Source organism: Rubrivivax gelatinosus (genome assembly GCF_004340905.1).
Classification (GTDB): Bacteria; Pseudomonadota; Gammaproteobacteria; order Burkholderiales; family Burkholderiaceae_C; genus Rubrivivax; species Rubrivivax gelatinosus.
In genome coordinates this window covers 1-223,064 of the sequence record NZ_SLXD01000002.1, presented here as the reverse complement: position 1 = coordinate 223,064, position 223,064 = coordinate 1, and the positions used below count along the sequence as shown (strand labels likewise).

Sequence of the window (223,064 nt, the reverse complement as noted above, 5' to 3'; positions counted from 1 at the left end):
CTCAACGCTGCTGGCCGCAACGCGCGAACTGGAACGCTTCCGCATCCCGTTCGTGCTGATGAACACGCCGCTGTGCACGCTGCCCCAGCGTCTGTGGCCTTCGGCCAGCCGCAGCATTTCTGACTGGAAGCAGCAGTACGTCGCCGAATGCGAGCGCTGTACGGTCTCCGAACGCTGCTGCGGCCTGTTCGCCTGGCACTCAACAGGCTGGAGGCCGGGTGCCATCCGGCCGATCGAAGGAGGAGTGACATGAGCCGTTTCGTCAAGGACATCGCCTTGTTCCTCGCCGGCGTGCCGCTGCTGCTGGGCCGGACCGGGGACAGCTTGGCCGCGGCCGCGCCGGTGACGAGCGACGACGCTTCCGCGGTGCCGTTGCGACCGCTCAACCTGGAAGGCGCGAACCTGTTCGCGGGACATCGTTCGCACTCCAGCCACAGATCGCATTCCAGCCACGCCAGCCACTCGTCGCACTACTCCGGCAGCAGCGGCAGTTATCGCGAGCCGAGCACGCCGCCGTCGTCTTCGTCGTCGGGGGACAGCCTTACACCGACGACACCGTCTGACGGCGGCACCCGCTACGACAACTCGGTGCAGCCGACCCAGCCCCGCCAGCGCCAGAGCACCGGGGCGGGCTCGTCGCTGGCGCCGGCTACTTCGCTCCCGTCGGCGGCGGATGTCGCGCCGCTGTCGAATCCGGAGAAACGCCGGCTGCAGGTCATGCGCGTGCAGATCGCGCTTCGCCAGCTCGGGCTGTACGGTGGCGTGGTCGACGGCGAACTGAACGCCGAAACCAAGCTGGGACTGCAGTACTTCCAGAACCTGAAAGGCCTGCCGCGCAGCGGCCAGATGACGACGCCGACGCTCAATGCGCTGGGAGTTCCGGCGGTCGAATAACTCAGGATACCCTTGATCTCAATTTTGTGTGCGCTGCTAGTAGGTGATGCATGATCGAATCATTTCTTTCTGACTTTCGTGGGTCGCCTCTTTCGGAGCCTCATCGCTCGTTCCTGCGTAAGTCCGTTGATAGGGGTTTTGACGTCTTTGTCACCGGCGTGGCCCAAAAGACAATTCGCCTTAGTTGGAAAGCTAAGGACGTTGGATATATAAATGGTGACGTTGTGCGTCGCAAAGCCTTGCTTGGATTGCATTTCGCCAGCTTCGGTAGGGCGACTGATGCGTGTCCGCCTCAAGTTGCTTCTGACCCGAATTCCTGGGTGGTGAACACATTTGGAGCTGTGCCATCAGATTTTGTGATTCATCGTGGCACGGGATCCAATAAGAATAATATCTATATTTTGCTTCGATCCGAGGTTTTGGCTTGGCGGCTAATTTGCGATGCGGCCGGCATTGCGAGCTTTGATGATGCCGTAGTGACGCGATCAAGAGGCCTCTATTTAGAGGGGAGGATCGTCGAGGTCATCAGTTCTGGCCGAGAACGAGATCCTCATGCTCGGCAGGCGTGCCTGGATCACTACGGATTCGATTGCCGAGCTTGCGGTGTAAATATCAAGCGCCGCTATTTCGGTCTGCCGACGGAGCTGGTTCATGTGCATCATGAGACCCCTCTGTCGTTACTTCCTGGTGAAACGGCAATCAATCCGGTTGAGGACTTGAAACCGCTATGTCCAAACTGCCACTCCGTGGCGCACTCGAAGACGCCACCCTATTCTGTGGATCAGCTGATTGAAATGGTTCGGCGCGGCTCCTTGGTTTAAGGGGCAGCGGGTTCTGGTCTGTGACTTTGTCGATCCAGATTATGTAATCGACCCGCGCATACTCTGCGATATGGTCGACACGACGTGCATTCAGCGCGGCATCAAAAAGGTGCTCGCCTCTTCGACCCGTGGGCCGTCGCGGCCACCTGCCGGCTCGAAGACCAGCCGGATCGTGCGCACGCGTTCGCCGCCCGCCACCGCTGGCGCGCGCACGCTCAGCGGCAGCGTGTGTTCGCCGGCCGGCGCCAGCTCGATGGTGCCGGCGCCCAGCACCTCGGCGCCTTCCAGGCCCTGCACCCGCGCCTGCAGGCGCCAGGCGTGTTCGCTGGCGTTGGTCAGGCGCACGCGGTAGACGTTCTCGACCCAGCCCGGCTCGGCTTCGCGCGCGAGCACGCCGCGGTCGCGCATCAGGTCCACACGCACCGGCGAACGTGTCACCAGCCCGGCGGCCAGCGCGGTGCCCACGCCCAGCAGCAGCGCGCCGTAGACCGGCACGCGCCAGCGCCGCGCCGGCGCCGGCTGGCCGTCGAAGCGGCGCTGGCTGTCGAAACGGATCAGCCCGCGTGCGTCGCCCAGCTTGTCCATCACGGTGTCGCAGGCGTCGACGCAGACGCCGCAGCTGATGCACTCGCTCTGCAGCCCGGCGCGGATGTCGATGCCGGCCGGGCAGACCTGCACGCACAGCGTGCAGTCGACGCAGGCGCCCTGGCCACGCGCGGCGGCGTTCTCGCCGCGCGCGCGGTGGCCCCGCGGTTCGCCGCGCTGGCGGTCGTAGCCGACGACGTAGGTGTCCGGGTCGAGCATCGAACCCTGGAAACGCGCGTACGGGCAAATGTGGCGGCAGACCTGCTCGCGCAGCAGTCCGGCGTTCAGATAGGTAAAGCCGCCGTAGACCAGGGCCCAGAAGGCGTACCAGCCGGCAGTGCCGGCGGCCAGCGCCGGCAGCAGCTCGCGCATCGGCGTGAACCAGGCGGCGAAGCTGATGCCGGTCCACAACGACAGCGCGGTCCAGGCCAGGTGCTTGCCGCCGCGGCGCGCGAGCTTGGCCGCCCCCCAGGGCGCCGCGTCCAGGCGCTGGCGCGCCGCACGTTCGCCTTCGAAATGCGCCTCCAGCCAGATGAACATCTCGGTGTAGACCGTCTGCGGGCAGGCGAAGCCGCACCACAGCCGCCCGGCCAGCGCGGTGACGAAGAACAGCAGCAGCGCGCTGAACACCAGCAGCCCGCTGAGGAACACCAGGTCCTGCGGCACCAGCACCAGGTCGAAGAGGTAGAAGCGCTGCGTCTCCAGGCTGAACAGCAGCGCCGGCCGGCCGTTCCACGGCAGCCAGGGCAGGCCGTAGAACACCGCCTGCGTCAGCCAGACCAGCGCCCAGCGCCAGCGCGTGTAGCGGCCGCTGGTCGAACGCGGGTGGATCTTCAACCGCGGCGTCAGCAGCGGCGTGTGGCCGTCGGCGGCCACGGGCTTCAAGGGGATCACGCGGGCGGGTGGGCTCATGGCGTCTTGCGGGAAGTCAAGCGCACTGTGCCGCGTCGAAACTGATCCGATAAGACTCAGAAGATGGCCAAAAGACCGGATCAGATGGCGGAGCCGAGGGCATCGCATCCAGCCGGGTTCGAAGGCGCTACAGTGGCTCGCCAACCCGGACCGGATCAGTGAAGCGCTACGAACGTTATGCCGAGGAGATCGCCGAACTGATCCGCAGCGGCACGCTGCGGCCGGGCGAGCGCCTGCCCTCGGTGCGCCAGGCCAGCGCCAGCCGGCGCATCAGCCCGGCGACGGTTTTCGAGGCCTATTACCGGCTGGAAGCGCGCGGGCTGATCCAGGCCCGGCCGCGTTCGGGCTACTACGTCGCCGAGCCGGTGGCCGCGCGTGCCGCCGAGCCGGCGACGGCCTCGCCGAGCCCGCGCACGACCGAGGTCGAGATCAGCGAGCTGGTCTTCGACGTGCTCGGCTCGACGCGCCGGCCCGACGTCGTGCCGCTGGGCTCGGCCTTCCCGAGCCCGGCGGTGTTCCCGCTGGACGCGCTGGCGCGCACGCTGACGCCTGCGATGCGCCGCCTGGACGCCGGCCGCATCGTCGAGGAACTGACCACCGGCAGCGAGGCGCTGCGCCGGCAGATCGGCCTGCGCTACGTCGTCGCCGGCACTGCGGTCGACGCGCGCGAGCTGGTCGTCACCGACGGCGCGATGGAGGCGCTGAACCTGTGCCTGCAGGCCGTCACGCGGCCCGGCGACCTGGTCGCCGTCGAGTCGCCGAGCTTCTACGCCGCGCTGCAGGCGCTGGAACGGCTGCAGCTGCGCGCCGTCGAGGTCGCGACGCACCCGCGCCACGGCGTCGAGATCGATTCGCTGGCCGAGGTGCTGCAGCGCCATCCGGTCAAGGCCTGCTGGTTCATGCCCAGCTTCCAGAACCCGCTGGGCAGCCTGATGCCCGAGGCGAACAAACGTGCGCTGGTCGAGCTGCTGGCGCGCCACGGCGTGCCGCTGGTCGAGGACGACGTCTATGGCGAGCTGCACTTCGGCGCCCGCCGCCCGCCGCCGGCCAAGGCCTTCGACCGCGACGGGCTGGTGATGCACTGCAGCTCGTTCTCCAAGTGTCTGGCGCCCGGTTACCGCGTCGGCTGGACGGCGGCCGGGCGCTACGCCCAGGCGGTGCAGCGCCTGAAGCTGATGACGACGCTGACCACCGCGATGCCTTCGCAGGAGGCGCTGGCCGCCTACCTGCAGCACGGCGGCTACGACCGCCACCTGCGGCCGCTGCGCCAGGCCCTGGCCGACAGCCAGGCGCGCATGCTGGCCGCGCTGGCGCGCCACTTCCCGGCCGGCACGCGCGTCACGCGGCCCGAAGGCGGTTACTTCCTCTGGGTCGAGCTGCCCGAAGGTGTCGACACGCTGCTGCTGCAGCGCCAGGCGGCGGCGCACGACATCGGCCTGGCGCCGGGGCCGCTGTTCTCGGCCGACCGCCGTTTCGCGCACTGCCTGCGGCTGAACTACGGCCACCCGGCCGATGCGCGCATCGAGCCGGCGCTGCGCACCGTCGGGCGGCTGGCGGCCGAGCAGCGGCGCTGAACGCCTGCGGCCTTCAGTACGGGCCCGGGCCGGTGACGACCGGCGGCACCAACGCGAACTCCGCCGCCAGCCGCCGCGTCGCCTGCGCCAGCAGCGTCGTGTCGATGCCGACGGCGACGAAGCTCGCGCCCAGCTCCAGGTAACGCCGCGCCGCGGCGACGTCGCCGGTCAGCGTGCCGGCGGCCTTGCCGCAGGCGCGGATGCGGCGGATGGCGCCGTCGATGGCCGCCTGCACCTCGGGGTGGTCGGGGCGGCCGCGGTGGCCCATCGAGGCGGCCAGGTCGGCCGGGCCGATGAAGACGCCGTCGACGCCGTCGACGGCGCAGATCGCTTCCAGGTCGTCCAGCGCGCGCCGGCTCTCGGCCTGCACCAGCAGGCAGACCTCGTCGTTGGCGAAGTCGACGTAGCCGGCGCGGGCGCCCCAGCGCGAGGCGCGTGCCACCGCCGAGCCGACGCCGCGCACGCCTTCGGGCGGGTAGCGTGTCGCCGCCACCAGCGCCGCGGCCTGCTCGGCGCTGTCGACCATCGGCACCAGCAGCGTCGCCGCGCCGATGTCCAGCACCTGCTTGACGAGCGCCGTCTCGCCCTGCACCAGGCGCACCACCGGGTGGCCGGGGTAGGGCGCCACGGCCTGCAGCTGGGCCAGCGTGCTGCGCACATCGTTGGGCGCGTGTTCGCCGTCGATCAGCAGCCACTGGAAGCCGGCGCTGGCGCAGAGCTCGGCGGTGTAGGGCTGGGCCAGCGACAGCCACAGGCCGATCTGCGGCTCGCCGCGTGCGAGCGCGGCCTTGAACGGGTTGGTCGTGGTCATGGGGGTGAGGCCCGGCGTCAGGCCAGGCCGCCTTCGCAAAGGTATTTGATGTGCTGGTAGTCGTGCAGGCCGTGCACCGAGCCTTCGCGGCCGTAGCCCGAGTGCTTGACACCGCCGAAGGGCGCGGCCTCGGCGGCCAGCGCGCCTTCGTTGATGCCGACGATGCCGGCTTCCAGCGCCGCGGCGACGCGGTGGATGCGTCGCGTGTCGCGGCTGTAGAAGTAGGCCGCCAGGCCGTAGGGCGTGCCGTTGGCGCGAGCCAATGCCTCGTCCTCGGTGTCGAAACGCGCCACCGGCACCACCGGGCCGAAGGTCTCCTCGTTGAAGCAGGCCATGTCCTGCGTGGCGCCGACGAGCAGCGTCGGCGCGTAGTAGTTCGGCCCGTCGGCCAGCGCGTCGCGCAGGCGGTGGCCGCCGACGACGACACGCGCGCCGCGCGCCACCGCGTCCTCGACGTGGCGCTCGATCTTCTCGACCGCGCGGCTGTTGATCATCGGCCCGATCTGCACGCCTTCGGCCTCGGCCGGGCCGACCTTCAGCGCGCGCACGCGCGCTGCCAGCTTGTCGACGAAGCGGTCGTGCACCGCACGCTGCACGTAGACCCGGTTCGGGCAGACGCAGGTCTGGCCGCCGTTGCGGAACTTGGCCGCCATCAGGCCGTCGACGGCGGCGTCGAGCTCGGCGTCGTCGAAGACGATGAAGGGCGCGTTGCCGCCCAGTTCCAGCGACAGCTTCTTCAGCGTCGCCGCCGACTCGCGCGCCAGATGCATGCCGACCGGCGTGCTGCCGGTGAAGCTGATCTTGCGTACGCGGTCGTCGGCCAGCCAGTCGCCGACGACCGCCGGCGTGCGCTGGCGCGAGGCGGCGACGAGGTTCAGCACGCCGGCCGGCAGGCCCGCCTCCTCGGCCAGTGCGGCCAGCGCCAGCGCGGTCAGCGGCGTGTCCTCGGCGGGTTTGGCGACGACGGTGCAGCCGGCGGCCAGTGCCGGCGCGATCTTGCGCGCGATCATCGCCGCCGGGAAGTTCCACGGCGTGACGACGGCGACGACGCCCACCGGCTCGGGCACCGCCAGCATGCGCCGTCCGCCGACCGGGCTGGGAATGACGTCGCCGTTGGCGCGGGTCGCCTGCTCGGCGAACCACTGCACGTAGCTGGCGGCGTACTGCACCTCGCCCAGGCCTTCGGCCAGCGGCTTGCCCTGCTCCAGGCTGATCAGCCGGCCCAGGTCGTCGGCATGGCGCTGGATCAGGTCGTGCCAGCGGCGCAGCAGCGCGGCGCGGCTCCTGGCCGGCGTCGCGCGCCAGCCGGCGAACGCGGCCTGGGCGGCGTCGGTGGCGGCGCGGGCGTCGGCCGGGCCGCCGTCCTCGACCGCGGTGATCGTCGACAGGTCGGCCGGGTTGCACACCGGCAGCGCCGGCGCCGGTTCGGCCGAGCCGACCCAGCGGCCGGCGATGAAGTGGCGGGTGCGGACCAGGTCCGCCCGGGTCAGGGTCAGGCTCATCGTGCGGGAAGGTGAGGGGGTCAGGAGACGATGCCCAGGTGCCAGGGCACGAACTCGTGGTCGCCCAGGCCGAGCAGCTCGCTCTTGGTCAGGTCGCCCGAGGCGGTGCGCAGGATCTGCGCGAAGATCAGCTCGCCCATGCGCGCGACGTCGACCTCGCCGTCGATGACGAGGCCGCAGTTGAGGTCCATGTCTTCCTCGAGGCGGCGGAACATCGGCGTGTTGCTGGCGAGCTTGAGTGTCGGCGCCGGCTTGCTGCCGAACATCGAGCCGCGGCCGGTGGTGAAGCAGATCAGGTTGGCGCCGCTGGCGATCTGGCCGGTGGTGGCCACCGGGTCGTAGCCCGGCGAGTCCATGAAGACGAAACCCGCCTTGTCGATCGGCTCGGCGTAGCGGTAGACCTCGACCAGCGGCGTCGTGCCGCCCTTCATCGCCGAGCCCAGGCTCTTCTCGAAGATGTTGGCCAGGCCGCCGGCCTGGTTGCCGGCGCCGACGACGCCGTTGAACTGGGCGTTGTGGCCGCGCGTGTACTCGGCCCACCAGGCCAGGCGGTCGAGCAGCTTCTGGCCGACCTCGGGGCTGACGGCGCGGCGCGTCAGCATGAACTCGACGCCGTGGATCTCGGGCGTCTCCGACAGGATCGCGGTGCCGCCGTGGCGCACCAGGATGTCCATCGCCGCGCCCAGCGCCGGGTTGGCGCCGATGCCGGAGAAGCCGTCGGAGCCGCCGCACTCGAGCCCGACCTTGAGGTGCTCGGCGCTGACCGGCTGGCGCCGCGCGGCGTCGGCCGCCGGCAGCATGGCCTGCACCGCGGCGATGCCGGCCTCGATGCTCGCGCGCGTGCCGCCGCTGTCCTGCATCACCAGCGTGCGCAGCATCGGCCCGGGCTCCAGGCCTTGCGAGGCCAGCAGGTCCTGCATCTGGTTGCGCTCGCAGCCCAGGCCGACGATCAGCACGCCGGCCAGGTTGGGGTGGCGCGCGTAGCCGGCGATCGTGCGCCGGAGCAGCTCGAAGTGCTCGCTGGGGCTGGACATGCCGCAGCCGCTGCTGTGCGGGAAGGCGACGACGCCGTCGACCTGCGGCCAGGCCGCCAGCCGCGTCGGCGTGAAGTGCTCGGCGATGCGCCGGATCACCGTCGCCGAGCAGTTCACCGTGCTCAGGATGCCGATGAAGTTGCGTGTGCCGACGCGGCCGTCGGCGCGCACGAAGCCCTGGAAGCGCGCACGTTCGGCCGCCGGCAGGTAGTCGACCGGGCGCACGTCCAGGCCGAAGCCCGGGTCGCGGTACTCGTCGACGAGCGCCAGGTTGTGGCCGTGCACGTGCTCGCCGGCTTCGATGTCGCGGGTTGCCGCGCCGATCACGACGTCGTACTTGCGCACGCGTTCGCCGGCGGCGATGCGCCGCGCGGCGATCTTGTGCCCGGCCGGCAGCTGCGCCTTGGTGCGCAGGCCGAACTCGGGCAGCTCCTGGCCGAGCGCGAGTGCGTCGCGCACGACGAGCACGTTGTCGTTCGGGTGCAGGCGGATCAGCGGCGAGCTCGTCTTCACGTCAACCCTTGGCGATCAGCTCGCGCAGCTTCAGGCGTTCGATCAGCTGCGTCTCCTTGCGGTAGACCGCGGCGACGTACTTCTCGTAGTCGGGGCCGTCCAGGTACATCGGCGGCGCGTCGATCTTGTCGCAGGCGGCGATGAACTCGGGGCTGGCGGCGGCGGCCCGGAAGGCCGCGCGCAGCCGTGCCTCGACCGCGGGGGGCAGGCCCTTGGGCGCGCCGACGCCGTTGGGCGCGTCGACGACGACGTCCCAGCCCAGGTCGCGCAGCGTCGGTGCATCGGGGAAGTCGCGGGTGCGTGTTTCGCCCCAGGTCGCCAGCAGGCGCAGCTTGCCGGCCTTGACGTGCGGCGCCCAGGACGTCGAGTCGGCCAGCGCGTCGAGCTGGCCGCCGAGCAGGTCCTGCAGCGCCGGCGCGCCGCCCTTGTACGGGATGTGGTTGAGCTGGATGCCCGCGGCCAGCGCGAACTCCTCCATGCCGACGTGCGTCGCGCCGCCGATGCCGGCGCTGCCGTAGGCGATGCGGCCGGGTGCGGCCTTGGCGGCGGCGACGAATTCCTTCAGCGTCTTGTACGGCGAATCGCTGCGCACGACGATGCCGAAGGTCTGGCCCGAGGTGCGCGCCAGGTAGCTCAGGTCCTTCAGCGGGTCGAGCTGCACCGAGCCGAGCTGGGCGAAACGCGTCACCGAGATCGGGATCTGGCCGATCGTGTAGCCGTCGGGCTTGGCGCTGGCCATCGCTCTCAGTCCGAGCATGCCGGAGGCGCCGGCGCGGTTCTCCAGCACGATGGTCTGGCCGAGCTGCCGCGCCGCGGCGTTGCACAGCGCGCGCATCGTCATGTCGGCGCTGCCGCCGGCCGGCCAGGGGCAGATGAAGGTGATCGGCCGCTCTGGGAAGTCGGCGGCGCGAGCGAGGCCGCTGGCCCCGGCGACGGCGGCACCGAGCGTGCCGAGGACGAACTGGCGTCGTGGGATCCGCATGTCTTGTCTCCTGATCTCTTGGTTTGTCGGGCGGATGCTGGCCATTCTGGTGCTGCGCATCATCACGAACCAATGAGGAAGTGGACAGGCTTCATGTCGTATTCTTCATGTAACCCTGTCCCGGAGACCGAACTTGAGCGACATCGACCGTGTGCTGCGATCCAACCTCAAGCTCAAGCATCTGCAGCTCGTCGTCGCGCTCGACGAGTTCCGCCACCTGGGCCGCGCCGCCGAGTTCCTGTCGCTGACGCAGCCGGCGGTCAGCAAGTCGCTGGTCGAGATCGAGCGCCTGTTCGGGCTGGACCTGTTCGTGCGCTCCACACGCGGCACCGAGCCGACGGCCTACGGCGAGAAGGTGGCGCGTTTCGCCCGCGCGGTGCTGGCCGACTACGACCGCACGCGCGAGGACATCGCGATGGTCGCCAGCGGCGGGGCCGGGCGCATCCGCGTCGGCGCGATGGTCGTCGCCACGCCGACGCTGCTGGTGCCGGCGGTCGAGCAGCTCAAGCGCGAGTCGCCGCACACCGCGGTGTCGGTGGAGGAGGGCGACCTGTCGCGGCTGCTGCCGCGGCTGCGGGTCGGCGAACTCGACTTCATCGTCGGCCGGCTGGAGCCGGGTTATTCGGCGCCCGACCTCGAGACCGAGGCCTTGTACCCGGAGCCGATGGCGGTCGTCGTCGCGCCCGGCCATGCGCTGGCCGAGGCGGCGGCGCCGGGCTGGGCCGAGCTGGCCGCCGCGCCCTGGGTGGTGCCGCCGGCCTGGGCGTCCTCGCGCATCAAGCTCAACCAGATCTTCTATCGCCACGGGCTGCAGCCGCCGGCGGACATCGTCGAGAGCGCGTCCTTCCTCGTCACGCTGAACTTCGTGCGCCAGCGCGGTTGCGTCGGCTTCGTCGCACGCGGCGTGGCCGAGCATCTGCGCCACCAGGGGCTGGCCGTCGTGCTGCCACTGGCGGTGCCGATCGAGCTGCCGCCGGTGGGCATCATCCAGCTGCGCAACGGCCTGCGCACGCCGGCCGGCGAGCGGCTGCTGGCGGCGCTGCGCGGCCGCGCCGCCCTGTGCGCCGCGGCCTCGGCTCCCCCCTGAAGCGCTGTGCCGGCCGGCCTGCCTAGGGGGTGACGCACCCCGACCGCCTTCCTACAGTCCGTCCTCCTTCTGGAGGATGTCGCGATGGCGGGAACGGCGGACAAGGTCTTTCTGCGTGCCTTCAGGTGGTTTCAGGCCGCGGTGGCCGAGTTGCAGTCGCAAGTCCCGCTGCCGGCGCTGGCGACCCCGCTGGGCGACGCGCTGCGCACCCGGCTCGGCCTGCAGCTCGACAAGACCGAGGCCACGGTCGACCCGGCGGGCTTTGCCGCCACCCATGCGGCGGCCGAGTCGCTGGCGCTGGCCACGCTGGTCACCGGCGAGACGCTGGCCGCGCTGCGCACGCTGGGCGAGGTGCTGGCCGACCTGCAGGCCGGCGCCGCCGACCTCGGCGACCTGGTCAAGGTCGTGCGCCAGATCGACCGCCTGCTCGGCGCCAGCCCGGGCAAGCCGCCGTCGGCGTATTCGCTGGCCAAGCTGCTGCTGATCGTCTCCGGCGACGCCGACGAGCCCGACAACCGCCCGCCGGCGCGCCGCCTGGTCTACCTGCTCAAGGGCGAGAACCCCGACGGCAACGCGCTGTCCGACGCCGCCGTCGCCGAGCCGCAGGCCATCGTCGCGCTGGCGCTGATGGCCGTGGGCACCGTCATCGACCGCGGTTTCGGTGGCGACGACGCCGACGCCGGCATGCCCGCCGCAGCGCTGGCGGCGGCGATCCCGCTGCCGGCGGCGCAGCTGACCCGGGAGTTCGAACTCGCGAAGTCGGCCGACGCCGCGCGCAAGCTGGTGCTGCAGCTCGGCTGGGACGGCGCCGCGGCGCCGCCGAAGCTGCACGCGCGGCTGCGCAGCACGCTGGCCGCCGAGCAGGCCGCCGGCGACGGCTTCGTCGTCGGCCTGACGGCCAGCCACGAGGTCGCGCTGGCCTTCGCCTTGCCGCCGCTGGCGCCGCTGCCGGCCAGCCTGCCGCGGCCCGAGTTCAGCGGCGCGGTCGAGATCGGGCTGGTCTTCGGCCGCCGCAACGCCGCCCAGCCGCTGCGCCTGGGGCCGGCCGACGGCACGCATTTCTCGATCGGCGAGCTCTCCGGCGCCATCGTGCTGAAGAACCTGGAGCCGCGGCTGGAGTTCGACCTGAAGGACGCCCGCCTGGTGCTGAAGGTCGGCGACGACCCCTTCCTCGGCGCCATCCTCGGCGACCAGATCGAGGTCGCGCTGGCCTTCGGCCTGGTCGCCGACCGCGCCGGCGGCCTGCGGCTGAAGGACGGCACCGGGTTGCGCGCGACGATCCCGCTGGAGGCGATCCCGAACTCGCCGGTGCAGATCCCGTTCCTGACCTTCGAGCTGCGCAAGGCCGACGGGCTGAACCGCGTCGAGCTCGAGCTCTCGGGCTCGTTCCAGGTGCAGATCGGGCCGTTCCAGGGCTCGATCGACCGCCTGGGCACGACGCTGAACCTGCAGAACCTGCTGGCCGGCGTGGCCGCCGCCGACTGGGGGCTCAAGCCGCCGTCGGGCGCCGGGCTGGCGATCGACGCCGGCGTGTTGAAGGGCGGCGGCTTCCTGCTCTTCGACCCGCAGCGCGGCGAGTACGGCGGCATCCTCGACATCCGCCTGATGCAGATCGGCGTCAAGGCGATCGGCCTGCTGGGCACGAAGAACCCGCAGGGCTGGTCGCTGCTGCTGATCATCGCCGCCAACCTGCCGCCGATCCAGCTCGGCTTCGGCTTCACGCTGACCGGGCTGGGCGGGCTGATCGGCGTGCAGCACACGATCGACCGCGACGTGCTGTCCGGCGGCCTGGCCAGCGGCTCGCTCGACAGCTTCCTGTTCCCGCAGAACCCGGTGGCCAACGCGCCGCAGCTGTTCAACCAGCTGCGCGTGATCTTCCCGTTCAAGGCCGGCGGCTTCGTCATCGGGCCGATGCTGGAGCTGGGCTGGGGCACTCCCAGCCTGGTCACCGCGCGCCTCGGGCTGCTGATCGAACCCAGCCAGATCGTCTTCGTCGGCCAGGTCATCGTGCAGCTGCCGCCGCTGGTCGACAAGAGCCTGGCGATCCTGCGCCTGCAGGTCGACTTCGCCGGCGGCGTCGTCTTCGACCCGCTGCAGATCTGGTTCGACGGCGTGCTGCGCGACTCGCGCGTGCTGTTCATCTCGCTGCACGGGCAGTTCGCCTTCCGCGCCGTGTTCGGCGACCGGCCGAGCTTCCTGATCAGCGCCGGCGGCTTCCACCCGCGTTTCACCGACCTGCCGCCGGGCCTGCCCAGCCCGTTCCAGCGCGTCGGCTGCGAGTTCTCGATCGGCATCGTCGGGCTGAGCTTCGACGGCTACTTCGCCGTCACCTCGGCGACGGTGCAGGGCGGCGCCGCGCTGCGCGTCTGGGGCGACGTCGGCATCGCCAGCTTCGAGGGCGGCTTCGAGTTCAACGCCATCGTCTACCTGGTGCCGAAGTTCCGCTTCGAGACCGACATCCACGTCTACGCCGGCGTCGAGGTCTTCGGCATCGACTTCGCCAGCGTCGACATCTACGGCCTGCTGGCCGGCCCCGGGCGCTGGCACATCGTCGGCCGCGCCAAGGTGCACACGCCCTGGCCGCTGCCGGACTTCAGCTTCCACGTCGACGAGGAGTGGGGCGAGGAGCGCGAGACCGTCGTGCGCCGCGTGCGCCTGGTCGACGCGCTGCGGCCCGAGCTGGAGAACGCGGCCAACTGGTCGGCGCAGCTGGCCCAGGACGGCGACGCCTTCGCCAGCTTCGCCAAGCTGCCGCCGCCTCCGGCCGACCAGCCGGCGCCGCTGATCGCGCATCCGAACGCGGTGCTGCAGTTCGTGCAGAAGCGCCTGCCGCTGGCCAAGCGGCTGGACAAGCTGGGCTCGGACACGATCGAAGGCGAACGCGAGATCGCGATCGAGACGCTGCTCTTCGGCGACGTGGAGAAGGCGCCCGACCGCACGCTGGCCGACAACTTCCCGGCGGCGCAGTTCCTGGCCATGAACCAGGACGACCTGCTCGGCAAACCGTCGTTCGACCGCTTCACCTCGGGCCTGGAAGCCGGGCAGCGCGAGTACCGCTTCGGCGCCCCGGTCGCCGAGGTCTTCGACTACGAGGAGGTCAACCTGTCGATCGACAAGAGCGACGGCCGTCTGGCGCTGCCCGGGCTGGCGCTGGCCGCCCACCGCGAGTGGGCGCTGGAGCTGGGCGCGGCCGGGCGTTCGGCGCTGCGCCGCAAGCGTGCGCTGTCGCCGGCCGACGAGGTCAAGCTGGGCGTCAGGCCGCCGCCGCTGGCGACGCTGGACCCCGCCCTGGGCACGTTGGCGGCCCAGCCGCTGGGCGGCCTGGCGGCGAGCTCGTTCTTCCACGCCGAGGACGTGGCGGCCGGTGCGCTGGTCGTCGAGCAGTTCGAGACGGCGTTCTGACGGAGCCCGCACGATGGCCATCTCCTACCAGTTCCTGCCCTGGGTGCGGCGCGGGCTCGGCGTGGCGCTCGCCACCGCCGACACCCTGGGCGCGCTGCCCGCGCGCGCCACCGCCAGCATCGGCGTCAGGCTCGCCGGCGCGCACGCCGGCGAGGCGGTCGCGCCGCTGACGATGCAGCTCTACGGCCCGGGCGACGTCGTCGGCCTGGACACGCGGCTGGTCGTGCGCACCGACCCGCGGCCGGGCACGACGAACTTCGAGCCCAACTACCTGGCGATCGTCGAGTTCGACCCGCCCGACCTGCCGTGGATGCTGACCCCGGCGCTGGCCAACGCCGACGACCGGCTGCGGCCCTGGCTGGTGCTGGTCGTGCTGCGGCGCGACCGCTGCGGCCTGCCGCGCCTGCAGGGCCAGGCGCCGCTGCCGCAGGTGCGTGTGCCGGCCGCGCACGTCGCCGAGGAACTGCCGCCGCTGGCCGAGTCCTGGTCCTGGGCGCACGCCCAGGTGGTCAGCGCACGCGAAACCGGTGACCTCGACGGCATCCGCGCCGACCTGCAGGGCGACCCGCGTTCCAACGTCTCGCGCCTGGTCTGCCCGCGCCGGCTGGCGCCCGACACCGACTACGTCGCCTGCGTCGTGCCGGCGTTCGAGCCCGGCCGGCTGCGCGGGCTGGGGCTGGCCGGCGACGGCCGCGGCGCGGCGATGCAGACCCTGGCGCCGGCCTGGGACCCGCAGGCCGGCGCCGACGTCGTGCTGCCGGTCTATCACCACTGGGAGTTCTCGACCGGGGCCCAGGGCGACTTCGAGGCCCTGGCGCGGCGGCTGCGCAGCCCGAGGAAGTGGAAGAACGATCCGGCGATGAGCGCGCTGCTGGGCAGCGTCGGCACCTCGCCGATGAGCGTCGACGCGCTGCTCGACGGCGGCGCGCCGCCGCAGACGGCGACGATGGAAGGCGCGCTGGTGCCGCTGGGCTACACGCCCGGCCAGGCGCCGGCGGCGCAACATGCGGCCAGCCTGGCGGCGATCGTCGACACGCCGGCCGCCCAGGTGGACAACCCGGTCGAGGACGAGCCCGACGGCAGCGTGCGCCGGCAGGAGCTCAAGCCGCCGCTGTACGGCGCCTGGCACGCGCGGCGCCATTCGGTGACGCCGGCCGAGCGCAGCGGCTGGTGGCTGGCGGGGCTGAACCTGAACCCGCGCTACCGCGGCGCCGCGGGCTACGGCGCCGAGGTCGTGCGGCGAAACCAGGAAGACTACGTCGACGCCTGCTGGGACCAGGTCGGCACGATCCGCGAGGCCGCGCAGCTGCTGAACTTCACGCGCCTGGCGATCGAGGTCCAGCGGGCGCTGAAGGCGCGCCACTTCGACCCGCTGCCGCCCGAGCGGCTGCTGCAGGTGGCCGCGCCGGCGCTGGCGCGCATCGAGGCCGTGCTGCCCTCCGGCGCGGTGGCCTTCCGCGTCGACGGCAGGACGGGCTCGCTGGGCGGGCAGGTCGAACGCTCCAGCCTGCCGGCGGCGATGGTCGACGGCGCGCTGCGCCGCAGCGTCAGTCCGCAGCGGCGCACGCTGCGGCTGGCGGCGATGCGCGGCGCGGGCGTGCAGGCGCTGCCGGCGCTGGCCACGCGCTACCTCGGCGCAATGGCCGAGGCCACGCGCAAGCCGGCGGCTTTCGCGGTCAACGCCTTTCTCGCCGACGGCGTGGCCGGCACGCGGCTGTTCGACGGCGTCGAGCTGCCGGCCGCCGACGACGCGCGCCTGGACCTCTCCGCCCGCGGCCTGCAGCTCGCGCCGACCGCCGGCCAGGCGCGTGCGGCCATCGCCGCGGGCGAGGCCGCGCGCGCCGTCGTCGAGCGTGGCGGCGTGGCGCTGCCGCGCATCCGCGCCGGCCAGTCGCTGGGCGTGTTCACCGACGTCCACGTCGAGCGCTTCTCGGCGCTGGCCGGCGCGGTGCGCGGGCTGGGGCCTGCCGACCTGGGCCGGGTCGCCACGCAGGTCGAGGCGCTGGGGCGGCGCGGCGTCGAAGGCCTGCTCGTCGAAGCCCAGACCCAGGGCAGCGCGCTGCAGTTCAGCGCGCTGCGCATCGACGCGCGCAGCGGCAGCGTGCGTGTCGACCAGCCGCTGCTGCGTTTCGTCGGCCGCGGTGCACCGCAGCCCGCCAGCGCCGCGGCGCAGCGTGCGGTGGGCGGGCTGACGCTGGCCTCGTGGCCCGCGGCCGACGCCCGCGCCTACGGCAACCTGGGCCTGCTGGCCAGCCTGCCGCCCAACGCCTTCGACCTGCAGGGCGGCAACAGCGGCGTGCGCCTGGGCGTCAGCGAGACGCTGGAGATCACGCGGCTGGGCGACGCGCCGCCCGAGCGCGGCGTGGTCAGCGTCACGCTGCCGCCGGCGATCCGCCAGCGCGCGGTGCTGAAAGCCTTCGCCGAGGCCACGCGTGGCGTGCAGCGCGCCTGGCGCGAGCCTTTCGACACCATGCACCTGCGCGTCACGCCGGTGGACTTCCCGCTCGCGCAGGCGGCGCAGGTGCTGCGCGCGCGCACCCGGCCCGAGCTGACGCTGCGCGCCCGGCTGCAGTCGCAGCTCTCGCTGGCCGGCGCGCCGATCGGCGGCGCCAGCCCCTATGTCGCCGCCTTCCTGCCCGCCAGCGCCGCGGCGGCGAAGCTGCGCTACACGATCGCGCCGCTGCTGGACCGGGTGATGGCTTATCCGCATCTGCTCGAGCCGATGTACCGCGCGCTCGCCGAGCACGACAAGGAAGCCTTCATGCCCGGCATCGGCCAGCTGCCGCCCGACCTGATCATGCTGGTGCAGGTCAACCAGGTTTTCGTCGACGCCTTCATGGTCGGCGCCAACCACGAGATGAACCGCGAGCTGCTCTGGCGCGGCTTCCCGACCGACCTGCGCGGCACGCCGTTCCAGCGTTTCTGGGACCGCGTCGGCATCAGCGCCGACGGCCGCCTCGAGCGCCTGCCCGACATGCAGCCCATCCACCTCTGGGGCCACCAGCCGCTGGGCAAACGCTCCGACCCGAACATCGCCGACCCCGACCGTGTCGCGCTGCTGATCAAGGGCCGGCTGCTGCTGCGCTACCCCAATGCCGCGGTCTACGCCTGGCGCCGCGTGAAGAACGCCGCGCCCGAGGACAGCAAGCTGCTGAAGGACGCCGACGGCCGCCCGCCGACCGGCGCCGACGTGCAGACCCCGGTGTTCTCGGGTTTCATCGCCCCGGACATCACTTTTTTCGGCTTCGACATCGACAAGGGCGACATAGCCGACTGGTGCTTCGTCGTCGAGGAGCCGATGAGCGAGCCGCGCTTCGGCTTCGACGTCCCGGTGCCGCCGCCCGATGCCGGGGCGGCGAAGATCGGCGCGCGGCCGCGCGCCGCGCTGGCCTGGGCGCGCGAGCAGTTCGCGCTGGGCGCCGCCGCGGCGCCGGCCTTCCAGGCGCTGCGCACGGCGGGCTTGAGCCCGTGGAAGACGCTGTCGTGGTCGCAGCTGAAGGTCGACGCCGGCCAGCACCTGTCGATCGGCGCGCTGGCCGCTTTGTCCAACCCGGCCGACCGGCCGTTCGCGTCCTTCCCGGGCCTCAGCGCCACCCCGACCGCCGCCGAGATCGCCCAGGCCCTGCTGCAGGAGCCCTTCCGCGCCTACTGGGAAGGCCCGGACCTCGCGACCTGAACCTCGGCGCACGCCCCCCCAGGAGCCCCCATGCCCGTGCTCGACCTCAACCGTGAAGCGATCGCCGGCGCGCGCGCCGAGTACACGCGCTCGCGCGACGCCCAGCGCCGTGCGCGTGCCGAGCTCGACGCCGCGCAGCGTGAACTCGACCGGCTGCGCCGCGGCGGCGCCGACGAGCGCACGCTGGCGCAGGCCGCCGCGCGGCTCGACGATCTCGCCGCCACGGCGCGCGGCGGCGACGGCGAGCTGCGCGAGCGCCTGCAAGCGATCCGCGGCCTGTCCGACGAGCTGCTCGCGCAGCGCGACCCGGCGCTGATGGTGCAGGCGCTGGACAGCGCCCATCCGGTGCTGCTGATGCCGGTGTCGATCCAGACGCGCTACGACGACGCCACGACGCGGCTGATGATCCGCATCTATCCCGACGTCGTGCACGCCTTCCAGCACGACCCCGGGCTCACCCCGCAGGAGATCGCCGCCGCGCAGCGCTACTGGACGCAGCGTTTCGCCTCGCCGGCCGACAGCGCCTCGCCGTGGACCGAGCTGTCGCGGCCCTACGGCCCGATGCGCGCCGCCTACCTGGTGCGCGCCGTCGTGCCGACCAACCTGGCAGCGCTGGGCGCCGAGGCCGCGCCGCTGTTCGACGAGGCGGCGATCCCGCGTTCGGCCGGCGAGGCGCGCGAGCAGACCGCCGCCGCCTTGCCCGACCGCTTCGTCGCCGTCGGCTGGCGCGGCGGTGTCGAGGTGCTGCGCAAGTGGGGCCGCGTGGTGGCCGACGTGCTGCCGATGTCGCCGCTGTTCGACCCGCTGCTGGCGCCGCCCGAGCCCGAGGCCTGGGACCCGTTCGCCGGCGACCGCGCCTGGCTGGTCGACTACGACGCCGCCGAGCAGGCCGGGCTGGCGATCACCGTCAGCGCCGCCGACCTGAAGGCCGGCGCGACGCTGATGCAGGGGCTGGACCGGCTGGTCGTCATCGGCGTCGACTGGACGCAGACGCCCGAGACGGCCGCCGCGCTGGTGGCCGACCTGCTGCACAACCACCAGCACGGCCAGGGCCTGGCCTTCGTCGCCCAGGGCACGCCGACGAACAACACCGGCAGCGCCCGCGCCGGCTTCGCCGCCGACGGCGGCGACCTGGCCGCGGCGCTGGACCCGGTGGCCGCGCAGGCCCAGGCCGACGCCGCGGCCCAGGCGCTGCCGGCCGAGGCGGTGCCGGTGCCGCCGGACGAACTGGCCGGCGCCGGCGCCCGGCTGCAGCTGCTGCTGGGGCTGCCGCCGGTCGCCGAGGGCGCTATCGGCTTCGACGCCACGCGCGTGCCCGGCGGCGCGCTGCAGGAAGGCGCGAGCTCGGGCCACATGGTCAACGCGCTGTGGAGCGCGACGCTGGGCTACACGCTGCGCTACTTCTGGAACCCGGTGCAGGACGCCGAGAGCCTGATCGACGACGAGGCGATCGAGACGCTGCGCGCGCATGCCGTGCGTTTCCTGCGGCCGGGCGGGCCGCTGTCGGCGCTGCGCATCGGCAACCAGCCCTACGGCCTGCTGCCGCTGTGCGCGCGCGGCTACCGGCCGGCGCCGAACTCGGCGCTGGAGCGTGAACTCGACACCGTGCTGCGCTGGTTGCGCGGCTTCTGGGAGGCCGCCGTGCCGCGCGTGCCGACGATGCAGGCCGCCGACGCCGAGACGCTGCACCAGGTGCTGGCGATGCAGCCCTGGTCGGTCGCCAAACGTTTCCTGCAGGTCGCCGGGCCGGCCGCGGTGGAGAACTACGCCGACCTGAAGGAGGTCGCGGCGTCGCAGCGCCTGCTCAACGGCTTCATGATCGCCGACCTGCTGGACCGCTGGCCCAGCCGTTTGCCCTTCATCGCGCTGTGCGGCGTGCGGCCCAAGGCGCATTCGCTGGACGCCGTGGCCTGGGTGCAGCGCGACCCGGCCAACCCGAAGCAGGAACTGCCGCCCGCGGCGCGGCTGGCGCGCGACTACCTGGCCGCGCTGGTGCAGCTGCTGTCGAGCGCCGGCCAGGACCCGCGCGCCGCGCTGGTCGCGATGCAGGACGCCGACAGCCTGCTGGAGGCGCTGCTGGCCTTCGCCGCCGACGAGGAGGTGCTGGCCAGCGGCCGGCGCCTGTTCTACGGCCACCTGGACACCCAGACCCTGCTGTCGCCGGCGGCCAAGGCCGCCGCGCTGCGGCTGCGCCCGGCGGAGTACGTCGGCGTCGACCACGCGACGCTGGTCGGCGACCAGTTCCAGGTCGGCCACGCCGGTGCGCTGATGGGCCTCAGGCTGATCGGCACGACCGGCGAGCAGTCGGTCGGCCAGTACATCGGCTCGCGGCTCGGCAGCGTGCTCGCGAACTGGCCCGAGGCGCTGCGCAACATCGCCACCTTCCGCGAGAGCCTGGCCTTCCTGCAGCAGCGCAGCGTCGGCGAGCTCGACCACGCGCTGCGCACGACGCTGGACGCTGCCGCCTTCCGGCTCGACGCCTGGATCACCTCGCTGGCGACCAAGCGCCTGGACGGGCTGCGCGAACGCACGCCACGCGGGCTGCACCTCGGTGCCTTCGGCGTCGTCGAGGGGCTGAAACCCGACGCGCAGCTGCGCGACCAGCGCCTGGCCGACAGCATGGGCTACGTTCATGCGCCTTCGCTGCACCAGGCGACGACCGCCGCGGTGCTGCGCAGCGGCCACCTCGCCAACCGCCAGCACGCCGAGCACGCCTTCGACATCGACCTGCGCTCGCGGCGTGTCAAACGCGCCAAGCGTCTGCTCGAAGGCGTGGCCAACGGTCAGGCGTTGGCCGCCTTGCTGGGCTACCGCTTCGAGCGTGCGCTGCGCGACCACGATCTGTCGCAGCACATCCTGGAGTACCGGCGTCGTTTCCCGTACCGCCCGACCGGCAACGCGCCCGAGACCGGCGAGGACATCGGCGCCCGCGACGTCGTCGACGGCCTGCGCCTGGCGACCGAAGCGCGCGAGCAGGGCGTCGACGCGGTGCGACCGGCCGGCGTGCCCGCCGCCGAGCACCAGCAGGCGATGGCCTTCGTCGACGAACTCGCCGACCTGGTCGACGCGGTCTCCGACCTGCTGGTCAGCGAGAGCGTGCACCAGCTGGTCGGCGGCAACCTCGACGGCTCGGCGGCGGCGATGTCGGCGCTGGACAAACAGACGCGGCCGCCCGAGCCGCGCGTCACGCGCACGCCGCGGTCGACCCGCGGCTACACCCAGCGTGTGGCTGTCGTGCTGGCCGGCACCGACGCCGGCGACTGGGCGGCGCTGGACGACCTGCAGTCGCAGGTCGAACCGCGGCTCAACGCCTGGCTGGCGCGGCTGCTCGGCGCGCCGGCGCGCTGGCGTTTCGACGCCCGGCTGGTCGAACGTGTGCCCAGCGGCGAGCTCTATGACGGCCGCCCCGGCTGGCGCTGGGTGCCGCGCGCCGAGCGCCTGCAGGCCGGCGTCGACGAACTCGGGTTGTCTCCGTTGTCGCTGGTGCTCGGCGGCGAGCCGCAGCAGCACGGCGGCCAGAGCCGCGTGCAGGAGGCGCTGGCCGCGGTGCTGGCGGCCAAGGCGCGCGCCGCCTTTGGCGCCGACGCCGAGCGCCTGGCGATCGTGCTCGAGGCCGAAGCGCCGGCCGACGCCGCCGGCACCGCCGGGCTGGTCGAGTTCGAGTCGCTGTGCTGGCTGCTGCGCCAGCTGCTGGAAAAGGCAAGGGCGCTGCGCCGCATGGACATGGTGCTGGCGCGCGACGGCGTCGAGAGCGACGCGACGCTGCAGCACGGCGACCACGCCGGTGTCGACCTGGCCGAGCTGCAGGCGCGGCTGGCACCGGCCGAGACCCGCGCCGTGCAGGTGCTGGGCGCGCTGGGCGTGGCTGCCGCCGCGGTGCCGGAGGACGCCGAGGCGCTGGACCCGGCGGCCCCCGACACGCGGGCCTTGCTGGCCGCGCTGCACGAGGCGCTGGCCGACGCCGCGGCGCTGGGCTGGCGCAGCGCGACCGCCGCCGACCCGGCAGGCACGGCCGGCCCGGCGCCCGACAGCGTGGCCGCGGCGCGTGACCGCGCGCTCGCGCTGCACGCCGAGATGCAGGCGCGCCTGGACGCCGCGCCGGCCGCCGAGGCCGGCGACAGCTTCGGCGAGCAGGTGCGCAAGACGGTGGAGCGCATCCGCGCCATCCTCGGCGCCGAGTTCCCGGTGCTGCCGGTGTTCACGCTCGGCGGCTACGCCGGAGAGGTCGCGGCTTCTTTGGCGGCGCGTGCCACGCTGCTCGACGGCGACGAGCTGGCGATCGCCGGCTGGCTGCCCAAGCTGGGCTGCGTGCACGACGGTGCCGGCCGCCTGGCCGACGTGCTGAGCGCCGCCGAGGCGCGTGGCCTGGCGGTCGACGGTGCCGACTTCCGGCTCGTGCAGATGGGCGCGCCGGGCCTGGCGCCGGTGCGGCGCTGGGGCGCGCTGCCGCCGGCCGAAGGCGACGATCTGCGCGGCGTCGTCGCCGTCGCCGCCTACGCGCCTGGTGCCCTGCAGGCCGTGACGCCCGAGAGCGGCTTCGCCGGCCTCTTCGTCGACGAATGGAGTGAAACCATCCCGGCGACCGAGGAGACCACCGGGCTGTCCTTCCATTTCGACGCGCCCGGCGCGCGGGCGCCGCAGACGATGCTGCTCGCCGTGCCCTCGGACCCTGCGGCCGAGCACTGGACGCTGGACGAGCTGCTGGCCGTCGTCGACGAGGCGCTGGCACTGGCCCGGCTGCGCGCCGTGCGGCCGCAGGACCTGCAGGGCCTGGGCAACCTGCTGCCGGGGCTGATGCTGTCGAACAACTTCCGCCGCGACGTGCCCTCGGTGGACTTCGCCGCGATGCTGGAGAAGAACCTCGCCGCGCTGCGCGCCGCCTACGGCGAGCACTCGGCGCGCAGCGTGATGACGATGGCCGCCGGCAAGCTGGTGCCCAGCGAATGATGCGCCCGGCGCACGAAGGAGCCCGACGATGGTGCTGAAGGTCTCCGCGACGGCCGCCAAGGTGGTGGCCGTCGACCTGAGGGCGATCCGCCCGGATCCGTCGGCGACCACCTGGTCGCGGCTGGAACCGCTGCCCACCGCCGACGACGTCGGCCTGGGCCTGCAGGCCCCGGTGGCCGACCCGCTGTGGCTGCTGGCGCGCCAGTGGCAGTTCAACGAGCTGCAGGGCGAGGACGCCGGCAGCCCGATCGGCGCGCGGCTGCGTGTGCAGGGCGTGCCGATGCGCCGCCTGCTGCACCCGTCCGGCGCGGTGCCGGCGACGGCGCTGCCCGACGGCGCGCCGCCGCTGGAGGCGATGGTCGAGCAGGAGCGGGTGCTGGCCGCGCACCCCAAGCTCAACGCCCAGGCCGGTCAGCAGTTGTTGCGCCTGCTGCGCGCCGCCGGCCGCGCCGACGCGGTGGCGCCGCTGCTGGCCGCCTTCCCGGCGGCGATCGCCGCGCCCTCGGACCCCGCGGCCGACAACGCCGGCTTCGTCTGGCACCGGCTGCTGCACGGCCGTTCGGTCGACGCCCACGTGCTGGCCACCGCGCTCGGGGCGGCGGTGGCCGACGATGCCGAGGGCTTCGTCGCCGCGCTCGGCATCGCCGACCCCCCGGCGGTGGTCGAGGTGCTCAAACGCTGGCTGCGCTGGGTCGACGATCTGGCGCTGGACCCGCGCAGCGACAGCGGCGCCAGCCCGTACTGGAACCCGCAGCGCCTGGAGTACGGCTTCGCGCTCGCCAGCGAGGGCGTGCAGCCCGAGCTGCGCCTGGAGGCCGAGGAGTACGTCGACGGCCGCCTCGACTGGGACGACTTCGTCGTCGCCTCGGTGCCGCAGCCCGGCCAGGCCGTGGCCGGCGCGGCGGCGATCGACTGGCGCCCGGCGCGGCCGCCGATGCCGGCGATGGCGCGCTACCCCGGCATGCCGGCCGACCGCTACTGGGAGTTCGAGGACGGGCGGCTGAACTTCGGCGCGATGGGCGCGGCCAAGAGCGACCTCGCCCGGCTGGCGCTGCTGGAGTACGCGCTGGTCTTCGGCAACGACTGGTACGTGCTGCCGGTGACGCTGCCGGTCAACGCGCTGTACCGCGTCGCCGAGTTCTTCGTGCGCGACAACTTCGGCATCGAGCTGCCGATCCCGCCGGCGCGCAACCTCGACGGCTCGCAGTGGACGATGTTCGAGATGTCGGTGCGTGCCGCCGCCGCGCCGCGTGCGCGGCTGGACGACGGCCTGTTCCTGTGCCCGGCGCTGCACGCCCAGGAAGGCCCGGCGCTGGAGCACGTGGTGCTGATGCGCGACGAGATGGCCAACCTGGCCTGGGCGATCGAGAAACGCGTGCAGGGCACGTCCGGCGATCCGCTGGACCGGCGCTTCGAGAGCACCCGGCTGTCGACGACGCAGACCCTGCGCGTGCCGCTGGGCGCGGTACCGGCGCCGGGCGCGCCGCTGCAGCACACGCTGCAGACGCCGGTGGCGGCCCACTGGATCCCCTTCCTGCCGGTCAAACGCGCCGGCGCGACGCCGGCGAACTGGTCGATCCAGCTGCAGCGCGGCGTCGTCGTCCAGCATCTGCCGGTGGACCCCGCCCGGCTGGCCGAAGCTCGCAACGCCGAGATCGCGGCCGTCGTCCAGCGGCTGCGCACGGCGCCCTTCGTCGAGGCCAAGCCCGAGCAGGCCGGGCTGCAGGGCTTCATGTTCCATCCGCGCGGCGAGATCCTGCGCACGACACCGGCCGACGCGGCCTCGCTGTTCACGAGCGACTTCCTGCGCCTGGAAGACGAGGAGGTGCCGCGCGACGGCATCGAGGTCCGCCGGGCCTTCAACTACGCGCGCGACGCCTCGGGCAGGGCGCTGTTGTGGATCGGCCGCAGCAAGAACACCGGGCGAGGCGAGGGCGCCAGCGGGCTGCGCTTCGATCTCGTGCGGCGCACAGGGGGCGGCGGCTGAGTCCGGGACATCCCTAGGCTGTCCGCTGCCCGCGGGCGCCGCGCCGGCGTAGGCTGGTGGCGCCGGCTGCTGCTTGCCGGGCCAGAGGAGGCTGCATGTCCCGCGATCCGCTCCAGTACGTGCGCGAGCTCGCGCTTCCGCAGGCCCGGCGCCGCGTCACGCGCGGTGGCGAGACCGTGGCGGTGCCGGCTTTTGGCGCCGGCCAGCAGGTTGTCGCCGTCGGCGCCCAGCTCGCCGAGTTCCGCCCGCTCGTGCGGCCCGACCAGCGTGCCGCGGTGGCCGACTGCCTGCTGCTGGCGCAACTCGCGGCCAACAAGGCCAGCAGCGGCAACACCGACGTGATGGCCTGGTATGCCAAGTACGTGGAGGTGCTGCAGAACATCGGCTGGACGACGCGCTCGATGGAGTTCAAGGACACCGCCGTCGGCGACGACAACGCGGGCGTGCACCAGGCCGTGCTGCCGGTGCTGACGGCGGCGCTGGGTGGCGCCGCGCTGGCCGCCGGCTCGCTGGTGATCTCGGTTCTCAAGGGCCTGCAGGAGATGGACGCCGGCAGCCCCTGGATCACGATCTTCGACCGCAGCAGCACGCACGTCAGCGGGGCCAAGTTCCAGCTCGGATCGGTCGACGCCGACGAGACGGCCGGCGTCGTGACGGTCAGGCTGGCAGCGCTGGCGATCGAGGCGCGCAAGGAGATCACACAGGTGCTGTTCTTCAAACTGGCCTCCGAACACGCGCGGCTGCGCGCTGCCGAAGGCCATTTCGACGTCGGCTTCGAGCGCCTGCAGGCCATCCAGGGCGCCGTCGCGGCGCGCGTCCAGCCATTCCTGCTGGACAACATCGGCAAGATCGATCTCTGAGGCCCGCCGGCACGCCACCCGGAGGGCCCGCACGGTGGACAGCCAGAGCTTTGCCCGCCGCCTGGGCCTGCTCTACCGCGAGATGTCGCTGCGCGCGGCGCGGCGCGTGGAGCAGGGCCGCGACAGCCTGTCGCCCGATGCGGTCGAGCTGCTGCTGCACATGGCGCAGACTGGCCCGGCCACGCTGGCCGACCTCTCGCGGTATCTCGAGCGGGCGCAGTCCACGCTCAGCGCGCGTGTCGCCAGCCTGGAGGCCGGCGGCCTGCTGTCGCGCCAGCGTGATGGCCAGGATCCGCGCCGGCTGTTGGTCTGGCTGAGTCCGTCGGGCCGGCGCGCGCTGGCCGAGGCGATGGAGATGCTCGACACCGCCTGCCTGGCTGCTGCGGCCGCCTCGTGGGACGACGAGCGGCGCCGTCGCCTGGTCGACGAACTCGACGCCTTGCTCGACGCGATGCCGCCGCTGGACACCCGCGCGGCAGCGCGCCCGCGCGCGGCCAACGACGAAGCTTGATCCCGCTTGCATCGAATACTGTATGCGCATACAGTCTTCGAAACCCCGGAGCCGCCTCATGTCGACCGCCGCCAAGTACCGCCAGACCTATCGTCCCGAGCCGCTGCGTGTGCCCGGCTGGCTGCGCAAGTTCTGGCTGCTGTTCTGACCCGCCGCCCGCAGGCGGGCACCGGGCTTGCATGACGCCGCCACGGTCTGCCACGTTGCGCCCGCCGAAGGGCCCGCTGCCGTGGACGATCTGCACGGCCAGGGCCATCCGGCCCGGCGTGCCGCCGACACCACTGTCCCGGGCATGGAACACATTGTCTTTTTGACGGGCCGGCTGGCCCAGCCGCAACTCGAGCGTGTGCTCGACGGCATCGCCGACCCGCCGTTCACCTGGGAGGTCCGCGAGATCGGCCTGCAGGTGGCTGCGCTGATGACCGCCGACCTGATCCGCCGGCGCGTCGCCGTCCCGGTGGACGCGCAGCGCATCCTGGTGCCCGGCCGCTGCCGCGGCGAGCTGGAGCCGCTGGCCGAGCACTACGGCATCCCGGTGCAGCGCGGCCCCGAGGAACTGAAGGACCTGCCGCGTTTCTTCAACCGCAGCGCCAAGCCGGTGGACCTGAGCGCCACCGGCCCGCGCATCTTCGCCGAGATCATCGACGCACCGCGGCTGTCGCTGGAGGACATCGCCGAACGCGCCCTGGCCTTCGTGCGCCAGGGCGCCGACGTCATCGACATCGGCTGCCTGCCGGCGACGCCGTTCCCGCATCTCGAAGACGTGGTGCGCCTGCTCAAGGGCGAGGGCCTGGAGGTCAGCGTCGACTCCACCGACCCCGACGAACTGCTGCGCGCCGGCCGCGCCGGTGCCGACTACCTGCTGAGCCTGAACCTCGACACGCTGTGGATCGCCGACGAGGTGAAGTCGACGCCGGTGCTGATCCCGCGCACGCCGCAGGACGAGGCCTCGCTGTTCACCGCCGTCGAGACCTTGTCGGCACGCGGCCGCGCCTTCCTGGCCGACCCCATCCTCGACCCGATCCCCTTCGGCTTCACCGCGTCGATCGTGCGCTACCACGCGCTGCGCCAGCGTTTCCCGGCGGCGCCGATCCTGATGGGCGTCGGCAACCTGACCGAACTCACCGAAGCCGACACCAGCGGCATCAACGCGCTGCTGTTCGGCATTGCCGCCGAGCTGGACGTCGCCGCGGTGCTGACGACCCAGGTCAGCCGCCACGCCCGGCGCGCGATCAAGGAAGCCGACTGGGCGCGCCGCATCATGACCGCCGCGGCGCGCGAGAAGACGCCGCCGAAGAACCTGTCGTCGGCGCTGTGCACGGTGCATGCACGCGATCCCTTCCCGGACACGCCGCAGGAGATCGCCGCCACCGCCGCCCAGGTGCGCGACCCCAACTTCCGCGTCCAGGTCGCGCACGACGGCCTGCACGTCTACAACCGCGACGGCCTGCGCCGCGGCACCGGCGCCTTCGAGCTCTGGCCGCGGCTGGGTCTGGAGGGCGACGCCGCGCACGCCTTCTACATGGGTGTCGAGCTGGCCCATGCCGAGACCGCCTGGCGTCTGGGCAAGCGTTACGTGCAGGACCAGCCGCTGGACTGGGGCTGCGCCGTCGAACGCGGCGAGGACGACCTGGCCTCCTGGTGCGCGCCGGGCGCCACGCGGCCTTAGGCTGGCTCCAGCCCGGCGCCCAGACGGCGCGCCAGCAGCGCCTGTGCCCAGTCGATGAAGGCCTGGACGCGAGCCGGTCGCTGGCGTGCCGTCGGTGTCACCCAGTGGATCGGCAGGGAAGGGCAGTGCCAGGCCGGCAGCACGCGCACCAGCGCGCCGCTGGCGAGGTGGTGCACGGCCACGAACTCGGCCAGGTGCAGCAGCCCCAGGCCGTCGAGCGCGGCGCTGAGCGCGGCGCCGCTGTCGTTGGTGACGATGCGCGCCGGCACCTCGATCTCGACGCAGCGGCCCTCGCGTTGCAGGCGCAGCGGACGCAGCGCGCCGGTTGCGCCGCTGAGGTAGCCGACCTGCTGGTGGCCGCAGAGCGCATCGGGCGTCTGCGGCAGGCCATGTTCGTCGATGTAGCGCGGCGCGGCGCACAACACGAAGCGAAGCTGACCGATGCGCCGTGCCACCAGGCCGGAGTCCGGCAGCTCGCCGCCGCGCAGTGCGCAGTCGACGCCAGCACCGACCAGATCGACGACACGGTCGCTGCAGCCCAGTTCGACGCTGACGCCCGGGTGACGGTCCAGGAACTCCCGCATCGCCGGGGCCAGCACCAGGCGGCCGACGGCCACCGGCACGTCCACGCGCAGATGGCCCTGGATCGCCTGGCCACCCTGTCGCAGCTCGGTCTCGGCCTCGTCGATCTGCTGCAGGATCGTGCCCGCGCGCCGGTGGTAAGCCAGGCCTTCGGCGGTCGGCACGACCGATCGGGTGGTGCGTGTCAGCAGCCGCACGCCCAGCGTCGCCTCCAGCGCCATCACCTGCTGGCTGACGGTGGCCTTGTGCAGGCCGAGCTGGCGCGCGGCCTGGGTGAAGCTGCCGCTGTCGACCACGCGCACGAAGGCGCGCATCGCTTCGAATCGGTCCATGGTGCGGGGCGCGCCGGGGCGCCGGTGTCGGTTTTGAGCCGACTGTATGCCCGCGGCGCCAGCGTTCTCCGGCCGCCGCGCCGCTGGCCGTCCTAAAGTCGTGGCCGACACACGGGAGAGCCGGGTGAGGCCAGCGTACGAGATCCGGCGGGAGCTGCCCGCGGACCATGCCGCCGTCGAGGCACTGACGCGGCGCGCGTTCTGGGACGTTCACGTCCCCGGCTGCAGCGAACACTTTCTCGTGCACCGGATGCGCAGCCATGCCGACTTCGTCGCCGAGCTGGCGCTGGTGCTCGAAGTCGACGGCCGCCTCGTCGGCAGCATCCTGTACACGCGCGCCCGGCTGGTCGACGGCCAGGGCCGCGAGAAGCCGGTGTTGACCTTCGGACGAGCCCCGCTTGGGGTCTCGATGAAAGTTGACATAACATACATTGTCGCTGTTATTTGACCGCACCACAGATTCTCCAAAGGTGTCGAGAAGGTGTCGGATTCCGTTACAACTGGCCGCTGCGGTTCCGCACGATTGCGCCAAGTCCTGGCGCCCAATGACATTTTCTTTGGGGCTCGCCTCTTGCTTGTGCGCGCGCCGTCCCGTCTCGAGTGCCGCTTCAGTCGATGATCCGATTCACCAGGCCGCTGCAGGCGGCTCTTGTCGTGGGCGCCGTGTCCGGTGCAGCGCTGCCTTGCCTCGCTGCGCCTGCGGTCACGCCAAACCCGTCGGACACCCTGCGTGCGGCGGCTGCTTCATCGGCGCCCCTGCCGGGAGCTGACGTGGTGCCTGACGCTTCGTCGACGATCCGGCTGCTGCTGGACTTGCAGAACGGGCAACCCGCGGAGACCGGTGAAGGTTCAGCGCGGCCCCAACGTCCAGCACTGCCTGTTTCCGTGCGCGCCTCGGCGCCGGTGCCGGGCGACATCGTCAGGGGTTCGGTCGACGCGGTTGGCGAAACGCCGGTTTCCGAAGGTGGTGAAGCCGGCGGGGGCCCGACGGTGCGCTGGGCGACGACACCCGCCGGGGACGCCGGCTACCCCGATCCCGCGGCGGCGCCGCGGCCCGCCCGCGAGAGCAAACCGTCGATCCTGCGTTCGATGGTCACCTACCTGCGCGAGCACCGCCTGCAGGTGTTCGTCGGCGGCCTGCTCGTCCTGACGCTGGCCGCCGTGGGCACCATCGTCTCGACACGCCGGCAACGCGCGTCGCGCTCCGGCCGCAAGCTCACTGCAGATCGAGTTCGGGCGAGTCGTCCTCGTCCGCCGGACGCGGCTCGCAGCCGCTGACGGCGCCGAGCATCGGGCGGTCCAGCGGCCGGCAGATGCGGCGGTTGAGCTGGCCCAGGCGCTCCGAGCGTTCGATCGCGGCGAGCACGATCTCCGGGTTCATCATCAGCGTGAACGGATTGCTGCGCGACGTGATTCGTGCCATGGTGGGTCTCCCGAGGGCCTGACAAAGCGGCCGATTCCAATGTACGGGCCGCGCCCTCGGCCGCCGAGTCGGCCCGGCACCATGCACGTTGTCAGCGTCTTTCCGACAACCCTGCTGTCAGCGGCGCGCGCCCAGGCGTGCCGCTGCCGCCTCGAGCTGCTCGGCGAGCGGATCGTGCCCCGCCTGGCGCGCGAAGTCCGCCGCGCTCATTCCGCGGGCATTGCGCAGCGACGGGTCGGCGCCCAGGCCCAGAAGGACCAGGGCATTGCGCTGGTCGCCGTAGCCGGCGGCCAGCATCAGGGGAGTCGAGTCGTTCGGCGAGCGTGCGTCGATCGCGGCCCCGAGCTCCACCAGACGCGCGACGATGCGGGGATCGGGGCCGCTGGCGGCATAGTGCAACGGCGTCCAGCCCGGGCGGTTCACCGCGGCACCCCGCGCGACCAGACGTTCGACCCAGTCCAGCCGGCCGCTGATCGCGGCCATCATCAAGGCCGTCTCGCCGCGCGCACTGGCGCGGTCGATCTCGATCCCGGGCTGCACCAGCAGCCTCCGGGCCACCTTGTCGGCTCCCTCCTTGATCGCCAGCGCGAGCGCGATGTCGCCCGTCTGGCTGACCGAGTTCGGGTCGAAACCACGCTCCAGCAGCGACGAGACGCTGCTCTCGTTGTCGATCTGCAGTGCGCGGAAGAACTCGACGTAGGAGTCGGCTCGCGCCGGCAAAAATCCAATCAGGACAAAGAGATAGAGCGCTCTGATGAAAAGCTGCTTGAGCTTTTCGGCAGACTGCCAGGTCGGGCTCGAAAGTCTTTTTGCCACAGCAGCTTGTTTGCGCTATTGGATGTGAAATCTCAAGTCGGCAGCGTGCCCGAATCGACACCGAACAGCAGCTCGAAATTGCGCGTGCTTGTGTCGGCGATCGTCTCCAGCGGCAGGCCTTTCAGCGCGGCAATCTTCGCCGCGACATGGGGCACCCACGCCGGGCTGTTGGTCTTGCCGCGGTGCGGCACCGGTGCCAGATAGGGGCTGTCGGTCTCGATCAGGAAACGGTCCATGGGCACCTCACGCGCCACGTCACGCAGTTCCTCGGCGTTGCGGAAGGTCAGGATGCCCGAAAACGAGATCTGGAATCCCAGGTCCAGCGCCGCACGCGCGACCTCGCGCGTCTCGGTGAAGCAGTGGAAGACGCCGCGCACCGCGCCGGCGCCCTCCTCTTTCAGGATCGCCAGCGTGTCCTCGGCCGACGAGCGCGTGTGCACGACCAGCGGCAGGCCGGTTTCGCGTGCGGCGCGGATGTGCACGCGGAAACGCTCGCGCTGCCATTCCATCTCGGCCAGGCTGCGGCCGTTGAGGCGGTAGTAGTCCAGCCCGGTCTCACCGATCGCGATGACACGGTCGCGGCGGGCCAGCGCCACCAGCGTCTGCAGATCGGGCTCGGCCTGGCCTTCGGTGTCGGGATGCACGCCGACGCTGCACCACAGCTCGCGGTGCGCCAGCGCCAGCGCGTGCACGGCCTCGAACTCCTCGAGCGTGGTGCAGATCGTCAGCGCGGCGTGCACGCCGGCGGCGGTCATGTCGGCCAGCACGGCCTCGACGCGGCCGTGCAGTTCAGGAAACGTCAGGTGGCAGTGCGAGTCGACGAACATGGGCAAGGCAGGGCCGTGCTCGCGCCGGCCGGTTGAAACGACGGTGTCAGATCGTCTGCGTCGGCTTGGACGAGGAGATCGACGTGCCCAGCACTTCCTCGATCTTCAGCCGCAGCGCACGGGTCTTTTCGTCGGCCGGGAAACGCACGCCGACGCCCTGGGTGCGGCCCCCGGAGGCGTTGGCCGGGGTGATCCAGGCAATCTTGCCGGCCACCGGATAGCGCTGCGGGTCCTCGGGCAGCGACAGCAGAAGGTAGATGTCGTCGCCGAGGCGGTAGTCGCGCGTGGTCGGCACGAACAGCCCACCTTCGCTGAGGAAGGGGATGTACGCGGCGTACAGCGCACCCTTCTCCCGGAACACCAGCTGGATCACGCTGGGACGGCTCTGCAGCCCGGCCGGCGCGGTGGCCGGGGCGAGCCCACCGTGTCTGGACGGCACCCGATCTGTCATCCGCGCAGTGTAAGCGCGGCGCTCGCCTGCGCGACCAGCGCGTCGACCAGCAGCGGCTCGTGCCAGGGGTGTTCGTCGTGGCGGGCGACCCGCTGCAGGGCCTGATGCCAGTCGTGCAGCGCCTGGGGGCTGCGCGCGCGCGGCACGCTGCCTGCCGGGAAGTAGCGCGGCCCGGCGCCGGCGCCCACCGCCGCCGCGTCATGGCAGAGCTTCTGCAGCGCGTCGACGAGCCGCGGCACCGGCCAGCCGGAGACGGCCTGCGCCTGGCCGCGCGCCAGCGCCGTCGGCAGCGCACGCCAGGCGGCGGCGCTGACGCCGTCCTTGGCCAGCGCCTGGGCGTCCAGCGGCCGGCCGGCGGCCGCGGCCAGCAGCACCTCGGGTTCGGCCACGCCCTGCCCGGCCAGCCAGTCTCGGGCCTGTTCGGTCGGCGGCGCGGCCAGTGCCACGCGGTGGCAGCGGCTGCGCACCGTGGGCAGCATGTGCTGCGGGTCGCCGGCGCCCAGCAGCAGGCGGGTGCCGGCCGGCGGCTCTTCCAGCGTCTTCAGCAGCGCGTTGGCGGCCTGCAGGTTGATCGCCTCGGCCGGGTGCAGCACGACGACCTTGCCACGGCCGCGCGAGGTGGTGCGCGCGACCCAGTCGATCGCGTGGCGGATCTCGTCGATGCGGATCTGGCGACTGGGTTTCTTCTTGCCTTCGTCCTCGGGCTTGTCGCCCGGGAACGGCCAGGCGTGGGCCTGGCGCGCCGTCTCGGGCATCAGCACCAGCAGGTCCGGGTGCAGCTTGCTCTGCACGAGGTGGCAGCTCGGGCAGCGGCCGCAGGCCGGGCGCGGATGGCCGTCATGGCCTTCACACAGCCAGCTCTGCGCCAGCGCGACGGCGAAATGCAGCGTGCCGACACCGGCCGCCCCGTGCAGCAGCAGCGCGTGGCCGCGCTGGTGCGCCAGCGTGTCGGCCAGCGGTGCGGCCAGCCAGGGCAGCGGCGGCGCGCCCTGCTCGTCGACGACCAGGTTCACCACGGGCCGCGGGCCTCCAGCGCGGCTTCGAGCTGCGCCCGTACCGCCTCGGGCGAGGCCGCGGCGTCGAGGATCGCGAAGCGGCCGGGGTCGGCCTCGGCGCGGCGCGTGTAGCCGGCCCGCACGCGCTCGAAGAACGCCTCGTCCTGGCTCTCGAAGCGGTCGGGTGCGCGCACCGCGGCGCGGCGCGCGGCGGCGACCGCCGGCGGCAGGTCGAACCACACGGTCAGGTCGGGCTGTCGGCCTTGCTGGACCCAGGTTTCGAGCGTGGCGAGCACGCCGAGGTCGAAGCCTCGGCCGGCGCCCTGGTAGGCGAAGGTCGCGTCGGTGAAGCGGTCGCAGAGCACGACGGCGCCGGCGGCCAGCGCCGGCTCGATGCGTGTGACGAGGTGGTCGCGGCGCGCGGCGAAGACCAGCAGCGCCTCGGTCAGCGCGTCCATGGGCTGATGCAGCACCAGTTCGCGCAGGCGTTCGGCGAGTTCGGTGCCGCCGGGCTCGCGCGTCACCAGCACCTCGCGGCCGCGCTCGCGCAGCCAGCCGGCCAGCCACCCGATGTGCGAGCTCTTGCCGGCGCCGTCGATGCCTTCGAAGCTGAGGAAGCGGCCCGCCCTCACTTGCGGCCGCGCTGGAACTGGTTCACCGCGCGATTATGGGCGTCCAGCGATTCGCTGAACTGGCTGCTGCCGTCGCCGCGGGCGACGAAGTACAGCGCCTTGGTCGCCGCCGGCTGCACCGCCGCGCGCAGCGAGGCGCGCCCGGGCATCGCGATCGGCGTCGGCGGCAGGCCGGGGCGGGTGTAGGTGTTGTACGGCCCGTCGGTCTCGAGGTGCACGCGGCGCAGGTTGCCGTCGAAACGTTCGCCCAGGCCGTAGATCACCGTCGGGTCGGTCTGCAGCGGCATGCCCACCCGCAGCCGGTTCGTGAACACCCCGGCCACCAGCGCCCGGTCGGTTTCGCGGCCGGTTTCCTTTTCGACGATCGAGGCCAGCGTCAGCGCCTGCGCGGGCGTCTTCAGCGGCGTGTCGGCGGCACGTTCGGCCCACGCGGCATCCAGCTCCTGCTGCATCTTGGCGTACGCGCGCTTGAGCACCAGCAGGTCGCTGACGCCGACGCTGTAGGCATAGGTGTCGGGGAAGAAGCGGCCCTCTGGCGCGATGCCGGGCGCGCCGATCGCGGTCATCAGTTCGGCGTCGCTCATCTGCGCCGTCGTCGATTTCAGGCGCGGCGCCTTGGCGAGTTCAGCCCGGAACTGGCGCCAGGTCCAGCCTTCGATCAGGCGCACGGTGGCCAGCTGCTCGTCGCCTTCGACCATCTTGGCCAGCAGCGTGCGCGGCGTCGCGCCGGGTTCGACGGCGTAGCTGCCGGCGCGGATGCGGCGCGCTTCGCCCGACCAGCGGAACCACTCGTAGAGCAGCCGCGGCGAGGTGACGACGCCGGCGCGCACCCAGGCCTCGGCGATCTGCCGCGGCGGCGTGCCGGCCTCGACCGAGACCTCCACCGTCGGCGCGGCCAGCTCCAGCGGGCGGCCGAGCCACCACAGCGCGACGACCACGCCGACCAGCGGCAGCAGCAACAAGGACAGGATCGCAGCCTGCCACCGGCCCGAGCCGGACCCCCTTCTAGACATGGGCGGCGATGATAATGGGCCCCATGAAGTCAACCGTCGCTGCCATGTCAAAGCTCCAGGGTGCCGTGCGTCTGGCCGACTGGGGCGTGATCCGGGCCACCGGGAACGACGCCGCGGCCTTCCTGCAAGGCCAGCTGACGCAGGACGTCCTGCGCCTGGACGCCGGCAGCGTGCGCCTGGCCGGCTACTGCACGGCCAAGGGTCGGCTGCTGGCGACGTTCCTGATCTGGCGCCGCGGGCCGGCCGAGTTCCTGCTGGCCTGCAGCGCCGACCTGCTGCCGGCCGTGCTCAAGCGGCTGAAGATGTTCGTGCTGCGCGCCAAGTGCCAGCTCGAGGACGCCAGCGCCGAATGGCCGCTGTGGGGCCTGGCCGGCGACGCGGCGTTGGCCGCGCTCGGCAGTGCCGCGCCGGCCGCGGCCTGGCAACGGGTCGCGCCCGACGAGGGCCGCGAGCTGCTGCGCCTGGACGACGTGCAAGGCGTGCCGCGCTGGCTGTTCGCCGGGGGCGAGCCGCCGGCGCTGCCGGCGCTGGCGCCCGAGGCCTGGGCCTGGCTGGAAGTGCAGAGCGCGGTGCCGCGCATCGTCGCGGCCACCGTCGAGCAGTTCGTGCCGCAGATGGTGAACCTCGAACTCGTCGACGGCGTGAACTTCCAGAAGGGTTGTTATCCCGGGCAGGAGATCGTCGCGCGCAGCCAGTACCGCGGCACGCTCAAGCGCCGCGCCTATCTGTTCGACGCCGACGCGGCCGCCGCGGCGGGGCAGGACCTCTACGCCGCCGACGACCCGGCGCAGCCGGCCGGCATGGTGGTTGCCGCCGCGCCCTCGCCCGACGGCGCGGGCGCCTGGGCGGTGCTGGCCGAGACCAAGATCGCCGCGCTGGCCGACGGCGTGGCGCTGCACCTGGGTGCGGCCGACGGCCCGGCGCTGCGTCCGGCCGCCCTGCCCTACGCCATCCCGGCGGCCGAGGCCTGAATGGCCGCGCCCGTGCGGCGCTACGTCTACTACCGCGTCGCCGAGCGCGACGTCGGCGCCTGCGCCGAGGCGGCGCGTGCGGTCTTCGCGTCGCTGCGCTTCGCCATCGAGCTGCTGCGCCGGCCCGAGACACGCGACGGCCTGGCGACGCTGATGGAAGTGCACGGCGCTGCCGACGAACGGGCAGCCGACGACGCCGAAGCGCGCCTGGCCGCGGCGCTGGCGCCGTGGATCGTCGGCGAACGCCACGTCGAACGTTTCGTGCCGCTGGACTGAACCTGCCCCGCGCCCCGGCTCACAGCCGGCGGCGCATCTCCTGGTGCACGATGCCGGCCTCGACGAAGCTCGGGCCGACGGGCTCGAACCCGGCACGGCGGTAGAACTCGATCGCGCTCTCCTGGGCGTGCAGCATCACCGCGCCGTGGCCCGCGGCGCGTGCGGCGTCCATCAAGGCGTCGAGTACCTGGCGGCCGACACCCCCGCCTCGACGCGGCGCCAGCACCGCCATGCGGCCCACGCGCACCAGCCCGGCTTCGTCGCAAACGAGCCAGCGCCCGGTCGCCACCGGCACACCGTCGGCGCAGGCGACGACATGCAGGGCGCCGGCGTCGGCCGCGTCCCATTCCAGTTCGGCCGGGATGCCCTGCTCGACGACGAAGACGGCGCTGCGCACGGCCTGCGCATGCGCGCCGAGTTCGGCCCAGGTGCCCACGCGCAGCGTCGGCGAGGATCGGAGGGGGGCGTGGGTGTTCATGCGTTCCAGGCGTGTTTCAGCGCCGCGGCGGCCTGTTCGAGGGCCGTCGCGGCCTCGGGCAGCGCGCGGCCCATCTTGATGAAGTCGTGGGTCATGCCGCGCGCGATCTCCAGCGCCACCGGCACGCCGTGCAGGCGCAGCCGGTCGGCGTAGGCGATGCCTTCGTCGACCAGCGGGTCGCACTCGGCCAGCAGCAGGCAGGCCGGGGCGACGCCCTCCAGATCCTCGGCCTCCAGCGGCGCGAAGCGCCAGTCGCGGCGGTGGTGGTAGTCGATGTAGTGGTCGAAGAACCAGGCGATCGTCGCGGCGTCGATCAGGAAGCCGTTGGCGAACAGCTTGTGGCTGGCGGTGTCGGCGTGCGCCGTCGTGCCCGGCGTCACCAGCAGCTGCAGCGCCAACGGCAGGCCGGTGTCGCGGGCGTGGATCGCGCAGACCGCGGCCAGCGTGCCGCCGGCGCTGTCGCCGCCGACGGCCAGGCGCGAGCCGTCCAGGCCCAGCGTTTGGGCGTTCGCTGCCAGCCAGACCATCGCGGCCCAGGCGTCGTCGACCGCGGTCGGGAACCGATGCTCGGGCGCGAGGCGGTAGTCCAGCGCGACGACGGCACCGCCGCTGCGCCGCGCGAGCTGGCGGCACAGGCTGTCGTGTGTCTCCAGGCTGCCGACGACGAAGCCGCCGCCGTGCAGGTACAAGAGCAGCGGCAGACGTTCGTGCGACGGGGCGTAGAGCCGCGCGCGCAGCGCCGTGCCGTCGGCGGCGGGGATCGTGAAGTCCTCGACGCGGGCCAGCGGCGCACGCGGCAGGTCCAGCACCTCGGCGGCGGTTTCGTAGGCGGCGCGGGCGGCCGCGGGTTCCATCGCATGGAAGGGCGTGCGCTCGGCGCGGCGGATGCGTTCGAGCAGGCCCGCCATTGCGGGTTTCAGCAGATGCGTTCCCAAGGTGGCCGCGAGGATACTGGGCCGATGGCCCGAATGTTCTACGTCACCCAGATCGACCTCGATTTCGGCGCGGTGCGCCTGCTGCGCGCCGAGTGCGAACGCACCGGCATGCGCCGCCCGCTCGTCGTCACCGACGCCGGCGTGCGCGCCGCCGGCGTGCTGCTGCCGGCACTGGCCGCGCTCGGCGATCTGCCGCACGCGGTCTACGACGGCACGCCGTCCAACCCGACCGAAGCCGCGGTGCGCGATGCGGTGCGCGTCTGGCGCGAACACGGCTGCGACGGCCTCGTGGCCGTCGGCGGTGGTTCGTCGATCGACCTCGCCAAGGGCGTCGCGATCGCCGCGACCCACGACGGCCCGCTGGCGCACTACGCGACGATCGAGGGCGGCAGCGTGCGCATCAGCGAACGTGTCGCGCCGCTGATCGCCGTGCCGACGACCGCCGGCACCGGCAGCGAGGTCGCGCGCGGCGCGATCGTCATCGTCGACGACGGCCGCAAGCTCGGTTTCCACAGCTGGCACCTGGTGCCCAAGGCGGCGCTGCTCGACCCCGAGCTGACGCTGGCGCTGCCGCCGAAGCTGTCCGCGGCCACCGGCATGGACGCGATCGCGCACTGCATCGAGACCTTTCTCGCGCCGGCGCCGATCCCGCCGGCCGACGGCATCGCACTCGACGGTCTGGCCCGCGGCTGGGCGCACATCGAACGTGCGACACGCGAGGGCCACGACCGCGAGGCACGCTGGAACATGCTGAGCGCCAGCATGCAGGGCGCTCTGGCCTTCCAGAAAGGCCTGGGCTGCGTGCATTCGCTGAGCCACGCGCTGGGCGGCGCCGACCCGCGGCTGCACCACGGCAGCCTGAACGCGGTCTTCCTGCCGGCGGTGCTGCGTTTCAACGCCGAAGCCGAATCGGTGCGCCGCGAACAGCGTATGCAGCGCCTCGCGCAGGCGATGGGCCTGCCGGGATGCGGCGATGACGGCGCCGAGGTCGCCGAAGCGGTGCGTGCGCTCAACGCCCGCCTGGGCCTGCCGTCGGGGCTGGCCGAAATGGGCGTCAAGCGCGAGCTGTTCGACAAGGTCGTGGCCGGCGCGCTGGCCGACCACTGCCACAAGACCAACCCGCGGCTGGCCAGCGCCGAGGACTACCTCGCGATGCTCGAAGCCTCGATGTAGTTCAGGCCGGGGCGAGCTGCGACCAGGCGTCGCGCAGCACCTGGGCCGAACGCGCCAGCGCCTGGGCTTCGTCGTCGTCCAGCGAGGGCGGGATCACCGTCGTCGCCCCGTTGCGGCCGACGATCGCCGGCAAGGACAGCGCGACGCCGTCCAGCCCCTCGCCCGCATGGCAGCGCGTGACCGTCAGCACGCGGTGCTCGTCGCGAACGATGGCCCGCACCAGGTCGGCTGTGACGAGGCCGATCGCGTGGTTGGTGACGCCCTTCCTCTGGATGATCTCGTAGGCCGCACGCTTGACCTCGTGGCCCAGGCGCTGCTCGTCCTCGCGCGTCCAGCCCGGCCAGTCGCGCAGCGGGCTTCCGCCGACCTGGGCGCCGGACCATTGCACGATCTCGGAGTCGCCGTGTTCACCCAGCACCTGGGCGTGCACCGAACGCGAATCCACAGCCAGCCGCTCGGCCAGCGCCTGGCGCAGGCGTGCGGTGTCGAGCATCGTGCCGGTGCCGATGACACGCTCGGGCGGCAGGCCAGAGGACTGCTGCAGCACGCGCGTCAGCACGTCCACCGGGTTGGAGATCGCGACGATGATCCCGGCGTGCTGGCCGACGACCCGGCCGACCTCGCTGGCGACGCGGAAGTTGTCGGCCAGCAACTGCAGCCGCGACTCGCCCGGGCGGCCGTTGCGGCCGGCGGCGAAGACGACGACGTCGCAGCGCGAGACCTCGTCCAGATCGACCGCACGCACCGTCGCCCGCGGGTAGTACGGCGCGCCCTGCGCCAGGTCCATCGCCTCGCCTTCGGCGCGTGCAGCGTCGCGGTCGTGCAGCAGCAGTTCGCGCGTGACGCCGCCGTGCAGCAGCGAGACCGCCACGCTGGCGCCGACATAACCGACGCCGATGATTCCGACTTTCATGGAAAACCCTCCTGCCGGACCATGCTACGCCGCGGCGGTGACCGGCGCGAGAACCCGCACGGCACGGCGGCGCAGACGGCAAAACGGCGCTGCCCTTGCCGGGCAGCGCCGTCCGCCTTGTCTCCTCTTGGCTTCCTCTCGGAACCGGTCCCTGTCCTGGAGGGCCGGGGCTCGCGGGCCCCGGCCGCGGCGCGTCAGTGCGCGCCGTCGAGGAACTGTTCGTCCTCGGTCGAACCCTTGAGCGCGGCGGTCGAGGCCTGCTTTTCGATCGTCGTCGTCACGGCGTCGAAGTAGCCGGTGCCGACCTCGCGCTGGTGCTTGACCGCGGTGAAACCACGCTCGGCGGCGGCGAACTCCTTCTGCTGCAGTTCGACGAAGGCCGTCATGTTGTCGCGGGCGTAGCCGTAGGCCAGGTCGAACATGCCGTAGTTCAGGCTGTGGAAGCCGGCCAGCGTGATGAACTGGAACTTGTAGCCCATCGCGCCGAGTTCACGCTGGAACTTGGCGATCGTCGCGTCGTCGAGGTTCTTCTTCCAGTTGAACGAGGGCGAGCAGTTGTAGGCCAGCAGCTTGCCCGGGAACTTGGCGTGGATCGCGTCGGCGAAGGCCTTGGCGAAGGCCAGATCGGGCTTGCCGGTCTCGCACCAGATCAGGTCGGCGTAGGGCGCGTAGGCCAGGCCGCGGCTGATCGACTGCTCCAGGCCGTTCTTCGTGCGGAAGAAACCTTCGACGGTGCGTTCGCCGGTCAGGAAGGGCTGGTCGTTCTCGTCGACGTCGGCGGTGACGAGGTCGGCGGCTTCGGCGTCGGTGCGCGCCAGCAGCACCGTCGGCGTGCCCATGACGTCGGCGGCCAGGCGCGCGGCGACGAGCTTGCTGACGGCTTCACGCGTCGGCACCAGCACCTTGCCACCCATGTGGCCGCACTTCTTGACCGCCGCGAGCTGGTCCTCGAAGTGCACGCCGGCGGCGCCGGCGTCGATCATCGCCTTCATCAGCTCGAAGGCGTTGAGCACGCCGCCGAAACCGGCTTCGGCGTCGGCCACGATCGGGGCGAAGAAGTCGATGTCGTTCTTGCCTTCGCTCCACTGGATCTGGTCGGCACGCTGGAAGGTCGCGTTGATGCGCTTGACGACCTTGGGCACCGAGTCCACCGAGTACAGCGACTGGTCGGGATACATCTCGCCGTTGCTGTTGGCGTCACCGGCCACCTGCCAGCCCGACAGGTAGATCGCCTTCAGGCCGGCCTTGACCTGCTGCATCGCCTGGTTGCCGGTGAGCGCGCCCAGCGCATTGATGAAGGGCTCGTTGTTGATCAGCGTCCACAGCTTCTCGGCGCCGCGCTTGGCCAGCGTGTGCTCGATGGCGAGCGAGCCGCGCAGGCGCACCACGTCGGCGGCGGTGTAGCCGCGCTTGATGCCTTTCCAGCGCGGGTTCTCCGCCCAGTCTTTTTCGAGGGCGGCGGCTTGTTGTTCGCGGGTCGGTTGCGTCATCGGAAGACTCCTGGTCCAAGGGAGAAACGATGGCGCAAGCGTACCCGCCATGGGCTCGGATGCCAAGACTTCTGTCTTATATAAGACAAAAGATATGAGTCATATAAATCAAGTGCTTAGCACTTCATTCCTGCGATGCGGGATGATGTCTTTTCATATGATGCATTTTGCTGCGGTGCAGCGTTTCCGTTTGCCGCATTGCGGAATGCTGCTTCCATCACGTGGAATTCACGCGGCTGGCCGCCGTCCAGTGCCGGCATCGGGCAGGCCGCGCTGGCGGCCAGGCGCACGCGCCGGGCGGCAGATCGAAGGCCTCGCTGGGCCGTCTGCCCCGCTGCGTCACCGAACTCGACACCGGCTTCATCGCCAGCCCTCCTCCTTATCATGGCGGCCAGTGCCGTGAGACCCGGGTGCCGCCTTTCCCACCGATGAGCCACTTCGCCTTCCTGTCCGACCACGCCTCGTTCCTGAAGGTGCCGACGCGCGAGGCCGCGTCGGCGATGCCGTTCTGTGTCGCCGGCGTCGCCTGGGACGGCGCGGTGACCAACCGGCCCGGGGCACGCTTCGGGCCACGCGCGATCCGCGCCGCCAGCCACATGCTGTGCGACGCGACGCACCCGCTGTTCGGCACCTCGCCGATCGGTGCGCTGGCCGACGCCGGCGACCTGCCACTGCCCAACACCTCGATCGAGGGCATGCGGCGTGCGCTGCAACCGGCGGCGGCCGAACTGATCGCCGCCCACCACATGGCCTGGCTGGGCGGCGACCACTCGATGACGCTGCCGCTGCTGCGCGAGTACCGCGCACGGTTCGGCCGGCCGCTGGCGGTGATCCATTTCGACGCCCACTGCGACACCTGGGAAGACCACTTCGGCGAGCCCTCGGGCCACGGCACCTGGGTGCACGAGGCCTTTGTCGAGGGTCTCGTCGATCCCGCCTGCTTCGTGCAGGTGGGCATCCGCTCGGCCGCGGTGCGCGAGGCGCGCGACTACGTTCCCGATCGCGGCGGCCTGTTTTTCGGGGCGCGCACGCTGCGCGGCCTGGAGAGCCCGGCCCAGCTTGCGCCGGTGCTGGCCGCGGTGCGCGAGCGGCTGGCCGCACACGGCATGCCGCCGGTCTACCTGTCGCTGGACATCGACTGTCTGGATCCGGCTTTCGCGCCGGGCACCGGCACCCCGGAACCAGGCGGCATGAGCACCAACCAGGTGCTGACCCTGCTCGAGGAATGGGTGGATCTGCCCTTCGTCGGCATGGATTGTGTCGAGGTTGCGCCGCCGTACGATCATGCGGATCTCAGCTCGTCGGCCGCCGCCACCTTCGTCTGGACCTACCTCGCAGGCCGGCTGGCGCAGACAGGGGCGGGGCGCCGCTGACGGCGAACCGAACTTGATCCCGCGCAAGTCCGACACTTTGCTCGTTCGAACAATCAGGAAAACCCTGAAGGAGTCGCGATGGCTGCAAGTTCTGGAACCAAGGCCCGTCCCGCCCGCGCCCCGGCACCGCCGGTTCCGCCCTTCGAGGCACTGGACCGCACGCATGCCCGCGTGATCGAGGTGCTGGGCCAGTTCGACCGCCTGCTGGCGCACATCGACGAGAACGGCGCCGACGAGGTGGCGCGCGCCAGCGCCGCCGAGATCCACCAGTTCTTCAGCGGCCACGCCCGCCAGCACCACGCCGACGAGGAGCGTTTCGTCTTCCCGCAGTTGCTGGCCAAGGGTGATGCCGAACTCGTGCAGAGCATCAAGCGCCTGCAGCAGGACCACGGCTGGCTCGAGGAAGACTGGCTCGAACTGGCGCCGCAGATCGAAGCCATCGCCGAGGGCTACAACTGGTACGACCTGGTGATGCTGCGCCACGCGCTGCCGGTCTTCACCGCGCTCTATTACGAGCACATCGGGCTGGAGGAGTCGCTGGTCTACCCGGCCGCCCGCCGCCACCAGGCCTCGCTGGAGGAAGGCGCCAAGTCGCGCGGCTGAGGCTGTCGGCTCCGGCGGTTCGGGCGCCCTGCGGGGCGCCCGTTTCGTTTGGCGGCGCTCAGAGCGGCAGCGCGCTGGTCTTCTTCACGGTGCGCAGCACCAACATGGAGTTGGAACGCACCACGCCGGGCAGGCGTGGCAGTACCTCGGCGTGGAAACGCTCCAGGTCCTCGGCGTCACGGTAGGTGAAGCGCACGAGGTAGTCGTTGGCGCCAGCGACGTAGAAGCAGTCGAGGATCTCCGGCGTGTCCTTGACCGCCTGCTCGAAGGCTTCGAGCTTGCCCGGCTGCGTGCTCTCCAGGTTGACGATGGTGTAGCTGGTGCCGTGGCGTCCGATCGCGCGTGGATTGAGCAGTGCGACGTAGCGGTCGACGACGCCCTGCTCTTCCAGCGCCTTCACGCGCCGCAGGCAGGCCGAGGGCGACAGGTGCACACGCTGCGCGAGGTCGACGTTGGACAGCCGGCCGTCGATCTGCAGTTCCTGCAATATGGCCCGGTCGATCGAATCGAGTTTGGCAGGCCATTGCGGTGATGCTTCATTGGTTCGCATGAAATTGCGCCTAGCGACGTTCAGGTCGAATCATTGTGCGTGATCGCGGGCCAACCCGCATCGACCGAGCACGCACATTGCTATCGGTCCTGGCTAGACTGAGGCCGGGTCCCGCACCCGTCTTCCCACGTCGAAACACCCGGCGCCGGCCTTGGCGCCACCCCGGAACACCGCCATGACTCAGGATCTCTCCGCCTACTGGATGCCCTTCACCGCCAACCGGCAGTTCAAGAAGGCGCCGCGCCTGCTGACCCGCTCCGAAGGCATGTACTACTGGGACGACCACGGCCGGCAGATCCTCGACGGCGTCGCCGGCCTGTGGTGCGTCAACGCCGGCCACGCCCGGCCGAAGATCGTGCAGGCGATCCAGGCCCAGGCCGCTGAGCTGGACTACGCGCCGCCGTTCCAGATGGCGCACCCGAAGGCCTTCGAACTCGCCGACCGCCTGGCCAAGCTGGCGCCGGCCGGGCTGGATCACGTGTTCTTCACCAACTCGGGCTCGGAGTCGGTGGAGACGGCGCTGAAGATCGCGCTGGCCTACCACCGGGCGCGCGGTGAAGGCAGCCGCACGCGGCTGATCGGCCGCGAGCGTGGTTACCACGGCGTCAACTTCGGCGGCATCTCGGTGGGCGGCATCGTCGGCAACCGCAAGGTCTTCGGCACGCTGCTGGGCGGCGTCGACCACATCCGCCACACCCACGACCCGGCGCGCAACGCCTTCAGCGTCGGCCAGCCCGCGCACGGCGCCGAGCTCGCCGAGGACCTGGAGCGCCTGGTCGCGCTGCACGACGCGTCGACCATCGCCGCAGTCATCGTCGAGCCGGTCGCCGGCTCCACCGGCGTCCTGCTGCCGCCCCAGGGTTACCTGCAGCGCCTGCGCGAGATCTGCGACCGCCACGGCATCCTGCTGATCTTCGACGAGGTCATCACCGGCTTCGGCCGCACCGGCCAGCCCTTCGCGGCGCAGACCTTCGGCGTCACGCCCGACCTGGTGACGCTGGCCAAGGGCGTGACCAACGGTACCGTGCCGATGGGTGCCGTGCTCGTGCGCGACACGATCCACGACACCTTCATGAACGGGCCCGAGCACCTGATCGAGTTCGCGCACGGCTACACCTACTCCGGCCACCCGCTGGCCTGCGCCGCCGGCCTGGCGACGCTGGACACCTACGCCGACGAAGGCCTGCTGACACGCGCCACCGAGCTCGGCGGCCACTTCGCCGAGGCCCTGCACTCGCTGAAGGGCGAGCCGCACGTCATCGACATCCGCAACATCGGCTTCGTCGGCGGCATCGAGCTGGCCACGCGCCCGGGCGAACCCGGCAGGCGCGCCTTCGACGCCTTCCTCGACTGCTACGAGCAGGGCGTGCTGATCCGTACCACCGGCGACGTCATCGCGCTGTCGCCGCCGCTGATCATCGAGACGGCGCAGATCGACCGCATCGTCGAGACGATCCGCACGGCCCTGCGCCGTCTGGCCTGAGGCCTGCGGAGACCGCCTCGATGCCGCTGCTCGACACCGACCAGGACCTGGCCCGCGACTCCTATTACGCGGCGACCGCGGCGCGCGGCCCCGGCCATGCGCCGCTGGCCGGCACGACGAGCTGCGACGTCGCCGTCGTCGGCGGCGGCCTGGCCGGCCTGTCGGCGGCGCTGGAGCTGCGCCAGCGCGGCTTCGACGTCGTGCTGCTCGAGGCCCGCGAGCTCGCCTGGGGCGGCAGCGGCCGCAACGGCGGCCAGGCGATCCACGGCCTGGCCTGCGACCAGGCGACGATCGAGGCCCAGCTCGGCCTGGACGAGGCCAAACGCGTCTGGGCGATGTCGATCGAGGCGCTGGACCTGATCCGCGAACGCATCATCCGCCACGGCATCGACTGCGAATGGCGCGACGGCTACCTCGGCCTGGCGACCAACGCCCGCAAGGGCGCCGAACTGGCCGAGTGGGCCGACCGCATGGACTCGGTCTACGGCTACCCGCTGACACGCGTCGGCCCGGCCGAGGTGCGCAACTGGATCGACAGCCCGCGTTTCCACAGCGGCGTGCACGACCCGCGTTCCGGGCACCTGCACCCGCTGAAGTACGCGCTGGGCATCGCACGCGCGGCCGCCGAGGCCGGCGTGCGCCTGCACGAACACAGCCCGGTGGTCTCGATGACGCCGGGCGAACCGGCCGTGCTGCGCACCGCCGGCGGCGAAGTGCAGGCGCAGCGCGTGCTGCTCGCCGGCAACGTGTACCTGTCGGGACTGGCGCCGGCGCTGGAGCCGCGCATCATGCCCGTCGGCACGTACATTGCGTGCAGCAGCGTTCTCGACGACGCGCTGGCCGACCGCCTGATCCCGTCGCGATCGGCGGTCTGCGACACCAACTTCGTGCTCGACTACTTCCGCACCACCGACGACAACCGCATGCTCTACGGCGGCCGCGTCAGCTACAGCACGCTGACGCCGGCGAACCTGGCCGAGAGCATGCGCCAGCGCATGGTGCTGAGCTTCCCCCAGCTCGCGTCGGCCAAGGTCGACTACGCCTGGGGCGGCTTCGTCGACATCTCGATGAACCGCGCCCCCGACTTCGGCCGCCTCGCCGGCGCGCCCAACGTCTATTACCTGCAAGGTTTCTCCGGTCACGGCCTGGCCCTGACCGGGATGGCCGGCCGCCTCGTCGCCGAGGCGATGGCCGGCGACGCGTCCCGCTTCGACGTCTTCGCCAGGCTGCGCCACCGGGCCTTCCCCGGTGGCCGCATGCTGCGTACACCCGCATTGGTGCTCGGCATGGCCTGGTATAGGCTGCGAGACATCCTAGGCTGACCCCCGCTACTTCATGAGTCAAAGCCCGCCCGTCGTTCTCGTCACCAGCTGCAATCGCCTTTCGGGCGAACACCCCTTCCACGTCGCCGGACGCAAGTACGTCGACGCCGTGCGCCTCGCCGGCGCCTTGCCGCTGATTGCCCCGCCGTTCGGGGCCGACGAGATCGACGCGCTGCTGGACACCTGCGACGGCGTGCTGCTGACGGGCTCGCAATCCAACGTGCACCCCTCGCACTTCAACGAGGCTGTGCTCGACCCAACGCTCCCGCTGGACCCGGATCGCGACGCCTGGACGCTGCCGCTGATCCGGCGTGCGCTGGAGCGCGGCGTGCCGCTGTTCGGCATCTGCCGCGGCTTCCAGGAGGCCAACGTCGCGCTCGGCGGCACGCTGTACCAGGCGGTGCACCAGGCCGAGGGCCGCCACGACCACCGCGCCCCGGACGACCAGCCGGCCGCGGTGCAGTACGACCTGGCGCATCGCGTCGACGTCGTCGCCGGCGGTGTGCTGGCGGCCGTCACCGGGCGCGAGCACTTCGAGGTCAACTCGGTGCACGGCCAGGGCGTGCGTGAACTCGCCCCCGGCCTGCGGGCCGAGGCCGTCGCCCCCGACGGCCTCGTCGAGGCCTTCACCCAGCCCGCCGCGCCGGGCTTCAACCTCTGCGTCCAGTGGCACCCCGAGTGGCGTGCCGCGGACAACCCCGTCTCGGTCCAGCTCTTCAACGCGTTCGGCGTCGCCGTGCGCGCCTACCGCGACCGGGTGCGCGGGCCCTTGCCTCGTGTCCCTGCCGCGTGAACGACAGGGTTTCGTGCGCCGCCCCTTGATCGCGGCGCGCCGACAGCGAAGACAGGTGCCCCATGGTTGCGAAAGATCCCTCCACCTTCAGCGAGCTCGAACAGTGGCTCGACAAGAACCGCGTCACCGAGATCGAGTGCCTCGTGCCCGACCTCACCGGCGTGGCCCGCGGCAAGATCCTGCCGCGCGAGAAGTTCACCGAAGACCGCGGCATGCGGCTGCCCGAGGCCATCGTGGCGATGGGCGTGACCGGCGAGTTCCCCGAGGAGGGGCCGTACTACGACGTCATCACGCCGACCGACCGCGACATGCACCTGCAGCCCGACCCGAGCACGGTGCGCATCGTGCCCTGGGCGACTGACCCGACGGCGCAGGTCATCCACGACTGCTACGACCGTGACGGCAAGCTGGTGCCGTTCGCCCCGCGCTCGGTGCTGCGCCGCGTCTGCGACCTGTACGCCGAGCTCGGCCTGGAGCCGGTGGTCGCGCCCGAGCTCGAGTTCTACCTCGTGGCGCGCAACACCGACCCCGACGTGCCGCTGAAGCCGCCGGTGGGCCGAAGCGGCCGCAGCGAGACCTCGCGCCAGGCGTACTCGATCGACGCGGTCAACGAGTTCGACCCGCTGTTCGAGGACGTCTACGACTACTGCGACAAGATGGGGCTGAACGTGGACACGCTGATCCACGAGATCGGCGCCGGGCAGATGGAGATCAACTTCTTCCACGCCCACCCGCTGGGCCTGGCCGACGAGGTCTTCCTGTTCAAGCGCACGGTGCGCGAGGCGGCGCTGCGCCACGACATGTTCGCGACCTTCATGGCCAAGCCCATCGCCGGCGAGCCGGGCAGCGCGATGCACGTGCACCAGAGCATCGTGCGCAAGGCCGACGGCCGCAACATCTTCAGCAACGACGACGGCACGCCGAGCAAGGAGTTCTACTGGTACATCGGCGGGCTGCAGAAGTACATCCCGGCGGCGATGGCGCTGTTCGCGCCCTACGTCAACAGCTACCGCCGGCTGGCGCGCTTCACCGCCGCGCCGATCAACATCCAGTGGGGCACCGACAACCGCACCGTCGGCATCCGCAGCCCGGTGGCCTCGCCCAACGCACGCCGCATCGAGAACCGCGTCATCGGCGCCGACGCCAACCCCTACGTCGCGCTGGCCGCGACGCTGGCCTGCGGCTGGCTCGGCATCCAGCACCGCATCGAGCCCTCGGCCGAGTGCAAGGGCGACGCCTACCTCGGCGAGTACGCCCTGCCGCGCAGCCTGGGCGAGGCGCTGACGCTGCTGCGCGACGAGCGCGAGCTGGCGCGCGCGCTGGGCGAGGACTTCATCACCGTCTACACCGAGGTGAAGGAGATCGAACACGCCGAATTCATGAAGGTGATCTCGCCCTGGGAGCGTGAACACCTGCTGCTCCACGTCTGAAGGAAGCCCGATGCCCACGCAACGCACCACCCGGGAATGGCAGGCCGCCGACGCGGCGCATTTCCTGCACCCGTTCACCGACTTCCAGGCGCTGTCGCGCAAGGGGTCCCGCGTCATCGAACGCGCCGAGAACATCTACCTCTGGGACACCGAGGGCCAGAAGATCCTCGACGCGATGAGCGGGCTGTGGTGCGTCAACGTCGGCTACGGGCAGCCCGCGCTGATCGACGCCGCCACCGCGCAGTTGAAGCAGCTGCCCTTCTACAACGCCTTCTTCCAGACCGCGACGCCGCCGGCCATCGAACTGGCCGAGCTGCTCGCCGAGGTGACGCCGCCGCAGTTCCAGCACGTCTTCTTCAGCGGCTCCGGCAGCGAAGGCAACGACACCGTCGTGCGCATGGTGCGCCGCTATTGGGACCTGCTCGGCCAGCCCGAACGCCAGGTCATCATCAGCCGCGACAACGCCTACCACGGCTCGACGATGGCCGGCGCCTCGCTGGGCGGCATGAGCGGCATGCACGCCCAGGGCGGGCTGCCGATCCCCGGCATCGTGCACATCGGCCAGCCCTACTGGCACGAACACGGCAAAGGGCTGTCGCGTGACGAGTTCGGCCTCGTCGCCGCGCGCTGGCTCGAAGAGAAGATCCTCGAGCTCGGGCCGGAGCGTGTCGCGGCCTTCATCGGCGAGCCGATCCAGGGCGCCGGCGGCGTCATCATCCCGCCCGCCACCTACTGGCCCGAAGTCCAGCGCATCTGCGACCGCTACGGCATCCTGCTGGTCAGTGACGAGGTCATCTGCGGCTTCGGCCGCACCGGGCGCTGGTTCGGCTGCGAGACCATGGGCACCCGGCCCGACCTGATGACCTTCGCCAAGGGGGTGACCAGCGGCTACATCCCGCTGGGCGGCGTGATGGTCGGCGAGCGCGTCGCCAAGGTACTGGTTGAAAAAGGCGGCGAGTTCGCCCACGGCTACACCTACAGCGGCCACCCGGTGGCCTGCGCGGTGGCCTTGGCCAACATCAAGCTGATGCGTGAACTGAAGCTGGTGGAGCACGTTCGCGACGACGTCGGCCCGTATCTTGCGAGCCAGTTCGCGACGCTGCGCGACCATCCGCTGGTCGCCGACGCGGAAACCTGCGGCCTGATGGGTGCGATCCTGCTGGCCAAGGACAAGGCGACGGGCACGCCCTTCCCCGAGTCCCTGGAGATCGGCATGGTGTGCCGGGGCCACTGCTTCCGCGAAGGCCTGATCATGCGGGCGGTCGGTGACCGGATGATCATCGCGCCCCCGCTCGTGATCACACGGCCGCAGATCGACGAGATGATGGGTCTCATCCGTCGATGCCTGGATCTGACGCTCGCCGATGCCAAGGCGGGCGGCTGGCTGTCTTAGACTCCCGCGCTGTTCACGATTCCCCCCCATTCTTCGGAGGTTTCCTCATGAACTTGAAGTCCGTCCTGGCGATGGCTGGCCTTGCCCTGGCCTGCTCGACCGTGTTCGCCCAGGAAGAAGAAAAAGTCCTGAACATCTACAACTGGTCGGACTACATCGCCGAGGACACGATCCGGAACTTCGAGAAGGAAACGGGGATCAAGGTCCGCTACGACAACTTCGACAACAACGAGATCGTGCACGCCAAGCTGGTGGCGGGCAAGACGGGCTACGACATCGTCGTGCCCTCGTCGAACTGGGCCAAGCTGCAGGCCGACGGCGGCCTGCTGCGCAAGCTCGACAAGTCGCAGCTGCCGAACTACAAGAACCTCGACCCCTCGGTGCAGGCGGCGCTGGCCAAGCTGGACCCGGGCAACGAGTACATGGTCGACTGGCTCTGGGGCTACACCACGGTCGGCATCAACGTCGACAAGGTCAAGGCGGCGCTGGGCTCGACGCCGATGCCCGACAACGCCTGGGACCTGGTCTTCAAGCCCGAGTACATCTCCAAGCTCAAGAGCTGCGGCGTCAGCTTCCTGGACTCGGCCTCCGAAGTGCTGCCTGCGGCCCTGCACTACCTCGGCAAGCCCGCCTACAGCAAGGTGCCCAGCGACTATGCCGCGGCAGCCCAGGTGCTGAAGTCCGTTCGCCCGCACATCACGCTGTTCAGTTCGTCGGGCTACATCAACGACATGGCCAACGGCTCGATCTGCCTGGCGCTGGGCTGGTCGGGTGACATCAACATCGCGCGCCAGCGTGCCATCGACGGCAAGACCGGCCAGAAGATCGAGGCGCTGATCCCGAAGACCGGCGGCGTGCTCTTCTTCGACGTGATGGTGATCCCGGCGGACGCGCCGCGCCCGGGCAACGCGCACAAGTTCATCAACTACATCCTGCGGCCCGAGGTGCACGCGTCGCTGAGCAACAAGGTCTTCTACGCCAACCCGAACGCCGAATCGCGCAAGTTCGTGAAGCCCGAGGTGGCCAACAATCCGACCGTCTTCCTGTCGCCGTCGGACATGGCCCGCATGGTCGCGCCGGACTCGCTGAACAACGACCTGCGCCGGCTGATGACCCGCACCTTCACCTCCTTCAAAACCGGGATGTGAGCCCCAGGACTTGAGCCCCCCGTAGCGCCTGCGGCGCTCCCCCCCGAGGGGGGCGCCGCCAGCGGACCGGCGGAGCCGGATCCGCGGCGGCAGCTTGACTCGCTCTTCGAACGTTCTTTTCTTCCCTTAGATAGACACAGGCCCGCCGCTGAGATGGTTGCCACCGACAAAGAAAAGCAGTTCCTGCAGATCCAGGACGTCGTCAAGGATTTCGACGGTCACCGCGCGGTCAATCGCGCGAACGTCGACATCGCCAAGGGCGAGATCTTCGCCCTGCTCGGGCCCTCGGGCTGCGGCAAGAGCACGCTGCTGCGCATGCTCGCCGGCTTCGAGACGCCGACCTCGGGCCGCATCCTGCTGGGCGGCGTCGACCTCGCGACGCTGCCGCCGTACGAGCGGCCGATGAACATGATGTTCCAGAGCTACGCGCTCTTCCCGCACCTGACGGTGTGGGAGAACATCGCCTTCGGCCTGAAGCGCGAGGGCCAGCCCAAGGACCGCATCGCCGAACGTGTCGAGGCGATGCTCAAGCTGGTGCAGCTGACCAAGTACGGCCAGCGCAAGCCGCACCAGCTCTCCGGCGGCCAGCAGCAGCGTGTCGCGCTGGCGCGCAGCCTGGCCAAGCAGCCGCAGCTGCTGCTGCTCGACGAGCCGCTGGGCGCGCTGGACAAGAAGCTGCGCGAGCAGACCCAGATCGAACTCGTCAACATCATCGAGCAGGTCGGCGTGACCTGCGTGATGGTCACCCACGACCAGGAAGAGGCGATGACGATGGCCACCCGCCTGGCCGTCATGTCCGAGGGCCGCTTCCTGCAGGTCGGCCAGCCCAGCGAGATCTACGAGACGCCGGCCACGCGTTTCGTCGCCGACTTCATCGGCAACGTCAACCTGATGGACGGCACGCTGACCGTCGACGAGCCCGACCACGTCGTCATCACCTCGCCGGACTGCCGGCACTACGTCGGCCACGGCATCACCGGCACCGAAGGCATGCCGGTCACGGTCGCGCTGCGGCCGGAGAAGATCCACATCGCGCACCACCAGCCTGCCGAGCACGAGTTCAACTGCGCGCCGGGCAAGATCAAGGAGCTGCAGTACTTCGGCAGCTTCACCGTCTACCACGTCGTGCTGCGCAGCGGCGCGCTGCTCAAGGTGAGCGTGGCCAATACGCAGCGCCACCGCGACGAGAGCTACACCTGGGGCGACGAGGTCTGGGTGCACTGGTCTCGTTCGGCCCACGTCGTCCTCACCCAGTGAGCGCGGCCGTGCAACGCCTGAAGTCCTGGTTCACCGGCCGGCAGCTCGTCATCGCGCTGCCGTACGCGTTCCTGCTGCTGTTCTTCCTGTTCCCGTTCCTGATCGTCGGCAAGATCAGCGTCTCCGAGATGGAGACCGTCGCGTTCAAGGACGTGATCAGCTTCGCCGACGGCGTCTTCCAGCTGACGCTGAAGTTCGGCAACTACCTCTACATCGCCGAGGACAGCCTCTACTTCCGCACCTACCTGAGCAGCGTGCAGTACGCGGCGACGACGACGCTGCTGTGCCTGGCCATCGGCTACCCGTTCGCCTACTTCATGGCGCGCGCGCGCAGCACGGTGCAGCCGGCGCTGCTGATGCTGGTGATGCTGCCGTTCTGGACCTCGTTCCTGCTGCGTGTCTACGCCTGGAAGGGGCTGCTGAGCGACGGCGGGCTGATCGCCGAGATCGTCGTCGGCATCGGGCTGGACCAGGTGCTCGCCGCGATCGGGCTGATCCCGGCCCCGGGCAAGCTGATGAACACGCCGTTCTCGCTGATCCTCGGCATGGTCTACACCTACCTGCCCTTCATGATCCTGCCGCTGTACGCCAACCTGTCCAAGATGGACCTGCGGCTGCTGGAGGCGGCGGCCGACCTCGGCGCCTCGCCCTGGGTGGCGTTCTGGAAGATCACCGTGCCGCTGTCCAAGGCCGGCATCATCGCCGGCTCGATGCTGGTGTTCATCCCCTGCGTCGGCGAGTACGTCATCCCCGAACTGCTCGGCGGCCCCGAGACGCTGATGATCGGCCGCGTCATCTGGGACGAGTTCTTCTCCAACAACGACTGGCCGATGGCCTCGAGCGTGGCCGTCATCATGATCCTGCTGATCATCGTGCCGCTGGCGATCTTCAACAAATACCAGGCCGAAGCCCAGGAGGCGCAGCGATGAAGCCTTCGCGTTTCAACCTCTGGTTCGGGCGCAGCTGGCTGGTCGCGGGCTACGTCTTCCTGTTCCTGCCGATCGTCGCGCTGGTCGTCTACTCGTTCAACGATTCGCCGCTGCCCAACGTCTGGCGCGGCTTCACGCTGCGCTGGTACCAGTCGCTGGCGCACGACACGGAGATCATCTCGGGCTTGTGGCTCAGCCTGCAGGTCGCCTTCCTGACGGCCTGCGGCTCGGTCGTGCTGGGCACCTTGGCGGCTTTCGTGCTCGTCAAGTACAAGCGTTTCTTCGGCCGCACGGTCTTCAGCGGCATGGTCAACGCGCCGCTGGTGATGCCCGAGGTCGTCGTCGGCCTGTCGCTGCTGCTGATGCTGGTCAGCGTGCAGCGGGCGCTGGGTTTCCCGGAACGCGGCCTGACGACGATCTGGGTCGGCCACCTGCTGCTGGGCATGGCCTACGCGACGGTGGTCGTGCAGTCGCGGCTGCAGGACCTGAACCCGCGCCTGGAAGAGGCGGCGATGGACCTGGGCGCGCGCCCGGCGCAGGTGTTCTGGCTGGTGACGCTGCCGATGATCGCGCAGTCGCTGGTGTCGGCCTGGCTGCTGACCTTCACGATCTCGCTGGACGACGTCGTGCTGTCGAACTTCCTGTCCGGCCCCGGGGCGACGACGATGCCGCTGGTCATCTTCTCGCGCGCCCGGCTGGGGCTGAACCCGAGCGTCAACGCCGTCGCCGCGATCACCGTCGCCGTGGTGGCGATCGGCGTGATCGTCACCAGCTACGTCATCGCGCGCCGCGAGCGCCAGCGTCTGCTGGATCTGGCCGCCGCGTCCCGCGCCTGAGCATCGAACCGGATCCGAATACCACCCGAGGAGCAATCCTGATGAAGCCCGTCCGCCTGACCGCCCTCGTGATCGCGATCGGCGCCGCCTTCCCCGCGGCCGCCCAGAGCAATGAGGAACTGCTGAAGGAACTGCGTGCGCTGCGCGACCGTGTCGGCGAGCTGGAGAAGAAGCTCGCCGCGCAGCCGGCGGCCGCGCCGGCGCCGCAGCCCGGCCAGTGGGGCATGACGCCCGAGCAGGCGCAGGAGCTGGCGCGCATCGGCACCAAGGCCGAGGCGCTGCAGGACAACTTCGAGATGCAGGGCTTCAAGGGCCTGAAGATCAGCGGCCAGATCGACCCGACCTGGATCTACAACCGCCGTGCGGACGACGCCTCCTTCGTGCTGCTCAACGGCGAGGACGCGCGCTACACCTACGACAACTCCTACTTCGGCATGGCCGTGCTCGACTTCCTGAAGGAGACCGAGGGCGGCACGATCTGGCACCTGACGCTGGCACCCGAACGCGGCACCGGCGCGCTGACCAACGGCGGATCGATCGTTCACGAGGCCTCGGTGTCGGTGCCGCTGAACGACCTGCAGACGCGGCTGTGGGTCGGCCAGATCCCCGACTGGACCGGCTACGAGATCACGCTGCCCGCCGGCAACAAGCTGATCACGCACAACCTGCTGTTCGACTTCATGGCGCCGACGGCCTACACCGGCGCGGTGCTGGACCACACCAGCGGCAAGTGGTGGTCGCGCATCGGCCTGGCCAACTTCAACACCCCGCGCAACGGTTCGGGCAACAAGCGCCCGGTGCTGATCTACCGCGTCGACTACTCCAAGGGCGAGTTCAGCGGCTGGGGCTTCACCGGCCTGCACGGCAAGGGCTACAACTACGCCGCCGACGACACCGACGACGCCGGCAACGCGTTGTTCCCGAACGACGTAGGCCGCAACACCCAGGTCCACCTGCTGGAGATCGACGGCTACTTCGTGCGCGGCGACTGGTCGCTGTTCGGCCAGGCGAGCTACGGCCAGCAGAAGAAGGCGGCGATCTACCGCGACGACGGCACGCTGCGCGACGCGCGCTGGTGGGGCCTGTCGGGCACCGCCGCCTACATGATCACGCCGCGCCTGGAGGCGGTGCTGCGCGCCGACTACGTCAACAACGAGAAGAACGGCGGCGGCCTGCTCGGCTACTCGTGGGACGACGGCGCCAACGGCATCGGCCGCGGCTTCGGCAGCGACGGCAGCTACAGCGACGGGGCCGACAAGGGCGCCAACCGCTACGCACTCAGCGTCGGTGCGAACTACCGTTACGACGAGAACACGCTGTTCAAGCTCGAGTACCGCTTCGACGCCGCGTCGCAGCCGGTGTTCGAGGACGTCAAGGACGGCGGTTACGCCAAGAACAACCACCTGCTCGGCGCCTCGGTGGTCGTCAGCTTCTGACGCCGCGCCCCCCGGCGGGCCTGCGCGGCCCGCGCCTTGCCCACCAGGAGACGCGATGAACACCCCGACCCCGAACTGGCGCGAACGCGCCGCGGCGCTGGCGATCGACGGCCGCGCGCTCGTCGACGGCCAGCGTGTCGCCAGCGTCTGCGGCGAGACCTTCGCGAAACACTCGCCGATCGACGGCCGCCGCCTCGGCGAGGTCGCGCGTGGCCGTGCCGAGGACGTCGACCGCGCGGTGGCGGCGGCCCGCGCGGCCTTCGACGACCGCCGCTGGGCCGGCAAGGCCCCGGCGGTGCGCAAGAAGATCCTGCAGCGTTTCGCCGACGGCATCCTCGCCGCCAAGGAAGAGCTGGCCCTGCTCGAGACGCTCGACATGGGCAAGCCGATCCGCTGGTCGCTGGCGGTCGACGTGCCGGCCACGGCGCGCTGCATCGCCTGGTATGCCGAGGCGGTGGACAAGGTCTACGACGAGATCGCGCCGACCGCCGAGAACGCGCTGGCGCTGATCACGCGCGAGCCGATGGGCGTCGTCGGGGCCATCGTGCCCTGGAACTACCCGATGATCATGGCCGCCTGGAAGCTCGGGCCGGCGCTGGCGGCGGGCAATTCGGTGGTGTTGAAGCCCAGCGAGAAGAGTCCGTACACCGCGCTGCGCCTGGCCGAGATCGCCATCGAGGCCGGGCTGCCGCCGGGGGTCTTCAACGTCGTGCCGGGCTACGGCGGCGAAGCCGGCGAGGCGCTGGCGCTGCACCCCGACGTCGACGCGATCGGCTTCACCGGCAGCACGCGCATCGGCCGGCGCATGCTGGAGTATGCGGGCCGCTCGAACCTGAAGCGCGTCTACAACGAACTCGGCGGCAAGTCGGCCTTCCTCGTCTTCCCCGACGCCGACCTGGGCCGCGCCGCCGAGACGGTGGCCGACAGCATCTTCTTCAACCAGGGCGAGAGCTGCAACGCACCCTCGCGCCTGCTGGTGCACGACAGCATCGCCGACGAGTTCGCCGCGCGTGTCGCCGCGCTGGCGCCCCACTACACGCCGGCCGACCCGCTGGACCCGACCACGGTGATGGGCGCGCTGGTCGACGAGCCGCAGATGGCCACCGTGCTGGGCTACATCGACGCCGGCCTGGCCGAAGGCGCGAGCTGCCTGGCCGGCGGCCGGCGCGCACGCGCCGACAGCGGCGGCTTCTACGTCGAGCCGACGGTCTTCGCCGGGGTCACGAACACGATGCGCATCGCCCGCGAGGAGATCTTCGGCCCGGTGCTGTCGGTGCTGCGTTTCGCCGACGAGGCCCAGGCCGTGGCGATGGCCAACGCCAGCGCCTACGGCCTGCAGGCCAGCGTCTGGAGCGACAACGTGCACCGCGCCCACCGCGTCGCACGCGCGCTGCGTGCCGGCACCGTGCACGTCAACCAGTACGACGAGGACGACATGACCGTCCCGTTCGGCGGCTACAAGCAAAGCGGCAACGGCCGCGACAAGAGCCTGCACGCCTTCGACAAGTACACCGAGCTGAAGACCACCTGGCTGCGCATCAACCCGGCATGAAGCCGCTGCACGAGCGGCTCGAAGCCGTCGGCGTGCACACGCTGCTGGTCCAGTTCACCGACGTGCACGGCGTCGCCAAGGGCAAGCTGGTGCCGCTGGCGCACCTGGACGAGGTGCTCGCCACCGGCGCCGGTTTCGCCGGGCCGTCGATCTGGGGCACGGCGCTGCCGCGCTGCGGCCCGCGCTCCGAGTACTACGCCCGCGGCGACGCCGCGACCGCCCTGCCCCTGCCCTGGTGGCCGGGTGTCGCGCGCCTGGTCGGCGACGGTTTCGTGGCCGGCGAGCCTTTCGACGGCTGCCCGCGCCAGGTGCTGCGCCGCGCCCGCGAACGCCTGGCCGCGCACGGGCTCACGATGCAGACCGGCATCGAGCCCGAGTTCTTCCTGTTGAAGCGCGACGACGCCGGCCGCTGGCTGCCGGCCGACGACGCCGACCGCCTGGACAAACCCTCGTACGACCTGAAGTCGCTGCCGCGCCACCACGGTTTCCTGCACGCGCTGTCTTGCGCGCTGGCCGACGCCGGGCTGGACGTGCTGCAGATCGACCACGAGGACGCCCACGGCCAGTACGAAGTCAACTTCGCCCACGACGAGGCGCTGGCCAGCTGCGACCACCTGATGCTGTTCAAGCTGGCCGCACACGCGCTGGCCGAGGAGCGCGGGCTGGTCTTCTCGATGATGCCCAAGCCCTTTGCCGACCAGCCGGGCAGCGGGCTGCATTTCCACGTCTCGCTGTGGCGCGGCGCCGAGCTGGCGGCCGAGATGCTGCCGGCCTTCATCGCCGGCGTGCTGGCGCACGCGCCGGCGCTGGCGGCACTCGCCGCGCCCACCGTCAACTCCTACAAGCGGCTGACCGTCGGCGAATCGCTGTCGGGCACGACCTGGGCGCCGGCCTGCATCGCCCACGGCCCCAACAATCGCACCGCGCTCGTGCGCACCCTGTCCGGCCGCTTCGAGTGGCGGCTGCCCGACGCCAGCGCCAACCCGTACCTGGCCACCGCGGCGCTGATCGCCGCCGGGCTCGACGGCCTCGAACGCGGCCTGGTGCCGCCGCCCGCGGTCGACGACGACCTGTTCGCGCTCGATCTGGCGACGATGCGCGCGCGCGGCATCGGCCTGCTGCCGCAATCGCTGGCCGAGGCGCTGGACGCGCTGGCCGCCGACCCGGTGGTGCTGGGCGCGCTCGGCCCCACGCTGGGCCCCGAGTTCCTGCGCCTCAAGCGCGCTGAATGGACCGAGTACGCGCGCCACGTCAGCGGCTGGGAACTGGAGCGCTACGCCGCCGTTTTCTGATGTCCCCTTCCCGTGTTCCGCTGCTGGCCTATGCCAGCCTGGCCTCCGGCATGGCGCTGGTCGGCTGTTACGTCGGCCTGTCGCGCCTGCTGGTCGCGGCCCTGCCCGTGTTCCTGCTCGCCTGGCTGCGTTTCGGCATCGCCGCGGTGGCGATGGCGCACTGGGTCAAACGCCCGGCCGACGAAGCGCCCTTGTCGGCGCACGACCGCAAGCTGCTGTTCTGGGAGAGTTTCCTCGGCAACTTCCTGTTCAGCATCTGCATGCTGTTCGGCGTCAAGGCGACCTCGGCGCTGGCCGCCGGCGTCGTGATGGCGGCTATTCCCGCCGCGGTGGCGATCCTGTCGCGGCTCTTCCTGGGCGAGCGCATCTCGCGGCGCGTGATGGCGGCCATCGTGCTGGCGGTCGCCGGCATCGCGCTGCTGGCGCTGGCCAAGGCACCGGCCGGCAGTGCCGAGGCCGGTGCGCCCTGGTGGGGCTACGCGCTGCTGCTGGGCGCCGTCGTCTGCGAGGCGAGCTACGTCGTCATCGGCAAGCGCCTCACCGGCAACGTCTCGCCCAAACGCATCAGCGCGCTGATCAACCTCTGGGGGCTGGCGCTGGTGACGCCGTTCGGCGTCTGGCAGGCGCTGAGCTTCGACTTCCGAGCCGTGGCGTCGGGCACCTGGGCACTGCTGGTCTTCTACGCCATCGCCGCCAGCATGGTGACGGTCTGGCTGTGGATGGCCGGGCTGCGCCACGTGCCGGCTTCGCAGGCCGGTGTCTTCACCGTGATGCTGCCGGTGAGCGCGGCGCTGGTCGGCGTCGTCTTCCTCGGCGAGCACTTCGGCGCCGGCCACGCGGCAGCGTTTGCGCTGGCGCTGGCCGGGCTGCTGCTTGCCACCTGGCCAGCGCGGCGCTGAAGCCTTACTTCTTGTCCTTGCTGGTTTCGTGGCCGATGACGCCGCCGACCGCGGCGCCGCCGATCGTGCCGGCGGTGCTGCCACCGGTCAGCACCGCGCCGGCGACGCCGCCGATGCCGGCACCGACCGCCGTGTCACGCTGATGCGTCGACATGCCGGAACAGCCGACCAGCGCGGCCACCGAGACCGCCAGCGCACCGAGGGTGAAGGATCGCGAAACGTTCGTCATGTCCAGCTCCTTGCAACGAGCACCCTGCGCAAGCCACGGATGCGGCCGGCGAGGGGCTTTGAAACAAGTCTGGACGTCGAGGGCGGGCGGCACCATCGGCGGCGGCCGCCACCCGCTGTGCGCGCCGTCCTACGCCTTCAGCCGCGGCGTGCGTTGCGGCCGTAGCTCCTGAACCGGGCGACGACCTCGTCCATCTCGGCACGGCCCAGCACCCGCGGCTCGGCCACCGCCAGCGCCTTCAGGTAGACCTCGCACAGCGACTCGATCTCCTGGCAGACCTTCATTGCCTCGGCCAGCGTCGCGCCCGCGGCCACCAGGCCGTGGTGCGCCAGCAGGCAGGCCTTGCGCTCGGCCATCGCCTCGCCGACCGCCGCCGACAGCGCCTCGGTGCCGAAGGTGTGGTACGGCACCAGCGGCACCGTGTCGCCGCCGGCCACCGCGATCATGTAGTGGAAGGCCGGCAGCGGCCGGTCCAGGCAGGCCAGCGCGGTGGCGTTCGGCGAATGCGTGTGCACGACGGCGTTGAGGTCCGGCCGGGCGCGGTAGACCGCCTGGTGGAAATGCCATTCCGACGACGGCTGCCAGGTGCCTTCGACACGACCGTCGGCGAGGAAGACCCGCACGAAGTCCTCGCCACGGACCTCCGAGCCCATGCCGGTCGGCGTGATCAGCATCGCGTCGCCGCAGCGCACGCTGAGGTTGCCGGTGCTGCCGCGGTTCAGGCCACGCGCGTCGAGCAGCCGCACCGCGGCGGCGGCGTCCTCGCGTGCGGCGACCTCGACGAAAGGCACGCTCATCGTGCGCTCCGGGCGGCCAGCGCGCGCAGCGCCGTCTCGTCGGCCGGGAACACGCCGTGTTCGGTGACCAGGCCGCTGACCAGGCGCGCCGGGGTGACGTCGAAGGCCGGATTCGCCGCCGTCGTGCCGCTGGGCACCAGGCAGACCTCGGCCAGCTCACCGGCGGCCGTCAGCCCGGCGATGTGCGTCACCTCGCGTGCGCTGCGCTCTTCGATCGGGATCTCGCGCACGCCGTCGGCGAGCTTCGGGTCCAGCGTCGAGGTCGGCATCGCGACGTAGAACGGCACGCCGTTGTCGTGCGCGGCCAGCGCCTTCAGATAGGTGCCGATCTTGTTGCAGACGTCGCCGCGAATCGTCACGCGGTCGCAGCCGACGATGCACAGATCCACCTCGCCACGCTGCATCAGATGGCCGCCGGCGTTGTCGGCGACCAGGGTGTGCGGCACGCCGGCCTTGCCCAGTTCCCAGGCCGTGAGGCTGGCGCCCTGGTTGCGCGGACGGGTTTCGTCGACCCACACGTGCAGCTCGATGCCGCGCTCCTGGGCGCGGTAGATCGGCGCCGTCGCGGTGCCCCAGTCGACGGTCGCCAGCCAGCCGGCGTTGCAGTGCGTCAGCACCTTGACCGGGCCGGGGCGGCGCGCCGCGATGGCTTCGATCAGCGCCAGGCCGTGGTCGCCGATCGCGCGGTTGACGGCCACGTCCTCCTCGGCGATCACGTCGGCCAGCGCCCAGGCGGCGGCGCGGCGCTCGCCGGCCGGCAGGGGGCGCAGGCGGCTCAGCATGCGGTCGACGGCCCAGGCCAGGTTGACGGCGGTCGGGCGCGCGGCGCGGATGCGCTCGCAGCCGGCTTCGAGCGCGGCGTCGCCGGCGTCGGCGTTCATCAGCAGCGCGACGCCGTAGGCGGCGCTGGCGCCGATCAGCGGCGCACCGCGCACCCACATGTCGCGGATCGCGACGATCATCTCGTCGGCGCTGGCGACGCGTTCGATGACCAGGCGGTGCGGCAGCAGGCGCTGGTCGATGATCTCGACCGCCTCGCCGCCGGCGACGGCGCGGATGGTGCGCAGCGGCTTGCCGTCGACCTTCATCCGAGCACCCGGCCGGCGATGGGTTGCAGGCGCTTCACGACCTCGGGGTCGCGTGCGGCGGGCGCGGTGATGATGGCGTTGTCCAGCGCGTGGCGGCAGCCGCAGGCGGCGGCGTGTTCGTCGTGGGCGACGTCCTCGGCCAGGCCACGCACCATCTGGCGTGCGTTCTCGGCGTTGGCCAGCAGCACCTTGACGATCGCGTCGACCGTCACCGCGTCGTGGCCGACGTGCCAGCAGTCGAAGTCGGTGACCATGCTGACCGAGCAGTAGCAGAGCTCGGCTTCGCGCGCGAGCTTGGCCTCGGGCATGTTGGTCATGCCGATGACGCTGCAGTTCCACGAGCGGTACAGGTGCGACTCGGCGCGCGTCGAGAACTGCGGCCCTTCCATCGTCAGGTAGGTGCCGCCGCGCACGTGCGGCACGCCCTGCTCGGCCAGGCGCTTCTGCACGTGGTCGCCCAGGCGCGGGCAGGTCGGGTCGGCCATCGAGACGTGGGCCACGCAGCCGGTGCCGAAGAAGCTCTTCTCGCGCGCGAACGTGCGGTCGATGAACTGGTCGACGATGACGAAGCTGCCCGGTGGCAGGTCGGCACGCAGGCCGCCGACGGCGCTGCACGACAGCACGTCGGTGGCGCCCAGCTGCTTCAGCGCGGCGATGTTGGCGCGGTAGTTGACCTCGCTCGGCGGGATGCGGTGGCCGCGGCCGTGGCGCGGCAGGAAGGCCAGTTCGGCGTCGCCCAGGCGGCCGAGGAAGATCTGGTCGGAGGGCGCGCCCCAGGGCGTGTCGACCGAGACCCAGCGGGTGTCGGTCAGGCCGGGCAGGTCGTACAGGCCGCTGCCGCCGATGATGGCGAGTCGTTTCGTCATAGGTCGTCGAAGCGCCGCGGCAGGCGGCGGAGTCGGGAACGAGGAAGGCCGGCACCCGCGGGGCGGCCGGCCTCGTGCCGCCGGCGGTTGTGGCTCCGGCGATGCCTGCATGCTACGTCGCGGCGTCGCGCTCGCGGCTGCCGAATGTCAAGCCGCCGGGTTGGCCGACTCCAGCGCCGGGCGTGCCGGCCGCTGCGCCAGTGCGTGCACGACGGCCGCCGGCTCGCCTTTCAGGCGATGGTCCGACCAGACCTGGCGCCAGCGCCGCGCGCCGGCTTCGCCGTTCCACAGCCCCAGCATGTGGCGCGCGACGTGTGCCCAGGGCACGCCAGCGGCGGCCTGGCGCTCCATGTAGCGCACCATCGCCAGCTCCACGGCCGCACGGTCCTGCGCCGGCGCGGGCTCACCGAAGAAACGTTCGTCCCAGGTCGAGAGCGTCCAGGGCTCGTGATACGCGGCGCGGCCGACCATCACGCCGTCGACGTGGGCGAGCTGCGCGGCGATCGCCTCGTCGCCGGCGATGCCGCCGTTGACGACGATGGTGAGCTGCGGGAACTCGGCCTTCAGCCGCTGCGCGACCTCGTAGCGCAGCGGCGGGATGTCGCGGTTCTCCTTCGGGCTCAGGCCTTCGAGCCAGGCGTTGCGCGCGTGCACGATGAAGACCTCGCAGCCGGCGGCGGCCACGGTGCCGACGAAGTCGCGCACGAAGCCGTAACTCTCGTCCTGGCCCAGGCCGATGCGGTGTTTGACGGTCACCGGCAGCGACACCGCGTCGCGCATCGCCTTCACCGCGTCGGCGACCAGCGCCGGCTCGTTCATCAGGCAGGCGCCGAAAGCACCGCGCTGCACGCGCGGGCTGGGGCAGCCGCAGTTCAGGTTGACCTCGTCGTAGCCCCAGCGTTCGGCCAGCTTGGCGCAGGCGGCCAGGTCGGCGGGTTCGCTGCCGCCGAGCTGCAGCGCCACCGGATGTTCCTCGTCGCCGAAGTCCAGGTGCCGCGGCTGGTCGCCGTGCAGCAGTGCGCCGGTGGTCACCATCTCGGTGTACAGGCGTGCGTGCCGCGTCAGCAGGCGGTGGAAGTGGCGGCAGTGGCGGTCCGTCCAGTCGAGCATCGGCGCCACGCACAGGCGCCAGGGGCTGGGGTCGACGGCAGGAACAGGGGCAGGAACGGCAGACATCGCGGGGCTCTGGCGCCGTGGGGCGCAACCCTTGATTGTCTCAGGGTGCGGCGCGCACGAAATCCTGCATGGCCTCGACGACACGCTGCGGCGCGCTGATGTGCGGCAGATGGCCCTCGGCGTCCAGGATCACCAGCTCGCTGCCGGGCACCGCGCCGTGCAGGTACTCGGCGGCCTCGGGCGGCACCGCCGCGTCCTCGCGTGTCTGCAGCAGCAGCAGCGGGCGCGCCAGCCGTCCGACGGTGTCGCGGTAGTCGGACTGGAAGATCGAGCACAGCACGGTGAGGATGGCGTCCGCCGGCACGCTCTTGATCGTCCGGGCGAAGTGTTCGGCGAGTTCCGGCCGGTCCCGGTTGCCCATCGCCTGCGGCGCGAACTGATCGGCCCAGCGGTCGCGGCCGACCGTGACCTCGCGGTACAGCGCGTGGAGGTCTTCTTCGCGGAAGCCGCCGCGGTAGCCCGGGGCGTCGAGGTAACGTGCCGACGCGCCGATGCACACCAGGCGCGAGAACTGCTCGGGCCGCGCGATGGCCGCCAGGATGCCGGTGATCGAGCCCATCGAATGGCCGACGAAGACGACCTCGCGCAGGCCCAGTTCGTCCAGCAGCGCGCTGAGGTCGCGCGCATAGGCGTCCATCGTCAGGTAGCGGTGCTGCTCGAACGCCGCCGGGTCGCAGCTCCCGGCCCCGGCGTGGTCGTAGAGCACGATGCGGAAGTCCTCGGCGAACGCGGGCCAGATCGCGTCCCAGGCCCGCTGATCGGTGCCGAAACCGTGGGCGAAGACGATGCAGAGCGGGGCATCGTCGCGTCCTTTGAAGCTGACGTGGTGGCGGCGTCGCAGGTCCAAGCTCGTCTCCGGGTCGTGGGGGCGAAAGATGATGCTGGGCCACCTTCGGCCGAACCGGGCAGTGTGGCCGCAGGCCGGTCAGGCGCGGCGTGAGTTCTTCGCGATCAGGTCGGCGAAACGCGGCAGCAGCGGTGCCGGCAGGTCATGGCCCATGCCGTCGAGGATCTCGACCTGCGCGCCCCGGATCTTGACGCCCAGGTCGTGTGCCGCCGCCGGCGGCACCAGCGGGTCGGCACGGCCATGCAGCACGGCGGTCGGGGCGCGGATCGCACCCAGCATCGGCGTGCGATCGCCGTCGGCGATCACGGCGGCGATCTGACGCGCCGTGCCGCCCGGGCGCCAGGCGCGGTCGACGGCTTCCTCGAAGCGGCGGTGCATCACCGCCGGGTCGGGCGGGTAGCCGGGGCTGCCGATGCGCTGCATCACGCGCTCCAGGTGGGCGACGATCGCGGCACGCGAGTTGTCGGCCGGCCGCGAGAGCAGCGCCTGGCGCGCCCGCAGCGTGGGCTGCGGCAGGCCGCGTGCGCCCGAGGTCGTCATCATCAGCACCAGGCTGCGCACGCGTTCGGGGCGGCGCGCGGCGATGTGCTGGGCGATCATGCCGCCCATGGACGCGCCGCACAGGTGCGCCGAGGCCAGCCCCAGCGCGTCCATCACGCCCAGCGTGTCGGCGGCCATGTCGGCCAGCCGGTACGGCGAGCGTGAAGGCAGGTGCAGCGCATAGCGGATGCCGGCGATCGCCAGGTTGGGCACGCCCAGGGCGTCGAAACCCTGGCTGAGGCCGGCGTCGCGGTTGTCGAAACGCACGACACGGAAGCCCCGCTCCACGAGCTGCTGCACGAACTCCTCGGGCCAGGCCGTGAGCTGCATGCCCAGCCCCATCACCAGGACCAGCGGGACGCCGTCGGGCGGGCCGCGGTCGTCGACTTCGAGGGCGATGCCGTTGGCGGCGACCTGCATCAGCGGCCCTCCACCCCGGCGCGGAACGGGCCGCAGATGCGGCGCGAGGCGCGGACAGTCATGGCGCCGATGTTATCGGCAGCCGTACCGGCCCGGCCGCCGCGGGCTCAAGCGGCCGGCGCCGCGCGTTCGCCGCCGAACTCCTCGTACGCCTGAAGCGCCTTGGCGGCGTACATCAGCGACGGCCCGCCGCCCATGTAGACACACAGGCCCAGCATCTCCTCGAACTCGGCACGCGTGCAGCCGAGCTTGACCAGGGCGTCGGCATGGAAGCCGACGCAGGGATCGCAGCGCGCTCCGACCGACAGCGCCATCGCGATCAGTTCCTTGGTCTTCTTGTCCAGCGTGCCGGTCTTGGTGGCCGCCATCGCCAGCGCCGAGAAGCCGCGCGTGGTCTCGGGGATGTCGGCACGCAGCTTGGCGAGCGACGCGGAGATGGAGGCGGTCAGATCGCGATAGGACTCGGTCATGATACGGGGCGGGGTATAAACGACGGCGCGATTGTGCCCGTGTCGGCGCTGGCGTGCTTGCGTCAGCACAAGCGCCGGGTGCGGGGTTTGCCGACACCGCGCATGCCCCGCACCGCCGCCCGTGCCCCGGCCCACGACCCGCTGCATCGCTACCGCGAGCGCCGCGACTTGCGCGCGACGCCCGAGCCCGGCGCCGACGCGCCGCGGCCCGGCACCGACCTTGGCCGTTTCGTCGTCCAGAAACACGACGCGACGCGGCTGCACTACGACTTCCGGCTGGAGCTCGACGGCGTGCTGCTGTCCTGGGCCGTGCCCAAGGGGCCCAGCCTGGACCCGGCCGACAAGCGCATGGCGGTGCGCACCGAGGACCACCCGCTGGCCTACGCCGACTTCGAGGGCACGATCCCCGTGGGCCATTACGGCGCGGGCCGGGTCATCGTCTGGGACCGGGGCCGCTGGGCGCCGCTGGCCGAACCCCGCGCCGCGCTGGCCGCCGGCAAGCTGCCGTTCGAGCTCGACGGCGAGAAGCTCCAGGGCGCGTGGGAACTGGTGCGTTTGAAGCCCAAGGCCGGTGAACGCGGCGAGAACTGGCTGCTGTTCAAGAAACACGATGCCCGGGCGCGGCCCCGCGGCGAGTACGACGTCGTCGCCGCACAGCCCGACAGCGTCGCCGGGAGGGTCGCCGACACACCGCGGCCCCGGCGCCGGCAGAGCCGCGCCGCACTCGCGCTGGACAGCGTCGCGCCCAAGGCGCCGCAGCCCGAGACGCTGGCGCCGCAACTCGCGACGCTGGCCTCGGCGGCGCCGGCCGCCGGCAGCTGGCTCTACGAGACCAAGTTCGACGGCTACCGGCTGCTGGCGCGCATCCGCCGCGGGGTGCCGCGGCTGTTCACGCGCAACGGCCACGACTGGACCGACAAGCTGCCGGGGCTGGCCGCGGCGCTGAAAGGCCTGGGCCTGCAGTCGGCCTGGATTGACGGCGAACTGGTCGCGCTCGGCGCGGGTGCTGCCGCCGACTTCAATGCGCTGCAGAACGCCTTCGACGGCCGCGGCCGGGCGGAGCTGGTCTATTTCGTGTTCGACCTGCCCTACGTGCAGGGCCGCGACCTGCGCGAGCTGGCGCTGGACACGCGGCGCGCGCTGCTGCAGTCGCTGCTGGACGAACACCCGCTGGACGGCGTGCGTTTCTCCGCCGAGCTGCCGCCCGGCGGCTCCGGCGCGCTGGCGACGGCCTGCGAACGCCAGCTCGAAGGCGTGATCGCCAAACGCCGCGACGCCCCGTACCGCTCGATGCGCAGCGCCGACTGGCTGAAGCTGAAATGCCGCCGGCGACAGGAGTTCGTCGTCGCCGGCTACACCGAGCGCGCCAACGCCAGCGGCGAGATCGGCAGCCTGATCCTCGCCGTGCACGGCGCCGACGGCCGCCTCGTGCACGCCGGCAACGTCGGCACCGGCTGGGACACGCGCGCGGCGCGGGCCTTGTTCACGCGGCTGCAGCCGCTGGCCGCCGCCGCGCCGGCGTTCGCCGCCGGGGCGCCTGCACCGGGCCGCTGGAGCCGCCGCGGCCCTGGCCTGGAACGCTGGGTGCGGCCGGAGCTCGTCGTCGAGGTCGAGTTTGCCGAATGGACGTCCGGCGGCAGCGTGCGCCACGCGGTCTACCTCGGCGTGCGCGAAGACAAGCCTGCGGCGCAGGTCGTGCGCGAGCGCGCCGTCGCGCCCGACACCGTGCCCAGCGCCGCGCGCACCGCCTCGTCCAGCGGCCGCATCGCCCGCGTGCGCATCACGCACGGCGAACGCATCGTCGACCAGGCCAGCGGCCTGAGCAAGCTGGACCTGCTGCGCTGGTACGACGCCATCGCCGAACGCATGCTGCCGCACCTGTCGGGGCGGCCGGTCGCGCTGCTGCGTGCGCCACAAGGCGTCGGCCGGCCGGTGTTCTTCCAGAAACATGCCGAACGCAGCGAGATCCCCGGTCTCGTGCAGCTCGACCCGGCGCTGTGGCCCGGCCACGAGCCGCTGATGGAGATCCGTACGGCCCAGGCGCTGCTGTCGGCGGCGCAGATGAACGCCGTCGAGTTCCACACCTGGAACACGACGAAGCGCACGATCGCCAAACCCGACCGCATCGTCTTCGACCTCGACCCCGGCCAGGGCGTGGCCTTCGCCGCGGTGCGCGAAGGCGCGCTGCTGGTGCGCACGCTGCTTGACGAGCTGGGACTGGCCGCGTGGCTGAAGACCAGCGGCGGCAAGGGCCTGCACGTCGTCGTGCCGATCGCGCCGCGTGCGCCGGTCGACGTCGTCAAGCCCTTCTCGCGCGCCGTCGTCGCCCACCTCGCCGAACAGGTGCCGGAGCGTTTCGTCGTGCGCAGCGGGCCGGCCAACCGCGTCGGCCGCATCTTCGTCGACTGGCTGCGCAACGGCGAAGGCGCGACGACGGTGGCCGCCTTCTCGGCGCGCGCGCGGCCGGGGCTGGGTGTGTCGATCCCGGTGTCCTGGGACGCATTGCCCGAACTGCGTGGCGGCGACCACTGGACGCTGGCCGACGCCCGCGAGCACCTGGCCCTGGAGCGCGAGGATCCCTGGGCCGCGTACTGGCGCACGCGCCAGGCGCTCGGGCCGGCCCTGCGCCGGCTGGGCTTGGACCTGCGCGGCGGCAGGGATGGCCGCTGACGATGCGCCGTTCACGCCGACATGCGCTGCCGGCGCCTTCCTACAGGCGCTGCACCTGCGGGACGACTCCATGCGCCGCGCCGCTCGCGACACTGGCTGCAGCCTCAAGGAGCCTGCCATGACCGCCCTGCTCACCGCCACGACCGTCCGGCGTCCGACCTGGGTCCGCCCGCAGCCCGTCGTCGCCTTCCACGATGCCCGCGACCCGCGCGCCGACGGTTCGGCGCCGGGCCACGACCACCAGACCAAGGCCCGCGTGGCCGCCGGCCTGGCCGCCCTGCTCGGCTGGGACTACGTCGGCGAACTGCGCGAGCTGGACCGCGGCGAGGCCCCGGTGTACCTGGTGCCGCGCGAGACGCTGACGCTGGCCGAGGCCCGCCGCCTGGGCGTGCACGGGCCGACGCAGGTGTTCGGCGGTGTCGTGCCGCAGGCCTTCGTCGCGACGAAGACGATCACCCATTGCGCCGCGCCGCACGCGACGGTGCCGCTGGGCTGGTCGAGCGCCTTCGGGCGTGCGGTGCAGCAGGCGGTGCTGCCCGGGCGTTCGTGTTTCTCCGTCGCCGATGCACGCCGCGCCGCGCTGCGCCTGCTGCGCCGGGGCGGCGTGCGGCTGAAGGACCCGGGCGGCGTGGGGGGCCTGGGCCAGTGGGCGCTGCACGATGCCGGCGAGCTGGACCGTGTGCTGGCCTCGATGGACCCGCAGGCCGTCGCGCGCCACGGCCTGGTCGTCGAGATCAACCTGCACGACGTGACCACGATGTCGGTCGGCCAGGTCTGCGTCGGTGCCTGGCAGGCGAGCTACTACGGCACCCAGCGCCTGACGCGCAACCGCGACGGCCAGGAGGTCTACGGCGGCTCGGACCTCGTCGTCGTGCGCGGCGGCTTCGACACGCTGCTGCGCCGCGAACTGCCGTCGGCGGTGCGTCTGGGCATCGAGCAGGCGCTGGCCTACCACCGTGCCGCCGAGGCCTGTTTCCCCGGCTTCTTCGCCTCGCGCGCCAACTACGACGTCGCCCAGGGCCTGGACGACGCGGGGCGCTGGCGTTCGGGCGTGCTGGAGCAGTCGTGGCGCATCGGCGGCGCCAGCGGCGCCGAGCTCGCCGCGCTGCAGGCCTTCCAGGCCGACCCGGCGCTGCGCCTGGTGCACGCCTCCACGCACGAGGTGCATGGTGGCGCCGAGGTGCCGTCCGGGGCGCTGGTGCTGTATGACGGCGTCGACGCCGAACTCGGTCGGCTGACCAAGTACGCCTTCGCCCAGACCCATGTCGACAACTGAAGAAACGATTGCCATCACCGTCGACGGCGAGAGCATCGCCGGCACCTTCGTCGCGCCGGGGACGCTGATCCCCGGCGTGCTGTTCGCGCACGGCTGGGGCGGCAGCCGCTCGCAGTACCTCGCGCGGGCGCGCGAGATCGCCGCGCTGGGCTGCGTCTGCCTGGCCTTCGACCTGCGCGGCCACGCCGGCACCCAGGCGCAACAGGCCAAGGTCTCGCGCGAGACCAATTTGCGTGACCTGCTCGCCGCCTACGACCGTCTCGTCGCGCACGAGGACGTGGACCCGGAGGCCGTCTGCGTCGTCGGCAGCAGCTACGGGGCCTACCTCGCCACGATCCTGACCACGCTGCGCCCGGTGCGCTGGCTGGCGCTGCGCGCCCCGGCGCTGTACCTGGACGCCGGCTGGGATGCGCCGAAGCTGCAGCTGCACCGTGACCAGGACCTGAAGAGCTACCGCCGCAACGTCGTGCCCCCGCGCGACAACCGCGCGCTGCGCGCGCTGCAGCAGTTCGACGGCGACGTGCTGCTCGTCGAGTCGGAGGACGACCGGATCATTCCGCGTGCCGTCATCACCAGCTACCAGGCGGCGGCGCGCGAGGTGAAGTCGATGACGCTGCGCACGATGGCCGGTGCCGACCACGGCCTGTCCGCCGAGGCGGACCAGCGCGCCTACACCCAGCTGCTGCTGGGCTGGTTCAAGGAGATGCTGCTCGGGGCCCGTCGCGGGGCGGTGCAGCCGGCCGCGGTGGAGGGCGGCGCGCCCGAACGGCCACTGCCGACGAAGAAGGCCGTCAGCGAGGCCGCCGCCGGCGTGCGGCCACCAGCGTGATCAGCGCCAGGCCGGCCGCGAGCATCGCGGCGCTGGCCGGCTCGGGCACGGCGAACGCCATCGTCAGGTCCAGCGAGGCATCACGCCCGCCCCAGCCGGTGGCGTGCAGCGTGTAGGTGCCCGGGCCCAGCGCGCCGGCAAGCACCGAGTTCGCCACCCCGGCCGCACGCCCGGCGAAGGAGTCCGACAACACGACCTGGCCGTCGGCATCGAGCACGTCGATGTCCACGCGGTACAGCCGCGAACCGCGCGGCACGACGGACCAGCTCGCCTGGCCGGCGGCCAGCAGCGCCGTGTCCAGCGTGAAGGTCACGCTCTGGTCCAGCCAGCCGCGCTGGCCCGCGGCAAAACTGTCCAGCACGAGACGGTCGCCGTACGAGAACGGCGTGTCCAGCTCCGCCGATGCGACCAGGCGGTCGAAGTCGACGACCTGGATGGTCGCGTGCGCTGGCGCCGCCGCGCAGGCCGCCGCCACCAGGCCGATCGCCGTGAATCGTTTCATTCGCCCTCCAGCGCTTGAAATGCGTCAAGGGCAACGGTGTACCGAAGCGCGCCGCGCCACCACCCCGCAGCCCCGGGGCGGCCGGCGGCAAACGGTAAACAAACGTCAGCGCCGGGGGGCCGGGATGCGCCGGTCTGTCGTCGAGCCGGCGGGCCGCCGCGACCGGTCAGTCGCCGGCTTCCTCGACGACGAAGAGGAAGCCGACGAGCCGGCCGTCCTCGCCGGTCATCTCGTAGACGTCGGCGTCGGCGATCACCTCGGCGCCGGACATCTCGACTGCGGCTGCGGTGGCCGCCTGCAGCGCGGTGTCGCGCTCGGCGTGCGCGGCCAGTTCCTGCGCCTGGGCCGCGTTGGCGCGCTCGCGTGCGGCCAGCACCGCGGGGCTGTCGCCGATGTCGCCGTCCGGGCTCAGCGTGCCCGCTTCGCGTGCGGCGTCGAAGGCCGCGCGCACCTCGGCGCGGCCGGTCGCCTGCGGCGGGGCCAGCGGCTTCAGCTGCACGCCGGCGGGCACGCGGGCCGGCTCGGCCGGGGGTTCCTGCGCCAGGGCCGTGCCGCAGGCCAGTGCCAGGCAGGCGCTGCCCAGCACCCAGGTCGACTTCTGCGTTTTCATCGTGTTGCTCCTTCGGCGAGGGCCACCTCGAGCACGTTTTCCACCGCCCGCACGCCGTCGACGCCGGCGGCGATCACCGACGCACGCGAGCGTGCGTCGGGGTCGGGCACGGTGCCGCGCAGGGCCACCCGGCCGCCGACGCTGTCGATCTCCACCGCTGCGGTCGCCAGCGCCGGGTCGCGTCCGAACTCGGCGCTGACGGCAGCGCCGATGCCGGCGTCGAACACCTTGTCGACGAACAGCTCCGGCGTGCGCACGCGCGGCGGCGGCGCCACGCTGGGCCTGGGCTCCGGTTCGACACGCACGACCGGCAGCGGGTCGACGGGTTCGGCCGCACGTGCATCCACGAACGGCCTCGGGCTGCACGCGGTGATCGCGGCGACGGCCCCGGTCGAGACGACCAGGACGTAGGCGGCGACGGGTTTCATCGGGCTTCCTCGCAATGCGCGCCGCCGGGATGGTGGCGCCCTGGTCAGCACCGTACGCGCCGGCCTGCGGCCGGCGGGTCGGGCGACGCGGACTGCGGGCGTAGGACGAAGCCTCAGCGCCGCGGCGCCGACGCCGCCGCCGCCGCCGCGCTCCGCGGCGCTGCCGTGCACGGGTCGGGGCCATCGCCGCTGCCCGGGTCGACGAAGGGCAGCAGCGCGGCCAACGGCGCCGCCAGCACGCCCAGCGCGATCGCCGCGGCCGCACGCCCGACCAGCCGGCTGGCCTGCAAGCCCACTTGCGGGCGCGAGAAATGGCCGCCGATCAGCACCGGCGTTCGCAGCGACAGCACCGAGAAGTCCTTCGGCCGTACCTGGGCGCGCAGCGCCAGCGTCTCGTCGGCCAGGCTGGCGCGGCCATCGACGAACACCGTGCTGTCGCGGTTGTCGATCACCGCGACACGCGGCACGACGAGCCCGTCCTCGACGCCGAACTCCAGCCGCGCGCAGCGCAGCGGCAGCGCTTCATCACCCCGCACGAGCACGCCCAGCGCCTGCGCCAGATCGATGCCCGCGGCCTCGGTCAGCAGGTGCGACACCGTGCCGCGGCGCAGCAGCAGGCGGCCGTCGCCGTCGGCGCTGCCGAGGATCTGCGCCGTCGATCGGCCGCGCCCGGCCAGGACCAGCCGGCCCTCGAGCACGCCGGTCAGCAGCGCGCGGCGCGGGTCGTCGCCGGCGCCGCCGCGGCGCAGCGCCCGGATCCACTGGTCGATGGCGACCCGGTCGAAGTTCAGGTCCACCGACCAGCGGGCCGGTGTCTGGCGTGCATCCAGCGCGCTCCAGCCGTCGACCCGGCCACCGCCGACCACGCCTGACAGCGCCTCCAGCCGCAGCACCGCGTCGTCCAGGCGCACCCGTGCGCGCAGCTGGCGCACCGGGGCCAGGGCCTCCGTGCCGAAGTCGAGTTCAGCGATGGCGACCTGGACCTCGGCGTCCATGCCGCGCAGCTGCGGCAGGTCGAACTCCCGCTGCGGCAGCACGCGCGGCGGCGGCGCACCGGGCGGCGGCGGTGCCGCCGCCGTGCCGGGGGCGCCGACCGCCGGTCCCAGGTCGGCCAGCGCCAGGCGCTCTCCGCCCAGCCGCCCGTCGAGCCGGCCGGGCTCGCGCGTGCCGTCGTAGCGGAAGTCGCCGGTGAGCCGGCTGCTGCCCACGGTCGCGCTTTCGGCCACCAGATGCCAGACGCCGGCGTCGTGTGCCAGCCGGCCCACCAGTTCGAACGCCGGCGTGGCCGGCAGCGCCAGCCCCAGCGGGGCGCCGACCGCCGCCAGCGACGGGCCCTGCATCCGCAGCGTGCCGTCCAGACGGCGGCCGGTCAGCAGTGCCGCGGCGCGGCCGTCGAAGGCCAGCACGACCTGCCCGACCTTGCCTTCGAGCCGCACCGGCAGCGCCGGCGCCTGCTCGGACTCGTCGAGCAGCGGCAGTGCCGCGGTGGCGTGCGCGCGCAGGTCGAGGTCGTGACCGCGGTACTGCCCGCGGGCGCGCGCCTCGATGCCCCGGCCGCCCTCGCCTTCGCTGCCGCTCAGGTCGACCGTGGCCCGCAGCGCCAGCGCGTGGTCGTCGATCTCGATGTGGCCTTCGTCCAGAGTCAGCAGGCCGAAACGAGGCAGCGCGGCCTCGCCCGCCGGCGGTGCGCGGCGCTGGCCGAGCTGCCAGCTGGCGCGGCCGTCGGCCAGGCGTTGCAGCCGGGCGTCCAGGGTCCGCGCGCGCAGCGCCTCCAGCCGCAGCGGTGCGCCGTCGCGCCAGCGGCGGATGTCACCCCAGCGCCAGTCGGCCCGCAGCGCGTGCGCATCGACAAGGTGCGGCAGCGCCATCCCGTGCGCGGCTGCGACGACGATGCGCCCTGCCTGCAGCTGCGGGCTGAAGACGAAGCGCACGCGAAACGGCGCCTCGATGCTCACCACGCTGGCGGTGGCCCGCGCCGCGGCGCGTTCGACCGGCCCGCGCAGGAAGGGCCAGCCCAGCGCCTCGCAGAGCAGCAGGGCCAGCAGCAGGCCGGCCGCGACTGCGGCGACACGCGCGGCGCGGCGTCGGCTGCGGGCAGCGGGCTGGCCTCGGGTCGCGCCGGGGGGACTCATGGCCGGCGCTCCGGCAACGAGCGTTCCGGGCGGGTACGCACGTTGCCGGAACGCCCTGATGAAGACCCCGCAACACCCGGATCGAGCGAAACCCAAGGCGCCCGCCGAGGTCGGCACGCCGCCGATCGCACCCGGCCAGGCGGCCGGCGAAGACGGCCAGGCACTGCCGCTGCCGCACGAACGCGACGAGTCGGTGGGCGACGCCGGCGAGCCGCCGCGGCCGGTCATGGAGCAGGCGCGTCGCGACCTCGCGGCAGGTCAGGTCGACACCGACCTGCGCGCAACCCCCGGGCTGGATGCCGCCGCGCGCGAACGCGCCGTCGGGCCGGCTGCCGGGCGCTCCAAGCCTTGAGCGCAGGACGCAGCGCGCTGCTGCGCTGCTGCGCTGCGTCGCCCTCGGCTCGACCGCGCCCGAGCAGGCCCGGCCGGATGTGTGCGTGCGGGCGTTCGCGCCTGGCGCTCCCGGCCCTGGGGAACGCCGTCTCCTTCAATCCGAGCGCAGCGGCTCGGCGGCGTCGGTCTGGCGACGCAGCGCTTCACGCGGTGCGCCTTCGCGGCGCAGGCGGCCCTGCTCGCGCAGCATCTCGCGCCCCAGATCCAGCCGGTGTGCCTGCGGCAGCAGCAGCACGACCTTCGGGAACAGGTGCTCCTCCTCTTCCTCGTGGTGGTGCTCGCACTGCTCCTGCAGCACGTGGGCCTTGGGGCCGAAGGTCGGGTCCTGCGGGTCCAGGGCCAGAAGGTCGTCGAGCAGGCGCTTGAGCGACAGGTGCTCCTCGAGGGACTCGAGCAGCACGCTTTCGGTGCTCGCGGCGGCAACCGCCGGGTAGAACACGCGCTCCTCCACGATCACGTGCAGCGCGAGTTCGTCGCCCACCTCGTGCAGCGCCTCGCGCCGCGTGTCGGCGGCGTCGGCGCCGACCAGGCGGCGCAGCAGTTCCTCCAGGCGGCGATGCTGGGCAACGAGCATCACGACGGCGTCGTCGGGTTCGGGACGGGGGGGTTCCACGGCGGGCTCCGGCTAGGGTGATCGCCGGGCCGGGCACGCCGCGTGCCCGGTGGCCGGCCGATGAAAGAAGCCGACCCGCAGCCCTCGCCCCCAACCTCCCAGCGTGCCGGTGGAGGCGGCGGTGGCCGGCTCGGCCCCTGGCTGCTGCTGCTTGGCGGCGCTGCGCTGGCCTGGGTGCTGGTCGACGTGCTGATGCTGGTTTTCGCGGCGCTCCTGTTTGCCCTCGTGCTGCGCGCGCTGGCCGGGCCGCTCGAGGCGCGCGGGCTGTCGGCACGGCTGTCGCTGCCGCTGGTGCTGCTGGCGCTGGCCGCGGTGCTGGCGGGGGCGTTCTGGCTGGTCGGTGCCGGGGCGGCCGAGCAGCTCCAGGCGCTGCGCGACACGCTGCCGCGCGCCTGGGCCGCGTTCCAGCGCTGGCTGGGGGACTACACCAGCGGGCGCTGGCTGCAGTCCCTGTGGGACAGCGCACGCCCGCTGGACGACTGGGGCCGGCTTGCCGGGCTCGCCACCGGCACGCTGAACGCCGCCACCGGCGCCATCGGCGCGTTCGTGCTGCTGCTGGTCGTCGGCATCTACCTCGCCGCCGACCCGGGCACCTACCGCCGCGGCCTGGTCACGCTGGTGCCGCCGGCGCGGCGCCCGCAGGCCGAACGCACGCTCGACGCGGCCGGCCGCAACCTGTCGCGCTGGCTGCTGGGCCAGGCGGTGTCGATGCTCGTCGTGGGCCTGCTCACCGGCATCGGCCTGGCGCTGATCGGCGCGCCGCTGGTGCTGTCGCTGAGCCTGATCGCCGGCTTGCTGGAGTTCGTGCCGTACTTCGGGCCCATCGTTTCGGGCGTGCTGATCGTCGGTGTCGCGCTGGCTGAGGGCGAAGGCCTGGCACTGCAGGCGCTCCTGGTCTGCCTGGCGGTGCAGCAGGCCGAGGGCTACGTCGTGCAGCCGCTGGTGCAGCGCTGGGCGGTGCGGCTGCCGCCGGTGCTGGGCATGTGCTCGGTGCTGGTCTTCGGCGTGCTGTTCGGGCTGCCGGGTGTGCTGCTGGCGATGCCGCTGATGGTGCTGACGATGACGCTGGTCAACGAGCTCTACGTGCGCCGGCTCGAGCCGCCGGACTAGCCGGACTAGCCGGACTAGGGGCCGGGCACGCGACTTGTCCTGGACGTGCCGGGACGCCCGATCGAGGCGCCGGAGGACGGAAGATGGCCACCGACCGCTATCAGTGCTGGCGTCGTGCCGGCGTGGCGTTGCTGCTCGTCGCGATGCCGGCGTTCGGCGGCGACGCCGGCCTCGTGATCGAGGATCTGGACGGCGAGCTGCCCAGGCTGCTGGTGCACGCCGGTCGTGCGGGTACGGGCCTTGCCGTCTGAAGGCGTTCACCCCACGGAAGGCCCGACGAATGAAGACGATCGCCGACTTGATGACCCGCGACCCCGTCGCGGTACGCCCGCGCGAGACGGTGCAGCGCGCCGCCCAGCTGATGGACGAACTGAACGTCGGCTGCCTGCCGGTGTGCGAGGACTGGCTGGTGCGCGGCATCGTCACCGACCGCGACATCACCGTGCGCGCGACCGCGGCCGGCCTGGACCCGGGTTCGACCGAGGTCGCCGCGGTGATGAGCGAAGGCGTGCGCTGCTGCTCGCAGCGCCAGTCGCCGGCCGAGGTCCTGCGCCAGATGTCGGCGGTGCAGATCCGGCGCCTGCCGGTGGTCGACGACGCCGGCCGGCTGGTGGGCATCGTCTCGCTGGGCGACTTCGCCGCACGCCACCCTGGCGGCGTGGACGAGACGCTGCGCCAGATCTCCACGCCGGCGGCGCCCGACCGCGCTGCGGCATGAGGGCGGGCGCGCTCGCCGCGCTGGCACTGGCCGCCGCGCTGCTCGGCTGTTCGGAGACCTCGCGCCTGCAGGCCGGCGCCGACGTCGGCCCCGACCCGACCCTGGTGGAGCCGGTGCGCACGCTGCTGCCGACCGTCAAGGTCGCCGAGGCGGTGGGCTGGCCCGAGGGCGAACGCCCGGTCCCGGCGCCCGGGCTGGACGTCGCGGCCTTCGCCAGCGGGCTGGAGCATCCGCGCTGGCTGCACGTGCTGCCCAACGGCGACGTGCTCGTCGCCGAGACCAACGCCCCCGAACGCCAGGGCCGAGGTGGCATCAAGGGCTGGTTCATGAAACAGGCGATGAAACGCGCGGGCGCCGCCACGCCGAGTGCCGATCGCATCACGCTGCTGCGCGACGCCGACGGCGACGGGCGCGCCGAGTTGCGCGTGCCCTTCCTCCAGAACCTGCATTCGCCCTTCGGCATGGCCCTGGTCGGCGACCGCTTCTTCGTCGCCAACACCGACGCGGTGATGGAGTTCCCCTACCGCGACGGCGACATCCGCATCGGCGCCGCCGGCCGCCGGCTGGCCGAGCTGCCGGCCGGCCCGCGAAACCACCACTGGACCAAGAGCCTGATCGCGAGCGCCGACGGCCGCACGCTGTACGCGACGGCGGGCTCCAACAGCAACGTCGCCGAGAACGGCATGGACGAGGAGCGCGGGCGTGCCGCGATCTGGGCCATCGACGTCGCCAGCGGCGCGATGCGGCTGTACGCGAGCGGGCTGCGCAACCCCAACGGCATGGCCTGGGAGCCGGCGAGCGGCGTGCTCTGGACCGTGGTCAACGAACGCGACGAACTCGGCAGCGACCTGGTGCCCGACTACCTGAGCTCGGTGCGCGAAGGCGGCTTCTACGGCTGGCCCTATCGCTGGTGGGGCACGCGGGTGGAGACGCGCGTCGAGCAGCCTGCGACGCTGCCTGAAACCATCCGGCCCGACTACGCGCTCGGGGCGCACGTCGCCGCGCTCGGGCTGGCGGCGGCACGCGGCTCGACGGTGACGACGCCGCTGGGCGGGGCCACCGACGGCATGTTCGTCGGCCTGCACGGCTCCTGGAACCGGCGCCCGCCGTCGGGCTACAAGGTGGTCTTCGTGCCCTTCGTCGGCGGGCGCCCGAGCGGCCAGCCGGTGGACGTGCTCACCGGCTTCCTCGACAGCGAAGGCCGGGCGCGGGGGCGCCCGGTGGGCGTGGCCGTGGACGGACGCGGTGCGCTGCTGGTGGCCGACGACGTCGGCAACACCGTCTGGCGCATCGCGCCGAGCGCCGCGCCTCAGCGGTAGAGGCCTTCGGCGTTCGCCGCGCGCCAGTTCTGCTCGAACCAGTCGGCATCTTCGGCGCTGCGCGGGCGCACGCCCATCAGGATGCCGCCGTCGCGCAGGCCGCTCTCGTACTGCTTGACGCGTTCCTCGGGCAGGCCCCAGCCGATCAGCGCGCCGAGCAGGCCGCCCGCGGCGCCGCCCGCTCCTGCGCCGGCCAGCGCCGCGGCCAGCGGCCCGGCGATGACCAGGCCCAGCCCGGGCAGCGCCAACGAGGTGCCGACCGCCGCGACGGCCGCGGCCACGGCGCCGACCGCGCCGCCGATGCCCGCGCCGATGCCCGCGCCTTCGGCCGCCTTGGTGCCGAGTTCGGTGCGTGGCTCGCCGGCGCTGCCGAAGTGGCGCTCGCGCGTCTCGTCGGACATCACGAGGTTGACGTCGTCGCGGCCGTAGCCGCGGTCGATGACACCCTGGTAGGCCCGTTCGGCGGCGTCGCGGTCGCGAAAGAGTCCGGTGAGGACGCGTTCCTGTGCCATGTCGATCTCCTTGGGTGGGTGGCTGCTGGCGGCAAGGCCCGTTCCGTGCCCGACGGGCCGTGAGGCGCGGAACGGCACTTGCCGAACCGTCCCCAGGCGGCCGCCATCGGCCGACCGGAACCACGAAAGGACGGAGAGATGACACAGCACGACGATCGCTATCGGCAGCAAGGCGGCTCGCAGGACGAGCGGCGCCAGTGGGAGCAGTCGGGCCGCTCCGAGCAGCAGGCCGGCAGCGGCGGCTCGCGCAGCGGCGCGGGCAGCAACTACGGCGACTGGCGTCCCGACACCGACATGCGCGGCCAGATGGGCGGTGGCTACGACGAAGGCGCCCGCCACGGCCAGCAGGACCAGTTCAGCCCGCGCGGCGGCGGGCAGATGGGCGGCGGCTCCTACGGCCAGGGCCAGGGCCCGTACGGCGGCCAGGGCGGTCTCTACGGCAGCCAGGCCGGCATGGGATCGGGCGGCAGCCGCTACGAAGGCAGCCAGGGTTACGGCCAGGGAAGTCAGGGCGGCGACGGCGGCTACGGCCAGGGCGAGCGTCAAGCTTCGTCCTCGGCGGGCATGGGCAGCGCGCAGGGAGGCTTCGGCAGCGCGGGCTACGGTGCCGGCGGCACGCGTGGCGACTGGGGCTCCACCCAGCGCCACGAGGACTGGGGCCGCTCGGGCAGCAGCAGCGGGGGCAGCGGCGCCTGGGGTCGCGGCCAGGGCGGCGACTCCGGCCAGGGCGGCTGGCAGCCGGGCCACGACAATGCCTTCGACCCCGACTACCACCAGTGGCGCAGCGAGCAGATGCGCACCCTCGACGAGGACTACCGCCACTGGCGCCAGGACCGCTACAAGAAGTTCTCCGACGAGTTCTCGCAGTGGCGCAGCAACCGCAGCCGCGGCGGTTCGGAATCGGGTTCGGCGAGTCCGGCGGGCGCCTCGGCTGGCGGCAGCTCCGGCGTCTCGGGCAGCTCCGGCATCTCGGGCGGCACCGGCCTGAGCGGTACCGGCACGTCCTCCACCGACGGCGAAGGCGGCACCAGGCCGGCGGCGGGCGGCAAGACCCCGTAAGGGCCGCATCGGCTGCCGGCCGTCGCGCAGGCCGCCCGCAGTCGACGACGGGGCGCCGCGCGGCGCCCCGTCGTGCTTCAGGAGTGCCGCCGGCGCCGCTCCACCGACTCGATGCGCAGCATCTGCCGGTACTTGGTGACGGTGCGCCGGGCGACCACCAGGCCCTGCTGCGCGAGCTGGCGCGTGATCTCGGCGTCCGACAGCGGGCGCTCGGGGCGTTCGGCCTCGATGATGTCCTTGATCAGCCCGCGGATCGCGGTGGCCGAGCAGGCGCTGCCGTTGGCGCTGATCATCGCGCGCGAGAAGAAGTACTTCAGCTCGAAGACGCCGATCGGCGTGGCCATGTACTTGTTGTTCGTCACGCGCGAGACCGTCGACTCGTGGATGCCGACCTCGTCGGCGATCTCGCGCAGCACCAGCGGCTTCATCGCCATCGGGCCGTATTCGAGGAAGTGGCGCTGCCGGCGCACGATGGCCTGGGCCACGTCGAGGATGGTGGAGAAACGCTGCTCCACGTTGCGCAGGGTCCAGCGTGCGTCCTGCAGGTGGCCGGCCATCTCGCCGTTGTGCGTGCTGCGGTGGCGCTGGAAGAGCTCGGCGTAGACGTGGTTGAAGCGCACGCGCGGCACGACGGCCGGGTTCAGCTGCACCGACCACTGCCCGCGCACGCGCTTGACCAGCACGTCGGGCACGACGTAGGCCACCTGCGAGGAGCCGAAGCGCCAGCCCGGCCGCGGGTCCAGGCGGCGGATGCGGTCGCAGACCTCCTCGATGCGCGCCGGCGTCTCGCCGAGCTGGTGCGCCAGGCCGTTGACGTCCTTGGCCGCCAGCGTGTGCAGGTGACGCGAGACGATGCGTTCGGCCAGCGCGCGGGAGGCGGCGCAGTCGATCTTCGACAGCTGCAGCTGCAGGCACTCGGCGACGCTGCGCGCGGCGACACCGGCCGGGTCCAGCGACTGCACGCGCTTGAGCGCGATGCTGAGTTCGGTGGGCGACGGCGGCGGCTCCAGGTTCAGCACCTCGGCCACCTCGTCCAGCGGCGTGCGCAGGTAGCCGTCGTCGTCCAGCGACTCGACGATCGCCTGCGCCAGCGCCCGATCTCGCGGCTCCAGCGGCAGCACGTTGAGCTGTTCGTGCAGGTGCATGTTCAGCGTCGTCTCGACCGCCATCATGTCCAGCGCCGAGATCTCGCCGTCCTCGGCGCGTCGTGTGCCGCCGGGGCCCTCGCCTTGCCAGATCTCGCGGTCGTCGCCGGGGTCGATGCTGGTGACGTCGGCGGCTTCGGCCTCGGACGGCGCGCCCTCGGCGGCCGTGTCGGCCTCGCCGGAGTCGGTTGCGGCTTCGCCGTCCTCGCCTTCCTCGGGTTCGAGGAAGGGGTTCTGCCCCATCTTGTCCCGCACCATCGCGGCGAAGTCCAGCGACGACATCTGCAGCAGACGCACGGCGTGCTGCAGGCGCGGCGAAAGCGTCTGCGTCTGTCGGCTCTCGGCTCTCAGGTCCATCGATCCCATGGGTATCGGCCTCCTCGTGGTTGGGCGCCTCCGGCCGCCGGCTTCGCCGTGCCGACGCGGGCGCGGAGGGCTCCACCGCAACCCCCGTGCCGAAACGCGGACCGCGTCGCAAACCGATACAAAGCGATGGCGACACCCCGTATTCCCAGGAAGAACGGGGTAACCGTACGCAACCGCGCGCGCTGACCTCGGGGGCCTGGGCGGCCGTGGCGTGACCGGCGGCAACACTTTTGCGGCAAAGCGTGCCAGCGGGCACGCTGGCGCGGGCCGGCGCGCGGCGGAGCCGGCACAGCGTTTGCCAACCCCGGCTGACGTTCAAGGAGAACCCATGCCCCGTACATCACGCGCCGCCCAGTCCGCCCGGGAACAGGTCCTCACCGACCTGAAGAACGACCACAAGCGGGTCAAGAAGGCCTACAAGGACTTCGAGAAACTCGGCTCGGCCGATCCCGAGGCCTGCCGGGCCATCGTCGAGCAGGTGCTGCTCGAGCTGCAGGTGCACGCCGCGCTCGAGGAGGAACTGCTCTACCCCGCCGCGCGCGAGGCGCTCAAGCAGGCCGACCTGATCGACGAGGCCGAGGTCGAGCACGAGTCGGCGCACCAGCTGATGGATCAGCTGCGCACGCTCGGCCCCGACGAAGACAAGTACGCCGCCCGCTTCACCGTGCTGTGCGAGTACGTGCTGCACCACGTGAAGGAGGAGGAAGGTGAACTCTTCCCGGCGTTGGAAGAAGTGCGCCTGGACTGGGAGCAGCTGGCCGAGGCGATGAGCGCCCGGCGCCAGCAGCTGACCGCCGATGAAAGCGACGGCGCGCTGGTCGCCGCGTCCGGGGATGGCCAGCGCAGCGGCAGCACCCTGGCCGCCAACGGCGTCTCTGACGACGGCCTGGCGAGTTCGCGCAAGATCTGATCCCTTGCCGGCCCGGCCGCCCGCGCGGCCGGGCTGGCGGCTCAGGACGGCTGGTCGTAGTCGCCGGTCAGTTCCACCCTGCGCGCCCGCAGCCGCCGGCCGAGCTCGGCGAGGTCCAGCCCTTCGGCCAGCGGGAACAGCTGCTGTTCCTCGAATGTGGCGTGGCGGCGCAGGGCCTCGGACAGTGCGGCGACGCCACCGTCGTCGCCGGAGGATTCGGCCAGCGCACGCAACTGCGCGTCCAGGCGCTGGTGCTCGGCACGCGCCTGGGCCAGCGTCTCGCCGGCGGGCAGTGCCGGATAGAAGATCTCGTCCTCGATGCGGGCGTGGATGCGCAGCCGTCCGCCGATGCGTGCCAGCAGCCCGCTGCGATCGGCCGCGCTGGCGTCGCCGGTGACCAGGCTCGCGTATTCCTCGCACAGCTGCTGCAGGCGCCGATGGTCCTCGCGCAGCATCTCGAGTGCATCGTGGGTGCGCGCGGGCGCGGCGGCGTTTCGGGCTCGGTCCATTGGTCTCCTCGGTCGGCAAGGTCGCGACGGGCAAACGGGGCGCCCGCCGCGGGCACGTCGTTTGCCACTGGCGTCGCACCTCGACTCGCAAGGAGAACACGACGATGAAGACCTCTTCCCTGCTGCTGGCTGCGATGCTGGGCCTTGGCGCGCTGGCGACCACCGGCTGCGCCGTGACCGACGGCCAGAGCAGCGTTGGCCAGTACGTCGACGACACGACGATCACGACGCGCGTCAAGAAGCGCATGGCCGAGGACCCGACGGTCAGCGCGATGCGCATCAACGTCGAGACGCTCAACGGCACGGTGCAGCTGTCGGGCTTCGCGACCACGCAGTCCGAGAAGGACCATGCGGGCCAGATCGCCGGCGGCGTGCCCGACGTGAAGAACGTGCGCAACAACATCACGGTGCGCCCGGCCAGCCAGTGAGCGTGCTGGTGCCCGCCGCGGCCACGTCGCGCTGACGGCGCCGTGCGCAGCGGCGCTCACCCCACCCGGCCCCCGCAGGCGCTCGCGCTGCGGGGGCTTTTCGTTCTGGCGACGCTTGGTTTCGTCAAGCTGGCGCAGCCGCTGCTGGCGCCGATCCTGTTCGCGCTCGTGCTGGCCGTCGTGCTGGTGCCCGCGGTGCGGGCGCTGCGCCGGCACGGCGTGCCCGAGTTCGTCGGCGCCGGGCTGGTGGTCGCGGCGCTGCTGGGCAGCACGGTGCCGCTGGCGGCGGTGCTGGCCGGTCCGGCCGCCGAATGGTGGCAGCGTGCGCCCGAGATCGTGGCCGAGCTGGCCCAGCGCCTGCAGCGCCTGCGCGCCGCGATTCCCGGCCTTGACGCCGGTGGCCCGCCCGGTAGCGCCTCGGGCCCGCTGGCCGAGCGCCTGGCCAGCGAAGGCGTGGTGCTGACGGGGCAGTTGCTCGGGCACGGGCTGTCCTTCGTGCTGTCGGCCGCCGCCACCGTGATCCTGCTGTACTTCCTGCTCGCCAGCGAACACTGGCTGCTGCCGCGTGCGGTGCGGGCGCTGCCGCGGCCGCGCCAGCGTGCCCTGGTTCTCGCCGGGACGCTGGCCGCGCAGCGCGACATCGGGCGCTTCCTGTCGTCGCTGGCGCTGATCAACGCCGGCGTCGTGCTGGTGCTCGGGCTGGGGCTGCACCTGGCCGAGCTGCCGAACCCGCTGATGTGGGGCGTGGTCGGCGGCGTGCTGAACTTCATCCCCTATCTCGGCCCGGTGGCGATCGTCGGTCTGCTCGCGCTGGCCGGCCTGCTCGCCTTCCCCGACGGCTGGATGCCGCTGCTGCCGCCGGCGCTGTTCCTCGCCGTGCACGCGGTGGAAGCGAACTTCATCGCGCCTTGGTTCGTCGGCCGGCGCCTGGTGCTGAGCCCCGTCTCGGTGTTCCTGTCGGTGATGCTCTGGGGCTGGTTGTGGGGCATCGCCGGGGCCCTGGTGGCGGTGCCGGTGCTGATCGGGCTGCGGGCGGTCAGCCAGCGCATGCCGCGGCTGCGCTGGCTGGGCACCCTGCTCGACGGGCGTCAGGCGCAGGCGCCCGGACGACGTCTGCGCTTGCCCCGGCGTTAGGGCGGCAGCGGACGGGTGCTGTCCTGGACGGCCGGGGGCCGCTCGGGCGGCTCCACCGCAGGCTCGCGCAACCCCGGTGCCATGCCCGGGCCGGCGGGTTGCGAGGCCGACGGCGGCCGCTGCGGCAGCGGCAACGGCGGTGGCAGGAGGCGCGCGGCCGGCGCGCCGGACACCGGCGGGGCCGGCGGCGGCAGTGTCGGCACGGCGTTCGGGTCGGTGTCGGTGGTCTGTGCTCGCGCCGGGTTCAGTGCCAGCAGCAGGAAGATCAGGGGCGAAGGCAGCAGGCGGCGGATTCGCATCGCGGTTCTCCGGGTCAGGCCCGTGCCCAGGCAATCCCGGTGCCGCGGGGCGCGGCACGGTGATTGCCCTGACTGCGCCAGCGGGATTCCTCGCTCGCCGCCGACCACCGAATGTCCAAGTCAAACGCTTCCACGCCGCATCGTCCCCTGTCGCCGCCTACGCCGCGCTCGGACTGGGACCGGGGGCTCGCCGAGCCTCTGGTCGGGGGCAACCGCGTTGCGCTGCTGCCCGATGCCGGCGCGGCGTTCGCCGCCATGCTCGACGCGGTGGACGACGCACGCGACCACGTCAACGTCGAGAACCTGGTCGACGTCGAGGGCCCCGGCCTGGACCTCCTGCGCCGGCTGGAGTCCCGTGCACGCGCCGGGGTGCGCGTCAACCTGCTCGTCGACCGCAGGCCGCTGGGTGACGGTGTCGAGGCCGCGTTGCAGCCGCTGCGCCGCAGCGGCGTGAGCCTCGGCGAGCACGACAGCGCGGCCTGGAGCGGGCTTTTTCCAGGGGCGCCGCGCTGCAGCGAGCCGCGCGAACTGCTGGTCGTCGACGGCCGCGACGCCTTCATCGGCGGGCTCGACGTCGCCACCGGGCGCGGTCTGCCGCAGGAGGCGCGCCCCGGGCCCCGGCTGCAGGTGCAGGGGCCGGTTCTGCAGCGGCTTCAGCGGCTGTTCGTCGTCCACTGGCAGCGTTTTGCGCGCGGGCCCATGCAGCAGGCGCGTTACTTCCCGGCACTGGCCCCGGCCGGCCTGCAGCGCATGGGTGTCGCGGCGGCCGACAGCGGCGAGCGCAACCCGTTCGTCGAGGCCCTGCTCGCGGCGGTGGGCGCGGCCACGCGGCGCGTGCTGCTGGCCAGTCCGTGCGAGCAGCCGCCACGGCGCCTGATCCAGGCGCTGGTGCAGGCCAGTGGCCGCGGTGCGGCCGTCGAGCTGACGGTGCCGCGTGCCGGCAGCGGGCTGCTGCGCGGCATGCCGATGCGCCAGGCGCTGCACGCGGCCGGTGTCGTCGTGCACGAGGCGCAGCCCGGGCGCTGGCATGCACGCCTGAGCGTCGTCGACGGCGAGTGGGTCGGCATCGGTTCCGCGCGACTGGACTGGCGCAACGTCGTGCGCGACGGCGAGGCCGGCATCGTCGTCGTCGATTCGACGCTGGCCGGCCGCCTCGAGCAGATGTTCGCCGACGACGTGCGGCGCACACGCGGCGCCGCGGCACCCTGCTCCACGCCCGGCCCGCACGGGTACCCCGGGACGCACTACGCGGGCGACTTTCGCCCCTGAACCAGGCGCCCTCGGGCCGGCGGGGGCGCTGGCTGCGGCCGTCGTGCTGCGACACACTGATGCCGATGCTCTCGTTGTCGATCCGTTCGCGCCTGCTGCTGCTGGTCCTGGCGGTGCTGCTGCCGGCCGTGGCGGCGGCGGCCTACGTCATCGCGCGCACCTTCGAGGCCGAGCGCAGCGCGCTCGAACGCAACCTGCGCGACAGCGCCCGTGCGCTGTCCACCGTCGTCGACCGCGAGATCGAGCAGCGCGCGACCATCGTGCGCGTGCTCGCCACCGCCCGCGCGCTGGAGAACGCGCCCGACCTGACGGCCGAGCAGCGGCGCGTGTTCCAGCAGCAGGCGCGCCTGGCGATCGACGGCATGGACGGCTGGATCGAGCTGACCGACGGCGAACGCTCGCTGCTCAGCACGCGTGATCCGATGGACAGGGTGCCGGCCGGCACCGCTGCGTCGGTGCCCCCGCTGGCCCAGGCCGCGAGCGTGCGTCCCCTGTCCAGCGGCGGCGACGTCGGCCTGCCCTACGCCCGCGTGGTGCAGCCGGTGCTGCGCGACGGCCGCGTCGTCGCCAACCTCCAGATGACGATCCTGCCCGCCGAGCTGCAGCGCATCATCGACCGGCAGGAGCTGCCGCCGGGCTGGCTCGGCGCGATCCTCGATGCCAGGGCCTCGGTGGTGGCGCGCCACCCGGGCGGCGTGCAGCACGCCGGCCGGCGCGCGACACCGGACATGATCGAGCGCCTGGCGCAGGAGCGAGAGGGTTTCTTCGACTCGGTCTCGCTGGACGGCGTGCCGGTGCGCGGCTTCTTCAGCACCTCGCAACGTGGCTGGACCTACATCGCCGCGATGCCGCGCCTGGCGCTGGCCGGGCCGCTGCCGCCGGCGGTGCTGCAGCTGGCTGCCGGCGCGCTGCTGCTGCTGGGGCTGGCGGTGGGCGGGGCGCTGTTCGTGGCGCGGCGCATCGTCGGGCCGGTCAACTCGCTGAAGGTGGCGGCCGCGCGCATGCGCTCCGGCCAGCCGGTCGCGAACCGCACGACGGGCCTGGCCGAATGCGACGACGTCGCCGCCGCGCTGGCCGAGGCCGCCGAGTCGATCCAGCACGCCCGCGCCGACCTCGAACGCCAGGTGGCCGACGCGGTGGCGCGCACGCGTCAGGCCGAACAGCGGGTGTCGCTGAACCAGCGTGTGGAGGCGCTGGGCCGGCTCACCGGCGGCGTCGCGCACGACTTCAACAACCTGCTGGGCGTCATCAGCAACAGTGCGCACCTCATCCAGCGCCGCGCCTCCACACCCGAGATCCAGGCCCCGGTGGCCTCCACGCTGCGCGCCGTCGAGGTCGGCAGCCGGCTGACGCAGCACCTGCTGCGCTTCTCCGGCCGCCACCCGACGCGGCCGACCCGCATCGAGCTCGCGCGTTACCTGGCCGAGTCGCAGGAGCTGATCCGCGTCGTGCTCGGCAAACGCTGCGAGCTGTCGGTGCACGTCGTGCCGGGCACCGCGGGCATCCGGGTCGATTCGAGCGAACTGGAGCTCGCGCTGATCAACCTCGCCCTCAACGCCCGCGACGCCCTGCCCTCCGGCGGCCACGTGCGCATCGAGGCCGCCGACGCGCCGGCCGAGGACCTGGCGGATCTGGCGCCCGGCGCCTACGTGCAGATCCAGGTCAGCGACGACGGCACCGGCATCGAGGAGGCGATTGCCGACCGCGTCTTCGAGCCCTTCTTCACCACCAAGGCGGTCGGCAAGGGCACCGGCCTGGGGCTCAGCCAGGTGCATGGCTTCTGCGTGCAGGCCGGCGGCCGCGCCTGCATCGCCAGCACACGCGGCATCGGCACCACGGTGACGCTGCTGCTGCCCGCCGCCGGCGACGACGAACCCGGCGTCGGCCCGACACCGGCGCCCCTGCCCGAAGGCGGGCTGTACGGCGTGCGCGTGCTGCTCGTGGAGGACAACGCCGAACTCGCCGACGTCACCGCCGGACTGCTCGATTCGCTCGGCTGCCGCGTCGTGCGCGCCCGCAGCCCCGAGGAGGCGCTGGGCCTGATCGACGAGGGGCGGCGGCTGGACGTCGTGCTCTCCGACATCGTGATGCCCGGCGACATGGACGGCGTCGCGCTGGCGCGCACGCTGCGGGAACGGCGGCCGGATCTGGCGGTGGTGCTGATCAGCGGCTTCAGCAGCGCACTGCACGCGGCGCACGGATTCCCGGTGCTGGCCAAACCCTGCACGCCCGAGGAACTGATCCTGGCGCTGCGCCGGGCGATCGACCTGCGCCGCCCATGACCTTTCGGCGCGTCAGGCATGCGGCCTGCCGCCTGTCCGGGATGCCGCGGCCGGTGCCGCGGCGCAACCCACGAAAGGACTTTCCCATGATGGACCGCAAGGACGTCGTCGACACCCTGAACCGACTGATCGAGACCAGCAAGGACGGCGAGTACGGCTTTCGCAGCAGTGCCGAGCACGCGCGCGACGCGCAGCTCCAGCGCATCTTCCTGGCCCGTGCCGACGAGTGCCGGCTGGGCGCGGCCGAACTGCAGACCATGGTCGTGCAGTACGGCGGCACCGCCGAGGACGGTGGCTCGGCCACCGGCGCGATGCACCGCGGCTGGGTCGCCGTGAAGGGCACGCTGGCCGGCTACAGCGACCTGGCGATGCTCGAGGAATGCGAACGCGGCGAAGACACCGCCATGGAGCGTTACCGCAGCGCGCTCGTCGAGGACCTGCCGAGCGACGTGCGCATCGTCGTCGAACGTCAGTTCGAGGGCGTGAAGCGCAATCACGCCCAGATGCGCATGCTGCGCGACGAGGCGCGCGCGCGCACCGCCTGATGCGCTGATCGGCGCGGGGCGCCTCGGCGCCCCGCGTGGCCGGCGTCAATCGCGGCCCGGTTCGCGCGCTTCGGCGTCCGCGTCCGGGTCGTCCTGCGTCGGCGCGTCGTTCCCCGCCGGCAGGTCGGAATCGAACTCGTCGGGCTCGACCGGCGGCGTGCGCCCCGGTATCGGCGGCCGGGTCGCCGCGGCGGCGGCGTCGCCGACGCCGTCACCGACGGGGTCGGCCGATTCGTCCTCGACCTCCTCCCCCGTCCCGACGAAGTCCAGGTCCGGATCCTCGTCGTCGCGGACGGCGTCTTGTGCTGCCGGGTCGACGCCACGGTCGATTTCCCGGCCGGGATCCATGCCGGCGCTGCGGCGTTCGCCGCTGCCAGCGGCATCCGTCGCATCGGCGGCTTCGACGTCGGGGCCGGCCGCAGCCGGGGGCGCGCGGTCGATACCGAGCAAGGGGCTTTGTGCCATCAGGTCTCTCCTGCCGCCAACGCGGCGGCTCGTGGGCCGGTCGGCAAGCCCCGTGCCCCACGGGTGTCAGGGCGAGACCTCGAAGCGCCACAGCCCTGCCGGCCCGGCGGGGCACATCGTGTCAGCCGGCGTCGCGGTGGTGCTGCAGGCGCTCCACCGGGAAACCCTCGCCCTGCGCGATCTCCAGCAGCGCCTGCAGCGTCTGCGGTGCGATCACCGGCGTGCGCGACAGCACCCACAGCGATTCGCGGCTCGGATGGCCGACCAGCGCCACCGTGTAGCCGCGGTCCAGCGCGAGGATCTGGTAATCCGCCCAGCCCAGCGGCAGCGCGTGCAGCCAGGCGGGCAGGAAGTTCACTTCCAGCCGTGCGTTGCCGCTGCCGGGCACGACCCGGGCGACGCCGCGTGCGACGCGTTCGCGCCCGTCGGCGCCGCGGCAGCGGTTCTCGACGACCAGACGTGTGCCCGCCGGCGTGTAATGCGTCACCGGCAGGCTTTCGCAGCTGGCTTCGTACGGGGCGCCCAGGCGGGCCACTTCGTGCCAGGTGCCGGCGTAGCGTGCCAGGTCCACGTGCTCGACGGTCGCCAGCGGCGGCCACTCTGGCTTTTGCAGCCACTTCTGCACCAGCGGCACGCCGACGCCCAGCACCGCGGCCACCGCGCCCGGGCTGCTGCGGGTGCGCCAGCGCGCCGGCAGCAGGGGCCACAGCAGGCCCAGCAGTCCCACCCAGGGCATGCCGCCCCCGTCGCCGCCGGCCTGCGCCGGCGCCAGGCCCCGCGCAGGCCCCGGGCCGGGGGTCGGCCGGACCATGCGCCACAGCGCCGCACCGGCCAGCAGCAGTCCCACGCCCGAGGCCGCCAGCCGCCACGGGCTGGCCGCGTGGCGCACGCGCCGGCCGAGCGTGTCGACGCTTTCGAGCAGGCGACGTTCACGGGCCACCAGCGCCTGTTCAGCGGCCTGGATGCGCAGGTCGAGATCGGCCTCAGGCGGCAGCGCGTTCATCGGCGGCGGCTTCGTTGGCATGGCGCACCGAGGCGCCGGGAGACAGCGTGAGATGGCGCCGCGTGCGCGGCAGGCGCAGCAGCGGCACCAGCCGGCGGATGCGCCGCAGCGCCAGCAGCGCCGCGACGAGGTTCAGCGCCAGCACCGCCGCCAGCGCGGCGGCCCAGTGCAGGCCGGCTTCGAGCAGCGCGACGGTGATCCCGGCCCACAGCGCCAGCCAGGCGGTCACCGCGAGCACCGCCGCGGCGACCACCAGCATCAGGATCTGCGCCAGCGCGCGCCCGGCGCGCACCAGCTCGAGCGAGAACAGCTCGACCCGGTCGCTGACCAGGCCGGGCAGTTCCTGCAGCACCGACTGCAGCGTGTCGAGCCAGCCCTGGGGAGGCGGCGCTGGCGCAGCCGCGCCGGGCGCGGCCCCGCCGTCGCCGCCCGGCGGCGTGCTGCGGGCGTCGTCCATCGGCGCGCCGGTCAGCGCGTCAGCCGCGCGATCAGCACGCCGACCGCCAGCGCGGTGGCGAGTGCGGCGATCGGGTGCTCGCGCACCGTGTCGCGCAGGCTCTCGGTCCACTCGTCGCCGGTCTCGCGCAGCGCGTCGGCCTTGGCGTGCAGGCGTTCGTTGGCGTCGTGCACGCCGTCCTGCAGCCGGCTGACGTGCGGGGCGGCACGTTCGGCGAGCTTGTCGATCGTCTCGTGCGCGCCCTGCACCACGCGCTGCAGGAGCTCGTCCTGGCGGGCGCTGCCGTTGCCGGCGCCGGTGGGTGTGACGGACGGCGGGATCGTGGCGCCGCCGGGGGTGTCTTCGGGGATCGATGCCATCTGAGGCCTCCGGTCAGCGCGGCGTGCCGCGACGGAACAGGTTGACGATGGCCAGCAGGATGATCGCGCCGACCAGCGAGACGATCAGCGCGCCGAAGCTGAACACGCCCTGGTTGATCGTGCCCACGCCGATCAGCGGCGACACGAGCCAGCCGCCCAGCGCCGCGCCGATGATGCCGACGACGACGTTGAGGATCACGCCCTGCTGGGCATCGGTGTGCATGATCTTGCTGGCGACCCAGCCGATGAGGCCGCCGACGACGAGCCAGATGATGAGGTTCATGAGGGGAACTCCTTTCGAACACCCAAAGGGCAAACGCCGTGCCGCGCTGCCGGCGCACGGGTATCGCGCTTGCCGAGTCTGGCCTTCCACCGCCAGGAGTCGCCGATGAACCCGCTGCTCGCCAGGATGTCGCCCACCGCCACGCGCATGATCCGCATGGACCACTCGCACGTGATGACCCAGTTCCACAAGCTCGAGCCGGGCCTGTCGCGCAGCGCGCGCGAGGCCACGGTGCGCAACCTCTGCGCCGCGCTGGAGATCCACGCCCAGCTCGAGGAGGAGATCTTCTACCCGGCGCTTCGCGAGACCGGCGCCGAGCTGCCGCAGCTCGAGCTCAGCGTGCCCGAGCACGACGAGATGCGCGGCCTGATCGAGCGCGTGCGCAGCCTCGACGCCCAGCCCGACGCGCAGGCGCTGGCGCTGAACGACCTGATGCGCGCCGTGATCCACCACGTCGCCGAGGAAGAGACCTCGCTGCTGCCGGCGGCCGAGGATCGGCTGGCCGACCGGCTGAGCGAACTCGGCGCGCGCATGACCGAACGTCGCATGGCGCTGGCCAAGCCGCACGCCGGACAGATCGCCGCCGACATGGCGCGTTCCTCGCCCGGCACCGCGGCGCTGGTGGTCGCGGGCACGGTGGCCGCCGGTGCGCTGCTGCTGGGCAGCCTGAAGCGCCACAAGGACAAGGATCCCGCCTGAGGGCGCGGCCGGATCAGGCGTCGAAGCCGGCGGCCAGGGCCTTCACCAGTTCGGCCACCGGCGCCTCGCGGCAGCCGTCGCGGCGCGTGCCTGACCACAGCGGCGTGAAGTCGTCGCGGCCAGCCGCCTCGGCGCGTTCGCGCAGCGGCCCCAGGGCGGCCGAGGCGAGCGGAAACGGCGGTGCCACGGCGCTGAGCGGCCCCAGCTCGCGCATCGCGCGGTTGACCAGGCCGCGCGCCAGGCCACCCGAGAAGACGTTGGTTAGGGCCGTCGGCTCCGAGGGCTGGCGCAGCCGGGCGCGGTGCGGCGCTGAGGTGTCGGCCTCGTCGCAGAGCAGGAAGGCGGTGCCGCACTGCACGGCAGCGGCGCCGCGTTCCATCGCCGCGCGCACCGCTGCGGCGTCGGCGATGCCGCCGGCGGCGATGACCGGCACGTCCAGCCGCGCCACCAGCGCCGAGACCAGCGTCGCGGTGTCGAGCTGGCGTGCCGGGTCCAGGTCGAGGAAATGGCCGCGGTGGCCGCCTGCCTCCAGGCCCTGGGCGATGACCGCGTCGACGCCGCGTGCCTGCAGCCACAGCGCCTCGTCCAGCGTCGTCGCCGAGGCGAGCACGAAGGCGCCCGAGCGATGCACACGCGCCAGCAGCGCCGGCTCGGGCAGGCCGAAATGGAAGCTGACGATCGCCGGGCGGATGCTCTCCAGCAACTCGGCCGCTTCGGGGCCGAAGGGCTGGCGGCTCGTGGCGGCGCTGCCGGCTTGCGGCGGCGGCAGGCCGAGTTCGTCGTAGTACGGCGCCAGCGCGGCCAGCCAGCGCCGGTCGAAGGCCGCCGCCGGCGGCGGCGGCACGTGGGCGAAGAAGTTGACGTTGTAGGGCCGGCCGGCGTCGCGCAGCGCCTGCAGCGCACGCTCGAGCGCCGGCAGCGGCAGCATCGCCGCCGGCAGCGAACCGATCGCGCCGGCGGCGCCGACGGCCAGCGCCAGGCGTTCGTCCTGCACGCCGGCCATCGGGGCCTGGATCAGGGCCAGGGTCTGGAACGGGAGGCGCATGGCTCGATTCTGCGTCGTCTCAGATGGCCCCGACGCTGCCGGTGACGGGCAGCACGATGCCGGTGATGTAACCCGCGCAGACCGGCGCGGCGAGGAAGACGTAGGCCGGAGACAGCTCCTCGGGCTGCGCCGCGCGCCGCATGTCGCTCTGGCGGCCGAACTCGGCCACCTGCCCGGCGGGGCTGTCGGCCGGGTTCAGCGGCGTCCACACCGGCCCCGGCGCGACCGCGTTGACGCGGATGCCGCGCGCCAGCAGGCTGCTGGCGAGCGACTTCGTGAAGGCGTGGATCGCGCCCTTGCTGGCCGCGTAGTCCAGCAGCCGGGCGCTGCCGCGCAGGCCGACGACCGAGCCGGTGTTGATGATCGAGGCGCCGTTGCCGAGGTGCGGCAGGGCCGCGCGCGCCATGCGGAAGTAACCGCCGATGTTGGTGTCCAGCGTCTCCATCAGGCGCCGGTCGTCGACCGCCTCGAGCTCGTCGGCATGCTCCTGGAACGCGGCGTTGTTGACCAGCACGTCCAGGCGGCCGAAGGCCTCGACCGCGCGCCGCACGGCCTCGCGGCACCAGGCGTCGTCCTTGACGTCGCCCTTGAGCAGCAGGCAGCGCCGGCCTTCGGCCTCGACGCGGCGTTTCGTCTCCCGGGCGTCGTCGTCGGAGCTGTGGTAGGCCACCGCGACGTCGGCGCCTTCGCGCGCGAAGAGCACCGCGACGGCGCGGCCGATGCCCGAGTCGGCACCGGTGATCAGCGTGCCGAAACCTTCGAGCTTGCCGCTGCCGCGGTAGTCGGGGGCGAGGAAACGCGGCTGCAGTTCCAGGTCGGCCTCCTGTCCCGGCTTGTCCAGGTGCTGTGCCGGAAGCTCGACCGGCTGCTCGCGTGCACCGGCCTGCACGGCCTGGTGTTCGCCGCTGCCGCCGTCGCGCTCGCGGTCGTGGAGGTCCTGCTGGTGCTGGATGTCGCGCTGCGTGCGCAGCGTGTCGTCGTCTCGGGGCATGGCTTCTCCTGGTCAGCGGGGCGGGTCTTCGGGTGGGCGCAGGTCGGCCCGTTCGCCCTCCTCGCCCGAGCGGGTCTGGGCGTCGAGCCCGCGGTCGGGGGACTCGGCGACCTGCGGCAGGTCGCCGGGGTGTTCAATCAGTTCCTCGATCAGGAAGCGGCCGTAGAGCTGGGCGCGTTCGGCACCGTGCGGCCGCACCGCGGCGGCAATGCGCTGCGCGAACTCGTCGTCGCCGGCCTTGACGACCAGCCAGTGGTAGCCGCGTGCGGCCAGTTCACGCTGCGCCTTCGCGAGGTTCATCTCCTGGCCGAGGGCGGCCAGCGGGCTGGCATGCGCCAGATCCTCGTCGAGCCGGGCCAGCATCTGGGCGTCGCTGTAGCGGCGCAGTTCGTCGGCCGGCAGCGCCAGCGGCTGCAGCGCCGCCTGGGCCGCGTCGGCCTGCGCTGCCGAGGGAAACGAGATGACGACATGGCCTTCGGGCTTGAACACGCCGAAGCTGCGCTCTTCACGGTCCATGACTTGCTTTCCGGGTCGAGGTTTCGCCCGTGGACGGCAAAAGGGGTTCCCGATGAGCGGTTCGAGACCCGAGGCGCGGCAAAGCTTGCCGCAGCGCTTTCCCCCGCAGCCCGGTGGAGGGCCGAGATGAGTGCCGTGCGCCGGCAGGTCCTCTACATCGAGGACGAGCCGATGAACGCCGAGCTGATGCACGCGCTGTTCGAGCAGCGCCCGCATCTGGAACTGGTGGTGGCCGTCGACGGCGCGCAGGCCTTCAGGCTCGGGCCGACGCTGGCGCCGGTGCTGCTGCTGGTGGACCTGCGCCTCCCGGACTGCCTGGGCAGCGAGCTGTTGCCGCTGCTGCGCCTGCGTTTCGGCTGGCGCGGCGTGCCGGCGGTGGCGGTGACCGCCGAACACGGTTTCGGCGGCGGCTCGGGTGGTTTCATCGAGGTCTGGCACAAGCCGATCGATCTCGAGCAGGTCCTGCGCCGCCTCGACGAATGGCTGCCGGCCGATTGAACCCGCGCCGCGACTGGGAACAGCCGTTGCCTGGACCTGGCCACGCGGGGCGCGCCGCCATGCGGCCGGCCCCTCCCCTTGCCATGAACAGGAGATTGCACATGAACACGCTGAAGACTCGACTCACGGCCATCGCCGCCTGCGCGCTGCTGGCCACCGGCACCGCCTACGCCCAGGGCACCGGCGGTTCGTCCAGCGGCACGACCGGCCAGGGCACCCAGGGCCAGGGCGGCAGCACCGACACCTACCCGTCGGGCACCGGCACCCAGACCGGCACGCCCGCCGGCAGCCCCAACAGCACCGGGATGACCGGCCGCGACAGCGGCGCCACCGGCGGCGCCGCGGGCTCGGCGACCGGCACCACGGGCACCACCGGCAGCATGTCCTCGGGCCGCACCGGCACCGATTCGACGATGGACGGCAGCACGAGCGGCTCGACGGACGGCACCGGGACCATGCGCACGCCGCGCACCGACCGCAACTGAGCGCCTGCGCGCTGGTTCGACGACGGGGCCTCGGGCCCCGTCTTTCATGGTCGTGGCGTGTTCAGCGCAGGGCGCGGGGGGCGAGGAACAGCGTCGGGAATGCCGCCGAGGGCGCCCCGTGCTCGGGCAGCACGTAGACGACGCCGGGCCGGCGCGAGAACGTCGGCCAGACGATGCGTTCGTAGAAACGCGCCGGCACGTTGATGCAGCCGAAGGAGATGCGGTTGTCCGCCGGCGTCGCACTGGCCAGCCGTTCGAGGCGGCGTTCCGCGGCCACCGTCGGACGCACGCGGTGCATCGACACCGCCGCGTCGTAGTCGACCCAGAGGATGCGGTCGCCGCGCGTGTTGCGCCCGGGTTCGAGCTCGAAGCGGCCGGCCGGCGTCGTGCGCTCCTCGGGCCGGATCTGCGCCAGCGGGCGCTCGCCGATGCCCGGCACCGAGTGGTCGCCCGCGGCCAGGCCCAGCAGCACCGGCGCGCTGGCGACGACCCGCGCACGTTCGTCCAGCACCCACAGCCGCGCCAGGCGTTTGTCGATGACCGCGAACGGGCGCGTGCCGTGGTCGCGCGTGGCGCGCACCGCGGCGACCAGCTCGTGGGCGTCCTCGGACAGCGGTGCCGCCGCGCCGGCTGCCAGCGGCGGCAGGAGCAGCCCCGCGAGCAGCAGCGCCCTCATCCGCGGCGCTCCGTCCAGGCCGGCCGCGGCGCCTGGGCGTGCAGCAGTTCCTGCCGCGCCGCGGGCTCGGCGGCAGCCGTCGGCACGCGCACGCCGACGACACGGTGCACGAAGTGCAGCTTGCGCAGCGCCGGCACCGACAGCACGAAGGGGTAGAAGTCGGGCACGCCCATGCTGCGCGACAGTTCGTTGAGCACGCCGGTCAGCTCCATCCAGCCGTTGACGATGGCCAGGAAAGGCCCCGGATTGCGGTCGCCGCTGTCGGCCAGCGCGGCATTGCCGAAACGTTCGTAGCTCAGTTCGACCGACTCGCCGTCCAGTCCGAAGCTGCGCGCCGTGTCCAGCGTGTCGAGCATGTGCAGGTAGTGCGCCCAGGTCTCGGCCCAGTCCTCCCAGGGGTGGCTGCTGGCGTAGGCGCTGACGTGGCGCGCGCCCCAATCGGCCGGGGCGGCTTCGTCGTAGTGACGCTTCAGCGCCGCGGCATAGTCCCCGCGTTCGTCACCGAACAGGCGCCGAAACGGCTCGTGCCAGGGGCTGCCCTCGACCAGCCGCTGCCAGTAGTAGTGGCCCACCTCGTGGCGCAGATGGCCCAGCAGCGTGCGGTAGGTCTCGCCGAGCGTGGTGCGCCGGTGTTCGCGTGTCGGGTCGTCGGCTTCCTCGACGTCGATGGTGACGATGCCGTCGGCGTGCCCGGTGACCACCGCCGGGCCGCCGGGCGGCGACTGCAGCAGGTCGAAGACCAGGCCGCGGTCGGGATCCTCGGACAGGCGGCTCTTGACCGGCAGACCCAGGCCGACGAGCTGCGAGACCAGGCGCCGCTGCGCCGTCGCGATGCGCCCCCAGCGCTCGCCATTGCCCGGCTGGGACAGGTCGGGCAGCGTGCGCGTGAGGCGGCAGGCGCGGCACTGCGGCGGGTCCAGCGCGCCGGCGTCGGCGGGGTCGACGAGCCAGTTGCAGGCCGAGGGCGCGTCCAGGTTGGCGCAGCGCCGGTAGCGCCGCGGCCGGCGCGGCCGTGCTTCCTTCCAAAGATCGGTGCCGGCGATCGGCTCCAGCGGCAGCAGGCGGCGGCGCTCGGGGTCGTAGCCCAGCGGCGTGTGGCAGACCAGGCACTCGCTGTTGCGGAAAAAGACCGGTCTCGCGCAGACGCACTCGAACTTGCGCGGCGTGATCGGCTCGGGAACGGCGGCCATCGTCTTTCCTCCTGCACTCACCGCGTCATCAGCACCAGGGTGGCGGTGATCGTGCCGAGCACCGCGCCGGCGGCGACGTCGCTCGGGTAGTGCAGCCCGAGCACGATGCGCGCCAGCGCCACCAGCAGCGCGAACAGCGCCAGGCCAGGCGCCCAGGCCGGGTAGAAGGCCGCCAGCAGCAGCCCGAAGGCCACCGCATGCAGGGTGTGGCCGCTCGGAAAGCTGAAACGGTCGGGCACCGCGCAGCAGGCGCGGATGCCGGGACACTGGTCGAAAGGCCGTGAACGCCGCGTGCCGCGCTTGAGCGCCCAGTACAGCACGAGGTTGACGAAGCCCAGTTCGGCGAACAGCAGCGAGCAGTGCCGGCCCGCCGGCCCGCCGAAGACCGCCAGTGCGACGCCCAGAGCGATCCACGGCCCGGCGTCGGCCAAGCGGCTGCAGGCGATCAGCAGGCGCAGCAGCGGCGGCCGCGACGCACCCCGGTGCAGCGCCAGCGCCCAGCGGCGGTCGAACTCGACGCCGTGCAGGCGCGAGGCGTCAAGCCAGCGCGGCATCGGCCGGCAACCCGGGGGCGCGGTGTTCGGCGACGCCGCGCAGCGCCTGCTCGAAACCGTGCAGCACGACGCTCCAGTCCGCGCCCAGCGCGGTCTCGCGTGCACGACGGCGCAGCGCCGAGCCAGGTGCGCCATGGTCCAGCGCGGTCTGCACCGCGGCCTCGAAGCCGGCTTCGTCGCCCGGGCGTGCGAGGCAGCCGTTGACACCGTCGACGACGTGCACCGCTGCCGCCGCGGTGTCGAAGGCGGCCAGCGCGAGCCCGCTGGCGAGCGCCTCCAGCGTCACGTTGCCGAAGGTGTCGGTCAGGCTGGGGAAGGCGAAGGCGTCGGCACTGGCGTAGTGCGCAGCCAGGTCGGCGCCGGTGCGCACGCCGGCGAAACACGCCTGCGGGTGATCGCGCTGCAGCGCGGCGCGCTGCGGCCCGTCGCCGACGACGACCAGGCGCAGCCCCGGCTGCGCCGCACGCAGCCGCTCCCAGGCGCGCAGCACGAGGGCGACGTTCTTCTCCGCGGCCAGCCGGCCGACGTGCAGCAGCACGCGCTCGTCGCCCGCGGCGCCCCAGCTCGCGCGCAGCGCCGGGTCGCGCCGTGCCGGGTCGAAGAGCGTCGCGTCGACCCCGCGGCCGCTGACGGCCAGGCGGCTGAAACCCGCGGCGGCGAGCTCGGCGGCCAGCGCCGGCGTCGGCACGAAGTTGCAGTCGGCGAGCTCGTGCAGCCGGCGCAGCCAGCGCATCACCAGCGGCTCCAGCCAGCCCAGCCGGTAGTGGCGGCTGTAGGCGTGGAAGTTGGTGCGGAAGTCGGCGCTCGTGGCGATGCCCTCGGCGCGAGCCGCGGCCAGTGCGGTGCGCGCCAGCGGCCCGGGCGTCGCGACGTGCACCAGCGCCGGGCCGATCGCGCGCCAGCGCCGGCGCAGCGCGGCACGCGTGGCCAGGCCGTAGCGCAGCTCGGGGTACATCGGGATCGGGCCGCCGGCGCAGCGCCATTCGTCGGCGTCGTCGCGCGCGGGTTCGCCGTGCTGGCGTGGGCGCACGAGCTGCACGCGGTGGCCCGCGGCACGCAGATGGGCCACGGTGCGCGCCGTCGTGAGCGCAACGCCGTTGACCTCCGGCGGGTGGGTTTCGGTGACGTAGACGATCTGCACGTTTCCTCTCGTGGATGCGGCCGGGGCGGCAAGGGCCGTTCCCGCCATGGGCACAAGGTTTGCCGCTTCGGTCGATGACTTCGCCCCCCGAACTGCCACGAAGCCGTTTCGCCGACGCCAGTGCCGCCTGCCAGGCGGTGGACCGCTGCCTGCCGCTCATTGAGCCGGCGCTGCGTGACAGCGCCGTGAGCGGCCTGGGCGTGCTGCATCTGGTGCTGCTCGATCCGGGCCTGACGCCCGCCGACTGCGACTACGCCGGCGCCGTGCTGCACGAGCGCTCGATCGGCGATCGTTCGGCGTGGGACGTCGACTACGCCGCCTACGCACACGCCAAGGCGCGCCTGGCCTGGCGCCACGGATGCGACAGCCGCCGCGTGCTGGCCACGCCGCACCGCCTGGCCGAGGCCGACCGCCTGGTCTGGGGCGGCGTCTGGCTCGACGGCATCGTCGTCGCCGCCAGCGGCGCGATGCCGGCCTGGGACGAAGCCTTCTCGCTGGCCGTCGCGGCGCAGCTGCGCGCCATCGCCTACGAGCGCGCACGCGCGGCACGCGCCGTCGAGTGAGCCCGGCCGGCACGCCGGCTGCCATGCGCCGCCGCGGCCGTCCGGCCGCCGACCCCGTCATCCGGAGAAAACCCATGTCCCTGCCCGCGCTGCTCGCCCCCTCCTCGACCGACGCCGCTTCGCTGCGTGGCCGCGTCGTCGTCGTCACCGGCGGCGCCCGCGGCCTCGGCGCCGCGATCGCCCAGGTGCTGGGCGAGTCGGGTGCCCGCGTCGTGCTCGCCGACCACGCGATCGAAGCCGCGCAGGACCGCGCCGCGGTGCTCGCCGAGCGCGACATCGACGCCATCGCGATGCCGCTGGACGTCACCGACGCGGCGGCCTGCGAGCGCACCGTGGAGATGATCCGCGCGCGTTTCGGCCGCCTCGACGCGCTGGTCAACAACGCCGCGATCGACGTCACCGCGCCGCTGGCCGAACTGAGCAACGGCCAGATCCAGTCGGTGCTCGCGACCAACCTTGCCGGCCCCTTCGTGATGGCCAAGCTCTGCGCCGCGCTGATGGCCGGACAGGACGGCGGCGGCCACATCGTCAACATCGCGTCGACCGCGTCCAAGCGCGCCTGGCCCAACGCCAGCGCCTACCACGCGACGAAGTGGGGGCTGCTGGGGCTGTCGCATGCGCTGCACGCCGAGCTGCGGCCGCAGGGCATCAAGGTCTGCGCCATCGTTGCCGGCGGCATGCGCACGCCCTTTCTGCTCGACCGTTTCCCGGAGCTGGACCCCGGCCTGCTGCAGGACCCGCTGAACGTCGCGCGGGTCGTGCGTTTCGTGCTGCTGCAGCCCGAGGAGACCGCGATCCCCGAGGTCACCGTGCTGCCGATGCGCGAGACCTCCTGGCCCTGATGGCCGGGGGCGAGGCCAGCCGGGTCGGGCGACGCCTGCCCGACCCGGGCCCGCCCGAGGCGCGCACGGTGCGGCTGCTGACGCGCATCGGCTACGGGCTGTGGGTGCCCGGCGGCTGCGCCGCCGCCGAGGCGCCCGGGCGCAACCCCGCGGCGCTGGACTGGCTGGCACTGGCGCTGAAGTGCCGCGTGCAGCCGGCCTGGCGCTGAGGCCGGCGCCGCGCCGGGGCATGCGGCTTGCCGAACGCGGCGCACCGAACCTGTCGCCGAAGTCCGCCATGCCTGCTCCGATGAACGTCGTGCTGATCAGCGAACACGCCTCGCCGCTGGCGGCCGCCGGAGGCGTGGACGCCGGCGGCCAGAACGTCTACGTCGAACACGTCGCGCGCGGCCTGGCCGCCGCCGGCCACCGGGTCGACGTGCTGACGCGGCGCGACGACCCGGCGCTGCCGGCCGCCGTCGAGATGGCGCCACGGCTGCGCGTGCACCACGTCGACGCCGGCCCGCCGTGTTTCGTGCCCAAGGAGGCGCTGCTGCCGCACATGCCGGCTTTCGCGCAGGCCGCGCGCCGCCTGCCGGCGGTGCCGGCGGCCGACGTCGTGCACGCCAACTTCTTCATGTCGGGCTGGGTCGGGCTGGCGCTGCAGCGCCGGCTGCGCCTGCCGCTGGTGACGACCTTCCACGCGCTGGGCCTGGTGCGGCGCGAGCACCAGGGCGCGGCCGACACCTTTGCGCCCGAACGCGTCGAGATCGAACGCACGCTGGTGCGGCGCAGCGAGCGCATCGTCGCCGAGTGTCCGCAGGACCACGCCGACCTCGTTCGGCTCTACGGGGCGGCGCCGGGGCGCATCGTCTGCGTGCCCTGCGGCGTGGACACCAGCGCCTTCCGCCCCGGCGACCGTGCCGCCGCGCGGGCGCGCCTGGGCCTGCCGGCCGGCGAGTTCGTCGTGCTGCAGCTCGGCCGTCTGGTGCCGCGCAAAGGCATCGCCACCGTCGTCGAGGCCCTCGCGCGGCTGCCGAGCACGATGCCGCTGAGGCTGGCCGTCGTCGGCGGCGAGGCGCGTGACCCGGACCCGGCGCGCACGCCCGAGATCGCGCGCCTGCAGGCGCTGGCGCAGACGCACGGCGTCGCCGACCGCGTGCACTTCGCCGGCCGGCGCGAGCGCCACGAGCTGCGCGACTGGTACGTCGCCGCCGACGTCTTCGTCACGACGCCGTGGTACGAACCCTTCGGCATCACGCCGCTGGAGGCGATGGCCTGCGGCACGCCGGTCGTCGGCAGCGCCGTCGGCGGCATCCGCCACACGGTGCAGGACGGCAGGACCGGCTTTCTCGTGCCGCCGCGCGACCCCGGCGCGCTGGCCGCCCGCCTGGCGGTGCTGCGCGCCGAGCCGGCGCTGGCACGCAGCTTCGGCGCCGCCGGCGTGCGTCGCGTGCGTGCCGAGTTCACCTGGGACAAGGTGGCCGCCGACCTGGAGCGCGTCTACGCCGCGGTGCGCCGGCGCGGGCCCGAGCAGCAGCGGCGGCCGGCAGCCGTCGCGGCCCTGTCGACAGCCGGCTGCGTCTCGTGAACCGCGCCCCGGGGTCCCGCCGCCCGGCGCTGTTCGTCGACAAGGACGGCACGCTGGTCATCGACGTGCCCTACAACGCCGACCCGGCGCGGCTCGAGTGGCAGCCCGCGGCGCCGCAGGCGCTGGCGGCTGTCGCACGTGCCGGGCTGGCGATCGTCGTCGTCAGCAACCAGCCCGGGCTGGCGCTGGGGCGGTTCAGCGCCGCCGAGTTCGAGCGCCTGCGCCGCGCCATCGCCGACCGGCTGCAGGCCGAGGCCGGCGTGGTGCTGACCGACTTCGTCTTCTGCCCGCACGCACCGGGCGCCGACGGCGCGCCCGCCTGCGGCTGCCGCAAGCCCGAACCCGGCCTGCTGATCGACGCCGCCGAGCGCCACGGCCTGGACCTGGCGGCCTCGTGGATGGTCGGCGACACCCTCGACGACGTCGAGGCCGGGCGCCGCGCCGGCTGCCGCGCCATCCTCTACGACTCGGGCGGCGAGACCGTCTGGCGGGCCGGCCCGATGCGCACGCCGCACGCGCGGCTGCAGGACTGGGACGAGGTCGTGCACCGCGTGCTGGCCGATCGTGTGGAGGCGCGCCCATGACGCGCGGCCTGCCCGGCCGCGGCTGGCTGCAGGCCCGGCGTGTGCTCGCCGTGCGGCTGGACAACCTGGGCGACCTGCTGATGACCACGCCGGCGCTGGCGGCGCTGAAGGAGACCTGGCCCGAAGCGCACCTGACGCTGCTGGCCTCGCCAGCCGGTGCCGCTGCCGCGGCCCACCTGCCCTTCGTCGACGAGGCCTGGCGCTTCGAGGCGCCGTGGGTCGGCGCCGGGGCGCACGCCACGGCCCCGGAGCTGGCCGAGACGGCGATGCTGGTGCGGCTGGCCGACGGCGGTTTCGACGCCGCGGTGATCTTCGGCGTCTGCACGCAGAGCGCGCTGCCGGCGGCGCTGCTGTGCCGCATGGCCGGCATCCCGCTGCGCCTGGCGCACTGCCGCGAGAATCCCTATGCCTTGCTGACCGACTGGATCCCCGAGCCCGACACCGTGGCCGACACCCTGCGCCACGAGGTGCGCCGCCAGCTCGACCTGGTCGAGGCCGTCGGCTGGCACACGCGTGACGAGCGCCTGCGTTTCACGCTGCACGAAGCCGATCGCCGCGCGGTCGCCGAACGGCTGGCGGCCGCCGGGCTGGCGCCGGGCGCGCGTTATGCGGTGCTGCATCCGGGTGCGTCGGCGCCGTCGCGGCGCTGGCCGGCGCCGCGTTTCGGCCTCGTCGGCCGGGCGCTGGCCGACGCCGGCTTCGCGGTCGTCGTCGCCGGCGACGCGGGCGATGGCTCGCAGCGTGCCCAAGCGCTGGCGGCGATGCAGCGGCCGGCGCTGGACGTCGGCGCCACCTCGCTGGGCGAGCTGGCGGCGCTGATCGGCGGCGCCGCGGTGCTGGTCGCCAACAACAGCGGCCCGGCGCACCTGGCCGCGGCGCTGGGCACGCCGGTCGTCGTGCTGTACGCGCTGACCAACCCGCAGCACACGCCCTGGCAGGTGCCCGCGCGCGTGCTGAGCCGCGGCGTGCCCTGCCGCTGGTGCCTGAAGAGCCGCTGCCCGCAAGTCCACCACGAATGCCTGGCCGGCGTCGGCGCCGACGAGGCGGCGGCGGCGGCGCTGGCCCTGGCCCGTCACCCGAAGACCCTGGAGCTGCACACGAGATGATCACGCTGGGACTCAACGCCGCCTTCCACGACAGCGCCGCGGTGCTGGTCGTCGACGGCGTGCCGGTCGCCGCCGCCGAGGAGGAGCGCTTCACGCGCATCAAACACGCCAAGCGGCCGCTGCCCTTCACCGCCTGGGAGCTGCCGTTCAACGCCGCCGCCTGGTGCCTGGAGCAGGCCGGCATCACGCTGGAGTCGGTCGACCACGTCGCCTACAGCCTGGACCCGGCACTCTTTGCCGAGGGCCGGCCCGAGCTCGCCGCCGGCGGGCACATCGTGCTGCCGCTCGAACCCGCGGCCGAACGCGACCGCCAGCTCGCGTCCTGGGAAAGTCCGTGGGACCCGCTGTTCCTGTCCTACGTCGTCAACGCGCCGCGCCAGCTGCGCGACGGCGCGCCGCACCACCTGCGCCAGCGCCTGTACGGCAGCCGCCCGGACGCGATGCGCTGGCGCTTCCACCACCTGCCGCACCACCTGTGCCACCAGGCGAGTGCCTTTCTGGCCGCACCGTTCGACGACTGCGCGGTGATGACGCTGGACGGCCGCGGCGAACGCGCGACCAGCTGCTACGGCGTCTGGCGCGACGGCCGCTACCGGCCGCTGGGCGAGGTGCAGATGCCGCACTCGCTGGGCCTGCTCTACGAACTTGCGACCTCCTACCTCGGTTTCCTGCACTCCAGCGACGAGTACAAGGTGATGGCGCTGGCGGCGATGGGCACGCCGCGCTGGGCCCCCGAGATCGGCGCCGCAGTGCGCCTGTTCGGCGACGGCCGGTTCGAGATCGGGGCGATGGACTTCGAGGCCCTGGCCGGCCCGGCGCGCGTGCGCGGCGCGGCGCTGGAACAGCGCCACCTGGATCTCGCGGCCTCGCTGCAGGCGGTGCTCGAAGCCAAGGCGCTGGAACTCGCGCGCTGGCTGCGCGAAGCCAGCGGCGAACGCCACCTGGCGATGGCCGGCGGCGTGGCGCTGAACTGCCTGATGAACGCCCGGCTGCGCGACGAAGGTCCGTTCGAAAGCGTCTGGGTGCAGCCGGCGGCCGGCGACGCCGGCACCGCGCTCGGCGCGGCGCTGTGGGTCGACGGCCGCGAACGCCTCGTGCGCGACGGCGGCGACACCCTGGCCGACGCCCGTGGCGCGGTGCCGCTGGCCGCGCGCGAATGGACCCAGACCCACGTCTACCTCGGCCCGAGCTGGACCGACGAGGCGATCCAGACGACGCTGGCCTGGGCCGGGCTGGACGTCGAGCTCGTGCCCGACGAGGCGGCGCTGGCCGAGCGCACTGCGGCGCTGCTGGCCGCCGACTGCATCGTCGGCTGGTTCCAGGGGCGCATGGAATGGGGCCCGCGTGCACTCGGCGCGCGCTCGATCCTGGCCTCGCCGATCTCGCCCGAGATGCAGCAGCGCCTGAACGAGCTGAAGGACCGCGAGGATTTCCGTCCGGTCGCGCCGGCGGTGCTGCACGAAGCCTTCGGCGAATGGTTCGAGCCGGCCGAGGCCAACGGCGGCGAGTCGCCGTTCATGCTCTTCACCTTCCAGGCCCGCCCCGAGCGGCTGGCGAGCATGCCCTCGGCCTGCCACACCGACGGCAGCGCGCGTGTGCAGACCGTGCACGCGGACTCGAACCCGCGGTTCCACGCCTTGCTGACGGCCTTTGCCGCGCGCACCGGCGTGCCGGTGCTCGTCAACACCTCGTTCAACGTGCGCGGCCAGCCCATCGTCTGCAGCCCGCACGACGCGCTCGAGGCCTTCTTCGCGACGCCGCTGGACGCGCTGGTCATCGGCCGCTGCATCGTCGCCAAGCGCCGCGCGCGCGAGGTGGCGGCGCCGTGAACGCGCTGCTCGACGAGGCGCCGGCGGCGGCGCCGCGCCTGCCGCGCGTCAGCGTCGTCGTGCCGACCTGCGGCCGGCCGCCGCTGCTGCTGCGCTGCCTGCAGGCCCTGGCCGGGCAGAGCCTGGCGCACGAGGACTACGAGATCCTCGTCGTCGACGACGAACGCAGCGAGGTCACGCACGCCGCGGTCGAGGCCTTTGCCGCCGGCTGGCCGCCGGGGCTGGTGCGTTACCTGCGGGCCGAGCACGGCCGCGGGCCGGCCGCGGCACGCAACGCCGGCTGGCGCGCCGCGCGCGCCGAGGTCGTCGCCTTCACCGACGACGACACCGTGCCCGACGCCGGCTGGCTGGCCTACGGCCTGGGCGCGATGGACGCCGTCAACTGGGCCGCCGTGGCCGGGCGTGTCGTCGTGCCCCGGCCCGAAGGCGCCGACGAACGCCCGACCGACCACGAGCTGATGACACGCGGGCTGGAGAGCGCCGAGTTCGTCACCGCCAATGCCTTCGTGCGGCGCGACGCGCTGGAGCGTGTCGGCGGCTTCGACGAACGTTTCCGCCGCGCCTGGCGCGAAGACTCGGACCTGCAGTTCCGGCTCGAGAGCGAAGCCGGCGAAGTCGGCCGCTGCGACGCCGCCGTCGTGCGGCACCCGGTGCGCCCCGAGCGCTGGGGCGTATCGCTGCGCCAGCAGAAGAACGTCTTCTACGACGCCCTGCTCTACGCCAAGCACCCGCGGCGCTACCGCGAACGCGTGCGTGCGGTGCCGCCCTGGGACTACCTGGCGATCGTCGCCCTGGTGCTGGCCGCGCCGCTGCTGGCGCTGGGCGGCGCGAGCGGCAGCGCGGTGCTCGCGCTGCTGGTGGCGCTGGGCCTGGTTGCGGCCTTCGCCGGGCGCCGGCTGCGGGCCACCTCACGCCGCCCGGCGCACGTCGCCGAGATGCTGCTCACCTCGCTGCTGATCCCCTTCCTGGCCGTCTGGTGGCGCTTGCGCGGCGCGTGGCACTTCCGCGTCTGGTTCCTGTGATGCCGGCGCTGCCGCCGGGGCTCAGCCGGGTCGTCGTGCTGCGCGCGCTGATGCTCGGCGACCTGCTCTGCGCGACGCCGGCGCTGCGTGCGCTGCGCGCCGGGCTGCCGCAGGCGCGCATCACGCTGGTCGGCCTGCCCTGGGCGCGTGAACTGGCCACGCGGCTGGCCAGCGTCGACGAGTTCGTCGAGCTGCCGGGCTGGCCCGGCCTGCCCGAGCGGCCCGCGGCACCTCGCGCCGAACAGCTCGCTTTCGTCGCCGCGATGCGCGCCCGGCGCTGGCACCTGGCGCTGCAGCTTCATGGCAGCGGCGCGGTCGTCAACCCGCTGCTCGCGGCCTTCGGCGCGCGCCTCAACGCCGGTTTCGCCGCGCCGGGCGCACCGCGGCCGGGCGCCGACCGGCGGCGTTTCGTGCGCTGGCCCGAACGCGGCAGCGAGGTCGAACGCCTGCTGGCGCTGACCGACGCGCTCGGCCTGCCGCGCCGCGGCGAGCAGCTGGACTTCCCGCTGCACGACACCGACCGGGCGAACGCCGCCGCGCTGCTCGGCGACGGCCGCTGGGTGATCGTGCACGCCGGCGCGCAGCTGCCGTCGCGGCGCTGGGCGCCGGAGCGTTTCGCCGCCGTCGCCGATGCGCTGGCCGAGCGTGGCCTGCGCATCGCGCTGACCGGCACCGACGGCGAACGTGCGCTGGTGGCGAGCGTTGCCGCTGCGATGCGCTCGCCGGCGCTGGACCTGGCCGGCCGCAGCGACCTGTGGACGCTGGGCGCGCTGGTCGAACGTGCGGCGCTGGTCGTCTGCAACGACACCGGGCTGTCCCACGTGGCCGCGGCGCTGGGCACGCCCAGTGTCGTCGTCGCCAGCGGCAGCGATGTCGCGCGCTGGGCGCCGGCGGATGCCGCGCGCCACCGCGTGCTCTGGCACGCCGTCGAATGCCGGCCGTGTGCGCACGCCGTCTGCCCCACCGCGCACGAGTGCGCCGCCGGCGTGGCCGTCGGCACGGTGATCGACGCCGCCGTGGGCGCCCTGGAGACCGAACGATGACCGGACGACGCCGCCTGCGCATCCTCACCTGGCACGTGCACGGCAACTACCTCTACAACCTGACGCAGGTGCCGCACGACTTCTTCCTCGTCGTCGACGCCGGGCGCAGCACCCACCACAGCGGCCGCAGCGGTGCGCTGCCCTGGGGCGACAACGTGCACGAGGCGCCCGTGGAACGCCTGAAGCAGATGTCCTTCGACCTGCTGCTGTTCCAGTCGCGCGAGGCCTGGGAGCACGAACAGCACCGCGTGCTGAGTGCGGCGCAGCGTGCCTTGCCGCGCATCGTGCTCGAACACGATCCGCCGCAGGCCAGCCCGACCGACACGCCTCACTGGTGCGGCGACCGCGGCGCGCTGCTCGTGCACGTGACGCCGTTCAACGCGCTGATGTGGGACAACGGCGAGCTGCCGGTGCGCATCGTCGAGCACGGCGTCAAGCCACTGGCCGAACCGCCGTGGCGGGGCGAGGACAACCGCGGCCTGGTCGTCGTCAACAACCTGCTCAGCCGCGGCCGGCGCCTGGGGCTGGACGTCTACCGCGACCTGGCCGCGCGGGTGCCGCTGCGCCTGGTCGGCATGGACAGCGCCACGATCGGTGGCGACGGCGAGCTGACCCAGCTGGAGCTGCCGCAGGCGCTGGCCGCGCACCGCTTCTTCTTCCACCCGATCCGCCACACCAGCCTCGGTCTGGCCGTCATCGAGGCGATGATGGCCGGCACGCCGGTTGTCGGGCTGGCGACGACCGAGCTCGTCACGGTGATCGACAGCGGCCGCAACGGCTTCATCGACACCCGGCCGCAGCGCCTGGAAGCGGCGATGCAGGCGCTGCGCGCGGACCGCGGGCTGGCGCACGAGTGGGGCCAGGCCGGCCGGCGCACAGCGCGCGAGCGTTTCGGCATCGCGCGTTTCGTCGATGACTGGCTGCGGGTGCTGGACGAGGTGGCGGGCTGAGCCGGCGCGCTGCCGCCGGCGCGGCGGCACATCGGCGTCGGCGTTAAGCGCGCTTTAAAGGCCGCGCCGAACACTCGGCCTGGAGCGGCGGCGCCTGAACCGCCGCCGCCACCCAGGAGACTGCCGATGTTCCAGCCCCTCGCCGCGGCCGCGCTCGCGGCCACCCTCGCCACCCTGCCTGCAGTCGCGGCAGCCCAGTCCGCGCCCCCGGCAGGTCGCCTGCTCGCGTCCAACTGCTTCCAGTGCCACGGCACGAACGGCAAGGGGCCCGGCTTCGACCGCCTGGCTGGCAAGTCCGCCAGCGAGATCTACGAGGAGCTGGTGGAGTTCAAGCTCGGCCGCGAGGACGAGGGCGGGCTGATGTCCAGACACGCCCAGGGCTACACCGACGCCCAGCTGCACGCCATCGCGCAGTACCTTTCCACGCTGCGCTGAAGGAGACGACGTGATGAAACGACGTCTGATCCTTCAGGCCGGCGCCTCGGTGCTCGGTGGCGTGCTTCTCGATGGCTGCGGCGGCGGTGGCGGCGGGTCGGACCCGGCAACGCCGCCGGTGACGGCGAAGTCGCGTGTGGTCGTGGTCGGCGGTGGCATGGCCGGCGCGACGGTGGCCAAGTACCTGCGCATGTGGGGCGACGCCGTCGAAGTGACGCTGGTCGAGCGTTCGGCCAGCTACACCTCCTCGATCATGAGCAGCCTGGTGCTGACCGGCCAGCGATCGATGTCCTCGCTGTCGTTCTCGTACGCCGCGCTGCGTGAGCGCTGGGGCGTCGAGGTGCTGACCGACACCGTGACCGCGGTCGACCCCTCTGTGCCCAGCGTGACGCTGGCCTCGGGCCGCACGCTCGTCGCCGACCACGTGGTGCTGGCGCCGGGCATCGAGTTCGACACCGTCGCCGGCCTGGACGATCCGGACCGGATGCCGCATGCCTGGAAGGCCGGCGCCCAGACCTCGCTGCTGGCGCAGCAGCTGGCGGCGATGCCCGCCGGCGGGGTGGCGATCCTGACCATCCCGCCGACACCCTACCGCTGCCCGCCCGGACCCTACGAACGCGCCTGCCTTCTCGCCGACTGGCTGCGCGTGAACAAGCCGGGCAGCAAGCTGCTGGTGCTCGACGCCAACCCGGGCATCGTCGTCGAGCAGGACAACTTCACGCGCGCCTTCGAGCAGCTGCACGCCGGCGTCGTCGAGTACCACGGCGGCGTCGCCATCGACCACGTGGACAGCGCGACGATGACGCTGCACACCAACGGCGGCGCCTTCGCTGCCGACGTCGTCAACCTGATCCCGCGCCAGCGCGCCGGGGCGCTGATCGCGAGCGCCGGCCTGGCCAACGACGCCAGCGGGCGCTTCGCCGCGGTGGATGTGCTCGACTACGCCAGCACGCTGGCCCCGCGCGTTCACGTCATCGGCGACTCGGCGGCGACGACGCAGCCCAAGGCCGGGCACATCGCCAACCAGGAAGCCAAGGTCTGTGCCGACGCCATCGTGCGCCGGCTCGCCGGCGGCGCACCCGACCCGGCGCCGGTGACCAACTCGTCGTGCTTCTCGACGATCACGATGGACCAGGCCTCGTGGCTGCACGCGGTCTTCCAGTACGACGCCGCCAGCGCGACGATGAAGTCGGTTGCGGCGGCCACCGGCGCGTCTTCGGGCTGGAACCGGGACCACTACGAGGACATGCACACCTGGTTCGGCTCGCTGATGTCCGACAGCTTCGCCTGAACGGCCCCGGCCCGGGAGGCTGCGCTGCGGGAAGCCCGGCGCGGGCACATGCCTTGCCGACAGGACCCCCCATGCAACGTCCGCCCTCCCCTCCGGTCCCTGGTGGCCTGCACCTGCTCGACGCGACGATGTTCCGCACGCCCGGCGCCAGCAGCGGCGTGCAGCGCGTGCTGGCGGCCAAACGCGAGGGTCTGCTCGCGCGCGGGTGGCGCCACACCGTGCTGGCGCCCGGCGCGCGCGGCGACGGCGAGATCGACTGCGGCGGCATCCCGATCCCGGCTTCCGGCGGCTACCGGTTCGTGCTGCGGCGCCGCCACGCGGCACGGCTGATCGAGCAAGCCGCGCCCGACATCGTCGAAGCGGCCGACCCCTACGTGCTGGGCTGGGCCGTGCTCGACGCGAGTCAACGCCTGAAGGTGCCTGCGGTCGCCTTCTGCCACAGCGACCTGCCGCGCTGGATGGCGCGCCTGGCCGGCGGCGCGCACGGCCAGGACGGCCTGCGCGGCCGCCACGCCGAGCGTCACGCGGCGGCCTACCTGGCCCGGCTGTACGAACGTTACGACCTCGTGCTCGCGCCCAGCCGGGCGATGACGAAACGCCTGCACGAACTCGGCGTGCCGCAGGCGCAGCACCAGCCGCTGGGCGTGGACTGCACGCGTTTCACGCCCGCGGCGAACTCGCCGCGCTGGCGCCACGAGCTGCTGGCGCGGCTCGGGTTTCCTGCCACGACCCGGCTTTTCGTCTATGCCGGCCGCTTCGCGCCGGAGAAGAACCTGGACCTGCTGGCCGAGGCCGTCGACCGCCTGGGCCCCGGCCATGTCCTCGTCGTGATGGGCGACGGCCCGCGCGTGCCGCGTGGCGAACGCCTGCGCTGCCTGCCGTCCAGCCGCGACACGCGCCGCGTGGCGCGCCTGCTCGCCAGCGCCGACGCCTTCGTGCACGCCGGCGACCAGGAGACCTTCGGCCTGTCGGCACTTGAGGCGATGGCCTGCGGCACGCCGGTCGTCGTGCACGCCGCGGGCGGGCTGGGCGAGCTCGCGCACGGTGTCGGGCTGACGGTGCCTTCGCGGCGCGTGGACGTCTGGACCGAGGCCTTGCGGGCCGCCGTCGGCGACGGCGCGCGGCCGCTGGCCAGCGCCGGCCTGGCGCGGGCTCGCGCCCACGACTGGGACGTCGTCGTCGAGCAGCTCGCCGCGCGCTACCGCCTGGTGATGCGTGACCATCGGCGTGCGCAGGCGCCGGGCGCGCTGCTCGCGCCGCCGCAGCTGTCGTGAGCGTGCTCAGCGGGCCCGAGCGGCGGCACGTGGCGGTCGTGCTGCACGACGTCGCCGATTCCCGCTGGGCCGGTTGTGCACGCGTCATCGCCCAGGCCCAACGCATCGCGCGCGAATGCGGCGTGACGCTGCCCTTGACGCTTCTCGTGGTGCCGCGCATGCACGGCGAGCCGGCGTCGCCCGAGTTCGTGCACTGGCTGCGGCGCCAGGCGCGAGCCGGGCACGAGCTCGCGCTGCACGGCTACACCCACCGTGACGACGGGCCCGAGCCCGCCGGCCTCGTCGAACGCTGGACGCGGCGCTGGTACACCGCCGGGGAAGGCGAGTTCGCCGCGCTCGACCGCGAGCAGGCAGCCGAGCGCCTGCAGCGCGGGCTGGACTGGGCCGAGCGCGAGGGGCTGCCGATCACCGGCTTTGTCGCACCCGCCTGGCTGCTGGGCGACGAAGGCCGCGAGGCGGTGCGTGCCGGGCCGTTCGCCTACACCTGCACGCTGGCGCGGGTCGTGGCCCTGCCCGGCGGCCAGACGCTGCATGCGCCGAGCTTCGTCTTCAGCACGCGTGCGGCCTGGCGCGTGCACGCCTCGATCGCCTGGAACGAGCTGCTCGGGCTGAGCCAGCGCCGCGCGCTGCTGCAGCGTTTCGAGCTGCATCCGGCGGACTGCGACTCGTCGGCCGTCGCGCTGTGCTGGGCCGCGCTGCTGCGCCGGGCGCTGCGCCGGCGCCAGGCGCTGACGCTCGGCGACGCGGCGGCGATCGCGCGCCGGCTCGGCACGTCGCCTGCCACGGCGGCGTGATGAAGAACCCGCCTTCCGCCACGCCGCACGCGGTGCTCGTCGCCGGCGCCGCCGGCTTCCTCGGCAGCCACCTCTGCGAACGCCTGCTCGAACGCGGCTGCCGCGTGCTCGCGCTCGACGACCTGTCCTCGGGCGACCTGCAGCACCTCGAGCACCTGCGCCGCCATCCGGCGTTGCGCTTCGTGCGCCACGACATCACCGAGCCGCTGCCCACCGAGGCGCGCGACTGCGAGCGCCTGTTCAACCTCGCCTGCCCCGCGAGCCCGGCGTATTACCAGCGCCACCCGGTGGCCACGGTGCTGTCCAGCGCCGTGGGCGTCTGGCGCCTGCTCGAGCTGGCGCAGCACACCGGCGCGCGGCTGCTGCACGTGTCCACCAGCGAGGTCTACGGCGAGCCGCAGGTCCACCCCCAGCCCGAGGCCTACTGGGGCCACGTGAACCCGGTCGGCCCGCGCGCCTGCTACGACGAAGGCAAACGCTGCGCCGAGGCGATGTGCCTGGCCTACGCGGCCGAACGCGGCGTCGTCGTTCGCATCGCACGGCTGTTCAACGCCTACGGCCCGCGGCTGCGGCCGGGCGACGGCCGCGTCGTCAGCAACTTCATCGTCCAGGCCCTGGCCGGGCGGCCGCTGACGGTCTATGGCGACGGTCTCCAGACACGCAGCTTCTGCTACGTCGACGACACCGTCGACGGCCTGCTGCGGCTGATGGATGCCGGCTTCACCGGCCCGGTGAACCTCGGCAACCCGCAGGAGCGCACGATGCTGGACCTGGCCGAGCGCGTGCTGCGGCTTGCCGGCAGCCGTTCGCGCCTGGTCTTCGAGGCCTTGCCGGCCGACGACCCGACGCGCCGCTGTCCGGACATCACGCTCGCGCGCCACCACCTGGGCTGGGCGCCGCGCGTGCCGATCGACGAGGGGCTGGCACGCACGATCGAGTACTTCCGCGCGCTGTCGGCCCAAGCCGGCGCGCGCCGGGCTCAGGGCAGCGTCTCGCCGTCGGCGGCGTATTCCTTGAGCCGGTTGTAGAGCGTCTTCAGGCTGATGCCGAGGACCGCGGCGGTGCGTTCCTTCTGGTGTTTGTAGTGGCGCAGCGTGGCCTCGATCAGCGCGCGCTCGGCCTGCGCCATCGAGGTGCCGATGGGCAGCGTGACGACCTCGATCTGCGGCACCGAGGTCGGGGGCCGGAGTTCGGGCGTGGCGGCCGCCGCGGGCGCCGCGGCCGGTGCCGGCGCGACCGGCGCCGGGCCGCCGCGGGGCAGCCACTGGTCGTCGATCAGCTCGCCTTCAGCCATCACGTAGGCCCGCTGCACGGCGTTGCGCAGCTCGCGCACGTTGCCGGGCCAGTGGTAGGTGGCCAGCCGTTCGAGTGCCTCCGGGCTGAGCTGGCGCCGGCGCCCCTCCTGCTCGTTGATGCCCTCCAGGAAGTGCTGCGCCAGCAGGCCGACGTCGGACAGGCGCTCGCGCAGCGGCGGCAGCTCGATGGGGAAGACGTTGAGCCGGTACAGCAGGTCCTCGCGCAGCTTGCCGGCGGCCACCGCCTGGTAAGGCGGGCGATTGGTCGCGGCGATGATGCGCACGTCGGCCTCCTGGCTGACGGTCGAGCCCACGCGCATGAAGCGCCCGGTCTCGAGCACGCGCAGCAGCTTGACCTGCAGCTCCAGCGGCATCTCGGTGATCTCGTCGAGGAACAGCGTGCCGCCGTTGGCACGCTCGAAGAAGCCCAGATGCTGGCGGTCGGCGCCGGTGAAGGCACCTTTCTCGTGGCCGAAGATCTCGCTTTCGATCAGGTTGGGCGAGATCGCGCCGCAGTTGACGGCGAGGAACGGCCGCTGGCGCCGACGCGACAGGTCGTGCACGGACTGCGCCACGACTTCCTTGCCGGTGCCGCTCTCGCCGGTGATGAAGACCGTGACCGCGGTGCCGGCAACGCGCGAGATCTGCTCGTAGACACGCAGCATCGGCGCCGATTGGCCCCACAGGTGGCCGAATCGGCCGCGCGAGGCCAGATCGGCATTCAGCGTCTCGACCTCGGCCTTCAGCGCCGAGGGTTTCATGAAGCGGGCCAGCACGCCTTCGAGTTGGCGCAGCGCGATCGGCTTGACAAGGTAGTCGGCGGCGCCCAGACGCAGCGCCTCGATCGAGGTGTCCAGGCTCGCGTGGCCGGTGATCAGCACGATCTCGGAGTTGGCGATCAGCTGCGGGTCGGCGAACAGGTCCATCCCGCTGCCGTCGGGCAGCTTGAGGTCCAGCAGCACCAGGTCGGGCTGCTGCATCGCGATCTGGCGGCGTGCGTCGCGCAGCGTGTGCGCGACCGCCACCGTGAAACGTTCGCCGGCCACGAGTTCGCGCAGCGTCATGGCCGAGTCGAGGTCGTCGTCCACGATCAGGGCATGGTGCATCGGCATGGATGTGTGACGCCTTGTCGGCGCAATGGCGGGATCAGGGACAACGGATCATCGGCGACACCGGCATTGCCGCACGCGATGCATCGTGCAGCCTTGTATCGGCGTGTGTCGGGCCGCTTGGCGGGTCTGCACGCCCAGGGGTGCAGCTGATTTCACAGGCGACACCGGCGCAGCGCAAGGCTCAGCCGTGTCGACGGTAGGCGTATGCGGCGCCGAGGGCGCCGCGGCCTCGCTCAGTGGCGTGCAGGCATCGGGGGCGGAGGTGCCCCCGGTTCGCCGATCGGCGGGATCTCGGTCGGCGTGGGCGGCTCGATGATCTCCGGCGGTATGTCGTCCGGCCGCGGGGTCGGCGGTGGCGGCGGGACGGTCTCGGGCAAGGGTTGCGGAACGTGAAGTCGCAGCGGCCGGCTGCGGCGGAACTCGCACATGATCATCGGCAGGTCTCCCGTGTGGAGACCCCGGGCGGCAAGCGCCGTGCCGGCCTCGCGGGCATCCTGATTGCCTCGAGGCGGTCATGAACACCCCCCTCTCCCCGGCACCGCCAAGCCCGCCACGTACGCCTCGGCCGGCGCCAGAAGACGCATCCGTCGCGGGTGAAGAGGATCCCGGCGCCGCCGTCGACGACGGTGCCGGCAGGCCGCCGGTGCCGGACGTCCCGGTCGATCCGCGTCGACCGGCCGACGCGCCGGGGTCAGCCGGCTGAACGCGGCTCTGCGTGGTCAGCGGCTGGCCTCGGAGGCCGGGTCCATGGCCGCGCCGGCCGTGCTGTCGGAGCCGGTGCTGCCCGGCATCGTCCCGGTTGCCCCGGGCGTGACGGTGCCGGTGCCGCTGGCATCGGCGGGCGGCGTCGAGGTTCCGGTGGTCGGCGGCGTCGGTTCGGGTTCGCGACGATCGCAGGCGGTCAGCGCGAAGACCGAAGCGGCCAGCAGCGTGGTCAGCGCCGCGACGCGGCGTGCACTCGTGGGTGAATTCATCGGGGGGTCCGGAGGTCTGGGAGCCGCACGCGGGCGGCGGTCTGTGCCCGCCTGAGCGGGCACGGTGAAGACACGGTCAGGCCGGGCGCCCGTAGGCGGGCGGCGCGACCGCCGGCGGCGGCGCGTGGTGCGCGCGCGGATGTGGCGTGCGCATCAGTTCCAGCAAGGACAGGATCCACGGCGCGCCGAGGATCCACAAGGGCAGCAGTCCGCCCCAAGAGCCGTTCATTTCCATGGCGTTCTCCTTGGCGGCCGGAACTGGCCGCGACAATGTGCTGCGGCAACGCTCATGCCTGCCGCGCGGCGCTCATCGCGCGGCCTGGACGCTGTCACGAAGCGCGCGTGCGCCCTGCAGGTGCTCCCGCAGCGTCGGCAGCGTGCGCGTGGCGAAGGCCTTGATCTCGGCGTCTTCGCCCCGCCGGCTCTGAGCTTCGAACAGCTTCACCGTGCGCTCGTGGTCGTCGACCATGGCCTCGGCAAAGCCGCGGTCGAACTCGGCACCCTGCAGCGTGCCCAGGCGCTCCATCGTGCGCCGGTGGCGGCGGTCGGAGTCGGTGGGCGTGCCGACGCCACGCGCTGTGGCCAGGCGGGTCAGTTCCTCGTTGGCCCGGCCGTGGTCGGCGACCATGCGCTCGCCGAACTGCCGCACCGGGGCGCTGCCGCCGCGCTCGCGCGCCATGCTGCCGAGGGCGACCTCGGCCATGCCGCCGGCGGAGGCTTCCTCCAGGAAGCGGCGGTCGCCGCGGGAGACCTCGCGGTCGGCGGGCGCCGCGGACGCGCCGGGCGGTGGCGCGGTCGGGGCGGTCTGCGCTGCGGCTGCGCCTGTGCCGGCAGCCAGGGCGAGAGCCAGTGCAATACGGATGGGGCGCAAGGGGCGGGTATCGGTCATCGTCGTGTCCTCGGGTCGTTCGTCCCCGGACCGACGGCAATCGACGTGCGCGACCTTCAGCCCGATGCCGGCAGCAGTCCGTGCGCGACCAGCAGGGCCTGCAGCGCCGCCGGATCCAGCGGCTTGACGAGGTAGCCGTCGAAGCCGGCACGCCCGGCGGCTTCGCGGTCGGCATCGGTGTTGTAGCCGGTGAGAGCGAACAGCCGCGTCGGGGCTCCCGCGGCGCGGGCCGCGCTGGCCAGCGCGTGGCCGTCCAGTCCGGGCAGGCCGAGGTCGACCAGCGCCACGTCCGGCGACGCGCTGCGGATCGCCTCCAGGCCCGACGGCCCGTCGACCGCGGTGCGCACGTCATGGCCTTCGAGTTCCAGCAGCGTCGCCAGCATCTCGCGGCTGTCGGCGTTGTCCTCGACGATCAGCACGCTCAGCGCACGGCCCGGTGCGGGCATCGCGGGCGCAGCCGGCAGCGCCTGCGACGGTGAGGCCTTCGCCAGGCGTACCGTGAAGACCGAACCGCCCAGATCGCCGCCGTTGGCGGCCTCGACGCTGCCGCCGTGCAGCGCGACGATCTGCTGCACGATCGCCAGCCCCAGGCCGACGCCGCCAGGCGAGCGGTCGATCGGGCGCGCGCCCTGCGAGAACGAGTCGAACACGCGGGGCAGCAGTTCGGGCTCGAGCCCCGGGCCGTCGTCGGCGACCTCGAGCACGGCCTGCTCGCCCTCGGCGTGCAGGCGCACGCGCACCCGGCCGCCCGCAGGCGTGTACTTGCAGGCGTTGTCCAGCAGGTTGGCGACGACCTGCTCGAGCCGCACCTCGTCGCCTTCCACCCAGACCGGCTCGCAGCGCAGTTCGATCGTGAGGCCGTCGGCGCGGCCGGCGGCCTCGAAATGCGTTCGCACGTGGCGCACGAGCGTCGACAACTCCACCGGGGCACGCTCGATGCGCAGCTTGCCCGATGCGAGGCGGGTGGCGTCGAGCAGGTCGTCGACCATCTTGCGCAGGTGGCGCGTCTGGCGCTCGACGACCTCCACCGCGCGGCGCCGCTCGGGCTCGGCGCCCTGCGCACGTGACAGCACCGCGGCTGCGGAGGCGATGGCGCTGAGCGGGTTGCGCAACTCGTGGCCGAGCATCGCGATGTACTCGTCCTTCGCCCGGCTGGCCGCCTCGGCGATCGAGCGTGCACGCGTCTCGCTGGCCAGCGCGCGCGCCTGGGCCTCGTCGCGCGCGCGGCGCGCGTCGGCAGCTTCCTGCACCTTCTGGCGCACGGTGGCGGCGTCGACGTTCTCGAGCCGGCGGTCGCTGACCTCGGCCGGGGCGCCCGCGATGCCGGCGGCCATTTCCAGCACGCCGGCCATCGCGGCGGCGATGCGATCGCTGATCACGGCCGCCAGCAGCAGCGCGGCGATGGTCGCCGCTGCCAGCGACACGACGGTCACCAGCGTGGTCTTGCGCACGGTGCCGTCCAGCACCGCGACCGGCACGCCGCTGGCCAGTACCCAGCCCGAGCTTCGCAGCCGGCTGAACGCGCTGAAGTACGGCGTGCCGTCCAGGCTGCGCACCGTCATCGCGCCCTCGTCCTGGCCGTGCGTGGCCTGGCGGAACTGCGCCAGCGAGGGCTGGCCGACCCATTGCGCGTGGTCCAGCGTCCGTGCCGCGATCCGCCCGTCGCGGTCGCTGAGCGTGACCGTGCCGGGGCCGGGGACGGCGTAACGGCGCAGGAAAGCGATCCACTGCGCGTCGCCGATGCTCACCACCAGCACGGCCGGCACGCCGCCCGGGCGCGCCACCGGCACGGCGAGGTAGCTGCGGTAGTCGCCGGCCGGGCCGTCCAGCAGGCCAGAGGCATGGCTGCGGCCGGAGCGGCGCACCGCATCGAGAACCGTGGCCGGGACCGGGGGCTCGTCCAGGCCGTCGCGGCTCAGCTGCCAGTTCGGGCCGCTGCCGGTTGTCTCGTGCAGGCTGATCGCGCGCCACAAGGGCTGGCTGGCGAACAGCGCTCCGGCATCGGAGCGGTCGACGAGTCCGGTGCCGGCCTTCGGACCTTCGGCCAGCCGCTCGAGCACGCTGAACCCGGCTTCGATCTGGCTGTCCAGCGCCAGCCGCACCGCGGCGACGCGCTCGCGCAGGCGTTCTTCGTGTTCGTGGCGCTGGACGGACTGCAGCTGCACCAGCGTCGCGCCGGCGAGCAGCGCAATCGGAACGACGAGGGCGACGACGAGCGCCAGCAGCTGCGAGCGTATGCGCACCGATCAGCCGCCAGCGAAGCAGGCGCTGGCGCGGCGGATACGAGAACCCATCGAACTTCTCCTGCGATGCCGCGAACGGCGGCCCGCGCAGTATCGGGCAGGCGCCATGCGAACGCGGCGAGGGCCTTGCGCGCGCGCGGGGTTGCGGGCCGTGCGCTGACGCGGTACGAGTCCACGTGGCAAGTGGACGTGGATGCTGCGCCGCAGCAATGCTCTGGTATAAAGGGTAAACCCTGAAGAGAGCGTCACATGAACCGAACCCTGCTCGTGCTCGCGGCCTGCGCGCTGACCATCGCGGCCGCCCAGGCGGCCGATCTCGGCTACCACCCGGCGCTGGGGCAAAAACGCCCGGTCGCCTCCGGCATCGACCCCTCGACCTTTATTCCCGGACATCCGGCACGCGGTGCCACCGGGCAGGCGCCGGCGAGGGAAGCCGCCGTCGCCCAGGCACCCGCCTCCGCGGCGCAGGCACACTGACACCGGCGGCTCCATGCGTGTGGCCATCGCCGTCGATGAGACGATGCAGCAGATCTCCGGCCATGCCGGGCAATGCAGGCACTGGCTGATCTACGACTGTCGCGCCGGCCAGGCGCTCGCCGAACCGGCGGCAGTCGAGCTGACGCGCGAGCAGCTGCCGCACCATTTCAAGGACGACGGCCCCCATCCGCTGCAGGGTTGCGAGATCCTGGTCGTCGGCAGCGCCGGCGACGGTTTCGTGCGCCACATGGCCGGCTGGGGTGCGCAGGTGCTGCGCACGGGCGAGCGCGATCCGCGTCTGGCGCTGCAGCGGCTGATCGCCGGCGAACCGGCGGTCGACACCCGGCCCGACCTGTCGCTGGTCCTCTGCAAGCTGCGCGACCTGTTCTCGCGCCACTGAGTGCTTGACCGGCCCGGCGTGCCGGGACAGGATGGGGCACGCCGATTCGCTGCCGTCCGACGATGAACCCCTCTTCCTCCGGTCCTGTCAGGTCCTGGCTGGCTGCCCTGCTCGTGCTCGCGCTGCCGCTCGGCGGCGGTTGCGCGACGGCAGCCGATGGACACGTCACCGTCTTCGCGTCGGCGGGCACCCGGCAATGCGAGCCCGCGCCAGCCGACCCGATGGCGGCGGCGCTTGCCCGGCTGTCGGCGGCCGGCGTCCAGGCGAGTGCACCGCGCTGCGGCCACGACGGCCGTGTGCGCGCCGCGATGTGCGGCATGTCAGACGGACGCATCCTGGTCGTCGACGTGCCGCAGGCCGCGCTGGATCAGGTGCGTGCGCTCGGTTGGCGCCTCTTGAGCGAACTGCCCGACGCACGCGTGCAGGCCTGCGATTGAAGCGGCGCGGCGCCGCCGCGCTCAGTGCAGGAACTCCAGGCGCGACGCCCAGCGGCTGCTGCCGTCGGCACCGACCCGGCGAGCGGCCGCACGGTCGTCGTGGAAGGCCCGCCCGCTGACCACGACCACGAGGTTCGGGTTCCGCGACACGGCCCGCGCGCGCACGATCGTCTGCGCCAGGCGTTCGAGCCGGTGCGAACGCCGGAACGACGGGCTGAGCGAGACGCAGAGCACGTCGAAATGGCGCGCCGCGACGATCGACTGCAGTGCGGCGTCGGTCTCCGGGTACTCCGACTGGGGCAGCCAGCCGGCCTGCCACAGCGACTCGGCGTCGAGCGCGGCACCGAGCATGTGCGGTTCGCCCGGCAGCGGCACGACCAGCGCCGCCCGGCCGGCGTGTCCGGCCACGCGGGTACAGCACCCGTCGAGCTGGCGCAGTTCGGACAGGAGGCGGCACAGGCCGATCGTGACCTCGGCTTCGGAGCAGTCGTCGACGGCCCACAGGTCGCCCAGCCGCCTCGCGGCCGGTTCGACGAGTCCGGTGAAGAGACGGTGCAGCGAACCATGGCCGGCATAGTGGTCGCACAGCAGTTCGCGCACGCCGGCCCCGGTGGGGCCGACCAGCCGCCGCGCCAGTTCGACGGCACGGCGTTCGTCGACACAGGCCGGCAGCGACTGATGCCAGGCGACGAGCCCGGGCAGCAACACGGATTCGATCAGGCGCGACACGTCGGCGTGGCCGCGTGAAGCCCCTGCGGACGAAGGGCCCAGGCGCAGCGGCGAGGGCGTGGCGCACGCCCCCAGCACGACACCGCCAGCGAAAGCCGGCACGCCGACCGGCAAAGCGATCACCGAGGCGCGCCGCCGCGTGGAGGCACTGCGAAGCTGATACCACAGTCGGGCGAGGCGGTCGGCTGGGCCTTCGAGCCAGATTGCCACGCGTTGGGCGCCTTGCCACAGCAGCGAGACCAGCCTTCCAGCCTGTCTCGACGAGGGCGGCTCCAATGCGGGCGCAGGTCCGGTACTGCGTTCCGTCATGTCTCAATCCTAATCACGAATGCCGGCCCGGCATGGGGTTGAAACAAACACTGCTCACTTTCCCTGAGACGGCCCGGCGCAAGCTTCCGGAGGGCGAGATCCAATGCCGTCAGGTGGGAGTGCATCCGATGCCTGGCGCGATGCTCCGGTATCGTCGCGGCCGTGCCCGACTCTTCCCGTCCCCCGGCCTTGCCGCCGCGCCGCGCGATCGCCGGCCGCTGGCGCGAAGCGCTCCTGCAGATGTCTGCCTGGGCTTCGTTGTCGCTGGTGTTCGCGGCACTCGTGAGCGCCTGGCTTGCCTATCGCTGGCTCGACCCGACCCCGCAGCGCCGCATCGTGATGGCCAGTGGCCCCGAGCACGGCGCGTACGACGGCTTCGCGCGCCGCTATGTGCCGCTGCTGCGGGCCCACGGCGTCGAACTGCAGATCGTGCCCACGGGGGGTTCTGCCGAGAACCTGAGGCTGCTGCGCGACCCGGCCTCGTCGGTGCAGGTGGCCTTCGTCCAGGGCGGCGTCGATGCCGCGACCGGCCACGACGAGGCGACGCTGCAGTCCCTCGGCACGGTGGCCCACGAACCGCTGTGGGTCTTCTACCGCGAAGCCAGTGAACGCGGGCTGGGCGCCCAGGGGCTCACGCGCATCGGCCAGATGGCGGGCTGGCGGCTCGAGGTCGGCCCCGAGGGCGGCGGCACCGCCGCGCTGTGGCGCCAGCTGCTGCTGGCCAACGGCATCGACCCGGCGTCGATGAACCTGCAGACCCGGGCCACGGTGTTTGCGGTCGTCGAACTGGTGGAGGGGCGTGCCGACGCGCTGGCCATGGTGTCCGCTGCCGACGCCCCGCTGGTGCAGTACCTGCTGCGTGCTCCCGGGGTGAAGCTGCTCGAGTTCGATCAGGCCCGGGCCTATGCACGCCGATTCCCGTTCCTGCACGAACTCGTGCTGCCGCGCGGCGTGGTCGACCTCGCCCGGGACGACCCGCCGCGCGACCTGCCGCTGGTGGCCACGACCGCCTCGCTGGTCGCGCGCGCCGACCTTCACCCGGCCCTGGTGCAGCTGCTCGTGCAGGCCTCGCACCAGGCGCACGGCGGTGCCGGATGGCTCAACTCGCCGGGCGAGTTCCCGCAGGCCACGAGCGCGGAATGGCCCCTGGCGCCCGAGGCCGAACGTTATGCGCGCAACGGGCCGCCGTGGCTGCAGCGTTATCTGCCGTTCTGGCTCGCGAACTTCGTCGACCGCATGTGGATCGTGCTGCTGCCGCTGCTGGCCGCGATCATCCCGCTGTCGCGCGTTCTGCCTCCGCTGCTGGCGATGCGTTTTCGCTCGCGCGTCTATCGCTGGTACGCCAACCTGCGCGAGCTCGAACAGGCGATCGAGCGGCAGGATGCGGAGTTCGGCCGGCTGCACGCCGAACTCGACCGCATCGACACTCAGATCGCGCGCATCGGCCTTCCGCTGGCCTACACAGGCGAGCTCTACGACCTGCGCAGCCACGTGCAGCTGGTGAGAAAACGGCTGCTGGCACGCGCGGCGGCACGCGTCGACGCCGGGCGCTGAGCGCGGGCCGGGCATCCCGCTTGCTGCGGGTGCTCCCCGCCCCGCGGCTGGGGCGCCAATGGTCGTGGAGCCGCGCTTGCGTTGCGGCGCCACCGCCGCACTGTCAAGAGGCCGCCATGGACGACCGACCGAACACGATCCGTCATCACGCGAGCGCACCGCCGATCTCGCTGCCGGTTGGCCACGTCGGCCCCGTGTTGCTGCCTGGGACGAACCGCGAAGTCTGGTGGACCGGCCGCGTCGCGATCGGTCTGCGTTACGAGCGTCCGCGTCATGCCGAGTCCGTGGGCCAATCCGCTGCCTGGGTGCAGGCCTTGATGCTCGCCTGGGCGCGCCGTGACGAGCGCCGGCGTACCGAGCGCGGAAGCTGCTGAGGCAGCTCCGCGGCGGCTGTCTTCAGCACGGCATCGAGGGCGTACCCGAACGCCGCACCCGGCGTGGCGCCGCCGCCGCCGCGAAGCCGGCATGGCGGCGCAGCATGCGCAGGATGGTGCAGACCGTCTCGCGCCACGGCAGTTCGTGGGTCAGGCGGTTGAGCGCGACGATGGCCGCGAGGCGTTCGTCGGCCGGGGCCGTCGCATGCAGGCAGCGCAGGTTGGTGGAAATGGCGTTCGGGTCGGTCAGCACGACGACGCCGGGGCGGAGTTCGGTCCAGCCCCAGCTGGCCGCGACCTCGACCCCGTCGACAGTCGCCGCCCAGACCGTGTCGCCGCTGCACGGCACCCCGCCGTCGCGGGGCGGATCGACACGTGTTCCCATGTGCCACCACGCCGGCCATTCGGCCGGGTCCTCCGGCATGTACCATTCACGAACCGGCCAAGACCGGATCATCCAGGGTTCAACGCAAACCGAGCCCATTACATCACCGTCTGCGAAGGAGTTCGCCGGCTCCACCCCCGCCAGGGGCGACGAGACCGGTCAGTTGGTCAACGCGATGAAATACCAGGATTACCTGGACATTGGCACCGCCGGCGATCGGGCGACGTTCGAAACGCGCCTCGTGCGTTTTGCCCAGAACCTCGATTTCCAGATCGTCCAGGCCGTGATGATGGTCAAGCAACCGTCGCAGCCGTCCGTGGTCGCGCGCCTTAGCAATCTGCCGAGCAGCTTCCAGGAGGCCTCCATGGACGAGGACGACTCGCGGCGTGACCCGGTCCTGCAGCGGCTGAGGGCGGCGAGCCTTCCGTTCGCCTACGACCAGGACACCTATGTGCGTGCGGGCGCCGGCGACCTCTGGGAGAGCCAGGCTCGCTACGGGTTCCGCACCGGGATCTCGATGTCGCTGCACCTGCCCGGCGGTCGCCAGTTCCTGTTCGGCGTCGACCGTGAACAACCGCTTCCGGCCGACGACGGGGATCTGGCGCGCCTGATGGCCGATCTGCAGCTGCTGGCCGTCCATGCGCAGGAGACGGCGGCCCGGGTGATGCTGCCCCGCAAGCTGCGCTCCGGCGACGGCCCCAGGCTCACGCCGCGGGAACGCGAGGTGCTGCTGTGGACGCGCGAAGGCAAGTCGGCCTGGGCGATAGGCCAGATCCTGTCCATGAGCGAACACACGGTCGTCTTTCACCTGCGAAACGCAATGGGCAAGCTCGAGGTCTCCAGCAAGCACAGCGCGGTGCTGAAGGCGATGGAACTCGGCCTGCTCTGAGGTCGCGCTGCGCGCAGGCCGCCCTCCAGGCGAAAAAAGAGGCGTCGCCCACAGGGGGCGACGCCTGATGCGAGCGCGCTGGAGGGACGAACGCTCCCGCATCGAAGGCCCGGGTCGTGATCACCAGCACTTGCCGGGCGCAGAAACCATGCTGCCTCTGCTGCGAATTTCCATGGCGCGAATGTCGATGAAGGCCGACGTGCGCCAGGAAAGTTCATTCAGTCATTCAGAGGCCACCGGTACGGGGAAAGCCGAGAATTTCTGCAATGATGTCCCACATGATCGCCTCCATTAGCCGCCGAATTGGCGGTGAATTCGTTGAGGCGAATTGCAGCAGTCGGCCGGAGTTTTGAGACCTGCAAACCTTTGCAGGTGGCGGCCCGCGCCGCGGCCGCGTCGTGCAGCGCTCGGGGCAACCGGGACGCTTGGGGGCAGCGGCACGATGACCGGCGCCTTGGCGCCGTGGTGGCGCGGCAGGCCCGGGGCGCGTCGTGGGTGCCTCGAGACGGCGCCGGCGTGTGCCGGGCGCGTGTCAGCTCAGGTGTTCAACGGAGGGAGCAGGAACCCGGTCCTGCGGCGCGTCCGCAGCCGGCGCAGGGGTTGACGGGGGTGGGAGGCGCCTCGGGTGCGGTCCTGCCGGCGGCGAACACCGACAGCTGCTTCTCCAGCAGCGTCGAGTGGCATTGCGGGCATTGCACAACGGTGTCCGAGCGCACCAGCGCCTCGAAGCGCTGGCTGCATTCCTGGCAGGCGTATTCGTAGATCGGCATCGTCGGTGTTCCAAGGGGCGGCTCGCTGGCCGCGCGCGCGTATCGCCTGCGATTGTGCTGCACGCCGTCACGCCACGACCGGGCGCCCATCAAGCAAAAGGCCCGGTATCTTGCGATACCGGGCCTCGGCTTGTTAATGGTCGGGATGGCGGGATTCGAACTCGCGACCCCTTGCACCCCATGCAAGTGCGCTACCAGGCTGCGCTACACCCCGACGAAGCCTTGCAGTATACCTCAGACAATACGCTTGTGAATCACGGAGTCAGCAATTCGCGGATCGAGATCAGTTCGGCGCGCAGGTTGCCGACGCCATCCGGCCAGGCGTCGATGGCAGCCTGGACCGGCGCGACCAGCGTCGGGGCAGCCGCGAACGCGGCGTCGGCTGCGGGCTCGACTCCCGGCGCCGTCATGCCATCGATGGCATCGAGAGCTGCGGCCTGCGCGCCCGGATGCCCGTCGGCCAGCCGATTGCGCGCACCGCTGATCGTGAAGCCCTGTTCGTAGAGCAGCTCGCGGATGCGTCGGATCAGCAGCACCTCGTGGTGCTGGTAATAACGCCGGTTGCCCCGCCGCTTCATCGGCTTGAGCTGCGTGAACTCCTGTTCCCAGTACCGCAGCACGTACGGCTTGACGCCGCACAGCTCGCTCACCTCACCGATCGTGAAGTAGCGCTTGGCGGGAATGGGGGGAAGCGTTTTCTCCATTGAAAACAACAGGATCGACGCGGGATCGAGACTTTACTCGAAGTCCCCCTCGGCCGGCGTGTCGCCTTGCACGATCGCCTTCAACTTGTGACTGGCGTGGAACGTGACGACGTTGCGCGCCTTGATCGGGATGAGCTCGCCGGTGCGCGGGTTGCGGCCCGGGCGCGGCGCCTTGCGTCGGATGTTGAAGTTGCCGAAGCCCGAGAGCTTGACGTCGTCGCCTTCGACGAGCGTGCCGTGCACGATCTCGAAGAAGGCCTCGACCATGTCCTTGGACTCGCGCTTGTTCAAGCCCAGCCGGTCGAACAGCAGGTCGGCGAGCTCGGCCTTGGTCAGCGTCGGCGTCTCGAGCGACGGCAGGATGACGCGTTCCTTCGGTGCGGTGTCGTTCATGACGGTATTGCTCCCCGGTCAGGTGCGCAGGCGCGCGCCGCAGGCGGCCTGCACGCGCTCGACGGCGGCGGCGACGGCCGCGTCGATGCGCTCGTCGGTCAGTGTCGCGGCCGGGTCCAGCAGTTCCAGGCGCACGGCCAGGCTGCGTTCACCCGCGGCCAGGCCGCCGCCCGGCTGGGCCGGCTTGTAAAGGTCGAACAGCGTCGCCTGGCGTACCAGCGCGTCGGCGCGCAGCGCGGCGATCAGCGCGTCATGGCGCACGCCCTCGCCCACCACCAGCGCCAGGTCACGCCAGACGGACTGCTGGCGCGACAGCGGTTCGAAGTTCGGCAGCGGGCGTTCGAGCAGCACGGCGGCCTCCAGCTCGAAGACCAGTGGCGCCTGCGGCAGCTCGTAGGCCTGGCGCCACTTCGGGTGCAGCTCGCCGACGAAACCGACAGCGCGGCCGTCGACCTCGATGCGCGCGCAGCGGCCCGGGTGCAGCGCCGGGTGCTCGGCGGCCACGAAGACCGGCTTGCGCGGGGCGAACAGCGCCTCGACGTCGCCCTTGAGGTCGAAGAAGTCGACCGCCCTCTCCTTCTGGCCCCACTGCAGCGGCAGCGCGTTGCCGTAGGCAAGGCCGGCGATGCGCAGCGGCTGGTCGACGCCGGCCACGGCCAGCGGGCCGTCGACGGCCGCCGGGTCCCGGCGGAAGACGCGGCCGAGTTCGAACACGCGCACGCGCGCCGCCTTGCGCGCCAGGTTGCCGCGCAGCACGGCGACCAGGCTGCCGATGAGGCTGGAGCGCATCACGGCCAGCGGCGCGGCTATCGGGTTCAGCACCTTGATCGGGTCGGCGTTGCCGGCGAGTTCACGCTCCCAGCGTTCCTCGACGAAGCTGAAGTTGATCGTCTCCTGGTAGTCGAGCGCGGCCACCGCACGCTGCAGCGCCGACGCGCTGCGGCGCGCCTCGGGGCGCACGCGCGCCGTCACCGGCGCTTGCGGCGGCGTCGCCGGCAGCTTGTCGTAACCGACGACACGCACGACCTCCTCGATCAGGTCTTCCTCGATCTTCAGGTCGAAGCGCCAGCTCGGCGGCGTCACGGTCAGGCGGCCGGGTTCCTCGCTGAACTGCAGTCCCAGGCGGCGGAAGACCTCGGCGCACTGCGGCTGCGTCAGCGGCAGGCCGGTGACCTTGGCCGCGCGCTCGACACGCAGCGTCACGGCTTGCGCCTTCGGCAGCGCCAGCGTCTGGTCGTCCATGGGGCCGGCCTCGCCGCCGCAGATCTCGATGATCAGCCGCGTGATGCGCTCGATGTGCTCGACGGTCAGCGCCGGGTCGACGCCACGCTCGAAGCGGTGGCCGGCGTCGGTGCTGAAGTTGTAGCGCCGCGAGCGACCCTGCACCGCCTCGGGCCACCAGAACGCGGCTTCGACGTAGACGTTCTTCGTGTCGTCGGACACCGCGGTGGCGTCGCCGCCCATGATGCCGGCCAGCGACTCGACCTGCACCGCGTCGGCGATGACGCCGACCCTGGCGTCGACGCTGATCGTGTTGCCGTTGAGCAGCTTCAGCGTCTCGCCTTCGCGGCCCCAGCGCACGACCAGCTTCTCGTGGATCTTGTCGAGGTCGAAGATGTGCGACGGGCGGCCGAACTCGAACATCACGTAGTTCGAGATGTCGACCAGCGCGCTGACGCTGCGCTGGCCGCAGCGCGCCAGGCGGTCGACCATCCACTGCGGCGTCTTCGCCTTGGTGTCGACGCCGCGCACGACGCGGCCGGAGAAGCGGCCGCAGAGGTCCGCGGCCTGCACCTCGACCGGCAGGCGCTGGTCGTGCGCCGGCACGACGGGCTCGATCGCCGGCACGGAGAGCGGCGTGCCGGTCAGCGCCGAGACCTCGCGCGCGATGCCGTGCACGCTCAGCGCGTGCGCCAGGTTGGGCGTCAGCTTGAGCGTGAAGACGGTGTCGTCGAGTTTCAGGTATTCGCGGATGTCGGTGCCGACCGGCGCGTCGGCCGGCAGTTCGAGCAGGCCGCCGTGTTCGTCGGCGATCTTCAGCTCGCGCGCCGAGCACAACATGCCGAAGCTCTGCACGCCGCGCAGCTTGCCGACGCCGATCTTGAACGGCTTGCCGTCCTCGCCGGGCGGCAGCATTGCGCCGACGGTGGCCAGCGGCGCCTTCAGGCCGGCGCGGGCGTTGGGCGCGCCGCAGACGATCTGCAGCGGCTCGGCGGCGCCGATCGACACCTTGCACACGCGCAGGCGGTCGGCCTGCGGGTGTGGTTCGGCTTCGAGGATCTCGGCGACGACGATGCCGGTGAACGGCGGCGCCACCGGCTCCAGGCTCTCGACCTCGAGGCCGGACATGGTCAGCAGGTCAGCGAGCTGTTGCGTGCCGAGCGGGGGGTTGCAGAACTCGCGCAACCAGGATTCTGGGAACTGCATGCGGCTCTCGTCGGGTCAGCGGAACTGGGAAAGGAAGCGCAAGTCGTTGTCGAAGAACAGGCGCAGGTCGGGCACGCCGTAGCGCAGCATCGCCAGGCGGTCCGGGCCCATGCCGAAGGCGAAGCCGATGTGGCGCTCCGGGTCGAGGCCGAAGTTGCGCACGACGTTCGGGTGCACCTGGCCGGAGCCGGCGACCTCGAGCCAGCGCCCGGCCAGCGGGCCGCTGCGGAAGGCGATGTCGATCTCGGCCGAGGGCTCGGTGAACGGGAAGAACGACGGCCGGAAACGTACGTCGAAGTCGTCGGTCTCGAAGAACTGGCGGATGAACTCCGAGAAGACGAACTTCAGGTCCTTGAAGCTGACGTTCTCGCCGATCCACAGGCCTTCGCACTGGTGGAACATCGGCGAGTGCGTGGCGTCGCTGTCGACGCGGTAGGTGCGGCCCGGGGCGACGACGCGGATCTCCGGGATGGCCTTGCCGGCGGCCAGGTCGGCCGCGTGCCGGGCGGCGTGGGCGCGCGCGTAGCGCACCTGCATCGGGCTGGTGTGCGGGCGAAGATTCAGCCAGCGGCCTTGCGCGTCCTTCAGGTCGACGTAGAAGGTGTCCTGCATCGAACGCGCCGGATGGTTCTCCGGGTTGTTCAGCGCCGTGAAGCTCATCCAGTCGGTCTCGATCTCGGGGCCTTCGGCGACGTCGAAGCCCATCGAGCCGAAGATCTGCTCGATGCGTTCGATGACGCGGCTCACCGGGTGCAGCCCGCCGACCGAACGGCCGCGGCCGGGCAGCGTGACGTCCAGCGCCTCGGCGCGCAGCTGCACCGCGAGTTCGGCTTCGGCCAGGCGTTCGCGCGCGGCCGTCAGCTCGGTCTCGATGCGGACCTTGGCCTGGTTGATCTCGGCGCCGCGGGTCTTCTTCTGCTCGGGCGGCAAAGCGGCCATGCCCTTCAGCAGCTCGGTCACGCGGCCGCTCTTGCCGAGGTAGCGCGCCTTGGCGTTCTCCAGTTCGGCCGGGCTGGGCGCCGCGCCGAAGTCGGCGACGGCTGCCTGCACCAGCGATTCGAGGTCGTTCATGTCGGCGTCGGTCAACAGGAGCCGCCGCCGCAGCGTCGGCTCGAAAAAAGAAAAAAGGCCGCCTGGAAGCTGACGGCCTTTGGAAAGCTCATGCCCCGGCAAGCCGGGGCTTGCTGGTCAAGCGAGCTGGGCCTTCACCTTCGCCACGATGGCGCCGAAGGCCGCCGGGTCCTTGACCGCGAGATCGGCCAGGACCTTGCGGTCGATGTCGATCTGCGCCTTCTTCAGGCCGGCCATGAACTTGCTGTAGGTGATGCCGAGCTCGCGGCTCGCGGCGTTGATACGCGCGATCCAGAGCTGACGGAACACCCGCTTGCGGGTACGACGGTCGCGGTAGGCGTATTGGCCCGCCTTCATCACCGCCTGCTTGGCGATGCGGAAGACGTTCTTGCGACGGCCACGGAAACCCTTGGCCAGGGCCAGGATCTTCTTGTGGCGGGCGTGGGCGGTTACACCGCGTTTGACGCGAGGCATTGTGTGGCTCCTTGTGCGTGCGTAAGAAGATTACAGACCAGCGAAGGGCAGCATCGCGGCGATGTGGCCCATGTTGGTCTCGTGCACGTTCGCGGCGCCGCGGAGGTGGCGCTTACGGGTCGTGGTCTTCTTCGTCAGGATGTGGCGCTTGAACGCCTGGCCCCGCTTGACGGTGCCACCCGGACGCACGCGGAAGCGCTTCTTGGCGCTGCTCTTGGTCTTCATCTTGGGCATGACTGCTCCTTTTAAGTGACCCCTGCAGGCGGCGCCGGATGGTTCCGGCACGCTTGTCTGCCTGCAGCGGCTTTTAGTCCACCGCCGGAGTGACCGACCCCGGCGGCGGATTCCTCTTGCCGGTCTCCGAGCTTATTTGCGCTTCGGAGCCAGCACCATGATCATCTGCCGGCCTTCGAGCTTGGGCATGTGCTCGACCACCGCGACATCGGCCAGTTCATCGCGGATGCGCTCCAGCAGGCGCATGCCGATGTCCTGGTGGGTGATCTCGCGACCGCGGAACCGCAGCGTGACCTTGCCCTTGTCGCCGTCCTCGCCGATGAAGCGGCGCAGGTTGCGCATCTTGATCGCGTAGTCACCTTCGTCGGTCCCGGGGCGGAACTTGACTTCCTTGACCTCGATGACCTTCTGCTTGGACTTGGCTTCGGCGGCCTTCTTCTGTTCCTGGTACTTGAACTTGCCGTAGTCCATCAGCCGACACACCGGCGGATCTGCAGTGGCCGCGATCTCGACGAGATCGACGTCCAGCTCGCCAGCCATGCGCAGGGCCTCCATCGTCGGGACGATGCCTAGGGGTTCGTTGTTGACCCCGTTCAGGCGCACCTGCGGCGCCATGATTTCCCGATTCAGCCTGTGCTTGCGCTCCGCGTTGGGAGTGCGGCGATCCATGAACGTAGCGATGTGTCAACTCCTCGAGCGGCCCGAAGGCGGCGGGCCGTCAATCAAATCAATGGTGCGGGCGGCGCTGGCAAGCCTCATACCTTGGCGGCGATGTCGCTGGCGATCTTCTGGTGGAAGTCTGCAAGAGGCATCGCGCCGAGGTCGAGATTGCCCCGCGCGCGCACGGCAACAGCCCCGTTTGCCTTCTCCTTGTCTCCGACGACCAGGATGAACGGGGCCTTCTGCACCGAGTGCTCGCGGATTTTACGGTTTATTTTTTCGTTGCGCAGGTCCAGTTGCACCCGAACCCCCTGCCGCTGCAGCGATTTCGCCACTTCGGCCGCGTAATCGGCCTGTGCGTCGGTGATCGACGCCACCACCGCCTGCACCGGCGCCAGCCAGACCGGCAGCGCGCCGGCGTGCTGCTCGATGAGGATGCCGATGAAACGCTCGAGGCTGCCGACGATCGCGCGGTGCAGCATCACCGGGTGGCGGCGCGAGCCGTCCTCCGCGACGTACTCGGCGTCCAGGCGCTCGGCCATCGAGAAGTCGACCTGCATCGTGCCGCACTGCCACTGGCGGCCGATCGCGTCCTTCAGCGTGTACTCGATCTTCGGGCCGTAGAAGGCACCGTCGCCCGGCGAGATCACGTAGTCGCAGCCCGAGCGCTTGAGGCTCTCGACCAGCGCGTTCTCGGCCTTGTCCCAGATCTCGTCGCTGCCGATGCGCTTGTCGGGACGCGTCGCGACCTTGTAGAGGATGTCGGTGAAGCCGAAGTCGGCATAGACCTTCTGCAGCAGCGCCGTGTAGGCCACGCACTCGCCGAGGATCATGTCCTCGGTGCAGAAGACGTGGCCGTCGTCCTGCGTGAAGGCGCGCACGCGCATGATGCCGTGCAGGCCGCCGGTGGGCTCGTTGCGGTGGCAGGCGCCGAACTCGCCATAGCGCAGCGGCAGGTCGCGGTAACTCTTGATGCCCTGCTTGAAGATCAGGATGTGGCCCGGGCAGTTCATCGGTTTCAGCGCGTAGTCGCGCTTCTCCGACTCCGTCGTGAACATGTTCTCGCGGTACTTGTCCCAGTGGCCGGTCTTCTCCCACAGCGCCTTGTCCAGGATCTGCGGGCCCTTGACCTCCTGGTAGCCGTTGTCGCGGTAGACCCGGCGCATGTACTGCTCGACCTCCTGCCAGACGGTCCATCCCTTGGGGTGCCAGAACACCGTGCCCGGCGAGTGCTCGTCGAGGTGGAAGAGGTCGAGCTCGCGGCCGAGCTTGCGGTGGTCGCGCTTCTCGGCCTCCTCCAGCATGTGCAGGTAGCCCTGAAGCTCGTCCTTGCTCGCCCAGGCGGTGCCGTAGATGCGCTGCAGCTGCTCGTTGTTCTGGTCGCCGCGCCAGTAGGCGCCGGCCACCTTCATCAGCTTGAAATGCTTGAGCCTGCCGGTGCTGGGAACGTGCGGGCCGCGGCACAGGTCTTCGAAGCCGCCTTCGCGGTACAGCGAGACGTCCTGGTCGGCCGGGATGCTGCCGATGATCTCGGCCTTGTAGTGCTCGCCCAGGCCCTTGAAGTAGGCCACGGCCTCGTCGCGCGGCAGCACGCGGCGCACGACCGGCTCGTTCTTCGCGGCGAGTTCGGACATGCGCTTCTCGATCGCCGCCAGGTCCTCCGGCGTGAACGGGCGCTTGTAGGCGAAGTCGTAATAGAAGCCGTTCTCGACCGTCGGGCCGATCGTCACCTGGGCCTCGGGGAACAGTTCCTTGACCGCGTAGGCCAGCAGGTGCGCCGTCGAGTGGCGGATCAGCTCCAGCGCGTCGGGGTCCTTCTCGGTGACGATCGCGAGCTGCGCATCGCGTTCGATCGTGAAGCTCGTGTCGACCAGCTTGCCGTCGACACGGCCGGCCAGCGCGGCCTTGGCCAGGCCGGCGCCGATCGAGGCGGCGACCTCGGCGACCGTCAGCGGCGCCGGGTACTCACGCCGGGAACCATCCGGCAGGGTGATCTGGATCATGTTCAACCTCGGGAAAAGAAAAAGCGCGGAGCCAGGCCGCGCTTTGTCCGGAGAAAGGGAAGTCGCGGGACGCGCGGGGCTCAGACCTCGGTGGTGAACGGGGTAGTCCGCGGTGTCATAACCGTCATGCCTTTCTCGCCCTTGTGAAGGTTGATGGGAGCCGGCATTTTAGCCCTCACGCCAGCACAGCGGCGTCTAGGCCGCGGCCCGAGGTCACCAACTCGGCGAACTCGTCGGCCAGACGGCGGCTCTCGTCGACCGCGCGGCGCCAGACGCGCACCCGCCCGGCGAGGTCGTCGCCATAGGTCTTGAAGTCGGCGCGGTCGGGCAGCTTGCCGTTCGGCAGCGAGGCCACCCACTCGGGCGTCGGCGCCAGCACGACGACGTTGTCCAGCAGCGGCGTCGCACGGTGGCGCCGTTTCCAGGCCTTGTCCAGCCAGCCTGGCACGACCTGCGGCTGGAAGTGCGGGTACAGCACCAGCCCGTCCTTCATCGCCGCATAGCCCAGGTGCAGGTGGTAGTCGGTGATGCCGCCGTCCCAGTAGGCGCCGCGCGGGCCGCCCGGCACGTCGTGCACGGCGTCCAGCCAGAACGGGATCGAGCAGCTCGCCAGCACTGCCGGCGCGAGGTTGGCCGGCGTCAGCGCGCAGACCCGGCTCGGGTAGTCCGACAACGCGAGCGGCAGCGCGTCGCGCGGGTCGCTGAACACGACACGCTCGATCCAGCCGCCCAGCGCACGCCGGCTGGCGGCGTTGGCAACGAAGGCCCCGGCGTAGCCGATCGGCGTGCGCCAGCGCCCTTCCCGCCCGAGCAGATGGCGTCCGCGGCTCGTGAAGACATGCAGCCGATAACGCGGATGCGACAGCAGCTCGTCAGCGCGAATGCCCAGTCGCGCGTTGACCGTCTGTCCGAATGTTTCGCTGACCTGCCGCTTCGTCGGCGGCCGGCCCGGTTCGTGCTCGTAGTGTTGCGTGATGTAGTCCTCTGCCATTGTCGCCAACGCCGCGTCGGCGTCGGGCAGGCAGGCCGAAGCCAGTCTCCAGGATCCGATCGATGCGCCCAGAAGGTGCACGGTCTCCGTCGTATCGCGCAGCCAATGCCCGAAAATGAACCGGTCGAGCGGATTGAGCACCAGACCTTTCGGCCCACCCGCCGCGCCCGGCAGTACCCGGACGTCGGCGGCCCGCAGGCCACGCTCCTGAAGCGCGCGCCGCGCGCGTGGCCCGGCGAAGAGTTGCAAAGCACGCATGGGCCGCGATGCTAGGGCAGGTCTTGTTGCCATCGTTCACCCCCCGATACCCCCGCACCCCGCGACGCGCGGGCGCTGCGGCCCTATGTTCGAAGGCAATGCGAATTGAAGCGACGCCCCTGATGCGCCGCAGCGCCCTGCTGCGTACCCTGACGACTCTTGCGGTCGTCCTTTCCACGTTCTCCGCCGCGCCGGCCGGGGCCTTCGGCCTGGACGACGTCGCCCGGGAGGCCGAGGCGCTGGCGCGCCGGCCTTACGAGGAACCTGCGCCGCTGCCGCCGGCGCTGGCTCAACTCAGCTACGACGACTATCGCAAGGTCCGTTTTCGCCCCGATCAAGGTCTGTGGCGCCCCGAGGCCCTGCCCTTCGAGCTGCAGTTCTTCCACGTCGGTCGCGGCTTCACGCGGCCGCTGAAGCTGATGGAGATCGTCGACGGCCGCGCACGGCCGCTGGAGATCCCGCGCGCCTCGTTCAGCGACGAAGGCGTGCTGCCGCCGTCGGAAGTGGTGTCGGGCATCGCCGGCCTGCGCGTGCACCACGCGCTGAACACGCCCAAGGTGATGGACGAGTTGATCGTCTTCCTCGGCGCGAGCTACTTCCGCGCCCTCGGCGCGGGGCAGCGCTACGGGCTGTCGGCGCGCGGCCTGGCGGTCGACACCGCAGGCGGCAGCGGCGAGGAGTTCCCGGCGTTCACGGCCTTCTGGCTTGAACGCCCGGCGCCGGGCGCGCAGACGCTTCGCCTGTACGCGCTGCTCGACGGCCCTCGCGTGGCCGGTGCCTATCAGTTCGACATCAAGCCCGGCCAGACGACCGTGGTCGACGTGCAGGCGCGGCTGTGGCTGCGTTCGCCGGTGGCCACGCTGGGCATCGCGCCGCTGTCGAGCATGTTCCTGCACGGCGAGAACCAGCCGGTGGCCGACGACTACCGCCCCGAGGTTCACGACTCCGACGGTCTGCAGATCGCCACCGCCGACGGCGAGTGGATCTGGCGCCCGCTGGTCAACCCGAAGAGCGCGTTCGTCACCTCGTTCGCGCTGAAGTCGCCACTCGGCTTCGGCCTGCAGCAGCGCGACCGCAGCTTCACGAGCTACGAGGATCTCGAGGCCGCTTACGAGCGCCGCCCCAGCGTCTGGATCGAGCCGATCGGCGACTGGGGCGAGGGTCGCGTCGAGCTGCTGCAGTTCCACACCCCCAACGAGACCCACGACAACATCGCCGCCTACTGGGTGCCGCGCAACCTGCCGCCCCCGGGACTGCCGATTGCCCTGGGTTGGAGGATGCACTGGGCGGCCGACGCTGCAACGCCGCCACCCGGTGCCCGTGTCGTGCAGACTCGACTGGGCCACGGCTACCGCGAAACGCCGATCCCGCCCCAGCGCCTGCAGTTCCACCTCGATTTCAACGGCCCGACGCTGGCCGAGCTGCCCGCCGACGCCGCGGTCGAGGCCGTCGTCAGCGGCAACGACAACGCGCGTGCGCTGCGCGCGGTGGCTTATCCGAATCCGGCGCGCGGCGGCTGGCGTGTCTCGATCGATGTCGAGCGCGCCGATGCCGGACGTGCCCTCGAGCTGCGTGCGTTCCTGCGCCTGGGCGACCGCACGCTGTCCGAAACCTGGTCCTACGCCCTCGCTCCCCAATGAAAACCAATCTACGTACCGCACCCCCGGTCGTGCGTTCGCCGATGCGGCCGCACCCCTGGTTCGGTTTCCTGCGCGGCCTGCTGTTCGCCGCAATGCCCGGCATGCGTTTCGGCGCCGCGCCACGTGCCACGCCCTGGCTGGCCGCCGCAATCGCGCGCCGGCGGCTGCTGCTGGCACTGGTCGCGGCCTTCGCCGTCGCCGCCTGGGCGCTGACGCCCGAGGGCACACCTTGGCCGCAGGCGCTGCTGCAGACGCTGCTCTTCGCCTGGGTGGCGATCGGCTTCGTCACCGCGCTGATGGGTGGCTGGGTGATGCTGCGTGGCGACCCGCACGCGCTGACGCTCAAGCGCCCGCACGCCCCGATCGACCGCGGCGCTCGCACCGCGGTGATCATGCCGATCTGCAACGAGGACATCGCCACCGTCTACGGCGGCCTGCGCGCGACCTGCGAGTCGCTCGCCGCCACCGGGGCGCTGTCGCTGTTCGACATCTACGTGCTCTCGGACACCGCCAACCCGAAGCTGCGCGAAGCCGAAGTCGCCGCCTGGCAGCGGCTGCGCACGATGCTGGGCGACGGCGAGGTCGACGGCGGCGCGCGCGTCTTCTACCGCTGGCGCCGCCGGCGCACCAAGCGCAAGGCCGGCAACGTTGCCGACTTCTGCCGCCGCTGGGGCTCGCAGTACCGCTACATGGTCGTGCTCGACGCCGACAGCACGATGAGCGGCCGCACGCTCGTCGACATGGTGCGGCTGATGGAAGAGAACCCGCGGGCCGGCATCGTGCAGTCGCTGCCGACGGCGCGTGCGCAGGACACGCTGCACTCTCAGCTGCAGCAGTTCGCCACCCGCGTCACCGGGCGGCTGTTCTCGCTGGGCATGGCCTTCTGGCAGCTTGGCGAGTCGCACTACTGGGGCCACAACGCGATCATCCGCGTCGAGGCCTTCATGACGCACTGCGCGCTGGCGCCGATCCCGGGCCGCGGCGGCCTGGCCGGCGAGATCCTGTCGCACGACTTCGTCGAAGCGGCGCTGATGCGCCGCGCGGGTTACGAGGTGTGGCTGGCGCCGCAGCTCGACGGCTCCTGGGAGCAGTACCCGCCCAACCTGCTGGCCGAGCTGCAGCGTGACCGCCGCTGGTGCCAGGGCAATCTGCAGAACGCACGCCTGGTCGCCGAGCCCGGCTGGCGCCCGGCGCACCGCGCGATGTTCGTCACCGGCGCGCTGTCGTATGCGATCGCGCCGCTGTGGATCAGCTTCGTCGTGCTGGGCACCTTGCTGGACGCGCCGCGCCTGAGTGACGACAGCGCGGTCGTGCTCTGGGTGATGACCGCGGTGCTGCTGCTGATGCCGCGTGTGCTGGGTGTCGTCGCGGTGCTGGCCGCCGGCGAGGCGCGCCGCTTCGGCGGTAGCGCCGCGCTCGTCGCCAGCTCGGTGCTGGAACTGCTGGCCTCGGCGGTGCAGGCACCGCTGCGCATGCTCGCGCACACGACCTTCGTCATCGGCGCGCTGACCGGGCTGAAGCTGGAATGGAAGTCGCCGCCGCGGCAGGCCGGCACGGTCGCCTGGCGCGACGCCGCGGTCAGCATCGGGCTGATGTCGCTGCCGCTGCTGGCGCTGGCCGTGCTGGGCCAGCGCAGCGGCGAGATCGGCGCCTGGCACCTGGCGCCGCTCGTGCTGCCGCTGCTGCTGGCGGTGCCGTTCACGGTGCTGACCGGCAGCGAGGCCGTCGGCCGTGCGGTGCGCCGCGCCGGCCTGCTGGTGACGCCCGAAGACCGCGAGCCGCCGCGCCCGGTGGCGCGCGCCGCCGAGAACCGCGGCTTCGCCGACCTCGTGCCGCCGCCGGTGGTCAACGCCGCCCGTGGCGCTGCCGCGGCCATGGGCCGGCCGCGCGCGGTGATGGCCGCGGGCATGGCCGCGCTGGCGGTGTTCGTGACGCTGCCGCAGACCGGCATCACGCCGCAGCTGTCACCTGCGATGCAGGCCCAGCGTGACCTCTTCGCGCTGATGCGTTCGTCGCCGATCAGCGTGCCCCAGGTGCGGCTGGAGCCCAGCCCGGTGGCCTTGCGTTTCGACGCCAGCTACCGGCCGGCGGCGCGCATCGACGACGACATCCGCCGCCGCGCGCTGGAGGCCGTCCAGCGCGCCGAGGGCCAGGAGAGCTACGAGCGTTTGGTCAACAGCTTGGCGAAGGCCGCGGCCATCGCGCCCTGACCCTGTGGCTGCGCGGCGGCCTGGCCGCCGCCGCGTGAGCGTTCGTCGCGCCCCGCGGGCCGGTAGGCGTTGCCGCCCCGTTCGCCTGCCGGGCGCGGCGCCGCATCCAGCTTCATCGTCAGCGAGATGCGCTTGCGTGCCAGGTCGACCTCGAGCACGCGCACCTTCACCGTCTGGCCGGTCTTCACGACCTCGCGCGCGTCGTTGACGAACTTGTTCGACAGCTGGCTGACGTGCACCAAGCCGTCCTGGTGCACACCCAGGTCGACGAAGGCGCCGAACTGGGCGACGTTGCTGACCGTGCCTTCGAGCACCATGCCCGGCTGCAGGTCCAAGATGTCCTCGACGCCTTCGTTGAAGCGCGCCACCGTGAAGTCGGGCCGCGGGTCGCGCCCGGGCTTCTCCAGTTCGGCGAGGATGTCCTTGACCGTGATGGCGCCGAACTTGTCGTCGGCGAAGGCCTCGGGTTTGAGCGTGCGCAGCACCTCGGCGCGCCCCATCAGCTCCTGCACCGGGCGGCCGGTGGCGGCCAGCATCTTCTGCACGACCGGGTAGGTCTCCGGGTGCACCCCGGTCAGGTCCAGCGGGTTGTCGCCGTCGCGGATGCGCAGGAAACCGGCGGCCTGCTCGAAGGTGCGCGGGCCCAGGCCCGACACGTCCAGCAGCTGCTGGCGGTTGCGGAAGGCGCCGTGGGCGTCGCGCCAGCGCACGATGCTCGCCGCCACCGCCGGCGACAGCCCCGACACCCGCGCCAGCAGCGGCGCCGACGCGGTGTTCAGGTCGACACCGACGCCGTTGACGCAGTCCTCGACGACGGCGTCCAGCGACTTCGCCAGCCCGCTCTGGTTGACGTCGTGCTGGTACTGGCCGACGCCGATGCTCTTCGGGTCGATCTTCACCAGCTCGGCCAGCGGGTCCTGCAGCCGGCGCGCGATGCTCACCGCGCCGCGCAGGCTGACGTCCAGGTCGGGCAGTTCCTTGCTCGCGAACTCGCTGGCCGAATAAACCGAGGCGCCGGCTTCGCTGACGACGACCTTGTCCAGCTTCACGTCGGGCGCGATCTGGGCGACACGCTTGATCAGGTCGGCGGCGAGTTTATCGGTCTCGCGGCTGGCGGTGCCGTTGCCGATCGCGATCAGGTTGACGCCGTGCGTCGCGACCAGCCGGCCGAGCACGTGCAGCGAACCTTCCCAGTCGTTGCGCGGTTCGTGCGGATAGACCGTCGAGGTGTCCAGCACCTTGCCGGTGTCGCTGACCACGGCCACCTTGACGCCGGTGCGGATGCCCGGGTCCAGGCCCATCACGACACGTTTGCCGGCCGGCGCGGCCAGCAGCAGGTCGCGCAGGTTGTCGGCGAAGACCTTGATCGCCACACCTTCCGCCTCCTCACGCAGGCGCGAGAACAGGTCGCGCTCCAGCGACAGCGAGAGCTTGACCTTCCAGGTCCAGGCGACGGTCTTGCGGATCAGGTCGTCGGCCGGGCGCTTGGCGTGGCTCCAGCCCAGGTGGCGCGCGATGCGGCCTTCGGCCCGCGAGGGCTGGCCGGGCACGAGCTCCTCGTCGAGCACCAGCTTGGCGTCCAGCCATTCCTGCGTGCGGCCGCGGAACACCGCCAGCGCGCGGTGGCTGGGCACGGTGCGGATCGGCTCGGCGTAGTCGAAGTAGTCGCGGAACTTGGCGGCGTCGGCGTGCGTGCCGTCCTTGCCGTCGACCAGCTTGCTCTGGAACAGGCCTTCGGCCCAGAGCCATTCACGCAGCTGGCCGACGAGCACGGCGTCTTCGGCCCAGCGTTCGGCGAGCAGGTCGCGCACGCCGTCGAGCACCGCGTGGGCGTCGGCGAAACCGCCGTCGGCGTTGATGAAGGCGGCGGCCTCGGCCAGCGGCTCCAGCGTCGGGTCGGCGAAGAGTTTGTCGGCCAGCGGCTCCAGCCCGGCTTCGCGCGCGATCATGCCCTTGGTGCGGCGGCGCGGCTTGTACGGCAGGTACAGGTCTTCCAGCTCCTGCTTGGTCGGCGCGGCCTCGATCGCGGCGCGCAGTTCGGGCGTCAGCTTGCCTTGTTCGTCGATGCTCTTGATCACCGCGGCACGGCGGTCCTCCAGTTCGCGCAGGTAGCCCAGGCGGGCCTCCAGTTCACGCAGCTGGATGTCGTCCAGGCCGTCGGTCGCCTCCTTGCGGTAGCGGGCGATGAACGGCACCGTGGCGCCGCCGTCCAGCAGTTCGACGGCGGTGTTCACCTGAGCCGGCCGAACCTTCAGTTCGGCGGCGATCTGCAGAACGATCTTGTCCAAAAGCGATGTCCGGGAAAGCGAAAGGCGCGCAGTTTAAAGGCCGGCCGTGGGCGCGCCGCTTGGCGGCCACGGCCGGTGCGGGGGCTCAGCGCGACAGCCAGCGTGCAGCGCCGTCGCCGGCGGCCAGGCCGGTGGAGAAACAGCCGGTGAGCAGATAACCGCCGGTCGGCGCCTCCCAGTCGAGCATCTCGCCGGCGACGAAGACACCCGGCAATGCGTGCAGCATCAGGCGGTCGTCGACGGCGTCCAGCCGCACGCCGCCAGCGCTGCTGATCGCCTCGGCAATCGGCCGCGGCGCCGTCACCGGCACCGGCAGTGCCTTGATCGCCGCAGCCAGCTTGTCGACGTCGTGCTGATCGGCCTTGGGTACCCGCTCCCAGAGCAGCGCGGTCTTCACGCCGCCCAGGTTCAGCCGCGACTTCAGGTGCGAGGCCAGCGAGCGGCTGCCGCGCGGGTGCGCCAGTTCGCGCCGCACCCAGTCCAGAGGCCGCGCCGGCAGCAGGTCGAGCTCGAAGACCGCACGGCCGTCGCGCACGATCGCCTCGCGCAGCGGCGCCGAGAAGGCGTAGACCAGGCTGCCTTCGACGCCGGTTTCGGTCAGCACGAACTCGCCCGGGCGGCGCTCGCCGCCGAAGGCGATGGCCACCGACTTCAGCGGCTCGCCGGCGTGGCGCGTGCGCAGGAACTCGCTCCAATCGACGTCGAAGCCGCAGTTGGCCGGCGCCAGCGGCGCCAGCCCGACGCCACGTGCCGCCAGCCAGGGCCACCAGGCGCCGTCGCTGCCCAGGCGCGGCCAGCTGGCGCCGCCCAGCGCGAGCAGCGTCGCGTCGGGACGGCGTGTCACCGGCCCGGCCGGGCCGTCGAAGGCCAGCGCGCCATCGTCGGTCCAGCCGGTCCAGCGGTGGCGCATCTGGAAGACGACGCCGGCCGCACGCAGCCGGTGCAGCCAGGCGCGCAGCAGCGGCGCGGCTTTCATCTCGGCCGGGAAGACGCGGCCCGACGTGCCGACGAAGGTCGACACGCCGAGTTCGGCGGCCCAGGCGCGCAGCGCGTCGGCGCCGAAAGCCTGCAGCCGTGGCGCCATCCAGCCGGCTGCCGACCTGTAGCGCGTGACGAAACGCTCGAAAGGCTCGGAGTGCGTCAGATTCAGCCCGCCCTTGCCGGCAAGCAGGAACTTGCGCCCCGCCGAGGGCATCGCGTCGAAGACCTCGACACGGTGCCCGGCGGCGGCCAGGCGTTCGGCGGCCATCAGCCCGGCCGGGCCGGCGCCGATGACGACAGCCAGGCGATCAGCCATCGGCCCTCCCCTGGCGCCACTGCACGAGGTCCTCGATGGACAGCGTCGGCAGACCGTGGGCCGCCGCGAAGGCCTCGATCTGGGCGCCTCGCGCCATGCTGCCGTCGGGGTTCATCAGCTCGCAGAGCACGGCGGCGCGCTGCAGGCCGGCCAGATCGCAGAGCTCGATCGCGCCTTCGGTGTGGCCGCGGCGCTGCAGCACGCCGCCGGCCTCGGCGCGCAGCGGGAAGACGTGGCCGGGGCTGACCAGAGCCTCGGCACGGGCGCCTGGGCCGGTGGCGGCACGCACCGTCGTCAGCCGGTCGGCGGCGCTGACGCCGGTGGTCACGCCTTCACGCGCTTCGATCGTCACGGTGAAGGCGGTACGGTGGCGGCTGCCGTTGTGCACGACCATCGGCGCCAGGCGCAGCCGCTCGATGGCCTCGGGCGGCAGGCACAGGCAGACGATGCCGCTGCCTTCGCGGATCAGCATCGCCATCGTCGCCTCGGTGAGATGTTCGGCGGCGACGATCAGGTCGGCCTCGTTCTCGCGGTCGTCGTCGTCGACGAGCAGCACCGGGCGCCCGGTGCGCATCGCCGCCGCGGCGGCTTCGAGCCGCTGGCGCAAGGTGGCAGTTGAACCGGCCAGCGCCGGGGTGTGGAAGGTTGGGTTCATGTGGAGACGCTCCTTCGAGTGGGACGGAGACGTTCCAGGGACGCATGCGCGCCGCCACGCCGCGACCCGCCGGAGCCGGGCGCGGCAAAGCGGCACGTCTTCTTTCATCCGGACTGTGACCGTCGGCCCTGGCATCGCACCAGGTCTGCTGACCCCGGCTTGCGCCGGGCGCTCGCGGGCTCGCGGCCGAGGCCGCCTACCGCCGGTGGGGAGTTCCACCCCGCCCTGAAGACGTGTGCCGGCACCATGCCGGCGCCAGGACTGTAACCGCTGGCGCTCAGCCCCGGCCGCGCAGCGCCGCCCGCAGCTGCTCGCCGACCTGGGGCCGGTCGGCGAAGGCGTCGCTCGGGTTGCGCCCGGCGACGAGGTCCTCCATGCGCTGGCGCACCGAGCCCAGCGTCTGCGGGTGGCTGAAGACGTAGAAGCGGTTCTCGTCCATCGCGTCGAAGACCCATTGCGCGACGTCGGCAGCGCTGACCTTGCCGCCGGTGACGGCTTTTTCCATCATCGCCTGGGCGACCATCTGGCTGCGCGTCGGCCGTCCGTCGGCGGCCAGTTCGGCCGGGCGGTGGCGGCCGCTCTCGTGGATGCCGGTGGGCACGAAAAACGGGCACAGCACGTGGGCGTGCACCCGTTCGGCGACCAGCGACAGGTCCTGGTAGAGCGTCTCGCTGAGCGCGACGACAGCGTGTTTGCTGACGTTGTAGACGCCCATGTTGGGCATGTTGACGAGGCCGGCCATGCTGGCGGTGTTGACGACGTGGCCGCGGTAGCCCGGGTCGGCCTGGGCCGCTTCCAGCATCGCCGGCACGAAGACGCGCACGCCGTGCGCCACGCCCATCAGGTTGACGCCCAGCACCCATTCCCAGTCGCGCGCCGACTGCTCCCAGATCAGCCCGCCGGCGCCGACTCCGGCGTTGTTGAAGACGAAGTGCGGCGTGCCGAAACGCGCGAAGGTGGCGGCGGCCAGCGCCTCGACCTCGGCCGCCTTGCTGACGTCCAGCCGGAACGGCAGCACCTCGGCGCCGCGCTCCGTCAGCTCGGCAGCGGCCGCCTCCAGCGCCTCGGCCTGCAGGTCGGCCATCACCAGCTTCATGCCGCGGGCGGCGGCGATGCGGCTCGTTTCCAGGCCGAAACCGCTGGCGGCGCCGGTGATGACCGCGACGCGGCCCTGCCATTCGTTCATCGTCTGCTCCTCAGTCGCCAACGGGGCGGCGCAGCATTTCCAGATGCGGGATGCCGTCTTCCAGATAGGGCTCGCCGACGGCCTCGAAACCGAAGTCGGCATAAAAACGCTGCAGGCGTGCCTGCGCGCTGATGCGGATGCCGCGCCCGGGCCAGGCGGTTTCGCAGCGGGCGACGCCCTCGCCCACCAGCAGCCGGCCCAGGCCGCTGCCGCGGCGCTCGGGCGAACTGATGACGCGGCCGATCGAGGGCTCCTCGTACTGCAGCCCCGGGTCGACGACACGCAGATAGGCCTGCAGCACGCCGGCGTCGTCGCGCCCGAGCAGATGCCAGCAGTGACGGTCGACGCCGTCCGGGTCCTGGAAAGGCCCCTGCTCGAGAATGAAGACGCGGCAGCGCAGCGCCAGCGCGTCGTAGAGATCGTCCAGGCGCAGGTCGTCCCAGCGCAGCCATTGCCAGTGCATCAGATCAGCTTGACCAGTTGTTTGCCGAAGTTGCGGCCCTTCAACATGCCGAGGAAGGCCTCGGGCGCCGCGGCCAGGCCTTCGGCGACGCTCTCGCGGTACTTGATCGTGCCGCCGGCGACACCCGCCGCCAGCTCGCGCAGCGCCTCGGGCCAGTCGCCCATGTGCTCGCTGACGATGAAACCCTGCACCGTCAGCCGCGACTGCAGGATGAGCTGCGGCCAGCTCATCGGGATGGGCTGGCCGTCGTAGCCGGCGATCATTCCGCACAGCGCGATGCGGCCGAAGTCGTTCATGCGCAGCATCGTCGCGTCCATCACCGCGCCGCCGACGTTCTCGAAGCAGCCGTCGACGCCGTCGGGCGCGGCGTCGCGCAGCGCGCGCGAGAGCGATCGTGCGTCGGCGTGTTCGCGGTAGTCGATGCAGGCGTCGAAACCCAGTTCGTCGACGACGTAGGCGCACTTGGCCGCTCCGCCGGCATAACCGACGACGCGGCAGCCGCGCGCCTTGGCGAGCTGGCCGACGACGCTGCCGACCGCGCCGCTGGCCGCGCTGACGACCACCGTCTGCCCGGCCTTCGGCGCGAGGATGCGCACCAGCCCGTACCAGGCGGTGACACCCGGCATGCCGACGGCGCCCAGGTAGGCCGACAGCGGCAGCCGCGTGTCGACCTTGCGCAGCATGCCGGCCGCGCCGCCGTCGACCACCGAATAGAGCTGCCAGCCACCCATGCCGACGACGGCGTCGCCGGCGGCGTAGCCCGGGTGGCGCGAGTCGACGACCTCGCCGACCGTGCCGCCGATCATCACCTCGCCCAGCGGCTGCGGCGCGGCGTAGCTCTTGGCGTCGTTCATGCGGCCGCGCATGTACGGGTCGAGGCTCAGGTAGTGGTGGCGCACGAGCACCTGGCCCTCGGCCAGCGCCGGCAGCGGCGCCTCGACGAGGCGGAAGTTGGCGGCCGTCGCTTCGCCCTGCGGGCGCGAGGCGAGCACGATCTGCTGGTTGTTCATCTCTATCTCCTTGGGCCTTAGCCGGCGTGCACGGCGCTGACGCCACCGTCCACCGCCAGAACCTGGCCCGTGATGTGTTTGCCGGCCGGGCTGCACAGCAGCAGCGCGGCGCCCTTCAGATCGTCGTCGTCGCCGATGCGGCCCAGCGGCGCGGCGGCGGCCAGGCGCTGCTCGCCCACCGCTTCCAGCGTGCCGCGTGTCATCTTGCTCGGGAAAAAACCAGGCGCCAGCGCGTTGACGTTGATGCCGTGGTGGCCCCATTCGCCGGCCAGCGTGCGCGTGAAGTTCACCACCGCGCCCTTGCTGGTGCCGTAGGCGATGAACTGCATGTTCAGGCTGCCGGCCAGCCCTGCGATCGAAGCGACGTTGACGATGTGCCCCGAACGGCGCGGGATCATGCTGGCGCGCGCCACCGCCTGCGAGAACAGGAACAGGCTGCGCACGTTCAGGTCCATGACCTTGTCCCAGGCGTCGAGCGGGTGGTCCTCGGCCGGCGCGCCCCAGGTGGCGCCGGCGTTGTTGACGAGGATGTCGATCGGGCCCAGGCGTTGCAGCGTCTCGTCGACGATGCGCTGCACGTCCTCGGGCCGGCTGGCGTCGCCGGCCACCCAGCGCGCGTCGACGCCGCGTTCGGCCAGATGGGCGACGGCCTCCTCCAGGTCGGCTGCCTTGCGCGAGGTGAGCATGACCTTGGCGCCGGCTTCACCCAGCGCCTCGGCGATCTGCAGCCCCAGGCCGCGCGAGCCGCCGGTGACGAGCGCGACACGCCCGTCGAGGCGGAAGAGGTTCATCACCGGCGTGCTCATCAGCCCTCCGTCGTGTAGTCGAGCACGTGGCGCGTCTGGCGCAGCGTGCCCAGCAGCTTGGATACCGCCTGGTGATGCGGGTGGTTCTGGTAGGCGTCCAGCGCGGCGGCGTCGGCGAAGGTCGAGTCCAGCAGCACGTCGACGTTGGCCTCGCAGCCGGGTTCGGCAATCGCGGCGCGGAAGTGCAGCATGCCCGGCACCAGCGCCGCGCAGGAATCGAGTTCGGCCTTGAAGCGCGGCGCGTCGGCCTTGTCCTTCAGGGTCCACATCACCAGGTGTCGTACCGCCATCGTTGGTTCCTCGGTCAGAAACAGGAGTCGTCCAGTTCGCGCACCAGCGCCTCGCGCCGCGCCACCGGCGCCAGCCAGGCGTCGATCTTGGGCAGCTCGTAGGCGTAGAAGTAGCGCGCGGCCGCCAGTGTGCCCGGGCGCGAGGCGCCCGTCGCCAGCGCCAGATCCAGCCACAGCCAGGCGACGACGACGTGGCCGAAGGCCTGCAGATAAGGCGTGGCGTTGGCCGTCGCCGCCTCGGCGTCGCCGGTGGCCCAGGCCGAACGTGTCGCCGCGCCCAGGCGCTGCAAAGCACCGGCCAGCGCGACGCCGGCTTCGGCCAGGCCGACGACCTGGCCGGCACGCTGCGCCGTGGCGTCGATCCGGGTCGCCAGCAGCTTCAGCGCCGCGCCGCCGTCGGCCAGCACCTTGCGGCCCAGCAGGTCCAGCGCCTGGATGCCGTGCGTGCCCTCGTGGATCATGTTCAGGCGGTTGTCGCGCCAGTACTGCTCGACCGGGAAGTCGCGTGTGTAGCCGCAGCCGCCCAGCACCTGGATGGCCAGCGAGTTGGCCTCCAGGCACCACTCGCTAGGCCAGCTCTTGGCGATCGGCGTCAGCAGTTCCAGCAGCCGGCGCGCGTCGGCCGCGGCTTCGGGCCTGCCGGTGCGCGCTTCATCGACGAGGCGTGCGCAGTACAGCGACAGCGCCAGCCCGCCTTCGACATAAGTCTTCTGCGCCAGCAGCATGCGGCGAACGTCGGCGTGGCGCAGGATGGGCACCTGCGGCTGCGCCGCGTCCTTCGCGCCCAGCGGCCGGCCCTGCGGGCGTTGGCGGGCGTACTCCAGGCTCGCTTCGTAACCCGCCCAGCCCAGCATCACCGCGCCCAGGCCGACGCCGATTCGCGCCTCGTTCATCATGTGGAACATGCAGCGCAGGCCGTCGCCGGGGCGGCCGACGAGCCAGGCGATCGCGCCTTCGCGCTCGCCGAAGTTCAACAGCGTGTTCGTCGTGCCGCGGTAGCCCAGCTTGTGGTTCAGCCCGGCCAGCGCGACGTCGTTGCGCCGGCCCGGCCGGCCGTCGGGCCCGGGCAGGAACTTCGGGCAGATGAACAGCGACAGCCCCTTGACGCCCGGCGGCAGGCGGCCGGTTTCGTCGGGGATCTTGGCCAGCACCAGATGCACGATGTTGGCCGCCAGCTCGTGCTCGCCGCCGGAGATCCACATCTTGTGGCCGCGCAGCCGAAAGCGTGGGCCCAGCGCATCGGCCTCGTGGCCGGGGCCGTCGGGCTCGGCGCGGGTCGCGACGTCCGACAGCGACGAGCCGGCCTGCGGTTCGCTGAGGCACATCGTGCCGAACCATTCGCCGGCGAACAGCCGGCGCGCGAAGGTCTCGCGCTGCGCCGGCGTGCCGTGCGCGGCGATCAGGTTGGCGTTGCCGGTGGTCAGCATCGCGTAGCCGGCGATCGCCACGCTGGCCTTGCTGAAGAAGGCGTTGGCCGCCATCTCGGCGACGCAAGGCAGCTGCAGGCCGCCGAACTCGGCGTCCTGCGACGCCGCCAGCAGCCCGGACTCGACATAGGCCGCGACCGCGGCGCGTGTGCTCTCGGGCAGGTGCACCCGTTCGCCGTCGAAACGCGGCTCCTCGACGTCGGCGCGGCGGTTGGCCGGCGCAAAACGGTCGGCGGCGATGCGCTCGGCCAGGTCGAGCACCGCGCCGACGGTCTCGCGCGAGTGCTCGGCGTGGCGTTCGCGGCTGAACAGCGTGTCGACGTCCAGCCAGTCGTGCAGCAGGACGTCCAGGTGCTCGCGCAGCGAACTCACTGGGGCACCCTTCGGCCTGCGGCCGGTCCCGCCCAGCGGGAATGAGCCCCGGACAAGTCCTGAGGGCTCACTGGGGCACCCTTCGGCCTGGCGGCCGGCCCCGCCGAGCGGGAATGAGCCCCGGACAAGTCCTGAGGGCTCATGCGGCGTCTCCGAGCCGGACGGCGGGGCGCGCCCTGGAGCGAAGTAAAGGAGGAGTCCCGGCGCAGCCGGGACGGGGGACATGAGCGCAAGGGCGCGCCCCGGCGGCCGGCTCTCGCGCCGGCTTGTCAGCCGCGAGCCTCACAGCACCTCGAACACGCCGGCCGCGCCCATGCCGCCGCCGATGCACATCGTCACGCAGACACGCTTGGCGCCGCGGCGCCGGCCCTCGATCAGCGCGTGGCCGGTCAGGCGCTGGCCGCTGACGCCGTAGGGGTGGCCGATCGCGATCGCGCCGCCGTTGACGTTGAGCCGCTCCATCGGGATGCCCAGCCGGTCGGCGCAGTACAGCACCTGCACCGCGAAGGCTTCGTTGAGTTCCCAGAGGTCGATGTCGGCGACCGTCAGCCCCAGGCGCTGCAAGACCTTGGGCACCGCGAACACCGGGCCGATCCCCATCTCGTCGGGCTCGCAGCCGGCGACCGCGAAGCCGAGGAGACGCCCCAGCGGCTTCAGCCCCTTCTGCTCGGCGTAGCGCTCGTGCACGACGACGCAGGCGCCGGCCCCGTCGCTGAACTGGCTGGCGTTGCCGGCGGTGATCACGCCGCCGGGCATCGCCGGGCGGATGCCCTGGATGCCTTCGTAGGTCGTGCCCGGACGCAGCCCTTCGTCGACGCTGACCGTGACTTCGCGGCTGCGCAGCCCCAGCACCTTGTCGGCGACACCGGCCACCGTCGTCACCGGCACGATCTCCTCGGCGAACAGGCCCTGCTCCTGCGCCGCGCAGGCGCGCTGCTGGCTCTGCGCGCCGTATTGGTCCTGGCGTTCGCGTGAGATGCCGTAGCGCCGGGCCACGTTCTCGGCCGTCTGCAGCATCGACCAGTAGATCTCGGGTTTGCTCCTCTTCAGCGCCGGGTCGAACAGCATGTGCTGGTTCATCTCCTGCTGCACGCAGGAAATGCTCTCGACGCCGCCGGCCACGAACACCTCGCCTTCGCCGGCGACGATGCGCTGCGCCGCGCTGGCGATGGTCTGCAGGCCGCTGGAACAGAAGCGGTTGATCGTCATGCCGGCCGTCGTGACCGGCAGCCCGGCACGCAGCGCGATCTGGCGCGCGATGTTGGCGCCGGTCGCGCCCTCGGGGTTGGCGCAGCCCATCAGCACGTCCTCGACGGCGGCGGCCTCGATGCCGGCGCGCTGCACGGCCGCGGCGACCGCCGCGGCCCCCAGCGTCGCGCCGTGGGTCATGTTGAATGCGCCCTTCCAGCTCTTGGCCAGCGGCGTGCGTGCGGTGGAGACGATGACGGCTTGGCTCATGGTCGGTCCTCGGGTTCGGGGCTTCAGGCGGTGAAGCGGCGGCCTTCGGCGGCCAGGCGCTCGAGCAGCGGCGCGGGCTCCCAGAACCCGGCGTCGTCCAGCGGGTTGCGCGCGAAGGCCTTCATCGTCTGCACGACGTTGAAGAGGCCCTGGCTGTCGGCGTAACACATCGGCCCGCCGCGCCACAGCGGGAAGCCGTAGCCGGTGAGGTAGACCATGTCGATGTCGCTGGCCTTGCTGGCGATGCCGTCCTCGAGGATCTTGGCGCCTTCGTTGACCAGCGCGTAGACCAGGCGGTGCACGATCTCGTCGTCGGAGATCGTGCGCGCCGTGATGCCGAGCCCGGCGCGGTGCTTCGCGACCATCTCCTCGACCACCGGCGACGGGATCGCCTCGCGTTTGCCGGGCGCATAGTCGTACCAGCCGGCGCCGGTCTTCTGGCCGTAGCGGCCCATCTCGCAGAGCAGGTCGGCGGTCTGGCTGTAGCGCATCTGCGGCTGCTCGACGTAGCGGCGCTTGCGGATCGCCCAGCCGATGTCGTTGCCGGCCAGGTCGCCCATGCGGAACGGGCCCATCGCGAAGCCGAAGGCCTCGACGGCCTTGTCCACCTGCTGCGGCGTGCAGCCTTCTTCCAGCAGGAAGCCGGCCTGGCGGCTGTACTGCTCGATCATGCGGTTGCCGATGAAGCCGTCGCAGACACCTGAGACCACCGCCGTCTTGCGGATCGTCTTGGCGAGCTGCATCACGGTGGCGAGCACGTCCTTGGCGGTGTTCTCGCCGCGCACCACCTCCAGCAGCTTCATCACGTTGGCCGGACTGAAGAAGTGCAGGCCGACGACGTCGGCCGGGCGCTTGGTGAAGCCGGCGATGCGGTTCAGGTCCAGCGTCGAGGTGTTGCTGGCGAGGATGGCGCCCGGCTTGACGACCTCGTCCAAGGCGCCGAAGACCTGCTGCTTGACGCCCAGGTCCTCGTAGACAGCCTCGATGACGAGGTCGCAGTCGGCCAGGTCGGCGTAGGCCAGCGTCGTCGTCAGCAGCGCCATCCGCTGCTGGTACTTGTCCTCCTTCAGCTTGCCCTTCTTGACCTGGGCTTCGTAGTTGCGGCGGATCGTCGCGACACCACGCTCCAGCGCCTCGGCCGTCGTCTCCAGGATCGTCACCGGCAGGCCGGCGTTGAGGAAGTTCATGCTGATGCCGCCGCCCATCGTGCCGGCGCCGACGACGCCGACCTTGGCGATGCGGCGCAGCGGCGTGTGCTCGGGCACGTCGGGGATCTTGCTGGCGGCGCGTTCGGCGAAGAAGGCGTGACGCAGCGCCTGGCTCTCGGGCGTGAACATCAGCGCCATGAAGAGCTCGCGCTCGTAGGCCAGGCCGGCGTCGATGTCGCGTTTGACCGCGGCTTCGACGGCGTCGACACACTTGGCCGGCGCCGGGAAGTGCCGGGCCATCGCCTTCACGGTGTTGCGCGCGAACTGGAAGAAGGCGTCGGGGTTGGCGTGGCGAGCCTTCAGGTCGCGCACACGCGGCAGCGGCGCGCCGCCGGCGTGTTCGTGGCCCTTGGCGGCGGCGAAGGCCACCGCGCCGGCCAGCAGCTCGCCGTCGACGATCTGCTCGAACAGCTTCTGCCCCGGCAGCGAAGCCAGCAGCTCGCTGGCCACCGGCTCGCCGGAGACGATCATGTTCAGCGCGGTCTCGACGTCGAGCACACGCGGCAGGCGCTGCGTGCCGCCGGCGCCGGGCAGCAGGCCGAGCTTGACCTCGGGCAGCGCGACCTTGGTGCCGGGCGCGGCGACGCGGTAATGGCAGGCCAGCGACAGCTCCAGCCCGCCGCCCATGCAGGTGCCGTGCATCGCGGCGACCACCGGCTTGCCCGCCAGTTCCACCTGGCGGATCAGCGAATGCAGATTGGGCTCGGCGATCGCCCGGTCGGTGCCGAACTCCTTGATGTCGGCGCCGCCCGAGAACACCTTGCCGGCGCCGGTGACGACGATCGCGACGACGGCCGGGTCGGCCAGCGCACGCTCCAGGCCGGCGCTCAGTTCGCGCCGCGTCGCCAGCCCCAGGCCGTTGACCGGCGGGTTGTCCAGCGTGAGCACGGCGACCTCGCCGTGGAGGTCGTAACGGACGGCCATGATGTCTCCTTCTGGGGGCCGTCTTCCGAGGCGGGAAGGCCTCGGTTCGGCTCGGTTTCGAACGGTCGTTTCATTCTAGGAGCCGGGTTTCGGGGCGCGCTGTCCCTGCGGCGACAAAGGCCGGCGCCGCCTCGCGCATGACTTCAGTCAAGCCCATGACGGCGACGCGCCGATATCGTGCGCCGGCCACTCGGGGCCTTGATGCCCCTCAAACGACTGTGAACGACCTCCACACCACCGACGTCGCCATCGTCGGCGCCGGCCCCGCGGGCCTGGCGCTGGCGGCGGCGCTCGCGCAGGCCGGCCTGCGTAGCACCGTGCTCGAACAGAACAGCGCCGAGTCGCTGGTCGCGCCGCCGGAAGACGGCCGTGACATCGCGCTGACGCACCGCGCTCGCGCCATCCTCGAGCGCCTGGGCCACTGGGACCGCCTGCCGGCCGACGAGATCGCGCCGCTGAAGCGCGCGCTGGTGCGCAACGGCGCGTCGCCGCTGGTGCTGCCCTTCGATGGCCAGGCCGACGGCCACGAGGCGCTGGGTTTCCTGGTGCCCAACCATCGCCTGCGTGAAGCAGCCTACGCCGCGGCCGCCGCCACGCCGGGTGTCGAGATCGTCGGCGACGCGAAGGTCACCGCGCTGCAGCGCGACGAACAGGCCGCAACCGTGCGTCTGGCCGACGGCCGCGCCTGGCGCGCGCCGCTGGTCGTCGCCGCCGACAGCCGCTTCTCGACGACGCGGCGCCTGGGCGGCATCGGCGCGCACCTGCTGGACTTCGGCCGCACCTGCATCGTCGTGCGCATGCGCCACGAGGAAGACCACGAAAACACCGCGCACGAGTGCTTCCGCTACGGCAACACGCTGGCCATCCTGCCGATGGCCGGGCGCCAGAGTTCGGCCGTCGTGACGCTGAAGAGCGACCAGGCGCCGGAGTGGATGGCGCTGTCGGACGAAGCCTTCGCGCTGCGTGTCGAGGAGCATTTCGACCGCCGCCTGGGCCGCATGGACGTCGCCGCGCCGCGCCACGCCTACCCGCTGGTCGCGGCCTATGCGACACGTTTCGCCGGCCCGCGTTTCGCGCTCGTCGGCGACGCCGCGGTCGGCATGCACCCGGTCACCGCGCACGGCTACAACTTCGGCCTCTACGGCGTCGAGGTGCTGGCGCGTGAACTGGCGCGCGCCGCGCGAGACCGCCGCGACCTGGGCGACGCCGCGGTACTGGCGGCCTACGAGCGCGAGCACCGCATGCGCACGCTGCCGATCTACCTCGGCACCAACGCCATCGTGCGCCTGTTCACCGACGACACGCCGCCGGCCAAGCTGGTGCGTGGTGCGGTGCTGAAGGCGGCCAGCGTCGCGGCGCCGCTGCGCACGCTGATCGCGCGCCAGCTCACCGGGGGCGTGCGGCGCTCGGCATCGGCCTGAGACGGGGGCGTCGCTAGACCTCCAGCCACTCCCGGCGCAGGGCCGGGGTGGCGCGCAATGCCGCCGGCGTGCCGTCGAAGACGATGCGCCCATGGCCCATCAGGAGGCAGCGGTCGGCGACGTCGAGCGCGATCGTCAGCTTCTGCTCGACGAGCAGCACCGAGACGCCGCGGCGGCGCAACTCGTGCAGCAGCGCCGCCACCTGCTCGACGATCCGGGGCGCCAGGCCTTCCGTGGGCTCGTCGATCATCACCAGATCCGGGTCGCCCATCAGGGTGCGCGCCAGCGTCAGCATCTGCTGCTCGCCGCCCGACAACACGCCGGCGGCGGTGTGCTCACGCTCCTTCAGGCGCGGGAACAAGGCGTAGAGGTCCTCGGCGTGCCAGCGCGGCGTGCGCCGGCCGCGTTTTTCGCCCAGCAGCAGGTTCTGATGCACCGTCAGGCCGGGGAATACGTCGCGGCTTTCCGGCACGTAGCCCAGCCCGGCGTGGGCGATCTGGAACGGGCTGAGGCCCACCAGTTCCCGGCCGCGCCAGCGCACCGAGCCGCGTGCGGCGACCAGCCCCATCACCGCCTTGACTGTCGTCGATCGGCCGGATCCGTTGCGCCCCAGCAGGGCGACGATCTCGCCGTCGCCGACCTCGAAGCTCACGCCGTGCAGCACGTGGCTCTGGCCATAGAAGGCGTGCAGTTCGTCGAGGCTCAGCATGCCGCGCCGTCTCCGCAGGCGTCTTCGGCGGCGAGCACCGGGCCGAGGTAGGCCTCGCGAACGCGGGCATCGGCGCGCACCGCCGCCGGCGTGTCGAAGGCGATGACCTCGCCGTGCACCAGCACGGCGATGCGGTCGGCCAGCCCGAACACCACGCCCATGTCGTGTTCCACCGTCAGCAGCGTGCGGCCCTCGGTGACACGGCGGATCAGGTCGACGAAGTGCGCGGTCTCGCTGCGGCTCATGCCGGCGGTCGGTTCGTCGAGCAGCACCACCGCAGCGCCGCCGGCGATCGTGATGCCGATCTCCAGCGCACGCTGCTCGGCGTAGCTCAGCTGCATCGCCGGCACGTCTCGGCGGCGTTCGAGCTGCAGCATGCGCAGCAACTCGTCGGCTCTGTCGTTGGCGTCGTGCAGCCGGCCGAGGAACTTCCAGAATGCATAGCGGTAGCCCAGGCTCCACAGCAGCGCGCAGCGCAGGTTCTCGAACGCCGACAGGCGCGGGAACAGATGGCTGACCTGGAAGCTGCGCGCCAGGCCGCGGCGGTTGATCTCGTAGGGCGGCAGGCCGTGGATGGGCTGGCCGCCGAGCAGGATCTCGCCCGAACTCGGCGCCAGGCGCCCGCTGATGAGGTTGAACAGCGTGCTCTTGCCGGCGCCGTTGGGGCCGATGATCGCGACCCGTTCACCGGGTGCGACCGCCAGGCTGGCGCCGCGGATGATCTCGGTGCGGCCGAAACGTTTGTGCAGCGCACGCAGCTCCAGGGCGGGGGTCACCTCGCGGCCTCCTGCGCCTGGGCCTCGATCGCGCGCTGCGCGGCGTCCCACTGCACGGCCAGTCGGCGGCGCGCAAGTTCGAACAAGGCCGCGGCGCTCAGCAGCAGCAGCCCCGAGCCGACCCAGGCATCGGCCGAGCCCGCGTCCAGCGTCAGCCCGGCGAATCTCGTCGTCGGCCCGCTGGCGGCCTCGAGCTGCAGGTGGTAGACCATCTCGACCATGGCACCGGCGCCCGCCAGCATCGCCAGCGCCAGCCCGCCCAGCGCCAGGTACGAGGCCGCCAGCGGCCGCAGCCGCCCCGCCGCCGCCAGCCGCAGGTTGGCCACCACCAGGCTGGCGATGCCCCCCGGCGCGGCCATCACCATGAAGAGAAAGACCAGCCCCAGGTAGAGCAGCCAGGCCCGCGTCAGCTCCGACAGCAACACGCCCGACAGCACCATCAGCACCGCGCCGATGATCGGGCCGAAGAAGTAGGCGGCACCGCCCAGGAAGGTGAACAGGAGGTAGGCGCCCGAGCGCGCCGAGCCGACGACCTCGGCGGTGACGATCTCGAAGTTCAGCGCCGCCAGGCCGCCGGCGATGCCCATGAAAAAACCCGATGCGACGAAAGCCAGGTAGCGCACGCGGCGCGTGCTGTAGCCGATGAACTCGACACGCTCGGGGTTGTCGCGCACGGCGTTGAGCATGCGGCCCAGCGGCGTCTGCGTGAAGGCGTACATCGCCACGGTGCAGGCGAAACAGTAGAGCGCGATCAGCGCGTAGACCTGCCATTGCGGCCCGAAGCTGATGCCGGCCAGCGGCGCGCCGACGACGCGGTTGCCGCTGATGCCGCCCTCGCCACCGAAGAAGCCCGGGAACATCAGCGCCATCGCCGCGACCAGTTCGCCGATGCCCAGCGTGATCATCGCGAACGGCGTGCCGGCCTTCTTCGTCGTCACCCAGCCGAGCAGCGCCGCGGACACCAGTCCGCCGGCACCACCCACCAGCGGGATCAGGCTCACCGGCAGGGCCCAGCGTCCCTCGGCCACGAGGTTCAGCGCGTGGATCGCGCAGAACGCGCCCAGACCGGAATAGACCGCGTGGCCGAAACTCAGCATGCCTCCCTGCCCCAGCAGCATGTTGAAGGCGAGGCAGGCGATGATGGTGATGCCGATCTGCGACAGCACGGTCAGCGCCAGGCTGCTGTCGAAGGCCAGCGGCGCCAGCGCCAGCACCAGCGCGTAGCCGCCCCAGACCAGCAGCCGACGCGCCGGCCGGGACGGGCGCAGCCGCGCATCCACTCGAGGCAGGCCGCGCACGTTCAACCCTCGCGCCGGCCGAGCAGCCCGCGCGGCCGCAGCACCAGCACCAGCACCAGCAGCAGATAGGGCAGGATCGCCGCCACCTGCGACAGCTTGATGCTCCACAGCGCCCAGCCGAAGCTCTCGGGCGTCACCGGCCACTGCAGCACGCGCAGCAGGTCGGCCAGCGAATGGTCGCTGCCGACGGCGAACGAGTCCAGCACGCCCAGCAGCAGCGAGGCGACGAAGGCTCCGGCCAGCGAGCCCATGCCGCCGATGACGATGACCGCGAACACCACCGGCCCCAGCGCCTGCGCCATCGCCGGCTCGGTGACGCGCAGCGCGCCACCGATGACGCCGGCCAGCGCCGCCAGGGCCGTGCCGCCGCCGAAGACCAGCATGAACACACGCGGCACGTCGTGGCCCAGCGCCTCGACCATCTGCGGATGCGTCAGCGCGGCCTGGATGACGAGCCCCACGCGGGTCTTCCTGAGCAGCAGCCAGACCGCCAGCAGCATGCCCAGCGCGACCGCCATGCCGAAGGCGCGGAAGGCCGGGAACTGCGTGCAGACCGCGCCGGCGCTGCGGCAGACCTCGGGCGCGGCGCCCCAGGCCAGCGACAGCGATCCCGGCAGGTCCACCAGCGTGAACAGCGGCCCGCGCAAGGACGGCGGCGGGCCGAAGTCCAGCGCCTGGCGGCCCCAGGCGAGCTGCACCAGTTCCAGCACGACGTAGGCCAGGCCGAAGGTCACCAGCAGTTCCGACACGTGGCCGTGGGCGTGCACGCGGCGCAGCACGTGGCGCTCGAACGCCGCGCCGGCCAGGCCCACGAGCAGCGGCGCCAGCAGCAGCGCCGTCCAGAAGCCGGCGAGCTGGGTGACCGAATAGGCGACGTAGGCCCCCAGCATGTAGAAGCTGGCGTGGGCGAAGTTGAGCACGCCCATCAGGCTGAAGATCAGCGTCAGGCCGGCCGCCAGCATGAACAGCAGCAGCCCCAGCGACAGGCCGTTGAGCAGCGATACGAGGAAGTGCGACGCGTCCATCACGAGGGCGTGACGATAACGGGCGCGGCACGCCGCGCGCTCAGGGCCGCTTCATCCGGCAGGTCGTCGGCGTGCTCGCGACCTGCGCGTCCAGTGCCTTGAGCTCCTGGAAGTTGTAGCCGGTGTTCTCGACCGAGTACGGGTTGCGCGCGTCGGCCTTGCGCCACTCGGAGATGTAAAGCGCCTGCTGCAGCTGGTGGTCGCTGGCGCGCATCTCCAACCTCGCCCTGGAAGCCGGCGAAGCGCAGGCCTTCGAGCACCGGCGCCACCTTGGCCGGATCGGTGCTTGCGGCGCGCCGGAAGCCCTCGCTGAGCATCGCGATGCCGTTGTAGGTGGCGTGCGTGTACCAGTCCTCGCCGTACTTCTGCTTGAACGCGTCCTGCAAGGTCACGACGCCGGGCAGCGCGTTGTGGCTGTAGGCGACCATGCGCACCGTGCCGCCGACGCCCGCGGCCATCGCCGTGGGCACGCCGCTGGTCGAGGCGTAGTAGGTGTAGAAGTCGGCGCCCAGCCCGGCGTCGTGCGCGGCGCGGATCAGCAGCGTCAGGTCCTGGCCCCAGTTGCCGGTGACGACGGCGTCGGCGCCGGAGGCCTTGATCTTGGCGACATAGGGCGCGAAGTCCTTGACCTGCCCGATCGGGTGCAGGTCGTCGCCGACGATCTGCACGTCGGCCCGCTTGCGCGCCAGCGCCTCGCGGAAATGGCGCGCCACCTGCACGCCGTGGGCGTAGTTCTGGTTGATCAGGTGGACCTTCTTCAGCTGCGGGCGGTCCTTCAGGTAGCTCGTCAGCGCCTCCATCTTCATCGAGGTGTCGGCGTCGAGGCGGAAGTGCCAGTAGCTGCAGCGTTCGTTGGTCAGCGCCGGGTCGACGGCGGCATAGTTCAGGTAGAGCAGTTCGCGCCCCGGGTTGCGCGCGTTGTGCTTCTCGATGCCGTCGGCAATGGCCGCCGCCGCACCCGAGCCGTTGCCCTGCACGACGTAGCGGATGCCCTGGTCGATGGCCGCCTTCAGTGCGTTCAGGCTCTCCTGCGGCGAGCCCTTGTTGTCGAAGGGCACGAACTCGAACTTCGGCCCCGACTTGCCGCCCTGGCTCATCTGGTCGGCGACGAACTGCCAGCTCTTGAGCTGGTTCTGGCCCACGTTGGCGAATGGCCCGGACAAGGGGTCGATGAAGGCGACCCGCACGGTGCCGGCCTGGGCGAATGCGCCGGCGGCGGCAACGGCGAACACGGCGGCGGGCCAGCGGGGCCCCGGAAGGCGCAAGCGCATCTGACGTCTCCTCGTGGTGTCTGACGGCCGCTGCACCTTAAGCGCCGCTGCGCCGCCTCTCGCTCAGGGATGTCCCGTCCGCCGAGTAACCCGCGGGACAGCCCCCGCGCGACCGTGGCAAAGCCCTGATCGCACGCGGCGCGATGCCGCTACGGACAATGGCACGATGCATCCCTCCCAAGCACTCCCGCCCGCCGCGCCTCGCTGGCGCGAGGACGGTTTCGTGCGCCGCGCCGGCGCGCCGCTGGCCGTCGTCCAGCCGCCGCAGCCGGTGCCCGAGGCGCACTGGGTGGCGCGCAACGAGGCTTTCGCGCGTGAACTCGGCTGGTGGGACTGGCTGCAGCACGACGAGGCGCTGGCGCTGCTGGCCGGCAACGCCCAGCCGGCCGGCGGCACGCTGGCCACGGTGTATTCGGGCCACCAGTTCGGCGTCTGGGCCGGGCAGCTGGGAGACGGCCGCGCGCTGCTGCTCGGCGAGGCCGACACGCCGCTCGGGCCGCTGGAGCTGCAGCTCAAGGGCAGCGGCCTCACGCCCTACTCGCGCATGGGCGACGGCCGCGCGGTGCTGCGTTCGTCGATCCGCGAGTACCTGTGCTCCGAGGCGATGCACGCGCTGGGCATCCCGACGACACGTGCGCTGGCGCTGGTCGGCTCGCCGCTGCCGGTGCGGCGCGAACGCTACGAGACCGCCGCCGTCGTCACGCGCGGGGCGCCCAGTTTCCTGCGCTTCGGCCACTTCGAACACTTCGCCCACACCGCGGCCGACGAGGCGGCGCTGCGCCGGCTGGCCGACGAAACGATCGAGCGTTACTTCCCGGCGCAGGCCGAGGCTGCCAACCGCTACGCCGCGCTGCTCGAGGAAGTCGCGCGGCGCACCGCGCGGCTGGTCGCCCAGTGGCAGGCCGTCGGCTTCTGCCACGGCGTCATGAACACCGACAACATGTCGCTGCTGGGGCTGACGATCGACTACGGACCCTTCGGTTTCCTTGACGCCTTCGACCCCGGCCACGTCTGCAACCATTCCGACCACCAGGGCCGCTACGCCTATGCGCGCCAGCCCAACGTCGCGTTCTGGAACCTGCACGCGCTGGCCCAGGCGCTGCTGCCGCTGATCGGCGACCCCGACGCCGCGGTGGCCGCGCTGGAGCCCTACAAGAGCGAGTTCCTGGTCGCGCTGCAGACGGCGATGCGCGCCAAGCTCGGCCTGCACGACGAGCGCCCCGAAGACGGTGCGCTGGTCGACGACCTGCTGCGCCGCATGGCCGCCGACGGTGCCGACTACACGATCACCTTCCGCCGCCTGGCGCGTTTCGACAGCACGCCCGGCGCAACGCACGACGCGCTGCGCGACCTGTTCCTCGACCGCGAGGCCTTCGACGCCTGGGCGCTGCGTTACGCCGAGCGCCTGCGCGCCGAGGCCAGCGTGGACGCCGAGCGCCGGGTCCGCATGCAGCGCACCAACCCCAAGCTCGTGCTGCGCAACCACCTCGCCGAGACCGCGATCCGCCAGGCCGAGGCCGGCGACTTCGGCGAGGTCTCGCGGCTGCTGGCCGCGCTGCAGCATCCGTTCGACGAGCGGCCCGAACACGAGGCGCTCGCCGGTTTCCCGCCCGACTGGGCACGCCAGCTCGAGGTCTCCTGTTCGTCATGAGCCTGTTCGACAAGAAACCCGCCGTCCACCCGCACGACGACCCGCGCTACGAGGTCCGCAAGAGCGACGCCGAATGGCGCGCCCAGCTCGACCCGATGCAGTACCAGGTGGCGCGCCACGCGGCCACCGAGCGGCCCTTCACCGGCCGGTACTGGGACCACACGGGCCGCGGCCGCTACGACTGCGTGGGCTGCGGCGCACCGCTGTTCTCCAGCGAGACGAAGTTCGACGCCGGCTGCGGCTGGCCGAGCTACTGGCAGCCGCTGGAGGCCGACGTCATCGAGGAGGTGCGCGACACCAGCCACGGCATGGTGCGGGTCGAGGTGCGCTGCCGCCGCTGCGGCACCCACCTGGGCCACGTCTTCGAGGACGGCCCGGCGCCGACCGGCCAGCGCTACTGCATCAACTCCGCGGCGATCGACTTCAAGCCCGAGGCCGAGTGAACCCCGGCCCGTATCGGCCCGCCGCCGCCACGGCTTCGCCGCAGCCCACCCGAGGCAGCCGGCACAATCGCCCCATGAACCGCTCCCCTCGCCTCGCATGAAGCTGTTGCTGGACTTCCTGCCGATCGTCCTTTTCTTCGCCTGCTTCAAGCTCGCCGAGGGCCGCCCGGAATGGGCGGCGGACTTCGCCACCGCCAACTTCGGTGCGCTCGTCTCCGGCGGCGTCGTCGGCCCGAAGGAGGCGCCGGTGCTGCTGGCGACCGTCGTCGTGATCCTCGCGACGCTGGCCCAGGTGCTGGTGCTCAAGCTGCGCGGCAAGCGCATCGACGCGATGCTGTGGATCAGCCTGGTGCTGGTCGTCGTCTTCGGCGGCCTGACGATCTGGTTCCACAACGAGACCTTCATCAAGTGGAAGCCCAGCGTGCTGTACTGGACCATGGGCACCGCGCTGTGGCTGGCGCCGCTGCTGGCCGGCAAGAACCTGCTGAAGCTGCTGCTGGGCGCGCAGATGGTGCTGCCCGAGCGTGTCTGGCACCGCCTGAACTTCGCCTGGGTCGCTTTCTTCGCCGCGATGGGCCTGCTCAACATCTGGGTGGCCTACAGCTTCAGCACCGACACCTGGGTGAACTTCAAGCTCTTCGGCGGCATCGGCCTGATGTTCGCCTTCACGATCGCCCAGGGCCTGTACCTCGGCCGCTACATCGAGGAACCGGCCGCGACGAACGAGGGCAAGCAGTGAGCCGCGCCGCCGAGATCGAAGCCGCGCTGCGCGCCGCGCTGGAGCCGGTGGAGCTCGAAGTCATCGACGACAGCGCCCGCCACGCGGGCCACGCCGGCGCCCGCGAAGGCGGCCACTTCCAGGTGCGCATCCGCAGCGCGCGCTTCGCCGGGCTGGCGCCCTTGGCGCGTCATCGCCTTGTGTATGATGCCCTCGGCCCTCTGGGCCAACGGGGCGTGCATGCACTCGCGATCGACGCGCAGCCGCCCCGCCAGGACTGACACCCCTCGAACAACTCCATCGACGCGCGGCCGCCGCGGGCGACCCGTGTCCCATCCGAAAGTGCCATCCATGAGTTCGAAGTCCTTCGCCGTGCGCACGGCGCTCGCCACCGCGGCCGCCGCACTGCTGATGCCGCTGGCCGCCCAGGCGCAGAACATCGCCGTCGTCAACGGCAAGCCCGTGCCCAAGAGCCGCGTCGAGACCCTGCTGCAGCAGGCCGCTCGAGCCGGCCAGCAGGTCGGCCCGGAACTGCAGCAGCAGGCCCGCGACCAGGTCGTGTTGCGCGAGATCTTCGTCCAGGAAGCCGAGAAGAAGGGCCTGGCCACCAGCGCCGACTACAAGGCGCAGATGGAGCTGGCGCGTCAGAGCATCCTGATCCGCGAGCTGTTCGACAGCTACCGCAAGACGCACCCGGTGGCCGACGCCACCGCCCAGGCCGAGTACGAGAAGATCAAGGCCTCGGCCGCCGGCACCGAGTACCACGCCCGCCACATCCTGGTGGAGACCGAGGACGAGGCCAAGGCCCTGATTGCCCAGATCAAGGGCGGTGCGAGCTTCGAGGAGCTGGCCAAGAAGAACTCCAAGGACCCGGGCTCCGGCGAGAACGGCGGTGACCTGGACTTCGCCAAGCCCGACGCCTACGTGCCCGAGTTCAGCCAGGCGATGGTCGCGCTGAAGAAGGGCGAGATGACGCAGACGCCGGTGAAGAGCCAGTTCGGCTGGCACATCATCCGCCTGGACGACACGCGCGAGGCGCAGTTCCCGGCATTCGAGGAAGTCAAGGACCAGCTCAAGCAGCGCATGGAGCAGGCCAGCCTGCAGCAGTACCAGGAAGAGCTGCGCAAGAAGGCCCGCACCGACTACAAGTTCGGCGCCGAGTGAGCCGGCTTCCCGCCGCAGCAGCCAAGGCCCCGCGAGGGGCCTTTTTTGTTGCGGTCGCTCAGCCGGCGTCGTCCACCAGCGTGAGAGGGGCGTAGTCGCCGGCGTCCAGCGTCGCAACGACGACCTGATGCTGATCGGCCTCGCCGCCGGCACGCCGGCAGTGCGCGGCGACCTCCCCCGCCAGCCCCTGGCGCACGCACTCGGCGGCCTCGCCGTACGAACGCGTGTAGGCGCTGAAGCGCCGCGCCCCGCGCTCGACGCAGCGGTCGGCATAACCCAGCAGGAAGGCGGCGGCGTGCAGCCGCCCTTCGCGCGCGGCGAACAGCGCGAACTGCGCGCTCAGCACCTCGAACGAGGCCCAGTCGCTGGCACGCGCGACCTCGACGTAGGTTTCCAGCGCCGCCCGGGCCTCGGCGAGCCGGCCTCCCCGCAGCAGCGCGTGCGCATGGTTGCCCAGCGCGAAGCAGGCCTGCGAGCCGATGGCGCCGCGGTGCAGCGCCGCCAGCTCTTCGCCGATGCGGATCGCCTCGGCGGTGTCACCCACTTCCAGATGCAGGTAGGCCAGGTTGGAGAGATCCGACCTGGCGTAGAAGTCCCAGCCCGCCTCGCGCGCCAATGCCGCGCAGCAGCGGCAGGCGACGAGCGCATCGGCAGTCCGGCCCAGGAAGGAATAGACCAGCGCCTCGGCCTGGAAGCGGTAACGTGCGAGCAGCGGCGGGAAACCCTGCTGCGCCGCAGCCACGATCTCGGGGAGCATGGCTTGGGCTTCGGCCAGCCGCTGGGGCGCGCCGTCGACGATGCTGGCCAGCAGCACCTGGGCGACGAAAGCCGCCCGCGGGTCACCCAGTTCGCGCAGCAGCGCCAGCGCCTCCTGCGCCGGTGCCACGGCGCGCGCTGGCCAGGGCGTCGTCTGCACCCTGGCCAGCGCGAGCTTGTGGCGTGCCAGCGCCGCGGGTGCGAGCCGCGCCGCCGGCACCAGGGCCTCGGTGCGCTGGGCGAACGCCAGGAACTCCTGCTGCCGGTACAGCAGCGAGAACAGCATCGGCGTGGCCCCCAGCAGCTCGTACGCGAGCGCCGCATCGTGCACGCTGGCCCAGCGCAGCGCCGCGAGCAGGTTGTCCAGATCGGGTTCGTAGCGCCGCCGCCAGGCACGCTCGGTGCAGCGCAATCGCGCCTCGTCCGCGTCGGCGTAGACCGCCAGCAGCGCGCGTGCGTGGACCTCCGCCGCGTGCGCGGGCAGCGGCTCCTGCAGCAGCACGAACTGACGGATCGGTTCGGGCAGGCGAAAACGCAGCGGTTCGCCGGCGTCCACGGCGACGAGGCCGCAGTCGATCAGCGCGTCCAGGGCACCGTGAACCGCCTCTTCGACGACCTCCTGGCGGCCGATCGCCAGAGCGAGTTCGAACGAAAAGCCGCGCACGCACCAGGCCAGGCGGCGCAGCAGCAGCTGGCCCAGCGGCGGCAGCAGGCGGTAGCTCCACTGCAGCGTCGCCAACAGTGTCTGGCGGCTCGCGGGCTGGCTCGTGTCCTTGAGGTGCAGCAGCCCGGGAAGCCCGTCGCCGCCGAGCCTGCGCAGCCGCGAGGCGAGCAGACGGATCGCAAGCGCGGAGCCCCCCACCTGCCGGCACACACGGGCGGCCAGCTCCAGCTGAAGGAAGTCCAGGTCGCGCCCGTCGCCCAGCCCGGCACGCGCCAGGAACAGCCGCATCGCGTCGCCGGACACCAGCGCCTGGCGGGCGGCCTGCTCCGCAGGCAGCGCCAGACCGGCGAGCGCCATCACGCACTCCTGGGGGTGATGCAGCGCCGTCTGCGACACCACGAGGACGTGTAGCGCCGCCGCCCCGGCGAGCTGGTCGACGATGGTGTAGACGGCTGCCGAGCAGGCCTCGGCCCCGTCGAGCACCAGCAGCGCCGGACGCTGGCGCAGGGCCGCCAGCACCGCCGGCAGCGGGCCGACATGGCGCGTCTGCGGCACCCCCAGGCGGTCGGCGATCGACGCGGCGATCTCGTCGACACTGCAGCCCACGCCCACCTCGACCCAGAGCACCGCCTGCCCGGCACGCCGGCGTTCCTGGGCGACCCGCAGCGCCAGCGCCGTCTTGCCGACACCGCCCGGGCCGCAGACGCAGACCAGGCGCGCCTGCTGCAGCAGCGCCGTCAAGGCCTGCTGCTCGTCCACGCGGCCGACGAAGCCCGCCGGGCCTGCCGGCAGTTCCATCACCCGGGACGACGGCGCCAGCCCGTCGGGCTCGTCGACGAGCTCCTCGACTTCACAAACGAGCTGGTAGCCGCGCCCCGCCACGGTGCTGATGGAACCCGGGCCGAGCAGCTTGCGAAGCAGCGAGACCTGGGCCGACAGCGCGTGGTCCTCGACCGCGGGGCCGGGCCAGACGCGTTCGATCAGCTCGGCGCGCGAGATCACGCGCGATCGCCCTTCCAGCAAGGTGACCAGCAGATCGAAGCTGCGGGGGCCGAGCCGGGCGGGCTCTCCGTCAAGCAGAAGGCGACGCGACTCGAAGTCGATCGTGCAATGCGCGACACGCGCGCGTGGGCTCATCGCCACTCCCGGGATCCTGCAGATCCCCGGGAGCATAAGCGAGGCGGCCTTCAGGGGCGCCGTTCAGCGGCGCCGACCCTGATGCGCCCGCAGGAAGCGTGCGCTCAGCGGCGCGGGCCGCGCGGACCTTGCGCGGCGCGGCCGCCGCCGTGGCCATGGCCGCCGGACGGTGCACCGCTGCGCGTGCCGCCACCGGCCCGCTGGCCACCGCCCTGCCCGGCCGACTGGCCCTGCGGCCGGCCGCCGCCCGGGCGCCCGCCGCGCGAAGGCGCGCCGCCGCCGCCGCCGCCGCCGGCGTTGCGGCGCGTGCCGCCGACGCCGATCGTCATGCGGCCGAGCACGATCGGCTCGGCACGCTCGCCCGCCGGCGGCTCGAAACCCGGGATGGCCTGCACCGGGATCTCGCGCTTGATCAGGCGCTGGATGTCGCGCAGGAAGATCTCCTCGTCCAGGCAGACCAGCGAGACGGCCTCGCCGCTGGCGCCGGCGCGGCCGGTGCGGCCGATGCGGTGCACGTAGTCCTCGGGCACGTTGGGCAGCTCGTAGTTGACGACGTGCGGCAACTGGTCGATGTCGATGCCGCGCGCGGCGATGTCGGTGGCCACCAGCACCTGCAGCGTGCCGGCCTTGAACTCGGCCAGCGCCTTGGTGCGCGCGCCCTGGCTCTTGTTGCCGTGGATCGCCATCGCCGTGATGCCCTGCTCGTTCAGGTACTCGGCCAGGCGGTTGGCGCCGTGTTTCATGCGCGTGAAGACCAGCACCTGGTGCCAGTCGCCCTGGCGGATCAGGTGCGCCAGCAGCTCCTTCTTCTTCTCGCGCCCGACCGGGTGCACCTTCTGCGCGATGGTGTCGGCGGTGGCGTTGCGCCGCGCGACCTCGATCAGCGCCGGCTGGTTCAGCAGCCGGTCGGCCAGGGCCTTGATCTCGTCGCTGAAGGTGGCCGAGAAGAGCAGGCTCTGCTTCTTCTGCGGCAGCACCGCGAGCACCTTCTTGATGTCGTGGATGAAGCCCATGTCGAGCATGCGGTCGGCTTCGTCGAGCACCAGGATCTGCACCTGCGACAGGTCCAGCGTGCCCTGGCCGTGGTGGTCCAGCAGCCGGCCGGGCGTGGCCACGAGGATGTCGACGCCCTTCCTCAGGCGGTCGATCTGCGGCTGCATGCCGACGCCGCCGAACATCACCATGCTCGTCAGCGGCAGGTACTTGCCGTAGGCGCGCACGCTTTCCTCGACCTGGGCGGCGAGTTCACGCGTGGGCGTCAGCACCAGTGCACGCACGGCGATGCGGCCACGCGCGTCGCGCACCGGCTTGGCGGCCGACAGGCGCTGCAGCATCGGCAGCGTGAAACCGGCGGTCTTGCCGGTGCCCGTCTGCGCGCCGGCCAGCAGGTCGCCGCCTTGCAGCACTGCGGGGATCGCCTGGGCCTGGATCGGGGTCGGCACGTCGTAGCCCTGTTCGCGCACGGCGCGCAGCAGCGGCTCGGCAAGGCCGAGATCGGAAAAATTCATGGATTTGGTGTTCGGTCGGCCTGTCGCCCGCTCGGGGGCGCCAGTCGCAGGCGTCGGATCATGGGGCCGCGAGGCGGCGTCGGGCTCGACGTCGATGCAGCGACTGGGCTCTGCATCGGTACCGAAAATTCTATCTGATGCAGATCAAAGCTGCAGGACGAGACCCTACGGGCGGCGGCGTCCCCCGTGTGCACCGGCCCGTCCTTGCCGGAAGGGTGGCGATGGGCGGCCCCGGAACGGCGACAATAGCGGTTTGGCCGCGCCGCGCGGCCGTGCTCCAACCTTTCCGAAAGAACCGAACAGGACTCCATGGCCCAGTACGTATTCACGATGAACCGCGTCGGCAAGATCGTGCCGCCGAAGCGGCAGATCCTGAAGGACATCTCGCTGTCCTTCTTCCCCGGCGCGAAGATCGGCGTGCTCGGCGTCAACGGCAGCGGCAAGTCGACGCTGCTGAAGATCATGGCCGGCCTGGACAAGGACATCGAGGGCGATGCCGTCCCGATGCCCGGGCTGAAGATCGGATACCTGCCGCAGGAGCCGCAGCTCGACCCCGAGCAGAACGTGCGCGAAGCCGTCGAGCAGGGCATCGGCGGTGTGCTCGCCGCCAAGAAGCGCCTGGACGAGGTCTACGCCGAGTACGCCGAGCCCGACGCCGACTTCGACAAGCTGGCCGCCGAGCAGGCCGAGCTCGAGGCGATCATCGCCGCGGCCGGCAGCGAGAACACCGACCTGCAGCTCGAGCTGGCCGCCGACGCGCTGCGCCTGCCGCCCTGGGACGCGCAGATCGGCCTGCTGTCCGGCGGCGAGAAGCGCCGTGTCGCGCTGTGCCGGCTGCTGCTGTCCAAGCCCGACATGCTGCTGCTCGACGAACCGACCAACCACCTGGACGCCGAATCGGTGGACTGGCTGGAGCAGTTCCTGCAGCGTTTCTCGGGCACCGTCGTGGCGATCACCCACGATCGTTACTTCCTGGACAACGCCGCCGAGTGGATCCTCGAACTCGACCGCGGCTTCGGCCACCCGTACAAGGGCAACTACTCCGAGTGGCTGGACCAGAAGGAACGCCGCCTGGAAGTCGAGCAGAAGAAGGAAGACGCGCGCATCAAGGCGATGAAGGAGGAACTCAAGTGGGTCCGCTCCAACGCCAAGGGCCGCCAGGCCAAGAGCAAGGCGCGTCTGGCCCGCTTCGAGGAGCTGTCGGACGTCGACTACCAGCGCCGCAACGAAACCAACGAGATCTTCATCCCGGTCGCCGAGCGCCTGGGCAACGAGGTCATCGAGTTCAAGGGCGTCACCAAGAGCTTCGGTGAGCGCTGCCTGATCGACAACCTCAGCTTCAAGATCCCGCCGGGCGCCATCGTCGGCATCATCGGCCCCAACGGCGCCGGCAAGTCGACGCTGTTCCGCATGATCCAGGGGCTGGAGCAGCCCGACAGCGGCGAGGTCGTGATCGGCAAGACCGCCAAGGTCACCTTCGTCGACCAGAGCCGCGAAAGCCTGGCCGGCGAGAAGACGGTGTGGGAAGACGTCTCCGGCGGCCTGGACAACATCGTCGTCGGCCAGTTCGTGATGCCCAGCCGCGCCTACCTCGGGCGCTTCAACTTCAAGGGCAACGACCAGCAGAAGCTCGTCGGCAACCTCTCCGGCGGCGAACGCGGCCGCCTGCACCTGGCCAAGACCCTGGCCCAGGGCGGCAACGTGCTGATGCTCGACGAACCGTCGAACGACCTGGACGTCGAGACCCTGCGTGCGCTGGAAGAGGCGCTGCTCGAGTTCGCCGGCAGCGCGATGGTCATCAGCCACGACCGCTGGTTCCTGGACCGCATCGCGACCCACATCCTGGCCTGCGAAGGCGAGTCGCAGTGGTTCTTCTACGCCGGCAACTACCACGAGTACGAAGAAGACAAGAAGAAGCGCCTGGGCGAGGAAGGCGCGCGCCCGAAGCGCGTGCGCTTCAAGCCGATCAAGTGAGGCCGGGCGGCGACGCCTGAATGGACGGCGGCCTGCGGGCCGCCGTTTTCGTTTCCGGGCCCAGGATTGCGGTCACGCTTGTACACGCGTATAAACATCGCATGAGCTCCCGCCCCGCCGCCGACCCCGGCGCCCGCGAACGCCTGTTGCAGGCCGGCCTGGCGCTGGCGCGCGAACGTGGTCTGAAGGCCTTGACGGTGCGTGCCGTCGCCGCCGAGGCCGGTGCCAACCTCGGCAGCTTCGTGCATCACTTCGGCACCCGCGACGCCTTCGTCGCCGAGTTGATCGAACGCTGGTACGCGCCGATGTTCGGCCAGTTGCAGGACCTCGCCCGGCGCCCCGGCGACCCGCTGCCGGCGCTGCGTGATGCGCTGCTGGAGTTCGTCGGCTGGGTCGCACGCCACCGCGACTTCCTCGCCCTCCTGCTGGCCGACGCCGCGGCCGGCGAACCGGCGGTGCGGCGCTTCGTCGCGACGATCGAACAGCGCCACCCCGCGGTGCTGCTGGGCCTGATCGCCCAGGCGCAGGACGCCGGCCGGCTGCGCCGCGCCGAGCCGCTGCACCAGCTGATGTTCCTGCTGGCCTCGCTGGCGCTGCCGGTGCTGGTGACGCGCTTGATGAGCGGGCGCGAGATCGCGCCGCCGGCCTTCGTCTCCCGGCTGACACCGCTGGCCGTGGCTCCCGAACGCATCGCCGAACGCCTGGACTGGGCGCTGCGTGGCCTGGCCCCCGACCCGGAGCCTCGACGATGAACGCCCTGCCCCAACGTGCTGCGGCGCTCGCCGCCCTGCTCTTCCTGGCCGGCTGCGGCCAGCGCACGGACGCGCCCCTGGCCGGTTATGCCGAAGCCGAGCTGGTCTACGTCGCCGCCTCGGCCGGTGGCACCTTGCGCACCCTGCACGTGCGACGCGGCGACGCGGTGCAGGCCGGCCAGCCGATGTTCGCGCTCGACGCCGACGCCGAAGCGCTGTCGCGCCAGGCCGCCGACGCCCGTCGCGCGGCGGCCGAGTCGCAGGCCGACGACCTGCGCAAAGGCAAACGTCCGCTGGAACGGGCGGCGCTCGACGCCCAGCTCGCCCAGGCCCGCGCCGCGCTGGCGGCCAGCGAGTCGGCGCTGAAGCGCCAGCGTGCGCTCGTGGACCAGGGTTTCGTCTCGGCGGCGCGGCTGGACGAACTCGTCGCCGCGCGCGACGCCGACGCCGCGCGTGTGCACGAGCTCGAGGCCGACCGCCGCCTGGCCGACGAAGCGGCACGCGCCGACGCGGTGGCCGCGGCCGCCGCCAGCGCGCGCGGCGCCGGCGCCGATGCCGCGCTGGCGCGCTGGCACGAAGACCAGAAGGCACGCGCCGCGCCGGTCGCCGCCCAGGTCTACGACACGCTGTACCGCCCCGGCGAATGGGTGCCGGCCGGCTCGCCGGTCGTCGTGCTGCTGCCGCCGGGCGCCGTCAAGCTGCGGTTCTTCGTGCCCGAGGCGCTGCTGGCGCGCGCCCAGGTCGGCGCCAGCGTCGCGGTGGCCTGCGACGGCTGCCCGGCCGGCCTCACCGCGCGCATCGGCCACGTCTCGCACGAGGCGGAGTACACGCCGCCGGTCATCTACAGCAACGAGTCGCGCAGCAAGCTCGTCTTCCGCGCCGAAGCCTGGCCCGACGGCGTCTCGGCGCTCAAGCCCGGGCAGCCGGTGCAGGTGTCGCTGCCGGACGCCGCACGATGAGCGCCGAGCTCGCGATCGACGTGCGCGGCCTGAGCAAACGTTTCGGCACGCGCACCGTCGTCGACGCGATCTCGATCCAGGTGCGCCGCGGCGAGATCTGCGGCTTCCTCGGCCCCAACGGCAGCGGCAAGACGACGACGATCCGCATGCTCTGCGGCCTGCTCGAGCCCGACGCCGGCGAAGGCCGCTGCCTGGGCCTGGACCTGCGCCGCGACGCGCGCCGCATCAAGCGCCGCGTCGGCTACATGACGCAGCGTTTCGGCCTCTACGAAGACCTGTCGATCGAGGAGAACCTGGACTTCGTCGCCCGTGTCTACGGCATGCCGGAGCGCCGCCAGGCGGTCGACGGCGCGCTGGAGCGCCTCGGGCTGGCCGGCCGGCGCACCCAGCTCGCCGGCGCGCTGTCGGGTGGCTGGAAACAGCGCCTGGCGCTGGCCGCCTGCATGCTGCACCAGCCCGAACTGCTGCTGCTGGACGAGCCGACCGCCGGCGTCGACCCCAAGGCGCGGCGCGACTTCTGGCAGCAGATCCACGCGCTGGCCGCCGAGGGGCTGACGGTGCTCGTGTCGACGCACTACATGGACGAGGCCGAACGCTGCCACCGGCTGGCCTACATCAGCTACGGCCGGCTGCTGGCCGCCGGCACCGCCGCCGAGGTGGTGGCCGCCGCAGGGCTGCGCACCTGGACGCTGCGCGGCGAACACCTGGCCGACGCGGTGGCGCTGCTGGCGCACGACGAACGCTGGATGGCGGTGCCCTTCGGCGGTTCGGTGCACGTCAGCGCGCGCGCCGGCGAGGACTTCGCCGCCTGGCTGGACAGTGCCGCGCCCGGCCACCGCTGGACCGTCGAGCCCATCGCCACCGGGCTCGAGGACGTCTTCATCTCGCTGACCCAGCATGCCCAGGATCCTCTCGCTTAGCTGGGGCCGCATCCTCGCGGTGCTGCGCAAGGAGCTGATCCAGCTGCGCCGCGACCGGCTGACCTTCGCGATGCTGATCGGCGTGCCGCTGATGCAGCTGGTGCTGTTCGGCTACGCGATCAACGGCGACCCCAAGCACCTGCCGACGGCCGTCGTCGCGCTGGACGAGTCGCCCGTCGTGCGCAGCGTCGTCGCCGCGGTGCGCAACACCGGCTACTTCGAGATCGTCGCCACGCCGAGCGAAGCCGGTGCCGAGGACCTGATCGCGCGCGGCGAGGTGCAGTTCGCGCTCGTCTTCCCGGGCGACTTCACGCGCCGGCTGCTGCGCGGCGAGACGCCGCCGCTCGTCGTGCTGGCCGACGCCAGCGACCCGGCGGCCACCGGCCAGGCGGTGGCCGCGCTGGCGGCGCTGCCGACGCTGGCTTTGCGCAGCGAGCTCACCGGCCCGCTGGCGCCGCTGGCCGGCGGCGCGGCGCCGTTCGAGGTCCGCGTGCACAAGCGCTACAACCCCGAGGGCATCACCGCGTTCAACGTCGTGCCGGGGCTGATGGGCGTCATCCTGACGATGACGCTGGTGATGATGACCTCGATGGCGATGACCCGCGAACGCGAGCGCGGCACGCTCGAGAACCTGCTGGCCACCCCGGTGCGGCCGGTGGAGATGATGGCCGGCAAGATCCTGCCCTACGTGATCATCGGCTACGGCCAGGTGCTGCTGGTCTTCGCCGCGGCGCGCGTGCTGTTCCACGTGCCGATGGCCGGCAGCTTCGTGCTGCTGTCGGCGATGGTGCTGCTGTTCATCGTCGCCACGCTGGCGGTGGGTTTCACCTTCAGCACCATCGCGCGCTCGCAGATGCAATCGATGCAGATGACGATGTTCTATTTCCTGCCGAACATCCTGCTGTCGGGCTTCATGTTCCCGTTCCGCGGCATGCCGGGCTGGGCGCAGACGATCGGCGAAGTGCTGCCGCTGACGCACTTCCTGCGCATCGTGCGCGCCGTGATGCTCAAGGGCAGTGACTTCGCCGACCTGTGGCCCGAAGCGGCGGCGATCGCCGCTTTCGCGCTGGCCGCCGGCGGGGTGGCGATGCTGCGCTACCGCCAGACCATCGACTGAATCACTCGAACGGGTAGCGCACGCCCAGGCGCTGGCGCATCGCGTCGCTCAGCTCGGCCACCGCCAGCGTCTGCGCCAGCGGCATCGCCGCGTTCTCCAGCTGGCCGGCGGCGATGCAGGCCGTCGCGGCCTCGATCTGGTACTCGAAGCCGTTTTGGCGCAACGGCAGCTCGAGCGTCTGCCCGGGCTCGCCGCGGCGCTGCAGCGTGACGCGCGTGCACTCCCAGAAGTTGGGCTGCAGCGTGATCGTGCCGCGCTGGCCGTGGATGCGGCAGGCGTTGTCGGCCGCGCCGTCGAAGCCGATGACGAACTGCGCCACCGCGCCGCCGTCCCAGCGCAGCTGCGTCGCGAGGTGCAGGTCGACGCCGGTCGGCGCCAGCGTGCCGGTGACGTCGAAGCCCTCGGGCTCGCCGCCGCCCTGGGCCTGCATCACCCACTGCGCCAGCGACAGCGCGTAGACGCCGATGTCCAGCAGCGCGCCACCGGCCAGCGCCGGCGCGAACAGCCGCGAGGCCGGGTCGAAGGGCAGCCGCAGGCAGAACGTGCCCTGCACCGCGTGCACGGTGCCGATCTCGCCGGCTTCCAGCCAGGCGCGCAGCTGCTGCCACGACGGCAGGAAACGCGACCACAGCGCCTCCATCAGGAACACGCGGCGCTCGGCGGCACGGGCGACGACGGCGCGCGCCTGGGCCGCGGTGGCCACCAGCGGCTTCTCGCAGAGCACCGGCTTGCCGGCGTCCAGCGCCGCGGCGATGGCCTGGGCGTGCGCGCTGTGCGGCGTGGCGATGTAGACGGCGTCGACCTGCGGGTCGGCCAGCAGCGCCGCCAGTTCGTGGTGCACGGTGGCCGGCCAGCGCGCGGTAAACGCTTCGGCATGGCCCGGGCGGCCGCCGTGCACGGCCACCAGGCGGGCGCCGGGCACCACGCCCAGGGCGTCGGCAAACCGCCGGGCGATCGTCCCGGGGCCGACGAGGCCCCAGCGCAGCGGCTGGATCGTGCTCATGGACGGAAGGTCGATAGAAGCAGCAGAGGGTCAATCCTGCGCCTTATCACGAGGACCCGGCGGGCGCACGGCTTCGACAATTCCGCCGTGAACGCCCTGCCCCGACCCCTCCGCCCGCTGCTGCCGCTGGCCGCCGCGCTGCTGCTCGCGGCTTGCGCGACGCCTCCCGCGGCCACGCCGGCTGCGGTGCCGGCGCCGCGGGTGGCGGTGCCCGCCAGCGCGGCGCTGCCTGCCTTCGCTGCCGTCGTGAAGGACGCCCGCCGCGTCGATGGCCCGCTGCCGCTGTGGCGCAAGGACGACAGGGTCTGGATCGAACTCGCGCCCGCCGCCTGGGGCCGGCCCTTCCTGCTGTCGCCCAAGATCGCCTCGGGCATCGCCGAAGCGGGCGTGCTGGGCGGGCTGATGGCCTTCCCGGTGTCGGGTGCCGGTGGCACGCAGCTCGTCGAGTTCGTGCGCCAGCACCAGCAGGTGCGGCTGCAGGCGCGCAACGTCGTCGCCAACGCCGAGCCCGGCACGCCCGAGGCACGCGCGGCCGCGGCCTCGTTCGCCTCCAGCCTGCTGGCCAGCGCGCCGGTGGCCAGCCTGCCGCAGCCGCAGACCGGCGCGGTGCTCGTCGAGGCCAACGCGCTCTTCCTGGGCGACCTGCTGGGCGTCGGCATGTCGCTGCAGCGCGCCTTCCGCCAGCCCTACACGCTGGACGCACGCAACACCGCGATCGCCGCGGTGCGCAATACGCCCGAGGCCACGGTCATCGAGACGACGAACCATTTCTACGCCGCGACACTGGCCGCGCCGGCGCCGGGCGGTCCGTCGCTGCCGCGCTGGGTGCCCGACGCACGCAGCCTCGTCGTTGGTCTGCACTACTCGCTGGCGCCGCTGCCGGCCGAGCCGATGCACGCGCGCCGAGCCGACCCCCGCATCGGCAGCTTCACCACGCGCAGCTTCGAGGTCGGCGGCGATCTCGGCACGTCGCCGCGGCAGCGCTGGGTGAACCGCTGGCGCCTGGAGAAGCGGGATCCGGCCGCGCCGCTCTCCGAACCGGTCAAGCCGATCACGTTCTGGATCGACCGCAACGTGCCGCTGGCCTGGCGCGAGACCGTGCGCGACGCGATCCTCGAATGGAACAAGGCCTTCGAACGCATCGGCTTCCGCGACGCGATCGTCGTGCGCCAGCAGCCCGACGACGCCGACTTCGACACGCTGGACGCCGGCCGCGCCTCGGTACGCTGGATGACCACCCCGGAACCGGGCTTCGCCGCGATCGGTCCGTCCCAGGTCGACCCGCGCAGCGGCGAGATCCTGGACGCCGACATCGGTGTCGAGGCCTTGATGACACGACTCAAACGCGTGGAGCGCAGCCAGGTGCTGGCCGGTATCGCGGGCGCGCCGGCACACGATGGCCACGACGCCGCCTGCAGCTTCGCCGACGAAGCCGCCGCGCAGCTGGCCTACGGCCTGGACGTGCTCGCCGCGCGCGAGGACCTGCCGCCCGGCGACCCGCGCACCCAGCGCTACGTCCAGGACTATCTGAAGGACACCGTGATGCACGAGGTCGGCCATGCGCTCGGCCTGCGGCACAACTTCCGCGCCTCGCGCATCTACACCGAGGCCCAGCTCGCCGACCCGGCGTTCACGCGCGAGCACGGCACCACCGGCTCGGTGATGGAATACAACGCGATCAACCTGCCGCGCCCGGGCGCGCCGCTGGCCGCGCCGTTCCAGACCACGCTGGGCCCGTACGACTACTGGGCGATCGAGTACGCCTACAAGCCGATCGCCGCCGCCGACGAGGAGGCCGAACTGAAGCGCATCGCCGCACGCGGCCGAGACCCGCTGCTCGCCTTCGCCAGCGACGAGGACAACACGCTCGGCCTGGACCCCGAGGTCGCGGTCTTCGACCTCGGCGCCGACCCGATCGCCTTCGCCGCCAAACGCCTGGAGATCGCGCGCGACCTGTTCCGCCGTCAGGAGACACGCACGCTGTCCCCCGACGAGGACTATTCGGTGCTGAGGCGATCGATCGCCTTCGCGCTCAACGACGTCGGCCGAAGCGCGCAGCTGCTGCTGCGCCAGATCGGCGGCGTGCGCACGCTGCGCGACTACCCCGGCAGCGGGCGCGACCCGCTGCAGCCGCTGCCCGCGCACACCCAGCGCCAGGCGCTGGACCTGCTGATGCGAGACGTGCTGGGCGCCGACGGCCTGGCGCTGAGCCCCGCGCTGCAGCGCCGGCTGGCGCCCGACTACCTGGAACGTGGCGAGTCGGGCACGCCGACCGACTTCGCGCTGCCGCAGCGCCTGCTGGATCTGCAACGCAGCGTGCTCGTCGCGCTGTCGGGTGACGCGCTGGCGGGCCGTGTGCTGGACGCCGCCGCCAAGGTCGACCACCCGCAAGACGCCTTCGGGCTGGCCGAGCTCTACGGCCGGCTGATGCGCGAGGTCTGGAGCGAACTCGGCGCCGGCAGCACGATCGCGCCGGCGCGCCGCGAACTGCAGCGCGAGCACGCCAACCGCGTGGCAGCCGCGCTGCTGCAGCCCTCGGCACGCGCCGATGCCCGCGCGCTGCTGCGCAGCCAGGCCAGGACGCTGCTGGCGCGCCTGGACGCCGCCGCCGCCCGCCCGGCACGCCGCGACGCCGCCACCCGCGCCCACCTGGACGACAGCGCGCAGACGATCCGGCTGGCGCTCAAGGCACGGCTGGAGCGCGCCGGGGTCTGATCAGGCCGCCAGCGCCTGCGCCAAGCGCCCCGCCTCGATGCGCAGCTGGCGTTCGCAGCGTGCGGCGATCTGCGGGTCGTGGGTCACCAGCACCAGCGTCGTGCCGGCCTCGCGGTTGAGATCGAACATCAGCTCCATCACCTTGGCCCCGGTGGCGAAGTCCAGGCTGCCGGTCGGCTCGTCGGCCAGCAGCACGGCGGGGCGCACGACGAAGGCGCGCGCCAGCGCGACGCGCTGCTGCTCGCCGCCGGACAGCAGCTTCGGATAGTGCCCCAGGCGTTCGGACAGGCCGACCCGCTGCAGCATCTCGGTGGCGGCGGCGCGCGCGTCGCGCCGGCCCATCAGCTCCAGCGGCAGCATCACGTTCTCCAGCGCCGTCAGATGGCCCAGCAGCTGGAAGTTCTGGAAGACGAAACCGACCTGGCGCGCACGCAGCGCGGCACGCTCGTCCTCGTCGAGCGCGAACAAGTCGGTGCCGGCCAGCGTCACCGTGCCCGCCGTCGGCGTGTCCAGCCCGGCCAGGATCGCCAGCAGCGTGCTCTTGCCCGAGCCGGAGGCGCCGACGATCGCGACCGTCTCCCTGGGAAAAAGCGCGAAATCGATGTCGTGGAGAATCGTCAGCGTGCCGGTTGAATCGGCGACCTGCTTCGAGAGGCGTTGGACGGAGATGATCGGATCGGACATTCGGATGCGGTGGACCCGCCGGCAGTGGCTGGCGCATGCTAGCGCGCTCGTCGTCACCCCGGCACTTGCGGGCCCGGCGGCGGCGGCCGACGCGCGCACCCTGCTCGTGCTCGGCGACAGCCTGTCGGCCGAGTACGGCCTGGCGCGCGGCAGCGGCTGGGTCTCGCTGCTGGACAAGCGCCTGGATGCGCAGGCGCCGGGCTGGAAACTGGTCAACGCCAGCATCAGCGGCGAGACGACCTCCGGCGGCCGCACGCGGCTGCCGGCGCTGCTCAAGCAGCACCGGCCCGACCTGGTGGTCCTGGAGCTGGGTGGCAACGACGCGCTGCGCGGCCTGCCGATCGCCAACACGCGCGACAACCTGGCGACGATGGCACGCAGCGCACGCGAGGCCGGCGCCAAGGTCGTCGTCGTCGGCATGGAAGTGCCGCCGAACTACGGCCGGCGCTACGCCGAGGACTTCTCGGCCTCGTTCGCCAAGGTCGCGCGCGAGACCGGCGCGGCGCTCGTGCCCTTCCTGCTGCGCGGCGTGGCCGACGTGCCCGAGGCCGAGACGCTGTTCCAGCCCGACCGCATCCACCCCACCGCGCAGGCCCAGCCGACGATGCTCGACAACGTCTGGCCGGTGCTCAAGCCGCTGCTGCGCTGAGCCTGGACGCAGGACGCCGGAAGGCGTTCTGCGCCTGCCGAAGGCCCGCGCGCGATTTCACGCGCGAGGGCTGAGCCTGGACGCAGGACGCCGGAAGGCGTTCTGCGCCTGCCGAAGGCCCGCGCGCGATTTCACGCGCGAGGGCTGAGCGCCGGCGTCAGCGTTCGTCCTGCCGAGGGCCGGCGCGGCGCTCGTCGCCACCGCGTTTGCCGTCGTCGCGACGCTCGGTGCGGTCCGGCTGGCGCGGTGCCGCCATCTGGGGGCGCTCCGGCGCACGTTCGGGCTGGCGCTCCTGCTGGGTTTCGGTGGGCCGCTCCGGCATCGCCTGACGTGTCGGCGGTTCGACCGGCAGCCGCGTGACCCCTCGACCCGGGCGTTCGACGCCCTGATCGGGCGCGCGGCGCTCGACAGTCTGCGGCGGCGCCGGGCGCGTGCTGCGCTCGTCATCGGGACGCGTCGTCCAGCTGGCACCGCGGCGCTCGTTGGCCGGGCGATCGTCACGCTCGACCGGCTCGCGCCGGGGCATCGCGTGGTCGGGGCCGACCTTGACCGCCGGTTGCTGCGGCCGCGCCGTGCCACGATCGTCCCGGGGCTCGTCGCGCCGGTCGTTGCGGCGATCGTCCCGGCCATCGTCCGCCGCCTTGGACGGCACCGGCACCGGGCGGCCGACGGCCATGCCCGGGCGTTCGCTGTCTCGCGGGCTGTCCGCCTGCACGGGGCTGCGGTTGTCGTGCCGCTCGTCTCGGCGGTCGTCCCTGCGCTCGTCGCGGCGGTCGTCACGCCGGTCGATGGCCGGCGCCCCGCGGCGGCCGTCGTCGGCGCTGGTCCAGCGCGGTGACGGCGGCGCCGGGCGGCGGCCGGGCTCCGCCACCGGCGGCCTGGGCAGCGCCGACGGGCTGTCCACCCGCAGCGGGCGGGTGCCGACCTTGACGTCGACGACCGAGCGCGCCACCGGCTCGCGCCGCACCAGCACGTCGCGCGAGACGACCGTCACGCCGCCGGGCACGCCCTGGTTGGTGTACATGATGGGCCCTGTCTGCACGCGCCTCGGGCCGTGCGGGCGGTGGTTCACGCGGTCGATGTAGACCGGCGTGACGCGGTAGTAGGGCACGAAGACCTCGCGCGGCGCCAGCGGCACCCAGCCGACCGGCGGGCCGCCGACGTTGACCGAGACGCTGAAGTTCGAGCCGCCGACCCAGGCCACCATCGCCGGCGCGTAGACCGGCCGCGCGACGTAGGCCCCCGGGTACCAGGCCCAGCGCCGGCCCCAGTACACCCAGCGGCCGTAGTGGAAGGGCGCGAAGCCCCAGCGGGCGTCGTCGACCCAGGTCCAGCCCCAGGGCGCGATCCAGGCCCAGTGGCCGTAGCGGTACGGCGCCCAGCCGACGGGCACCGCCGTCGGCACCCAGACGTTGCCGTACTCGGGGTGGCGGTCCCAGCTGCCGTAACGGTCCAGGTCCTCGGCGCCGGTCATCTCGGGCGAGACGTAGCGGTAGGCGGCGCTGCGTTCGTCGGCGCGGTCCTCGCGCCGCGCCCAGTCGGCGAACTCGTCGTCCAGCGGCGTGTCCCAGCGGCGCTGTGCCCGGCCGCGTTCGCTCCAGACCTCGACACGGCGGCCGTCGTCGACGGTGAAGGCCTCGTCGTTGCGCGGGTCGACACGCAGCTCGCCGCGCCAGGCGCTGGCCCAGGTGACGTCGTCGACACGGTCGGCGCGGAAGTAGCCGGCACGGCGCGGGCGCAGCGTGGCTTCGTCGGTGACGAGTTCGGTCTCGTCGGCGACCTCGCTGGAGCGAACACGCAACGCGGCGTTGCCGCTGTGCAGGCGCAGCGACACGCGCTGGTCGTCCAGGCGCTGCACTTCCAGCTCGGTGCCGCCGGCCAGGCGCACCGTGGTCGAGCCGATGCGCAGCGTGGCGCGCGCGTCACCGTCGGTGGAGATGCGGTCGCCGCGGGTCAGCGGCCGGTTGGTCGAGGCGTCGATCCAGGCGCCCTGGGCGTCGTCGTAGATCCAGACGCGGCCGTCGGCGGCGGCGATGCGGCCGACACGGCCCGGTGGGTCGTCCTGCGCCGCCGCCTGCAGCGGGACGGCGAGTGCCACGACGGTCAGCAGGCCGGCGACGAGCCGGCGCACGAGGCGTTCAGCGGGGTTCATGAAGCTCCAACGCGTGACGCGGGCATGACGCCGACCGGCGCCGGGGTAACCCGCTGTATCCCGCCCGCTGCGCTCAGTCGTCGCCCGCCGGGTCCAGATCGGGAAAGAGCACGCTGGTGAAGCCGAGTTTCGTCAGGTCGTCCATGCGCGTCGGATACAGCCGGCCGATCAGGTGGTCGCACTCGTGCTGCACGACGCGGGCGTGGAAACCCTCGGCCTCGCGCTCGATGGCCCGGCCCTGGGCATCGAAGCCGCGGTAGCGGATGCGCGCAAAACGCGGCACGACGCCGCGCAGCCCCGGCACCGACAGGCAGCCTTCCCAGCCGTCGACCTTCTCGTCGCCCAGCGGCGTGATCACCGGGTTGCACAGCACCGTCATCGGCACCGCCGGCGCCTCGGGGTAACGCTCGTTGCGCTCGAAGCCGAAGACGACGAGCTGCAGGTCGACACCGATCTGCGGCGCGGCCAGGCCGGCGCCGTTGGCGGCGGCCATGGTCTCGATCATGTCGGCCACCAGCGCGTGCAGCTCGGGCGTGTCGAAGGCTTGCACCGGCTTCGCGATGCGCAGCAGGCGCGCATCGCCCATCTTCAGGATCTCGTGCACGGCCATCAGGCCTCCCCGGCGGGTGCTGCCGCCTCTTCGGTGGTGGCAGCGGCCGCGGCCGCCTCGATCAGCGACTTCAGACCGTCCTCGTCCAACACCGTGATGCCGAGTTCACGCGCCTTGTCCAGCTTGCTGCCCGCTTCCTCGCCGGCGACGACGTAGTGCGTCTTCTTCGACACCGAACCCGCGACCTTGCCGCCGGCGGCCTCGATGATCTCCTTGGCCTGCTCGCGCGACAGCGTCGGCAGCGTGCCGGTCAGCACCAGCGTCTTGCCGGCCAGCGGCAGCGCCGCGGCGTTGGCGACCGCTGCGCCCTCATGCTCGTCCCAGCGGATGCCGGCGGCACGCAGATGCTCCACGACCTCGCGGTTGTGCGGCTGCTCGAAGAAGGTGCGGATGCTCTGCGCGACGATGGGCCCGACGTCGCGCACCTCCAGCAATTGCTCGACGCTGGCGTCCATCACGCGGTCCAGGCTGCCGAAGTGGCGCGCCAGGTCCTTGGCGGTGGCTTCGCCGACCTGGCGGATGCCCAGCGCGTAGAGGAAACGCGCCAGCGTCGTCTGCTTGCTCTTGTCCAGCGCGGCGACGAGGTTGGCGGCGCTCTTCTCGGCCATGCGCTCCAGCGCCGAGAGCTTGAGCACGCCCAGCGTGTACAGCTCGGGCAGCGTGCGGATCAGGCCGCCGTCGACGAGCTGGTCGACGAGCTTGTCGCCCAGCCCCTCGATGTCCATCGCGCGCCGGCCGGCGAAGTGCAGCAGCGCCTGCTTGCGCTGCGCGGCGCAGAACAGGCCGCCGCTGCAGCGGTGGTCGATGCCGCCGCGCTCGCGTGCGACGGCGCTGCCGCAGACCGGGCACTCGCGCGGCATGCGGAAGTTGGGCACGTAGCCGGAGCGTTCGCCCGGCACGCGGCCGACGACCTCCGGGATCACGTCGCCGGCGCGGCGCACGATGACGTGGTCGCCGACACGCACGCCCTTGCGCCGCAGCTCGAACAGGTTGTGCAGCGTCGCGTTGCTCACCGTCGTGCCGCCGACGAACACCGGCTCCAGCTTGGCCACCGGCGTCAGCTTGCCGGTGCGGCCGACCTGGATCTCGATCGCGTTGAGCCGCGTCATCTGCTCCTGCGCCGGGTACTTGTGCGCCACCGCCCAGCGCGGCTCGCGGGTGACGAAACCCAGGCGCTTCTGCAGCGCGATGTCGTTGACCTTGTAGACGACGCCGTCGATGTCGAAGGGCAGCTGGTCGCGCGCCGCGGCGATGCGCTGGTGGAAGGCGACGAGGCCGTCGGCGCCCTGCACCACCGCACGCTCGCCGTTGACCGGCAGGCCGAAGGCGGCCAGCGCGTCCAGCGTGCCGCTGTGCGTGGCGGGCTGGGTCCAGCCCTGCACCTCGCCCAGGCCGTAGGCGTAGAAGCTCAGGCGCTTGTCGGCCAGCGAGCGGCTGTCGAGCTGGCGCACCGCGCCGGCGGCGGTGTTGCGCGGGTTGATGAAGGTCTTGGCGCCCTTCTCGCGCTGGCGTTCGTTCAGGCGCTCGAAGTCGTCGCGCCGCATGTAGACCTCGCCACGCACCTCCAGCACCGGCGGTGCCTCGCCGAACAGGCGCAGCGGGATCTGGACTATGGTCTTGATGTTGTGCGTGACGTCCTCGCCGGTCTCGCCGTCGCCGCGTGTCGCCGCCTGCACCAGCTGCCCGGCGACGTAGCGCAGGTTGATCGCCAGGCCGTCGAACTTCAGCTCGGCGGCGTATTCGACCGGCGGCGCGTCCTCGCCCAGCTCCAGCTCGCGGCGCACGCGGGCGTCGAAAGCCGCGGCGCCGGCGGCGGTGGTGTCGGTTTCGGTGCGGATCGACAGCATGGCCACGGCGTGGCGCACCGGCACCAGCCCGGGCAGCATCTGGCCGATGACACGCTGCGTCGGCGAGTCGGGCGTCAGCAGTTCGGGGTGTTCGGCCTCGATCGCCTGCAGTTCCTGGAACAGGCGGTCGTACTCGGCGTCGGGGATCTCCGGCGCGTCGAGCACGTAGTAGCGGTGGGCGTGGTGGGCGAGCAGGCGGCGCAGCGCCTGCGCACGCGCGGCGGGGGTCGTCTCGGGCATGGCGGGATTCTGAAGGCTCAGCTGAACAGCCGCCGCGCCGCAGGCGAACCGGCGGCCAGGTCCAGCTGCTCGAGCTGGGCATAGAGCTGCTGCAGCTCGCGGCCGATGGCGTCGAAGGCGTGCAGCGTCACCGTCTGACCCTGGTCGTCGACGACGCTGGCGTCCATCTCGTCGGCCAGCGTCGTGGTCAGACGGTGCCAGGTCGGGAAGGGTTCGAGCCGCGCCTCGGTCTGAGGCACGTCCAGCGTCAGTGTGCAGTCGCGCACCGCGGCGAGCTGGCCGTCCTCGGCCAGCGCGGCCTGTGAATCGAAGCTCAGCACCAGCATCGGCGGCGCGCCGGCTTCCACACCCGGGAGCACCAGCCGCCCGGGAAGAGATCCCGGCACGAAACCGTGGCGCTTGGCGGTCTGCTGCAGATAACCCACCGACCAGGCGACGTGGTTGGAGCGCAGCGTGACCGTCAGCTGCGCGTCCAGCGGGCTGGTCAGGCCATCGAGCTCGCGCGCGCGGGCGACGACCTCCAGCATGTCGGGGAAGTCGGGCATCGCGCCGATGGCTTCGGCGAAGGCCTGCAGCTTCTGCACGAACTCGGAGTACTCGATCTCGTTGAGCGCGCCGCTGCGGCTGGCCAGCTGCACGCCGGCCTGCAGCTCGCCGTAGCGCCGGCCGGCCACCGGCTGCTGCCAGTCGCCGGTCTCGGTGTCCAGGCCCTCGACGTAGAACGGCTTGGTGCCGGCGCGGCGCGACGGCGGCAGGTGCGAGAGCACGAAGTCGCCGGTGACCGGCGACTCCAGCGTCATCGGCACGATGGCGTCGATCAGCGCGTCCAGCCGTGCCGGGCGGCGCGCCGCGGCGGGCGGGTGCGGCGCCGGCGCGGCGTCCAGCGAAGGCTCGTCGCCCGCGTCGCCGGACGCCGGGGCGCTGCCCAGGCCCGGTTCGACGCGGTCGGACGCCGGCGCCGCGGTATCGGGCCGGCGCGGGCCGGCGCGGCGGGTGGAAAGCCAGCCCTGGACGATCAGGGCGAGGAGGACGAGGCCGCCGACGAGGGCGAGTGCCGTGGTGAGGGTCATGCCGCTTCGGCGAAACCGATGGCCGCTTCCATGTCGACGGCGACGATGCGCGAGACGCCCTGCTCCTGCATCGTCACGCCGATCAGCTGTTCGGCCATCTCCATCGCGATCTTGTTGTGGCTGATGAAGAGGAACTGGGTGCCCGCGCTCATCTCGGTGACGAGCTTGCGGTAACGCTCGGTGTTGGCGTCGTCCAGCGGTGCGTCGACCTCGTCGAGCAGGCAGAACGGCGCCGGGTTGAGCTGGAAGATCGCGAACACCAGCGCGATCGCGGTCAGCGCCTTCTCGCCGCCGGACAGCAGGTGGATGGTGCTGTTCTTCTTGCCCGGGGGCTGCGCCATCACCTGCACGCCGGCGTCGAGGATCTCGTCGCCGGTCATCACCAGCCTGGCCTGGCCGCCGCCGAACAGCGACGGGAACATGCGCCCGAAGTGCTCGTTGACCTGGTTGAAGGTGCTGCCCAGCAGGTCGCGCGTCTCCAGGTCGATCTTGCGGATCGCGTCTTCCAGCGTGTTGATGGCGTCGGTCAGGTCGGCCATCTGCGCATCGAGGAAGGTCTTGCGCTCGCGCGAGGCGCTCAGCTCGTCCAGCGCGGCGAGGTTGACGGCGCCCAGCGCCGCGATCTCGCGGTTGATGCGGTCGATCTCGGACTGCAGGCCCCAGAGCTTGACGCTGCCCTGCTCGATGCCGGTGACCAGCGCCTCCAGGTCGACCTCGGCGGCCTGCAGCTGCTCCAGGTACTGCGCGCCGCCGAGCTGTGCCGCCTGCTGCTCGAGCTGCAGCTTGGTGATCTGCTCGCGCAGCGGCGCCATGCCGTGCTCCAGCGACAGGCGCTGCTCGTCGGCGCGGCGCATCTGTGCCGACAGGTCGTCGTAGCGGCTGCGCGCGGCGCCGAGTTCACGTTCACGCTCCAGGCGCAGCGCCAGCGCTTCCTGCAGCCCGGCTTCGGCCGCGGCGTCGTCGAAACCGGCAAGCTCGCCGCGGATCTGCTCGGCGGCCTGCTCGTTGGCCGCGATCTGCGCGCCGGCGGTCTCCAGCGCACGCTGCAGCTCGTCGCGGCGAGCGGCCAGCGAGCGCGCCTGGAAACGTGCTTCCTGCGCCTGGCGCTCCAGCGCACGCTGCTGCTCGCGTGCGTCGGCCAGGCGGCGATCGGCGGCGATGACCTCGTCTTCCAGGTCGGCGTGGCGCTGCTGGGCCTCGCCGAGCTCGACGTCGAGCTCCTCGAAACGTGCTTCGCCGACGGCGCGGCGTTCCTCGATCGATTCCATCTGGGCATCGATCTCGGCCATTTCCTCGCCCAGCTGCTCGCGGCGCTGCAGCGCGGCCTCGGCCTGCTGGCTCAGGCGCAGCAGCTCGACGTGCAGCGCGTGGGCGCGGTTCTGCGCGTCGGCGGCTTCGCGGCGGGCGGCGGACAGCCGGCCGCTGGCCTCGGTGTAGGCGGCTTCCAGGCGCACGGACTGGGTGCGCGTGTCCTCGGCGATCAGGGCCTGGGCGCGCTGCTGGCGGTCCAGGTTCTCGATCTCCTGGGCGCGCGCCAGCAGGCCGGCCTGCTCGGAATCGGGCGCGTAGAAGGCGACGGCGTACTGGCTGACGGCGTGGCCTTCACGCGTCATGACGACCTCGCCGTGCGTCAGCTGGCCGCGTGCGGCCAGCGCCGCGTCCAGCGAGTCGGCGGTGTAGACCCCTTCGAGCCAGTCGCCGAGCAAGGCCTTCAGGCCGGCGTCACCCAGGCGCAGCAGATCGGACAGCCGCGGCAGCGTGGCGTGCGTGCTGGCGATCGCGCCCGAGGGCAGCGCGTAGAAGGCCAGCCTGGACGGCGGCGCGTCGGCGGCGAAGGCGCGCACGGTGTCCAGGCGGCCGACGGCCAGCGCGTTCAGGCGTTCGCGCAGCGCGGCTTCGAGTGCCGTCTCCCAGCCGGGTTCGATGTGCACCTGGCGCCACAGGCCCTGCATGCCGGTGAGGCCGTGGCGCTCCAGCCAGGGCTTGAGCTTGCCTTCGGTCTGCACCTTCTCCTGCAGCGTGCGCAGCGCCTCCAGGCGCGCGGCGATGTCGGCCTGCTTGGCGTTCTCGCGGTTGACGGCGGCCTGCGCGGCGCGGCGCTGTTCGTCCAGCGCCGGCACCTGCTCGGACAGCTCATGCAGCCGGCCCTCGGCCTCCTCGTGGCGCGCGGCGGCGACGGCTTCTTCCTCGCGCAGCGTGTCCAGCCGCGCGGTGTCGGGGGCCTGCAGCTGCTGGCGTTCGCCGGCCAGGCGCTCGCGGCGCGTGCGCAGCTGGCGCGCCTGCTCGTCGAGGTTGCGGCTGTCGGCGGCCAGCACCTGGATCTGCTGCTGCACCTGGGTGACGGCGTTGCGCTGGCGGTTGGCATCGGCCTGGGCGGCGCGCAGGCCGTCTTCCAGCGCCGGCAGCTCCAGCCCCTGGTCCTCGGCCTGGGCGACGAGCACGTCGGCCTCTTCGTCGGCAGCGACGATCTGGCCGGCGATGTCTTCCAGCTCGGCCTCGGCGGCGGTCTGGCGTTCGCGCCAGCCCTCGTTCTGCGCGTCCAGCGCGGCCAGGCGCTGCTCGGCACGCTGGCGGCCGTCGACGACGTAGCGGATGCGTTCCTCGAGCCGGCTCACTTCCAGCGCGGCCTCGGACAGCGAACCCTGGCGCGCGTGCAGCTCGTCGCTGGCTTCGTAATGCGCCTGGCGCAGCTGTTCCAGCTCGGCCTCGACGTGGCGCAGCTCGGCCAGACGCTGCTCGAGCACGTTGGTCGCGGCCAGCACCGCGGTCTTGACGCGTTCTTCCTCGCCGGCGGCGTCGCGCGCCTTCAGGAACCACAGCTGGTGCAGCTTGGTCGTGCCCTCGTCCTGCAGCCGGCGGTAGGCGGTGGCGACCTCGGCCTGCTTCTCCAGCTTCTCGAGGTTGAGGTTCAGCTCGCGCAGGATGTCCTCGACCCGCGTCAGGTTCTCGCGCGTGTCCTTGAGCCGGTTCTCGGTCTCGCGGCGGCGTTCCTTGTACTTGGAGACGCCGGCGGCCTCTTCGAGGAACAGACGCAGCTCCTCGGGGCGGCTCTCGATGATGCGGCTGATCGTGCCCTGGCCGATGATGGCGTAGGCGCGCGGGCCCAGGCCGGTGCCGAGGAACACGTCCTGCACGTCGCGCCGGCGCACCGGCTGGTTGTTGATGAAGTAGCTGGAGGTGCCGTCGCGTGTCAGCACGCGCTTGACGGCGATCTCGCCGAAGGCGTTCCACTGGCCGCCGGCGCGCCCCGAGGCGTTGTCGAAGACGAGTTCGACGCTGGCCCGGCTGGCGGGCTTCCTCTGGCCCGAGCCGTTGAAGATCACGTCCTGCATGGACTCGCCGCGCAGCTCGCTGGCCTTGCTCTCGCCGAGCACCCAGCGCACCGCGTCCATGATGTTGCTCTTGCCGCAGCCGTTCGGCCCGACGACGCCGACACGCTGCCCGGGCAGTTGGAAGGTGGTCGGTTCGGCGAAGGACTTGAAGCCGGCGAGCTTGATCTGGTTCAGTCGCATCGAGGCGGCCGCTGACGGCGGGTCAAAACACGCAAGTGCTTGATCTACATGGCAAAACGCGCTCGACGGGGGAGCGCGCTGGTGGCCGGATGATAGCATCGCGCCCCTTCCCTCCCCCGGCTCCGCCCGCCCGACCCGATGGCCCGCACCCCCGCCCGCCAGCGCACCGCCCCCGCGGTGCCCCCCACCCAGCCCAGCAAGGAGCTGCAGGTCTTCCCGAACCCGGCGCCCGAACGCGACTACGTGATCCGCTTCGACGTGCCCGAGTTCACCTGCCTGTGCCCGCTGACCGGCCAGCCCGACTTCGCGCACTTCACGATCGAGATCGTCGCCGACAAGCTCTGCGTCGAACTGAAGAGCCTGAAGCTCTATTTCTGGAGCTACCGCGACGAAGGCGCGTTCCACGAGAAGGTGACCAACACCATCCTCGAGGACATCGTGAAGGCCATCCAGCCGCGTTTCCTGCGCATCCACGGCAACTGGTTCGTGCGCGGCGGCATCGGCACCCACGTGACCGTCGAGCACCGCGCCAAGGGCTGGAAGCCGGCCGCGCCGGTCGTGCTGCCGGCGCCGCAGGCGTGAACGAGCGCCAGGCGCCGCAGGTCGAGCGCCGGCCCTACCAGAAGTACGCGGTCGACGTCGCCGCCAGCACGATCGACGGCCAAGGCGTCTTTGCCGCCGAGGCCATTCCCGAGCGCGTGAAGATCGGCGAGATCCGCGGCGAGGCGCTGAGCGTCGAGCAGGCGCGCATCCGCGCGACGCGGCACGAACGCATCATGATCGTCGAGCTGTCGCCCAGGCGCGCGATCGACTTCACGCTGTCGACCGACCCGATGCGCTACACCAACCACAGCTGCCGGCCCAACGCCCGGCTGGTGCTGGACAACGGCCGCGTCGAGTTCTTCTCGCTGCGCGCCATCGCCCCGGGCGAGGAGATCACCGTCGACTACGGCGAGACGCACCACGGCGGCACGCTGCCGTGCCGCTGCGGCGCGCCCGGTTGCCGCGGCGCGCTGTAACGGCTGCATGGCCCCCTCTCCCGCGCGCGGGAGAGGGGGCAGGACGGCTCAAACCCTTTCGAAGGCCGCCGCGATGCCCTGGCCGCCGCCGATGCACATCGTCACCAGCGCATAACGGCCGGCTATGCGCTGCAACTCGTAGATCGCCTTGGTGGTGATGACCGCGCCGGTGGCGCCGATCGGGTGGCCCAGCGAGATGCCCGAGCCGTTGGGGTTGACCTTGGCCGGGTCCAGGTCGAGTTCCTTGGACACCGCGCAGGCCTGGGCGGCGAAGGCTTCGTTGGCCTCGATGACGTCGAAGTCGCCGATGCGCAGGCCCGTTCGCGCCAACAGCGCGCGGGTCGCCGGCACCGGGCCGATGCCCATCAGCGCCGGGTCGACGCCGGCGTGGGCGTAGCCGACCAGCCGCGCCAGCGGCTTCAAGCCGTGCGCCTTGACCGCCTCGGCGCTGGCCAGCACCAGCGCGGCCGCGCCGTCGTTGATGCCCGAGGCGTTGCCGGCCGTGACCATGCCGTCCTTCTTGAACGCCGGCTTCATCTTCGTCAGCGTCTCCAGCGTCGTCGCCGGTTTGACGTGTTCGTCGGTGTCGAAGACGACGTCGCCCTTGCGCGTCTGCTGCACCACCGGGACGATCTGCGTACGGAAGTGGCCCGCCTCGATGGCCGCGGTGGCACGGCGCTGGCTCTCGACCGCGAGCGCGTCCATCTGCTCGCGCGTGATGCCGTAGCGCTCGGCGACGTTCTCGGCCGTCAGACCCATGTGGATCTTGTGGAACGGGTCGTTCAGCACCCCGATCATGAAGTCCAGGATCTGGGCGTCGCCCATGCGCGTGCCCCAGCGGGCACCCGGTATCAGGTAGGCGCCGCGCGACATGTTCTCGGCACCGGCACCGACGGCGATCTCGCAGTCGCCCAGCGTGATCGCCTGCGCTGCCGAGATGATGGCCTGCAGCCCCGAGCCGCACAGGCGGCTGACGTTGAAGGCCGGCACCTCGTGCGGCAGCCCGGCGCCGACGGCGGCCACCCGGCTCAGATAGGCATCACGCGGCTCGGTCGGGATCACCGTGCCCATTGCCAGGTGGCCGACGGCGTCGGCCGGTACGCCGCTGCGCTCGAGTGCGGCTTTGACGGCCAGCGTGGCCAGGTCGGCGAGCGGCAAGTCCTTCAGGCTGCCACCGAAGGTGCCGATGGCGGTGCGGGCGGCAGACACGACGAACAGTTCGCGGGGAAGGCTCATGGGGGTCTCCTGGCTCTGGCGGACGTTGGGTGCGTGCAGTCCGGCACGCTCGGCTGTGCGGTCCATTGTGGCGGCCGGTGGCGACAAGTCCCTCCGGGATAATCCGCGCCATGAATCCCTTGCTCGCGCGCCTGAACCCCTATCCCTTCGAGCGTTGGCGCGAGTTGACGCGCGGCCTGGTGCCCAACCCGGCGTTGCGGCCGGTCAACCTGGGCATCGGCGAGCCCAAACACCCGGCGCCGGCCTTGCTCGAAGAAGCGCTGGTGGCCAACCTGAAGTCGCTGGCCGCCTACCCGGCGACCGCCGGCGAGCCGGCGCTGCGCGAAGCCTGCGCCGCCTGGCTGGGCCGGCGTTACGGCATCACGGTCGACGCGGCGAGCCAGGTGCTGCCGGTGCTGGGCTCGCGCGAGGCGCTGTTCTCGTTCGCACAGACGGTGATCGACCCGACACGCGAGAACGCCACCGTCGTCTGCCCCAACCCGTTCTATCAGATCTACGAAGGCGCGGCGCTGCTGGCGGGCGCGCGCACGGCGTTTGCGCCCAGCGACCCGGCGCGCAACTTCGCCGCCGACTGGTCGGCGATCGACGACGCGACCTGGGCCGCGACGCAGCTGCTCTACGTCTGCTCGCCGGGCAACCCGACCGGCGCGGTGATGCCGCTGGACGAGTGGGCGCGGTTGTTCGAGCTGTCCGACCGCCACGGCTTCGTCATCGCCAGCGACGAGTGCTACTCCGAGATCTATTTCCGCGACGAAGCGCCGCTGGGCGGGCTGGAGGCGGCGGCGAAACTCGGCCGCAGCGACTTCCGCAACCTCGTCGCCTTCACCAGCTTGTCCAAACGCAGCAACGTGCCGGGGCTGCGCTCGGGTTTCGTCGCCGGCGACGCCGCACTGCTGAAGGCTTTCCTGCTCTACCGCACCTACCACGGCAGCGCGATGAGCCCGCTGGTGCAGCGCGCCAGCGTCGCCGCCTGGAACGACGAGACCCACGTCGTCGCCAACCGCGAGGCCTACCGGCAGAAGTTCGCCGCCGTCACACCGCGCCTGGCCGGCGTGCTGGACGTCGCGCTGCCGGACGCCGGCTTCTATCTCTGGGCGGCCGTCCCCGGCGGCGACGACGTCGCCTACGCCCAGGGCCTGCTCGCTCAATACAATGTGACCGTCCTGCCCGGCAGCCTGCTGGCGCGCAGTGCGCAGGGCCGCAACCCCGGCGCCGGCCGCGTCCGCATGGCGCTCGTCGCCCCGCTCGAGGAATGCCTCGAAGCCGCCGAGCGCATCGTTTCCTACACCGAAAGCCTCACACGATGACGACCCAGCTCCAAGCCACCATCGACCTCGCCTGGGAACGGCGTGCCGAGATCAACGCCGTCAACGCCCCCGAGGTGCGCGACGCCGTCGAGCACGTGATCGACGAACTCGACGCCGGCCGCCTGCGCGTGGCCGAACGCCAGGCCGTCGGCCAGTGGACCGTCAACCAGTGGGTCAAGAAGGCGGTGCTGTTGTCCTTCCGCCTGAACGACAACCGCCTGATGCAGGCCGGCGAGCTGAGCTTCTTCGACAAGGTGCAGACCAAGTACGGCGGCGCCGACGCCGAGGCCCTGCGTGCCACCGGCGTGCGCGTCGTGCCGCCGGCGGTGGCGCGCCGCGGCAGCTTCCAGGCGAAGAACGTCGTGCTGATGCCCAGCTACGTGAACATCGGTGCCTACGTCGACGAAGGCACGATGGTCGACACCTGGGCCACGGTCGGCTCCTGCGCGCAGATCGGCAAGAACGTGCACCTGTCGGGCGGCGTCGGCATCGGCGGCGTGCTCGAGCCGCTGCAGGCCAACCCGACGATCATCGAGGACAACTGCTTCATCGGTGCACGCTCGGAAGTCGTCGAAGGCGTGATCGTCGAGGAGAACTCGGTGATCTCGATGGGCGTGTTCATCAGCCAGAGCACCAAGATCTACAACCGCATGACCGGCGAGATCAGCTACGGCCGCGTGCCGGCGGGCTCGGTGGTCGTCAGCGGCTCGCTGCCGGCGGCCGACGGCAGCCACAGCCTGTACTGCGCGGTGATCGTCAAGCAGGTCACGGCCGCCACCCGCGCCAAGACCAGCATCAACGACCTCCTGCGGGCCTGAGCCGCAGCGGGATCGACGAAAGGATCGGCATGTCGGGCAACATGGAACGGGTCCTCCGCCTGATGGCGGAGAAGAACGCCTCCGACGTCTACCTGTCGGCGAACACGCCGATCCTGATCAAGATCCACGGCCAGATCCTGCAGCTGTCGGATCAGCTGCTGAGCCCGACGCAGACGCGCCAGCTGCTCGCCGAGCTGCTGACGCCGCACCAGCTCGAGGAGCTGGACGACACCGGCGAGCTCAACGTCGGCATCGGCATCCCGCGGGTCGGCAGCTTCCGGCTGTCGGCCTTCAAGCAGCGCGGCACCGTCGCCGCGGTCTTCCGCTGCATCCCGCACCAGATCCCGGCGCTGGACTCGCTGGGCCTGCCGACTATCCTGTCGCAGCTGGTGGTCGAGAAACGCGGCCTGATCCTGATGGTCGGCGCCACCGGCACGGGCAAGAGCACGACGCTGGCGTCGATGCTGGAGTGGCGCAACCAGCAGGTCACCGGCCACGTGCTGACGATCGAGGACCCGATCGAGTTCCTGTTCTCGAACAAGAAGTCGATCGTCAACCAGCGCGAGGTCGGCCGCGACACGCAGAGCCTGCAGATCGCGCTGAAGAACGCGCTGCGCCAGGCGCCCGACTGCATCATGATCGGCGAGATCCGCGACCGCGAGACGATGACCGCGGCGACCTCGTACGCGCTGTCGGGCCACCTGGTGCTGGCGACGCTGCACGCCAACAACAGCTACCACGCGCTGGGCCGCATCCTGTCGTTCTACACGCCGGAAGCCCGGCCGACGCTGCTGTCGGACCTGGCCTCCGGGCTGCGCGCGGTGATCTCGCAGCGCCTGCTGCGTGCCACCACCGGCGGGCGTGTACCGGCCGTCGAGGTGCTGCTCAACACCAAGCTCGTCTCCGAGCTGATCGAGAAGGGCGACCTCGCCGGCGTCAAGGAAGCGGTCGAGAAGTCCCTGGCCGAGGGCTCGATGACCTTCGAGCAGGACCTGGCGCGCCTGATCAACGAAGGCGTCATCACGCGCGAGGAAGGCCTGGCCTACGCCGACTCGCCGACCAACCTGCTGTGGCGGCTGCAGAACGAGCCCGCCGGCGGCGCCACCGCCAAGGCCCCGCCGCCCAAGCCGGCCGACGAGATGGAACCGGCGAGCTTCACCGAGATCACGATCGACGTGCGCCCCGAGGACGGCCGCAGCAGCGGCGGCGCCCCCCTGGAGCGTGCGATGAGCGACGCGCTTCGTCTGGCCGAGCAGCTGATCGCTCGGCGTTCGGTCACCCCCGAAGACGCCGGCTGCCAGGCGCTGATCGCCTCGCGCCTGATGGCGCTGGGTTTCGAGTGCGAAACGCTGGTCTGCGGCCCGGAGAACTTCCGCGTCACCAACCTGCTGGCGCGCCGCGCCGGCGGCCTGCCGGGCCCGGTGCTGGCCTTCGCCGGCCACACCGACGTCGTGCCGACCGGCCCGCTGGAGCGCTGGACGAGCGATCCCTTCGTGCCCAGCCACCGCGACGGCCGGCTCTACGGCCGCGGCGCCGCCGACATGAAGAGCTCGCTGGCGGCGATGGTCGTCGCCGTCGAGGAGTTCGTCGCCGCGCACCCGCGCCACGCCGGCGCGATCGCCTTCCTGCTGACCAGCGACGAAGAGGGCCCGTCGGTCGACGGCACCGTGCGCCTGGTCGAGCGGCTGCAGCAACGCGGCGAGCGCCTGGACGCCTGCATCGTCGGCGAGCCGACTTCGGTCTCGCGGCTGGGCGACATGGTCAAGAACGGCCGCCGCGGATCGCTGTCGGGCCGGCTGACCGTCATCGGCAAGCAGGGCCACATCGCCTACCCGCAACTGGCGAAGAACCCGATCCACGCCTTCGCGCCGGCGCTGGCCGAGCTGGCGGCGACACGCTGGGACGAGGGCAACGCCTTCTTCCCGCCGACGAGCTGGCAGGTCAGCAACCTGCACGGCGGCACCGGGGCGAGCAACGTCATCCCGGGCGAACTCGTCGTCGACTTCAACTTCCGCTTCAGCACCGAGTCCACGCCCGAGTCGCTGCAGGCGCGTGTCGACGAGGTGCTGGCGCGCCACGGCGTCGAGCACCGGCTGGAGTGGACGCTCTCCGGCCGCCCCTTCCTGACGACGCCCGGCCCGCTGATCGACGCCTTGGGCGCGGCCATCGCCGCCGAATGCGGCGTCGAACCCGAGCTCAGCACCACCGGCGGCACCTCCGACGGGCGTTTCATCGCCGCGATCTGCCCGCAGGTCGTCGAGTTCGGGCCGCTCAACGCCACCATCCACCAGATCGACGAACACGTCGACGCGGCCTCGGTCCAGACGCTGAAGAACGTCTACCGCGGCACGCTGCAACGCTATCTCCGATGACCCTGATCGAGCTGATCGAGACCTCCAGCGCCCGCCTCGCCGAGGCGGGCGTTTCGTTTGGGCACGGCACCACCAACGCTTTCGACGAAGCCGCCTGGCTCGTGCTGTGGAAGCTGGGCCTGCCGCTGGACACGCTGGATGAACACGCCGCGCGTGAACTGTCGGCGGCTGACGTCGCCGCCTGCGAGACGCTGCTGGCCGAACGCATCGCCACGCGCAAGCCCGCCGCCTACCTGACCGGCGAGGCCTGGCTGCAAGGCGTGCCCTTCACCGTCGACGAGCGCGTCATCGTGCCGCGTTCGCTGATCGCCGAGCCCCTGGCCGACGGCACGATCGACGCCTGGCTCTCCGACCGCACGCGGCGCGTGCTGGACCTGTGCACCGGCAACGGCAGCCTCGCGGTGCTGGCGGCGATGGCCTGGCCCGAGGTCCAGGTCGACGCCAGCGACCTCAGCGCCGACGCGCTGGCGGTCGCCGCGCTGAACGTCGAGCGCCACGGCCTGCAGTCGCGCATCCGCCTGCGCCAGGGCGACGGCCTGGCGGCCGCCGACGGCGTCTACGACCTCGTGCTCTGCAACCCGCCTTACGTCAACCGGAGGTCGATGCAGGCCTTGCCGCCCGAGTACCGCGCCGAGCCGGCGCTGGCGCTGGACGGTGGCGACGACGGCATGGACTTCGTGCGTGCGCTGCTGGCCGCGCTGCCGGCACATCTGTCGCCGCACGCCGTGCTGGTGCTGGAGATCGGCCACGAGCGCGCGCATTTCGAGGCCGCGTTCCCGCGCCTCGAAGCCGTCTGGCTGGAAACCAGCGCCGGCGAGGACCAGGTGCTGCTGCTGACCGCGCAGGCGCTGGAGGCCGGCCTGTGATCACGCTGCGCAACATCACGCTGCGCCGCGGCGTCAAGGTCGTGCTGCAGAACGCCAACCTGGTGCTGCAGCCGGGCGAGAAGGTCGGCCTGATCGGCCGCAACGGCGCCGGCAAGTCCAGCCTGTTCTCGCTCTTGACCAACCGGCTGCAGGCCGACACCGGCGACGTCGAGATCCCGCCGCGCTGGCGCCTGGGCGAGGTGGCCCAGAACATGCCCGAGACCGACGACGGTGCGACCGACTTCGTGCTCCAGGGCGACATCCCGCTGGTCGAGGCGCAGACCGCGCTGACCGCGGCCGAAGCCTCGGGCGACGGCCACGCGATCGCCGAAGCCCACATGCGGCTCGACGAAGCCGGCGCCTTCGACGCGCGCTCGCGCGCCCAGGCGCTGCTGCTGGGCCTGGGGTTCCGCAGCGACCAGCTCGACGCGCCGGTCAACAGCTTCTCCGGCGGCTGGCGCATGCGGCTGCAGCTGGCGCGCGCGCTGATGTGCCCGGCCGACCTGCTGCTGCTCGACGAACCGACCAACCACCTGGACCTGGACGCGCTGGTCTGGCTCGAAGCCTGGCTCAAGCGCTTCGACGGCCTGATGGTCGTCATCAGCCACGACCGCGAGTTCCTCGACGCGATCACCCGCGTCACCGTCCACCTCGACGACTGCACGCTGACGCGCTACGGCGGCAACTACAGCACCTTCGAGGAGATGCGTGCCGAGCGCATGAGCCAGCAGCAGGCGGCGTTCGCCAAGCAGCAGGAGAAGATCGCGCACCTGCAGCGTTTCATCGACCGCTTCAAGGCGAAGGCGACGAAGGCCAAGCAGGCGCAGAGCCGGGTCAAGGCGCTGGCGCGCATGGAGAAGCTGGCGCCGGTGCTGACCGCCAGCGACTTCGAGTTCGAGTTCCGCGAACCGGCCAGCCTGCCGAACCCGATGCTGTCGCTCGACGGCCTGGTCTGCGGCTACGGCCGCATCCCGATCGTCCAGAAGGTCAGCCGCTCGGTGCTCGCCGGCCAGCGCATCGGCATCCTCGGCGCCAACGGCCAGGGCAAGTCGACGCTGGTGAAGACCATCGCCCGCGCGCTGCCGCCGCTGGCCGGCACGATGACCGAGGGCAAGGGCCTGGTCATCGGCTACTTCGCCCAGCAGGAGCTGGACGTGCTGTCGCTGGACGACGGCCCGCTGATGCACATGGTGCGGCTGGCGCGCGACGTCGGCCCGGCGGCACGCGAGCAGGAGCTGCGCGACTTCCTCGGCCGCTTCCGCTTCACCGGCGACATGGTCACGCAGGCCGTCGGTTCGCTGTCCGGTGGCGAGAAGGCGCGCCTGGTGCTGGCGATGCTGGTCTGGCAGCGCCCCAACCTGCTGCTGCTCGACGAACCGACCAACCACCTGGACCTGACGACGCGCGAGGCGCTGTCGATCGCGCTCAACGAGTTCGAAGGCACGGTGATGCTGGTCAGCCACGACCGCGCGCTGCTGCGCGAGACCTGCGACGAGTTCTGGCTCGTCAGCCGCGGCGGTGTCGAGCCCTTCGACGGCGACCTCGACGACTACCAGCGCTGGCTGCTGGAGGTGTCGCGTGCCACGGCGCGTGGCCAGGAGCCGCCACCGCCGCCGCGGCCGGCGGCTTTTGTGCCGGCGACACCGGTCGAGAGCAAGGCCGCGCCGCCGGCGCGTCCGGCACCGCAGGCCGCCGGTGACCGCCGCGAAGACCGCAAGCAGGCCGCGCACGCGCGCCAGGCGCTGGCCAACCGTACCCGCCCGCTGCGCAACGAGCTGGCGCAGATCGACACCCGGCTGGAGAAGCTGGCCGCAGAACGCGCCGCGCTCGAGGCCCAGCTCGCTAGCGGCACGATGTCCGGCGCCGAGATCGCCGAAGCCGGCCGCCGCCTGAACCATGCCGCGGCCGAGACCGGCCTGCTCGAGGAGCGCTGGCTCGAGCTGCAGACCGAGATCGAGGCGCTTCAAGCCGATAACTGAGTTCGATGCCGGCGCTGCCGGCTTCAACCCTTCGGCCGGTCGGCGTATCAAGTTGTGCGCAACCGAGTTGCGTGCAACTGGCTACAGTGCGCCGCATGGCCTCGCCCGACGCCCCCGCCCTGCTGCCGCTGGAACGCCAGCTCTGCTTCGCGCTGTACGCGGGCTCGCTGGCGATGACGCGGCTGTACCGGCCGCTGCTCGAGCCGCTGGGCCTGACCTACCCGCAGTACCTCGTGATGCTGGTGCTGTGGCACGAAGGCCGGCAGACGGTGTCGGGCATCGGCGAACGCCTGGACCTGGAGTCCGGCACGCTGACGCCGCTGCTGCGCCGGCTTGAACGCGCCGGCCTCGTGCGCCGCGAGCGCGACGCGGCCGACCAGCGCCGCGTGCACGTCGAACCCACCGACGCCGGCCGGGCACTGCAAGCCCAGGCCGTCGAACTGCAAGGCCGGCTGCTCGCCGGTGTCGACTGCGACGCCGCCGAACTCGCCGCGCTCGTCGAGCGTGTGCAGGCCCTGCGACAGCGCATCAACGAATCCCTTCCCCGCGCGGCCTGAGGCCGCCCTTCACGACGCCACTGCAAGGAGACATTCCATGGCCATCGAAAAAGCGCTCTACACCGCCCGCGGCACCGCCACCGGCGGCCGCACCGGCACCGCCAAGTCCGACGACGGCCGGCTGAACATCCAGCTGTCGACGCCCAAGGCGCTGGGCGGCGACGACGGCGCCGGCACCAACCCCGAGCAACTCTTCGCCGCGGGCTACGCCGCCTGCTTCATCGGCGCCCTGAAGGCTGTCGGCGCCCGCCACAAGAAGGCGATTCCCGCCGACGTGTCGATCCACGCCGAAGTCTCGATCGGACCGCACGCCGGCAAGCCGGGCGCGTTCGGCATCGCCGTTGCGCTGACGGTCTCGCTGCCGGGCTTCGAGAAGGCCGAAGCCGAGGCGCTGGTCGCCGAGGCGCACGAGGTCTGCCCGTACTCCAACGCGACGCGCGGCAACGTCGACGTCGCGCTCGCCGTCGCCTGACGGCGGTTCAGGCGCGGCGCGCCAGCAGGTCCAGCATCAGCTCGATGCGGGCCTGCGCCGGTGTCGCCGCGCCGTAGTGCGGCAAGGCGCCGTCGGTCGTGCCGACGACGCCGCCCGCCAGGCAGCGCGAGGCGCGCACGACGGCCACCCCGGCCGCCAGCGCCCGCGCCGCCGCTTCGCGCAGCGCCGTGTGCACCGTGCCGTTGCCGGTGCCGGCGATCACCAGGCCGTGCACCCCGTCGGCCACCAGCGCATCGACGATGCGCCCGCTGGCGCCGGCATGGCTGGTGACGATCTCGACTCGCGGCCATTGCGCCGGCGGCACTTCGCCGACCGGCGCGCGATGCAGTTCGGGCACCGGCCAGTCGCGCAGCCGGCGCAAGGCGCCGTCCTCGACGAGCGCCAAGGCCCCGGCGTCACCCGCCGAAAAGGCGTCGAGCTGCCAGCCGTGCAGCTTGCGCAGTTCTTCCCCTGCGTACACCTTGCCCCCGAAAGCGACCAGCACGCCGCGGGCGCCGGGCTCACGCGCCAGGCGCACGGCGTCGAGCAGGTTCTGCGGGCCGTCGGGCGACGGCGCGCTGGCCGGGCGCATCGCCGCGGTCAGCACCACCGGCTTGGGCGCGGCCAGCGTGCGGTGCAGGAACCAGGCGGTCTCCTCCAGCGTGTCGGTGCCGTGCGTGACGACGACGCCGGCGACCTCGGGCCGCGCCAGCCGTGACTGCAGCTCGCGGCGCAGCAGCGCCCAGGTCGCGTGGTCCATGTCGCAGCTGTCCAGCCGCGCCAGCGTCCAGGTCTCCAGCGCCTCGCCGGCCAGCGCCGGCACCGCGGCGGTGAGCTGCTCGGCCGACAGCGCGCCGGCGTCGTAGCCGACGAGATCGTCGCCGCGCGCCGCCGTGCCGGCGATCGTGCCGCCGGTGGCGACCAGCGCGACGACAGGCGATTCGCTTTGCATTCCGTGGTCCTCTGGATGAAAATACAGTGATCTGGATGAATCTCCAGTCTCAAAGACCGGATCACGCGATGGACGACAGCCCCAAGCTCACGCCGCGACAGCAGCAGATCCTCGACCTCGTGCAAAGCGCGATCGAGCGCACCGGCGCCCCGCCCACCCGGGCCGAGATCGCCGCCGAGCTGGGCTTCCGTTCGGCCAACGCGGCCGAGGAGCACCTGCAGGCGCTCGCCCGCAAAGGCGTCATCGAACTCGTCGGCAACACCTCGCGTGGCATCCGGCTGAAGTCTGACACACTGCGTGCGCTGGCCGAGGCGCGCCTGTCGCAGCACGGCAAGCAGTTCAGCCTGCCGCTGCCCAGCCTGGCGCAGCTGACGCTGCCGCTCGTGGGCCGGGTCGCCGCCGGCAGCCCGATCCTGGCGCAGGAGCACATCGACCAGAGCTACGTCGTCGAGGCCTCGCTGTTCCAGCGCAAGCCCGACTACCTGCTCAAGGTGCGCGGCATGAGCATGCGCGACGCCGGCATCATGGACGGCGACCTGCTCGCGGTGCAGAAGGCGCACGAAGCCAAGAACGGCCAGATCGTCGTCGCGCGCCTGGGCGACGACGTCACCGTCAAACGTTTCCGCCGCACCAAGGCCGCGATCGAGCTGATCCCGGAGAACCCCGACTTCCAGACCATCGTCGTGCCGCTGGAAGGCAGCGACCAGGGTTTCGAGCTCGAAGGCATCGCGGTCGGGCTGATCCGCAACACGATGCTGATGTGAGTCTGATGGACACGCCGTACGCCCGCCGCACGCTGCCCTCAGCGCCCCCGCCCAGGGCGCGGCCGGAGCCGGCGCCGCGTGCGCCCAAGGCTCCCCGGCCGCTGAAGGCTCGTTCGGCCGACGAGTGCGAAGTGCTCGAGCAACTGCCCAACATCGGCCCGTCGATCGCCAGCGACCTGCGCCAGCTGGGCATCCATCACCCGCGCGAACTGGCCGAGCGCGACGCGCTGGCCTTGTACCGCGCGCTCTGCGAGGCCAGCGGCAAGCGCCAGGATCCTTGCGTGCTCGACACCTTCATGTCCGCCGTCGACTTCATGCGCGGCGCCGAGCCGCGCCCCTGGTGGACCTACACCGCCGAACGCAAGGCGGTCTACGGCACGGTCTGAGCACCGGCCGTTGACGCGGCGGCCGCGCAGCCGCCGCGGCACTTTCTCCTCTTGAACCATCGCCTCGGCTGTCGCTGGCAGCCGGGCACTCGGCCGCTGCCCGGGTGATGAACGACCCATGAACTGACCCGCTTCGGGGCCTTTGTTCGGGCCTTAACGCGTTGCCCGGCTCACCACAATGCGCTTAAGCCGTGCCATCCGTGGCCGATATCACGTTCATGACCAGTTCCAGCATGTCACCCTACAGCGTCTCCCGACACGCCGACACCGTCGGCTTCGGCCGCGTGCCGGTGCCGCCGCCGTCGCTGCGCACCGCGCCGACGGCCGCCTGGGACCGGTTCGTCTTCTGGCTCACCGCGCCGGCCGCGCTGGACGCGGCCCCGCCGCTGAGCCAGCTCCCGGTGGCCCGCCAGGCCTTCGTCGACGCCCTGCTGGACCTGCAGGGCCGCGAGGTGCATCAGCTCGCCGAACGCATCCAGCAGGCCCGCACGCTGCGTGAACTCTGGCACTTGCGCGCCGAGATCTACCGAGTCGTCGCGCTCCACCACAGCCAGTCCGAAGCCGAGCATCGCCTGGCCGGGCTGAACCAGTATTTTCCGAAGCGCGGCCGTTCGCGCCTGATGCCGCTGTGAACCGCCCATCCCTGCACGCCGTCGAGCGTCCGCGCCTGCCGGTGCACCCGGTGGTCGGCGCCATCGGGCTGGCCGGCCCGCGCCTGGCGCGGCTGACCGCACGCCGCGCCTTCGTCACCACGAAACACGACTTCCTGGTCGCCGCCGAAGAACTGGACGGCTCCCAAGGCGACTGGATCCGGCGCCAGATCCGCGCCGCCGAGCAGCCTTCGGACCTGTGGCTGCTGCGCGGCACGGTGTTCGCCGCGCTGGGCTCGGTCGGCAAGCCGGAACTGGTGCCGCTGTTGCGCGGCAGCCTGGCGACGCTGTTTCCCTACGGCCAGCCCGAGACCGACTTCCTCTGCACGACCGGCCTGCCGCGCTGAGCGCGCTCAGCCGCGCACGCGTTCGCGGAAGGTCTTGCGGAACTTCTCGACCTTCGGCGCGATGACCCAGGCGCAGTAGCCCTGCTGCGGGTGCTGCGCGAAGTAGTGCTGGTGGTAGGCCTCTGCCGGCCAGTAGTTGTCTTCGCGCGCGAGCTCGGTGACGACACGCCCGCCCAGCGCCCGGTCGGCCTCGGCGTGCACTTCGCGCACCACCGCTTCCTGCTCCGGCGTGTGCCAGTAGATCGCCGAGCGGTACTGCGGGCCGACGTCGTTGCCCTGGCGGTCGCGCGTCGTCGGATCGTGCACGGTGAAGAAGATCTCCAGGATCTCGCGCAGCGGGATGCGCTCGTCGTCGAAACGCACGCGCACGACCTCGGCGTGGCCGGTGCGCCCTTCGCAGACCTGCTCGTAGCTCGGCTGGCGCAGCTGGCCGTTGCTGTAACCCGACTCGACGCCGAGCACGCCGTCGACCAGTTCGTACACCGCCTCGACGCACCAGAAGCAGCCACCGCCCAGCGTGATCGTCTGCACCGCCATCTTTGCAAGCTCCTTGTCGCCGCCGTGACGGGCCGCCACGGCCCGGTCCTTACACTGCGGGCTGGATTATCCGGAGACGAGGACACATGCAGCGCTTCCAGTGGGATGACCCTTTTCTGCTCGACCAGCAACTCGCCGAGGACGAACGTGCGGTGCGCGACGCGGCGCGCGACTACTGTCAGGACAAGCTCCAGCCGCGCGTGCTGAGCGCGGCGCGCGAGGAACGTTTCGACCGCGAGATCATGTCCGAGATGGGTGCGCTGGGCCTGCTCGGCTGCACCATCGATGGCTATGGCTGCGCCGGCCTGAACCACGTCAGCTACGGGCTGGTGGCGCGTGAGGTCGAGCGTGTCGACTCGGGCTACCGCAGCGCGATGAGCGTGCAGAGCTCGCTCGTCATGCACCCGATCCACGCCTACGGCAGCGAGGAACAGCGGCAGAAGTACCTGCCCAGGCTCGCAACCGGCGAGTGGATCGGCTGCTTCGGCCTGACCGAACCCGACCACGGCAGCGACCCGGCGAGCATGGCCACCCGCGCCCGCCCGGTCGACGGCGGCTACGTGCTCAGCGGCGCCAAGATGTGGATCACCAACAGCCCGATCGCCGACGTCTTCGTCGTCTGGGCCAAGGAGACCGACGCCGAAGGCCGTGCCGGCGGCCAGGAGGCGATCCGCGGCTACATCCTCGACAAGGGCATGAAGGGCCTCACGGCGCCGAAGATCGAAGGCAAGATGAGCTTGCGCGCCTCGATCACCGGCGAGATCGTGATGGACCAGGTCTTCGTGCCGGCCGAGAACAAGCTGCCCGGCGTCGCCGGCCTCAAGGGCCCGTTCGGCTGCCTGAACAAGGCGCGCTACGGCATCGCCTGGGGCGCGCTGGGCGCGGCCGAGTTCTGCTGGCACGCCGCACGCCGCTACACGCTGGAGCGCAAGCAGTTCGGCCGGCCGCTGGCGCAGAACCAGCTGATCCAGAAGAAGCTCGCCGACATGCAGACCGAGATCACGCTGGGCCTTCAGGGCTGCCTGCGCGTCGGCCGGCTGATCGACGAAGGCCAGGCGGCACCGGAGATGATCAGCCTGATCAAGCGCAACAGCTGCGGCAAGGCGCTGGACATCGCCCGTATGGCGCGCGACATGCACGGCGGCAACGGCATCCACGACGAGTTCCACGTCATCCGCCACATGATCAACCTCGAGACGGTGAACACCTACGAGGGCACACACGACGTGCATGCGCTGATCCTGGGCCGCGCGCAGACGGGGCTGCAGGCCTTCTTCTGAGTCAGCGGCGGACGTGGATGCCCAGGCCCGACTCGCCCGGCGCGAGCTCGGGCCGCAGTTCCAGCTCCGGGATGCGGTAGTCGCCGAAGTTCTGGCGCCGAAAGGCGATCGGCTCGGTGGTCCACAGCGCGTCCAGGCGCTCGCCCAGAGCTTCGCTGGCACGCGCGAAGCCGGCCTCGTCAATGCGGCCGCTGCGGTAGATCACATGCGGCGGCAGCACCTCGAAGCCTGGGTAGAACAGGATGCCGTGCTGGATCGGGAACAGCAGGTCGTCGATCGGCCCGTTGATGCCACGCGGCGCGTAGTGCGAAGCCCAGCCGCCGGTCGTCACGACCAGCATCGCGCGTTTGCCGGCCAGCGTGCCTTCGCCGTAGCGGTCGCCCCAGTGGCTGTCCGAGTGCTCGCCGACGCCGTAGGCAAAACCGCAGGCGTAGACCCGGTCGACCCAGCCCTTGAGGATCGCCGGCATCGAGAACCACCACAGCGGGAACTGCAGGATCACGGCGTCGGCCCAGCGCAGCCTAGCCTGCTCGGCTTCGATGTCGGCGCTCTGGCTGCCGGTGTCGAACGCACGCTTGGAGTTGGCCGAGGCGTCGAAACGCGCGCCGGGCGGGTGGGCGCGGTCGTCGTCGGCGTCGAGCGCCGCTTTCCAGCGCATCGCGTACAGGTCGGAGACCTGGACTTCGTGGCCGGCGCTCTGCAGGCGCTGCACGGCGAAATCCTTCAGCGCGCCGTTCAGCGAACGCGGCTCGGGGTGGGCGTAGACGATCAGGACTTTCATGCGTCGTTTTCCATCGGAGGATGCGACGCACGATAGGCAGGCCGGGCGTATATTGGAAATGAATTGCAATGACGCCTGGTATAGCCATGGAAGATAGCCTGAGGCGTTTGGACCTGAACCTGCTGGTCACGCTCGACGCCCTGCTCGCCGAGCACAACGTGACACGCGCCGCCGCGCGCCTGCATCTGTCGCAGCCGGCGGTCAGCGTGCAGCTCGCCAAGCTGCGCGAGGCCTTTGCCGACCCGCTGCTGCTGCCCGGCCCACGCGGCATGCGTCCCACGGCACGCGCACAGGAGCTGCGTGTGCCGCTGCACGCGGCGCTGGCCGCGCTCGGCCAGGCGATCGCGCCTTCGGCGGCCTTCGACCCGGCGCACGCCACGAACACCTGGCGCGTCGCGGCCACCGACTACGGCGCCTCGACGATCGTGCTGCCGGCGCTGGCCCGGCTGCGCGCCGCGGCGCCGGGCACGCGTCTCGCGGTGCTGGAACTGAAGCCGCCGGCGCTCGCGCGCCAGCTGGAACAAGGTGAACTCGATCTCGCCTTCCACGCCGCCGAACTGGCGCCGCCCGAGTTGCGCCGCCGGCCGCTGTTCCACGAACGTTACGTGCTCGTCGCCCGCGCCGGCCACCCGGCGCTGAAGCAGCGCCCGACGCTGGCCGAGTTCTGCGCTCTGGAGCACGCGATCGTCTCGCCCGACGGCGGCGGCTTCCTGGGCGCGACCGACCAGGTTCTGGCCGCCCGAGGGCTGGTCCGGCGCGTCGTGCTGTCGGTGCCGCACTTCCTGTTCCTGGAAGCCGCGCTGGCGGCCAGCGACCTGGTGGCGATGCTGCCGGCGCGCCAGGTGCGGCCGGGCGGCACGCTGCAGGTCGCCGAGCCGCCGGTCGAGCTGCCGGGTTTCGAGATGCTGATGCTCTGGCACGAGCGCCTGCACCGCGACCCGGCGCATCACTGGTTGCGTGAGCAGGTCGCCATCGCGGTGGCGGCCGACTAGGGCATCTCCAGAGACAGCTCGACCTTCGGCGTCCAGCCGGCCTGCCCTTCGGCGGCGTCGAGCCTGGGCGCGGCGAGGAACAGGCGTTCGGCGGGCAGACCGCGTGCGACCAGCGCCTCGCGCACCGCGACGCCGCGGCGCAGCGCCAGGTCACGCGCGAGGTCGGCGTCGACCGTCACCGCGGCCTTCAGCCGCGTCTCCATCTCCGCGGGCGGGATGTCCTTGGCCAGGCCGATCAGGCTGCGCGGTTTGTCCGGCAGCCGCGTGTCGGCGTAGAGCCGGCGCAGAGTGCGTTCGCGCTCCTCGGGGGCCGGCGCAGCGGCACCGGGGCCGACGCCGCGCGAACGGGCCCGTTCGCGCGCCTGCTCGCTGCGCAAACGCTCTTCCAGCGCCGCGGCCTGGATCGCGTCGTGTTCGGCCTGCGCGTCGGCGGCGCCGGCCACCGTGGTCTGCAGCGCCGGGCGGTCCTTCAGCGCCTGGGCGATGCGGTCCAGCGCGGTCTCGGCCGACGGTGCCAGCGTCGCCGTGCCGGGCAGGAACTCGACGGCGCCGGTCTCGTCGCCGCCGCCGCCGGAGAGCAGCGCGAAAGGCGAGGTCACGGCCTTGACCAGCAGGTTGCCGATGACCTTCAGCACCAGTCCGAAGACGCTGAACTCGGGGTCGTTGATCGAGCCGCTGATCGGCAGGTCGACGTCGATGACGCCGTTGCGGTCGGCCAGCAGCGCCAGCGCCAGGCGCACCGGCAGCTGGGTGGCCACGGGGCTGTCGACCGGGTCGCCGAAAGCCAGCTGGTTCAGCACGATGCGGTTGCGGGCCTCGAGCCGACCGTCGGCGTCGACACGGTAGGCGACATCCATGCCGAGCTTGCCGCGTTCGATCGCATAACCGGCGTACTTGCCGGCGTAGGGCGACAGTGGCGCCAGCTCCAGCCCGCTGGCCTTGGCGGCGATGTCCAGCGCCAGCGGGTCGGCCGTCGGGTTCAGCGCACCCCGCACCTCCAGCGCCGCGGTGTCGGCGGCGCGGCCGGTGATCTCCAGCGTCGCCATCTCGCGGGTGCCCGAGCGCAGCCGGCCGAGGCGGCCGTTCAGCTCGCTCAGCGAGGCCGAGTAGTTGGGCTGGATGAAACGGTCGCGGAAGTCGACACGGCCGTCGACGAACTCGATGCCGGCGATGTCCAGCTCCAGCGGCGCCGACGGCGCGGCGGCCGGGGCGCTGGCCGCCGCGGCCGGCGGCGGCGAGTCGCCGCCTCGCACGTCCTGCAGGTTCAACCGGCCCTGCGGCGTGACGACCAGGCGCGAGAAGAACCGCGACAGCCGCACCGGACCGGTGGCCAGCCGCGTCGGCTCGCCCGGCGCCATCGACGCCGCCAGCGACTCGACGCGCAGCGATTGCCAGGCCAGCAGTTCGTCGCCCGCCTCGTCGTCGTCGTCGCGCGCCAGCACACGCAGGTCGGCCAGCATCGCATTGCCGCGCAGCGACAGCGCCGGGCCGGCGTCCAGCAGGCGGAACTCGGTGTCGCCACGCCAGCCGAGCTCGGCTCGGCGCACCAGTACCGGCAGGCGCTCGCGCCAGTAGGGCTCGGCCACCTGCAGCGGCAGCCGTGCGAGGCTGACCCGGCCGCGCCAGGCCAGCGGCTGCAACACCAGCGTGCCCTGGGCCTGCAGCCGGCCCGGTGGCGCCGCCGGCGTGCCCGGCGCGTGGTCGGGCACGAGGTTCAGCGACAGTTCCAGCGAGGCCGGGCGTTTGCCCGCCGGCCATTGCAGCTCACCGGCTTTCAGCGTCAGCGCCTGCAGGCCGAAACCGACCGGCGCCGGAGTCGCGGCGTCGGCCAGATGCAGCGAACCGTCGGTGACCGACAGCGCCTTCAGCGCCGCCTGCCAGGCGGGGCCGGCGCCGGACGTCGGTGCGGGTGCGGGTGCGGGTGCGGGTGCGGCCGGTTTCAGCATGGCCAGCAGGTTCCATCGGCCTGCCGCGTCGCGCGACAGGTCGAGCTGCGGTCGATCGAGGGTGAGCGTGTCGACCACGAGCCGGCGCCCGACGAGGTCGGCGCTGACGCCGCCCAGCGTCAACGCCGCCAGTCGCTGGCGGCCCCAGCGCAGGTCCTCGAGCGCCGCGTGCGGCAGCGTCAGCGCAAGTCGCCCCGGCTCTCCCGCCGCCCAGGCGAGTTCGGCGCGACCGTTCAGCCGCCCGCTGGGCGTCTCGGCCAGCACCGTGCGCAGATAGGGCGCGCCGGCGGCCAGCTCCAGCGCGTCGAACTCGACGCCGAGCGCCGCCGCGGCGAGGCCCGCCTGGCCGTCGAGCTTCAGGCGACCGAGCACCGCGCCTCGGTCGACCGGCGCGGCCAGCACCAGGCGGGCCGAGACCGGCGCCGTCCTGGCCGGCTCGGTGCTCGCCAGGCGGCCGATCTGCAGCGACAGCTCGCGCGCCTCCAGCGCCGCGGCAGGCTGGACCGACGCGTCGTCCCAGCGCAGCGTCGACGTCCGCACTTCGGCGCCACCCAGACTCCAGCGCCAGGCCGGGCCGGCCGGCTCCTGGGCCGGGGCGCTGAACGCGGCCAGCTCCAGCCGGCCCGCACGGTCGCGACGCAGGTTCAGCACCGCGGACTCCAGCGTCACCGAGCGCAGGGCGGCGAGCTGTTCGAGCGGACGCACTTCGTCGGCCACGACGGCCAGCGTCTTCCAGGCCACCAGCGGCTCGCCGTCGGGGCGCCGCAGCGCGATGCTGGACAGCCTGACGTCGCCGCTCAGCACGAGCTGCGCAGGGCGCCCCGGCGGCTGGGCGAAACGCAGGTCGACGCTGCCCGAGAGCACCCCGCCCTGCCCGCGCAGCGGCAGCGACCGCGGCAGGTAGGGCCACAGGCCGTCCAGCGACAGCGCCGGCAGCTCCAGCTTCAGCGTGCTCTCGCGGTCGGCGGCGAAGGGGCGTGTGCGGCCCGCCAGACGCAGCGCGCTGCCGTCCAGCCGCAGCGACAGGCTGGGCTCGACGTGCAGCTCGACCTGCTCGGGCACGTTGGAGACGAAGGGCAGCCCGGCCTCGATCATGTCCAGCGTGTGGCGACGGCCCTCGGGGCGGTCGTCGAAGTCCAGGCGGCCGCCCTGCACGCGCAGGTTGTAGAGCGCGAAACGCGCCGGCGCCGCCCCGGGAGGCGCCGGCGCGGTGAAGCGCGCGACCAGGTCGTCGACGTCGTAGCGTCCCGGGCCGGTGCGCGCCAGGCGCAGTGTCGGCGCATCCAGTTCCAGCGCCTCGACGACCGGCAGGCCGGCGAACAGCGAGCGCAGCGACAGGTTCACCGCGACGCGTTCCACGCGCGCCTGCGGGCTGCGCTCGGTGTCATCGGCGGCAGCGTCGAGCACCAGGCCGCGCAGTTCCAGCGTCAGCGTCAGCGGCGAGAAGGCGACCTGCTCGACGTGCAGGCCACGGCCCAGCAGCGCTGCGCCGTGCTCCTCGATCTGGGTGCGCACGACACGCGGCACCACGATCCACGCCACCAGGGCCACCAGGACCGCCACCCCCGCCAGGATGGCCGCGATGCGCAACCCCCGGCTCCCCGTCGTCGTTCTCGTCTGTCTCGCAGGCATCCGGCGATGATGCCGCAGGCACACGCCGCCACAATGCCGCCCTGCCCCCCCGATCCGACCGCATGAACGACCTCCTGCTGACCCTCGGCATCGAGTCCTGGAAGCCGGCACTGTCGACGCTGCTGCTGCCGCCGCTGCCGCTCCTGCTGCTGATCCTCGTCGGCGCGCTGATGCTGCGCCGGCGTGCGCTGGGCTGGCTGCCGCTGCTGGCAGGCCTGGGCGGGCTCTGGGCGCTGTCGACCCCGGCGGCCGGCCAATGGCTGACGATTCAGCTGACGGATCCGCCGGCGCCGCTGTCGGCGCGCCAGCTGCAGGCGCTGCGCGACGCGCCGCACACCGCCATCGTGGTGCTCGGGGCCGGACGCCAGCCGCACGCGCCCGAGTACGACGGCCCGGTGCTCAAGCCGCTGGCCGCGGAACGACTTCGTTACGGCCTGTGGCTGGCGCGCCGCACCGGGCTGCCGCTGGCGTTCAGCGGCGGGCTGGGCCATGGCGCAGAGCCCGGGCCGAGCGAAGCCGACGCCGCCGCGCTGGCAGCTCGCGAGGCGGGCCAGCCGCTGCGCTGGGCCGAAGGCCGGTCGCGTGACACCGGCGAGAACGCACGCTACACGCTGGAGATGCTGCGGCCCGCGGGCATCGAACGAATCGTGCTCGTCACGCAGGGCTTCCACATGCGGCGCGCGCTGGGCGCCTTCGAACGCGCCGCTGCCCGAGAAGGCCGGGTGATCGAACTCGTCCCCGCCCCCACCGGAGCGAGGCCCTCGGGAAAGCTCCGGCCAGGCGACTTCGTCCCGGGCCCGGAAGGCTTGCGCCAGAGCTGGCTGGCGCTGCACGAATGGCTCGGGCGCCTGGCGGGCGCCTGAGCCGAGTCCGCAAGCCTCAGACCAGCCAGGCGACGACGAACACGCCCACCATCGCGAAGGCGATGGCGACCTTGGCGACCATGCCCAGCAACAGCCCCAGGCCGGTGGCCAGGCCGACCTGCATCGCACGCTGCTCGTCGCGCCGCGCCAGGTATTCGCCGGCCGCGGCGCCGACGAAAGGCATGAAGAGCACGCCGACGAAGCCCGCCAGCAGCCCGGCGACGGTGCCGATGGCCGCGCCGATCAGCGCCTGCGGGCTGGCGCCGACACGTTTGGCGCCCATCAGGGCGGCGACATAGTCCAGCGCCCAGGCCAGCACGGCCATCAGGCCGAGCACGATGACGGTGTAGACGCCGACCCGCTCGTAGCCGTCGATCCAGGCGCCCAGCCACACGCCGGCAAACACCAGTGCCGTGCCCGGCAGGACCGGCAGCACGGTACCCACCAGGCCCACGAGCATCAGCAGGACGGCGAGCACCCACAGCACAACGATCGACATCGGGACCTTCCGGGAATAGGCAGTGCCAGGCACGTGGGGTACGCCCCGCCGCTTTCAAGGGCTGTCCGACAGGCTCTGGGGGATTGGACCTGCGCGTTTGGAGCCGGGCCACTCCTCGCGCACACTCGGCTCCTCGACAGTTCTCACAAGAGGAAACACTCCGATGAAATCCGGCTGGCTCGTCGCGCTCGCCGCTTCGCTCGCGCTCACGCTCGCGCCTGACCTCAGCGAAGCCAAACGCATGGGCGGCGGCAAGTCCTCCGGCATGCAGCGCAGCATGCCCGATCGCACCGCCCCGGCACCCACGCCGGCCAAGCCGGCGCAGCCTGGTCAGGCCGCGCCGAACCAGGCCGCCCCGACGCAGGCCGGCGCGGCCGCTGGCGCCGCTGCCGCCGCGGGCAAACGCTCGTGGCTGGGCCCGATCGCCGGCATCGCCGCCGGCCTGGGCCTGGCCGCCCTGATGAGCCACCTTGGGTTGGGGGCGGAGTTCGCCAACTTCCTGACGATCGCGCTGCTGGCCATCGTGGCGTTCTTCGTCATCCGCTTCCTGCTGCGCCGCTTCGGCCCACGCCCGGCCGCCACGCCGGCGGCTGCCGGTGTCGGCGCGATGCGCACCGCCTCGAACGACTGGACGCCGCCGCCGGCCCCGGTGGCACCGTTGCCCTCCGCAGCCCCGCTGGCGTCCGCCACCACGGCCGAGCGCACGCTCGCGCCGGCCTTCGTTCCGGCGGCCTTCGACAGCGAGAGCTTCGAGCGCACCGCGAAGACGATCTTCGTACGCCTGCAGGCGGCCAACGACGCCTCGGACCTGGACGACCTGCGCCGTTTCACGACGCCGGAGATGTTCGCCGAGCTGAAGATGGACGTCCAGGAACGTGGCAGCGCGCCCCAGACCACCGACGTGATCCAGGTCGACGCGCGTGTCGTCGACGTCGCCGAGGACGACGGTCGCCAGATCGTCAGCGTGCGCTACGTCGGCCAGGTGCGCGAGGAAGCCGGCGCCGAGCCGGTGGCCTTCGACGAGGTCTGGCACCTGGTCAAGCCGCTCGCAGACGACAGCCGCGGCTGGGCCATCGCCGGCATCGAGCAGATGGCGGCCAAGACCTGAGGCACTCCCCGCCTCGACAATGAACCGGCCCCGCGGGGCCGGTTTTCTTTTGTGCGGCGCTCAGAACGGGCGCCGCTGCCAGCCCTCGGGCGTGGCTTGCAGGCGTTCGTCGAGCGCCAGCGCCGCGAGGAAAGCCTCGTCGTGCGAGACGACGACGAGCGCGCCGCGCCAGCTGCGCAGCATGGCTTCCAGCGCTTCGAGCGCGGCGACGTCCAGGTGGTTGCCGGGTTCGTCGAGCAGCAGCAGGCGCGCCGGCTCGTCGGCCAGCAGCGCCCGGGCCAGCGCGAGCTTCAGGCGTTCGCCGCCGCTCAGCGCGTCGCAGGGTGTCGCCAGCGTCGCCGTGCCCAGGCCGAGTTGTGCCAGCCGGGTGCGCAGCTCCGCCTCGGGCCTCTGCCGGCAGGCGTCCTGAATGCGTTCGAGCGCGCTGCCCGGGCCGTCGAAGCCGGCCAGGCGCTGGTCCAGCCAGGCCTGAACGACAGGGCGCTCCACCCGCCCGGCCCGCGGCGCGAGACGCCCGGCCAGCACCTGCAGCAGCGTCGACTTGCCGCAGCCGTTGGGACCGCAGACCGCCAGCCGGGCGACGCCGTGCAGCCTGAGCTGCAGCCGGGCCAGCGGCGCAGCGACGAACGGCAGCTCGCCGTCGAACGCCAGCACCTCGTGCGGCAGCACCGCCGGCGGCAACGGCGGCACGACGATGGCCACGTCGGCCGCGACACGGCTCGCAGCCACCCGCACCGCTCCGGCCAGCTCGGCGCGCACCGCCTCGTGGCGCTGGCGCATGCGGCCGGCGCTGTCTTCGCTGCGCTCCTGGCGGAAGTCGAGCACGCACCTGGGCTGGCTGCCGTCGGCGCGCTCCTGGCGCGCCTGCGACTGCCGGCGCTGCTGGCGCTCGGCTTCCCGCTGCAGCCGCGCGGCGGTCTGGCGACGTTCGAGCTTGCGGCGCTCCAGCTCCGCTTCGGCCTGGGCTCGCTGCGCGTCGCGGCGTTCGACGTAGAAGCTCCAGCCGCCGCCGTGGCGCTGCAGGCCCAGCGGCGACAGCTCGACGAGGCTCTCCATCGTCTCCAGCAGCTCGCGGTCGTGGCTGATGACGAGCAGGCCGCCGCGCCAGCGCAGCAACTGCGCGAGCAAGGCCCGGCGACCTTCGCGGTCGAGGTGGTTGCTGGGCTCGTCGAAGATCAGGAAGTCGGCGTCGGCGAGCCAGGCGCCGGCCAGCGCGGCACGCATCGCCTGGCCGCCGCTGAGCGTGGCCGCCGGCGTCTCGGGCGGCAAGGCCGGCAGGCCGGCGTATGCGAGTTCGGCCTGCAGGCGCTGGCGCAGGTCCCAGCGGTCGGCGAGTCGGGCCAGGTCGTGTTCGTCGCCCTCGCCGGCTTCGAGCCGCTGCAGCGCCGCCAGCGCCTCGTGCACGCCGGCAAGCTGCGCCAGCGTCGCACCGGGCGCCGGCGCGAGCTGCTGCGCGAGGCGGAAAACCCGCCCCTGGCGGCGCACCCGGCCGCTGGACGGCACGAGTTCGCCGGCCAGCAAGCGGCCCAGCACGCTCTTGCCGATGCCGTTGCGGCCGACGAGGCCGGTGCGGCGGCGGTCGAAGGTTTCGTGGAGGTCGGCAAACAGCGGCCGGCCGTCGGCGAGCAGAAAACCGACGCCGTCCAGCGCCAGCAGAGGATCCGTCATTCCAGGCTCCGATCGATGCATTCGGTCCTCCGGTGATCCGGAGGGGCGAAAGCCGTCATGCAGACGGCGGCATCAATGGCGCATGGGTGCGGACTCCTGGTTCAGGCCGGCCAAGCCGGCGGCACGCATTCTGCGCGGGAGAACCGGCACGGCGGCCGAGTCTCCCGCATGACTTCAGCCCAGCGAACGACGCGCGTTGCGGAACATGCGCATCCACGGGCTGAACACGCTCTTGTCACCCGAGGTCCAGCTCATCTGGACGTTGCGGAAGACACGCTCCGGGTGCGGCATCAGCGCGGTGAAGCGGCCGTCGGCGGTGGTCACCGAGGTCAGGCCGTCGGGGCTGCCGTTCGGGTTGGCCGGATAGGCCTCGGTCGGCCGGCCGCGGTGGTCGACGAAACGCATCGCACGCAGCACCTTGGCGGCGTCACCGCGCTGCGAGAAGTCGGCGAAACCTTCACCGTGCGCGACGGCGATCGGAATGCGGCTGCCGGCCATGCCTTCGAAGAAGACGCTGGGGCTCGCCAGCACCTCGACGAGCGACAGCCGGGCCTCGAACTGCTCGCTCTTGTTGCGCGTGAACTTGGGCCAGTGCTCGGCGCCCGGGATCATCGGCGACAGCGCGGCCAGCATCTGGCAGCCGTTGCACACGCCCAGCGCGATCGTGTCCGGCCGCGCGAAGAAGGCCGCGAACTGCGCTTCCAGCACCGGGTTGAACAGGATCGAGCGCGCCCAGCCTTCGCCGGCGCCCAGCGTGTCGCCGTAGCTGAAGCCGCCGCAGGCGACGAAGGCCTGGAAGCCGTCGAGGCGCGCGCGCCCAGCCTGCAGGTCGCTCATGTGCACGTCGTAGGTGTCGAAGCCCGCCTGGTGCATCGCGTAGCTCATCTCGACGTGCGAGTTGACGCCCTGCTCGCGCAGGATCGCGATCTTCGGCCGCGCGACGTTGACGAAGGGTGCGGCGACGTCTTCGGCCGGGTCGAACGTCAGGTGCACATGCAGGCCCGGATCGTCGGCCGCGGCGACGCTGGCGTGTTCGCTGTCGGCGCTCTCCGGGTTGTCGCGCTCGCGCGCGATGCGCCAGCTGACCTCGTCCCACTGCTTCAGCAGGTCCGCCAGCGGGGCGCCGAACTGCAGCTGGGTGTCGCGCCAGACCTCGACCGCGCCGCGCTCGTTGGTCTTGCCGATGACGTGCGTGTCCCGGGACAGGCCGTGGGCGCGCAGCACCGCGATCGCGGCGTCGCGCTGTTCACGCGGCACCTGCAGCACGACGCCGAGCTCCTCGTTGAACAAGGCCTTGAGCGTCAGCTCCTTGCGGCGCTCGGCGACCTGGGCGGCCCAGTTCTTCGAGTCGCCGACGTCGGCGCGGCTGTCGGCGATGCCGTCGCCTTCGGTGACCAGGATGTCGACGTTCAGGCTGACGCCGACGTGGCCGGCGAAGGCCATCTCGCAGACCGCGGCCCAGAGGCCGCCGTCGCTGCGGTCGTGATAGGCCAGCAGCGTGCCGGCCGCGCGCAGCTCGTTGATCGCGGCGACCAGCGCCTTCAGGCGGGCCGGGTCGTCGAGGTCAGGCACGCGGTCGCCGAAGCCGCCCAGCACCTGGGCCAGCATCGAGCCGCCCAGGCGGTTCTGGCCGCCGCCCAGGTCGACGAGCAGCAGCGTGGTGTCCCCCTGCTGGAGCTGCGGCGTCAGCGTGCCGCGCACGTCGTCCAGCGTCGCGAAGGCGCTGGCGATCAGCGACACCGGCGCGGTGACCTGGCGCGTCTCGCCGCCGTCGCTCCAGCGCGTTTTCATCGACAAGGAGTCCTTGCCGACCGGGATGCCGACGCCCAGCGCCGGGCACAGCTCCAGGCCGACGGCCTTGACGGTGTCGTACAGCGCCGCGTCTTCACCGGGCTCGCCGCAGGCGGCCATCCAGTTGGCGCTGAGCTTGACGCGCGACAGCTCGATCGGCGCGGCCAGCAGGTTCAGGATGGCCTCGGCCACGGCCATGCGGCCCGAGGCCGGCGCGTCCAGCGCGGCCAGCGGCGTGCGCTCGCCCATGGACATGGCTTCGCCGCGGAAGCCGGCGTAGTCGGCCAGCGTCACAGCGCAGTCGGCCACCGGCAGCTGCCAGGGGCCGACCATCTGGTCGCGGTGGCTCAGGCCGCCCACGGTGCGGTCGCCGATCGTGATCAGGAAACGCTTGCTGGCGACCGTCGGGTGGCGCAGCACGTCCAGCGCCACCTGCTCCAGCTTCACACCGGTCAGGTCCAGCGGCGCTTCGCGGCGTTCGACGCGCGTCACGTCGCGGTGCATCTTCGGCGGCTTGCCCAGCAGCACGTCCATCGGCATGTCGATGACGGCTTCGCAGCCGTCCTCGACGACCAGCTCACGCTCGGCGGTGGCGACGCCGACGACGGCGAAGGGGCAGCGCTCGCGCACGCACATCGCCTCGAAGGCTTCGAGCTTGTCGGGCGCGATGGCCAGGACGTAGCGCTCCTGGCTCTCGTTGCACCAGATCTCCTTGGGCGCCAGGCCGGTCTCTTCCAGCGGCACCTTGCGCAGGTCGAAGCGGGCGCCCTGCCCGGCGCCGTCGACCAGTTCGGGGAAGGCGTTGCTGATGCCGCCGGCGCCGACGTCGTGGATCGCGACGATCGGGTTGGCTTCGCCCAGCGCCCAGCAGTGGTTGATGACCTCCTGCGCGCGGCGCTGGATCTCGGGGTTGCCACGCTGCACCGAGTCGAAATCGAGCGCCGCGGCGTTGGTGCCGGCGGCCATCGAGCTGGCGGCGCCGCCGCCCATGCCGATGCGCATGCCCGGGCCGCCGAGCTGCACCAGCAGCGTGCCGGCGCCGAAGGGCAGCTTGTGCGTCTGGCTGTCGGCGATGGCGCCGATGCCGCCGGCGATCATGATCGGCTTGTGGTAGCCGCGCTGCACGCCGGCCACCGTCTGCTCGTAGACGCGGAAGTAGCCGCCCAGGTTGGGCCGGCCGAACTCGTTGTTGAACGCGGCGCCGCCCAGCGGGCCCTCGGTCATGATCTGCAGGGCACTCGCGATATGGCCGGGGCGGCCGATGTCCTCGCGCTCCCAGGGCTCGGTGGTGCCCGGCAGGCGCAGGTTGCCGACCGAGAAGCCGGTGAGGCCCGCCTTGGGCTTGGCGCCGCGGCCGGTCGCGCCTTCGTCGCGGATCTCGCCGCCGGCGCCGGTGGCCGCCCCCGGGAACGGCGAGATCGCCGTCGGGTGGTTGTGCGTCTCGACCTTCATCAGCACGTGCGAGGTCTCGGCACGCGGGCCGTAGACCGGGGCGCCGGTCCAGCCCAGCGGCAGCCAGCGCTCGATGGCGCCGCCTTCCATCACCGCCGCGTTGTCGCTGTAGGCGACGATGCTGTGCTGCGGCGACACCTTCTCGGTGTGGCGGATCATGCCGAACATCGACAGCGGCTGCTTCTGGCCGTCGATCGTGAACTCGGCGTTGAAGATCTTGTGCCGGCAGTGCTCGCTGTTGGCCTGGGCGAACATCATCAGCTCGACGTCGCTCGGGTTGCGGCCGAGCTTGCCGAAGGCATCGACGAGGTAGTCGATCTCGTCGGCCGACAGCGCCAGGCCGAACTCGACATTGGCCTGCACCAGCGCCTCGCGGCCGTGGCCGAGCACGTCGACGTGGGCCAGCGGCTCGGCGGCCTGGGCGTCGAACAGGTGCGCTGCCGCGCCGCGTTCGAAGGCCACGCTCTCGGTCATGCGGTCGTGCAGCACGGCGGCCACCGCGGCACGTTCCTCGTCGGCCAGCGGCCTGGCGCCGCCGAAGAAGCCGCCCTTGACCGCCAGCCGGTACTCGGTGACCCGCTCGACGCGGTGCACGGCCAGGCCGCAGTTGTGGGCGATGTCGGTCGCCTTGCTGGCCCAGGGGCTGACGGTGCCCAGGCGCGGCATCACGACGACGAGCTCGCCGTCGGCGGGGCCGTCGTAGGGGTCGCCGACGGCCAGCAGCGCGGCCAGCCGTTCACGCGTCGCCGCGTCGGGCTCGGCGTCGAACGCGGCCCAGTGGACGTGGCGGGCGGCAACGGCGCTGATGCGCGGACAGGCCGACTGCAGCCGCGCGAGCAGCGAGCGGGACCGGAACGGGGAGAGCGCGTTGCCGCCCTCGTAGTGCAGTAGTTGCGGGGCGGAAGAAGCCATGGACCGGGATTTTACGGGGGCCGATGGGATAATCCGGGGGATGACGATTGTGATCAAGAACGCCGAAGAGATCGCGGCGATGCGCCAGGCCTGCCGCCTGGCGTCCGAAGTGCTGGACATGCTGACGCCGCACGTGCGCGCCGGCATCACGACCAAGGAGATCGACCGTCTGGCGCACGACTACATGGTCAACGTGCAGGGCGGCGTGCCGGCGACGCTGAACTACCAGCCGCCGGGCTATCCGCCCTACCCGGCCTCGCTGTGCACCTCGCTCAACGACGTCGTCTGCCACGGCATCCCCGACGAGCGGCCGCTGAAGAACGGCGACATCCTCAACATCGACGTCACGATCATCAAGGACGGCTTTCACGGCGACAACAGCCGCATGTACGTGATCGGCGAAGGCACGATCGCCGCCCGGCGCCTGGTGCAGATCACCTACGAGGCGATGTGGAAGGGCATCGTCAAGGTGCGCCCCGGTGCGCGCCTGGGCGACATCGGCCACGCGATCCAGACCTTCGCCGAGAACGCCGGCTTCTCGATCGTGCGCGAGTTCTGCGGCCACGGCGTCGGCCGCCGCTTCCACGAGGAGCCGCAGGTGCTGCACTACGGTCGCCCGGGCACGCTGGAAGAGCTGCAGCCGGGCATGATCTTCACGATCGAGCCGATGATCAACGCCGGCCGGCGCGAGATCAAGGAAGACCGCAAGGGCAACCGCCCCTACGACGGCTGGACCATCGTCACGCGTGACCGTTCGCTGTCGGCGCAATGGGAGCACACCGTGCTCGTCACCGACAGCGGCTACGAAGTGCTGACGCTGTCGGCCGGCAGCCCGCCGCCGCCGGCCTTCGTCACCGCGGCCACCGCCGCCGCCGGCTGAACGATGTCCGCGCTGCCCGAAGCGCCGGCCCGTGCTCCGGGCAGCGTCGCCGCGCTGCGTGCGCGATTCCGTGACGGCAAGGCCGCGATCGTCGGCCACTTCCGCAGCTCCCGCCCGACGAGCACCGCCGCGCGTCAGCTGCTGAAGGCGCTGGCCCGCCACGTCGACGCGACGCTGGCCGACCTGTGGACCCACGCGGGCATGCCACCCGGCGCGGCGCTGGTGGCCGTGGGCGGCTACGGGCGCGGCGAGCTGTTTCCTTGCTCCGACATCGACGTGCTGGTGCTGCTGCCGGCCGACGCCGCCGGCGGCGACGCGTTGCGTGCCGCGGTCGAAGGTTTCATCACCGCCTGCTGGGACATCGGCCTGGAGATCGGCTCGTCGGTGCGCACGCTCGACGAATGCCTGCAGGAAGCCCGGCGCGACGTCACGGTGCAGACGGCGCTGCTCGAGTCGCGCCTGATCTGCGGCGCACGCAAGCTCTACAACGGTTTGCGCGACGCGACGACGCAGGCCGTCGACGCCCCGGCCTTCCTGCGCGCCAAGACGCTGGAGATGCAGCAGCGCCACGTGAAGTACGAAGGCACGCCGTACTCGCTGGAGCCCAACTGCAAGGAAAGCCCCGGCGGGCTGCGCGACCTGCAGGTCGTCATTTGGGTGGCCCGTGCGGCCGGCCTGGGCCGAACCTGGGGCGAACTCGCCGCCAAGGGACTGGTGACGCCGTTCGAGGCCTCGCAGCTGGCGCGCCATGAAGGCACGCTGAAGCTGATCCGCGCCCGGCTGCACGTCGTCGCCGGGCGGCGCGAGGACCGCCTCGTCTTCGACCTGCAGACCGCCGTGGCCGAGAGCTTCGGCTACCACCCGACCAAGGGCCAGCGCAGCTCCGAGGTGCTGATGCACCGCTACTACTGGGCGGCCAAGGCGGTGGCGCAGCTCAACCAGATCCTGATGATGAACATCGAGGAGCGTGTCAACGGGTCGGAGGCCGCGCCGGGCCGCCCGATCAGCGAGCGTTTCCTCGACCGCGCCGGCATGCTGGAAGTCGCGCGCGACGATCTGTACCTGGAACACCCGGACGCGATCCTCGAGACCTTCCTCGTCTTCGCGCAGGAGCCCGGCATCCAGGGGCTGTCCTCGCGCACGCTGCGCGCGCTCTACAACTCGCGCAGCGTGATGGACGGGCGCTTCCGGCGCGACCCGAGGAACCGGGCGCTGTTCATGCAGATCCTGCGCCAGCCCACCGGGCTGACACACGCCTTCCGGCTGCTGAACTCGACGTCGGTGCTCGGCCGCTACCTGTGGGTGTTCCGGCGCATCGTCGGGCGCATGCAGCACGACCTGTTCCACGTCTACACCGTGGACCAGCACATCCTGATGGTGCTGCGCAACGTGCGCCGCTTCTTCATCCCGGAGCACGCGCACGAGTACCCGTTCTGCAGCCGGCTGGCCGCGCACTGGGACCACCCGGAGCTGCTCTACGTCGCGGCGCTGTTCCACGACGTGGCCAAGGGCCGCGGCGGCGACCATTCCGAGCTGGGGGCGGTCGAGGTGCGGCGTTTCTGCCGCGACCACGGCCTGTCGCGCGCCGACACGCAGCTCGTCGAGTTCCTCGTTCGCCACCACCTGACGATGAGCCGCATCGCGCAGAAGGAGGACCTGTCGGACAGCGAGGTCATCGCCTCGTTCGCGCGCCTGGTCGGCAACGAGCGCCAGCTGATCGGCCTGTACCTGCTGACGGTGGCCGACATCCGCGGCACCAGCCCGCGCGTCTGGAACGCCTGGAAGGGCAAGCTGCTGGAGGACCTGTTCCGCCTGACGCTGCGGGCACTGGGCGGCTCGCACCCCAACATCGACGCCGAGATCGAGGCCCGCATGCACGAGGCGCGGCAGATCCTGGCGCTGCACACCGCGCTGCCCGGCACCGAGGAGCCGCTGTGGCGCACGCTGGAGGTCAGCTACTTCGCGCGCCACGAAGCCGCCGACATCGCCTGGCACGCACGCTCGCTGTGGCGCCACATCGAGACGCGCGAGCCGGTGGTGCGCGCGCGGCCGTCCTCGGTCGGCGACGGCCTGCAGGTGCTGGTCTATTCGCCCGACCGGCAGGACCTGTTCGCGCGCATCTGCGGCTACTTCGACGGCGCGGGCTTCAGCATCCTGGACGCCAAGATCCACACCACGCGCGCCGGCTACGCGCTCGACACCTTCCAGGTCGTCAGCACGCGGCTGGCCGACACGAGCCCGGCGGCCTACCGCGACCTGATCGCGCTGGTCGAGACCCAGGCCACGGCGGCGCTCGCCTCCGACGGCCCGCTGCCCCAGCCCAGCCAGGGCCGCGTCTCGCGCCGCGTGCGCTCGTTCCCCGTCGTGCCGCGGGTCACGCTGGCACCGGATGAACGCGCCCAGCGCTGGCTGCTGACGGTCACCGCCAGCGACCGCTCGGGCCTGCTGTACGCCATCGCCCGTGTCCTGGGGCGCCACCACATCAACCTGCAGCTCGCCAAGATCACGACGCTGGGCGAACGCGTGGAAGACACCTTCCTCGTCGACGGCCCGGCGCTGCAGCAGCCGCGCACGCAGCTGCAGATCGAGAGCGAGCTGCTCGACGCGGTCGCGGCCCCGGCATGACAGGCCGCCACGACGCCGCCGGCCGGGCGAGCCCGCCGTGAGCCTGCGCCGCATCAGCGCCGCCGAGGCCATCGCCCGGCTGGACCAGTTCAGCGCCATCGTCGACGCTCGCAGCGAGAGCGAGCACGCCGAGGACCGCCTGCCCGGCGCCGTCAACTGGCCATCGCTGAACGACGCCGAACGCGCCAGCATCGGCACCGAGTACAAGCAGGTCTCGCCCTTCGCGGCGCGCAAACGCGGCGCGATCCTGGTCGCACGCAACGTCGCCGGCCACGTCGAGCGCGAGCTGCTCGACAAGGATCGCGAGTGGCGGCCGCTGATCTACTGCTGGCGCGGCGGCCACCGTTCGGGCGCGCTGGCGCTGGTGCTCGACCAGATCGGCTTCTCGGTCACCGTACTCGAAGGCGGCTACCGCGAGTTCCGCCGCGCCGTCGTCGCTGAACTCGAGACGCTGCCGGCCCGGTTCACGCTGCAGGTCGTCGCCGGCCCGACCGGCTCGGGCAAGAGCCGGCTGCTGGGCGCGCTGGTCGCCGCCGGCGCCCAGGTGCTGGACCTGGAGGCGCTGGCCGCGCACCGCGGTTCGGTGCTGGGCCCCCTGCCCGACCAGGCACAACCGTCGCAGAAGGCCTTCGAAACCCGCATCTGGCAGGTACTGCGCGCCTTCGATCCGGCGCGCCCCGTGTTCGTCGAGGCCGAGAGCCGCACGATCGGCCGCCTGCGCGTGCCCGAGAGCCTGCTGGCACAGCTGCGCGCCGCAGCCTGCCTGGCGGTGCAGATGCCCACCGAGGCCCGCGTGCGCCTGCTGATCGAGGACTACGCCCATCTCGTCGACGACGCCGAGGCGCTGTGCGCGCTGCTGGCGCGCCTGCGCGAGCTGCGCGGCACGGCCACCGTCGAACGCTGGCAGGCGCTGGCGCGCGCCGGCGAGTTCCCGACGCTGGTGCGCGAGCTGCTGGCCGAGCACTACGACCCGATCTACGCACGCTCGACGGCACGCAACTTCGAGCGCTTCGAGCAGGCCGTGCCGGTGCTGCTGGACGACGGCGAGGCGCCGACGCTGGCACGCGCGGCGCAGGCGCTGGCGCCATGGACGGCGCCGGAAGGAGTCTTGCCGTGATCGCGGCCAAGGCGATTTCCCCGATGGTCGTGCAGACGATGGCCGCTATACCGGGAGGCGTCGCCATCCCTGGAGCGAAGACCATGCGCCACAGCACCGCACTCGAGGAATCGCGTCGTTTCGGCGTCCGGGAGATCCCGGCACTGCGCCCGCTGGGCTGGCTGGCGCGCGGCTGGAGCGACCTCGTCCGCAACCCTGCGCCCGGGCTGGTGCACGGCCTGGCGGCCGCGGCCTTCGGCGCGCTGCTGCTGGCCTTGTCGAACCAGCGCTTCTGGCTCATTGCCGGCGCATTCAGCGGCTTCCTGCTGGTCGCGCCGATCCTGGCGACCGGCCTCTACGCCGTCAGCCGCGCGCTGCAGCGCGGGCGCGTGCTCAGCGTGGCCGAATCGCTGGCCGTCTGGAAACCACGCGACGGCCGGCTCGTGGTCTTCGGGCTGCTGCTGGCATTCGCGGGCACCGGCTGGGTCCTGACCTCGGGCTCGCTGATCGTGGGCTTCGCGCCGCAGCCGATCGACGGCCCGCGGGACTTCCTGGTGCACGTCGTGCTGGCCAGGGACTCCTGGCTGTTCGAGAGCTGGCTGGTGCTGGGCGGGGCGCTGGCGGCGCCGCTGTTCGCGTCGACCGTCGTCTCGATCCCGCTGCTGCTGGACCGCGACACCGGTGTGCTGGCCGCGGTGCTGACCAGTTGGCGCGCCGTGATGCAGGATCCGCTGCCGCTGGCGATCTGGGCGGCGCTGATCCTCGTGCTGACGGCGATCGGCATGGCGCTGGCGCTGGTCGGTCTCGTCGTCGTCGTGCCCTGGCTCGCTCACGCCAGCTGGCATGCCTATCGTGACCTGGTGGACACCACCGGGATGTCGGAGCTTCCCTGAATGTTCGGTTTCACGGAAGAGCAGATCGCGCAGTTCGGCCTGACCTTCGGCGTCAGCGCCTTCATGCTCTACATGGTCTTCATCATCTTCCAGCTCGCACGCGAATCGAAGGCGGGCAAGTTCGGCGCCTTCGTGCTCTTCCTGGCCCTGGGTTTCGGCCTCGTCGGCTTCGCCGCCAAGGGCTTGATCAAGTACTTCCTGCACGGGGTCGGCGAGTGAGCACGACCACGCCCCCCATGACGGCCCTTCCGATCCAGCAGCACACCCTGTTCGAGGACGTGCAAGGCGTCGTCACCGGCGCGCTGTTCGTGGCGCTGGCACTGGTGATGTTCCGCCACGCCGGCATGCTGACCGGCGGCACGGCCGGCATGGCCTTCGTGCTGCACTACGCGACCCAGGTGTCCTTCGGTGCGGCCTTCTTCGTGCTGAACCTGCCGTTCTACTGGCTGGCCTGGAAGCGCATGGGCGCACGCTTCACGATCAAGACCTTCTGCGCGGTGGCGCTGCTGTCGCTGCTGTCCGAGCTGCTGCCGCACTGGGTGGTGCTGCAGTCGGTCGAGCCGCTGTTCGCGGCCATCGGCGGCGGCCTGCTGATGGGCACGGGCCTGCTGATCCTGTTCCGCCACAAGGCCAGCCTGGGCGGCATCAACGTGCTGGTGCTGTGGCTGCAGGAAAAACGCGGCTGGCGCGCCGGCAAGATCCAGATGGCGCTGGACATCGCGATCCTGCTGACCGCGATCCCCTGGGTCGGCGGGTGGCAGCTGGTGCTGTCGGTCATCGGCGCCGTCGCGCTGAACTTCTCGCTGGCCGTCAACCACCGCCCCGGCCGCTACGCGGCCGTCTGAAACGACGATCTGACTGGAGCCCCCTTCCGGCGGGGGCCCCGGGGAGCGCAACGGACCTCGCCATGGGTTGAGCGAAGCTCAACCCATGTGCAGCCCGCCGTTGCACGAGAAGTCGGCGCCGGTCGTGAACCCCGAGTCCGGCCCCGCCAGCCAGGCGACGACGGAGCCGATCTCCTCGGGCGTGCCCAGGCGCTTGACGGGAATCGTCGCGACGATCTTCTCCAGGATCTCGGGCTTGATCGCCCGGATCATGTCGGTGCCGATGTAGCCCGGGCTGACGGTGTTGACCGTCACGCCCTTGGCCGCGAGCTCCTGCGCCAGCGCCATCGTGAAACCGTGCATGCCGGCCTTGGCCGCCGAGTAGTTGGTCTGCCCGGCCTGGCCCTTCTCGCCATTGACCGAGCTGATCTGGATGATGCGACCCCAGCCGCGTTCCACCATCTCGGGCACCACCTGCTTGGTCACGTTGAACATGCTGTTCAGGTTGGTGTCGATGACGGCGTGCCAGTCCTCGGGCGACATCTTCAGGAACATGCGGTCGCGCGTGATGCCGGCGTTGTTGACCAGCACGTCGATCGGCCCATGCTCGGCCTTGGCCTTGCCGAAAGCCTCGACCGTCGAATCCCAGTCGGCGACGTTGCCCACCGACGCGTGGAACTCGTAACCCAGCGCGGTCTGCTCGTCGAGCCAGCGGCGGAAGTCGCGGTTGGGACCGCAGCCGGCGATGACCTTGAAGCCCTCGCGCACCAGCCGCTGGCAGATCGCTGTGCCGATGCCGCCCATGCCGCCCGTGACGTACGCAACCTTCTTTGCCATGACTTGTCTCCTGGAAGTGTTCAGCCCAATCCTGGCCGGCCGCGCAAGCGCGTGCCATCGGCAACGACACTCCTGATTAGCAACGTGCCTCAGCAGTCTCACGCAGTGAGCCAGTGAACTTCTACGCTGGCAGCACCGCTCACGAGGAGACGCTGATGGCGATGAA

At 72.0% G+C, this 223,064-nt stretch carries 207 protein-coding genes, 1 tRNA gene, 2 pseudogenes and 1 riboswitch (1 of these 211 running past the window's edge); of the genes and pseudogenes, 110 read left to right on the top strand and 100 right to left on the bottom strand.

Going from position 1 to position 223,064, the window contains the following annotated elements; genetic code table 11:
- The 3 genes in view from hxsC to EV684_RS04225 are tightly spaced (at most 50 nt apart) and all read left to right on the top strand, a layout consistent with a single transcriptional unit that may run on beyond the window.
- Nucleotides 1–253 carry the 3' portion of a His-Xaa-Ser system radical SAM maturase HxsC gene (gene hxsC / locus EV684_RS04235; protein WP_132644962.1) on the top strand. It extends 704 nt beyond the left edge of the window, so 253 of the gene's 957 nt are visible here — the last part of the coding sequence; its start codon lies off the left edge, out of view; its stop codon occupies nt 251–253.
- Nucleotides 250–894: a His-Xaa-Ser repeat protein HxsA gene (gene hxsA, locus EV684_RS04230; RefSeq protein WP_165908396.1), complete on the top strand. Its 645-nt coding sequence runs from the start codon at nt 250–252 to the stop codon at nt 892–894. Before hxsC ends, hxsA begins: the two co-directional genes overlap by 4 nt.
- A gap of 50 nt (nt 895–944) precedes the next feature.
- Complete coding sequence (locus EV684_RS04225; RefSeq protein ID WP_132644960.1) at nt 945–1,715, top strand: HNH endonuclease; 771 nt, start codon at nt 945–947, stop codon at nt 1,713–1,715.
- A gap of 90 nt (nt 1,716–1,805) precedes the next feature.
- On the opposite strand, the gene ccoG is transcribed toward EV684_RS04225, so the two are convergent.
- Nucleotides 1,806–3,212: a cytochrome c oxidase accessory protein CcoG gene (ccoG, locus tag EV684_RS04220; RefSeq protein ID WP_165908395.1), complete on the bottom strand. Its 1,407-nt coding sequence runs from the start codon at nt 3,210–3,212 to the stop codon at nt 1,806–1,808.
- A 158-nt stretch (nt 3,213–3,370) separates the two neighbouring features.
- Here ccoG and EV684_RS04215 point away from each other — a divergent pair, with 158 nt between their 5' ends.
- Nucleotides 3,371–4,786 carry an aminotransferase-like domain-containing protein gene (locus EV684_RS04215; RefSeq protein WP_132644959.1) on the top strand — a complete coding sequence of 472 codons (1,416 nt, stop codon included), beginning with the start codon at nt 3,371–3,373 and terminating at the stop codon, nt 4,784–4,786.
- A 13-nt stretch (nt 4,787–4,799) separates the two neighbouring features.
- Here EV684_RS04215 and hpaI read toward each other — a convergent pair whose 3' ends face one another.
- Genes hpaI through EV684_RS04195 form a run of 4 tightly spaced genes read right to left on the bottom strand, consistent with a single transcriptional unit; the run spans nt 4,800 to nt 9,628 of the window.
- Complete coding sequence (gene hpaI, locus EV684_RS04210; RefSeq protein WP_132644958.1) at nt 4,800–5,597, bottom strand: 4-hydroxy-2-oxoheptanedioate aldolase; 798 nt, start codon at nt 5,595–5,597, stop codon at nt 4,800–4,802.
- Nucleotides 5,598–5,614: 17 nt separating this feature from the next.
- Entirely contained in the window at nt 5,615–7,099 is a 1,485-nt protein-coding gene (locus EV684_RS04205; RefSeq protein ID WP_132644957.1) for an NAD-dependent succinate-semialdehyde dehydrogenase, read from the bottom strand.
- A gap of 20 nt (nt 7,100–7,119) precedes the next feature.
- Nucleotides 7,120–8,646 (bottom strand): UxaA family hydrolase, encoded by a 1,527-nt coding sequence (locus EV684_RS04200; RefSeq protein WP_132644956.1) that lies wholly within the window; start codon nt 8,644–8,646, stop codon nt 7,120–7,122.
- Between the two features lies 1 nt (nt 8,647).
- Entirely contained in the window at nt 8,648–9,628 is a 981-nt protein-coding gene (locus EV684_RS04195) for a Bug family tripartite tricarboxylate transporter substrate binding protein (RefSeq protein WP_132644955.1), read from the bottom strand.
- A 133-nt stretch (nt 9,629–9,761) separates the two neighbouring features.
- On the opposite strand from EV684_RS04195, the gene EV684_RS04190 reads away from it, so the two are divergent.
- From EV684_RS04190 to EV684_RS04155, 8 genes are all read left to right on the top strand, one after another.
- Nucleotides 9,762–10,715, top strand: coding sequence for a LysR substrate-binding domain-containing protein (locus EV684_RS04190; RefSeq protein ID WP_132644954.1), 954 nt, complete (start codon nt 9,762–9,764; stop codon nt 10,713–10,715).
- Nucleotides 10,716–10,799: 84 nt separating this feature from the next.
- Complete coding sequence (locus EV684_RS04185) at nt 10,800–14,117, top strand: DUF6603 domain-containing protein (protein ID WP_132644953.1); 3,318 nt, start codon at nt 10,800–10,802, stop codon at nt 14,115–14,117.
- A gap of 13 nt (nt 14,118–14,130) precedes the next feature.
- Nucleotides 14,131–17,793: a hypothetical protein gene (locus tag EV684_RS04180; protein ID WP_132644952.1), complete on the top strand. Its 3,663-nt coding sequence runs from the start codon at nt 14,131–14,133 to the stop codon at nt 17,791–17,793.
- Nucleotides 17,794–17,823: 30 nt separating this feature from the next.
- Nucleotides 17,824–22,740 carry a hypothetical protein gene (locus tag EV684_RS04175; RefSeq protein WP_132644951.1) on the top strand — a complete coding sequence of 1,639 codons (4,917 nt, stop codon included), beginning with the start codon at nt 17,824–17,826 and terminating at the stop codon, nt 22,738–22,740.
- Between the two features lie 28 nt (nt 22,741–22,768).
- Nucleotides 22,769–24,727 (top strand): hypothetical protein, encoded by a 1,959-nt coding sequence (locus EV684_RS04170; protein ID WP_132644950.1) that lies wholly within the window; start codon nt 22,769–22,771, stop codon nt 24,725–24,727.
- 95 nt (nt 24,728–24,822) lie between these two features.
- Complete coding sequence (locus tag EV684_RS04165; RefSeq protein ID WP_132644949.1) at nt 24,823–25,587, top strand: hypothetical protein; 765 nt, start codon at nt 24,823–24,825, stop codon at nt 25,585–25,587.
- Between the two features lie 34 nt (nt 25,588–25,621).
- Nucleotides 25,622–26,098 carry a MarR family winged helix-turn-helix transcriptional regulator gene (locus EV684_RS04160; RefSeq protein WP_132644948.1) on the top strand — a complete coding sequence of 159 codons (477 nt, stop codon included), beginning with the start codon at nt 25,622–25,624 and terminating at the stop codon, nt 26,096–26,098.
- Nucleotides 26,099–26,390: 292 nt separating this feature from the next.
- Nucleotides 26,391–27,767 carry a DUF6513 domain-containing protein gene (locus tag EV684_RS04155; RefSeq protein WP_132645209.1) on the top strand — a complete coding sequence of 459 codons (1,377 nt, stop codon included), beginning with the start codon at nt 26,391–26,393 and terminating at the stop codon, nt 27,765–27,767.
- Here the strand turns inward: EV684_RS04155 and EV684_RS04150 are convergent.
- The gene (locus EV684_RS04150; RefSeq protein WP_132644947.1) at nt 27,764–28,681 is read right to left on the bottom strand and encodes a LysR family transcriptional regulator; all 918 of its coding nucleotides are present in this window, start codon (nt 28,679–28,681) and stop codon (nt 27,764–27,766) included. The two genes, EV684_RS04155 and EV684_RS04150, sit on opposite strands and share 4 nt — an antisense overlap.
- 46 nt (nt 28,682–28,727) lie before the next feature.
- Here EV684_RS04150 and EV684_RS04145 point away from each other — a divergent pair, with 46 nt between their 5' ends.
- Entirely contained in the window at nt 28,728–29,129 is a 402-nt protein-coding gene (locus EV684_RS04145) for a GNAT family N-acetyltransferase (RefSeq protein ID WP_200222285.1), read from the top strand.
- 167 nt (nt 29,130–29,296) lie between these two features.
- Complete coding sequence (locus tag EV684_RS04140; protein ID WP_132644946.1) at nt 29,297–29,959, top strand: hypothetical protein; 663 nt, start codon at nt 29,297–29,299, stop codon at nt 29,957–29,959.
- On the opposite strand, the gene EV684_RS04135 is transcribed toward EV684_RS04140, so the two are convergent.
- From EV684_RS04135 to mltG, 7 genes are all read right to left on the bottom strand, one after another.
- Nucleotides 29,898–30,104 carry a hypothetical protein gene (locus EV684_RS04135; RefSeq protein ID WP_132644945.1) on the bottom strand — a complete coding sequence of 69 codons (207 nt, stop codon included), beginning with the start codon at nt 30,102–30,104 and terminating at the stop codon, nt 29,898–29,900. The two genes, EV684_RS04140 and EV684_RS04135, sit on opposite strands and share 62 nt — an antisense overlap.
- Before the next feature lie 117 nt (nt 30,105–30,221).
- Nucleotides 30,222–30,920 (bottom strand): ankyrin repeat domain-containing protein, encoded by a 699-nt coding sequence (locus EV684_RS04130; RefSeq protein WP_243651036.1) that lies wholly within the window; start codon nt 30,918–30,920, stop codon nt 30,222–30,224.
- Nucleotides 30,921–30,952: 32 nt separating this feature from the next.
- Nucleotides 30,953–31,747 (bottom strand): TatD family hydrolase, encoded by a 795-nt coding sequence (locus tag EV684_RS04125; RefSeq protein WP_132644944.1) that lies wholly within the window; start codon nt 31,745–31,747, stop codon nt 30,953–30,955.
- A gap of 46 nt (nt 31,748–31,793) precedes the next feature.
- Entirely contained in the window at nt 31,794–32,198 is a 405-nt protein-coding gene (locus EV684_RS04120; RefSeq protein WP_132644943.1) for a PilZ domain-containing protein, read from the bottom strand.
- Entirely contained in the window at nt 32,195–33,214 is a 1,020-nt protein-coding gene (locus tag EV684_RS04115; RefSeq protein ID WP_132644942.1) for a DNA polymerase III subunit delta', read from the bottom strand. Before EV684_RS04115 ends, EV684_RS04120 begins: the two co-directional genes overlap by 4 nt.
- On the bottom strand, nt 33,208–33,825 hold the full coding sequence (gene tmk, locus EV684_RS04110) for a dTMP kinase (protein ID WP_132644941.1): 618 nt from the start codon (nt 33,823–33,825) through the stop codon (nt 33,208–33,210). Before tmk ends, EV684_RS04115 begins: the two co-directional genes overlap by 7 nt.
- Nucleotides 33,822–34,838: an endolytic transglycosylase MltG gene (gene mltG, locus EV684_RS04105; RefSeq protein ID WP_375138617.1), complete on the bottom strand. Its 1,017-nt coding sequence runs from the start codon at nt 34,836–34,838 to the stop codon at nt 33,822–33,824. The genes tmk and mltG overlap by 4 nt, the downstream gene beginning before the upstream one ends.
- A gap of 44 nt (nt 34,839–34,882) precedes the next feature.
- Between mltG and ygfZ the strand changes: the two genes are divergently transcribed.
- Both ygfZ and EV684_RS04095 read left to right on the top strand, forming a co-directional pair.
- Complete coding sequence (ygfZ, locus tag EV684_RS04100) at nt 34,883–35,809, top strand: CAF17-like 4Fe-4S cluster assembly/insertion protein YgfZ (protein ID WP_165908394.1); 927 nt, start codon at nt 34,883–34,885, stop codon at nt 35,807–35,809.
- Nucleotides 35,810–36,085 carry a DUF4936 family protein gene (locus tag EV684_RS04095; RefSeq protein ID WP_132644939.1) on the top strand — a complete coding sequence of 92 codons (276 nt, stop codon included), beginning with the start codon at nt 35,810–35,812 and terminating at the stop codon, nt 36,083–36,085.
- A 19-nt stretch (nt 36,086–36,104) separates the two neighbouring features.
- On the opposite strand, the gene EV684_RS04090 is transcribed toward EV684_RS04095, so the two are convergent.
- The gene (locus EV684_RS04090; protein WP_132644938.1) at nt 36,105–36,563 is read right to left on the bottom strand and encodes a GNAT family N-acetyltransferase; all 459 of its coding nucleotides are present in this window, start codon (nt 36,561–36,563) and stop codon (nt 36,105–36,107) included.
- On the bottom strand, nt 36,560–37,471 hold the full coding sequence (locus tag EV684_RS04085) for an alpha/beta hydrolase (RefSeq protein WP_132644937.1): 912 nt from the start codon (nt 37,469–37,471) through the stop codon (nt 36,560–36,562). Before EV684_RS04085 ends, EV684_RS04090 begins: the two co-directional genes overlap by 4 nt.
- 51 nt (nt 37,472–37,522) lie before the next feature.
- On the opposite strand from EV684_RS04085, the gene EV684_RS04080 reads away from it, so the two are divergent.
- The gene (locus EV684_RS04080) at nt 37,523–38,671 is read left to right on the top strand and encodes an iron-containing alcohol dehydrogenase (RefSeq protein WP_132644936.1); all 1,149 of its coding nucleotides are present in this window, start codon (nt 37,523–37,525) and stop codon (nt 38,669–38,671) included.
- 1 nt (nt 38,672) lies between these two features.
- Here the strand turns inward: EV684_RS04080 and EV684_RS04075 are convergent, their stop codons facing one another.
- From EV684_RS04075 to EV684_RS23925, 3 genes are all read right to left on the bottom strand, one after another.
- Nucleotides 38,673–39,584: an L-lactate dehydrogenase gene (locus EV684_RS04075; RefSeq protein WP_132644935.1), complete on the bottom strand. Its 912-nt coding sequence runs from the start codon at nt 39,582–39,584 to the stop codon at nt 38,673–38,675.
- A gap of 194 nt (nt 39,585–39,778) precedes the next feature.
- Nucleotides 39,779–41,074 (bottom strand): isocitrate lyase, encoded by a 1,296-nt coding sequence (gene aceA, locus EV684_RS04070; protein WP_132644934.1) that lies wholly within the window; start codon nt 41,072–41,074, stop codon nt 39,779–39,781.
- A 116-nt stretch (nt 41,075–41,190) separates the two neighbouring features.
- Nucleotides 41,191–41,364, bottom strand: a complete 174-nt coding sequence (locus EV684_RS23925) for a hypothetical protein (protein ID WP_165908393.1) — start codon at nt 41,362–41,364, stop codon at nt 41,191–41,193.
- A gap of 138 nt (nt 41,365–41,502) precedes the next feature.
- Here EV684_RS23925 and EV684_RS04065 point away from each other — a divergent pair, with 138 nt between their 5' ends.
- Nucleotides 41,503–42,447: an agmatinase gene (locus EV684_RS04065; RefSeq protein WP_132644933.1), complete on the top strand. Its 945-nt coding sequence runs from the start codon at nt 41,503–41,505 to the stop codon at nt 42,445–42,447.
- Between the two features lie 78 nt (nt 42,448–42,525).
- Nucleotides 42,526–43,050 carry a hemerythrin domain-containing protein gene (locus EV684_RS04060; RefSeq protein WP_132644932.1) on the top strand — a complete coding sequence of 175 codons (525 nt, stop codon included), beginning with the start codon at nt 42,526–42,528 and terminating at the stop codon, nt 43,048–43,050.
- A 58-nt stretch (nt 43,051–43,108) separates the two neighbouring features.
- On the opposite strand, the gene EV684_RS04055 is transcribed toward EV684_RS04060, so the two are convergent.
- Entirely contained in the window at nt 43,109–43,600 is a 492-nt protein-coding gene (locus tag EV684_RS04055) for an Lrp/AsnC family transcriptional regulator (protein ID WP_132644931.1), read from the bottom strand.
- Nucleotides 43,601–43,775: 175 nt separating this feature from the next.
- On the opposite strand from EV684_RS04055, the gene EV684_RS04050 reads away from it, so the two are divergent.
- From EV684_RS04050 to EV684_RS03990, 13 genes are all read left to right on the top strand, one after another.
- A complete protein-coding gene (locus EV684_RS04050; protein ID WP_132644930.1) occupies nt 43,776–45,083 on the top strand; it encodes an aspartate aminotransferase family protein in 1,308 nt (435 codons plus the stop codon).
- A gap of 20 nt (nt 45,084–45,103) precedes the next feature.
- Nucleotides 45,104–46,405 (top strand): NAD(P)/FAD-dependent oxidoreductase, encoded by a 1,302-nt coding sequence (locus EV684_RS04045; RefSeq protein WP_132644929.1) that lies wholly within the window; start codon nt 45,104–45,106, stop codon nt 46,403–46,405.
- Nucleotides 46,406–46,418: 13 nt separating this feature from the next.
- Nucleotides 46,419–47,198, top strand: a complete 780-nt coding sequence (locus EV684_RS04040) for a gamma-glutamyl-gamma-aminobutyrate hydrolase family protein (protein ID WP_132644928.1) — start codon at nt 46,419–46,421, stop codon at nt 47,196–47,198.
- Nucleotides 47,199–47,260: 62 nt separating this feature from the next.
- Nucleotides 47,261–48,628, top strand: coding sequence for a glutamine synthetase family protein (locus EV684_RS04035; RefSeq protein ID WP_132644927.1), 1,368 nt, complete (start codon nt 47,261–47,263; stop codon nt 48,626–48,628).
- Nucleotides 48,629–48,638: 10 nt separating this feature from the next.
- On the top strand, nt 48,639–50,021 hold the full coding sequence (locus tag EV684_RS04030) for an aspartate aminotransferase family protein (protein WP_132644926.1): 1,383 nt from the start codon (nt 48,639–48,641) through the stop codon (nt 50,019–50,021).
- Nucleotides 50,022–50,068: 47 nt separating this feature from the next.
- Nucleotides 50,069–51,169 (top strand): polyamine ABC transporter substrate-binding protein, encoded by a 1,101-nt coding sequence (locus EV684_RS04025; protein WP_132644925.1) that lies wholly within the window; start codon nt 50,069–50,071, stop codon nt 51,167–51,169.
- A gap of 153 nt (nt 51,170–51,322) precedes the next feature.
- Nucleotides 51,323–52,426: an ABC transporter ATP-binding protein gene (locus EV684_RS04020; protein WP_132644924.1), complete on the top strand. Its 1,104-nt coding sequence runs from the start codon at nt 51,323–51,325 to the stop codon at nt 52,424–52,426.
- 8 nt (nt 52,427–52,434) lie between these two features.
- Nucleotides 52,435–53,355: an ABC transporter permease subunit gene (locus EV684_RS04015; RefSeq protein ID WP_243651034.1), complete on the top strand. Its 921-nt coding sequence runs from the start codon at nt 52,435–52,437 to the stop codon at nt 53,353–53,355.
- Nucleotides 53,352–54,191 carry an ABC transporter permease gene (locus EV684_RS04010; protein ID WP_132644922.1) on the top strand — a complete coding sequence of 280 codons (840 nt, stop codon included), beginning with the start codon at nt 53,352–53,354 and terminating at the stop codon, nt 54,189–54,191. The genes EV684_RS04015 and EV684_RS04010 overlap by 4 nt, the downstream gene beginning before the upstream one ends.
- A 41-nt stretch (nt 54,192–54,232) precedes the next feature.
- A complete protein-coding gene (locus EV684_RS04005) occupies nt 54,233–55,627 on the top strand; it encodes a DUF3138 family protein (RefSeq protein ID WP_132644921.1) in 1,395 nt (464 codons plus the stop codon).
- Nucleotides 55,628–55,682: 55 nt separating this feature from the next.
- Entirely contained in the window at nt 55,683–57,179 is a 1,497-nt protein-coding gene (locus tag EV684_RS04000) for an aldehyde dehydrogenase (RefSeq protein WP_132644920.1), read from the top strand.
- Nucleotides 57,176–58,471, top strand: coding sequence for a type III glutamate--ammonia ligase (locus tag EV684_RS03995; RefSeq protein WP_132644919.1), 1,296 nt, complete (start codon nt 57,176–57,178; stop codon nt 58,469–58,471). Before EV684_RS04000 ends, EV684_RS03995 begins: the two co-directional genes overlap by 4 nt.
- A complete protein-coding gene (locus EV684_RS03990; RefSeq protein WP_132644918.1) occupies nt 58,471–59,370 on the top strand; it encodes a DMT family transporter in 900 nt (299 codons plus the stop codon). Before EV684_RS03995 ends, EV684_RS03990 begins: the two co-directional genes overlap by 1 nt.
- 4 nt (nt 59,371–59,374) lie before the next feature.
- Here EV684_RS03990 and EV684_RS03985 read toward each other — a convergent pair whose 3' ends face one another.
- The 8 genes from EV684_RS03985 to EV684_RS03950 all read right to left on the bottom strand — a co-directional run bounded on the left by EV684_RS03985 (nt 59,375) and on the right by EV684_RS03950 (nt 65,803).
- A complete protein-coding gene (locus EV684_RS03985; RefSeq protein WP_132644917.1) occupies nt 59,375–59,599 on the bottom strand; it encodes a glycine zipper 2TM domain-containing protein in 225 nt (74 codons plus the stop codon).
- Between the two features lie 137 nt (nt 59,600–59,736).
- Nucleotides 59,737–60,396, bottom strand: a complete 660-nt coding sequence (locus EV684_RS03980) for a class II aldolase/adducin family protein (RefSeq protein WP_132644916.1) — start codon at nt 60,394–60,396, stop codon at nt 59,737–59,739.
- Nucleotides 60,393–61,484, bottom strand: a complete 1,092-nt coding sequence (mtnA, locus tag EV684_RS03975) for an S-methyl-5-thioribose-1-phosphate isomerase (protein WP_132644915.1) — start codon at nt 61,482–61,484, stop codon at nt 60,393–60,395. The genes EV684_RS03980 and mtnA overlap by 4 nt, the downstream gene beginning before the upstream one ends.
- Nucleotides 61,481–62,350, bottom strand: coding sequence for an S-methyl-5'-thioadenosine phosphorylase (locus tag EV684_RS03970; RefSeq protein WP_132644914.1), 870 nt, complete (start codon nt 62,348–62,350; stop codon nt 61,481–61,483). The genes mtnA and EV684_RS03970 overlap by 4 nt, the downstream gene beginning before the upstream one ends.
- 147 nt (nt 62,351–62,497) lie before the next feature.
- Complete coding sequence (gene dusA, locus EV684_RS03965; RefSeq protein ID WP_200222287.1) at nt 62,498–63,526, bottom strand: tRNA dihydrouridine(20/20a) synthase DusA; 1,029 nt, start codon at nt 63,524–63,526, stop codon at nt 62,498–62,500.
- Between the two features lie 40 nt (nt 63,527–63,566).
- Nucleotides 63,567–64,373: an alpha/beta fold hydrolase gene (locus EV684_RS03960; RefSeq protein ID WP_132644913.1), complete on the bottom strand. Its 807-nt coding sequence runs from the start codon at nt 64,371–64,373 to the stop codon at nt 63,567–63,569.
- A gap of 78 nt (nt 64,374–64,451) precedes the next feature.
- The gene (locus EV684_RS03955; protein ID WP_132644912.1) at nt 64,452–65,333 is read right to left on the bottom strand and encodes an alpha/beta fold hydrolase; all 882 of its coding nucleotides are present in this window, start codon (nt 65,331–65,333) and stop codon (nt 64,452–64,454) included.
- Nucleotides 65,334–65,440: 107 nt separating this feature from the next.
- A complete protein-coding gene (locus tag EV684_RS03950; RefSeq protein WP_132644911.1) occupies nt 65,441–65,803 on the bottom strand; it encodes a carboxymuconolactone decarboxylase family protein in 363 nt (120 codons plus the stop codon).
- A gap of 102 nt (nt 65,804–65,905) precedes the next feature.
- On the opposite strand from EV684_RS03950, the gene ligD reads away from it, so the two are divergent.
- The 3 genes from ligD to EV684_RS03935 all read left to right on the top strand — a co-directional run bounded on the left by ligD (nt 65,906) and on the right by EV684_RS03935 (nt 70,578).
- Complete coding sequence (gene ligD / locus EV684_RS03945) at nt 65,906–68,473, top strand: DNA ligase D (protein WP_132644910.1); 2,568 nt, start codon at nt 65,906–65,908, stop codon at nt 68,471–68,473.
- 118 nt (nt 68,474–68,591) lie between these two features.
- Complete coding sequence (locus tag EV684_RS03940) at nt 68,592–69,749, top strand: DUF3182 family protein (RefSeq protein WP_165908392.1); 1,158 nt, start codon at nt 68,592–68,594, stop codon at nt 69,747–69,749.
- Nucleotides 69,736–70,578: an alpha/beta hydrolase family protein gene (locus EV684_RS03935; RefSeq protein ID WP_132644908.1), complete on the top strand. Its 843-nt coding sequence runs from the start codon at nt 69,736–69,738 to the stop codon at nt 70,576–70,578. The genes EV684_RS03940 and EV684_RS03935 overlap by 14 nt, the downstream gene beginning before the upstream one ends.
- Here the strand turns inward: EV684_RS03935 and EV684_RS03930 are convergent.
- The 4 genes from EV684_RS03930 to EV684_RS03915 all read right to left on the bottom strand — a co-directional run bounded on the left by EV684_RS03930 (nt 70,541) and on the right by EV684_RS03915 (nt 74,250).
- Nucleotides 70,541–71,080 (bottom strand): PEP-CTERM sorting domain-containing protein, encoded by a 540-nt coding sequence (locus tag EV684_RS03930; RefSeq protein ID WP_132644907.1) that lies wholly within the window; start codon nt 71,078–71,080, stop codon nt 70,541–70,543. The genes EV684_RS03935 and EV684_RS03930 overlap by 38 nt on opposite strands.
- 166 nt (nt 71,081–71,246) lie before the next feature.
- Nucleotides 71,247–71,690, bottom strand: a complete 444-nt coding sequence (locus EV684_RS03925; protein WP_132644906.1) for a hypothetical protein — start codon at nt 71,688–71,690, stop codon at nt 71,247–71,249.
- Nucleotides 71,687–72,118, bottom strand: a complete 432-nt coding sequence (locus tag EV684_RS03920; protein ID WP_132644905.1) for a BON domain-containing protein — start codon at nt 72,116–72,118, stop codon at nt 71,687–71,689. The genes EV684_RS03925 and EV684_RS03920 overlap by 4 nt, the downstream gene beginning before the upstream one ends.
- A 113-nt stretch (nt 72,119–72,231) precedes the next feature.
- Nucleotides 72,232–74,250, bottom strand: a complete 2,019-nt coding sequence (locus EV684_RS03915) for an AsmA family protein (protein ID WP_132644904.1) — start codon at nt 74,248–74,250, stop codon at nt 72,232–72,234.
- A gap of 58 nt (nt 74,251–74,308) precedes the next feature.
- Here EV684_RS03915 and EV684_RS03910 point away from each other — a divergent pair, with 58 nt between their 5' ends.
- Nucleotides 74,309–74,602, top strand: coding sequence for a hypothetical protein (locus EV684_RS03910; protein ID WP_132644903.1), 294 nt, complete (start codon nt 74,309–74,311; stop codon nt 74,600–74,602).
- Between the two features lie 135 nt (nt 74,603–74,737).
- Here EV684_RS03910 and EV684_RS03905 read toward each other — a convergent pair whose 3' ends face one another.
- The gene (locus EV684_RS03905; RefSeq protein WP_132644902.1) at nt 74,738–75,256 is read right to left on the bottom strand and encodes a hemerythrin domain-containing protein; all 519 of its coding nucleotides are present in this window, start codon (nt 75,254–75,256) and stop codon (nt 74,738–74,740) included.
- Nucleotides 75,257–75,316: 60 nt separating this feature from the next.
- On the opposite strand from EV684_RS03905, the gene EV684_RS03900 reads away from it, so the two are divergent.
- The 4 genes from EV684_RS03900 (at nt 75,317) to EV684_RS03890 (ending at nt 78,403) form a co-directional block, all read left to right on the top strand.
- Entirely contained in the window at nt 75,317–76,366 is a 1,050-nt protein-coding gene (locus EV684_RS03900) for an AI-2E family transporter (protein ID WP_132644901.1), read from the top strand.
- An 83-nt stretch (nt 76,367–76,449) separates the two neighbouring features.
- Nucleotides 76,450–76,617, top strand: coding sequence for a hypothetical protein (locus tag EV684_RS23920; RefSeq protein WP_165908391.1), 168 nt, complete (start codon nt 76,450–76,452; stop codon nt 76,615–76,617).
- Nucleotides 76,618–76,646: 29 nt separating this feature from the next.
- Nucleotides 76,647–77,084, top strand: a complete 438-nt coding sequence (locus EV684_RS03895) for a CBS domain-containing protein (RefSeq protein WP_132644900.1) — start codon at nt 76,647–76,649, stop codon at nt 77,082–77,084.
- The gene (locus EV684_RS03890; RefSeq protein ID WP_132644899.1) at nt 77,081–78,403 is read left to right on the top strand and encodes a PQQ-dependent sugar dehydrogenase; all 1,323 of its coding nucleotides are present in this window, start codon (nt 77,081–77,083) and stop codon (nt 78,401–78,403) included. The genes EV684_RS03895 and EV684_RS03890 overlap by 4 nt, the downstream gene beginning before the upstream one ends.
- Here the strand turns inward: EV684_RS03890 and EV684_RS03885 are convergent.
- Nucleotides 78,394–78,915: a hypothetical protein gene (locus EV684_RS03885; protein WP_132644898.1), complete on the bottom strand. Its 522-nt coding sequence runs from the start codon at nt 78,913–78,915 to the stop codon at nt 78,394–78,396. The two genes, EV684_RS03890 and EV684_RS03885, sit on opposite strands and share 10 nt — an antisense overlap.
- A 138-nt stretch (nt 78,916–79,053) precedes the next feature.
- Here EV684_RS03885 and EV684_RS03880 point away from each other — a divergent pair, with 138 nt between their 5' ends.
- Entirely contained in the window at nt 79,054–79,974 is a 921-nt protein-coding gene (locus EV684_RS03880; RefSeq protein WP_132644897.1) for a hypothetical protein, read from the top strand.
- A 77-nt stretch (nt 79,975–80,051) separates the two neighbouring features.
- Here the strand turns inward: EV684_RS03880 and rpoN are convergent, their stop codons facing one another.
- Complete coding sequence (gene rpoN / locus EV684_RS03875) at nt 80,052–81,485, bottom strand: RNA polymerase factor sigma-54 (RefSeq protein WP_132644896.1); 1,434 nt, start codon at nt 81,483–81,485, stop codon at nt 80,052–80,054.
- Between the two features lie 328 nt (nt 81,486–81,813).
- On the opposite strand from rpoN, the gene EV684_RS03870 reads away from it, so the two are divergent.
- Nucleotides 81,814–82,395 (top strand): hemerythrin domain-containing protein, encoded by a 582-nt coding sequence (locus tag EV684_RS03870; RefSeq protein ID WP_132644895.1) that lies wholly within the window; start codon nt 81,814–81,816, stop codon nt 82,393–82,395.
- Between the two features lie 41 nt (nt 82,396–82,436).
- Here EV684_RS03870 and EV684_RS03865 read toward each other — a convergent pair whose 3' ends face one another.
- Nucleotides 82,437–82,904, bottom strand: a complete 468-nt coding sequence (locus EV684_RS03865; RefSeq protein WP_132644894.1) for a hemerythrin domain-containing protein — start codon at nt 82,902–82,904, stop codon at nt 82,437–82,439.
- A 104-nt stretch (nt 82,905–83,008) separates the two neighbouring features.
- Here EV684_RS03865 and EV684_RS03860 point away from each other — a divergent pair, with 104 nt between their 5' ends.
- On the top strand, nt 83,009–83,332 hold the full coding sequence (locus tag EV684_RS03860) for a BON domain-containing protein (protein ID WP_132644893.1): 324 nt from the start codon (nt 83,009–83,011) through the stop codon (nt 83,330–83,332).
- A 42-nt stretch (nt 83,333–83,374) separates the two neighbouring features.
- Nucleotides 83,375–84,466, top strand: coding sequence for an AI-2E family transporter (locus tag EV684_RS03855; RefSeq protein ID WP_132644892.1), 1,092 nt, complete (start codon nt 83,375–83,377; stop codon nt 84,464–84,466).
- Here the strand turns inward: EV684_RS03855 and EV684_RS03850 are convergent.
- On the bottom strand, nt 84,463–84,765 hold the full coding sequence (locus EV684_RS03850; RefSeq protein WP_132644891.1) for a hypothetical protein: 303 nt from the start codon (nt 84,763–84,765) through the stop codon (nt 84,463–84,465). The two genes, EV684_RS03855 and EV684_RS03850, sit on opposite strands and share 4 nt — an antisense overlap.
- A gap of 111 nt (nt 84,766–84,876) precedes the next feature.
- Between EV684_RS03850 and EV684_RS03845 the strand changes: the two genes are divergently transcribed.
- From EV684_RS03845 to EV684_RS03835, 3 genes are all read left to right on the top strand, one after another.
- The gene (locus EV684_RS03845) at nt 84,877–86,034 is read left to right on the top strand and encodes a phospholipase D-like domain-containing protein (protein ID WP_132644890.1); all 1,158 of its coding nucleotides are present in this window, start codon (nt 84,877–84,879) and stop codon (nt 86,032–86,034) included.
- 59 nt (nt 86,035–86,093) lie between these two features.
- A complete protein-coding gene (locus EV684_RS03840) occupies nt 86,094–88,316 on the top strand; it encodes an ATP-binding protein (RefSeq protein WP_165908390.1) in 2,223 nt (740 codons plus the stop codon).
- An 86-nt stretch (nt 88,317–88,402) separates the two neighbouring features.
- On the top strand, nt 88,403–88,861 hold the full coding sequence (locus EV684_RS03835) for a PA2169 family four-helix-bundle protein (RefSeq protein WP_200222288.1): 459 nt from the start codon (nt 88,403–88,405) through the stop codon (nt 88,859–88,861).
- Nucleotides 88,862–88,906: 45 nt separating this feature from the next.
- Here the strand turns inward: EV684_RS03835 and EV684_RS03830 are convergent, their stop codons facing one another.
- From EV684_RS03830 to EV684_RS03810, 5 genes are all read right to left on the bottom strand, one after another.
- Entirely contained in the window at nt 88,907–89,326 is a 420-nt protein-coding gene (locus EV684_RS03830) for a hypothetical protein (RefSeq protein ID WP_132644888.1), read from the bottom strand.
- A 121-nt stretch (nt 89,327–89,447) separates the two neighbouring features.
- Entirely contained in the window at nt 89,448–90,329 is an 882-nt protein-coding gene (locus EV684_RS03825; protein ID WP_132644887.1) for a lipocalin family protein, read from the bottom strand.
- Entirely contained in the window at nt 90,310–90,786 is a 477-nt protein-coding gene (locus EV684_RS03820) for a phage holin family protein (protein ID WP_132644886.1), read from the bottom strand. Before EV684_RS03820 ends, EV684_RS03825 begins: the two co-directional genes overlap by 20 nt.
- 11 nt (nt 90,787–90,797) lie before the next feature.
- Complete coding sequence (locus tag EV684_RS03815; RefSeq protein WP_132644885.1) at nt 90,798–91,145, bottom strand: DUF883 family protein; 348 nt, start codon at nt 91,143–91,145, stop codon at nt 90,798–90,800.
- Nucleotides 91,146–91,158: 13 nt separating this feature from the next.
- Nucleotides 91,159–91,428 (bottom strand): GlsB/YeaQ/YmgE family stress response membrane protein, encoded by a 270-nt coding sequence (locus tag EV684_RS03810; RefSeq protein WP_132644884.1) that lies wholly within the window; start codon nt 91,426–91,428, stop codon nt 91,159–91,161.
- Between the two features lie 105 nt (nt 91,429–91,533).
- On the opposite strand from EV684_RS03810, the gene EV684_RS03805 reads away from it, so the two are divergent.
- Nucleotides 91,534–92,127 carry a hemerythrin domain-containing protein gene (locus EV684_RS03805; RefSeq protein ID WP_132644883.1) on the top strand — a complete coding sequence of 198 codons (594 nt, stop codon included), beginning with the start codon at nt 91,534–91,536 and terminating at the stop codon, nt 92,125–92,127.
- 13 nt (nt 92,128–92,140) lie between these two features.
- On the opposite strand, the gene EV684_RS03800 is transcribed toward EV684_RS03805, so the two are convergent.
- The 3 genes from EV684_RS03800 to EV684_RS03790 are packed head-to-tail and all read right to left on the bottom strand — an operon-like array spanning nt 92,141 to nt 94,679.
- On the bottom strand, nt 92,141–93,172 hold the full coding sequence (locus EV684_RS03800) for an NAD(P)H-dependent flavin oxidoreductase (protein ID WP_132644882.1): 1,032 nt from the start codon (nt 93,170–93,172) through the stop codon (nt 92,141–92,143).
- A 19-nt stretch (nt 93,173–93,191) separates the two neighbouring features.
- Complete coding sequence (locus tag EV684_RS03795) at nt 93,192–94,163, bottom strand: SDR family oxidoreductase (protein ID WP_132644881.1); 972 nt, start codon at nt 94,161–94,163, stop codon at nt 93,192–93,194.
- 12 nt (nt 94,164–94,175) lie between these two features.
- Nucleotides 94,176–94,679, bottom strand: coding sequence for a hypothetical protein (locus tag EV684_RS03790; protein ID WP_132644880.1), 504 nt, complete (start codon nt 94,677–94,679; stop codon nt 94,176–94,178).
- A 126-nt stretch (nt 94,680–94,805) separates the two neighbouring features.
- On the opposite strand from EV684_RS03790, the gene EV684_RS03785 reads away from it, so the two are divergent.
- Complete coding sequence (locus tag EV684_RS03785) at nt 94,806–95,177, top strand: response regulator (protein WP_165908389.1); 372 nt, start codon at nt 94,806–94,808, stop codon at nt 95,175–95,177.
- A gap of 101 nt (nt 95,178–95,278) precedes the next feature.
- On the top strand, nt 95,279–95,662 hold the full coding sequence (locus EV684_RS03780) for a hypothetical protein (protein ID WP_132644878.1): 384 nt from the start codon (nt 95,279–95,281) through the stop codon (nt 95,660–95,662).
- A 61-nt stretch (nt 95,663–95,723) separates the two neighbouring features.
- Here EV684_RS03780 and EV684_RS03775 read toward each other — a convergent pair whose 3' ends face one another.
- The 4 genes from EV684_RS03775 to EV684_RS03760 are packed head-to-tail and all read right to left on the bottom strand — an operon-like array spanning nt 95,724 to nt 99,223.
- Complete coding sequence (locus EV684_RS03775; protein WP_132644877.1) at nt 95,724–96,338, bottom strand: L,D-transpeptidase; 615 nt, start codon at nt 96,336–96,338, stop codon at nt 95,724–95,726.
- Entirely contained in the window at nt 96,335–97,528 is a 1,194-nt protein-coding gene (locus EV684_RS03770; protein ID WP_242478406.1) for a zinc-binding metallopeptidase family protein, read from the bottom strand. The genes EV684_RS03775 and EV684_RS03770 overlap by 4 nt, the downstream gene beginning before the upstream one ends.
- A 17-nt stretch (nt 97,529–97,545) precedes the next feature.
- Entirely contained in the window at nt 97,546–98,082 is a 537-nt protein-coding gene (locus EV684_RS03765) for a phosphatase PAP2 family protein (RefSeq protein WP_132644876.1), read from the bottom strand.
- Nucleotides 98,066–99,223: a glycosyltransferase gene (locus tag EV684_RS03760; protein WP_132644875.1), complete on the bottom strand. Its 1,158-nt coding sequence runs from the start codon at nt 99,221–99,223 to the stop codon at nt 98,066–98,068. Before EV684_RS03760 ends, EV684_RS03765 begins: the two co-directional genes overlap by 17 nt.
- A 74-nt stretch (nt 99,224–99,297) precedes the next feature.
- Between EV684_RS03760 and EV684_RS03755 the strand changes: the two genes are divergently transcribed.
- From EV684_RS03755 to EV684_RS03685, 15 genes are all read left to right on the top strand, one after another.
- Nucleotides 99,298–99,786, top strand: coding sequence for a hypothetical protein (locus tag EV684_RS03755; RefSeq protein WP_132644874.1), 489 nt, complete (start codon nt 99,298–99,300; stop codon nt 99,784–99,786).
- Between the two features lie 74 nt (nt 99,787–99,860).
- Nucleotides 99,861–100,628 carry an SDR family oxidoreductase gene (locus EV684_RS03750; RefSeq protein ID WP_132644873.1) on the top strand — a complete coding sequence of 256 codons (768 nt, stop codon included), beginning with the start codon at nt 99,861–99,863 and terminating at the stop codon, nt 100,626–100,628.
- Nucleotides 100,628–100,837, top strand: a complete 210-nt coding sequence (locus tag EV684_RS03745) for a hypothetical protein (protein WP_132644872.1) — start codon at nt 100,628–100,630, stop codon at nt 100,835–100,837. The genes EV684_RS03750 and EV684_RS03745 overlap by 1 nt, the downstream gene beginning before the upstream one ends.
- Before the next feature lie 80 nt (nt 100,838–100,917).
- Nucleotides 100,918–102,198, top strand: coding sequence for a glycosyltransferase (locus EV684_RS03740; RefSeq protein WP_132645204.1), 1,281 nt, complete (start codon nt 100,918–100,920; stop codon nt 102,196–102,198).
- On the top strand, nt 102,195–102,782 hold the full coding sequence (locus tag EV684_RS23915; RefSeq protein WP_165908388.1) for a D-glycero-alpha-D-manno-heptose-1,7-bisphosphate 7-phosphatase: 588 nt from the start codon (nt 102,195–102,197) through the stop codon (nt 102,780–102,782). Before EV684_RS03740 ends, EV684_RS23915 begins: the two co-directional genes overlap by 4 nt.
- The gene (locus EV684_RS03730) at nt 102,779–103,888 is read left to right on the top strand and encodes a glycosyltransferase family 9 protein (RefSeq protein ID WP_132644870.1); all 1,110 of its coding nucleotides are present in this window, start codon (nt 102,779–102,781) and stop codon (nt 103,886–103,888) included. The genes EV684_RS23915 and EV684_RS03730 overlap by 4 nt, the downstream gene beginning before the upstream one ends.
- Nucleotides 103,885–105,717 (top strand): carbamoyltransferase family protein, encoded by a 1,833-nt coding sequence (locus EV684_RS03725; protein ID WP_132644869.1) that lies wholly within the window; start codon nt 103,885–103,887, stop codon nt 105,715–105,717. The genes EV684_RS03730 and EV684_RS03725 overlap by 4 nt, the downstream gene beginning before the upstream one ends.
- Complete coding sequence (locus EV684_RS03720; protein ID WP_132644868.1) at nt 105,714–106,739, top strand: glycosyltransferase family 2 protein; 1,026 nt, start codon at nt 105,714–105,716, stop codon at nt 106,737–106,739. The genes EV684_RS03725 and EV684_RS03720 overlap by 4 nt, the downstream gene beginning before the upstream one ends.
- A complete protein-coding gene (locus tag EV684_RS03715) occupies nt 106,739–107,782 on the top strand; it encodes a glycosyltransferase family 9 protein (RefSeq protein WP_132644867.1) in 1,044 nt (347 codons plus the stop codon). Before EV684_RS03720 ends, EV684_RS03715 begins: the two co-directional genes overlap by 1 nt.
- Nucleotides 107,779–108,732 (top strand): glycosyltransferase, encoded by a 954-nt coding sequence (locus EV684_RS03710; RefSeq protein WP_132644866.1) that lies wholly within the window; start codon nt 107,779–107,781, stop codon nt 108,730–108,732. The genes EV684_RS03715 and EV684_RS03710 overlap by 4 nt, the downstream gene beginning before the upstream one ends.
- A 126-nt stretch (nt 108,733–108,858) precedes the next feature.
- Nucleotides 108,859–109,167, top strand: coding sequence for a c-type cytochrome (locus tag EV684_RS03705; RefSeq protein WP_132644865.1), 309 nt, complete (start codon nt 108,859–108,861; stop codon nt 109,165–109,167).
- 13 nt (nt 109,168–109,180) lie between these two features.
- Nucleotides 109,181–110,458: an FAD-dependent oxidoreductase gene (locus tag EV684_RS03700; protein ID WP_132644864.1), complete on the top strand. Its 1,278-nt coding sequence runs from the start codon at nt 109,181–109,183 to the stop codon at nt 110,456–110,458.
- Nucleotides 110,459–110,529: 71 nt separating this feature from the next.
- Complete coding sequence (locus tag EV684_RS03695; protein ID WP_132644863.1) at nt 110,530–111,732, top strand: glycosyltransferase; 1,203 nt, start codon at nt 110,530–110,532, stop codon at nt 111,730–111,732.
- A complete protein-coding gene (locus EV684_RS03690; RefSeq protein WP_132644862.1) occupies nt 111,729–112,526 on the top strand; it encodes a DUF2334 domain-containing protein in 798 nt (265 codons plus the stop codon). Before EV684_RS03695 ends, EV684_RS03690 begins: the two co-directional genes overlap by 4 nt.
- Nucleotides 112,526–113,554: a UDP-glucuronic acid decarboxylase family protein gene (locus EV684_RS03685; protein WP_132644861.1), complete on the top strand. Its 1,029-nt coding sequence runs from the start codon at nt 112,526–112,528 to the stop codon at nt 113,552–113,554. Before EV684_RS03690 ends, EV684_RS03685 begins: the two co-directional genes overlap by 1 nt.
- Here the strand turns inward: EV684_RS03685 and EV684_RS03680 are convergent.
- The 5 genes from EV684_RS03680 to EV684_RS03665 all read right to left on the bottom strand — a co-directional run bounded on the left by EV684_RS03680 (nt 113,506) and on the right by EV684_RS03665 (nt 119,039).
- On the bottom strand, nt 113,506–114,927 hold the full coding sequence (locus tag EV684_RS03680) for a sigma-54-dependent transcriptional regulator (RefSeq protein ID WP_132644860.1): 1,422 nt from the start codon (nt 114,925–114,927) through the stop codon (nt 113,506–113,508). The genes EV684_RS03685 and EV684_RS03680 overlap by 49 nt on opposite strands.
- A 725-nt stretch (nt 114,928–115,652) precedes the next feature.
- On the bottom strand, nt 115,653–115,907 hold the full coding sequence (locus tag EV684_RS03675; protein ID WP_132644859.1) for a hypothetical protein: 255 nt from the start codon (nt 115,905–115,907) through the stop codon (nt 115,653–115,655).
- 76 nt (nt 115,908–115,983) lie between these two features.
- On the bottom strand, nt 115,984–116,142 hold the full coding sequence (locus tag EV684_RS23910; RefSeq protein WP_165908387.1) for a hypothetical protein: 159 nt from the start codon (nt 116,140–116,142) through the stop codon (nt 115,984–115,986).
- Between the two features lie 72 nt (nt 116,143–116,214).
- Nucleotides 116,215–116,796: a DUF4142 domain-containing protein gene (locus tag EV684_RS03670; RefSeq protein WP_132644858.1), complete on the bottom strand. Its 582-nt coding sequence runs from the start codon at nt 116,794–116,796 to the stop codon at nt 116,215–116,217.
- A gap of 56 nt (nt 116,797–116,852) precedes the next feature.
- Nucleotides 116,853–119,039, bottom strand: coding sequence for a hybrid sensor histidine kinase/response regulator (locus EV684_RS03665; protein WP_132644857.1), 2,187 nt, complete (start codon nt 119,037–119,039; stop codon nt 116,853–116,855).
- A 249-nt stretch (nt 119,040–119,288) separates the two neighbouring features.
- On the opposite strand from EV684_RS03665, the gene EV684_RS03660 reads away from it, so the two are divergent.
- From EV684_RS03660 to EV684_RS03650, 3 genes are all read left to right on the top strand, one after another.
- The gene (locus tag EV684_RS03660; protein WP_132644856.1) at nt 119,289–119,516 is read left to right on the top strand and encodes a hypothetical protein; all 228 of its coding nucleotides are present in this window, start codon (nt 119,289–119,291) and stop codon (nt 119,514–119,516) included.
- Between the two features lie 13 nt (nt 119,517–119,529).
- The gene (locus EV684_RS03655; RefSeq protein WP_132644855.1) at nt 119,530–119,916 is read left to right on the top strand and encodes a NifB/NifX family molybdenum-iron cluster-binding protein; all 387 of its coding nucleotides are present in this window, start codon (nt 119,530–119,532) and stop codon (nt 119,914–119,916) included.
- A gap of 62 nt (nt 119,917–119,978) precedes the next feature.
- Nucleotides 119,979–120,353, top strand: coding sequence for a hypothetical protein (locus EV684_RS03650; RefSeq protein ID WP_132644854.1), 375 nt, complete (start codon nt 119,979–119,981; stop codon nt 120,351–120,353).
- A 21-nt stretch (nt 120,354–120,374) separates the two neighbouring features.
- On the opposite strand, the gene EV684_RS03645 is transcribed toward EV684_RS03650, so the two are convergent.
- Entirely contained in the window at nt 120,375–121,082 is a 708-nt protein-coding gene (locus EV684_RS03645; protein ID WP_243651033.1) for a cobalamin B12-binding domain-containing protein, read from the bottom strand.
- 549 nt (nt 121,083–121,631) lie between these two features.
- On the opposite strand from EV684_RS03645, the gene EV684_RS03640 reads away from it, so the two are divergent.
- Together EV684_RS03640 and EV684_RS03635 are read left to right on the top strand one after the other, a co-directional pair.
- Complete coding sequence (locus tag EV684_RS03640; RefSeq protein ID WP_132644853.1) at nt 121,632–122,945, top strand: TAXI family TRAP transporter solute-binding subunit; 1,314 nt, start codon at nt 121,632–121,634, stop codon at nt 122,943–122,945.
- A gap of 116 nt (nt 122,946–123,061) precedes the next feature.
- Nucleotides 123,062–123,319: a hypothetical protein gene (locus EV684_RS03635; protein WP_132644852.1), complete on the top strand. Its 258-nt coding sequence runs from the start codon at nt 123,062–123,064 to the stop codon at nt 123,317–123,319.
- A gap of 22 nt (nt 123,320–123,341) precedes the next feature.
- Here the strand turns inward: EV684_RS03635 and EV684_RS03630 are convergent, their stop codons facing one another.
- On the bottom strand, nt 123,342–123,704 hold the full coding sequence (locus EV684_RS03630; RefSeq protein WP_132644851.1) for a hypothetical protein: 363 nt from the start codon (nt 123,702–123,704) through the stop codon (nt 123,342–123,344).
- On the opposite strand from EV684_RS03630, the gene EV684_RS03625 reads away from it, so the two are divergent.
- Nucleotides 123,703–124,593: a helix-turn-helix transcriptional regulator gene (locus EV684_RS03625; RefSeq protein ID WP_242478407.1), complete on the top strand. Its 891-nt coding sequence runs from the start codon at nt 123,703–123,705 to the stop codon at nt 124,591–124,593. The two genes, EV684_RS03630 and EV684_RS03625, sit on opposite strands and share 2 nt — an antisense overlap.
- A gap of 545 nt (nt 124,594–125,138) precedes the next feature.
- On the opposite strand, the gene EV684_RS03620 is transcribed toward EV684_RS03625, so the two are convergent.
- The 11 genes from EV684_RS03620 to EV684_RS03570 all read right to left on the bottom strand — a co-directional run bounded on the left by EV684_RS03620 (nt 125,139) and on the right by EV684_RS03570 (nt 134,578).
- Nucleotides 125,139–125,363, bottom strand: a complete 225-nt coding sequence (locus tag EV684_RS03620; RefSeq protein WP_132644850.1) for an FmdB family zinc ribbon protein — start codon at nt 125,361–125,363, stop codon at nt 125,139–125,141.
- A 137-nt stretch (nt 125,364–125,500) separates the two neighbouring features.
- Nucleotides 125,501–125,577, bottom strand: a tRNA-Pro gene (locus EV684_RS03615).
- 40 nt (nt 125,578–125,617) lie between these two features.
- Nucleotides 125,618–126,067, bottom strand: a complete 450-nt coding sequence (locus EV684_RS03610; protein ID WP_132644849.1) for a MerR family transcriptional regulator — start codon at nt 126,065–126,067, stop codon at nt 125,618–125,620.
- Between the two features lie 33 nt (nt 126,068–126,100).
- Nucleotides 126,101–126,460 (bottom strand): integration host factor subunit alpha, encoded by a 360-nt coding sequence (locus tag EV684_RS03605; RefSeq protein ID WP_132644848.1) that lies wholly within the window; start codon nt 126,458–126,460, stop codon nt 126,101–126,103.
- A gap of 18 nt (nt 126,461–126,478) precedes the next feature.
- Nucleotides 126,479–128,887: a phenylalanine--tRNA ligase subunit beta gene (pheT, locus tag EV684_RS03600; protein WP_132644847.1), complete on the bottom strand. Its 2,409-nt coding sequence runs from the start codon at nt 128,885–128,887 to the stop codon at nt 126,479–126,481.
- 15 nt (nt 128,888–128,902) lie between these two features.
- The gene (gene pheS, locus EV684_RS03595; protein WP_132644846.1) at nt 128,903–129,958 is read right to left on the bottom strand and encodes a phenylalanine--tRNA ligase subunit alpha; all 1,056 of its coding nucleotides are present in this window, start codon (nt 129,956–129,958) and stop codon (nt 128,903–128,905) included.
- 117 nt (nt 129,959–130,075) lie between these two features.
- The gene (rplT, locus tag EV684_RS03590; RefSeq protein ID WP_009856974.1) at nt 130,076–130,432 is read right to left on the bottom strand and encodes a 50S ribosomal protein L20; all 357 of its coding nucleotides are present in this window, start codon (nt 130,430–130,432) and stop codon (nt 130,076–130,078) included.
- Nucleotides 130,433–130,462: 30 nt separating this feature from the next.
- The gene (gene rpmI, locus EV684_RS03585; RefSeq protein ID WP_014428657.1) at nt 130,463–130,666 is read right to left on the bottom strand and encodes a 50S ribosomal protein L35; all 204 of its coding nucleotides are present in this window, start codon (nt 130,664–130,666) and stop codon (nt 130,463–130,465) included.
- 132 nt (nt 130,667–130,798) lie between these two features.
- Nucleotides 130,799–131,335 carry a translation initiation factor IF-3 gene (gene infC / locus EV684_RS03580; protein WP_132644845.1) on the bottom strand — a complete coding sequence of 179 codons (537 nt, stop codon included), beginning with the start codon at nt 131,333–131,335 and terminating at the stop codon, nt 130,799–130,801.
- Between the two features lie 86 nt (nt 131,336–131,421).
- Nucleotides 131,422–133,329 (bottom strand): threonine--tRNA ligase, encoded by a 1,908-nt coding sequence (gene thrS, locus EV684_RS03575; RefSeq protein ID WP_132644844.1) that lies wholly within the window; start codon nt 133,327–133,329, stop codon nt 131,422–131,424.
- 175 nt (nt 133,330–133,504) lie between these two features.
- Nucleotides 133,505–134,578 carry a patatin-like phospholipase domain-containing protein gene (locus EV684_RS03570; RefSeq protein WP_132644843.1) on the bottom strand — a complete coding sequence of 358 codons (1,074 nt, stop codon included), beginning with the start codon at nt 134,576–134,578 and terminating at the stop codon, nt 133,505–133,507.
- Nucleotides 134,579–134,700: 122 nt separating this feature from the next.
- On the opposite strand from EV684_RS03570, the gene EV684_RS03565 reads away from it, so the two are divergent.
- Both EV684_RS03565 and mdoH read left to right on the top strand, forming a co-directional pair.
- Entirely contained in the window at nt 134,701–136,218 is a 1,518-nt protein-coding gene (locus tag EV684_RS03565; RefSeq protein WP_132644842.1) for a glucan biosynthesis protein, read from the top strand.
- On the top strand, nt 136,215–138,428 hold the full coding sequence (gene mdoH, locus EV684_RS03560; RefSeq protein ID WP_132644841.1) for a glucans biosynthesis glucosyltransferase MdoH: 2,214 nt from the start codon (nt 136,215–136,217) through the stop codon (nt 138,426–138,428). Before EV684_RS03565 ends, mdoH begins: the two co-directional genes overlap by 4 nt.
- On the opposite strand, the gene EV684_RS03555 is transcribed toward mdoH, so the two are convergent.
- The 11 genes from EV684_RS03555 to EV684_RS03505 form a co-directional block, all read right to left on the bottom strand.
- Nucleotides 138,377–140,716 (bottom strand): Tex family protein, encoded by a 2,340-nt coding sequence (locus EV684_RS03555; RefSeq protein ID WP_132644840.1) that lies wholly within the window; start codon nt 140,714–140,716, stop codon nt 138,377–138,379. The genes mdoH and EV684_RS03555 overlap by 52 nt on opposite strands.
- Nucleotides 140,717–140,801: 85 nt before the next feature.
- Nucleotides 140,802–142,013 carry a TIGR03862 family flavoprotein gene (locus tag EV684_RS03550; protein ID WP_132644839.1) on the bottom strand — a complete coding sequence of 404 codons (1,212 nt, stop codon included), beginning with the start codon at nt 142,011–142,013 and terminating at the stop codon, nt 140,802–140,804.
- Complete coding sequence (gene ribB / locus EV684_RS03545) at nt 142,006–142,668, bottom strand: 3,4-dihydroxy-2-butanone-4-phosphate synthase (protein ID WP_132644838.1); 663 nt, start codon at nt 142,666–142,668, stop codon at nt 142,006–142,008. The genes EV684_RS03550 and ribB overlap by 8 nt, the downstream gene beginning before the upstream one ends.
- A 92-nt stretch (nt 142,669–142,760) precedes the next feature.
- Nucleotides 142,761–142,905, bottom strand: a riboswitch (FMN riboswitch).
- Between the two features lie 40 nt (nt 142,906–142,945).
- Entirely contained in the window at nt 142,946–143,854 is a 909-nt protein-coding gene (locus tag EV684_RS03540; protein ID WP_132644837.1) for an SDR family oxidoreductase, read from the bottom strand.
- 10 nt (nt 143,855–143,864) lie between these two features.
- Nucleotides 143,865–144,317, bottom strand: coding sequence for a GNAT family N-acetyltransferase (locus EV684_RS03535; protein WP_132644836.1), 453 nt, complete (start codon nt 144,315–144,317; stop codon nt 143,865–143,867).
- Nucleotides 144,317–145,327, bottom strand: a complete 1,011-nt coding sequence (locus EV684_RS03530; protein ID WP_132644835.1) for an NADP-dependent oxidoreductase — start codon at nt 145,325–145,327, stop codon at nt 144,317–144,319. The genes EV684_RS03535 and EV684_RS03530 overlap by 1 nt, the downstream gene beginning before the upstream one ends.
- Nucleotides 145,328–145,344: 17 nt before the next feature.
- On the bottom strand, nt 145,345–146,133 hold the full coding sequence (locus EV684_RS03525; protein WP_132644834.1) for an SDR family oxidoreductase: 789 nt from the start codon (nt 146,131–146,133) through the stop codon (nt 145,345–145,347).
- Nucleotides 146,133–146,423 carry a Dabb family protein gene (locus tag EV684_RS03520; protein WP_014428644.1) on the bottom strand — a complete coding sequence of 97 codons (291 nt, stop codon included), beginning with the start codon at nt 146,421–146,423 and terminating at the stop codon, nt 146,133–146,135. Before EV684_RS03520 ends, EV684_RS03525 begins: the two co-directional genes overlap by 1 nt.
- 14 nt (nt 146,424–146,437) lie before the next feature.
- On the bottom strand, nt 146,438–148,222 hold the full coding sequence (locus EV684_RS03515; RefSeq protein WP_132644833.1) for an acyl-CoA dehydrogenase: 1,785 nt from the start codon (nt 148,220–148,222) through the stop codon (nt 146,438–146,440).
- A gap of 282 nt (nt 148,223–148,504) precedes the next feature.
- The gene (locus EV684_RS03510) at nt 148,505–149,680 is read right to left on the bottom strand and encodes an acetyl-CoA C-acyltransferase (protein WP_132644832.1); all 1,176 of its coding nucleotides are present in this window, start codon (nt 149,678–149,680) and stop codon (nt 148,505–148,507) included.
- A gap of 23 nt (nt 149,681–149,703) precedes the next feature.
- Entirely contained in the window at nt 149,704–151,812 is a 2,109-nt protein-coding gene (locus tag EV684_RS03505; RefSeq protein ID WP_132644831.1) for a 3-hydroxyacyl-CoA dehydrogenase NAD-binding domain-containing protein, read from the bottom strand.
- 218 nt (nt 151,813–152,030) lie between these two features.
- Between EV684_RS03505 and ubiM the strand changes: the two genes are divergently transcribed.
- Complete coding sequence (gene ubiM, locus EV684_RS03500) at nt 152,031–153,233, top strand: 5-demethoxyubiquinol-8 5-hydroxylase UbiM (RefSeq protein ID WP_132644830.1); 1,203 nt, start codon at nt 152,031–152,033, stop codon at nt 153,231–153,233.
- Between the two features lie 13 nt (nt 153,234–153,246).
- On the opposite strand, the gene EV684_RS03495 is transcribed toward ubiM, so the two are convergent.
- From EV684_RS03495 to EV684_RS03480, 5 genes and pseudogenes are all read right to left on the bottom strand, one after another.
- A complete protein-coding gene (locus tag EV684_RS03495; RefSeq protein ID WP_132644829.1) occupies nt 153,247–153,942 on the bottom strand; it encodes an ABC transporter ATP-binding protein in 696 nt (231 codons plus the stop codon).
- The gene (locus EV684_RS24260; RefSeq protein WP_243651032.1) at nt 153,936–154,718 is read right to left on the bottom strand and encodes an ABC transporter ATP-binding protein; all 783 of its coding nucleotides are present in this window, start codon (nt 154,716–154,718) and stop codon (nt 153,936–153,938) included. Before EV684_RS24260 ends, EV684_RS03495 begins: the two co-directional genes overlap by 7 nt.
- Nucleotides 154,715–155,998 carry a branched-chain amino acid ABC transporter permease gene (locus EV684_RS24255; protein ID WP_243651031.1) on the bottom strand — a complete coding sequence of 428 codons (1,284 nt, stop codon included), beginning with the start codon at nt 155,996–155,998 and terminating at the stop codon, nt 154,715–154,717. The genes EV684_RS24260 and EV684_RS24255 overlap by 4 nt, the downstream gene beginning before the upstream one ends.
- A 20-nt stretch (nt 155,999–156,018) precedes the next feature.
- Complete coding sequence (locus EV684_RS03485; RefSeq protein WP_132644828.1) at nt 156,019–157,041, bottom strand: branched-chain amino acid ABC transporter permease; 1,023 nt, start codon at nt 157,039–157,041, stop codon at nt 156,019–156,021.
- A 40-nt stretch (nt 157,042–157,081) separates the two neighbouring features.
- A pseudogene (locus EV684_RS03480) lies at nt 157,082–158,312 on the bottom strand (branched-chain amino acid ABC transporter substrate-binding protein).
- A 166-nt stretch (nt 158,313–158,478) separates the two neighbouring features.
- On the opposite strand from EV684_RS03480, the gene EV684_RS03475 reads away from it, so the two are divergent.
- The 5 genes from EV684_RS03475 to EV684_RS03455 all read left to right on the top strand — a co-directional run bounded on the left by EV684_RS03475 (nt 158,479) and on the right by EV684_RS03455 (nt 162,288).
- Nucleotides 158,479–159,963: a protein adenylyltransferase SelO gene (locus EV684_RS03475; RefSeq protein ID WP_132644827.1), complete on the top strand. Its 1,485-nt coding sequence runs from the start codon at nt 158,479–158,481 to the stop codon at nt 159,961–159,963.
- Nucleotides 159,960–160,406, top strand: coding sequence for a peptide-methionine (R)-S-oxide reductase MsrB (gene msrB / locus EV684_RS03470; protein ID WP_132644826.1), 447 nt, complete (start codon nt 159,960–159,962; stop codon nt 160,404–160,406). Before EV684_RS03475 ends, msrB begins: the two co-directional genes overlap by 4 nt.
- A gap of 97 nt (nt 160,407–160,503) precedes the next feature.
- Nucleotides 160,504–161,145: a septation protein A gene (locus tag EV684_RS03465; RefSeq protein ID WP_132644825.1), complete on the top strand. Its 642-nt coding sequence runs from the start codon at nt 160,504–160,506 to the stop codon at nt 161,143–161,145.
- Entirely contained in the window at nt 161,142–161,405 is a 264-nt protein-coding gene (locus EV684_RS03460) for a BolA family protein (RefSeq protein WP_132644824.1), read from the top strand. The genes EV684_RS03465 and EV684_RS03460 overlap by 4 nt, the downstream gene beginning before the upstream one ends.
- A 70-nt stretch (nt 161,406–161,475) precedes the next feature.
- Nucleotides 161,476–162,288: a peptidylprolyl isomerase gene (locus tag EV684_RS03455; protein ID WP_132644823.1), complete on the top strand. Its 813-nt coding sequence runs from the start codon at nt 161,476–161,478 to the stop codon at nt 162,286–162,288.
- 58 nt (nt 162,289–162,346) lie between these two features.
- Here EV684_RS03455 and EV684_RS03450 read toward each other — a convergent pair whose 3' ends face one another.
- Together EV684_RS03450 and EV684_RS03445 are read right to left on the bottom strand one after the other, a co-directional pair.
- A complete protein-coding gene (locus EV684_RS03450) occupies nt 162,347–164,845 on the bottom strand; it encodes an ATP-binding protein (RefSeq protein WP_165908385.1) in 2,499 nt (832 codons plus the stop codon).
- A 104-nt stretch (nt 164,846–164,949) separates the two neighbouring features.
- Entirely contained in the window at nt 164,950–166,353 is a 1,404-nt protein-coding gene (locus EV684_RS03445) for a DEAD/DEAH box helicase (protein ID WP_132644821.1), read from the bottom strand.
- Between the two features lie 309 nt (nt 166,354–166,662).
- On the opposite strand from EV684_RS03445, the gene ettA reads away from it, so the two are divergent.
- From ettA to EV684_RS03420, 5 genes are all read left to right on the top strand, one after another.
- Entirely contained in the window at nt 166,663–168,327 is a 1,665-nt protein-coding gene (ettA, locus tag EV684_RS03440) for an energy-dependent translational throttle protein EttA (protein ID WP_132644820.1), read from the top strand.
- Between the two features lie 101 nt (nt 168,328–168,428).
- Nucleotides 168,429–169,079 carry a TetR/AcrR family transcriptional regulator gene (locus EV684_RS03435; protein ID WP_132644819.1) on the top strand — a complete coding sequence of 217 codons (651 nt, stop codon included), beginning with the start codon at nt 168,429–168,431 and terminating at the stop codon, nt 169,077–169,079.
- Nucleotides 169,076–170,038: an HlyD family secretion protein gene (locus tag EV684_RS03430; protein WP_132644818.1), complete on the top strand. Its 963-nt coding sequence runs from the start codon at nt 169,076–169,078 to the stop codon at nt 170,036–170,038. Before EV684_RS03435 ends, EV684_RS03430 begins: the two co-directional genes overlap by 4 nt.
- Nucleotides 170,035–170,958 carry an ABC transporter ATP-binding protein gene (locus EV684_RS03425; RefSeq protein WP_132644817.1) on the top strand — a complete coding sequence of 308 codons (924 nt, stop codon included), beginning with the start codon at nt 170,035–170,037 and terminating at the stop codon, nt 170,956–170,958. Before EV684_RS03430 ends, EV684_RS03425 begins: the two co-directional genes overlap by 4 nt.
- The gene (locus EV684_RS03420; protein WP_200222465.1) at nt 170,936–172,075 is read left to right on the top strand and encodes an ABC transporter permease; all 1,140 of its coding nucleotides are present in this window, start codon (nt 170,936–170,938) and stop codon (nt 172,073–172,075) included. Before EV684_RS03425 ends, EV684_RS03420 begins: the two co-directional genes overlap by 23 nt.
- 1 nt (nt 172,076) lies before the next feature.
- Here the strand turns inward: EV684_RS03420 and EV684_RS03415 are convergent, their stop codons facing one another.
- Nucleotides 172,077–173,078 (bottom strand): Gfo/Idh/MocA family protein, encoded by a 1,002-nt coding sequence (locus EV684_RS03415; RefSeq protein WP_132644816.1) that lies wholly within the window; start codon nt 173,076–173,078, stop codon nt 172,077–172,079.
- Between the two features lie 87 nt (nt 173,079–173,165).
- Here EV684_RS03415 and EV684_RS03410 point away from each other — a divergent pair, with 87 nt between their 5' ends.
- Entirely contained in the window at nt 173,166–175,793 is a 2,628-nt protein-coding gene (locus EV684_RS03410; RefSeq protein WP_132644815.1) for a zinc-dependent metalloprotease, read from the top strand.
- Here EV684_RS03410 and EV684_RS03405 read toward each other — a convergent pair whose 3' ends face one another.
- Entirely contained in the window at nt 175,794–176,477 is a 684-nt protein-coding gene (locus tag EV684_RS03405) for an ABC transporter ATP-binding protein (RefSeq protein ID WP_132644814.1), read from the bottom strand.
- A 4-nt stretch (nt 176,478–176,481) separates the two neighbouring features.
- On the opposite strand from EV684_RS03405, the gene EV684_RS03400 reads away from it, so the two are divergent.
- Complete coding sequence (locus EV684_RS03400) at nt 176,482–177,126, top strand: arylesterase (RefSeq protein ID WP_132644813.1); 645 nt, start codon at nt 176,482–176,484, stop codon at nt 177,124–177,126.
- 157 nt (nt 177,127–177,283) lie between these two features.
- Here EV684_RS03400 and EV684_RS03395 read toward each other — a convergent pair whose 3' ends face one another.
- The 5 genes from EV684_RS03395 to smc form a co-directional block, all read right to left on the bottom strand.
- Entirely contained in the window at nt 177,284–179,278 is a 1,995-nt protein-coding gene (locus tag EV684_RS03395; protein ID WP_132644812.1) for a DUF6600 domain-containing protein, read from the bottom strand.
- Between the two features lie 73 nt (nt 179,279–179,351).
- Nucleotides 179,352–179,888, bottom strand: a complete 537-nt coding sequence (gene def, locus EV684_RS03390) for a peptide deformylase (RefSeq protein WP_132644811.1) — start codon at nt 179,886–179,888, stop codon at nt 179,352–179,354.
- Nucleotides 179,888–181,975, bottom strand: coding sequence for an NAD-dependent DNA ligase LigA (gene ligA, locus EV684_RS03385; protein ID WP_132644810.1), 2,088 nt, complete (start codon nt 181,973–181,975; stop codon nt 179,888–179,890). Before ligA ends, def begins: the two co-directional genes overlap by 1 nt.
- A 17-nt stretch (nt 181,976–181,992) precedes the next feature.
- A complete protein-coding gene (locus EV684_RS03380; protein ID WP_132644809.1) occupies nt 181,993–183,045 on the bottom strand; it encodes a cell division protein FtsZ in 1,053 nt (350 codons plus the stop codon).
- A complete protein-coding gene (gene smc, locus EV684_RS03375; RefSeq protein ID WP_132644808.1) occupies nt 183,042–186,557 on the bottom strand; it encodes a chromosome segregation protein SMC in 3,516 nt (1,171 codons plus the stop codon). Before smc ends, EV684_RS03380 begins: the two co-directional genes overlap by 4 nt.
- Nucleotides 186,558–186,695: 138 nt before the next feature.
- On the opposite strand from smc, the gene queF reads away from it, so the two are divergent.
- Nucleotides 186,696–187,139, top strand: a complete 444-nt coding sequence (queF, locus tag EV684_RS03370) for a preQ(1) synthase (RefSeq protein WP_132644807.1) — start codon at nt 186,696–186,698, stop codon at nt 187,137–187,139.
- Nucleotides 187,136–187,576, top strand: a complete 441-nt coding sequence (locus EV684_RS03365) for an SET domain-containing protein (protein WP_132644806.1) — start codon at nt 187,136–187,138, stop codon at nt 187,574–187,576. Before queF ends, EV684_RS03365 begins: the two co-directional genes overlap by 4 nt.
- Before the next feature lie 48 nt (nt 187,577–187,624).
- On the opposite strand, the gene EV684_RS03360 is transcribed toward EV684_RS03365, so the two are convergent.
- Entirely contained in the window at nt 187,625–188,812 is a 1,188-nt protein-coding gene (locus EV684_RS03360; RefSeq protein ID WP_132644805.1) for an acetyl-CoA C-acyltransferase family protein, read from the bottom strand.
- Between the two features lie 110 nt (nt 188,813–188,922).
- On the opposite strand from EV684_RS03360, the gene dapC reads away from it, so the two are divergent.
- The 8 genes and pseudogenes from dapC to EV684_RS03320 all read left to right on the top strand — a co-directional run bounded on the left by dapC (nt 188,923) and on the right by EV684_RS03320 (nt 197,183).
- On the top strand, nt 188,923–190,119 hold the full coding sequence (gene dapC / locus EV684_RS03355; RefSeq protein ID WP_132644804.1) for a succinyldiaminopimelate transaminase: 1,197 nt from the start codon (nt 188,923–188,925) through the stop codon (nt 190,117–190,119).
- Nucleotides 190,116–190,937 carry a 2,3,4,5-tetrahydropyridine-2,6-dicarboxylate N-succinyltransferase gene (gene dapD, locus EV684_RS03350; protein WP_132644803.1) on the top strand — a complete coding sequence of 274 codons (822 nt, stop codon included), beginning with the start codon at nt 190,116–190,118 and terminating at the stop codon, nt 190,935–190,937. Before dapC ends, dapD begins: the two co-directional genes overlap by 4 nt.
- Nucleotides 190,938–190,966: 29 nt before the next feature.
- A pseudogene (locus tag EV684_RS03345) lies at nt 190,967–191,938 on the top strand (PilT/PilU family type 4a pilus ATPase); the annotation flags it as partial.
- Between the two features lie 225 nt (nt 191,939–192,163).
- Nucleotides 192,164–193,309: a succinyl-diaminopimelate desuccinylase gene (gene dapE, locus EV684_RS03340; RefSeq protein WP_132645198.1), complete on the top strand. Its 1,146-nt coding sequence runs from the start codon at nt 192,164–192,166 to the stop codon at nt 193,307–193,309.
- On the top strand, nt 193,306–194,175 hold the full coding sequence (gene prmB / locus EV684_RS03335) for a 50S ribosomal protein L3 N(5)-glutamine methyltransferase (protein WP_132644802.1): 870 nt from the start codon (nt 193,306–193,308) through the stop codon (nt 194,173–194,175). The genes dapE and prmB overlap by 4 nt, the downstream gene beginning before the upstream one ends.
- Nucleotides 194,172–196,154, top strand: coding sequence for an ABC-F family ATP-binding cassette domain-containing protein (locus EV684_RS03330; protein ID WP_132644801.1), 1,983 nt, complete (start codon nt 194,172–194,174; stop codon nt 196,152–196,154). The genes prmB and EV684_RS03330 overlap by 4 nt, the downstream gene beginning before the upstream one ends.
- A 95-nt stretch (nt 196,155–196,249) precedes the next feature.
- Nucleotides 196,250–196,711: a MarR family winged helix-turn-helix transcriptional regulator gene (locus tag EV684_RS03325; protein ID WP_132644800.1), complete on the top strand. Its 462-nt coding sequence runs from the start codon at nt 196,250–196,252 to the stop codon at nt 196,709–196,711.
- Nucleotides 196,712–196,748: 37 nt separating this feature from the next.
- Entirely contained in the window at nt 196,749–197,183 is a 435-nt protein-coding gene (locus EV684_RS03320; RefSeq protein ID WP_132644799.1) for an Ohr family peroxiredoxin, read from the top strand.
- Between the two features lie 7 nt (nt 197,184–197,190).
- On the opposite strand, the gene EV684_RS03315 is transcribed toward EV684_RS03320, so the two are convergent.
- Nucleotides 197,191–198,135: an asparaginase gene (locus EV684_RS03315; RefSeq protein WP_132644798.1), complete on the bottom strand. Its 945-nt coding sequence runs from the start codon at nt 198,133–198,135 to the stop codon at nt 197,191–197,193.
- Nucleotides 198,136–198,203: 68 nt separating this feature from the next.
- Between EV684_RS03315 and lexA the strand changes: the two genes are divergently transcribed.
- The 4 genes from lexA to EV684_RS03295 all read left to right on the top strand — a co-directional run bounded on the left by lexA (nt 198,204) and on the right by EV684_RS03295 (nt 200,282).
- Entirely contained in the window at nt 198,204–198,899 is a 696-nt protein-coding gene (gene lexA / locus EV684_RS03310) for a transcriptional repressor LexA (RefSeq protein WP_132644797.1), read from the top strand.
- Nucleotides 198,900–198,904: 5 nt separating this feature from the next.
- On the top strand, nt 198,905–199,285 hold the full coding sequence (locus EV684_RS03305; RefSeq protein WP_207184622.1) for a helix-hairpin-helix domain-containing protein: 381 nt from the start codon (nt 198,905–198,907) through the stop codon (nt 199,283–199,285).
- Nucleotides 199,286–199,503: 218 nt separating this feature from the next.
- Nucleotides 199,504–199,917, top strand: coding sequence for a hypothetical protein (locus EV684_RS03300; protein WP_242478691.1), 414 nt, complete (start codon nt 199,504–199,506; stop codon nt 199,915–199,917).
- Nucleotides 199,914–200,282, top strand: a complete 369-nt coding sequence (locus EV684_RS03295; protein WP_132644795.1) for a hypothetical protein — start codon at nt 199,914–199,916, stop codon at nt 200,280–200,282. The genes EV684_RS03300 and EV684_RS03295 overlap by 4 nt, the downstream gene beginning before the upstream one ends.
- A gap of 6 nt (nt 200,283–200,288) precedes the next feature.
- Here the strand turns inward: EV684_RS03295 and msrA are convergent, their stop codons facing one another.
- Nucleotides 200,289–200,819 carry a peptide-methionine (S)-S-oxide reductase MsrA gene (msrA, locus tag EV684_RS03290; RefSeq protein ID WP_132645196.1) on the bottom strand — a complete coding sequence of 177 codons (531 nt, stop codon included), beginning with the start codon at nt 200,817–200,819 and terminating at the stop codon, nt 200,289–200,291.
- Nucleotides 200,820–200,905: 86 nt separating this feature from the next.
- Between msrA and EV684_RS03285 the strand changes: the two genes are divergently transcribed.
- Nucleotides 200,906–202,099 (top strand): acyl-CoA dehydrogenase, encoded by a 1,194-nt coding sequence (locus tag EV684_RS03285; RefSeq protein WP_132644794.1) that lies wholly within the window; start codon nt 200,906–200,908, stop codon nt 202,097–202,099.
- A 1-nt stretch (nt 202,100) separates the two neighbouring features.
- Here EV684_RS03285 and EV684_RS03280 read toward each other — a convergent pair whose 3' ends face one another.
- Entirely contained in the window at nt 202,101–202,880 is a 780-nt protein-coding gene (locus EV684_RS03280; RefSeq protein WP_132644793.1) for an NAD(P)H-dependent oxidoreductase, read from the bottom strand.
- Nucleotides 202,881–202,966: 86 nt separating this feature from the next.
- Between EV684_RS03280 and EV684_RS03275 the strand changes: the two genes are divergently transcribed.
- Nucleotides 202,967–203,872 carry a LysR family transcriptional regulator gene (locus EV684_RS03275; RefSeq protein ID WP_132644792.1) on the top strand — a complete coding sequence of 302 codons (906 nt, stop codon included), beginning with the start codon at nt 202,967–202,969 and terminating at the stop codon, nt 203,870–203,872.
- Here the strand turns inward: EV684_RS03275 and EV684_RS03270 are convergent.
- Nucleotides 203,869–207,408, bottom strand: coding sequence for a DUF748 domain-containing protein (locus tag EV684_RS03270; protein WP_242478690.1), 3,540 nt, complete (start codon nt 207,406–207,408; stop codon nt 203,869–203,871). The genes EV684_RS03275 and EV684_RS03270 overlap by 4 nt on opposite strands.
- Before the next feature lie 104 nt (nt 207,409–207,512).
- On the opposite strand from EV684_RS03270, the gene EV684_RS03265 reads away from it, so the two are divergent.
- Nucleotides 207,513–208,313, top strand: coding sequence for a YdcF family protein (locus EV684_RS03265; RefSeq protein ID WP_132644790.1), 801 nt, complete (start codon nt 207,513–207,515; stop codon nt 208,311–208,313).
- A 16-nt stretch (nt 208,314–208,329) separates the two neighbouring features.
- Here EV684_RS03265 and EV684_RS03260 read toward each other — a convergent pair whose 3' ends face one another.
- A complete protein-coding gene (locus tag EV684_RS03260; RefSeq protein ID WP_132644789.1) occupies nt 208,330–208,812 on the bottom strand; it encodes a DUF456 domain-containing protein in 483 nt (160 codons plus the stop codon).
- 163 nt (nt 208,813–208,975) lie between these two features.
- Between EV684_RS03260 and EV684_RS03255 the strand changes: the two genes are divergently transcribed.
- Entirely contained in the window at nt 208,976–209,920 is a 945-nt protein-coding gene (locus EV684_RS03255; RefSeq protein WP_132644788.1) for a Tim44 domain-containing protein, read from the top strand.
- Between the two features lie 60 nt (nt 209,921–209,980).
- Here the strand turns inward: EV684_RS03255 and EV684_RS03250 are convergent, their stop codons facing one another.
- Both EV684_RS03250 and purL read right to left on the bottom strand, forming a co-directional pair.
- Nucleotides 209,981–211,588: an ATP-binding cassette domain-containing protein gene (locus tag EV684_RS03250; protein WP_132644787.1), complete on the bottom strand. Its 1,608-nt coding sequence runs from the start codon at nt 211,586–211,588 to the stop codon at nt 209,981–209,983.
- A 174-nt stretch (nt 211,589–211,762) separates the two neighbouring features.
- Nucleotides 211,763–215,743 carry a phosphoribosylformylglycinamidine synthase gene (purL, locus tag EV684_RS03245; protein ID WP_132644786.1) on the bottom strand — a complete coding sequence of 1,327 codons (3,981 nt, stop codon included), beginning with the start codon at nt 215,741–215,743 and terminating at the stop codon, nt 211,763–211,765.
- A 40-nt stretch (nt 215,744–215,783) separates the two neighbouring features.
- On the opposite strand from purL, the gene map reads away from it, so the two are divergent.
- The 6 genes from map (at nt 215,784) to EV684_RS03215 (ending at nt 222,082) form a co-directional block, all read left to right on the top strand.
- Nucleotides 215,784–216,623, top strand: coding sequence for a type I methionyl aminopeptidase (gene map / locus EV684_RS03240; RefSeq protein WP_132644785.1), 840 nt, complete (start codon nt 215,784–215,786; stop codon nt 216,621–216,623).
- A gap of 3 nt (nt 216,624–216,626) precedes the next feature.
- Nucleotides 216,627–219,248, top strand: coding sequence for a [protein-PII] uridylyltransferase (locus EV684_RS03235; protein ID WP_132644784.1), 2,622 nt, complete (start codon nt 216,627–216,629; stop codon nt 219,246–219,248).
- Nucleotides 219,249–219,285: 37 nt separating this feature from the next.
- Nucleotides 219,286–220,365, top strand: coding sequence for a tRNA 2-selenouridine(34) synthase MnmH (gene mnmH, locus EV684_RS03230; protein WP_132644783.1), 1,080 nt, complete (start codon nt 219,286–219,288; stop codon nt 220,363–220,365).
- Nucleotides 220,366–220,448: 83 nt separating this feature from the next.
- Nucleotides 220,449–221,237, top strand: a complete 789-nt coding sequence (locus tag EV684_RS03225) for a DUF2189 domain-containing protein (RefSeq protein WP_132644782.1) — start codon at nt 220,449–220,451, stop codon at nt 221,235–221,237.
- On the top strand, nt 221,238–221,456 hold the full coding sequence (locus EV684_RS03220; RefSeq protein WP_132644781.1) for a DUF2788 domain-containing protein: 219 nt from the start codon (nt 221,238–221,240) through the stop codon (nt 221,454–221,456). It abuts the gene before it with no gap.
- A 17-nt stretch (nt 221,457–221,473) separates the two neighbouring features.
- Nucleotides 221,474–222,082: a YitT family protein gene (locus EV684_RS03215; protein ID WP_132644780.1), complete on the top strand. Its 609-nt coding sequence runs from the start codon at nt 221,474–221,476 to the stop codon at nt 222,080–222,082.
- 78 nt (nt 222,083–222,160) lie between these two features.
- Here EV684_RS03215 and phbB read toward each other — a convergent pair whose 3' ends face one another.
- Nucleotides 222,161–222,898: an acetoacetyl-CoA reductase gene (phbB, locus tag EV684_RS03210; RefSeq protein WP_132644779.1), complete on the bottom strand. Its 738-nt coding sequence runs from the start codon at nt 222,896–222,898 to the stop codon at nt 222,161–222,163.
- Nucleotides 222,899–223,064: the final 166 nt, after the last annotated feature.

What these genes read in the sequence shown, in the direction of transcription:
- EV684_RS03610 (WP_132644849.1), bottom strand. Translation starts at nt 126,067, where the DNA reads ATGGAGAAAACGCTTCCCCCCATTCCCGCCAAGCGCTACTTCACGATC.
- EV684_RS03710 (WP_132644866.1), top strand. Translation starts at nt 107,779, where the DNA reads ATGACCGGACGACGCCGCCTGCGCATCCTCACCTGGCACGTGCACGGC.
- EV684_RS03535 (WP_132644836.1), bottom strand. Translation starts at nt 144,317, where the DNA reads ATGCACTGGCAATGGCTGCGCTGGGACGACCTGCGCCTGGACGATCTC.
- EV684_RS03745 (WP_132644872.1), top strand. Translation starts at nt 100,628, where the DNA reads ATGGCCGGGGGCGAGGCCAGCCGGGTCGGGCGACGCCTGCCCGACCCG.
- EV684_RS03785 (WP_165908389.1), top strand. Translation starts at nt 94,806, where the DNA reads ATGAGTGCCGTGCGCCGGCAGGTCCTCTACATCGAGGACGAGCCGATG.
- EV684_RS03215 (WP_132644780.1), top strand. Translation starts at nt 221,474, where the DNA reads ATGACGGCCCTTCCGATCCAGCAGCACACCCTGTTCGAGGACGTGCAA.
- EV684_RS03850 (WP_132644891.1), bottom strand. Translation starts at nt 84,765, where the DNA reads ATGCGAATCCGCCGCCTGCTGCCTTCGCCCCTGATCTTCCTGCTGCTG.
- EV684_RS04090 (WP_132644938.1), bottom strand. Translation starts at nt 36,563, where the DNA reads ATGAACACCCACGCCCCCCTCCGATCCTCGCCGACGCTGCGCGTGGGC.
- EV684_RS03320 (WP_132644799.1), top strand. Translation starts at nt 196,749, where the DNA reads ATGGCCATCGAAAAAGCGCTCTACACCGCCCGCGGCACCGCCACCGGC.
- EV684_RS04135 (WP_132644945.1), bottom strand. Translation starts at nt 30,104, where the DNA reads ATGGCACGAATCACGTCGCGCAGCAATCCGTTCACGCTGATGATGAAC.
- pheT (WP_132644847.1), bottom strand. Translation starts at nt 128,887, where the DNA reads ATGCAGTTCCCAGAATCCTGGTTGCGCGAGTTCTGCAACCCCCCGCTC.
- EV684_RS03225 (WP_132644782.1), top strand. Translation starts at nt 220,449, where the DNA reads ATGCGCCACAGCACCGCACTCGAGGAATCGCGTCGTTTCGGCGTCCGG.
- EV684_RS03530 (WP_132644835.1), bottom strand. Translation starts at nt 145,327, where the DNA reads ATGAACAACCAGCAGATCGTGCTCGCCTCGCGCCCGCAGGGCGAAGCG.
- ccoG (WP_165908395.1), bottom strand. Translation starts at nt 3,212, where the DNA reads ATGAGCCCACCCGCCCGCGTGATCCCCTTGAAGCCCGTGGCCGCCGAC.
- EV684_RS03640 (WP_132644853.1), top strand. Translation starts at nt 121,632, where the DNA reads ATGTCTGCCTGGGCTTCGTTGTCGCTGGTGTTCGCGGCACTCGTGAGC.
- hxsA (WP_165908396.1), top strand. Translation starts at nt 250, where the DNA reads ATGAGCCGTTTCGTCAAGGACATCGCCTTGTTCCTCGCCGGCGTGCCG.
- EV684_RS04165 (WP_132644949.1), top strand. Translation starts at nt 24,823, where the DNA reads ATGTCCCGCGATCCGCTCCAGTACGTGCGCGAGCTCGCGCTTCCGCAG.
- thrS (WP_132644844.1), bottom strand. Translation starts at nt 133,329, where the DNA reads ATGATCCAGATCACCCTGCCGGATGGTTCCCGGCGTGAGTACCCGGCG.
- EV684_RS04075 (WP_132644935.1), bottom strand. Translation starts at nt 39,584, where the DNA reads ATGAAAGTCGGAATCATCGGCGTCGGTTATGTCGGCGCCAGCGTGGCG.
- EV684_RS03425 (WP_132644817.1), top strand. Translation starts at nt 170,035, where the DNA reads ATGAGCGCCGAGCTCGCGATCGACGTGCGCGGCCTGAGCAAACGTTTC.
- EV684_RS03380 (WP_132644809.1), bottom strand. Translation starts at nt 183,045, where the DNA reads ATGACCCTCACCACGGCACTCGCCCTCGTCGGCGGCCTCGTCCTCCTC.
- EV684_RS03995 (WP_132644919.1), top strand. Translation starts at nt 57,176, where the DNA reads ATGAAGCCGCTGCACGAGCGGCTCGAAGCCGTCGGCGTGCACACGCTG.
- EV684_RS03810 (WP_132644884.1), bottom strand. Translation starts at nt 91,428, where the DNA reads ATGAACCTCATCATCTGGCTCGTCGTCGGCGGCCTCATCGGCTGGGTC.
- EV684_RS03935 (WP_132644908.1), top strand. Translation starts at nt 69,736, where the DNA reads ATGTCGACAACTGAAGAAACGATTGCCATCACCGTCGACGGCGAGAGC.
- EV684_RS04010 (WP_132644922.1), top strand. Translation starts at nt 53,352, where the DNA reads ATGAAGCCTTCGCGTTTCAACCTCTGGTTCGGGCGCAGCTGGCTGGTC.
- EV684_RS04060 (WP_132644932.1), top strand. Translation starts at nt 42,526, where the DNA reads ATGGCTGCAAGTTCTGGAACCAAGGCCCGTCCCGCCCGCGCCCCGGCA.
- dusA (WP_200222287.1), bottom strand. Translation starts at nt 63,526, where the DNA reads ATGTCTGCCGTTCCTGCCCCTGTTCCTGCCGTCGACCCCAGCCCCTGG.
- EV684_RS03565 (WP_132644842.1), top strand. Translation starts at nt 134,701, where the DNA reads ATGCGCCGCAGCGCCCTGCTGCGTACCCTGACGACTCTTGCGGTCGTC.
- ygfZ (WP_165908394.1), top strand. Translation starts at nt 34,883, where the DNA reads ATGTCAAAGCTCCAGGGTGCCGTGCGTCTGGCCGACTGGGGCGTGATC.
- EV684_RS03725 (WP_132644869.1), top strand. Translation starts at nt 103,885, where the DNA reads ATGATCACGCTGGGACTCAACGCCGCCTTCCACGACAGCGCCGCGGTG.
- EV684_RS04020 (WP_132644924.1), top strand. Translation starts at nt 51,323, where the DNA reads ATGGTTGCCACCGACAAAGAAAAGCAGTTCCTGCAGATCCAGGACGTC.
- EV684_RS03220 (WP_132644781.1), top strand. Translation starts at nt 221,238, where the DNA reads ATGTTCGGTTTCACGGAAGAGCAGATCGCGCAGTTCGGCCTGACCTTC.
- ettA (WP_132644820.1), top strand. Translation starts at nt 166,663, where the DNA reads ATGGCCCAGTACGTATTCACGATGAACCGCGTCGGCAAGATCGTGCCG.
- dapC (WP_132644804.1), top strand. Translation starts at nt 188,923, where the DNA reads ATGAATCCCTTGCTCGCGCGCCTGAACCCCTATCCCTTCGAGCGTTGG.
- EV684_RS03940 (WP_165908392.1), top strand. Translation starts at nt 68,592, where the DNA reads ATGACCGCCCTGCTCACCGCCACGACCGTCCGGCGTCCGACCTGGGTC.
- EV684_RS03675 (WP_132644859.1), bottom strand. Translation starts at nt 115,907, where the DNA reads ATGAATTCACCCACGAGTGCACGCCGCGTCGCGGCGCTGACCACGCTG.
- EV684_RS03255 (WP_132644788.1), top strand. Translation starts at nt 208,976, where the DNA reads ATGAAATCCGGCTGGCTCGTCGCGCTCGCCGCTTCGCTCGCGCTCACG.
- EV684_RS03970 (WP_132644914.1), bottom strand. Translation starts at nt 62,350, where the DNA reads ATGACGAAACGACTCGCCATCATCGGCGGCAGCGGCCTGTACGACCTG.
- EV684_RS03635 (WP_132644852.1), top strand. Translation starts at nt 123,062, where the DNA reads ATGGACGACCGACCGAACACGATCCGTCATCACGCGAGCGCACCGCCG.
- hpaI (WP_132644958.1), bottom strand. Translation starts at nt 5,597, where the DNA reads ATGACCACGACCAACCCGTTCAAGGCCGCGCTCGCACGCGGCGAGCCG.
- EV684_RS03900 (WP_132644901.1), top strand. Translation starts at nt 75,317, where the DNA reads ATGAAAGAAGCCGACCCGCAGCCCTCGCCCCCAACCTCCCAGCGTGCC.
- map (WP_132644785.1), top strand. Translation starts at nt 215,784, where the DNA reads ATGACGATTGTGATCAAGAACGCCGAAGAGATCGCGGCGATGCGCCAG.
- EV684_RS04120 (WP_132644943.1), bottom strand. Translation starts at nt 32,198, where the DNA reads ATGACAGATCGGGTGCCGTCCAGACACGGTGGGCTCGCCCCGGCCACC.
- EV684_RS03485 (WP_132644828.1), bottom strand. Translation starts at nt 157,041, where the DNA reads ATGGACGCGTCGCACTTCCTCGTATCGCTGCTCAACGGCCTGTCGCTG.
- EV684_RS04155 (WP_132645209.1), top strand. Translation starts at nt 26,391, where the DNA reads ATGGAACACATTGTCTTTTTGACGGGCCGGCTGGCCCAGCCGCAACTC.
- EV684_RS03985 (WP_132644917.1), bottom strand. Translation starts at nt 59,599, where the DNA reads ATGACGAACGTTTCGCGATCCTTCACCCTCGGTGCGCTGGCGGTCTCG.
- EV684_RS03700 (WP_132644864.1), top strand. Translation starts at nt 109,181, where the DNA reads ATGAAACGACGTCTGATCCTTCAGGCCGGCGCCTCGGTGCTCGGTGGC.
- ligD (WP_132644910.1), top strand. Translation starts at nt 65,906, where the DNA reads ATGCCCCGCACCGCCGCCCGTGCCCCGGCCCACGACCCGCTGCATCGC.
- EV684_RS04145 (WP_200222285.1), top strand. Translation starts at nt 28,728, where the DNA reads ATGCCCGCGGCGCCAGCGTTCTCCGGCCGCCGCGCCGCTGGCCGTCCT.
- EV684_RS03880 (WP_132644897.1), top strand. Translation starts at nt 79,054, where the DNA reads ATGACACAGCACGACGATCGCTATCGGCAGCAAGGCGGCTCGCAGGAC.
- EV684_RS04030 (WP_132644926.1), top strand. Translation starts at nt 48,639, where the DNA reads ATGCCCACGCAACGCACCACCCGGGAATGGCAGGCCGCCGACGCGGCG.
- EV684_RS03455 (WP_132644823.1), top strand. Translation starts at nt 161,476, where the DNA reads ATGAGTTCGAAGTCCTTCGCCGTGCGCACGGCGCTCGCCACCGCGGCC.
- EV684_RS04065 (WP_132644933.1), top strand. Translation starts at nt 41,503, where the DNA reads ATGAGCCACTTCGCCTTCCTGTCCGACCACGCCTCGTTCCTGAAGGTG.
- EV684_RS03465 (WP_132644825.1), top strand. Translation starts at nt 160,504, where the DNA reads ATGAAGCTGTTGCTGGACTTCCTGCCGATCGTCCTTTTCTTCGCCTGC.
- EV684_RS04195 (WP_132644955.1), bottom strand. Translation starts at nt 9,628, where the DNA reads ATGCGGATCCCACGACGCCAGTTCGTCCTCGGCACGCTCGGTGCCGCC.
- EV684_RS03660 (WP_132644856.1), top strand. Translation starts at nt 119,289, where the DNA reads ATGAACCGAACCCTGCTCGTGCTCGCGGCCTGCGCGCTGACCATCGCG.
- EV684_RS03915 (WP_132644904.1), bottom strand. Translation starts at nt 74,250, where the DNA reads ATGAGTCCCCCCGGCGCGACCCGAGGCCAGCCCGCTGCCCGCAGCCGA.
- rpmI (WP_014428657.1), bottom strand. Translation starts at nt 130,666, where the DNA reads ATGCCCAAGATGAAGACCAAGAGCAGCGCCAAGAAGCGCTTCCGCGTG.
- ribB (WP_132644838.1), bottom strand. Translation starts at nt 142,668, where the DNA reads ATGAACCCAACCTTCCACACCCCGGCGCTGGCCGGTTCAACTGCCACC.
- EV684_RS03885 (WP_132644898.1), bottom strand. Translation starts at nt 78,915, where the DNA reads ATGGCACAGGAACGCGTCCTCACCGGACTCTTTCGCGACCGCGACGCC.
- EV684_RS03835 (WP_200222288.1), top strand. Translation starts at nt 88,403, where the DNA reads ATGATGGACCGCAAGGACGTCGTCGACACCCTGAACCGACTGATCGAG.
- EV684_RS03800 (WP_132644882.1), bottom strand. Translation starts at nt 93,172, where the DNA reads ATGCGCCTCCCGTTCCAGACCCTGGCCCTGATCCAGGCCCCGATGGCC.
- EV684_RS03930 (WP_132644907.1), bottom strand. Translation starts at nt 71,080, where the DNA reads ATGAAACGATTCACGGCGATCGGCCTGGTGGCGGCGGCCTGCGCGGCG.
- EV684_RS04080 (WP_132644936.1), top strand. Translation starts at nt 37,523, where the DNA reads ATGGCCCGAATGTTCTACGTCACCCAGATCGACCTCGATTTCGGCGCG.
- EV684_RS04085 (WP_132644937.1), bottom strand. Translation starts at nt 37,471, where the DNA reads ATGGCGGGCCTGCTCGAACGCATCCGCCGCGCCGAGCGCACGCCCTTC.
- EV684_RS03280 (WP_132644793.1), bottom strand. Translation starts at nt 202,880, where the DNA reads ATGAAAGTCCTGATCGTCTACGCCCACCCCGAGCCGCGTTCGCTGAAC.
- EV684_RS03860 (WP_132644893.1), top strand. Translation starts at nt 83,009, where the DNA reads ATGAAGACCTCTTCCCTGCTGCTGGCTGCGATGCTGGGCCTTGGCGCG.
- EV684_RS03305 (WP_207184622.1), top strand. Translation starts at nt 198,905, where the DNA reads ATGGACACGCCGTACGCCCGCCGCACGCTGCCCTCAGCGCCCCCGCCC.
- rplT (WP_009856974.1), bottom strand. Translation starts at nt 130,432, where the DNA reads ATGCCTCGCGTCAAACGCGGTGTAACCGCCCACGCCCGCCACAAGAAG.
- EV684_RS03315 (WP_132644798.1), bottom strand. Translation starts at nt 198,135, where the DNA reads ATGCAAAGCGAATCGCCTGTCGTCGCGCTGGTCGCCACCGGCGGCACG.
- EV684_RS03250 (WP_132644787.1), bottom strand. Translation starts at nt 211,588, where the DNA reads ATGACGGATCCTCTGCTGGCGCTGGACGGCGTCGGTTTTCTGCTCGCC.
- EV684_RS03795 (WP_132644881.1), bottom strand. Translation starts at nt 94,163, where the DNA reads ATGCCCCGAGACGACGACACGCTGCGCACGCAGCGCGACATCCAGCAC.
- EV684_RS03540 (WP_132644837.1), bottom strand. Translation starts at nt 143,854, where the DNA reads ATGAACGAATGGCAGGGCCGCGTCGCGGTCATCACCGGCGCCGCCAGC.
- EV684_RS03450 (WP_165908385.1), bottom strand. Translation starts at nt 164,845, where the DNA reads ATGAGCCCACGCGCGCGTGTCGCGCATTGCACGATCGACTTCGAGTCG.
- EV684_RS03740 (WP_132645204.1), top strand. Translation starts at nt 100,918, where the DNA reads ATGAACGTCGTGCTGATCAGCGAACACGCCTCGCCGCTGGCGGCCGCC.
- EV684_RS03715 (WP_132644867.1), top strand. Translation starts at nt 106,739, where the DNA reads ATGCCGGCGCTGCCGCCGGGGCTCAGCCGGGTCGTCGTGCTGCGCGCG.
- EV684_RS03625 (WP_242478407.1), top strand. Translation starts at nt 123,703, where the DNA reads ATGTGCCACCACGCCGGCCATTCGGCCGGGTCCTCCGGCATGTACCAT.
- aceA (WP_132644934.1), bottom strand. Translation starts at nt 41,074, where the DNA reads ATGACGCAACCGACCCGCGAACAACAAGCCGCCGCCCTCGAAAAAGAC.
- EV684_RS03235 (WP_132644784.1), top strand. Translation starts at nt 216,627, where the DNA reads ATGTCCGCGCTGCCCGAAGCGCCGGCCCGTGCTCCGGGCAGCGTCGCC.
- EV684_RS04040 (WP_132644928.1), top strand. Translation starts at nt 46,419, where the DNA reads ATGAGTCAAAGCCCGCCCGTCGTTCTCGTCACCAGCTGCAATCGCCTT.
- EV684_RS03925 (WP_132644906.1), bottom strand. Translation starts at nt 71,690, where the DNA reads ATGAAAACGCAGAAGTCGACCTGGGTGCTGGGCAGCGCCTGCCTGGCA.
- EV684_RS03620 (WP_132644850.1), bottom strand. Translation starts at nt 125,363, where the DNA reads ATGCCGATCTACGAATACGCCTGCCAGGAATGCAGCCAGCGCTTCGAG.
- ligA (WP_132644810.1), bottom strand. Translation starts at nt 181,975, where the DNA reads ATGCCCGAGACGACCCCCGCCGCGCGTGCGCAGGCGCTGCGCCGCCTG.
- EV684_RS03550 (WP_132644839.1), bottom strand. Translation starts at nt 142,013, where the DNA reads ATGGCTGATCGCCTGGCTGTCGTCATCGGCGCCGGCCCGGCCGGGCTG.
- EV684_RS03780 (WP_132644878.1), top strand. Translation starts at nt 95,279, where the DNA reads ATGAACACGCTGAAGACTCGACTCACGGCCATCGCCGCCTGCGCGCTG.
- EV684_RS04050 (WP_132644930.1), top strand. Translation starts at nt 43,776, where the DNA reads ATGACTCAGGATCTCTCCGCCTACTGGATGCCCTTCACCGCCAACCGG.
- EV684_RS03920 (WP_132644905.1), bottom strand. Translation starts at nt 72,118, where the DNA reads ATGAAACCCGTCGCCGCCTACGTCCTGGTCGTCTCGACCGGGGCCGTC.
- EV684_RS03750 (WP_132644873.1), top strand. Translation starts at nt 99,861, where the DNA reads ATGTCCCTGCCCGCGCTGCTCGCCCCCTCCTCGACCGACGCCGCTTCG.
- mdoH (WP_132644841.1), top strand. Translation starts at nt 136,215, where the DNA reads ATGAAAACCAATCTACGTACCGCACCCCCGGTCGTGCGTTCGCCGATG.
- EV684_RS03705 (WP_132644865.1), top strand. Translation starts at nt 108,859, where the DNA reads ATGTTCCAGCCCCTCGCCGCGGCCGCGCTCGCGGCCACCCTCGCCACC.
- EV684_RS03395 (WP_132644812.1), bottom strand. Translation starts at nt 179,278, where the DNA reads ATGAACCCCGCTGAACGCCTCGTGCGCCGGCTCGTCGCCGGCCTGCTG.
- EV684_RS03420 (WP_200222465.1), top strand. Translation starts at nt 170,936, where the DNA reads ATGCCCAGGATCCTCTCGCTTAGCTGGGGCCGCATCCTCGCGGTGCTG.
- EV684_RS03955 (WP_132644912.1), bottom strand. Translation starts at nt 65,333, where the DNA reads ATGCAGGTCGCCGCCAACGGCATCGCCCTCGAAGTCGACGACCGCGGC.
- EV684_RS03570 (WP_132644843.1), bottom strand. Translation starts at nt 134,578, where the DNA reads ATGCGTGCTTTGCAACTCTTCGCCGGGCCACGCGCGCGGCGCGCGCTT.
- EV684_RS04045 (WP_132644929.1), top strand. Translation starts at nt 45,104, where the DNA reads ATGCCGCTGCTCGACACCGACCAGGACCTGGCCCGCGACTCCTATTAC.
- smc (WP_132644808.1), bottom strand. Translation starts at nt 186,557, where the DNA reads ATGCGACTGAACCAGATCAAGCTCGCCGGCTTCAAGTCCTTCGCCGAA.
- EV684_RS03790 (WP_132644880.1), bottom strand. Translation starts at nt 94,679, where the DNA reads ATGGACCGTGAAGAGCGCAGCTTCGGCGTGTTCAAGCCCGAAGGCCAT.
- EV684_RS03510 (WP_132644832.1), bottom strand. Translation starts at nt 149,680, where the DNA reads ATGAGCCAAGCCGTCATCGTCTCCACCGCACGCACGCCGCTGGCCAAG.
- EV684_RS03870 (WP_132644895.1), top strand. Translation starts at nt 81,814, where the DNA reads ATGCCCCGTACATCACGCGCCGCCCAGTCCGCCCGGGAACAGGTCCTC.
- EV684_RS03430 (WP_132644818.1), top strand. Translation starts at nt 169,076, where the DNA reads ATGAACGCCCTGCCCCAACGTGCTGCGGCGCTCGCCGCCCTGCTCTTC.
- EV684_RS04140 (WP_132644946.1), top strand. Translation starts at nt 29,297, where the DNA reads ATGATCCGATTCACCAGGCCGCTGCAGGCGGCTCTTGTCGTGGGCGCC.
- EV684_RS03670 (WP_132644858.1), bottom strand. Translation starts at nt 116,796, where the DNA reads ATGACCGATACCCGCCCCTTGCGCCCCATCCGTATTGCACTGGCTCTC.
- phbB (WP_132644779.1), bottom strand. Translation starts at nt 222,898, where the DNA reads ATGGCAAAGAAGGTTGCGTACGTCACGGGCGGCATGGGCGGCATCGGC.
- EV684_RS03265 (WP_132644790.1), top strand. Translation starts at nt 207,513, where the DNA reads ATGAACGACCTCCTGCTGACCCTCGGCATCGAGTCCTGGAAGCCGGCA.
- EV684_RS03505 (WP_132644831.1), bottom strand. Translation starts at nt 151,812, where the DNA reads ATGGCCGTCCGTTACGACCTCCACGGCGAGGTCGCCGTGCTCACGCTG.
- EV684_RS03890 (WP_132644899.1), top strand. Translation starts at nt 77,081, where the DNA reads ATGAGGGCGGGCGCGCTCGCCGCGCTGGCACTGGCCGCCGCGCTGCTC.
- EV684_RS03285 (WP_132644794.1), top strand. Translation starts at nt 200,906, where the DNA reads ATGCAGCGCTTCCAGTGGGATGACCCTTTTCTGCTCGACCAGCAACTC.
- EV684_RS04005 (WP_132644921.1), top strand. Translation starts at nt 54,233, where the DNA reads ATGAAGCCCGTCCGCCTGACCGCCCTCGTGATCGCGATCGGCGCCGCC.
- EV684_RS04055 (WP_132644931.1), bottom strand. Translation starts at nt 43,600, where the DNA reads ATGCGAACCAATGAAGCATCACCGCAATGGCCTGCCAAACTCGATTCG.
- EV684_RS03630 (WP_132644851.1), bottom strand. Translation starts at nt 123,704, where the DNA reads ATGGGAACACGTGTCGATCCGCCCCGCGACGGCGGGGTGCCGTGCAGC.
- EV684_RS03445 (WP_132644821.1), bottom strand. Translation starts at nt 166,353, where the DNA reads ATGAATTTTTCCGATCTCGGCCTTGCCGAGCCGCTGCTGCGCGCCGTG.
- EV684_RS04170 (WP_132644950.1), top strand. Translation starts at nt 22,769, where the DNA reads ATGGTGCTGAAGGTCTCCGCGACGGCCGCCAAGGTGGTGGCCGTCGAC.
- EV684_RS03495 (WP_132644829.1), bottom strand. Translation starts at nt 153,942, where the DNA reads ATGCTGAGCCTCGACGAACTGCACGCCTTCTATGGCCAGAGCCACGTG.
- purL (WP_132644786.1), bottom strand. Translation starts at nt 215,743, where the DNA reads ATGGCTTCTTCCGCCCCGCAACTACTGCACTACGAGGGCGGCAACGCG.
- EV684_RS03830 (WP_132644888.1), bottom strand. Translation starts at nt 89,326, where the DNA reads ATGGCACAAAGCCCCTTGCTCGGTATCGACCGCGCGCCCCCGGCTGCG.
- EV684_RS04000 (WP_132644920.1), top strand. Translation starts at nt 55,683, where the DNA reads ATGAACACCCCGACCCCGAACTGGCGCGAACGCGCCGCGGCGCTGGCG.
- EV684_RS03260 (WP_132644789.1), bottom strand. Translation starts at nt 208,812, where the DNA reads ATGTCGATCGTTGTGCTGTGGGTGCTCGCCGTCCTGCTGATGCTCGTG.
- EV684_RS03815 (WP_132644885.1), bottom strand. Translation starts at nt 91,145, where the DNA reads ATGGCATCGATCCCCGAAGACACCCCCGGCGGCGCCACGATCCCGCCG.
- EV684_RS04095 (WP_132644939.1), top strand. Translation starts at nt 35,810, where the DNA reads ATGGCCGCGCCCGTGCGGCGCTACGTCTACTACCGCGTCGCCGAGCGC.
- lexA (WP_132644797.1), top strand. Translation starts at nt 198,204, where the DNA reads ATGGACGACAGCCCCAAGCTCACGCCGCGACAGCAGCAGATCCTCGAC.
- dapE (WP_132645198.1), top strand. Translation starts at nt 192,164, where the DNA reads ATGAGCGACGCGCTTCGTCTGGCCGAGCAGCTGATCGCTCGGCGTTCG.
- infC (WP_132644845.1), bottom strand. Translation starts at nt 131,335, where the DNA reads ATGGATCGCCGCACTCCCAACGCGGAGCGCAAGCACAGGCTGAATCGG.
- EV684_RS04150 (WP_132644947.1), bottom strand. Translation starts at nt 28,681, where the DNA reads ATGGACCGATTCGAAGCGATGCGCGCCTTCGTGCGCGTGGTCGACAGC.
- pheS (WP_132644846.1), bottom strand. Translation starts at nt 129,958, where the DNA reads ATGAACGACCTCGAATCGCTGGTGCAGGCAGCCGTCGCCGACTTCGGC.
- EV684_RS03980 (WP_132644916.1), bottom strand. Translation starts at nt 60,396, where the DNA reads ATGAGCGTGCCTTTCGTCGAGGTCGCCGCACGCGAGGACGCCGCCGCC.
- EV684_RS03820 (WP_132644886.1), bottom strand. Translation starts at nt 90,786, where the DNA reads ATGGACGACGCCCGCAGCACGCCGCCGGGCGGCGACGGCGGGGCCGCG.
- queF (WP_132644807.1), top strand. Translation starts at nt 186,696, where the DNA reads ATGGCCCGCACCCCCGCCCGCCAGCGCACCGCCCCCGCGGTGCCCCCC.
- EV684_RS03950 (WP_132644911.1), bottom strand. Translation starts at nt 65,803, where the DNA reads ATGACCGAGTCCTATCGCGATCTGACCGCCTCCATCTCCGCGTCGCTC.
- EV684_RS04225 (WP_132644960.1), top strand. Translation starts at nt 945, where the DNA reads ATGATCGAATCATTTCTTTCTGACTTTCGTGGGTCGCCTCTTTCGGAG.
- EV684_RS03435 (WP_132644819.1), top strand. Translation starts at nt 168,429, where the DNA reads ATGAGCTCCCGCCCCGCCGCCGACCCCGGCGCCCGCGAACGCCTGTTG.
- EV684_RS23910 (WP_165908387.1), bottom strand. Translation starts at nt 116,142, where the DNA reads ATGGAAATGAACGGCTCTTGGGGCGGACTGCTGCCCTTGTGGATCCTC.
- EV684_RS04035 (WP_132644927.1), top strand. Translation starts at nt 47,261, where the DNA reads ATGGTTGCGAAAGATCCCTCCACCTTCAGCGAGCTCGAACAGTGGCTC.
- mltG (WP_375138617.1), bottom strand. Translation starts at nt 34,838, where the DNA reads ATGTCTAGAAGGGGGTCCGGCTCGGGCCGGTGGCAGGCTGCGATCCTG.
- EV684_RS03415 (WP_132644816.1), bottom strand. Translation starts at nt 173,078, where the DNA reads ATGAGCACGATCCAGCCGCTGCGCTGGGGCCTCGTCGGCCCCGGGACG.
- def (WP_132644811.1), bottom strand. Translation starts at nt 179,888, where the DNA reads ATGGCCGTGCACGAGATCCTGAAGATGGGCGATGCGCGCCTGCTGCGC.
- EV684_RS03765 (WP_132644876.1), bottom strand. Translation starts at nt 98,082, where the DNA reads ATGCCGCGCTGGCTTGACGCCTCGCGCCTGCACGGCGTCGAGTTCGAC.
- EV684_RS04175 (WP_132644951.1), top strand. Translation starts at nt 17,824, where the DNA reads ATGCCCGTGCTCGACCTCAACCGTGAAGCGATCGCCGGCGCGCGCGCC.
- EV684_RS03845 (WP_132644890.1), top strand. Translation starts at nt 84,877, where the DNA reads ATGTCCAAGTCAAACGCTTCCACGCCGCATCGTCCCCTGTCGCCGCCT.
- EV684_RS03775 (WP_132644877.1), bottom strand. Translation starts at nt 96,338, where the DNA reads ATGAGGGCGCTGCTGCTCGCGGGGCTGCTCCTGCCGCCGCTGGCAGCC.
- EV684_RS04185 (WP_132644953.1), top strand. Translation starts at nt 10,800, where the DNA reads ATGGCGGGAACGGCGGACAAGGTCTTTCTGCGTGCCTTCAGGTGGTTT.
- EV684_RS03990 (WP_132644918.1), top strand. Translation starts at nt 58,471, where the DNA reads ATGTCCCCTTCCCGTGTTCCGCTGCTGGCCTATGCCAGCCTGGCCTCC.
- EV684_RS03405 (WP_132644814.1), bottom strand. Translation starts at nt 176,477, where the DNA reads ATGTCCGATCCGATCATCTCCGTCCAACGCCTCTCGAAGCAGGTCGCC.
- EV684_RS04180 (WP_132644952.1), top strand. Translation starts at nt 14,131, where the DNA reads ATGGCCATCTCCTACCAGTTCCTGCCCTGGGTGCGGCGCGGGCTCGGC.
- EV684_RS03605 (WP_132644848.1), bottom strand. Translation starts at nt 126,460, where the DNA reads ATGAACGACACCGCACCGAAGGAACGCGTCATCCTGCCGTCGCTCGAG.
- EV684_RS03730 (WP_132644870.1), top strand. Translation starts at nt 102,779, where the DNA reads ATGACGCGCGGCCTGCCCGGCCGCGGCTGGCTGCAGGCCCGGCGTGTG.
- EV684_RS03695 (WP_132644863.1), top strand. Translation starts at nt 110,530, where the DNA reads ATGCAACGTCCGCCCTCCCCTCCGGTCCCTGGTGGCCTGCACCTGCTC.
- EV684_RS03360 (WP_132644805.1), bottom strand. Translation starts at nt 188,812, where the DNA reads ATGAGCCTTCCCCGCGAACTGTTCGTCGTGTCTGCCGCCCGCACCGCC.
- EV684_RS03685 (WP_132644861.1), top strand. Translation starts at nt 112,526, where the DNA reads ATGAAGAACCCGCCTTCCGCCACGCCGCACGCGGTGCTCGTCGCCGGC.
- EV684_RS03650 (WP_132644854.1), top strand. Translation starts at nt 119,979, where the DNA reads ATGAACCCCTCTTCCTCCGGTCCTGTCAGGTCCTGGCTGGCTGCCCTG.
- EV684_RS04125 (WP_132644944.1), bottom strand. Translation starts at nt 31,747, where the DNA reads ATGTTCGTCGACTCGCACTGCCACCTGACGTTTCCTGAACTGCACGGC.
- dapD (WP_132644803.1), top strand. Translation starts at nt 190,116, where the DNA reads ATGACGACCCAGCTCCAAGCCACCATCGACCTCGCCTGGGAACGGCGT.
- rpoN (WP_132644896.1), bottom strand. Translation starts at nt 81,485, where the DNA reads ATGGGATCGATGGACCTGAGAGCCGAGAGCCGACAGACGCAGACGCTT.
- EV684_RS03840 (WP_165908390.1), top strand. Translation starts at nt 86,094, where the DNA reads ATGCCGATGCTCTCGTTGTCGATCCGTTCGCGCCTGCTGCTGCTGGTC.
- EV684_RS03400 (WP_132644813.1), top strand. Translation starts at nt 176,482, where the DNA reads ATGCGGTGGACCCGCCGGCAGTGGCTGGCGCATGCTAGCGCGCTCGTC.
- EV684_RS04205 (WP_132644957.1), bottom strand. Translation starts at nt 7,099, where the DNA reads ATGAGCCTGACCCTGACCCGGGCGGACCTGGTCCGCACCCGCCACTTC.
- EV684_RS03325 (WP_132644800.1), top strand. Translation starts at nt 196,250, where the DNA reads ATGGCCTCGCCCGACGCCCCCGCCCTGCTGCCGCTGGAACGCCAGCTC.
- EV684_RS03895 (WP_132644900.1), top strand. Translation starts at nt 76,647, where the DNA reads ATGAAGACGATCGCCGACTTGATGACCCGCGACCCCGTCGCGGTACGC.
- EV684_RS03910 (WP_132644903.1), top strand. Translation starts at nt 74,309, where the DNA reads ATGAAGACCCCGCAACACCCGGATCGAGCGAAACCCAAGGCGCCCGCC.
- msrB (WP_132644826.1), top strand. Translation starts at nt 159,960, where the DNA reads ATGAGCCTGTTCGACAAGAAACCCGCCGTCCACCCGCACGACGACCCG.
- EV684_RS03300 (WP_242478691.1), top strand. Translation starts at nt 199,504, where the DNA reads ATGACCAGTTCCAGCATGTCACCCTACAGCGTCTCCCGACACGCCGAC.
- mtnA (WP_132644915.1), bottom strand. Translation starts at nt 61,484, where the DNA reads ATGAAGGTCGACGGCAAGCCGCTGCGCACCATCCGCGCCGTCGCCGGC.
- prmB (WP_132644802.1), top strand. Translation starts at nt 193,306, where the DNA reads ATGACCCTGATCGAGCTGATCGAGACCTCCAGCGCCCGCCTCGCCGAG.
- EV684_RS04025 (WP_132644925.1), top strand. Translation starts at nt 50,069, where the DNA reads ATGAACTTGAAGTCCGTCCTGGCGATGGCTGGCCTTGCCCTGGCCTGC.
- EV684_RS03805 (WP_132644883.1), top strand. Translation starts at nt 91,534, where the DNA reads ATGAACCCGCTGCTCGCCAGGATGTCGCCCACCGCCACGCGCATGATC.
- EV684_RS03520 (WP_014428644.1), bottom strand. Translation starts at nt 146,423, where the DNA reads ATGGCGGTACGACACCTGGTGATGTGGACCCTGAAGGACAAGGCCGAC.
- EV684_RS03680 (WP_132644860.1), bottom strand. Translation starts at nt 114,927, where the DNA reads ATGCACCATGCCCTGATCGTGGACGACGACCTCGACTCGGCCATGACG.
- EV684_RS03865 (WP_132644894.1), bottom strand. Translation starts at nt 82,904, where the DNA reads ATGGACCGAGCCCGAAACGCCGCCGCGCCCGCGCGCACCCACGATGCA.
- EV684_RS03770 (WP_242478406.1), bottom strand. Translation starts at nt 97,528, where the DNA reads ATGGCCGCCGTTCCCGAGCCGATCACGCCGCGCAAGTTCGAGTGCGTC.
- EV684_RS03475 (WP_132644827.1), top strand. Translation starts at nt 158,479, where the DNA reads ATGCATCCCTCCCAAGCACTCCCGCCCGCCGCGCCTCGCTGGCGCGAG.
- msrA (WP_132645196.1), bottom strand. Translation starts at nt 200,819, where the DNA reads ATGGCGGTGCAGACGATCACGCTGGGCGGTGGCTGCTTCTGGTGCGTC.
- EV684_RS23920 (WP_165908391.1), top strand. Translation starts at nt 76,450, where the DNA reads ATGGCCACCGACCGCTATCAGTGCTGGCGTCGTGCCGGCGTGGCGTTG.
- EV684_RS03275 (WP_132644792.1), top strand. Translation starts at nt 202,967, where the DNA reads ATGGAAGATAGCCTGAGGCGTTTGGACCTGAACCTGCTGGTCACGCTC.
- EV684_RS03655 (WP_132644855.1), top strand. Translation starts at nt 119,530, where the DNA reads ATGCGTGTGGCCATCGCCGTCGATGAGACGATGCAGCAGATCTCCGGC.
- EV684_RS03525 (WP_132644834.1), bottom strand. Translation starts at nt 146,133, where the DNA reads ATGAGCACGCCGGTGATGAACCTCTTCCGCCTCGACGGGCGTGTCGCG.
- EV684_RS03825 (WP_132644887.1), bottom strand. Translation starts at nt 90,329, where the DNA reads ATGAACGCGCTGCCGCCTGAGGCCGATCTCGACCTGCGCATCCAGGCC.
- EV684_RS03755 (WP_132644874.1), top strand. Translation starts at nt 99,298, where the DNA reads ATGACTTCGCCCCCCGAACTGCCACGAAGCCGTTTCGCCGACGCCAGT.